General features: G+C 67.0%; 124 protein-coding genes and 6 pseudogenes (1 of these 130 only partly in view). 63 read left to right on the top strand and 67 right to left on the bottom strand.

Going from position 1 to position 166,604, the window contains the following annotated elements; all coding sequences use genetic code 11:
* Positions 1-63: 63 nt before the first annotated feature.
* On the bottom strand, positions 64-540 hold the full coding sequence (locus A5678_RS05040; protein ID WP_068039324.1) for a hypothetical protein: 477 nt from the start codon (positions 538-540) through the stop codon (positions 64-66).
* Between the two features lie 40 nt (positions 541-580).
* On the opposite strand from A5678_RS05040, the gene A5678_RS05035 reads away from it, so the two are divergent.
* Together A5678_RS05035 and A5678_RS26330 are read left to right on the top strand one after the other, a co-directional pair.
* On the top strand, positions 581-793 hold the full coding sequence (locus tag A5678_RS05035; RefSeq protein ID WP_068039320.1) for a hypothetical protein: 213 nt from the start codon (positions 581-583) through the stop codon (positions 791-793).
* Positions 794-976: 183 nt separating this feature from the next.
* A pseudogene (locus A5678_RS26330) lies at positions 977-1,228 on the top strand (helix-turn-helix domain-containing protein); the annotation flags it as partial.
* 269 nt (positions 1,229-1,497) lie between these two features.
* Here the strand turns inward: A5678_RS26330 and A5678_RS05030 are convergent.
* From A5678_RS05030 to A5678_RS05010, 5 genes are read right to left on the bottom strand one after another with little or no spacing between them, the layout of a single operon-like run.
* Complete coding sequence (locus A5678_RS05030) at positions 1,498-3,009, bottom strand: adenylate/guanylate cyclase domain-containing protein (RefSeq protein WP_156746757.1); 1,512 nt, start codon at positions 3,007-3,009, stop codon at positions 1,498-1,500.
* 39 nt (positions 3,010-3,048) lie between these two features.
* The gene (locus tag A5678_RS05025) at positions 3,049-3,666 is read right to left on the bottom strand and encodes a cytochrome P450 (RefSeq protein WP_068039316.1); all 618 of its coding nucleotides are present in this window, start codon (positions 3,664-3,666) and stop codon (positions 3,049-3,051) included.
* Positions 3,667-3,677: 11 nt separating this feature from the next.
* A complete protein-coding gene (locus A5678_RS05020) occupies positions 3,678-4,889 on the bottom strand; it encodes a cytochrome P450 (RefSeq protein WP_068039313.1) in 1,212 nt (403 codons plus the stop codon).
* Positions 4,890-4,914: 25 nt separating this feature from the next.
* Entirely contained in the window at positions 4,915-6,219 is a 1,305-nt protein-coding gene (locus A5678_RS05015; protein ID WP_068039310.1) for a DUF427 domain-containing protein, read from the bottom strand.
* Positions 6,216-7,427 (bottom strand): cytochrome P450, encoded by a 1,212-nt coding sequence (locus tag A5678_RS05010; protein WP_068039307.1) that lies wholly within the window; start codon positions 7,425-7,427, stop codon positions 6,216-6,218. Before A5678_RS05010 ends, A5678_RS05015 begins: the two co-directional genes overlap by 4 nt.
* A 167-nt stretch (positions 7,428-7,594) precedes the next feature.
* Here A5678_RS05010 and A5678_RS05005 point away from each other — a divergent pair, with 167 nt between their 5' ends.
* The gene (locus tag A5678_RS05005; RefSeq protein WP_068039304.1) at positions 7,595-8,188 is read left to right on the top strand and encodes a TetR/AcrR family transcriptional regulator; all 594 of its coding nucleotides are present in this window, start codon (positions 7,595-7,597) and stop codon (positions 8,186-8,188) included.
* 488 nt (positions 8,189-8,676) lie between these two features.
* Here the strand turns inward: A5678_RS05005 and A5678_RS05000 are convergent, their stop codons facing one another.
* The 4 genes from A5678_RS05000 to A5678_RS04985 all read right to left on the bottom strand — a co-directional run bounded on the left by A5678_RS05000 (position 8,677) and on the right by A5678_RS04985 (position 13,036).
* A complete protein-coding gene (locus tag A5678_RS05000; protein WP_068039301.1) occupies positions 8,677-9,486 on the bottom strand; it encodes an SDR family oxidoreductase in 810 nt (269 codons plus the stop codon).
* Positions 9,487-9,585: 99 nt separating this feature from the next.
* Positions 9,586-10,260: a TetR/AcrR family transcriptional regulator gene (locus A5678_RS04995; RefSeq protein ID WP_068039297.1), complete on the bottom strand. Its 675-nt coding sequence runs from the start codon at positions 10,258-10,260 to the stop codon at positions 9,586-9,588.
* Positions 10,253-11,506: a cytochrome P450 gene (locus tag A5678_RS04990; protein WP_068039294.1), complete on the bottom strand. Its 1,254-nt coding sequence runs from the start codon at positions 11,504-11,506 to the stop codon at positions 10,253-10,255. The genes A5678_RS04995 and A5678_RS04990 overlap by 8 nt, the downstream gene beginning before the upstream one ends.
* 687 nt (positions 11,507-12,193) lie before the next feature.
* Complete coding sequence (locus tag A5678_RS04985) at positions 12,194-13,036, bottom strand: hypothetical protein (protein ID WP_068039291.1); 843 nt, start codon at positions 13,034-13,036, stop codon at positions 12,194-12,196.
* 540 nt (positions 13,037-13,576) lie between these two features.
* Here A5678_RS04985 and A5678_RS04980 point away from each other — a divergent pair.
* Positions 13,577-13,807 carry a DUF6400 family protein gene (locus tag A5678_RS04980; protein ID WP_068039289.1) on the top strand — a complete coding sequence of 77 codons (231 nt, stop codon included), beginning with the start codon at positions 13,577-13,579 and terminating at the stop codon, positions 13,805-13,807.
* Between the two features lie 274 nt (positions 13,808-14,081).
* The gene (locus A5678_RS04975; protein WP_068039286.1) at positions 14,082-14,984 is read left to right on the top strand and encodes an alpha/beta fold hydrolase; all 903 of its coding nucleotides are present in this window, start codon (positions 14,082-14,084) and stop codon (positions 14,982-14,984) included.
* A gap of 26 nt (positions 14,985-15,010) precedes the next feature.
* On the opposite strand, the gene A5678_RS27460 is transcribed toward A5678_RS04975, so the two are convergent.
* Complete coding sequence (locus A5678_RS27460) at positions 15,011-15,169, bottom strand: hypothetical protein (protein WP_197502031.1); 159 nt, start codon at positions 15,167-15,169, stop codon at positions 15,011-15,013.
* A gap of 61 nt (positions 15,170-15,230) precedes the next feature.
* A pseudogene (locus A5678_RS04970) lies at positions 15,231-15,602 on the bottom strand (DUF2510 domain-containing protein); the annotation flags it as partial.
* A gap of 283 nt (positions 15,603-15,885) precedes the next feature.
* On the opposite strand from A5678_RS04970, the gene A5678_RS04965 reads away from it, so the two are divergent.
* The 6 genes from A5678_RS04965 to A5678_RS04940 all read left to right on the top strand — a co-directional run bounded on the left by A5678_RS04965 (position 15,886) and on the right by A5678_RS04940 (position 23,598).
* Positions 15,886-16,596 (top strand): helix-turn-helix domain-containing protein, encoded by a 711-nt coding sequence (locus A5678_RS04965; RefSeq protein ID WP_068039283.1) that lies wholly within the window; start codon positions 15,886-15,888, stop codon positions 16,594-16,596.
* A 453-nt stretch (positions 16,597-17,049) separates the two neighbouring features.
* On the top strand, positions 17,050-19,107 hold the full coding sequence (locus tag A5678_RS04960; protein ID WP_068039280.1) for an AGE family epimerase/isomerase: 2,058 nt from the start codon (positions 17,050-17,052) through the stop codon (positions 19,105-19,107).
* A gap of 15 nt (positions 19,108-19,122) precedes the next feature.
* Positions 19,123-19,818 carry a DJ-1/PfpI family protein gene (locus A5678_RS04955; protein ID WP_082945389.1) on the top strand — a complete coding sequence of 232 codons (696 nt, stop codon included), beginning with the start codon at positions 19,123-19,125 and terminating at the stop codon, positions 19,816-19,818.
* On the top strand, positions 19,815-22,322 hold the full coding sequence (locus A5678_RS04950) for an alpha-amylase family glycosyl hydrolase (RefSeq protein WP_082945388.1): 2,508 nt from the start codon (positions 19,815-19,817) through the stop codon (positions 22,320-22,322). The genes A5678_RS04955 and A5678_RS04950 overlap by 4 nt, the downstream gene beginning before the upstream one ends.
* 89 nt (positions 22,323-22,411) lie before the next feature.
* Positions 22,412-23,245 carry a type 1 glutamine amidotransferase domain-containing protein gene (locus A5678_RS04945; RefSeq protein WP_068039277.1) on the top strand — a complete coding sequence of 278 codons (834 nt, stop codon included), beginning with the start codon at positions 22,412-22,414 and terminating at the stop codon, positions 23,243-23,245.
* Positions 23,246-23,286: 41 nt separating this feature from the next.
* Positions 23,287-23,598, top strand: coding sequence for a hypothetical protein (locus tag A5678_RS04940; protein ID WP_068039273.1), 312 nt, complete (start codon positions 23,287-23,289; stop codon positions 23,596-23,598).
* Positions 23,599-23,794: 196 nt separating this feature from the next.
* Here A5678_RS04940 and A5678_RS04935 read toward each other — a convergent pair whose 3' ends face one another.
* Both A5678_RS04935 and A5678_RS28160 read right to left on the bottom strand, forming a co-directional pair.
* Positions 23,795-24,466: a DUF2510 domain-containing protein gene (locus A5678_RS04935; RefSeq protein WP_068039270.1), complete on the bottom strand. Its 672-nt coding sequence runs from the start codon at positions 24,464-24,466 to the stop codon at positions 23,795-23,797.
* Between the two features lie 74 nt (positions 24,467-24,540).
* Positions 24,541-24,675, bottom strand: a complete 135-nt coding sequence (locus tag A5678_RS28160; RefSeq protein WP_255396891.1) for a hypothetical protein — start codon at positions 24,673-24,675, stop codon at positions 24,541-24,543.
* 188 nt (positions 24,676-24,863) lie between these two features.
* Here A5678_RS28160 and A5678_RS04930 point away from each other — a divergent pair, with 188 nt between their 5' ends.
* Positions 24,864-25,148 carry a hypothetical protein gene (locus A5678_RS04930; RefSeq protein WP_068039267.1) on the top strand — a complete coding sequence of 95 codons (285 nt, stop codon included), beginning with the start codon at positions 24,864-24,866 and terminating at the stop codon, positions 25,146-25,148.
* A gap of 72 nt (positions 25,149-25,220) precedes the next feature.
* On the opposite strand, the gene A5678_RS04925 is transcribed toward A5678_RS04930, so the two are convergent.
* The 3 genes from A5678_RS04925 to A5678_RS04915 form a co-directional block, all read right to left on the bottom strand.
* On the bottom strand, positions 25,221-27,371 hold the full coding sequence (locus A5678_RS04925) for a WD40 repeat domain-containing protein (protein WP_068039264.1): 2,151 nt from the start codon (positions 27,369-27,371) through the stop codon (positions 25,221-25,223).
* Positions 27,365-29,671: a WD40 repeat domain-containing protein gene (locus tag A5678_RS04920; RefSeq protein ID WP_068039261.1), complete on the bottom strand. Its 2,307-nt coding sequence runs from the start codon at positions 29,669-29,671 to the stop codon at positions 27,365-27,367. The genes A5678_RS04925 and A5678_RS04920 overlap by 7 nt, the downstream gene beginning before the upstream one ends.
* 1,158 nt (positions 29,672-30,829) lie before the next feature.
* Positions 30,830-31,837, bottom strand: coding sequence for a GerMN domain-containing protein (locus A5678_RS04915; RefSeq protein WP_156746755.1), 1,008 nt, complete (start codon positions 31,835-31,837; stop codon positions 30,830-30,832).
* A gap of 60 nt (positions 31,838-31,897) precedes the next feature.
* Between A5678_RS04915 and A5678_RS04910 the strand changes: the two genes are divergently transcribed.
* Entirely contained in the window at positions 31,898-32,662 is a 765-nt protein-coding gene (locus A5678_RS04910) for a cutinase family protein (protein WP_068039256.1), read from the top strand.
* A 145-nt stretch (positions 32,663-32,807) separates the two neighbouring features.
* Positions 32,808-33,635, top strand: a complete 828-nt coding sequence (locus tag A5678_RS04905; protein WP_068039253.1) for an isocitrate lyase/phosphoenolpyruvate mutase family protein — start codon at positions 32,808-32,810, stop codon at positions 33,633-33,635.
* A 15-nt stretch (positions 33,636-33,650) separates the two neighbouring features.
* Here the strand turns inward: A5678_RS04905 and A5678_RS04900 are convergent, their stop codons facing one another.
* From A5678_RS04900 to A5678_RS04860, 9 genes are all read right to left on the bottom strand, one after another.
* On the bottom strand, positions 33,651-34,085 hold the full coding sequence (locus A5678_RS04900) for a DUF4383 domain-containing protein (protein ID WP_068039250.1): 435 nt from the start codon (positions 34,083-34,085) through the stop codon (positions 33,651-33,653).
* Positions 34,086-34,186: 101 nt separating this feature from the next.
* Positions 34,187-34,765, bottom strand: coding sequence for a cyclic nucleotide-binding domain-containing protein (locus tag A5678_RS04895; RefSeq protein WP_068039247.1), 579 nt, complete (start codon positions 34,763-34,765; stop codon positions 34,187-34,189).
* Positions 34,766-34,913: 148 nt separating this feature from the next.
* A complete protein-coding gene (locus A5678_RS04890; protein ID WP_068039244.1) occupies positions 34,914-36,470 on the bottom strand; it encodes a succinic semialdehyde dehydrogenase in 1,557 nt (518 codons plus the stop codon).
* A 246-nt stretch (positions 36,471-36,716) separates the two neighbouring features.
* Positions 36,717-37,184 carry a GreA/GreB family elongation factor gene (locus A5678_RS04885; protein WP_068039241.1) on the bottom strand — a complete coding sequence of 156 codons (468 nt, stop codon included), beginning with the start codon at positions 37,182-37,184 and terminating at the stop codon, positions 36,717-36,719.
* A complete protein-coding gene (locus A5678_RS04880; RefSeq protein ID WP_156746754.1) occupies positions 37,177-37,743 on the bottom strand; it encodes a GreA/GreB family elongation factor in 567 nt (188 codons plus the stop codon). Before A5678_RS04880 ends, A5678_RS04885 begins: the two co-directional genes overlap by 8 nt.
* A 425-nt stretch (positions 37,744-38,168) precedes the next feature.
* Positions 38,169-38,738: a hypothetical protein gene (locus A5678_RS04875; RefSeq protein ID WP_231983574.1), complete on the bottom strand. Its 570-nt coding sequence runs from the start codon at positions 38,736-38,738 to the stop codon at positions 38,169-38,171.
* Between the two features lie 191 nt (positions 38,739-38,929).
* Positions 38,930-40,447 (bottom strand): CdaR family transcriptional regulator, encoded by a 1,518-nt coding sequence (locus tag A5678_RS04870; protein WP_068039235.1) that lies wholly within the window; start codon positions 40,445-40,447, stop codon positions 38,930-38,932.
* Positions 40,448-40,640: 193 nt separating this feature from the next.
* Positions 40,641-41,387 carry an ANTAR domain-containing protein gene (locus A5678_RS04865; RefSeq protein WP_068039232.1) on the bottom strand — a complete coding sequence of 249 codons (747 nt, stop codon included), beginning with the start codon at positions 41,385-41,387 and terminating at the stop codon, positions 40,641-40,643.
* Positions 41,388-41,430: 43 nt separating this feature from the next.
* Entirely contained in the window at positions 41,431-42,222 is a 792-nt protein-coding gene (locus A5678_RS04860; protein ID WP_068039228.1) for a GAP family protein, read from the bottom strand.
* Between the two features lie 1,101 nt (positions 42,223-43,323).
* Here A5678_RS04860 and A5678_RS26320 point away from each other — a divergent pair.
* Both A5678_RS26320 and A5678_RS04855 read left to right on the top strand, forming a co-directional pair.
* Positions 43,324-43,545: an MbtH family protein gene (locus A5678_RS26320; RefSeq protein WP_082945386.1), complete on the top strand. Its 222-nt coding sequence runs from the start codon at positions 43,324-43,326 to the stop codon at positions 43,543-43,545.
* Positions 43,546-43,563: 18 nt separating this feature from the next.
* The gene (locus A5678_RS04855; protein ID WP_068039224.1) at positions 43,564-74,721 is read left to right on the top strand and encodes a non-ribosomal peptide synthetase; all 31,158 of its coding nucleotides are present in this window, start codon (positions 43,564-43,566) and stop codon (positions 74,719-74,721) included.
* A gap of 3 nt (positions 74,722-74,724) precedes the next feature.
* On the opposite strand, the gene A5678_RS04850 is transcribed toward A5678_RS04855, so the two are convergent.
* The gene (locus A5678_RS04850; RefSeq protein ID WP_231983573.1) at positions 74,725-75,066 is read right to left on the bottom strand and encodes a DUF732 domain-containing protein; all 342 of its coding nucleotides are present in this window, start codon (positions 75,064-75,066) and stop codon (positions 74,725-74,727) included.
* A gap of 485 nt (positions 75,067-75,551) precedes the next feature.
* Between A5678_RS04850 and A5678_RS04845 the strand changes: the two genes are divergently transcribed.
* The 3 genes from A5678_RS04845 to A5678_RS04835 are packed head-to-tail and all read left to right on the top strand — an operon-like array spanning position 75,552 to position 80,679.
* Positions 75,552-77,357 (top strand): N-acetylglutaminylglutamine amidotransferase, encoded by a 1,806-nt coding sequence (locus tag A5678_RS04845; protein WP_068039221.1) that lies wholly within the window; start codon positions 75,552-75,554, stop codon positions 77,355-77,357.
* Positions 77,354-79,147: an N-acetylglutaminylglutamine synthetase gene (gene ngg / locus A5678_RS04840; RefSeq protein ID WP_068039218.1), complete on the top strand. Its 1,794-nt coding sequence runs from the start codon at positions 77,354-77,356 to the stop codon at positions 79,145-79,147. Before A5678_RS04845 ends, ngg begins: the two co-directional genes overlap by 4 nt.
* Before the next feature lie 56 nt (positions 79,148-79,203).
* The gene (locus A5678_RS04835) at positions 79,204-80,679 is read left to right on the top strand and encodes an MFS transporter (RefSeq protein WP_068039215.1); all 1,476 of its coding nucleotides are present in this window, start codon (positions 79,204-79,206) and stop codon (positions 80,677-80,679) included.
* A gap of 28 nt (positions 80,680-80,707) precedes the next feature.
* On the opposite strand, the gene A5678_RS04830 is transcribed toward A5678_RS04835, so the two are convergent.
* The 10 genes and pseudogenes from A5678_RS04830 to A5678_RS04780 all read right to left on the bottom strand — a co-directional run bounded on the left by A5678_RS04830 (position 80,708) and on the right by A5678_RS04780 (position 89,201).
* Positions 80,708-81,532, bottom strand: coding sequence for a DUF1707 domain-containing protein (locus A5678_RS04830; RefSeq protein ID WP_068039212.1), 825 nt, complete (start codon positions 81,530-81,532; stop codon positions 80,708-80,710).
* A gap of 7 nt (positions 81,533-81,539) precedes the next feature.
* Positions 81,540-83,321, bottom strand: coding sequence for a serine/threonine protein kinase PknE (locus tag A5678_RS04825; protein ID WP_068039209.1), 1,782 nt, complete (start codon positions 83,319-83,321; stop codon positions 81,540-81,542).
* A 100-nt stretch (positions 83,322-83,421) separates the two neighbouring features.
* Complete coding sequence (locus A5678_RS04820; RefSeq protein WP_068039206.1) at positions 83,422-83,763, bottom strand: hypothetical protein; 342 nt, start codon at positions 83,761-83,763, stop codon at positions 83,422-83,424.
* Positions 83,764-83,907: 144 nt separating this feature from the next.
* A complete protein-coding gene (locus A5678_RS04815; RefSeq protein WP_068039387.1) occupies positions 83,908-84,594 on the bottom strand; it encodes a pyrimidine reductase family protein in 687 nt (228 codons plus the stop codon).
* Between the two features lie 5 nt (positions 84,595-84,599).
* A complete protein-coding gene (locus tag A5678_RS04810; RefSeq protein WP_068039203.1) occupies positions 84,600-85,097 on the bottom strand; it encodes a flavin reductase family protein in 498 nt (165 codons plus the stop codon).
* Positions 85,098-85,143: 46 nt separating this feature from the next.
* Positions 85,144-85,551 carry an ArsI/CadI family heavy metal resistance metalloenzyme gene (locus tag A5678_RS04805; protein ID WP_068039200.1) on the bottom strand — a complete coding sequence of 136 codons (408 nt, stop codon included), beginning with the start codon at positions 85,549-85,551 and terminating at the stop codon, positions 85,144-85,146.
* Positions 85,552-85,575: 24 nt separating this feature from the next.
* Positions 85,576-87,085: pseudogene (gene arsB, locus A5678_RS04795) on the bottom strand (ACR3 family arsenite efflux transporter).
* On the bottom strand, positions 87,082-87,408 hold the full coding sequence (locus A5678_RS04790) for a helix-turn-helix transcriptional regulator (RefSeq protein ID WP_068039191.1): 327 nt from the start codon (positions 87,406-87,408) through the stop codon (positions 87,082-87,084). Before A5678_RS04790 ends, arsB begins: the two are co-directional and overlap by 4 nt.
* 57 nt (positions 87,409-87,465) lie before the next feature.
* The gene (locus tag A5678_RS04785; RefSeq protein ID WP_068039187.1) at positions 87,466-87,939 is read right to left on the bottom strand and encodes a DoxX family protein; all 474 of its coding nucleotides are present in this window, start codon (positions 87,937-87,939) and stop codon (positions 87,466-87,468) included.
* The gene (locus tag A5678_RS04780) at positions 87,936-89,201 is read right to left on the bottom strand and encodes an APC family permease (protein ID WP_068039184.1); all 1,266 of its coding nucleotides are present in this window, start codon (positions 89,199-89,201) and stop codon (positions 87,936-87,938) included. Before A5678_RS04780 ends, A5678_RS04785 begins: the two co-directional genes overlap by 4 nt.
* A 65-nt stretch (positions 89,202-89,266) precedes the next feature.
* Between A5678_RS04780 and A5678_RS04775 the strand changes: the two genes are divergently transcribed.
* Positions 89,267-90,001: an ArsR family transcriptional regulator gene (locus A5678_RS04775; protein ID WP_068039179.1), complete on the top strand. Its 735-nt coding sequence runs from the start codon at positions 89,267-89,269 to the stop codon at positions 89,999-90,001.
* Positions 89,998-91,470, top strand: a complete 1,473-nt coding sequence (locus A5678_RS04770) for a multicopper oxidase family protein (RefSeq protein ID WP_068039176.1) — start codon at positions 89,998-90,000, stop codon at positions 91,468-91,470. The genes A5678_RS04775 and A5678_RS04770 overlap by 4 nt, the downstream gene beginning before the upstream one ends.
* A gap of 2 nt (positions 91,471-91,472) precedes the next feature.
* On the opposite strand, the pseudogene A5678_RS04765 reads toward A5678_RS04770, so the two are convergent.
* Positions 91,473-92,596 (bottom strand): annotated as a pseudogene (locus A5678_RS04765) (FAD-dependent oxidoreductase).
* 125 nt (positions 92,597-92,721) lie between these two features.
* Here A5678_RS04765 and A5678_RS04760 point away from each other — a divergent pair.
* Positions 92,722-93,558: a hypothetical protein gene (locus A5678_RS04760; protein ID WP_197502034.1), complete on the top strand. Its 837-nt coding sequence runs from the start codon at positions 92,722-92,724 to the stop codon at positions 93,556-93,558.
* A 4-nt stretch (positions 93,559-93,562) separates the two neighbouring features.
* Here the strand turns inward: A5678_RS04760 and A5678_RS04755 are convergent, their stop codons facing one another.
* Positions 93,563-94,483, bottom strand: a complete 921-nt coding sequence (locus A5678_RS04755; RefSeq protein WP_068039172.1) for a TIGR03619 family F420-dependent LLM class oxidoreductase — start codon at positions 94,481-94,483, stop codon at positions 93,563-93,565.
* Between the two features lie 96 nt (positions 94,484-94,579).
* Here A5678_RS04755 and A5678_RS04750 point away from each other — a divergent pair, with 96 nt between their 5' ends.
* Positions 94,580-95,257: a PadR family transcriptional regulator gene (locus A5678_RS04750; protein ID WP_068039381.1), complete on the top strand. Its 678-nt coding sequence runs from the start codon at positions 94,580-94,582 to the stop codon at positions 95,255-95,257.
* 52 nt (positions 95,258-95,309) lie between these two features.
* Here the strand turns inward: A5678_RS04750 and A5678_RS04745 are convergent, their stop codons facing one another.
* Entirely contained in the window at positions 95,310-97,007 is a 1,698-nt protein-coding gene (locus A5678_RS04745) for a 3-ketosteroid-delta-1-dehydrogenase (protein ID WP_156746753.1), read from the bottom strand.
* Between the two features lie 102 nt (positions 97,008-97,109).
* On the opposite strand from A5678_RS04745, the gene A5678_RS04740 reads away from it, so the two are divergent.
* Positions 97,110-98,246: a Rieske 2Fe-2S domain-containing protein gene (locus A5678_RS04740; RefSeq protein ID WP_068039170.1), complete on the top strand. Its 1,137-nt coding sequence runs from the start codon at positions 97,110-97,112 to the stop codon at positions 98,244-98,246.
* Positions 98,246-98,536, top strand: coding sequence for a ferredoxin (locus A5678_RS04735; protein ID WP_068039376.1), 291 nt, complete (start codon positions 98,246-98,248; stop codon positions 98,534-98,536). Before A5678_RS04740 ends, A5678_RS04735 begins: the two co-directional genes overlap by 1 nt.
* Positions 98,537-98,620: 84 nt before the next feature.
* Here A5678_RS04735 and A5678_RS04730 read toward each other — a convergent pair whose 3' ends face one another.
* From A5678_RS04730 to A5678_RS04700, 7 genes are all read right to left on the bottom strand, one after another.
* Complete coding sequence (locus tag A5678_RS04730; protein ID WP_068039168.1) at positions 98,621-99,697, bottom strand: hypothetical protein; 1,077 nt, start codon at positions 99,695-99,697, stop codon at positions 98,621-98,623.
* An 83-nt stretch (positions 99,698-99,780) separates the two neighbouring features.
* The gene (locus tag A5678_RS04725) at positions 99,781-100,725 is read right to left on the bottom strand and encodes an alpha/beta hydrolase (protein WP_068039165.1); all 945 of its coding nucleotides are present in this window, start codon (positions 100,723-100,725) and stop codon (positions 99,781-99,783) included.
* Position 100,726: 1 nt separating this feature from the next.
* A complete protein-coding gene (locus A5678_RS04720) occupies positions 100,727-101,596 on the bottom strand; it encodes an SDR family oxidoreductase (RefSeq protein WP_068039162.1) in 870 nt (289 codons plus the stop codon).
* Positions 101,593-102,072 (bottom strand): nuclear transport factor 2 family protein, encoded by a 480-nt coding sequence (locus A5678_RS04715; RefSeq protein WP_068039159.1) that lies wholly within the window; start codon positions 102,070-102,072, stop codon positions 101,593-101,595. The genes A5678_RS04720 and A5678_RS04715 overlap by 4 nt, the downstream gene beginning before the upstream one ends.
* Before the next feature lie 70 nt (positions 102,073-102,142).
* Positions 102,143-103,168: an acyl-CoA dehydrogenase family protein gene (locus A5678_RS04710; RefSeq protein ID WP_231983572.1), complete on the bottom strand. Its 1,026-nt coding sequence runs from the start codon at positions 103,166-103,168 to the stop codon at positions 102,143-102,145.
* On the bottom strand, positions 103,165-104,304 hold the full coding sequence (locus A5678_RS04705) for an acyl-CoA dehydrogenase family protein (protein WP_068039154.1): 1,140 nt from the start codon (positions 104,302-104,304) through the stop codon (positions 103,165-103,167). Before A5678_RS04705 ends, A5678_RS04710 begins: the two co-directional genes overlap by 4 nt.
* 25 nt (positions 104,305-104,329) lie before the next feature.
* Complete coding sequence (locus tag A5678_RS04700) at positions 104,330-105,916, bottom strand: acyl-CoA synthetase (protein ID WP_068039149.1); 1,587 nt, start codon at positions 105,914-105,916, stop codon at positions 104,330-104,332.
* A 102-nt stretch (positions 105,917-106,018) separates the two neighbouring features.
* On the opposite strand from A5678_RS04700, the gene A5678_RS04695 reads away from it, so the two are divergent.
* Positions 106,019-107,950, top strand: coding sequence for an NAD(P)/FAD-dependent oxidoreductase (locus A5678_RS04695; RefSeq protein WP_068039145.1), 1,932 nt, complete (start codon positions 106,019-106,021; stop codon positions 107,948-107,950).
* Positions 107,947-108,834, top strand: a complete 888-nt coding sequence (locus A5678_RS04690; protein WP_068039142.1) for an SDR family NAD(P)-dependent oxidoreductase — start codon at positions 107,947-107,949, stop codon at positions 108,832-108,834. The genes A5678_RS04695 and A5678_RS04690 overlap by 4 nt, the downstream gene beginning before the upstream one ends.
* Before the next feature lie 30 nt (positions 108,835-108,864).
* On the opposite strand, the gene A5678_RS04685 is transcribed toward A5678_RS04690, so the two are convergent.
* The 3 genes from A5678_RS04685 to A5678_RS04675 are packed head-to-tail and all read right to left on the bottom strand — an operon-like array spanning position 108,865 to position 110,295.
* On the bottom strand, positions 108,865-109,302 hold the full coding sequence (locus tag A5678_RS04685; RefSeq protein WP_197502030.1) for an SRPBCC family protein: 438 nt from the start codon (positions 109,300-109,302) through the stop codon (positions 108,865-108,867).
* 8 nt (positions 109,303-109,310) lie between these two features.
* Positions 109,311-109,946: a Dabb family protein gene (locus tag A5678_RS04680; protein WP_068039136.1), complete on the bottom strand. Its 636-nt coding sequence runs from the start codon at positions 109,944-109,946 to the stop codon at positions 109,311-109,313.
* The gene (locus A5678_RS04675) at positions 109,939-110,295 is read right to left on the bottom strand and encodes a hypothetical protein (RefSeq protein ID WP_068039370.1); all 357 of its coding nucleotides are present in this window, start codon (positions 110,293-110,295) and stop codon (positions 109,939-109,941) included. Before A5678_RS04675 ends, A5678_RS04680 begins: the two co-directional genes overlap by 8 nt.
* Before the next feature lie 101 nt (positions 110,296-110,396).
* On the opposite strand from A5678_RS04675, the gene A5678_RS04670 reads away from it, so the two are divergent.
* Positions 110,397-111,635, top strand: a complete 1,239-nt coding sequence (locus A5678_RS04670; RefSeq protein WP_068039133.1) for an NADH:flavin oxidoreductase — start codon at positions 110,397-110,399, stop codon at positions 111,633-111,635.
* Here A5678_RS04670 and A5678_RS04665 read toward each other — a convergent pair.
* From A5678_RS04665 to A5678_RS04645, 5 genes are all read right to left on the bottom strand, one after another.
* Complete coding sequence (locus A5678_RS04665) at positions 111,612-112,535, bottom strand: alpha/beta hydrolase (protein WP_068039129.1); 924 nt, start codon at positions 112,533-112,535, stop codon at positions 111,612-111,614. The genes A5678_RS04670 and A5678_RS04665 overlap by 24 nt on opposite strands.
* Positions 112,532-113,341: an IclR family transcriptional regulator gene (locus A5678_RS04660; RefSeq protein ID WP_068039125.1), complete on the bottom strand. Its 810-nt coding sequence runs from the start codon at positions 113,339-113,341 to the stop codon at positions 112,532-112,534. The genes A5678_RS04665 and A5678_RS04660 overlap by 4 nt, the downstream gene beginning before the upstream one ends.
* Before the next feature lie 191 nt (positions 113,342-113,532).
* Complete coding sequence (locus tag A5678_RS04655; protein ID WP_068039121.1) at positions 113,533-114,999, bottom strand: FAD-dependent oxidoreductase; 1,467 nt, start codon at positions 114,997-114,999, stop codon at positions 113,533-113,535.
* Positions 114,996-115,904 (bottom strand): biphenyl-2,3-diol 1,2-dioxygenase, encoded by a 909-nt coding sequence (gene bphC / locus A5678_RS04650; RefSeq protein ID WP_068039118.1) that lies wholly within the window; start codon positions 115,902-115,904, stop codon positions 114,996-114,998. Before bphC ends, A5678_RS04655 begins: the two co-directional genes overlap by 4 nt.
* A gap of 9 nt (positions 115,905-115,913) precedes the next feature.
* Positions 115,914-117,098, bottom strand: coding sequence for an acyl-CoA dehydrogenase family protein (locus A5678_RS04645; RefSeq protein WP_068039116.1), 1,185 nt, complete (start codon positions 117,096-117,098; stop codon positions 115,914-115,916).
* 259 nt (positions 117,099-117,357) lie between these two features.
* Here A5678_RS04645 and A5678_RS04640 point away from each other — a divergent pair, with 259 nt between their 5' ends.
* The 3 genes and pseudogenes from A5678_RS04640 to A5678_RS04630 all read left to right on the top strand — a co-directional run bounded on the left by A5678_RS04640 (position 117,358) and on the right by A5678_RS04630 (position 120,089).
* The gene (locus tag A5678_RS04640) at positions 117,358-118,974 is read left to right on the top strand and encodes an NAD(P)/FAD-dependent oxidoreductase (RefSeq protein WP_068039113.1); all 1,617 of its coding nucleotides are present in this window, start codon (positions 117,358-117,360) and stop codon (positions 118,972-118,974) included.
* A 14-nt stretch (positions 118,975-118,988) separates the two neighbouring features.
* Positions 118,989-119,263 (top strand): annotated as a pseudogene (locus A5678_RS26315) (SDR family oxidoreductase); the annotation flags it as partial.
* A 349-nt stretch (positions 119,264-119,612) separates the two neighbouring features.
* Complete coding sequence (locus A5678_RS04630; protein ID WP_068039110.1) at positions 119,613-120,089, top strand: nuclear transport factor 2 family protein; 477 nt, start codon at positions 119,613-119,615, stop codon at positions 120,087-120,089.
* Here A5678_RS04630 and A5678_RS04625 read toward each other — a convergent pair whose 3' ends face one another.
* The 4 genes from A5678_RS04625 to A5678_RS04610 all read right to left on the bottom strand — a co-directional run bounded on the left by A5678_RS04625 (position 120,090) and on the right by A5678_RS04610 (position 123,331).
* On the bottom strand, positions 120,090-120,962 hold the full coding sequence (locus tag A5678_RS04625) for an alpha/beta fold hydrolase (RefSeq protein WP_197502029.1): 873 nt from the start codon (positions 120,960-120,962) through the stop codon (positions 120,090-120,092). It abuts the gene before it with no gap.
* Positions 120,963-120,980: 18 nt separating this feature from the next.
* Complete coding sequence (locus A5678_RS04620; RefSeq protein WP_068039107.1) at positions 120,981-122,372, bottom strand: wax ester/triacylglycerol synthase family O-acyltransferase; 1,392 nt, start codon at positions 122,370-122,372, stop codon at positions 120,981-120,983.
* Positions 122,373-122,571: 199 nt separating this feature from the next.
* Entirely contained in the window at positions 122,572-123,021 is a 450-nt protein-coding gene (locus A5678_RS04615) for a nuclear transport factor 2 family protein (protein WP_068039103.1), read from the bottom strand.
* Positions 123,022-123,148: 127 nt separating this feature from the next.
* A complete protein-coding gene (locus A5678_RS04610) occupies positions 123,149-123,331 on the bottom strand; it encodes a hypothetical protein (protein ID WP_068039100.1) in 183 nt (60 codons plus the stop codon).
* Between the two features lie 256 nt (positions 123,332-123,587).
* Here A5678_RS04610 and A5678_RS04605 point away from each other — a divergent pair, with 256 nt between their 5' ends.
* The 3 genes from A5678_RS04605 to A5678_RS04595 all read left to right on the top strand — a co-directional run bounded on the left by A5678_RS04605 (position 123,588) and on the right by A5678_RS04595 (position 127,573).
* A complete protein-coding gene (locus A5678_RS04605; RefSeq protein WP_156746752.1) occupies positions 123,588-125,825 on the top strand; it encodes a molybdopterin-dependent oxidoreductase in 2,238 nt (745 codons plus the stop codon).
* A gap of 207 nt (positions 125,826-126,032) precedes the next feature.
* Positions 126,033-127,058, top strand: a complete 1,026-nt coding sequence (locus A5678_RS04600; protein WP_231983571.1) for a type III polyketide synthase — start codon at positions 126,033-126,035, stop codon at positions 127,056-127,058.
* A complete protein-coding gene (locus tag A5678_RS04595) occupies positions 127,052-127,573 on the top strand; it encodes an isoprenylcysteine carboxyl methyltransferase family protein (protein ID WP_068039094.1) in 522 nt (173 codons plus the stop codon). Before A5678_RS04600 ends, A5678_RS04595 begins: the two co-directional genes overlap by 7 nt.
* Positions 127,574-127,588: 15 nt before the next feature.
* On the opposite strand, the gene A5678_RS04590 is transcribed toward A5678_RS04595, so the two are convergent.
* Complete coding sequence (locus tag A5678_RS04590; RefSeq protein WP_068039091.1) at positions 127,589-128,434, bottom strand: SDR family NAD(P)-dependent oxidoreductase; 846 nt, start codon at positions 128,432-128,434, stop codon at positions 127,589-127,591.
* A gap of 183 nt (positions 128,435-128,617) precedes the next feature.
* On the opposite strand from A5678_RS04590, the gene A5678_RS04585 reads away from it, so the two are divergent.
* A complete protein-coding gene (locus tag A5678_RS04585; RefSeq protein WP_068039089.1) occupies positions 128,618-129,655 on the top strand; it encodes an alpha/beta hydrolase in 1,038 nt (345 codons plus the stop codon).
* 55 nt (positions 129,656-129,710) lie between these two features.
* On the opposite strand, the gene A5678_RS04580 is transcribed toward A5678_RS04585, so the two are convergent.
* Positions 129,711-129,905 carry a hypothetical protein gene (locus tag A5678_RS04580; protein ID WP_068039087.1) on the bottom strand — a complete coding sequence of 65 codons (195 nt, stop codon included), beginning with the start codon at positions 129,903-129,905 and terminating at the stop codon, positions 129,711-129,713.
* Between the two features lie 112 nt (positions 129,906-130,017).
* On the opposite strand from A5678_RS04580, the gene A5678_RS04575 reads away from it, so the two are divergent.
* Positions 130,018-132,687 carry an FHA domain-containing protein gene (locus tag A5678_RS04575; protein WP_082945397.1) on the top strand — a complete coding sequence of 890 codons (2,670 nt, stop codon included), beginning with the start codon at positions 130,018-130,020 and terminating at the stop codon, positions 132,685-132,687.
* 22 nt (positions 132,688-132,709) lie between these two features.
* Here A5678_RS04575 and A5678_RS27455 read toward each other — a convergent pair whose 3' ends face one another.
* Positions 132,710-132,874 (bottom strand): hypothetical protein, encoded by a 165-nt coding sequence (locus tag A5678_RS27455; protein ID WP_197502028.1) that lies wholly within the window; start codon positions 132,872-132,874, stop codon positions 132,710-132,712.
* Positions 132,875-133,137: 263 nt separating this feature from the next.
* Here A5678_RS27455 and A5678_RS04570 point away from each other — a divergent pair, with 263 nt between their 5' ends.
* From A5678_RS04570 to fadD1, 9 genes are read left to right on the top strand one after another with little or no spacing between them, the layout of a single operon-like run.
* The gene (locus A5678_RS04570) at positions 133,138-134,328 is read left to right on the top strand and encodes an acyl-CoA dehydrogenase family protein (protein WP_068039082.1); all 1,191 of its coding nucleotides are present in this window, start codon (positions 133,138-133,140) and stop codon (positions 134,326-134,328) included.
* Positions 134,329-134,349: 21 nt separating this feature from the next.
* Positions 134,350-135,474 carry an acyl-CoA dehydrogenase family protein gene (locus tag A5678_RS04565; RefSeq protein ID WP_068039080.1) on the top strand — a complete coding sequence of 375 codons (1,125 nt, stop codon included), beginning with the start codon at positions 134,350-134,352 and terminating at the stop codon, positions 135,472-135,474.
* Positions 135,471-135,971 (top strand): MaoC family dehydratase N-terminal domain-containing protein, encoded by a 501-nt coding sequence (locus tag A5678_RS04560; RefSeq protein ID WP_068039077.1) that lies wholly within the window; start codon positions 135,471-135,473, stop codon positions 135,969-135,971. The genes A5678_RS04565 and A5678_RS04560 overlap by 4 nt, the downstream gene beginning before the upstream one ends.
* A gap of 7 nt (positions 135,972-135,978) precedes the next feature.
* Positions 135,979-136,434 (top strand): MaoC family dehydratase, encoded by a 456-nt coding sequence (locus A5678_RS04555; protein ID WP_068039076.1) that lies wholly within the window; start codon positions 135,979-135,981, stop codon positions 136,432-136,434.
* Positions 136,431-137,633: a thiolase family protein gene (locus tag A5678_RS04550; protein WP_068039073.1), complete on the top strand. Its 1,203-nt coding sequence runs from the start codon at positions 136,431-136,433 to the stop codon at positions 137,631-137,633. Before A5678_RS04555 ends, A5678_RS04550 begins: the two co-directional genes overlap by 4 nt.
* 2 nt (positions 137,634-137,635) lie before the next feature.
* Complete coding sequence (locus A5678_RS04545; RefSeq protein ID WP_068039070.1) at positions 137,636-138,037, top strand: Zn-ribbon domain-containing OB-fold protein; 402 nt, start codon at positions 137,636-137,638, stop codon at positions 138,035-138,037.
* A 29-nt stretch (positions 138,038-138,066) separates the two neighbouring features.
* A complete protein-coding gene (locus A5678_RS04540) occupies positions 138,067-139,023 on the top strand; it encodes an alpha/beta hydrolase (RefSeq protein WP_068039067.1) in 957 nt (318 codons plus the stop codon).
* A complete protein-coding gene (locus A5678_RS04535; protein WP_068039064.1) occupies positions 139,020-140,612 on the top strand; it encodes an NAD(P)/FAD-dependent oxidoreductase in 1,593 nt (530 codons plus the stop codon). Before A5678_RS04540 ends, A5678_RS04535 begins: the two co-directional genes overlap by 4 nt.
* Positions 140,609-142,198: a fatty-acid--CoA ligase FadD1 gene (gene fadD1, locus A5678_RS04530; RefSeq protein ID WP_068039061.1), complete on the top strand. Its 1,590-nt coding sequence runs from the start codon at positions 140,609-140,611 to the stop codon at positions 142,196-142,198. The genes A5678_RS04535 and fadD1 overlap by 4 nt, the downstream gene beginning before the upstream one ends.
* Here fadD1 and A5678_RS04525 read toward each other — a convergent pair.
* Positions 142,174-143,061, bottom strand: coding sequence for a DMT family transporter (locus A5678_RS04525; RefSeq protein ID WP_156746751.1), 888 nt, complete (start codon positions 143,059-143,061; stop codon positions 142,174-142,176). The two genes, fadD1 and A5678_RS04525, sit on opposite strands and share 25 nt — an antisense overlap.
* Before the next feature lie 243 nt (positions 143,062-143,304).
* Here A5678_RS04525 and A5678_RS04520 point away from each other — a divergent pair, with 243 nt between their 5' ends.
* From A5678_RS04520 to A5678_RS04505, 4 genes are all read left to right on the top strand, one after another.
* Entirely contained in the window at positions 143,305-144,402 is a 1,098-nt protein-coding gene (locus tag A5678_RS04520) for a ferredoxin reductase (RefSeq protein ID WP_068039055.1), read from the top strand.
* A gap of 16 nt (positions 144,403-144,418) precedes the next feature.
* Positions 144,419-145,825 (top strand): acyl-CoA desaturase, encoded by a 1,407-nt coding sequence (locus tag A5678_RS04515; protein ID WP_068039052.1) that lies wholly within the window; start codon positions 144,419-144,421, stop codon positions 145,823-145,825.
* 75 nt (positions 145,826-145,900) lie between these two features.
* The gene (locus A5678_RS04510; protein WP_082945379.1) at positions 145,901-147,265 is read left to right on the top strand and encodes a molybdopterin-dependent oxidoreductase; all 1,365 of its coding nucleotides are present in this window, start codon (positions 145,901-145,903) and stop codon (positions 147,263-147,265) included.
* Complete coding sequence (locus A5678_RS04505) at positions 147,258-147,779, top strand: hypothetical protein (protein WP_068039049.1); 522 nt, start codon at positions 147,258-147,260, stop codon at positions 147,777-147,779. Before A5678_RS04510 ends, A5678_RS04505 begins: the two co-directional genes overlap by 8 nt.
* Here the strand turns inward: A5678_RS04505 and A5678_RS04500 are convergent.
* The gene (locus tag A5678_RS04500; protein ID WP_068039047.1) at positions 147,756-148,115 is read right to left on the bottom strand and encodes an SHOCT domain-containing protein; all 360 of its coding nucleotides are present in this window, start codon (positions 148,113-148,115) and stop codon (positions 147,756-147,758) included. The genes A5678_RS04505 and A5678_RS04500 overlap by 24 nt on opposite strands.
* A 210-nt stretch (positions 148,116-148,325) precedes the next feature.
* Here A5678_RS04500 and A5678_RS04495 point away from each other — a divergent pair, with 210 nt between their 5' ends.
* The 5 genes from A5678_RS04495 to A5678_RS04475 are packed head-to-tail and all read left to right on the top strand — an operon-like array spanning position 148,326 to position 153,206.
* Positions 148,326-148,637, top strand: coding sequence for a hypothetical protein (locus tag A5678_RS04495; protein WP_156746750.1), 312 nt, complete (start codon positions 148,326-148,328; stop codon positions 148,635-148,637).
* 47 nt (positions 148,638-148,684) lie between these two features.
* On the top strand, positions 148,685-150,280 hold the full coding sequence (locus A5678_RS04490; protein WP_068039041.1) for a class I adenylate-forming enzyme family protein: 1,596 nt from the start codon (positions 148,685-148,687) through the stop codon (positions 150,278-150,280).
* Positions 150,280-151,053, top strand: coding sequence for a class II aldolase/adducin family protein (locus A5678_RS04485; RefSeq protein WP_068039039.1), 774 nt, complete (start codon positions 150,280-150,282; stop codon positions 151,051-151,053). Before A5678_RS04490 ends, A5678_RS04485 begins: the two co-directional genes overlap by 1 nt.
* A gap of 59 nt (positions 151,054-151,112) precedes the next feature.
* Positions 151,113-152,381, top strand: coding sequence for an amidohydrolase family protein (locus A5678_RS04480; RefSeq protein WP_068039035.1), 1,269 nt, complete (start codon positions 151,113-151,115; stop codon positions 152,379-152,381).
* A 3-nt stretch (positions 152,382-152,384) separates the two neighbouring features.
* Complete coding sequence (locus A5678_RS04475; protein WP_068039032.1) at positions 152,385-153,206, top strand: class I SAM-dependent methyltransferase; 822 nt, start codon at positions 152,385-152,387, stop codon at positions 153,204-153,206.
* Here A5678_RS04475 and A5678_RS04470 read toward each other — a convergent pair.
* Positions 153,201-154,220 carry a nitronate monooxygenase family protein gene (locus A5678_RS04470; protein ID WP_068039029.1) on the bottom strand — a complete coding sequence of 340 codons (1,020 nt, stop codon included), beginning with the start codon at positions 154,218-154,220 and terminating at the stop codon, positions 153,201-153,203. The two genes, A5678_RS04475 and A5678_RS04470, sit on opposite strands and share 6 nt — an antisense overlap.
* 118 nt (positions 154,221-154,338) lie before the next feature.
* Here A5678_RS04470 and A5678_RS04465 point away from each other — a divergent pair, with 118 nt between their 5' ends.
* The 3 genes from A5678_RS04465 to A5678_RS26310 all read left to right on the top strand — a co-directional run bounded on the left by A5678_RS04465 (position 154,339) and on the right by A5678_RS26310 (position 157,603).
* Positions 154,339-155,940: an arylsulfatase gene (locus A5678_RS04465; RefSeq protein WP_068039356.1), complete on the top strand. Its 1,602-nt coding sequence runs from the start codon at positions 154,339-154,341 to the stop codon at positions 155,938-155,940.
* Positions 155,941-155,953: 13 nt separating this feature from the next.
* The gene (locus A5678_RS04460) at positions 155,954-157,189 is read left to right on the top strand and encodes an FAD-dependent oxidoreductase (RefSeq protein WP_068039026.1); all 1,236 of its coding nucleotides are present in this window, start codon (positions 155,954-155,956) and stop codon (positions 157,187-157,189) included.
* Positions 157,190-157,354: 165 nt separating this feature from the next.
* The gene (locus tag A5678_RS26310) at positions 157,355-157,603 is read left to right on the top strand and encodes a hypothetical protein (RefSeq protein ID WP_082945378.1); all 249 of its coding nucleotides are present in this window, start codon (positions 157,355-157,357) and stop codon (positions 157,601-157,603) included.
* Between the two features lie 359 nt (positions 157,604-157,962).
* Here the strand turns inward: A5678_RS26310 and A5678_RS04455 are convergent, their stop codons facing one another.
* Positions 157,963-158,793, bottom strand: coding sequence for a sugar phosphate isomerase/epimerase (locus A5678_RS04455; protein ID WP_068039023.1), 831 nt, complete (start codon positions 158,791-158,793; stop codon positions 157,963-157,965).
* Between the two features lies 1 nt (position 158,794).
* A complete protein-coding gene (locus A5678_RS04450) occupies positions 158,795-159,367 on the bottom strand; it encodes a preprotein translocase subunit SecD (RefSeq protein WP_068039020.1) in 573 nt (190 codons plus the stop codon).
* Positions 159,368-159,629: 262 nt separating this feature from the next.
* Between A5678_RS04450 and A5678_RS04445 the strand changes: the two genes are divergently transcribed.
* The 6 genes and pseudogenes from A5678_RS04445 to A5678_RS04420 form a co-directional block, all read left to right on the top strand.
* Positions 159,630-160,316, top strand: a complete 687-nt coding sequence (locus A5678_RS04445) for a TetR/AcrR family transcriptional regulator (protein ID WP_068039017.1) — start codon at positions 159,630-159,632, stop codon at positions 160,314-160,316.
* Positions 160,317-160,574: 258 nt separating this feature from the next.
* A complete protein-coding gene (locus tag A5678_RS04440; RefSeq protein WP_068039015.1) occupies positions 160,575-161,777 on the top strand; it encodes a cytochrome P450 in 1,203 nt (400 codons plus the stop codon).
* Positions 161,777-162,625 carry a mycofactocin-coupled SDR family oxidoreductase gene (locus A5678_RS04435; protein ID WP_068039012.1) on the top strand — a complete coding sequence of 283 codons (849 nt, stop codon included), beginning with the start codon at positions 161,777-161,779 and terminating at the stop codon, positions 162,623-162,625. Before A5678_RS04440 ends, A5678_RS04435 begins: the two co-directional genes overlap by 1 nt.
* A gap of 29 nt (positions 162,626-162,654) precedes the next feature.
* Positions 162,655-163,623: an enoyl-CoA hydratase/isomerase family protein gene (locus tag A5678_RS04430; RefSeq protein WP_068039009.1), complete on the top strand. Its 969-nt coding sequence runs from the start codon at positions 162,655-162,657 to the stop codon at positions 163,621-163,623.
* Positions 163,620-165,988 (top strand): annotated as a pseudogene (locus A5678_RS04425) (CaiB/BaiF CoA transferase family protein). The gene A5678_RS04430 and the pseudogene A5678_RS04425 overlap by 4 nt, the downstream one beginning before the upstream one ends.
* Positions 165,985-166,604, top strand: partial view of an SDR family NAD(P)-dependent oxidoreductase gene (locus tag A5678_RS04420; RefSeq protein ID WP_068039001.1) — the 5' portion only. 145 nt of this gene lie beyond the right edge of the window; the window shows 620 of its 765 coding nt (coding positions 1-620); the start codon lies at positions 165,985-165,987; the stop codon falls past the right edge of the window. Before A5678_RS04425 ends, A5678_RS04420 begins: the two are co-directional and overlap by 4 nt.

Genomic DNA, 166,604 nt, shown 5'->3' with positions numbered 1-166,604 from the left:
CCAGCAGCGGCGCGGCAAGCACCGACAACGCGGTCGCCAGCACCAGCAGCGCGGTCGTCAGGGCTACCAGCCGCCGCGGAATGACGGGCTCAGGCTGGCGTAGGACAGGTTCGCGCCGAACGAGTCGTAGTCCTGAATCTTGGCGAGGTCGTCGAGTTGCTCTTTGGCGCTCGGGTTTTGCTTGACGAATTCGGCGACGATGCTGCTCCAACCGGCTTCAAGTGCTCGCCCAAGTATTGCGGCGGCGAGGGTCTTGTCGTCGGAACGAATTGCTGCCGCGAATGCGTCGCCCGCTTCGTCGGCTTGGGTGAGTCGCGCTGCGCGGTCTTGCGCGTCGCGATAGGCGATGATCTGGCCGGGATCGCTGCTCGTGACGCTGGAAAGCCCGAACAGCGACTTCTCTAGTGACTGCCGCTTGGCGGTGATGAGCTCCTTCTCCTTCTTGCGGAGGTCGCTGAGTTTGGCGCTCACCTGTGCGTGCTCGCTGTCGAGTTTGGCCCGCTTCCCCGTGTCGGTGAGGGTGTTGTCGGCGTCGAGCAAGTCGGTGGTGGCGGCCGCGGCGAGTGGTGATCTTCGTCAGATGCTCGTCGCGCTCCGCAATCGGATCGCGGAGGCGATCGACGACCCAAAGACGCCGGCGGCGGCGCTGGCGGCTTTGATCCGGCAGCAGATGGACATTGCGGCCAAGATTCACGCGATTGACCTCGCCGCTGATGCCGGCTCATCGCGTTCGGGTCCGAAGTCGGTGATCGCCAGGATGCCCGACGAGCCCTGGGACGAGTCGCAGATCTAAAGTATTGAGACTGCCCGTCGGGATGTTCTGCGGCTGAGAAAGTGCCATTTCGATCTGTCTCAAGAATCGACTCAAAGGCCTAGTCTCATATTGACCGGCATCGACGACCGCACCCGGTGCGATTGGAACCCAACTCGGCTACGCCCGCGTCAGCACCGGCCACCAGTCCCTCGACCAGCAGATGGTCGGATGGTGGCTGGCGTGCTGGCGAGCCTGACCGAGCTTGAGTTGGAATTAAGTCGGGAGCGGCGTGCTGCTGCCCGTGAGGCGCGGCGGGCGCGCAGCCAATCCGTTGGGCGACCCAAGGCACTTGATGGCTCGAAAGCCGCGCTGGCTCAGCGGATGCACGCGAGTGGGGAATCGGCGACCATGATTGCCACGACGCTTGGCGTAAGCAGAGCGACGGTCTATCGCGTGCTGGCTGAGCCAGATTAGTGCGATTGGGAGCAGCCCTGCGTTACGGATGGCCCGGCGAACCGTGTCACTTGTGCGCGGTGCCCGCTTGTGATGGAAGCGTGGCCCGTACCCGAAATTATCGAGGGGCCGGGGGCCTGACTCCCGGCGGTGAGTCAGATTTTTTGAGCAGCAGCGAAAGTGCAACCTGATCGACACCAAACACTGCCCTATCGAGTCTCCACGCATCTGGACGACAGCCTGCGCGAACGCCATCGCCCGGTCGTTGTAGCGTTCCAACTCAAGGCACCTCATTCATCATCGCGTGGGACAGCAATCTCCGTCGAGATATTCCGGCCCCGAAGCACTTTCGATTCGATAACATGCCACCGTTGCGCCTCTGACTGGTGCGCCCGGCCCAGTGCGGCTCCCGACACCGCGACGCCGCCCGACCGCTTGGCGACCTCGGTCAAGCGTGCGGCTTCGTTGACCGGATCGCCGATGACCGTGTACTCATAGCGGCTCGGGTCACCCATATTCCCGGCGACGGCCATGCCCGCCGACACTCCGATGCCCACCGTCAGGTCGGCATCGGGCCGATTCAGCCTGCGGTTGAGCTCACGGGCGGCGGCCAGGGCGTGCGAAGCGCAGTCAGGATCGGCGTGCGGGGCACCGAAGATCGCCAGAACGGCATCACCCTCGAACTTGTTCACAGAGCCCCTGTGCTGTTCGACGACGTCGACCACCGCCGCGAAGAAGTCGTTGAGTATCGCGACGAGTTCGTGCGGCGGAAGCGCAGCTGCCAGCGCCGTTGAGCCCACCACATCTACGAAGAGCACTGCCATTTCGCAGTTCACGCCGCCCATCTGGGTCGGCGCGCCATCCATCGATGCGCTCTCCTCGGCGAGTCGGGCGACGTCGCGTCCGACGTGACGACCGAAGAGGTCGCGGAGTCGCTCGCGCTCGCGAAGTCCCATAGCCATGGTGTTGAAGCCTGCCTGTAACAACCCGAGTTCGAACGCGTCGAATACGGGGACAGACACGTCGTAGTCACCGCGTTCTACATGCTGCATGCCCCGCCGGACTTCGTCGATGGGGTCCGCCGTGGTGGCCGCGCTGAACGCCGCGACCGTCAGCCCGCTGGCGATGGCACCGGTTCCGAATGCGAGCACCACCCACGCGAGGCGGTGCCCGGGATAGTCGACGACCAGCGCGCTGGCGGCAACCAGCATCAGAAAGAGAATGGGAACGCCGGTGCCCACCACCCACGCGCTCACGGCACGCAGTCGGAGCCCAGGCCCGCGCGGTGTCGTCGGCGGGTTCTTGGTCAGCACTTCCGCGACGGATGGCCTCAGGGCACGTTCGCACATCCAGTAGGACATCGCGGTGGTCACCGTTGCGGCAACGAGCAACGAGACCCCCACCGTGGTTGCCAGCAGGGGTGTTTCGACGTTGATCACAACCATGACCAGCGTTGCTGTCAGCCAGACCGTTCCGTGAATCACGGCCATCCGCGACGGCGCGGCAAGGATTGTGCGCCCTTCGATGCCTTCGTCGGCACTGGCGGGGATCGTCAGCCAGAGGTAGCCCCAGACGATCGCGCTGGGAATCGAGATCGCGGAGTAGATGAAGGCGGTAATGACATTGAGTAACAGCACATGTCGTTCGTTCAGGGCGGCGCCGGTGGGAAGTGCCCAGAACATCGTTGCGGCGATCAACGCGCACGCTAGGACCGTCGGGACTATTCCGGCGCCGGACACAAGAAGGGCCCGGCCCGCCAACCCCAGCGGATACCGCCTGCGGAGCAGAGGCAACTGTCTCACTTTGTGATTCTCGCGGCGCCAACCGGCCGATCACCAGATCTATTCGCAGGCCAGTTCGAGGCGTTCCAGGCGGCGAACCAGGATGCTGGGCAGCCACTCGCCTACATCGGTCGCCTCAATCCACTCAGTGCGTCCCAATAGCATCCCCAGCACGATCCTCGCCTCCAGGCGTGCCAGCGCAGCGCCCAGACAGAAGTGCACGCCTTTGCCAAATGCGAGGTGACCCTTGCCGCTGGTGCGGTCAAGACGAAACTCATTGGGCGCGTCGAACTGCGCGGGATCACGGTTAGCCGCCCCCCACATCAACAGCAAATGGGAGTTGGCCGGCAACTTCACATCAGCCAGGGTGGTGTCGCGCAAAACGTGTCGGTAGTGACCGCGAAACGGTGGCTCGTAGCGCAGAGCTTCTTCGATGAAAGTGCCCAACAGCTCGGACTTCTCACGGACTTGCCTCTGAATCTCGGGCCGCACGGCAAGTATCCACGCCGCACTACCCAGGAGGACCTCCATCACCGCATCCCAGCCGCACACGGCATAGAACACTGAATCACCGATTCGATGCAGCGGGGCCTCGGCGCGCATACGGTCGTAGAGCGGATAGGGATCTTGTAGGGCGTCGACACCGAAAAAGTGAATCGGATCATTAAGGACGGTCATCGTGTAGCCACCTATTTGATTGCCCGTACCGGTATTGTCTTCCAGCCGAACACGTTCGCCATGTGAACCCGTTCGCACCGGTCGAAGTCGACTTCGTATCGCGGCATGAAGTCGAGGAGCTTCTCCAACGCGATGGCGCTTTCCATGCGAGCCAGGGCGGCGCCGAGGCAACTGTGGATGCCGTAGCCGAGGCCGAGATTCTGAGCCTCGGTGCGGTCTCGGTCGATGTCGAACGTGTCGGCGTTAGTCCACACCAGGTGGTCACGATTGGCAGACCCACCAATCAGGAACACCGGGGCGCCTTCGGGAATCGTTTGTCCGTGCAGGTGAACGTCTTTCGTCGCGACGCGCACGTTGTATTGCGACGGTGCCTCATACCGCAGTAGTTCTTCGACCGCAGCGGGGATGCGGCTTCGATCATCGAGCAACTTCTGCCATTGGTGTGGGTGCCGGGCGAAGAGGTAGATCGCGCTGCCGACGAGCTTGGTCACGGTTTCGGCTCCCGCTCCACCGAGCATCGTTGCGAATGCGGCGATTTCGATGTCGTCGAGTCGAGTCTTCTTGCCGTCGTCACGGACCAACTCGGCTTCGAGCAATTTGGTGAGCAGATCATCTCTGGGTTGGGCGCGGCGCTGTTCGATTAGCCCGTAGTAGTACATCGCAGTATCGATGGAGGCTTGGGTGCCCTTCTCGGTCAGTTCGAGTTGTCCGATCTCGCGCGTTAAGGACAAGTCGACCCAGTGCCGCACCTTTTGTGCGTCGTCCTCAGGTGCGCCGAGCATGCTGGTGATGACTTCCACTGGAAACGGTGCGGCGAAGTCTTGGACGGCGTCGAACCCGTCGGGGTCGACCCGGCTGAGGTACTTGTCGATCTTCTCGGTCGCCATTGCCTTTTGGGCTTGGATTGCTCTGGGCGTGAAGACTTTGTTGAGCAAGCTGCGCATGTCTCGATGGCTGGGAGGGTCCATCATGATGATCATGCGTGGGCCGGTGTCGACGGGTAGTCCATTGCGGATCGAGGCGAGGTCGGTTCCACGGGCCGACGAGTATGTCGCAGCGTCTTTATACGCGGGCGCGACGTCGGCATGGCGGGTCAGTGCGTAGAAGTCGAGGTCGGCGTTGTAGTAGACCGGTTGCTCATCGCGCATGCGTCGGTAGGTCTGGTAGGCCCCGTTGAAGAAGTCCTCCGAGAACGGATCGAAGACGATTTCTGCGGTCGTCATGGCACCCTCCAGTACCTCGGATACATCACATCGCAGTGCGATTGTCGCGGCCCATAGCTGCCGGGGTGCGGTCGAAGGCGCGTGCCATGGCCTGCACTGTGTACGACGCTGCGAGGCGACCGTCGACGGTGAAGACCTTGCCGTTGCCTTGGATCAGTCCACGTCCCGACCAGAAGGCGTCATTGCTGTACAGCAGCCAGTTGCTGACATCGACGTCGTCGTGAAAGGCGATGGTGCTCATCATGACTGCGGTCGAGATGGTGTCGTGTGCTTGGGCTTCACCGAAGCCCCGATGCGGTGCCATGCCCGCCGCAATGGTCCAATGTGTGGTCGATTGGGCAAGAAGCGCAGCGTGCAAATACGACTCGTCAGGCGCATCCCGGAAGCGGACCCACACATCGATGTGGGGCGGTCCGATGCGGTCGGGGTCGGAATCGTAGGCTCCGTTGACGACTCGGATCTCGCGTCCGGTGACTCCGAATCCCGGAAAGCTTTCCGCCGCCTCGGGTCCTGGCACGTCGGGCATGGGTGGCTGGTCGCGAATCAGGTCGGGCGCGCCGGAATCGGCGAGCACTAGCGCCGCGCAGCACAGCCCACCGCGTTGAGTGGCGTGGACTTGCGTCGTAGAGAAGGTCTTGCCGTGCCGCAGCACCTCGACGGTTAGATCGACCGGGCCATCGAAGGCTGCTGATTTTGTGAAAATGGTCGATACAGAGGTAACTCGTTGGCCCGGAAGCGACTTGGATACCGCGACGACGGACTCTGCGACGAGTTGGCCACCCTCCACAACGTTGCGCCAGGTAGGTCCGTGCGCGGGGCCGACGAACCGGCCCTCACCGGCGGGCTCGACATCAACGATCCGCACCAGCTCGGCAGCGTCGCCCCACAGCGGGAAGGAGGCTGGAACGCTCCTGCCGTCAGGCCACCGCTCGACGATTTCGACGCGACAGGGCGTGTCGTAGAACGACACGTAGTCCGCGATCCCTGCGACCTCGGGAAGCGGAGTGCGGTAGGTCCACGCGACGCTGTCCGCGTGGTCGTGGGCACCTGCGAGGTCCCAATATGCAGCGCGACCCTTGAACGGGCATTCCGTTGTCCGATCCGAGGGCGTCAACAGGTCCCAACGGACGTCGGACTTCGGGAAATACAGTCGGTCAACATGATCGGTCTCGGTCACCACCAGACAGCCGTCACTTTCGGCGATGAGCACGTCACCGTGCCAGACCTGACCGGTGTGCTGAGAGGGCGTGACGTCAATCCGATAGTCCGGGTGGTCGGGCCACGCCGAGTCGACCTGATCGCTCGCGGCCTGCCGGTCGGTGGGTGTCACGATTTATCTCTGACGAGTGCGGGCATGGTTTCCCAGCCTCGGACGGTCGAGGTGGTCGACATCCGTGCTGCCGAGAGATCGACGTCCCACTCGGGGAACCGCTTCAAGATCTCTTCGAGTGCGATGCGCCCTTCCAGGCGCGCCAAGGCCGCACCAATGCAGAAATGCGCACCGACGGCGAAGGCGATGTGTGACCGGGTCTGGCGGTGAATGTTGAACACCTCGGCGTCGTGGCCGAATTGGCGGTCGTCTCTATTCGCCGAAGCGAGGAGGAGCGTCATCACACTGCCGGCAGGCACCTGCTGGCCGTAGTATTCGACCTCGCGTGTGACGTAACGCGACACAAACGGAGCGGGACCTTCGAAACGTAATAACTCCTCGACCGCCTGAGGGATCAGACCCGGATCGGCGACGAGTTCCCGTCGTTGGTCGGGATGCTCGGCGAGCACCTTTGCCGCCCATCCGATCAGCCGTGCTGTGGTCTCGTTGCCCGCCAGGGCGACCATGTTGACGTACATGAGCAGCTCGGCGCGCTCCAAGTGGCGGGTGACGCCTTGCTCGTCTTCGAACTGCACATTCAGCAGTTCGGTGACAATGTCGTCGGACGGATTGTCCGCTCGCCAGTCGATGTAGTCCGCCCAGAGTTGACCGTCATCGAATCCGGTCGACGCGGACTCCATGGGCCGACCCGCCTCGGTGGTCAGAATCTCGTTCGCGTGGTCGCGAGACCTCAGTTGATCCTCATCGGGGAAGCCCAACAGCATGCCGATGACCCGCATGGGCAGTTCCGCGCCGAAGTCCGTGACGAAGTCGAATCCGCCTGCACCGACGAGCGGGTCGAGGCTGCGCACGCAGAACTCTCGAATCCGCGGCTCCAACGCGCTGATCTTGCGCGGAGTGAACATCCGCGACAACAGCCTTCGGTGAATGTCGTGTCGGGGTGGGTCCTCCGCGACGATAAGCCCTGACGGAATCTCCATATCCGCCTTGATGAACTCCAAGATGTCGCCGCGCGCGGAACTGAACGTCTTGTTGTCGAAGAGAGCCTTCTCGACATCTGTGTACCGGCTCAGCGCGAAGAAGTCGTGCTGCTCGTTGTAGTAGAGCGGCATCTCATCTCGTAACCGCTGGTACAAGGGGTAAGGATTGGCGACAAGGTCGACGTCGTAAGGGTCGAAACGAAGCTCACCAGTCGTGTTGCGGGACATTTTGTCGCTCCTCTACCTCGCCGACGTGCGGTTAGTTGCCGCTAGCCGTGTCGTGCAGTACTTTTAAGCATGTGCTTAAAAGTTAAGCACATGCTTAACATGCCGAGGTGAAGCTGGTCAACCCGATAGCCTGACCTGTCAGCACTTATGAAGAATGCGAGTCATGAATGGCATCGCCACGACGGATCGCGTCGCCAAACGCGAAGACACGCACCGTGATACTGGATGCAGCCGAGCAACTTATGCTCGATGAGGGCTGGGCAGCCGTCACTGGCCGCCGGGTTGCTGAGAGAGCCGGTCTTGGCTCACAGCTCGTGCACTACCACTTCGGCACCATGGACGATCTCCTTCGGGCGGTTTTCCAACGCCAAGCCGAAACAGGGTCCTCAGCACATGCCGAAGCCCTTGAATCGCCGCAGCCGCTGTGGGCACTCTGGCGGATGATTCGCGATGCCCCTTGGGGTAAGTGGGCCATCGAGGTTCTTGCCCTGGCCAACCATCGTCCGCAACTCGCAGCCGAACTACGCCACTACGCACAGACGTTCCGCGCCCAGCAAGCTGAGATGGTCGCCGCCGTGTTGAAGAAGTACGACGTCGATGAACAAAGCGTTCCGCCCATGGCGGTGGCATTCCTGATGACCGTCATCCCGCCAGTGCTATTCATGGAGGACCAAATCGACATCACCGCAGGGCACACCGAGATAGTCGGACTCGTCGAGCGCTACCTCCGCGAAGTCGAAGGCGAACCCCCTCCGATCTAGTCGGGCGGGATCGATAGGGGTGGGGGGTGCCCGCTCGACCGACTGACGTGCGCCTCGTGGCGAGCACCGTCTCTCTCCGGAGAGATGGCTTCGGACGAAGCGTCCGCAGTCCGTCCGGAGTAGGTCCAAACAGCGGCCCTCATTGGCCAACGTCGCCAACGCCGTGACCTGCTGGCCTACATCAGCGTCAACGCTGTCAGTGACACCAAACGCCCAAGTGGACTCGTTCGCATCGAGTAGGTCGGTGCTAAGCATTCGACTGCTTCGGCCGATCAGACCGCCAACTGCCGCCGACATTGCGCCCGATTAGCATCAGAGGAATCCCGAACGGCGTCGAGGCGAGCCAGCAAATCGTGCAGACACCCCCGCACCAACGGACTCCAACGCCGGCGTTGTCACGACGTTGTCACAACCTGCGGCAAGATTACCCACCGTACCGGCCCACGCGAGTTTTAGAACCCGGTGTGCCTAGCCATTAAGACAGCAGATCAGGCGGCGGTGGACTGCATCCGACGTTTTTGCTTAAGCATGGCTTTTGCGACGAGTATCGACAACGCGGGCGAGAACCGCTCCAGGTACCAGAATGCCTTCCACCACGTCGGCAACACAATGATCGCGTCTCCCCGCAACACGGCACGAAGGGCGCGCTCGGCGAACCGTTCGGGTTTTGACGTTTCTAGAAAGCGTTCTATTGGTCCTGGTGCCATCCCCCGATGTCTCTCCGTTAGCACCATCGGAGTCGAGACCATGCCAGGACAAAGCACCGATACCTGCACGCCGTGGCGCTCGGCCTCGATGCGCAACGACTTGGAGATCCCGACAACGGCGTGCTTAGTGGCGGCGTAGCTGGCCGGCACTGCGCCGGCGGCGAGACCGGCGATCGAGGCTGTGTTCACGATGTGGCCGGAGTGCTGCCCGATCATGATCGGATAGACCGCCTGGATGCCGTGCACCACACCGCGCAGGTTCACATCGAACACGTCGTTCCAGTCATCGAGCGTGTACGAGTCGACCTCACGGTCGACCAAAATGCCTGCGTTGTTAAACAGGTAGTCGATCCGCCCGGACTGCCCTACCGCCTCGGCGACGGCACGCTCAAACGATGGATAGCTGCGCACATCCAGCTCAATCGCGTGCGCCTTTGTGCCACCCCTGTTGAGGCGTTGCGCCAGTTCCTGCGCGGGGCCGATCTGACGATCGGCGATCCAGACCTCGGCGCCCCCATCAACCAACTTGGTCGCCAACGCGGCGCCAATGCCGGACGCCCCGCCGGTAACGAACGCAACCTTCCCCGACACGCTCGATGCCCTTGACGAAGGATAATCGCTCGCCCTTGCAGGGTAATTGCAAGCCTGTCCGTCAGATAGTGGCACCGTCGGCGGCCTCTCGTCCGAAGTTCACGATTCAGCGCACCTGTCCGGCTCGATGTGCTCGTCCGATGATGCGTGCCGTTCGTGGACCGGCAACGACGTCATCCGTGGATAGAGGATCGCTGGACCGAGCCATCGCGCAACAAAGCGGCGTAGTGCGATTCCGTCGCGCTGCCGCTGCCCGGGATCGGTCAAAAGAGAATGCACTGTGCGCAAGGTCATTTCGGCAAGCTCATTGAGCGCGGTGGTGTCGAAGCCGTGAAGCTTCCAATCGACATCGAGGCGGTGGAAGGCCGACAAGCAGAAAATGATCGCTGTGTCGGAGGTGAGCGAGATGGCAGCTTCGCCCTGAGGGGTCTGGGTAAGCAAGCTCTCCAACTGTGGATCGCCGGTAAGGTTTTCAACTGCGAACGAAATTATTTCGACGATCGCACTGACCGGGTCATTGAGGCCGCTGACGTGGTGTACACCTTGGTCGATGAAACCGTTGACCGCGCGCATTGCGCTGGCAATAAGGAGCGCGTCGGCGTTGGGAAAGTACCGGTACACCGTCTGACGAGTGACCCCGAGTCTTCGGGCGACGTCGGCAAGCCGCAGCGCCGACCCGTGTTCAGCAATCACGTCGTCTACCGCATCCAGAATGCGGGCAATTGCCTCCTCGTCCGAGGCGGGTGTGACGCCCGCCCAGCCGCGACTACGCATCCGCTGCCACAACCATTTCGCTGTCGAACTCAATCTCAAGTGTCGTTGGGCCGGTCATACCGAGCAGGGATTTCCACGGCGCAGGAGCGGTCCGATGGGGTGCGGTGAGACGTCGGGTGAGGACTATAAGTGCTTCCGCCAATTCCCGGCGTGCGAGGTTCGCCCCTAGGCAGTAGTGCGCGCCCCCACCGAAAGTCAGAATCGCGGGCAAGTCCTTACGCGCGATGTCGAACCGATCTGCATTCTCATAAATCGCCGGATCACGGTTGGCTGCAAAGGTGTTCACGACTACCAAGGTCCCCGCCGGGAACGTGTACCCACCAAATTCGGCATCCTCGGTAGCGGCTCGCACCGCGACACAGACCGCCGGCGAGTGCCGCATGGTCTCCTCGACCGCCTGCATCGCAAGCTCTGGCTCGTCGCCCAGCTTCGCCCATTGATCCCGATGCTCGCACAGCACCTGCACCGAGGCGGCCAGTTGGTGTCGGGTGGTGTCCGTCCCCGCCATCAGGAAGCCAGCCACCAGCATGCGCAGTTCATCGAGATTGAGCCGGTCGCCCTCGCTTTCGGCCCGTATAAGCTCAGACAGCAAATCATCAGTCAGATGGCTCCGGCGTGCAGCGACCATGTCATCGACATAGGCGTCCAGTTCACTCCACGACCGCATGATCGCGGCTTCATCGAAGTTGGCGTCGGGCTGAATGTTGAAAGCCTTGAAGATTTCATCGGTCCACTGTGCGAAAAGATGCCAGTCTTCCCGAGGCGCACCGATCAGCGCACACATGATCGGGGTGGGATAGGGCCGCGCGATGTCGGTCACGACGTCGCAACGACCGACCTCTACTACTTGATCGATCAGCCCGTTCACCACCTCATGAATCGTGTCCTGTAAAGGCGACGTCGCGCGCGGAGTAAACGCCCTCGACACCAGTTTGCGTAAGCGAGTATGTGGCGGGCCATCGAGACCCAGAAGGCTGCTCATCAGCTTGTCGTACAGCGGGCCTGAGGTGACGCCCTGTGCTGCCAGCGACAAGCCGGGTGGCAGCCTGAATCTACTGTCGCGCAGCATATCCCGCGCCAGGCCGTAGGACAGTATTTCCGGACCGAGAGGACCAATGGCGATGGGCGCACACGATTGCGCAATTCGCACGTCTTCGAGGATGTCCTGCGGAGTGGCTGTGAAGTCGTAGCTGAACGTGGGCAGGCCAGCTTCGAAGACGTTGGGAGCGGCGCTACTTACGTTCATCGCGATATCTCACATTCCATTGATGCCCCGACGGGCCGAGGCACGGACAACTGCGTCCACAGTGTATGACCATAACTCTGAGCACGTCAACGCATGACAGTATCCTCGCAGTTAAGCATACGTGCTGCCTGCCATGGTCATACGGATTGTCGTCTGACGTCCGCGTCGCTGCGAGGGCAGTTGTTCATCGAGACCCTCGGTGCTCTCCGTCTCGCGCCAGACTGCCCGACGCCCACTTTCGCATCAGTTTTAAAGCGGTCGCGGCGACGTCGAGCGCAGCCGCGATCCCGGCCGGGTCGGCGCAACGAGGGCCGCGGCCGGAGCGCGCCGTGGCGGCACGACGGCGCAGCGATTCAGCTGCCTCCGCCTCGGTGCGGGCATCGAAAGACCAGCGACCAATCGAGCGTCGTCCGACGCGAGTCGCGAACGCACCTCGGCGTGCAGGGCGTCCGTACCGCCATTTGTACCGCCATTCGCTCAATTTGACCGTGAATTTCCGTGCTTGTTCGTAGCTGCGCTTGGAAACGTTAATCCGTTGTGGCACAACGCTTAAGTAATACACCTACGGACGCCTACGGATACTGCCGCTAAGCCTGGGGGTCAAGTGGTCGCAGGTTCAAATCCTGTCAGCCCGACACATGTCAGCCCGGCGCAGGTCGAACATGACTTCGCCGGGACGTCGGGTGATCACTCCGCTGCGGAAACTGGGCCTATTGCCGGGTACAGGATTGTCAGGTTGACCAATGGGCTCATCACGTAGAACTCGCCTGTTGCAAAGTCCGCGCTGACTTCGGAGTTGTCGACGTAGGAGCCCAGCCGTAACGCGACGTCGATAATGAGGTATTCGCCGGGTGGCACGATCTCCTGCTGATAGCCCACGAGGGTTCCCCGGTACACCACGTCGTAGTTCGTTTTGTCATCAGTGTCGAAGCCGGTCGAGTCGGCGACGAGGTCGAGGACGTTCCACGTTTCGCCGGCCTGGGGCGGCGCCGACGATAGCGGCTGCGTCCAAGTCTGAATGAGGTCGAGAGTCGGGTCGAGCGTCAGCTCCCCCTTTCCGCCGAAGAACCAGCCGCCGTGCGAGTGCGCCGAGCAGAAGCCGTTGAGAAACGCATTGACATCGACGACGGCGGATTCACTCTCTTGGTTCTGCCAGAGGAAGTAGAAGTGAAGGAAGTCGTAATTCGTGGTGAAAAGGTATGCGCCGTGCCACCAATCGTGGGACTCGCTCGCGTCGAGGCGAATCTGCGCGCGGCTCTTGTACGGCTCGATGGTGGTTGACTCGAGGCTCACGCCGTCCGTCGCCCAAATTTCAACCGGGCTGTCGAGGGTGAGGTACTGCGTCGTCGGCGGCCCGACGCCGATCACCCCGCCCCACGCTTCGCGGTGGGCGTCGACCATCCGGGCCAGGGAGTCGGCCCGCACACCGGACTGGGCGACCGCTTCCGCCTTGAGCCTTTCCAGGCGGCGGTGGCTCTCCGCTCGTTCCGCGGCCAGTTCGCGGTCGATTGCCGCGGCGTCAAACCCCATGCGGACAAGCTGCTCGGCGGCCAGAGCGCGTACCCGCGTGCTCCGCGGAAGCTGCAGCCCTCTCGTCGAATCGCCTGCGCCGCGTGGCGCATCCGCAGCGCCGCTCAGATCACGCGCAGCGCTCAGCGCCTTACGGAGGCGCGAATCAAGTTTGGTCATCGTGGCTCACCTTTCCTGCCCCACAAACGCCCTCGACGCCGATATTCGCACGGAGATGTGAGGCAAGGGTGCGTAATCCAATACCCGTTTGCCGTTGACCTGCCAAACCTCGCCCGATTCGTGGCCGACCGTACCTCCAAAAACCATTTCCAAAGACGATGCCCGAGAACGGAGTACGCACATGCCGTGGCGGAAGCGTCAGCGCGCCCACCCTGGTCATCCCGGGCTTACCGAGGCCGACAAGACCCTGACCGGTCGACGCCGGTCGCTAGGCCGAATGTGACGGACTTCAGCCGGCAAAAGTGACGCGCGTCATAGCTTGACCAGCCTGAATTAGGGCGTCCTAACCATTCGTTTGGATCTCTAACGGCTGGGAGCGCGATGGCCAACTTCGATTTTGCCTATGACCTGACCTTCGATGAGGCGCGCCGACGCAGCGCCGTGCTCGAAGCGATCGGTGAGGACTGGGACCCTGTCGCCGTGCTCGCCGAGGAACAGCAGGCCTACGACATGCTGTACTCGAATCTGGATGTGGAGCAGCAGCGGGTCTACGACGAGTTGGTCCGCGCCGGCGTCCTACCCTCACGGACGGCTGATCGTGTTACCGATTGATCCGACCGCCGACCGTAGCCGCCGCGCATGGCTGCCTTGCCCGCGCTGCGATCACCGCGCCAGCTGTGGTGATTGCCGGGACCGGCGAAATTGCGATACGCACTGGCAGTACCTGCTGAGCAACAAGGGGACGTTGGTACACCTACAGTGCTCGGATTGCGGTCACCTCTGGTCGACCGACACGCATAGCCGCACGCGTCGGCGCACCGCGTAACCCCGCGGGGAACACAGCCCGACGCGGGCGATGCCCTCAGGCCGAGGGGATGATGACCCCATGGACGCCGAACTGCAACGCTGGCTGGCGGCCGGGGAGTCCTTCGACTACCTCGGCTTCGACATCTTCTACCGCGTAGAGGGCAGCGGTCCTCCGCTGCTGTTGATCCACGGTTATCCGTTCAATTCCTTTGACTGGGTGCGGATCTGGCCTGCGCTGTCGCAACGGTTCACGGTCATCGCGCCGGACATGATCGGCATGGGGTTCTCCGAAAAACCGGTGGCCTACGAGTACTCGGTGGGGGACCACGCCGACATGCACGAAGCTTTGCTGGCCCACCTGAACATCCGCAACGTGCACATCCTGGCCCACGACATCGGTGATTCTGTGGGCCAGGAGTTGTTGGCTCGTCATGAGTTCGGTCAGCAAGCGTATGGCGCGCTGCGCATCGACTCCATCACCTGGCTCAACGGAGGAATGTTCATCGAGGCATACACGCCCAGATTGGCGCAGAAGCTGATGTCCGGTACTCCGTTGGGCGACGTATTCAGCCAAGTGCAGGGCAGTCCGGTGTCCCGCCGGCTGCTGGAGCCCACGCTGCGCGAGATGTTCGGCCCGAATACGAAGCCGACCCGGCACATGATGGACGTGTTCAACCAGATCTTGGACTACAACGATGGCCGCCGGGTGCTGCACAAAGTCGGCCGCTTCATCAACGATCGCTACACGCACCGAAACCGGTGGGTGCGTGCAATGCGGCAGACCGCGGTTCCCATGCGCTTAATCGATGGGCCGGTCGACCCCAACTCCGGTGCGCACATGGCGCGCCGCTATGCCGAGGTGATTCCCGAACCCAATGTCGTGATGCTCGCCGACGACATCGGACACTGGCCACAACTCGAGGCGCCCGACGCGGTGTTGACGCACTTCCTCGCCCACATCGACCGCGTCGCCGCCGGCTGAACCGCTAGTTGTCGGGAGAGCGGCGCCTAGCCGTGATGCGGCGGTCTCTCGTCGCGGAGCCGGGCCTCGTCCGACGCCGCGCGCATCTGCTCCTCGTCGCCGAACCTCTCCAGATCCTCGGGCGTGGTATGCGCCGGCGGCGGCTCCGGCGCGGCCCGTGGTCGACGTGGGGGTTCGGTGGGCACGAAGCGATTATGTCAGCTTCGGGCGGAGAGTTCCGGCCCGGCATCGCGCCCCGGCCTATTACGTGTCCGTTCGGGCACCGTCTTTGATCATCTGCTCGGTGTAGTTGTCACGAATGGCAAATCGGGCGTCGACCACGTCGCCGTTCGGCCCCGGAGCAGTCGTGAAGGTGACTCCGTCCGGCTTCTTGGGTCCGGCCGGTGTCGGCGGCGCCGCCTCGGCCGGCGTCGGTGGCCCGGCCGCGGCCGAACTGCTCGGGGCCGACTGGCCATCTTTCTTCGCATCGAAAACCCAGGTTTTGCCGACGATGATGAGGCCCAGGACTCCCAGCGCCGCCAGGGCCAAGGCCGCCTTCCCGGAAGTGTCTTTCTTCGGCGGTTCTGTGGCGAACGCCCACTCGCTGGTCCAGCCGGTGCCGTCAAAGTACCGCTGCAGCCCGTGAACTAAACGTGAACAGCTAGCCGACCGTCCTACCTAAACTGCCGAACTTGCGGATTGCGAAGCGCGGCGGGCCTATGCTATTGCTCGCCGCAGGTTCGACGCGGTTTGAGTTACAAAGTGGCGGCACTAGATGAACGTCTCGATATCTGCCCCTCGGTCCGCTGCGGTCGGTACGACGGCTACCACCGCAGAGAATGGCTTGGTCGCTTCGCACCGCCTGTCTGAGCAACTACTGAACAGCGAGCCAGGTCGTGGCGTCCTAGCCGGTGCGTTCGCAGTGCTCGACGCGGTCGCCCACGCCGAGGACGGGATCGGGTTGACCGCCTTGGTTCACGCCACCGGGCTAGCGAAGACTTCCGCATACCGCCTGGCCGAGCAACTCGTCAAATTGGGTGCCGCACAACGCATCGACCACCGCTACTACGTCGGGTCGCGGCTGGCCAAATATGGGCAGCGGTGGCAGCCGGATCCGATCCTGCGTCGAGCGGCACGCGATCCGATACATGCGCTTGCCGTTGAACTGAATGCCGCTGCGTCGATGTGCGTGCTTGACGGTGGCCGAATTCGCATAGTCACCGCCGCGGCATCGCGCGGTCGCGCCTGGCCACTGGGCGAGCTGGACTCCGACACCGCCGCCCGCACCGCCGCCGGACGCATCCTTTACGCCACCCAACCAGATGGTGTCGTCCTACCATCCTGTTGGACACCGAGTGAGTGGCAGCACCTGCGGGGCACCCTCCGCAACCCGCACGCGACCATCACCGAGCACCGAAGTCCAATCCCCGCCATCAGCTGCATCGCCGCACCTGTGTGGCACCCCAACGGCCTATGCGCGGGCGCGGTCACTTCGGCAATTTGTGCGCCTACATCTTTGCCGCGCTCGTCCGATCGGATACTGCACGCCGCCCACCAGATCGAGCGCAACCTGACTTCAAGCAAAGAACGCAACCTGACTTCAAGCAAAGAAACTGCTGGCCGGGTTCGCTGACCGGGCCCAACCAATGTCTCTTGTCGTGTCCGCTTAACCTCGACGAGAAACATTCGTCTCGCGCGAGCGCGATTGCTGTAAAAGCGGCGACGATTGTGATCTGACTGGGCCGTGGCGCGGTGTGTGGCGAGTTGGTATTAAGTCGCCGGAACGTTGCGGTGCAACGGTTCCGCTCGCGGCCGGTTGACGTCCTCCGACGCGACGGATCTCGATTCGGTCCGCTCAGCGGACCGCGATCTTGTCCGTCATATGTGTACTGCGGTCCAATCGTCGCCATATCGCCGCTTCGGGTCGCGACAAGGGCTCATCCCAGCGTTTCGGCACCTGACAGTGCGCTGATGCGGCCGGTGGTCACAGGCTGACACCGGCCACTATGCACATCAACTGAATACAGACAGCGGTCCGTCGCGCGGGCGCTTTACCGCGTCTCGGCGATCCCATAAGGAGGACATCGTGACTTTCCAAGGGCTCGTTGAAAGCATCACCTTCGCCGGACATGTCACCGCCATCGACGAGAGTGGTCCGTCGTTCACGATTAAATGCCGCAGCAAAGACACCATCGATGTCTTTGTCGGGCCACCGGACTCGACCACTTACCAAGTGCTGCAGAACGTTGACGGCGTCAATCGCGACCGGACAGACGTTTCTGCCAACGGAAATCAAGACACGGTTCCCATCGTCGCCAACCTACGGCGCTACATCGCCGTGGGCGACCTGGTATTCGTGCGAGGCATTCATCAACAAGCCGGCGACCGCGACCGATTCGAGGCCCGCATCGTCTACCTGCTGAAGTCGAGGCCTGACCTGCCATACGTTTTCGAGGACAACTACTGGTGGCTCAACCAGACGGCATTGCTGATAGACCGGTGGCTCGACGACTTGTTCGATGCCCGCCACGACTACACCGTCACCGACTTCGCAGCCCTCTATCAGACCAACCTCAACATCGTCGGGCAAAAGGCCGACGACGATCTGCAGGAATGCGCGACCCTGTCGCGGTTGATTTACGGACTGTCCTCGGCTTATCTGCTCACTGGGGCCGAGCGCTACTTCCTGGCCGCACGTGCCGCGGTCTCATACCAGCGGCAGGCATTTCGAACCCTGACCAGTGACGGCATGCATTGCTTCTGGGCCTTCGGCCGCCGCCGCAAGAAGGACGGCACGGAAGTGGTGGTGTTCGCATCGGAAAACGAGGACGACAAGGGCACCATCCCGCTCTACGAACAGATCTACGCCCTGGCCGGCCTGGCACAGTACTACCGCATCACCGCCGATTGGGAAGTGCTCGAAGACATCCGGCGCACAATGAACTCCTTCGACGACTACTACCTCGACGAGAAGCCCGACCCCAAGTCACCAGTCACCAAGCCCTGGGCGACGGGCAGCGGTGGATACTTCTCACACCTCGACCCGATCACCCGACGGCCCGACACCCCTCAACTCGGGGACAACCAGTCGCGCAAAAACTGGAATTCTATCGGCGACCACATTCCCGCATACCTGATCAATTTGGTCCTAGCGCTGAACCCGGCACCTCGCGGCGGCGCGATGACCGGCGGGCTAGCCGACCTCGGCAAGCGCGCCATCGAAATGCTCGACAAGCTCGTCACACTCATCGTCGACAAGTTTCCCGACGCTACAAGCAACTACGTAAATGAACGCTTCAAAGCCGACTGGACCCCCGACCACCAATACAAATGGCAACAGGACCGGGCTGTCGTCGGACACAACCTCAAGATCGCCTGGAACCTCACGCGCTGCGCGTTCCACTTCGACTCTCGCGCGGACCAAGTTCAACAACAGAATCCCGAGGAGGCTGAACGATTAAGGCAGCTGACCAAGAACTGCCAGAAAATCGCCCAGGACCTCGCTGACAAGATGGCCGATGTCGGTATTGACATGATGCGCGGTGGCGTATTCGACGCGGTACAACGCCATCCCCGCACTGGGATGCTAACCCAATTCGCTTGGGGAGCCACCAAGGACTTCTGGCAGCAGGAGCAGGGGATCCTTGCCTACTTGGTGCTTTATGGCGACACAGGCGAGAAAAGGTTCCTCGAGATGGCCCGCGAATGTATGGCCTTTTGGAACCTGTTCTTCCTCGACCGCGACCACCAGGGCATCTTCTTTCGCACCAACGAGGGTGGGCTACCCATCATTGAGGGCATGTACGGCCAAAAAGGCGGCCACTCGATCTCGGGTTACCACGTTTTCGAGCTCAACTATCTCGCCCACCTGTATCAGCGCACCTGCTTGCAACAAAATGGCGATCACGGCTTCTGCCTGTACTTCCGGGTTCGGCGTAACCCGCAGCAGACCACCATCAATGTGCTCCCCGATTTTCTGCCGCGGCATCGCGTGGAGATCAAGACGGTGCGAGTTTCCGGCAACGACTTCACATCGCAGCTCAAGCCCAACGACCCTGAAGATTTTCAGGTGCGCATCGACGACGCCGCCGCCGCCAATTCAGACGGAACAGTTGACCTGGTTGTCGAATTCCTTGTGCATTGAAGAGAAGGCAGCGCCATGAACCAATCCCAGCCCACAGCTGCCCAGCCGCTCGCGGGCAAGCGGGTGGCGGTGATCGTCGAAAGCCAGTTCATTCCTCAGGAGTTGCAGATCTATCGGCAGCGCTTTGAAAGCTACGGCGCCACAGTCGACTTCATTTCTCGGCTGTGGGGCCAACCCAAGCAACGGTTCTACTCCACCGTGGAACCCGGAGTTGTCGACAGCATCGAATATATGGACGTGAGCATCGATTTTGATGACGTCGAGCCCGGCGATTATGACGCGATCATCGCCGCGGCCAACTACACCACAGTCAGACTGCGCTACGTGGAGAACCTGGACCCCAAAAAAGATCCGCGCCGGCAGATTCGCGACACACCCGCGGTGCGCTTTTTCCGCGAAGCGATGCGGAACCCGCGGATCGTCAAGGGGGCGCCCTGCCACGCCTTGTGGCTGCTGACCCCCTCACCGGAAGTGCTGAAGGGACGAAAGGTGACCTGCAATGCGGTCGTGCTTGCCGACGTGCTGAATGCCGGCGCCAACTACGTCGGATTCCCTCCGGGAACAGAAGAAAGCGAACAGGTCTGCGAGGACGGCGATTTGGTCACCAACACCGGTTGGCACGCCTCGAATAAACTTGTCGACACGATCAAGGACATCATCGTCAGGAAACATGCAGGGCCGTCGCCCGTTCCTGCTGCGGTGACACCATGACAACCTCTGCCCCGCCTCGGCCCGACATTCAGGCCCCGCCCAAGCAGGCCATCGCAGCCGCCAACAGCGTTGCTATTCAATTCGTTTACCACACTGGCCTCAACCAAAACCTGTTCACCAACGTGCGGCTGTGCGGTAGCTGGGACCACGGCGGAATGCCGGCAGCCGCATGGAACACCACTTCCATGCAGCAGCTGGTCGGCGTCGACGGATGCCCCACCTATGTCGCCAGCGTCGAATTCCCCGACAGCCAAGTCGGCGCCGAATACGCCTGGGGCGTAATAGTCGACAGCGGTTTCAGCCGCGACCTGTGGGCGATCCCGATCGAGATCTCCGAACCGGATTCCACCGCGCGACACCGGACGTTCACCCTGGACCCCGACCGGCGCGAACAGCACTACTGGCTATCCACCAGCCGGCTGTTGGGCGCCAATCCGCGCTGGAAGCCCGACGGTACCGAACCCATCCAGTTTTCGGTGTGGGCGCCGCACGCACGGGCGGTGAGCGTGGTCTTAGGCGACCCGATAAGCGGCTACATCACGGATGCTGGGGGTGGCGTCGTCGGGACAGCAATTGCCATGCGCCCAGCTGGCGATGGGCTCTGGCAGACCGAGCTTTCTGACCCGCAACTCTCGAGTTTCATCGGTTTCGACCACCGGCCGTATATGTTTCAGATCACCAAGGACAATGGGCGCGTCACATACCGCACCGACCTGTACTCGCGCTGTCAAATCGGCCGCGGCACAGTGAATCCTGCCAAACAGCCCCAGTTGTTTTCCGGACGGCGCGAGGATCTCGACGGCAGCGTCAGCTGCTCGGTCGTGGTAGACCCGCGATGGGTCACAGCGCACTTCCAAGATCCCTACTGGCCCGAAACCGAGTGGGTCACTGAGCGCGACTTCTGGACTCGAGAATTCGAGCCGTACCGGCCGGTCCCGACCCGGCTCGAGGACCTCGTCATCTACGAAATGCACGTCGGTGGCCTCGGCGCTGGTAAAACGGAACCCGACGGAACGCCAATTCCCGGCGACCTGGATGACGCCATCAAGATGCTGGACCATCTGGTGGATCTCGGCGTCAATGCGGTCGAGCTGATGCCCCTGGCACAGTTCGAAGGCTGGGCGACTTGGGGGTACGGCACCTCGCACTACTTCGCCATCGAATTCAGTGGCGGCGGCCGCGACCAATTCAAATACTTTGTACGGGCATGCCACCGTCGCGGCATCGCAGTCATCCTCGACGTCGTATACAACCACTACAACCCGGACGCCGAGCGTGCCGAATGGGCCTACGACTCCGACGAACCCGAGCGCAACATCTACTACTGGTACGAGGGTTCGTGCGCCCAGTATGCCAATGCTGATGGCGGATACCTCGACAACAACTCCACCGGCTGGGCGCCGCGTTTCAGCGAAGAACGCGTGCGGCAAATGTTCATCTCCAGCGCGGTGGCCCAAGTACTAGAGTTTCATATCGATGGCTTTCGGGTGGACCAGACGACGTCGATCCACTCGTACAACGTCCTTCACGCCGATGGTCGCCGGGTCGACGCTGCCAATGCGTTCGGCGCGAAGTTCTTGCGGGAGTTGACCACGACGCTTCGCCTGATCAAACCTCAGGTGTTTCTCATCGCCGAGGACCACTCGGGCTGGAAGGGGGTCACGCAGCCGACCGACCTTGGCGGACTGGGTTTCGACGCCGCCTGGTACGCCGACTTCTACCACAATCTCTCCGGAGACACGGGCCACGGGCTCGCGAGCGCCAACCTACTTTCCACTGCCGCCATCGGCGACGACCGCGCCCTGGCCATGGGGTTATTCGCTGGCAAATTGGCTCAGACGAATGCATCCACAATCGTCTATCCCGAGTCTCATGACGAGGCCGGCAACTCCACTTGGGACGGCCACCACTCCGGGCGCACTCCCTCGATCTCCGTTAACTATGCACCACTCATCTTCGATACCCGTCGCTATGCCGAAGCTCGCACCCGGTTCTCGGCGGGCATGGCCCTGTTGTCGGCCGGCACCCCAATGTTTTTCATGGGCGAGGAGTGCCGGGATACCGAGCTGTACCGCTACAACGATTTCCTATATCACCGCGTCGATTTCGCTAAAGCGGCCGCCAACGGCGGGGGCGATCTCTTTACCTTCTTTCGTGGACTCATCACTTTGCGGCGCACTGTGCCCGCGCTGCGGTCGGGATCGATCGATGTGGTGCATGTTCACGATGGCAACAGAGTCCTAGCATTCAGCCGAACCTATGGTCCAGACCAAGCGCTCGTAGTGGCCAGTCTCAACAACCAGCCGTTCCAGTCCGGATACACCATCAACGGTGTCGCCGGGGGGACGTGGCGGGAGGTGTTCAATAGCGACGCCGCTCTGTATGGCGGTTGGAATGACGGCAACGCCGGCGGAGACCTGCCCTCGTACGCAGCGCAATTGAATGTGGTGATACCCCGCGCGGGCTTTGTGGTCTTCCGGCGCATCCGTCGCGAGAATGACTGACGCGTGACGACTTGACGCGACGGATCAGTGCACCGCTTTGCCGACGCTCTGCCAGTTTGCAACCGCAATGAACACGAAGGGAAACGACCGTGAGCAAAGCGATTCTGTGCTGCCTGTCTGAGTGGGGATACTGGGGTGAGGAACTGGTCGGTCCCTACGACGTGCTGACCGACCATGGCTACCAGGTCGACTTCATGACTCCGACTGGTCAAAAGCCGCCTGCCTTGCCGCCCAGCATGCAGGCCGGCTTCATCGATACACCGTTGGACAAGGAGGTCACCAACGATCATTTCGCGCAGCGCACCCGGGAAATCCAGGACTCCAGCCTCCTGAACGAGCCGATCAATTTGGCGCAATGGTTTCCACAAATGCCGTACTTCAACGGCGAGGAGTTCGGCCACGGCCTCGAGGATTACTACAACCGGCGCGATACCTGCTGGCAGGACCTGGACAAATATGACGCACTGCTGCTACCCGGCGGCAGCGGCCCCATGGTCGACATGGTCAACAACGAACGCCTCCACGACGTCATCCTGGGATTCTTGGCCAACGGCAAACTCATTGCCGCCGAATGCTATTGCGTGACATGCCTCGCCTTCGCCCGAGACTGGACAGACCGCAAGAGCATTATCGCCGGCAAACACGTCACCGGACATGCCAGGGAATACGACTATAAAGACGGTACCGGTTTCGCCTATCCCTCGGTGGGGGGAGTCAATTTCGGCCCGCCGTTCTACCCGCTCGAGTACATCCTGCGTGATGCCGTCGGCCCAGACGGCCAGTATCACGGCGGCATTGGACATACTATTTCGACCATTCTTGACTTTCCGTTCCTGACCGGGCGCTCCACCCAAGACTCCCAGTTGGTCGGCGAGCTCATGATCCAGGTGCTGGAGAAAGGGCTGCAGCGCTATGGCTGGTGACCAAATTGGGTCGGCGGCAACGGTTGGAGGTAACGCCTACGGTGGCAACCACCATCGCGGTCACACCTCCAACCCTCGACGAAACCATGGTCCGCAACCTGGTCACCGACTGGTATCGCAGCACCAATGACCACCTACCAGTCGAGCAGCTGGTCAACATGCTGGCCGATGACATGAAGATGACCTATCCGAACATCGACGAGCCGTTCACCGGCACTCCAGCGTTCAAGAACTGCTACGCAGAAGTCCTGGCGAAGTACTTCAACGAGACCCACCGCGTCGCCGTGGCGCAACGACTCCTGGTCGGAATTTCTTCGGATCCAAGTCCCGGTCGGCCGATCAAAGAACACTAAGCTGGAAAGCGGCGCCTAGCCGTGATGCGGCGGTCTCTCGTCGCGGAGCCGGGCCTCGTCCGACGCCGCGCGCATCTGCTCCTCGTCGGCGAACCTCTCTAAATCCTCGGGCGTGGTGCGCACCCGCGGGGGCTTGGCACCGCCCGGGGTCGACGTGGGGGTTCGGTGGGCACCAGGCGATTATCCGCCCACCGGTCTACGGCTGAAAGGCCGGAAGGATAGTGCCGGAATCGCGAATCTCCCAGATGCTGGCTTTGGTGATGCCATCGAAGTTGATCTTGTTCAAGGTCTCTCGCGAATACGTGAGGTCGATGGCGACGTGGGTCGCGGTGTTGCCGTACGGGTCGGTCATGGGGAAGGTGCCTTGCACGTTCACCGCGGAAGCGTCGGGATACGTGGCTCTCGCGTATCTGAGGATGTCGATGGTGTCCGTCCGGGCGCCGTCTTTGATCATCTGCTCGGTGTAGTTGTCGCGAATGGCGAATCGGGCGTTGACCACGTCGCCGTTCGGGCCCGGAGTAGTGGTGAAGGTGACGCCATCCGGCTTCTTGGGGCCGGCCGGTGTCGATGGCGCCGCCTCGGTCGGGGGAGCCGCTGTGGCGGAAGTGCTCGGGGTCGATGGGGTGTCCTTCGGGTCGAAAACCCAGGTTTTGCCGACGATGATCAGAAGCACAAGGAAACCCAGGGCCGCCAGGGCCAGGGCCGCCTTCCCGGGAGTCTCCTTCTTCGGCGGTTCTGTGGCGAACGCCCATTCGCTGGTCCAGCTGGTGCCGTCGAAGTACCGCTGCAGCCCGTGGCCTACCCCTGCGGGATCGGGGTACCAGCCCGGCGCCGATTTAGGCGGGGGCGGCGCCTGTTCGAATGGCATCTGTCTATTTTCGTGGTGACGGAGGCTTCTCGGCTACCCGCTCGAAGCAAATCCCGTTTGGTGATGTCGCCCCTTCAGTCCTCATCGTCCGGCTCGGTGAGTTCCGGCGCGTTCTCGCGGGTCGCCATTCCGCCTTCGCGTCCGTGATCCGCGGGGCCGGGGCGGCCACCCTCGGGCTCGTCGTCGTCCTTCGCCGAATGCTTGCCCATCGCAACCTCCTTCGTCGACCGAAGGACTACCCGCCGCGGCACGATCTGAAGACCCCGGGACGGAAATGGTGTGCGTGCGGCCGGCGATCTGAACTCAAGATGGCCCTGGCGTGACGGTTCGGCGTGACGTCGACATTCGACGCGTCGGCGTGCCCTCGCGGGCTATGAATCTATGGTGAGCACCCCATGTGAACCTGACCCAGCAGGAAAGTTCGTTGATCGGCCAGAGTCATCCCGCGGCTCTCATGCGCATGGACGAGAAGTCGCTGAAGGAATTGCAGAGCCGGCTGAGGCAGGCGCGCGATAAGAACTTCAGCTTGTTGCGGCGACGGGGCGCGGCCCGGGTGGAGGCCGAGGTGCGCGCGGCTCCGCCCAGACGGCCAACGAAAAGTGCGGGCGAAAAGGTGGAGATCTTCGACGAGGCACTGGCTCGGGTGAGCGAGCGCCTTGCGGCGACGGGTGACGGCGAGTAGCGGCGAGCTCCCGGGTGCATTGCACCCCGACACGCGGCTGCCCGAGAGACGCCGTTCGACGTCAGATCGCGATCACTGCGAACTATCCGGCGCGATCGGAAGACCCGGGCATACCTCGATGTAGTCGATGCCGGGCGAGACCCACTGGCGCCACTGCTGATGGCTCATGTTCGTGGTGAATTTGGCGCAGAGCTCGTCTCGCCATGCTGCCGGTCCCGGCCACAGCCGCAGCGTCTTGTCGCCGCTGGCGGAGGTGATGCGCCGCCCGTCGGGGCTAAACGTCACGACGTTCACCGGTTCGGTGTGGCCGGTGAGCGGGTTGCCGACGGGTTGGCCGGTCGTGACGTCCCAGATCCGCAGGGTTTTGTCGGTGCTGCCGGAGACGATGCGTTTGCCGTCGGGGCTGAACGCCACGCTGGTCACCGCACCGGTGTGGCCGGTGAGCGGGCCGCCGATGGGTTGGCCGGTGCCGGCGTCCCAGATCCGCAGCGTGGAGTCGCGGTTGCCGGAGACGATGCGCCGCCCGTCGGGGCTGAACGCCACCCTGAGCACGTCGCCGGTGCCAATGAGCGGGCCGCCGCTGGGCTGGCCGCTGGTCGCGTCCCAGATCCGCAGCGTCTTGTCATCGCTGCCGGAGACGATGCGCTCTCCGTCCGGGCTGAACGCCACAGTGTTCACGGTGCCGGTGTGGCCGGTGAGCGGGGCACCGATGGGCTGGACGCTGCCCGCGTCCCAGATCCGCAGCGTCTTGTCCTCGCTGCCAGAGACGATGCGCCTTCCGTCGGGGCTGAACGCCACACCCCACACCCAGCCGGTGTGGCCAGTGAGCGGGCCCCCGATGGGCTGGCCGGTAGTGGCGTCCCAGAGCCGCACCATGTTGTCGGTACCGCCGGAGACGATGCGCCGCCCGTCGGGGCTGAACGCCACATGGAGCACCCCGCTGATGTTGCCGTGGGGCTCGTTGGGGTCGTCGGGCGGCGGGCCGGTGATTTGCTGGCCGCTGCCCGTGTCCCAGATCCGCACCATGTTGTCGCGGCTGCCGGCGGCGATGCGCCGCCTGTCGGGACTGAAGGCATCACCGATGAACCCGACGGTCAGCGGTGCGTCGGCAGCCGGGTCCCACTCGCGTACTGTGCCGTCAACTTGCAGGGAAACGATGCGCTGCCCGTCCGGGCTGAACGCCGCGCTCGACAGCATGGAAAGTCTGGTGAGCGGGGTGCCGATGGTTTCGCCGGTGGCCGCGTCCCAGAGCCGCACCGTCTTGTCGTCGCTGGCGGAGACGATGCGTTTGCCGTCGGGGCTGAACGCCACGCTGTCCACTGCGCCGGTGTGGCCGGTGAGCGGGTTGCCGATGGGCTGTCCGGTGGCGGCGTCCCAGATCCGAAGCGTCTTATCGCTGCTGCCGGAGACGATCCGTTTGCCGTCGGGGCTGAACGCCGCACTGTTCACTCCGGCGGTGTGGCCGGTGAGCGGGTTGCCGATCGCGTGTCCGGTGGCGGCGTCCCAGAGCCGCAGTGTGGTGTCGGCACTGGCGGACACGATGCGCCGCCCGTCGGGGCTGAATGCCATGGTGAGCACCTGGCGGGTGTGGCCGGTGAGCGGGGCGCCGATCGGTTGGCCGGTGGCGGCGTCCCAGAGCCGCAGTGTGTCGCCGCTGCGGGAGACGATGTGCGTGCCATCGGGGCTAAACGCCACACCTCCCACCCAGCCGGTGCCGTTGGTGAGCGGGGCGCCGATCGGGTGGCCGGTGGCCGCTTCCCACACCCGCGGCGTGTGGTCGTCGCCGCTGATGGTGACGATGCGGCGCCTGTCCGGGCTCAGCACCGCGAATAATGGTTTGGTTGCGGCGATTTGCCCGGTCTTGTCGATAAGGGTGATTTTGAGCATCGGTCGGCGCGCCATCACGGCGTTCAGCAGCGCGCCCTCGGCATACTCGGGTGCGAGCGCGTATCCGGCCAGCAGTTCCTGGAGCGCGCGAACATCCCCGCCGGCCCGGGTACCGCCGAGCATGGACTGGGCTTGCGCCACCAGCCGCAGCGCCGTGGCTTCACGCAGACGTGCGGTGGATTGTTTTTGAGCGCTATCGGCCCGCACGTAATAGAAGGCTGCCGCGATCGTGGCGATCACCGTGGTGACCGCCAGCACGGCGATGAGGACCCGCGACCGGTTAACGCCGCGCCGGCGCATGGTTCTGGTCTCCTGGGTGGCCGCCTTACCTACCATTCGTACTCCTTTTTAATCGGAAGTCCCGGGCAGGCTTCGATGTAGTCGATATCGGGCGATACCCAGGTCTGCCAGAGCCGGCGGCTCATATTGGTGGATAGCTTGGCGCACAATGCCGATGCCGCGTCCGGATAGTTGAGCCACAACCGCACGGTCCCGTCCTCACTGCCAGATACGAGGAACTTTCCGTCGGGGCTAAATGCCACGCCCGTTACGTCCGCCGTGGAGCCCGTGAGCGGAGCGCCGACGGGTTGTTCGGTGTCGGCATCCCACAGCCACACGGTGCGATCCCACGTATTAGAGGCGATCCGCTTGCCGTCGGGGCTGAACGCCACGCTCATGTCGGGTCTGAGCAGGCCCGGATAACTGGTCAACGCTTCCGCCGTCATCGGCCGGCCGATGGGTTTGCCGGTGGCCGCGTCCCATAAGCGCACCGTGTTGCCTCCGACGAGAACCTCGCCAGAGGCGATCCGCTTGCCGTCGGGGCTGAACACCACGTTCTCGACGCCCCTCGTATCCGGGCCAGAGATCTGCATCGGACCGGCGATTTGTCGGCGGGTCGCCACGTCCCACGCCCGCACGCCGTCCTGACTGCCGGACGCGATCCGCGTGCCGTCCGGGCTGAACGCAACGCCTTTCACGTCGGAACTGTGGCCGGTCATGGGATCACCGATTTGTTGGCCGGTCGCCACGTCCCACAGCCGCACGGTCTTGTCGTCACTGCCCGTGGCGATCCGTGTGCCGTCCGGACTGATCGCAACGCTGCGCACCTCCCAGTCCCGGATCGGGGCGCCAGCGGGCTGGGCGGTGGCCACGTCCAACACCTGTACTTTTCCTTCACCCCGCGCGGCGATTCGCTTGCCATCGCGGCTCAACGCCACGAATCCCCCGTATCCGGTAATCGGGGCGCCGACGGGTTGGCCGGTGACGGGGTCCCACCGCGAGATGCCGTCACCGCCGGAGGCGATCCACGTGCCGTCGGGACTGACCGCCACACTGACGTTCTCTACGTTGCCTGGCCAAAGTGGAGTCCAGCCGGCCGGGGACAGCGCCTGGCCAACCAGTGGGCCGGGCTCGGCACTCCACAGGCGGACGGTCCTATCCCCGCCGCCGGAGGCGACCCGCTTGCCGTCGGGACTGAACGCCACGGTCCCGATCGTCCATCGGTGGCCGACCAGTGGGCGGCCGACGGGCTGGCCGGTGTCGGCATTCCACAGCCGCACGGTTTTGTCCTCACCGCCGGAGGCGATCCGCGTGCCGTCGGGACTGAACGCCACGGCGTACACGCTCCCTGTGTGGCCGGTCATCGGTGGGCCGACAGCATGGCTCGCGTCAGCGGTCCACAACTGTATGGTGCCCTCGCCGTTGCCGGAGGCGATCCGTTTGCCCTCGGGGCCGAACGCCACGCTGTGCACCGAGCCCCCGGTCATTTGCTGACCGACGGGTTGGCCGGTGGCCGCATCCCAGACCCGCACTGTCTTGTCCCCGCTGCCAGAGACGATCCGGCTACCGTCGGGACTGAAAGCCACGGCGGCGACCGTGTCCTGGTGCCCCGCCAGCCACTTACCGGCGGGTCGGCCGGTGTTCAAATCCCAGATCTGAATGGTGCCGTCCTTCCTGCCGCAGGCGATCCGCGCGTTGTCCGGGCTCAACGCCACGCTGGACACGATGCCGATCAGCTTCAATGGGTCGCCGATCGGATGGCCGGTCTCGGCGTCCAATATCTGCGCGGTGTCCCGACGCAGGGCGACAGCCCGCGTACCGTCCGGGCTGAGGACCACGGTTCGGACACCGTCGAGTCGTGTCTGCTCGCCGATTGGCTGGCCGGTTTCGGCATTCCAGAGAGACATGCCTTGGTCATCGCCTGCGGCAATCCGCCGCCCATCGCGGCTGAATGCGACGCCGGTGATTGAACTGGGTCGCTCGAAGGATGTCTCGATGATCTTCAGGGCCCGGTAGTTGTCTTGCAGCACACTGCGCAAGGGACCGTCGTCAGCGGTTTGCGAAAGTCGCTCCGCCGCGACCAGTCCTTGAAAGGCGGTGACGTCCGACCCAGGCCGGGTACGGGCCAGGATCGACTGAGCTTCGGCGACCAGGCGAAGGCCGGTGGCCTGGCGAAGATTCCGATCGGCCGCTCGCTTGGCCTGGAATGCCATGGCGAACCCGACCGCGGCGGCGACCAGGGCGATAACGGCGGTCAGCGCGAGTGCGGCTACGAGCACCCGTGGGCGCTGAGGCTGAGCCACCGCGGCCGGATGTTCGGCATCCGGTTCTTCACCGTCGGCGTGGGGTCCGGTCATGTCTTCCACCGAGAGCTCCTTTGCAGCAACACCTTTGCAGTTTCAAGGCATCATCTGGGAGTCGGCTCGTGCCCAGCGATCCTCCGGCACAATCGGCCGGGATTAGGCGCCGTCGCCAACGCCCAATCCTGGCTACTCAGTGTCAGTGGTCGAAGAATTATCTAGATAGTGCCTTTGGACCCATAATCAGCCCCCCATTGCCCTAACACGGAAAATAGCGCCGACATTCACGCAAGCCGGCCTAATGCGTGCAGATCAGGAGTGGTCTCGCGCACGCCGAACCGTGCCGAGGCGAACGACCCTGGATGCGAAAAGGCGGTTGCTGCCTTCGATGGATGCGCGATAATCTGCCTGTGGCACAAGACTTTTTATCAAGACTTTTTATCAAGCGCGGACCCGGCCGCTGACCTGTTCGGCATGTTGCCGCCGGGGTATAGCGCAGGCGCGTGCCATCGGGTCGAGGGGCCGTTCAACGAACCCAACGACCTGGCAATGGTGGAATATTCCGGAAATTCGCTGCCCAACGGCCCAACAGATGCGCGCCACACATTGCTCAGCGATGTTGGGGCGCTGAATAACTCATTCGCGGACATCTACCGTGACACACACCATTTCAGGGCTGTGACGTGCCCCGGAATGACCGCCAGCCCGGCTACGTGGACAGGACAAAACGGCAAGGCCGGCTCGATCGCGTGTGGCACCGTCGAGGGTGACATTTATGCCGTGATGTGGACGAACGACTCCGGCCCACTCCTCGCCCTTGCCACTGGGGGGATCCGATCTCAACCACCTGCCCGAACCCGACGTCAACGGCCTGTCGCAATGGTGGTCCAGCTTCGTATTGCACGCTTGAGCGCCCAGCAGCGGAGCTGTGGATTTGTGTATCGCGGGGGGCGCAAAACCTCTGACACAGTTGCAACTTGGGCTCGGCGGATCACTCGTTCGGCAATGGCGACCACCGGCGGCCGGCCGAAGCCGTTCCACTAACTCGCCGTCCGATCAAAGTTTTGGTGATGGGCGCCCGTGCCGGGTGGCGCAGGTGGCGGCTAGAACAACGCTGGATCGGCGAGGACCGCTGCCGCGGGCACATCGCCTGTCCGTGTCACCTAAAGCGGGGTCCGATCGACCTTTCCCTGATTGCCGCACGGGACCCTTCGCTCACATGTTGACCGGTACGTCGTAGAGGTTCATATGGGAGCCGTCATTCATGCTCACTTCCCAGAGGATGACGTGGCCGAAGCCATGCTGTTGCTTCGTGAAGGGGGAGGTGAACTTGAAGTTGTACCACTGCCCCCACGCCTGATCCGTCGCGGTTGTGAAGCCGTGATTGAGCTCTGCGCCGTCCGGTGCGTTGACCGAGTAGGACACCGTTCCCTCAAAAACGTTGGCGAATCCCGAAACCTCCACCGGTGACGCGACGGATTCCCCGGGAACCGGAGATTCGACGAGGATCTTGGGTGTCACAGCCTCCAGGTCGGCACGTTTCAGCTCCGCGGCTCCCTCAAGGGTTTTTCCATCGATCGTGATGCTCACCCCATGGACGTCATCGAACTGCGTCAGTGTGAAGACCACCTCGGCGACGCGTGGTTGCGTCTTAACCGCCGGCAGCGTGGTGGCGCCGCCCGACGGAAAGTCGCTGGACAAGTCGACCGTGGCGGTGCCGTTGGCGACGCTGAGGCTGAGCAGCTTAGTCCCGTTCGGAATCGCCGACGACATGCCGATGCTCCGTTCGAAGTCGTCTGGCCCCGCCAGAAGCCCTTGCATCGCTTGCTCTTTGATGTTGGGGGCGGGCGCCTTGCGGCCGGCGACCGCTACCTTGCCCGCCCGCATGAAGTAGAGCCGCATCGAGGTGTCCGGACCAGCGACGGATGTGGTCGCCGGTGCCGTCGAAGTCGCGGTGGTTTTCGACGTCGTCGCGGCCGGTCGCTCGCGCTTGCCGCACGCGTTTCCAACGAGCAGCAAGCTGAGGGCCGAAAGTACACAGATTCCGCGCTTCATGGGCTGAGGGTGCCAGCGGGTATTTTGATGCAAAAGGGGCGGATGGCCCTTAACGGCCTCTCTTTTCTGCCTCTCGCTCGGCGCGCGGACCTGCGTATCGAGGAAATTCCTCTCCAGCTGACCCGCGATCGCGTCGTGCCAGCCCACCGTTCTGCGATGGCGTTCCACTGCGGTCAGCGCATGAAAAACTCGTGGTTTAAAAATCGCATGTGTTGGGCACACAGCGCCATGACCGCACGTCACCTCTCCCGTTTCCTTGCGTCTGCGGCAGTCGGGGTATCGGGCGTCAGCGCTTCGGTCCTTGCTGCTGCATTACCGGCTGCCTCCGCCGGTCCGTGTCCGGACGTCCAAGTGCTGTTCGCCCGCGGCACCGATGACCCGCCGGGTCTTGGTCCGACGGGGCAGGCGTTTATCGACTCCCTGCGCCCACGCGTCGGCGCGAGTTCCTTCGACGTCTATCCGGTCAACTACCCCGCCACCCATGACTGGACGAACGCGGGCGAGGAAGGCATCAGAGACGCCAGCGCGCATGTCGTTTCAATGGTGCACGACTGCCCGAACACCAAGATGGTGCTCGGCGGCTATTCCCAAGGCGCTGCCGTGATGGGCTTCGTCACCTCGGCTGCCGTACCGCCCGGGATCGATCCGGCGACCGTACCCAAACCGTTGGACCCCGAGGTGGCCAACCACGTTTCCTCGGTTGTGCTCTTCGCACTGCCGAGCGACAAGGCGATGAACTTCTTCGGCGAGCCGCCGGTCGTCATCGGTCCGCTCTATCAGGCCAAGACCATCCAAGTATGCGCGCAGGGCGATCCGATCTGCTCTGACGGAATGAATTTCGCCGCACATGACAACTACTCGACCAACACGGCGATGATCGACCAGGGGGCGGCGTTTGCCGCCAGTCGTCTGGGCGGCGGTTCCGGCGGACCGGCTGGCGCGGTCCCTGGGGGGCCGCCGAGCCCCGCCGGGTTCCCAGGCGCTCCCAGTTGATTTCAGCTGGCCGTTAGCCGGCCTCGTAGGCGGTTTCACTTTGTGGCCGCCCCATGCGTGGTTTGAGGCCAAGGCGCACAGATCATTTCGCATCTTCGGTCGATCGGAGGCGGCGTCACGGCGTCGGCCCGAGCATAATCGGGTTGTGGACTCACGCGGTGGCGTTGGAGCGCATTTTCGCCGGTTACATCAGGACGGGTGTTTTCTCATCCCGAATCCGTGGGACGCCGGGTCGGCAATCGCGCTGGCAAAGCTTGGCTTCCCCGCGCTGGCCACCACGAGCGCCGGGCTGTGCTTCGCACGCGGTCTGCCGGACACGGTGGCCGCGCTCTCCGTCGACGAGGCACTCGACAACATCGCCGAAATAGTGGCTGCGGTCAGCGTGCCCGTCAACGCCGACTTCCAGGCCGGGTACGCCTCCGATGCCGGCGAGCTCGCGCGCAATGTGGAGCGCTGCGTGACCACTGGCGTAGCCGGGCTTTCGATCGAAGACGGCACGGGCGTCGCCGACACGCCGCTTTTCGAACTGGCCGAGGCCACCGATCGCGTCCGCGCTGCGCGTTCGGCGATCGACGACTCGGGCGCCGACGTCATCCTGACCGGCCGTGCGGAATGCCTCCTCTACGGGCACCCCGATCCCCTCGCCGAGGCCGTCCGGCGGCTGCAGGCTTACGCCGAGGCGGGAGCTGAGGTGCTCTTCGCGCCGGGGATCCGTACCAAACAGGACATCGCGATGCTCATTGACGCCGTTGCGCCGTATCCGGTCAACGTTCTGATGTCGTCGGACACGGGGCTGACGGTGACGGACCTTGCGCAGCTAGGCGTGCGACGGATCAGCGTTGGCTCGGCTTTCAGTCGGGTCGCGTGGGGTGCGTTCCTGGCTGCCGCGCGGAAGCTGGTTGAGGACGGGTCCTTTGAGGGACTAACCGGAGCCGCGAGCTTCGACGAGCTGAACTCGCTGTTCACCGATTAGCGCCTCGCCGAGTAGCTACCGCGCTTTCCGGAGATCGCCGAGCGAATTCGTCAGTCCACCATCCAGCCGGATCTGCACAGCCGCCACCGCGACCATCACCCCCGCGGTCACCAGGTGTACCACCGCGTCGGTGACATTGTTGGGAAAGGTGAAGACAAAGGCCACCTGATGCGAGAAGAACGCCCAAATGCCCGGCAGCGCACCGGGTATCGCGGCGAGCAGCAGATAGAGCACGGCCCACCTTTTGCGGATCGCGAACACCAGACCTGGAGCGAATAGCGCGAGACCGGCGACGGCGTGCCAGCCGTTGTAGTCCATTCCGAGGAGTTGGACGGTCGGCGCGGCGGGGCCGGTCGCGAAACTGGGATTGATGATGAGGCCGATCACCGCCTGAATGACATGAAAAGCGCAAATGATCAGCAGCCCGATCTGGGCGAAACTCCACCTCACGTTGCACCCCCTTGTGCGCGGCGGGATACCGGGATACTACGCGTTGTAGTAGGCCGTGGTCAACGAGGACGGCAGCCGAGCGGTCAATGGCTGGATCGCGGCTACGCCGTGCTATTTCGTTCGATCCACTGAGTAAGCGCGTCCTCGACCGCGGTCGCGACGTCCACGCCGGCACGGTTGGCGGTTTCCTCAAACCGCTCGACCAACTCGGTGCGGACCGAGGCGCCCAACTTGGTGCGCGCTGGTTTTGGTTTCGGCGGCAGCTCTACGGGCACGTGTCGCGCCACGGATGCGTCAATGATTTCGCGAAGCGCCGGCATCTCGTCGAGCAATCTGGCGAGATCAGCGCGTTCGATGCGCAAGACCTCGGCCGGCCCGATCGTTGTAACGGTCGCAGACCGCAGTCTCCCACGGTGGAGCGCCGATTCGCCGATCACCTCGCCAGGGCCCAGCACGGCGACGCGGTCCCTCCCGACGTATACGCCCACCTCACCGCTGAGCAGGATGTAGCAGGCGTCCGACGGCGTCTGCTCATGAATCAGCGGCAAAGGAGCCGACGTCGAAGTGCGATGAGCTGCTCGGGCGAGACGCTGCAGGTCGGCATCCGAGAAGTCATTGAAGGTGGCGTACTGGCGTAACCGGCGAGCGTCTTCCTCATATTGCTTCGCATCGGCCTTCATAGCGGACTCCTGACGTGCGATGTGACGCTACATCGAGGAGCGTAACGCGGATTTGCGATACAGATGGCAGAAGATCCCGACGAAATCTCCCAGCCGGCCCGGCGACAGAACCGGATGCGGTGATTGCGACGCCGGCGACCGGCTGTAGTCAGTTCCGACCGGGGAGCCTCATCACCGCGCGCACGACGGGAACCAGCGACTTCTGCCACAGTGTTCCCGGAATGCCAAGGGGTGGATCGAGATTGAACACGCGAGCGGTCGCGATCGTTTGCGACTCGGTGTACTTCAGCAGACCCTCCGGACCGTGTCGGCGGCCGACTCCGGACTGCCCCATCCCGCCCATCGGCGCGCTGAGGCTGCCCCATGCGAATGCGTAACCCTCGTTGACATTCACCGTGCCCGACCGCAGCCGGGCGGCGATTTGCTCGCCCTCCGCCGAGGAACCGGCCCATACGCTGGCGTTGAGCCCGTACTCGGTGGCGTTGGCCTTCTCGACGGCTTCGTCCACGTCGGCGACGGGGTAGATCGACACGACCGGCCCGAACGTCTCGTTGGCCGCACACTCCATCTCCGGCGTGACGTCGGCCAGCACCGTGGGCTCGTAGAACAGCGGCCCGATGTCGGGCCGTGCCTTGCCGCCCGCAATCACCTTGGCGCCCTTGGCTTTAGCGTCGTCCACGTGGTCAGTCACCGTGTCCAGCTGACCCGCGGAGATCAGGCTGCCCATGTCGACCGAGAAGTCATACGCGGTGCCCAGCTTCATGTTTCGGACCGCGGCGCCGAACTTGCCGGTGAACTCCTCGGCAATGTCCTTCTCGACGTAAATCCGCTCAATCGAGATGCACAACTGGCCCGCGTTCGAGAAGCACGCGCGGGTGGCCGCCCTGGCAGCCTTGTCGAGGTTGGCCCCGCGCGTCACGATCATCGCGTTCTTGCCCCCGAGCTCGGCCGAGAAACCGATCAGCCGGCGGCCCGCGTGTTCGGCGAGTTGCCTGCCGGTGGCGGTCGAGCCGGTGAACATCAAGTAGTCGCAGTTGTCGATGATTGCGGTGCCGACCACCGAGCCCGGGCCGGGCACGACCGCGTAGAGCGCTCGCGGCAGGCCGGCCTTGTACAAAAGCTCGGCACACGCGAGCGCGCAATACGGGGTCTGGCTGTCCGGCTTGAGCACCACCGCATTACCCGCCAGCAGCGCCGGGACCGAGTCGGACGCCGTCAGCGTCATGGGGTAGTTCCACGGTGAGATCACCCCGACCACGCCTTTGGGCTGGTAGGCGACCGTTGTCTTGCCGATCCCGGGGAGCAGCGCCTGCACTGTCCGGGGCTTGAGCAGGTCCGCCGATACGCGAACGTAGTAATTCGCATTCGCCATCAGATCGACGATCTCCTCCTGCGCGGCCCATCGGGCCTTGCCCGCCTCCGCTTGCAGGAGATCCATCAGGAACTCGCGGTTCTCGACGACCAGGTCGCGGTAGCGGCTGATGACGTCGATGCGCTCGGAGACCGGGCGGTTCGCCCAGTCGACCTGAGCCGCCCGCGCCTCAGCGAATGCGGCTTCGACGTCTTCAGCCGTGGCGACGGAGATCGTGGTCAAAGGCTTGCCCGTGAACACCTCGTCGATCGTCTTGGTCTCGCGTGCGGCGGCGTCTTTGATCGCGGCGAGCTGACGCAGGCGGTCGAAGACGTCGGCTGACGGTGCAGACATGTCGCTTCCTCTCGCAGAAGTCCAGGACACCAGACTATCCGCCCGAGATTGCCCGATGTTCCCGTGCTCGCGCGCGAAGCAGTGGAAAGGCGCCGTCACATTCGTCCATAAGCGACCGCCATCATGAGAAAGAGCACCGCCAGCAGAAGGAACATCATCGCCAACGGGTCGATTACTTCGAACAGCATGCCGGCACCATCGTTGTCGGGCTCAAGGCGCCAGGAACTGCAGGCTTCGCGGCCGGCATCAGTTCATGCCGGCGAGGTGGACGCCGTATGGCACCGCGTCCAGGAGCGTGACGGTGAGCCCGACGCCGCTGGGCGGCACGTACCTGCGCTGCTCACCGGGACGCGCCCCCGTGATGGCCGCGCCCAGCGGGGAATGAACCGAATACACCTCCACGCCGCCGTACTCGGCGCCGCGCGCGCCCAGCAGGAAGGTCTCGATGTCTCCGGTGTCGTCGTAGCGGACGGTCAAGACCATGCCGGGTTCGGCGACCCCGTCGTCGGGCGGATCCTCGCCGACGACGGCGTTGAGCAGCAGGTCATGGATCCGTTGAATCCGCAGCCGCCATGCGCGCTGGACAGCGGCCGCGCTCTCATCGGCGTCTTCGCCAAACACGTTGCCGCCACACAACTCTCGCAGGTCAGCCAGTTCCTGCTGGAGCCGCACGTAGGCCTGCGGCGTAAGCCACGCGGGCTGCACGCTAGTCATGGTCGTTCCCCTTTCCGTCAATGGTGGTCAATGGCTGCCGGTCCAGGACGCCGTTCCCGCGCGTTCGATGGACGCAATCGCTGCGGGCTTGCGCATCTCGTGATGCGGCCCGGTACGGAACGGCCTTGAGCATGGTCACGAGCCGCCCGGTGTCATGCGGAATCGCATAGATGCGTTGCTCGCCGGGGCGAGCGCCGGCGATGCACCGGCCCAGCGGCGACGCCATCGAGTACACCTTGATGTCGGCGCTTTCGGCGCCCCGCCGGCCGAGCAGCAGCGTTTCTGTTTCACCGCTGGCGTCGTGGCGAATGGTCACCACCATGCCCGGGCCCGCGATCCGTTCGCGTGCGGGATCGTCACGCACTACGGCCGTGGCCAGCAGGTCCTCGATCTCGCGAATGCGTTTTCGTCGTGCCGCGGGTCGCGTGCAGCGGTGCCCGCCGTAATCCATGGCGTCGTCGGGGACTTCGATGCTGCGCCGGGAGCGCAGCGCGGCGAGCTCGTCCTGCAGTCGGCGCCGGTGCTGCGGCGTGATAGAGACAGGTGCGCATCTGGTCATTGCGTTATTTCCTTCATCGAGTAGGGGTGTCGTCAGGGACGGGCCGGCGGGTGGCAGCCGTCCCTGACGACGCGGAGCCCGTGGGGGGCAAGCGTGCGTCGGAGTCATCGTGCGGGCGCGCCACGGGCGGTAAAGCCCGGGGGCGGCTCCGCGGTTGGACGCGGAAAAGATCAGATGCGGTGTCGGCCAATGCGATACGCTGCGTTCCGCCGCTCACCGCACACCTCCGCTTGTGGATTCCGAACTGCTACTTCCATGGTGGCCCGCGCGGGCGCCAAGGCGCTTGCCCGAAATGGACAACGCCGGCTTACGCCGTTGTTCGGAGCCGACAACGCGATTTGCCACGAACCCGCGCGGAACAACCTCAGTACCCGCAGGGGCTGCTGCGGGTACCGGGTGCCCGATCGCTGGTGGTGGTCCTCAGCTCACCGTTGCCCGACGAAGCGGTCGAAGTCGCGCTGCCAGCGGGTGTAACGGGCTCGGTCGAGGGCGTGCCGGGCGCCGGCGAAGGACGCGGCTACCGCGAGGCTTACGGCACTCCAGATCGCGAAGGCGATGGTGACCGCCGCGGTGCGGGGCGATACATTCGGCCGGGTCAAGGGCGAACCCTGGGCATCGACCCAGATCTCGACCTCGTCACCGACTTTGGCCGCGGGGGGTGCGGCGATGTCTCCAGCGCGCTCTGCCCCGGCGAAATCCCATCGGGCGGGCATCTGGACCGTCCGGCTGTCAAATTTCCTAGGGGAGTGGCTGTCCCCCATGACCGTCGCGGTCACCGGGCTGCGAGTTTGCACCTGCTCCGCGTAAACGCGGCTCCGCGAGTCATAGACCGCGGTGCCGACGGCAGCGGCGATCGGTACGGTGAACAGCGACACCGCGAGGGCGAGCACCAGGAGCAGCGCCTCAACCCGGTCGCTTGCCCGTAGCAGTGGGTTGCGGCCGAACAGCCGAGAGAACAGCTTTCGCGGCAGCGGCACGGTGAACGTCTCCAGCACGGCAGGATCCTCGGCTCTGCGCGGGCACGGCGGTCGATCATCGTGACGCGGGGCAGTCATCGGATGTCCTATCGAGGGATTGGGAAGGCCGTAAGTTGTTCACCTCAATGGTGGCGCGCACAGTTGCCGCATGGCTTGCCGAAGTCCGACAATGGCGCCGCCGCCGGTTGTCGGATTCTGACAGCGTCGACTCAATCGATATCGGTGGCCGCGAGTTCGATCATCATGGCCAGCCGCTTCCTGGCGTCATCCAGTGGGAGATTGGTGATTTCGGCCATCTTGCGGAGCCGGTAACGCACCGTGTTTTCGTGTACTCCTAGACGGTCACCGGCTTCGGCCGGGTCGCCCAGCGCCCCTAGCCACGCCCGCAGCGTGGCGAGGTAGTCGGTTCCATGAGCGCGGTCGTGGCGTCCCAGCTCGGCCACGGGTCCACGAGTCGGAGACCGGCCGGCTCGCGCCGCCGTCCGTAACCGCTGGAGCAGGATGTCGTCCCACGATTCGTCGTAGGCGGGGGGCGCGGATGCGGGCGACGCCTCGTGTAACGCCAGGCATTCGTCGGCCTCCTGACGCGCAGCGGCCAGATCGGTCACCGCGGCCGGCCCGCTGACACCGGCCAACAAAGCCACCCCTTCGGGCAGGGCCGCTCCGAGACCGGTGACCCAGTGGCGCGCCACCGAGGCCTGCTCTGCGGGCAGCACGGTGTAGATGGTGTTGCCTGCCAAGGCGCTGCGACCGGGACGCGACCAGCCGAAGCCGGCGGTGGCGCGTTCGAACGCCAACAGCAGGGCGGCGTCGCGTTTGGCGCCGACGGACGCCTGCAGCGCGATCACCCGCAAACCGCTCTGCGGCAGGCCGAGCTTGCTTGCCGCCGTGGCGGAGTCAGCGCTGCCTTCCAGTAACCGGATCACCAGTTCGGATTCGACCTGACGCTCGAGGTCGGCGCTGGCCTGGGACCGCAGCAGGTGTAGGCCCACCGTCTGCGCGCCCTCGGCCAAGGCGTCCCTCCGCGTTTCCTCCAGCGGATCGGAGCAGGCCACCCACACCGACCCCATCAGTTCTCGGCCGGAGCGCACCGCCGCGACCATGCGCCCGGTCACGCCGGACTCCGCATCGCCCTCGACGAACAACGGTTCGTCCGAGTTCGTCAGATGGGCGAATACGCCACGGGCATCGAACAGGGCGCGCAGCCGATCCGGAGTCTGTCGGCCCAGGATGGTCTCGACCTGGGCCGGGTCGGCGTGTTGCTGGAGCCGTGAATAAGCGAGCACGCGCAACAGCGCATCGTGAATGACAACGGCGTTGCCGACCGTGTCCGCCAGGCTGTCGGCCAGTGCGAACAGATCGGTCGGGCCTCGACCGGCCGCGGTTTCGCGGCCCTCCAGCACCAGCCCGTAGATGACGGCGGCGGCCTCGCTCCACGACAGCGTCTCGTCGACCAGCATCACCGCGCCGACCCCAGCGTCCTCATTCGACGTCATCGGTTCGCCGTCGTCGCGCGCCAATACCAGGACCGCGTGCGCCGCGCTCGCCCAGCGGACCGCCTCGCTGACCGAAGCGGCGCCGATCGCCAGCAAGACGTCACCGGTCACGGCACGCTCGCCCTCGCGTAGGGCCACGCTGCGCAGTTCGGTGGACCTGGGCACCGATGACCAGGCCAGCCGGACCCCATAACCACCCAGCACGTTCACCAAGCGGTCCAAAGTGATCACGAGCGCTCCCAACCCGGCCGAGAAACGAGACGCAGATGCCTTTTTATCTTCCCGCGGTCAGGACTTGTATTTGTCGAATTTCCTCGCGCCCGATGCAGCCGGGCTTGGCGCGTGCGCTGGTGTCACCGATGTTCAAGGCGAGCGGCTGCGCCCGATCAACGACGCGCGCATCGGGCGCATCGTCTGCGTCAGCTCACTGGGCGCTCGGGGGATGGTCGATCTCCACCAGCTTGAGGGCGATCTGCTCCACCCGGGCATTGGTGTCTTGCGAAAGCTTCACCAGCAGTTCGAACGCGCCCGCTGCGTCGATGTCGAATCGCTCCATCAGCATGCCCTTGGCTTGGCCGATCGTGTCTCGCGTTTCGATTGCGCGCCGCAGCTGCCGGTTCTCGGCGACCACCGCCTGCAGGCGTTCACCGAGGCGGGCACACTCCGCCGCGTTGATCGCCTCGAGCGTATGGAGGACTTGGGCCGGGGTCCAGGAGCCACCCTGACCGGCCACGCGCGCCATCTCCGCTAGCATTTGCTTGCTTTCCGAAACCTCTTCGACGCGGTGAGCCACGCCGACCAACTCGCCGTGGTCGACCAGGGGAGCGTTGGTGGGGCACCACACCTTCGGCACGAACTGATCGGGCGAAACCGGGTCGCGGACGTCGTAACGCTGTATCCGCATGTCATGCGCGTCGCGGGTGCGCATCACGGTCTCCAAAGACGCGGCGAGGTTCGCCGTGCCGTTCGCCTGGGGATCGTTGGGATTGTCGGGAAACGCGTCGAAGAGGAACTGCCCGGGCAGCTCGCCAGGCTCCCGCAAGGTGACCTGCTCGTATGCGACGCTCGCCGCCCTAATTCGCAGGTCACGATCCAGGAGCAGGAATGAGACCCCCGACGAGCTTCGGTCCATCTCGTGGGCTATCACCTCGAACCGGTGTTGGCTCTCCACAATCCAACCACTACCCGTTCCCGCCGGGCTATAACCCGATAGGTCAGAGGATGTGCATGCCCTGGGCCAGCTGCGTGACCCCGACCACGGTGAAGACGGTGACGAGAATCTGCCGGTGGTGGGCGCGCACCCAGTCGTGCAGCTGCCGCAGGACGGCCTGGGTTCGGGCCGGCGCCGCGACATAACCGACCAGGATCATTTCGACGACGGAATACATCAAGAGGACGAACGCGATCGAAGCGCTTACCTGCGTGGCGACGGCCGCCCTCGACGCCACGATGATCGCGAGGATGAAGAGCACGCCATCGACCGGCACCGAGGCCAGCCCGATCACCCAGGCAATCCACAGCGATCCTTTCTCCCACGCCCGGTGCGCGCGGTGGAGCAGGCGCCGCATTCCGGAACGCTCGTCGGCGGAAACATCCTGTGCCCGGCTCAGAAATCGTGGGATCGCGATCGGCGTATCCGAGGCCGGCGCGGCAGTCGAGGTTCCGTGGCTCGATACTCGGGCCTCCGCCCGCTCGCGCGTTGAGAAGCGCACGGCCATCACCGTGGCGATCGACAGCGCGAGCACGCCAAGCCCGATTTGGATGTGGGGGAGGGTGGAGTTCGCGGCCGGGGCGGCCGAGCCGTGCCCGAGGGTGCCGAACGTGGACGTGAAGTTCAGCAGCATCAGCGGTGCCACCAATTCGGGCACACATACGGTGAGGCCACCTAGCCAGTAGGCAAGCAGATTCGGCCCGGGCCGCGGCCGGGAGATCATCAGGAGCGCGAGGCCGAGACGCACCGGATTGAGCGCCGCCAGAATTCCCAGCCCCAGCACTGACCCCCACATTGGCGCAGCTCTACCCGCGACCGGGCGGGTCTAAACAAGGCTACCGGAGAACCGTGACCCAGTGCATAAACTCACATCTCCGCACCACCGCGTCCGTCTGGATCCCCGAATCCCGCTCCGGCTCAACATGTTCGAGGAGCGCAGTCCCGACCTCGGAAATTTGAACGTTCGACCAACGCGGCGTGAACGCGCGCGTGGAGGTTTGGCAGATCAGTCACAGCCGAGCCTGCCGGCGAGACACCGCCGCGGCAACGGCATACCCAGTGTCTAGATCTCCCGCTGCGTCGACCCTGGGTTGGGTGAATTACCTTCGGACATACACCGCCCGGCGGCAGCAACGTTCGACGTCAGCCTCGGTCAAAGCGAGGGACGGACGACAGCAAGCCTCGATCGCCGTCGACTCCGGGAACGAGCGACGCATTTTTCCTGTGCAAGCGAACCGGACGCATGGCGCTTAGCACGTGAAAGATCGGAATTTCGAAGCGCCAGCCGATCAGTGTGCGCAGGCGTGGATGAACCCGGGCGCAAAGCGCCCGAGCCCGCCACAGCAATTTTGATACGCGGGGGTCTGCAAACGGCGACCGCTGCCGATGTCGGGTTCGGGACGCGGCGGCGCCCGTCCGGTATGAGAACGAAAGAGGTGGCGGGACAAGTTTGTTTTGCTGAGCGGCGTGACACGCGTGCAACATGCGTCAAGGCGAATCTCTTACGTATGAACGAAATTCATATGTTTGGCCCCGGGTACCGCCGGGTACTTGCGGAGCCGTGGAGTGCGACATCCAAAGTCGTAGTGCCAGCCAGTCAGTGGTCCGCTGGTGCGCCGACGGAAGCCCCCGCGGAGCGGCGTATGCCGCTCCCGGGTTACCGTTGACGTTACGGACGATATTCCGGTTCGGGTCGGGGACAGAACCGGGGCCAGAAACCGCAGCCACGACGGTCACATCACGACGGGGATCTCCGCGGAGCTCACTTACACCGCAGTGTGTCTGTGAGCAGGTCGACATACTGGTCGAAGCTAACGGCCAATCCTGAAGCACTGCAGCGTTTTCGGGCTGCGCGCAGCGTTTCTGCATTTTCCATCTCTGTGTAGGAGGTTGTCCGTTGCAGCTCAATCCGTTCGATGATGACAGCGGCAAATTTTTCGTATTGGTCAATGATGAGGAACAACACAGCCTTTGGCCCGTCTTCTCCGACGTCCCAGCGGGATGGCGAGTGGTATACGGAGAGGCCGACCGCGCGGGCTGTCTCGACTACATCGAACAGAACTGGCCCGACATTCGTCCGAGGAGTATGCGGGAGAGGTTGCCCGCTTCTGGTTTGTGATGTGTAGACGGTCTAGGTATGAAGGAGTCGGGAAAGCTTTCGGGGGGATTAGTGGAATTCGGTGACCGGGCACTACCGCTGACGCGGGCGCAGCTGGACATTTGGCTCGCGCAGCAAACGGGTCACTTCGATGTGGCGTGGCAGCTCGGTGTGCTCGTGCGGATCGAGGGCACCGTCGACCGCGCCCTCTTCGAGCAGGCCATGCGGCACGTGGTGGGCGAGGCCGAAAGCATCCGCGTGTGCTTCTTCGAGGTGGACGGGGAGGTCTTTCAGAAGGCGATCGACGACCCGGATGTCGAGCTGGCCTTCTACGACCTGAGCGCCTCGTCCGATCCCGAGCGCGAGGTTCGGGAGAGGGCATCGGCGATCCAACGGACTCCGATGCCGCTCACCGGCCCGATGATCAACTTCTACTTGTTCCAAACGGCGCCCGATGAGTACTACTGGTTCACCTGCTGTCATCACATAGCCATCGACGGGCTGGGCATCGCCCTGCTTGGCCGCCGGATAGCGGCTGTCTATTCCGCGCTTGCCTCAGGGGCGGACATATCCCCTGCCTTCTTCGGCTCGTTGCGGGACCTCGTCAGCAGCGAGCTGGAGTACGCGGCATCCACCGATTACGTTACGGATCAGGCTTATTGGGCTGAGCACCTGCCCTCGGCAAGCGAACCCGATTATCGGTTGACCCAAGCCGCCAGCGAGCGGGACCCGTATACGCCGTCTGCGCCAGTCCAGTTGGACTCGTCGGTGGTCGGCTCGATCAAGCAGTTGTCCAAAGCGTTGGGCATCCGCCGATCATCGGTCCTCACCGCCGCGTGCGCGCTCCTGGTCCGCGGGTTCCGCGCTGACAATTCAGACGAAGTGGTGCTCGACTTCCCGGTCAGCCGCCGACTGGATCCCGGGTCGAAGACGCATCCCGGAATGCTGGCCGGGGTGGTGCCGCTGGTGCTGAATGCGCCACCGACAGCCACAGTCGCCGACTTTCTTCAGCAAGTCGATACGCGCTCACGAGAGGCGTTGCGGCATCAGCGGTTTCCTGTGCACATGCTTGGCGGCGACGGCGGTTTCCGTGGCGCTCCGCAAGCGTCCAATCGCGTAGTCGTCAACTTCGTTCCGGCCAGACTCACCCTCAGCCTCGCGGGCGTTCCCGCGACCGCGACGTACACCACGTTCGGCCCGGTCGGCCACTTCGGGCTGTTCTTCCTCGGATTCGGGGATCAGCAATACCTGAGCACGGTCGGTGTCGGACAACCCTTTTCAAACTTCGACGTCTCGGACCTGGCCGGGCGATTGCAACGGCTGTTGGTGGCGCTGGCGGCCGATCCTGGGCGGGTGTTGTCGTCGGTGGATGTGCTCGGTGGTGGCGAGCGTGCGCGCTTGGATGTGTTTGGTAATCGGGCGGTTTTGGCCGGTCCGGGGTCGTCGTCGGTGTCGGTGTGTGCGTTGTTTGCTGCGCAGGTGGCGCGGGCGCCGGGGGCGGTGGCGGTGACGTGTGGTGGGTTGTCGGTGTCGTATCGGGAGTTGGATGCGGCGTCGACTCGGTTGGCGCGTTATCTGGCGGCTCGGGGGGCGGGGCCGGGGTGCACGGTGGCGTTGTTGTTGTCGCGGTCGGCGGAGGCGGTCGCGGCGATGTTGGCGGTGTTGAAGACCGGGGCGGCGTATTTGCCGATTGATCCGGTGTCGCCGGATTCGCGGGTCGGGTTCTTGTTGGCCGACGCGCGGCCGGTGGCGGTGGTGACCACTGCGGATTTGGCTGGGCGGCTCGAGGGCCGGGGTGTGGTGGTGATCGATGTCGACGATCGGGGTATCGGTGCTGTGCCGGATACGGCGTTGCCTGAGCCCGATGCCGAGGCGCTGGCGTATGTGATTTATACCTCGGGGACCACGGGTGTGCCCAAAGGTGTTGGGGTGACGCATCGTAACGTCACCCAGTTGCTCGGGTCGCTGGATGCGGGGTTGCCGTTGCCGGGGGTGTGGTCGCATGCGCATTCGCTGGCTTTTGACGTCTCGGTGTGGGAGATTTTTGCCCCGCTGCTGCGCGGCGGCCGGGTGGTGGTGATCGACGAGGACACCGCGCGTGCTCCGGAGGACCTGCACCGCGTCCTGGTTGCCGAGGGTGTGAGTGTGGTGACGCAGACGCCGTCGGCGGTGGCGATGCTGGAGCCGGCCGGTTTGGATGGGGTGGCGTTGGTGATGGCCGGGGAGGCGTGTCCGGCTGAGGTGGTGGACCGGTGGGCGCCGGGTCGGGTGATGGTCAATGCCTATGGGCCGACCGAGACCACGATGTGTGTGGCGATCAGTGCCCGGTTGGAGGCGGGCTCGGGGGTGCCGCCGATCGGGTCGCCGGTGCCGGGGGCGGGGTTGTTTGTGCTCGATGGCTGGTTGCGGCCGGTGCCGGTGGGGGTCATCGGGGAGTTGTATGTGGCCGGGGCCGGGGTGGGTGTCGGTTACCTGGGGCGTGCGGGACTGACCGGGTCGCGGTTTGTGGCGTGTCCGTTTGGTGGGTCTGGGCAGCGGATGTATCGGACCGGGGATCTGGCGTGTTGGGGTGCTGATGGGCAGCTGCGGTATCTGGGTCGCGCGGATGAGCAGGTCAAGGTCCGCGGGTATCGCATCGAGCTCGGGGAAATCCAAACAGCGTTAAGCGCTCTCGACGGGGTGGGGCAGGCGGTGGTGATCGCCCGCGAGGACCGCCCCGGGGATAAGCGGCTGGTCGGCTATGTCACCGGGACCGCCGAGGCGGGCCGGCTCAAGACCGCGCTGGCCGAGCGGTTGCCCGCGTTCATGGTGCCCGCGGCCATCGTTGCGCTGGAGGGGTTGCCGTTGACCGCCAACGGCAAGCTGGACACCCGCGCGCTGCCGGCACCGGAATACCACGCCGGGAACTACCGCGCCCCACAAAACCCCGTCGAAGAAATCCTGGCCACCATCTACGCCGACGTCCTGGGCGTCGACCGCGTCGGCATCGACGACTCCTTCTTCGAACTCGGCGGCGACAGCATCCTGGCGCTGCAAGTGGTGTCGCGAGCGCGGGCCGCCGGATTGACATGCCGGCCCCGGGACGTCTTCGTCGAACAAACGGTGGCCCGCCTGGCCGGGGTGGTCGGGGTGATCGACGGCGAGACCGACGTGACCGACGATGGTCTCGGCCCGGTGTTCGCCACCCCGATCATCCGGTGGCTGCAGGGCGTCGACGGCCCCATCGATCAGTTCAACCAGACGATGGTGCTGCAGGCGCCCGCAGCAGCGACCGAGGCCGACGTGGTGACCGCCTTGCAGGCCCTGCTGGACCGGCACGCGATGCTGCGGCTGCGCGTCGAGAGCGACGGGCGGTCGTTATGGGTGCCCGAGCCCGGCTCGCTGGATGCGGCCCGCTGCCTGCGATCCGTCGACGCGTTGTCCGATGAGGCGCTGGTGGACGCGCGGTCGCGGCTCAACCCCGCCACCGGAACGATGCTGAGCGCGCTCTGGGCCGGCCCAACCGGCCAGCTGGCGTTGGTCATCCACCACCTGGCCATCGACGGGGTGTCCTGGCGAATCCTGTTGGAGGACTTGAACATCGCCTGGGCGCAGCGCCGGGGCGGGCAGCCGACGGCGTTGCCGGCGGGTGGCACATCCTTCGCCCGATGGGCAACGCTGCTCGACGAGCATGCGCGCCGCCCGGAGGTCGTCGAACAGGCCGACGCCTGGTCGCGAATCGCGGCTACCCCGTCGGCGTTGCCGTCGGTGCGCCGCGACACCGACACCTACGCCACCGCCGGGCACCTGTCGGCGTCCCTGGATGCCGAGACTACGCGCACGCTCCTCGGCGAGGCGCCCGCGGCGTTTCACGCTGGCGTACAAGACATTCTGCTGATCGCGTTCGGGTTGGCATGGGCGGAATTCTTGGGCGATGCCGCCGCGCCGATCGGCATCGACGTCGAGGGCCACGGCCGGCACGAGGAACTCGCGCCCGACGTGGACCTCTCGCGCACGGTCGGCTGGTTCACCACCAAATACCCGGTATCGCTCACGACCCGAGGGCTGGAGTGGGCCCAGGTGCGGGCCGGCGAGCCGGCACTGGGAGCGGTGATCAAAGAAGCCAAGGAACAGCTTCGCGCCGTGCCGCACCCACTGACCTACGGCGTGCTGCGCTACCTGAACGGTGACGTGGAGCTGGACGGCGCCGACCCGGCGATCGGGTTCAACTATCTCGGTCGCCTGGTCGCCGGGCCCGAGCTGCCCGACGAGTTGTGGCGGCTGCACCAGGACAGCCTGTCTTTGACCGCGGCCGCCGCGGCAATCCCAATGCCGTTGGCGCACACCGTCGAACTCAATGCCGGTTCCGTCGAGACCGACGCCGGCCCGCAGCTGCACGCCAACTGGACCTGGGCTCCGTCGGCCTTCGACGAAACGCAGATTTCCCGGCTGAGCCGGCTGTGGTTCGACGCCCTGTCCGGCATTTGCGCGCACGTGCGAGCCGGCGGCGGCGGGCTGACGCCGTCGGACATCGCACCCGCACGGTTGAGCCAACCGCAGATCGACGAGCTACACCTTCGGTACGAACCGGCAGACATTCTGCCGCTCACCCCGCTGCAGCAGGGTCTGCTCTTCCATTCCAGCACCGCGCAGGATAGCGACGACATGTACGCGGTGCAGCTGGATTTCACGCTCACCGGCCCCCTTGACCCCGAACGCCTGCACGATGCGGTGCGCGCGTTCATCAACCGGCATCCCCACTTAGCGGCCCGGTTCTACGAGCGGTTCGACGAGCCGGTGCAGATCATCCCGGCCAATCCGGTGGTGGCCTGGCGGTACGTCGATCTCGACACCGATGCGCAGATCGAGCGGCTGTGCGCCGACGAACGCGCCGCGGTCTGCGACCTGGCCGACCAGCCGCCCTTCCGGGTTGCGTTGGTGCGCACCGCGACCGACCGGCACCGGCTGGTGCTGACCAACCACCACATCGTGCTCGACGGCTGGTCGCTGCCGATCCTGCTGCGTGAAGTCTTCACGGCTTACTATGGGGAGCCGCTCGCCCCGGCCGCGCCCTACCGCAGCTTCGTCACCTGGCTGGCCGATCGAGACCTCGACGCCGCGCGTGCGGCCTGGGCCGAGGTGCTCGCCGACTTCGAAACGCCCACACTGGTCGGACCGAAGGATCGATTGGGGCAAGGTCGGCGCGGATCAGGATCGTTCCGCGTGGCCGAGGAAACCACCCAAGCCCTCAGCGAACTCGCGCGCTCGTGCCACACCACCGTCAGCACCGTCCTGCAGGGCGCCTGGGCGCTGCTGCTCACCTCGTTGACCGGCCAACACGACGTCGTCTTCGGTACACCGCGGTCGCGCGTGGGCCAACTCGAGGTGGCCGGCGCCGAATCGATGGTCGGGCTGCTGATCAACACGGTGCCCGTGCGCGCCACCATCACCGCGACCACCACCACCGCGGACCTGCTGCGCCAGTTGCAGGACACCAACAACGACACGCTCGAGCATCAACACCTGGCGCTCAGCGACATTCATCGCCTCACCGGCCACGAGCAGCTCTTCGACACCCTGTTCGTGTACGAGAACTACCCGATCGGCGACGGCATGGAGTTGGGCCCCGACGGGCTGGCCATCGCCGAGTTCACCAATCGCGAGTACAACCACTACCCGCTGACGATGGAGGCCCTCCCGGGCCGCGAGCTCGGTCTGCACGTCGAGTTCGACACCGACGTGTTCGACTCGGCGAGCGTGGAGGCGCTTGTCGAGCGGTTCCGGCGGGCGTTGGTGGCGATGACGGCCGATCCCGCCCGTCGCCTGTCATCCGTGGAGCTGCTTGATCACGCCGAGCGCGACCACGTGCTGTCGCAGTTGTCCGGCGCGGGTGTGGCCGCGCCGGTGGGGGTGGCGCCGGAGTTGTTGGCGGCGGCCGTGGCGGCCGACCCAGACGCGGTGGCCGTGGTCGACGGCGAACGTCAGCTGTCGTACGGCGAACTTGACGAGTGGTCAAACCGCTTGGCGCGCAAGCTGACCGACGCGGGTGTGGGCCCGGAGCGCGCCGTGGGCGTGGCGATCGATCGCAGTGTTGAATTGGTGGTCTCGTGGTGGGCGGCGGTCAAGGCCGGCGGCGTGCATGCGCCGGTGGACCTGGACCACCCGGTCGAGCGGGTCGCCTCGGTGCTGGATGCCGCGGGGTCGGTCTGCGTCTTGGCCTGCGGCACAGACGAAGTGGCCGGGGCCGGCACGCGTCCTGTGCTGCGGATCGACGGGCTGGACCTGTCCGGGTACTCCGCCGCGCCGATCACCGACACCGATCGGCTATCGCCACTGGGCGTGAACAACAGCGCGTACGTGATCTTCACGTCCGGCTCCACCGGCACCCCCAAGGGCGTGGCCGTCAGCCACTCCGGGCTGCTGGGCTGGACCGCCGCGCAACGCGCGCTGTTCGGGTTCGGCGCGGACGCGCGGCTACTCATGGTGGCCTCGCCGACCTTCGACGCATCGGTCGGCGAGCTGTTGCTCGCGGCGGGCTGCGGGGCGGCGCTGGTGGTGGCCCCTCCGGGCGCCTACGCCGGTGAGGCGCTGACCGCGTTGATGCAACGCCAGCGGGTGACCGCGGCCATCCTGACCCCGACGGTGGTGTCCACGCTGGACCGGGCCCGGCTCGGCGACCTGGACACGCTGGTCGCGGTCGGCGAAGCCTGCCTGCCGGAACTGGTGGACGCCTGGGCGCCGGAGCGACGGATGTTTAACGGCTACGGCCCCAGCGAGACCACCATCTGGGTTACCTGTGCGCGGCTGTCGGCGGGGCAGCCGATTCGCATCGGCGCCCCGATAGCGGGGGTGCGCGCACTGGTGCTGGACGCCTGGCTGAATCCGACGTCGGTCGGGGTGGTGGGCGAGCTCTACCTCAGCGGGCCGGCGCTGGCGCACGGTTACGTCCGCCGGGCGGAGCTGACCGCCGAACGATTCGTCGCCAATCCCTTTGGGACCGTGGGCGAGCGGATGTACCGCACCGGCGACCTGGTCCGCTGGGCCCCCGACGGAACCTTGGACTACCTGGGGCGCGCCGACACCCAGATCAAGCTGCGCGGACAGCGCATCGAGTTGGGCGAAGTCGAGAACACGCTGCTGGCCTGCCCGGAGGTCACCCAGGCCGCCGTCACCGTGCAGGATGGTGCCACCGGCGCGCACCTCGTCGCCTACGTCACCCTCGACCCCAACGCCACCGCCGACGGGAGCGCCTCGGACGCCGAAAGCGTCGAACAGTGGCAGCACCTGTACGACGAGTTGTACAGCCCCGATGTCGAGTCGGACTTCGGCATGGACTTCCGGGGCTGGAACAGCAGCTACACCGGCGACCCGATCCCGCTCGAGGAGATGGTCGAGTGGCGTTCGGCGACGGTGGATCGAATCATGGCCCTGCAGCCGCGGCGCGTGCTGGAGATCGGCGCGGGCTCGGGATTGCTGCTGACCCAGCTCGCCCCCGAGTGCGAACAGTATGTCGCCACGGACTTCTCGGCCACGGCGATCGAAAACCTGGCCCGCTCGCTGGAGCGGTTGCAGCTCCCGTGGCGGGACCGCGTCCAACTGCTGACCCAGCCCGCCCACGTCACCGAGGGCCTGCCGCAGGGCTCCTTCGACACCATCATTCTCAACTCCGTCGTCCAGTACTTCCCCAACGCGGCATATCTGGCCGACGTCATCGACAAGGCGATGGAGCTGCTGGCTCCAGGCGGGTCGGTGTTCATCGGCGACATCCGTAACCACGCCCTGCAGGGCGCCTTCCAGACCGGCATCGCCCTGGCCCGCGCCACCGGGACCGCCGACACGGCCGAAATCCGCCAGCGAGTCCGCCACGCCGTGCTCGGCGAGGCCGAATTGCTGCTCGCCCCGGCGTTTTTCACCGAGTGGGCAGCCGAATGTCCGTCTGCGGGCGGGCTCGAGATCCAACTCAAGCGGGGCCTGGCCGACAACGAGCTGAACCGGTATCGCTACGACGTCACCATCCGCAAGGCGCCCGCCCGCGTGCGTTCGGTGGCCGCCGCAGCCACCTGGGCGTGGGACCAGTGCGCGGGCCTGCGCGGTCTGCACGAGGAGCTGATCTCCCAACGCCCCGCCGTCGTCCGCGTCACCGACATCCCGCACACCGGAGTCATCGCCGACGTCAACGTCGAAGCCGCACTCGCCGCCGGGCTGCCGGTGGCCGACGCCCTGGCTCAAGCCGGTCCGGCCACCGAGGCCAGCGCGCCAGAGGAACTGCATCGCCTCGGCGAAGCCGCGGGATACCGCGTCGCGGTGACCTGGGGGGTCCAACCAGGCAAGCTCAGCGCGGTTTTCGTCGCCGACGCCGATGCCGGCCCGCCGCTGACCGACCTCTACCTGCCGCCCGCCGGGCCGAACCAACGCAGCACCGCCAACGACCCCCACGCCAACACCAAGATCGCCGCGGTCCGCGAGCGGTTGGGCGCGTGGCTGCCCGAGTACATGGTGCCGACACACATTGTCGCCCTTGAGGAATTCCCGCTCACGTCTTCGGGCAAGCTCGACCGCAAGGCGCTGCCGGCACCCGACTACCAGGACATGGATCGCTACCGCGCGCCGGCCACCGCCGCCGAAGAGATCCTCGTCGGCATCTACGGCCAGGTGCTCGGGCTGGAGCGCGTCGGCGTCGACGACTCGTTCTTCGACCTGGGTGGGGATTCGCTGTCGGCGATGCGGCTGATCGCCGCGGTCAACACCAGCCTGAACGCCGACCTCGGGGTCCGGGCCGTTTTCGAGGCGCCCACGGTCGCCCAGCTGGTGCTTCTCATAGGTGACGAAGCCAACCGGCCGGCGCCGCTGGTGGCGGCGGAGCGCCCGGCGGTGATTCCGCTGTCGTTCGCCCAGAGCCGGCTGTGGTTCATCGACCAGTTCCAAGGCCCCTCACCGATTTACAACGTCACCGTCGCATTGAAGCTGCGGGGTCACCTGGACGTCGACGCGCTCGGTGCCGCCCTGGCCGACGTCGTGGCCCGCCACGAAAGCCTGCGCACGGTGTTTACGGCAACCGACGGTGTCCCGCAGCAGGTGGTGGTTCCCGCGGAGCGGATCGGCTTTGCCTGCGACGTCGTCGACGCGCGCGGGTGGCCGGAAGACCGGCTGCGGGAGCGCATGTCGGCGGCGGCCCGGTACACCTTTGACCTGGCAAATGAAAGCCCTTTGCACACCGAGCTTTTCACGGTCGCCGACGACACACACATGCTGGTGGTCGCGGTGCACCACATCGCCGCCGACGGCTGGTCGATCACTCCGTTCGCGCGTGACCTCGGGCTGGCGTATGTCAGCCGATGCGCTGGGCAAGCCCCCGAGTGGGCGCCGCTCGCCGTGCAGTACGTCGACTACACGCTATGGCAGCGCGCGCATCTCGGTGACGTGGACGATAGCGGCAGCCGCATCTCGGCCCAGCTCGACTTCTGGGCCGACGCACTGGCGGGGTTGCCCGAACGCCTGCAGCTGCCCACCGACAGGCCCTACCCCCAGGTCGCCGACCACCGCGGCGCCCGCCTGGCGACGGACTGGCCGGCGGAACTGCAGCACCAGCTTCGCCGGGTAGCGCGCGAGCACAACGCGACCAGCTTCATGGTGATTCAGGCCGCGTTCGCCGCGTTGCTCGCCAAGATCACCGCCAGCGACGATGTGGCAGTTGGCTTCCCGATCGCCGGACGGTCCGAACCCGAGCTCGACGATCTGATCGGTTTCTTCGTCAATACCCTGGTGTTGCGGGTCGACGTGGCCGGGAATCCGACGTTCGCGGAGCTGTTGGCCCAGGTGCGACGGCGCAGTCTGGCCGCTTTCGAGCATCAGGACGTACCCTTCGAACTGCTGGTGGAGCGGCTCAACCCCACCAGGAGCCTGACCCACCATCCGCTGATTCAGGTGTTGTTGGGCTGGGAGAACTTCCCCGGCGAGGCCACCGCTCCCGCAGGCGGGCTGGCCCTGGGGGATCTGCAGGTCACACCAATGCCGGTGCACACCAACACCGCTCGCATGGATCTGACATTCTCCCTGGCCGAACGCTGGACCGAGTCCGGGCAGCGCGCCGGCATCGCCGTGACGGCGGAGTATCGCACCGACATCTTCGATGGCAAGACCGTCGAGGGATTGATCGAGCGGTTGCAGCGGCTGTTGACCGCGGTCACCGCCGAACCGGAACGCCGGTTGTCGGCCGTGGACCTGCTCGATGCCGGCGAGCACGCCCGGCTGGAGGAGTGGGGCAACACCGGAGTGTTGGCCCAGCCGGTGCCGCCCGTTTCGGTCCCGGGTTTGTTCGCCGCACAGGCGGCCCGCACGCCCGACGCGGTGGCGCTGGTCTGCGACGGCCACTCCATGACGTACCGGGAGCTGGACGAGGCGGCCAACCGGTTGGCGCACTTGCTGAGGCATCACGGCGCGCGACCGGGCGAGCGAGTGGCGCTGCTGTTTTCGCGCTCCGCCGAGGCGATCGTGGCGATCCTGGCCGCACTCAAGTCCGGGGCGGCCTACCTGCCGATCGACCCGGCCCTCCCGGCGGCGCGGATGGAGTTCATGCTCACCGACGCGGCGCCGATCGCCGCGCTCACCACCGCGGCGCTCGCCGACCGGCTGGACGGGTTCGACCTAACTGTTATCGACGTTCATGACCCCGCCGTTGCCGACCAACCGACCGCGGCCCCACCGGTACCCGCCCCCGACGACCTTGCCCACATCATCTACACCTCCGGCACCACCGGTGTGCCCAAAGGCGTTGCGGTAACCCAAAACAACGTTGCCCAGCTCTTCGACGCGCTGCGGATCGGCATCGAGTTGTCGCCGGAACAGGTGTGGACGCAGTTCCACTCCTACGCCTTCGACTTCTCGGTATGGGAGATCTGGGGCGCGCTGCTGCACGGCGGGCGACTGGTCGTGGTGCCCGAGTCGGTGGCGCGCTCACCGGAAGAGTTCCATGCCCTGCTGGTCAGCGAGCAAGTCACCGTGCTCACCCAGACCCCCTCCGCGGTCGGGATGCTTCCCACGGACGGCCTGGATGCGACGGCGCTGGTGATCGGCGCGGAGCCCTGCCCGCCGGAGCTGGTGGATCGCTGGGCGCCGGGGCGGGTGATGGTAAACGTCTACGGCCCAACCGAAACCACGATGTGGGCGTGCAAGAGCACGCCGCTGCAAGCGGGATCGGGCTTCCCGCCCATCGGCTCCCCGACAACACGAGCGGCCTTCTTCGTGCTGGACGAATGGCTGCGGCCGGTGCCGGCCGGGGTGGTCGGCGAGCTGTACCTGGCCGGTGACGGCGTCGGCGTCGGATACTGGCGCCGACCCGCCCTGACGGCGTCGCGCTTCATGGCGTGCCCGTTCGGCGCACCCGGAACCCGCATGTACCGCACCGGCGACCTGGTGTGCTGGGGCCCCGACGGGCAACTGCGCTACCTGGGCCGCGCCGACGAGCAGGTCAAGGTCCGCGGCTACCGCATCGAACTCGGCGAAATCCAGTCGGCGCTAGGCGCTTTGGAAGGCGTCGAGCAGGCGGTGGTCGTCCCCCGCGAGGACCGCCCCGCCGCCTTGCGCCTCGTCGGTTACGTCACCGGGACGGTGGACGCGACGAAGGCCCGCAACGCGCTGGCCGAGCGGCTGCCCGCGTACATGGTTCCGGCGGCCGTCGTCGTGCTGCCGGCGCTGCCCATGACGGTCAACGGCAAGCTCGACACGCGCGCTTTGCCCGCACCGGATTACCGAACCATCGACAGTTGCCGCGCCCCGACCACCGCGACCGAGGAGATCCTGGCCGGCATCTACGCCGACGTGCTCGGCCTCGAGCGCGTCGGGGTCGACGACTCGTTCTTCGATCTCGGCGGCGATTCGCTGTCGACGATGCGCCTGATCTCGGCGGTCAACTCCGCGCTGGACACCGATCTACCGGTGCGCGTCGTCTTCGAGGCGCCGACGGTCGCACAGTTGGCACCCCGCATCGACGAGGGCGCGGGCCGGCTGGAACCGCTGGTGGCCGTCGAGCGCCCGGCGGTGATCCCGCTGTCGTTCGCCCAGAGCCGGTTGTGGTTCATCCAGCAGCTGCAGGGGCCGTCGCCCATCTACAACATGGCCGCCGCATTGCGGCTGGGTGGCCGCCTCGACGCCGACGCGCTACGCGCGGCCCTGGCCGATGTGGTGCGTCGCCACGAAAGTCTGCGCACGCTGTTCCCCGCCCGCGAGGGAACGCCTCAACAGCTGGTCGTCCCCGCCGAGCAGGTCGATTTCGGCTGGGACGTCGTCGATGCCACCGGCTTCTCGGCCGGCGAGCTGAACGAGGCCATCGAAGTGACGACGCGCCACACCTTCGACCTGGCGGCCGAAACCCCTTTGCGCGCCAAGCTTTTCGCCCTCGGCGAGCAGGAACACCTGCTGGTGATCGTGGTCCACCACATCGCCGCAGACGGCTTGTCGCTCACGCCGTTGGCCACGGACCTCAGTGTGGCGTACACCAGCCGCGCCTCGGGACGGGCGCCTGGCTGGGCGGACCTGCCGGTGCAGTACGTCGACTACACGCTTTGGCAACGCGCGCAATTCGGTGAGCTCGACGACAGTAACAGCCCCATCGCGGCCCAGCTGTCCTACTGGCATGACGCCCTGTCGGGCATGCCCGAGCGGTTGGAGCTGCCGACCGACCGGCCTTACCCACCCGTGGCCGATCAGCGGGGCTCGAGCGTGGTCGTGGACTGGCCGGCGGAGCTGCAACACCAGGTTCGCCGGGTGGCCCGCGAACACAACGCGACCACCTTCATGGTGGTGCAGGCCGCACTCGCGGTGTTGCTTTCGAAAATCACTGCCAGCTACGACGTTCCGGTCGGCTTCCCGATCGCCGGGCGCCGCGACCGCGCGCTCGACCAGCTCGTCGGCTTCTTCGTCAACACGTTGGTACTGCGGGTCGATGTGGCCGGCGACCCCAGCTTCACCGAACTGCTGGCACGGGTCCAGGCGCGCAGCCTGGAGGCCTTCGAACACCAGGACGTGCCGTTCGAGCTACTGGTGGAGCGGCTCAACCCGACCCGGAGCCTGACCCATCACCCACTGGTACAAGTGATGTTGGCCTGGCAGAACTTCGCCGGGCACGACGATCCGGCCGCCGGTCTGGCGTTGGGGGACCTCGAGGTCACCTCCGTGCCGGTCGACACCGATTCGGCCCGAATGGATTTGGTATTCTCGCTGGCCGAACGCTGGAACGAAACCGGCGGGGGCGCCGGAATCGGTGGACGCGTCGAATTCCGCTCCGACGTGTTCGACGCGGCCAGCATCGAGACGCTGATCGACCGGCTGCAGCGAGTGCTGGTGGCGCTGACCGCCGATCCCGCCCGCCCGTTGTCGTCGGTGGATGTGCTCGGTGGTGGCGAGCGTGCGCGCTTGGATGTGTTTGGTAATCGGGCGGTTTTGGCCGGTCCGGGGTCGTCGTCGGTGTCGGTGTGTGCGTTGTTTGCTGCGCAGGTGGCGCGGGCGCCGGGGGCGGTGGCGGTGACGTGTGGTGGGTTGTCGGTGTCGTATCGGGAGTTGGATGCGGCGTCGACTCGGTTGGCGCGTTATCTGGCGGCTCGGGGGGCGGGGCCGGGGTGCACGGTGGCGTTGTTGTTGTCGCGGTCGGCGGAGGCGGTCGCGGCGATGTTGGCGGTGTTGAAGACCGGGGCGGCGTATTTGCCGATTGATCCGGTGTCGCCGGATTCGCGGGTCGGGTTCTTGTTGGCCGACGCGCGGCCGGTGGCGGTGGTGACCACTGCGGATTTGGCTGGGCGGCTCGAGGGCCGGGGTGTGGTGGTGATCGATGTCGACGATCGGGGTATCGGTGCTGTGCCGGATACGGCGTTGCCTGAGCCCGATGCTGAGGCGCTGGCGTATGTGATTTATACCTCGGGGACCACGGGTGTGCCCAAAGGTGTTGGGGTGACGCATCGTAACGTCACCCAGTTGCTCGGGTCGCTGGATGCGGGGTTGCCGTTGCCGGGGGTGTGGTCGCATGCGCATTCGCTGGCTTTTGACGTCTCGGTGTGGGAGATTTTTGCCCCGCTGCTGCGCGGCGGCCGGGTGGTGGTGATCGACGAGGACACCGCGCGTGCTCCGGAGGACCTGCACCGCGTCCTGGTTGCCGAGGGTGTGAGTGTGGTGACGCAGACGCCGTCGGCGGTGGCGATGCTGGAGCCGGCCGGTTTGGATGGGGTGGCGTTGGTGATGGCCGGGGAGGCGTGTCCGGCTGAGGTGGTGGACCGGTGGGCGCCGGGTCGGGTGATGGTCAATGCCTATGGGCCGACCGAGACCACGATGTGTGTGGCGATCAGTGCCCGGTTGGAGGCGGGCTCGGGGGTGCCGCCGATCGGGTCGCCGGTGCCGGGGGCGGGGTTGTTTGTGCTCGATGGCTGGTTGCGGCCGGTGCCGGTGGGGGTCATCGGGGAGTTGTATGTGGCCGGGGCCGGGGTGGGTGTCGGTTACCTGGGGCGTGCGGGACTGACCGGGTCGCGGTTTGTGGCGTGTCCGTTTGGTGGGTCTGGGCAGCGGATGTATCGGACCGGGGATCTGGCGTGTTGGGGTGCTGATGGGCAGCTGCGGTATCTGGGTCGCGCGGATGAGCAGGTCAAGGTCCGCGGGTATCGCATCGAGCTCGGGGAAATCCAAACAGCGTTAAGCGCTCTCGACGGGGTGGGGCAGGCGGTGGTGATCGCGCGCGAGGACCGCCCCGGGGATAAGCGGCTGGTCGGCTATGTCACCGGGACCGCCGAGGCGGGCCGGCTCAAGACCGCGCTGGCCGAGCGGTTGCCCGCGTTCATGGTGCCCGCGGCCATCGTTGCGCTGGAGGGGTTGCCGTTGACCGCCAACGGCAAGCTGGACACCCGCGCGCTGCCGGCACCGGAATACCACGCCGGGAACTACCGCGCCCCACAAAACCCCGTCGAAGAAATCCTGGCCACCATCTACGCCGACGTCCTGGGCGTCGACCGCGTCGGCATCGACGACTCCTTCTTCGAACTCGGCGGCGACAGCATCTCGGCCATGGGCCTGATCTCCGCGATCAACAGCAACCTGAACGTCGGCCTTCCGGTGCGCGTCGTGTTCGAGGCGCCCACGGTCGCCCAGCTCGCGCCGCGGGTCGGTGAGGGCACGGGCGGGCTGGAGCCGTTGGTGGCCGCCGAGCGGCCCGCCGTGGTCCCGCTGTCGTTCGCGCAGAACCGGTTGTGGTTCCTCGACCAATTGCAAGGCCCGTCACCGGTTTACAACATGGCAGCCGCGCTGCGGCTGAGCGGTCGGCTCGACGCCGGCGCGCTGGGTGCGGCGTTGGCCGACGTGGTGGCGCGCCACGAAAGCCTGCGCACCTTGATCGCCGCGCCCGAGGGAACGCCCCAGCAGCTCGTAACCCCCGTCCACCAGGCCGACTTCGGGTGGGAGATCGTCGACGCGAGCGGCTGGTCCGCCGGACAGCTCGACGAGGCCATCGGCGACACGGCGCGCTACACCTTCGACCTGGCAGCCGAAATCCCCATGCGGGCAGAGCTTTTCCGCATCGCCGAGGACGAGCACGTGCTGGTGGCCGTGGTCCACCACATCGCCGCCGACGGCATGTCGATAACCCCGCTGGTGCGAGACCTGGGCATGGCCTACGCCAGCCGCTGTGCCGGGCATGCCCCCGGATGGGCGCCGTTGGCGGTGCAATACATCGATTACACGCTTTGGCAACGCGCCCAGTTCGGCGATCTCGACGACGACGAGAGTCCCATCGCCGCTCAGCTGGCGTACTGGGAAGAGGCCCTGGCCGGGATGCCCGACCGAGTGCCGCTGCCCACCGACCGGCCCTACCCGTTGGTGGCCGATCAGCGTGGCGCCACCGTCGAAATCGATTGGCCCACCGCGCTGCAGCATCGGGTCGGCGAGGTGGCCCGCAAGCACAACGCGACGAGCTTCATGGTGGTCCAGACCGCCCTGGCGGTGCTGCTCTCCAAGCTCAGTGGCAGTCCCGATGTGGCAGTGGGCTTCCCGATCGCCGGGCGGCGCGACCCCGCGCTCGACGACCTGGTCGGGTTCTTCGTCAACACCCTGGTGCTGCGCGTCGACCTGAAACAGCTAGCCGGCGACCCCACCTTCGCCGACCTGCTGTCCCAGGTGCGGCAGCGCAGCCTGGCCGCCTACGAACACCAAGACGTGCCCTTCGAGGTGCTGGTCGAGCGGCTCAACCCGGCGCGCAGCCTGACCCACCACCCCCTGGTCCAGGTCATGCTGGCCTGGCAGAACTTCGCCGGGCAAGGCGGCGGCCCGGTCGCCGGCCTGGCCCTGGGCGACGTCGAGATCACGCCGGTGCCGGTCGACACCCAGACCGCCCGCATGGACCTGACCTTCTCGCTGGCCGAGCGCTGGAGCGAGTCGGGTGAGCCCGCCGGGATCGGCGGGACGGTGGAATTCCGCACCGACGTGTACGACGCGGACAGCATCCAAGCGCTCGTCGGACGGTTGCAGCGGGTGCTGACGGCCATGACCGTCGATCCCACCCAGGCGTTGTCGGCGCTGGATCTGCTCGATGAGGCCGAGCACGCCCGCCTCGACGAAATCGGGAACCTGGTGGCGCTGGCCGGACCGGTGGCCGCGCCCCCGTCGATTCCGGCGCTGTTCGCCGCGCAGGTGGCCCGCACACCGGAGGCCGTGGCACTCGTGTGTGCCGGCCGTTCTATGACCTACCGCGAGCTGGACGAGGCCGCGGACCGCTTGGCGCACGTGTTGGCCGGCCGCGGTGCCGGCCCGGGACAATCCCTGGCCCTGCTGTTTTCGCGTTCGGCCGAGGCGATCGTGGCGATCCTGGCGGTTCTGAAGTCGGGAGCTGCCTATCTGCCGATCGACCCGGCGCTGCCCGAGTCACGCATCGCATTCGTGCTCTCCGACGCCGCGCCCATGGCCGTCATCACCACCGCCGACCTGGCCGACCGGCTCATCGGCCAAGACGTGCCGGTCCTCGACATCAACGACTCGGGCCTGGCCGACCGGCCCGGCGCGGCAGTGACGGCGCCGGGGCCGGAGGACCTCGCCTACCTGATCTACACCTCCGGCACCACCGGGGTCCCCAAGGGCGTGGCGGTCACCCATCAGAACGCGACCCAGCTGCTCGCGCGGATGGACGCCGGCCTGCCGCGCTCCGGGGTGTGGTCGCAGTGGCATTCGCTGGCCTTCGACGTCTCCGTCCACGAGATTTTCGGTGCGCTCCTGCACGGCGGCCGGCTGGTGGTGGTGCCCGAGTCGGTGGCGCGCTCACCGGAAGACCTGCAAGCGCTGCTGCTGGCCGAACAGGTCAGCGTGTTGAGCCAGACCCCGTCCGCCGCCGCGATGTTGTCGCCCGGGGGGCTGGAGTCGGTCTCCCTGGTGGTGGCCGGAGAAGCGTGCCCGGCCGAACTGATCGACCGGTGGGGGTCGGCCCGCGCGATGATCAACGCCTACGGCCCGACCGAGGCCACGGTGTACGCGGCGGTGAGCGAACCCCTTACGGCGGCGTCCGCCGAGTTAGGTGTGGTGCCGATCGGGTCACCAGTGCCCGGCGGCGCGTTGTTCGTGCTCGACGGGCGGCTGCGCCCGGTGCCCGCCGGCGTGATCGGCGAGTTGTACGTGGCCGGCGCCGGCGTGGCCTGCGGGTACTGGCGGCGGTCGGGTCTGACCGCGTCGCGGTTCGTCGCGTGCCCGTTCGGCGGCGCCGGCACCCGCATGTACCGCACCGGGGACCTGGTGCGCTGGCGCGCCGATGGGCAGCTGGACTACCTCGGCCGCGCCGACGAGCAGGTCAAGATCCGCGGTTATCGCATCGAGCTCGGCGAAGTGCGGGCCGCCCTAGCGTGGCTGGACGGGGTGGAGCAGGCGGTGGTCATCGCCCGCGAAGACCGCCCCGGTGATAAGCGCCTGGTCGCTTACGTCACCGGAACCGCCGATCCGGCCGGGATCCGCGCCGCACTGGCCGAACGGCTGCCGGCGTACATGATCCCCGCCGCCGTGGTGGTGCTCGACGCGCTGCCGCTCACACCTAACGGCAAGCTCGACACCCGCGCGCTGCCCGCACCGGAGTACTCCGACGGCGAGCAGTACCGCGCCCCGGACAACGCCGTCGAGGAGATCCTGGCCGGCATCTACGCCCAGGTGCTCGGGCTCGACCGCGTCGGCGTCGACGACTCATTCTTCGACCTCGGCGGCGACAGCATCTCGTCGATGCAGGTGGTGACACGGGCGCGCGCCGCCGGGCTGATCTGCCGTACGCGCGACATCTTCGTCGAGCAGTCCGTTGCCCGGCTGGCCCGGGTGGCCGAGGTTGCCGACGCCGGAGTCGACGCGGTCGACGAGGGTGTGGGCCCGGTGACCGCCACGCCGATAATGCATTGGCTGCAGAGCATCGAAAGGGCAGGCGGGCCGGTCGACCAGTTCAACCAGACGATGCTGGTGCAGGCCCCCGCCGGGGTGGACGAGGCCGACGTGCTGGTGGTGCTGCAGGCATTGCTCGACCGGCACGGCACGCTGCGTCTGCGCCTGGAAAAGGATGCCGAGGGTTGGTCGTTGACCGTGCCGGAGCCCGGTTCCGTGGACGCCCGCGACTGCCTGCACACCGTGGCGGAGTTGTCCGACGCCGCGCTGGTCGACGCGCGGTCGCGGTTGAACCCCGCGGCCGGGGCGATGTTGAGCGCGCTGTGGGCCACCTCCACCGGCCAGCTGGTGGTGATCATCCATCACTTGGCCGTCGACGGGGTGTCCTGGCGAATCCTGTTGGAGGACTTCAACATTGCCTGGGCCCAGCACCGGCTGGGCCAGCCGCTGGCGTTGCCGTCGGCGGGGACGTCCTTCGCCCGGTGGGCGTCGCAGCTGGCCGAACGCGCGCACCACCCGGACGTCGCGGATCAATTGGGCACCTGGCAGCACGTGACGGCGACCCCCGCTGCGTTGCCCCCTGTGCGGCCCGAGGCGGACACCTTCGCCACCGCCGGACACCTCTCGACGGAGCTGGATTCCGAGACCACCGGCATGCTGCTCGGCGAGGTGCCGGCGGCGTTCCACGCCGGCGTCCAGGACATCCTGTTGATCTCCTTCGCGCTCGCGGTGGCGGAACTCCTGGGCACCGGCGCGGCGCCGATCGGCATCGACGTCGAGGGCCACGGCCGCCACGAGGACCTGGGTCGCGACCTCGACCTCTCACACACCGTGGGGTGGTTCACCGCCAAGTACCCGGTGTCTCTGGCCACGGGTGAGTTGCCTTGGGCGCAGGTGGTTTCCGGCGACCCGGCGTTGGGCGCGGTGCTCAAGGACGCCAAGGAGCAGCTGCGCGCCCTCCCGGATCCGCTGACCTACGGGCTGCTGCGCTACCTGAACCCCGAGGCCGACTTGGACGGCTGCGACCCGCCGATCGGCTTCAACTACCTGGGGCGCCAGGGCGGGACGGCCGAGCTCTCCGAGGAGATGTGGCGACCCGTGCAAGGGTCGGTCACCGCCGCCGCCGCGGCGATAGCCATGCCGCTGATGCACACGCTGGAGCTCAACGCGGCCACCGTCGACACCGAGGCCGGCCCGCGCCTGCACGCCAACTGGACGTGGGCGCCGTCGACGCTCGACGAGGGCCGAGTCACGCGGCTGAGCCGGCTGTGGTTCGAGGCCCTGGCCGGGATCTGCGCCCACGTGCGTTGCGGTGGCGGCGGTTTGACGCCGTCGGACATCGCTCCCGCGCGCCTCGGCCAGAAGCAGATCGACCACCTGCAGCGGCAATGCCGGATCGCCGACGTCCTACCGCTGACCCCGGTGCAGCAGGGTCTGCTGTTCCACGCCAACACCGTGCAGGGGGGCGGCCAGGACTCCGGCGACCTCTACGCGGGGCAGCTCGACATCACGGTCAGCGGCCCGCTCGACCCCGACCGCCTGCGCGAGGCCGTGCACGCGATGGTCGAGCGCCATCCGAACCTGGTGGCCCGGTTCTTCGACCAGTTCGACGAGGGCGTGCAGGTCATCGTGGCCGATCCCGCGGCGGCCTGGCAGTACCTGGAGCTCGACGGAGACCTCGACGTCGAGGGGCAGGTTGCGCGGCTCTGCGCCGCCGAACGCGCCGCCGTGTGCGACCTCGCCAATCAGCCGCCCTTCCGGGTGGCCTTGATCCGCACCGCGGCCGACCGGCACCGGCTGGTGCTGACCAACCACCACGTCGTCCTCGACGGCTGGTCGATGCCGATCCTGCTCGGCGACATCTTCGCCGGCTACTACGGTCAGCGACTGCCCGCGGCGGCGCCCTACCGCAGCTTCGTCACCTGGCTGGCCACCCGCGACCGCGACGCCGCCCGTGCGGCCTGGGCCGAGGTGTTCGCCGGCTTCGACGCCCCGGCCCTGGTCGGTCGCCAGGACCGCCTGCAGCCGGGGGAGCAAGGCGTTCGGACGTTCGGGCTGCCGGCCGACCTCACGCGGGCCGTCGGCGAGCTGGCCCGTGCGTGCCATACCACCGTCAACACGGTGCTGCAGGCCGCCTACGCGCAACTGTTGTGCTGGCTGACCGGCCAGCACGACGTCGCCTTCGGCACCACGGTCTCGGGCAGGCCGGCCGAGATCGTCGGCGCCGACTCGATGGTCGGCCTGTTGATCAACACGGTGCCGGTGCGGGCGAACATCGCCCCGGCGACCACTGCCGCCGACCTGCTCGAGCAGCTGCAGGGCGCCTACAACGACACGCTGGACCACCAGCACCTGGCGCTCAACGAGATTCACCGCATCACCGGTCAGGACAAGCTGTTCGACACGCTGTTCGCCTTCGAGAACTATCCGATCGACGCCGCCGCCTTGTCGGGCGACCAGGAGCTGTCCATCACCGACATCGCCAGCCGGGAATCCACCCACTACCCACTGACGATTCAGGCCCAGCCTGGGCACGAACTGCGCCTTCGCGTCGAATACGACACCGACGTCTTCGACGCGGACGCCATCGCGACGCTGATCGAGCGGCTGCGGCGGGTGCTGGTGGCCATGACGACCGACCCAGGGCGGCGGCTGTCGGCGACGGACGCGCTGGACGCCGGCGAACACCGCAGGCTGGACAAGATCGGTAATCGGGCGGTGCTGACCCAGCCGTGGGCGCCGGCGTCGATTCCGGGGTTGTTTGCCGCGCAGGTGGCGCGGGCTCCGGATGCGGTGGCGGTGAGTTTTGAGGGCCGGTCGATGTCGTATCGGGAGTTGGATGCGGCGGCGAATCGGTTGGCGCATGGGCTGATTGGTCGGGGTGCGGGGCCCGGGGCGTCGGTGGCGGTGCTGTTTGGGCGTTCGGCTGAGGCGATTGTGGCCATCCTGGGTGTGCTGAAGTCGGGGGCGGCGTATGTGCCGATCGATCCGGGGTTGCCGGCGGCGCGGATCGAGTTCATGCTCGCCGATGCCGCGCCGGTGGCCGCGGTGACGACCGTGGGGTTGGCTGCGAAGTTGGCCGGGTATGTGTTGCCGGTCGTCGATGTGCACAGCCCGGCGCTGGCCGCGCAGCCGTCCACGGCGCCGCCGGGCCCCGGGCCCGAGGATGTGGCGCACATCATTTACACCTCGGGCACCACCGGGGTGCCCAAGGGGGTGGCGGTCACGCATGCCAATGTGACCCGGTTGTTCGACGCGCCGGCGGTCGGGGTGGCGTTGGCGCCGGGACAGGTGTGGACCCAGTTCCACTCCTATGCCTTTGATTTCTCGGTGTGGGAGATTTGGGGGGCGTTGCTGCATGGGGGGCGGCTGGTGGTGGTGGCCGATGCGGTGGCCCGCTCGCCCAAGGATTTGCACGCGTTGTTGGTGGCCGAGCGGGTCAGTGTGTTGAGTCAGACCCCGTCGGCGGTGCGGATGCTTTCTCCGCAGGGCCTGGATGGCACCGCGTTGGTGATCGGTGCCGAGCCGGTGGGCGCGGAGTTGGTGGATCGGTGGGCGCCGGGGCGCACGATGATCAACGTTTACGGGCCGACGGAGAGCACGATCTTCGCCTCGGCCAGTGCGGCGTTGGTGGCCAAGTCCGGTCCGCCGGCGATCGGGTCGGCGGTGCCCGGGGCGGCGTTGTTCGTGCTGGATGCCTGGTTGCGTCCGGTGCCGGTCGGGGTGGTCGGGGAGTTGTATGTGGCCGGGCGGGGGGTGGGTCTGGGCTATGTGCGCCGCGCGGGGTTGAGTGCGGCGCGGTTCGTGGCGTGCCCGTTCGGCGGGGCCGGGGAGCGGATGTATCGCACCGGGGACCTGGTGTGCTGGGGCGCCGAGGGGCAGTTGCGCTATGTCGGGCGCGCCGATGAGCAGGTCAAGATCCGCGGTTATCGCATCGAGGTCGGCGAAATCCGTTCGGCGCTGGCCGCTCTGGACGGTGTCGAGGAGGCGGTGGTGATCGTCCGCGAGGACCGCCCCGCAGACAAACGGCTGGTCGGCTACATCACCGGCACCGCCGACCCGACCGCACTGCGCGCCGCGCTGGCCCAGCGGCTCCCGGGCTACATGATCCCCACAGCCGTCATCGCCCTACCCACACTGCCGATGACCCTCAACGGCAAACTCGACACCCGCGCCCTACCGGCACCCGAATACACCGCCTCGGGGTACCGCGCCCCGACCAATCCCACCGAGGAAATCCTGGCCGGCATCTACGCCCAAGTACTCGGCGTCGAGCGGGTCGGCATCGACCAGTCGTTCTTCGACCTCGGCGGCGACAGCATTTTGGCGATGCGCCTGATCGCCGCGGTCAACACCGACCTGGACGAGTACCTGTCGGTGCGTGCCGTGTTCGAAGCGCCCACCATTGCCCAGCTGGCACCCCGCATCGGCGAGGGCGCCGGGCGGCTCGAGCCGCTGGTGGCCGGTCCGCGGCCGGCGGTGGTCCCACTGTCGTTCGCCCAGAGCCGATTGTGGTTCCTGGACCAATTGCAGGGCCCGTCACCGGTTTACAACATGGCCGCGGCCATGCGCCTGCGCGGGCGCCTCGACGCCGACGCGCTCGGTGCGGCGTTGGCCGACGTGGTGGCCCGCCACGAGAGCCTGCGGACCGTCTTCGCGGCGCCCGAGGGAACGCCCCAGCAGGTGGTCATCCCCGCGGAGCAGGCCGACTTCGGTTGGCAGGTCATCGACGCCACCGGTTGGTCGGCGATCCGGCTGGACGGGGCCGTCAAGGCCGCGGCGCGCGACACCTTCGACCTCGCGACCGATATCCCCTTGCGCGCCTGGCTGTTCCGCGTCGCCGACGACGAGCACGTGCTGGTGGCCGTGGTGCACCACATCGCCGCCGATGGCTGGTCGCTCCGGCCGCTGGCCGCCGATCTCGGCGTCGCCTACGCGAGCCGGTGCGCGGGCGAGGCTCCCGGGTTGCCCGAATTGCCGGTCCAGTACGTGGATTACACGCTGTGGCAGCGCGCCCAGTTCGGCGACCTGAAGGACAGCGGCAGCCGCATCGCCGCACAGCTCGGCTACTGGGAAGAGGCTTTGGCCGGAATGCCGGAGCGGTTGCAGCTGCCCACCGATCGGCCCTACCCGCAGGTGGCCGACCAGCGTGGGGCAACGGTGGCGATCGACTGGCCGGCCGACTTGCAGCAGCAGGTCTCGGCGGTGGCCCGCGAACACAATGCGACCAGCTTCATGGTGGTGCAGGCCGCCCTGGCTGTGCTGTTGGCCAAGCTGAGCGCGACAAGCGATGTGGCGGTGGGCTTCCCGATCGCCGGGCGGCGCGACCCCGCGCTCGACGACCTGGTCGGGTTCTTCGTCAACACGCTAGTGCTGCGCGTCGACGTGTCCGGCGACCCCAGCTTCGCCGAGCTGTTGGACCGCGTGCGCACGCGCAGTCTGGAGGCCTTCGAGCATCAGGATGTGCCCTTCGAGGTGCTGGTGGAGAAGGTCAACCCGACCCGAAGCCTCACCCATCACCCACTGATCCAGGTGATGCTGGCGTGGCAGAACTTCGGCGGGCAGGACAACGACCCCGCGACCGGGCTGGCCCTGGGCGACGTCCAGGTCACCTCGATACCGCTGGACACCCAGGTCGCCCGCATGGACCTGACGTTCTCGCTCGCCGAGCGCTGGACCGAGGCGAACGAGCCGGCCGGGATCGGCGGGCGGGTGGAATTCCGCACCGACGTGTTCGACGCGGACAGCATCGAGACACTGGTCGGGCGGCTGCAGCGAGTGCTGGCGACGATGACCACCGATCCCACCCGCTCCGTTTCGTCCGTCGACCTGCTCGACGCCGCCGAACGTGCTCGGCTGGACGAGATCGGCCACCGGGCTGCGCTGACCGCTCCGGCGACCGCGCCCGCATCGATCCCCGAGTCGTTCGCCGCCCAAGTCGCGCGCACGCCAGATGCACTCGCGCTCAGCAGCGGTACTTGGTCGTGGACCTATCGCGAGCTCGACGAGGCGTCCAACAGGCTGGCCCACCTGCTGGCCGGCAACGGCGCGGCCCCGGGACAATGCGTGGCGCTGCTGTTCAACCGCTCGGCCGAGGCGATCGTGTCGATCGTGGCGGTGCTCAAGACGGGGGCGGCCTATCTGCCCATCGATCCCGCGCACCCGGCGGCCCGGATCGGCTTCATGCTCGAGGACGCCGCGCCGGTCGCGGTGGTCACCACCGCCGACCTCGCCGGGCGGCTGGACGGGCACGACGTGGCGGTTGTCGATGTGGACGATCCCGCCGTCGACGCTCAGCCCGTCACCGCCTTGCCGCCGCCGAGCGGCGAGGACGTCGCCTACCTCATCTACACGTCGGGAACCACCGGTGTGCCCAAGGGCGTGGCGGTCAGCCACCGCAACGTGACCCAGCTGATGGCGTCCGTGGACGCCAGCCTGCCGGACGCCGGCGTGTGGTCGCAGTGGCATTCTTACGGCTTCGACGTCTCGGTGTGGGAGATCTTCGGCGCGCTGCTGCGCGGCGGTCGGCTGGTGGTGGTCCCCGATGCGGTGGTGCGGTCCCCGGAGAACCTCCATGAGTTGCTGGTCGCCGAGCGGGTCACCGTCCTGAGTCAAACCCCTTCTGCCGCAGCGATGCTCGACCCGCGCGGGCTCGAGTCGGCGGCGCTGGTGGTGGCCGGCGAGGCCTGCCCGACCGAGCTGGTGGACCGGTGGGCGTCCGGGCGCGTGATGATCAATGCCTACGGACCCACCGAGACGACGGTGTACGCGGCGATCAGCGCGCCGCTCGCTCCCGGTTCCGCCGTGGTGCCGATCGGCTCCCCGGTGGCCGGGGCGGCGTTGTTCGTGCTCGACGAATCCCTGCGTCCGGTGCCGCCCGGGGTGGTCGGCGAGCTGTACGTGGCCGGCGCCGGGCTGGCCCGCGGGTACTGGCGCCGGGCGGCGCTGACGGCGTCACGCTTCGTGGCCTGCCCGTTCGGCGGGCCCGGGGCGCGCATGTATCGCACCGGCGACCTGGTCTGCTGGGGCGCCGACGGGCAGCTGCAATACCTGGGCCGCGCCGACGAGCAGGTCAAGATCCGCGGGTACCGCATCGAGCTCGGCGAGATCCAGGCGGCGCTGGCCGAGCTCCGCGGGGTGCGGCAGGCGGCCGTCGTCGCCCGCGAGGACCGCCCCGGTGATAAGCGCCTGGTCGGCTACGTCACCGGCTCGGCGGACCCCGCCGAGCTACGCGCCCGGCTGGCCGACCGGCTGCCCGCGTACATGGTCCCGGTGGCCGTCTTGACGCTCGACGCGCTGCCGCTGACACCCAACGGCAAGCTCGACGCCCGTGCCCTGCCGGCGCCCGAATTCCGGGACGCTGATCGCTACCGGGCCCCGAGCAGTCCCGTCGAGGAGACCTTGGCCGGCATCTTCGCGCAGGTGCTCGGCGTCGAGCGGGTCGGTGTCGACGACTCCTTCTTCGACCTGGGCGGCGACAGCATCTCGTCGATGCAGGTGGTGACGCGGGCGCGGGCCGCCGGCCTGACGTGCCGAACGCGCGACATCTTCGTCGAGCAGACCGTCGCCCGGCTGGCGCGCGTCGTCGGCGCGGCCGACCGCGAGGCCGGCGTGACCGACGAGGGCACCGGCGAACTGCCGGCGACGCCGATCATCCGGTGGCTGCAGGGCGTGGAGGGTCCGGTAGGCCAGTTCAACCAGACCATGGTCGTGGAGGCCCCCGCCGGGGTCACCGAGGCCGATGTGGTGGCGGTGCTGCAGGCCCTGCTGGACCGGCATGCCATGCTGCGGCTACGTGTGGACGACCAGTGGTCCCTGACCGTTCCCGAGGCCGGTTCGGTCGACGCCGCCGGCCACCTGCACACGGTGGACGTGTTGTCCGACGCCGCGGTGACGGCGGCGCGGTCCCGGCTGAACCCGGCCGACGGGGTGATGCTGAGCGCGCTCTGGGTCACCTCCACAAACCGGCTGGTGCTCATCATTCACCACCTGGCCGTCGACGGGGTTTCCTGGCGAATCCTGTTGGAGGACTTGAACATTGCGTGGGCTCAGCATCGCGGCGGGCAGCCGGTGGCCCTGCCGCCGGGTGGGACGTCGTTCGCCCGGTGGGCCGCCCTGCTGAGCGAGCAGGCGCACGCGCCGGCGGTGGTCGAGCAGGCCGACGCCTGGCAGCGGATCGCGGCGACCCTGCCCGCGCTGCCGCGGGTGCGCCCCGAGGCGGACACGTACGAGACGGCCGAGCATCTGTCGGTGGCGCTCGACGTCGAGACCACCCGAACGCTGCTCGGCGAGGCGCCGGCGGCCTTCCACGCCGGCGTCAACGACATCCTGTTGATCGGGTACGCCCTGGCGTGGGCGGAATTCCTGGGTGGCGGCACGCCGGTCGGCATAGACGTCGAGGGCCACGGCCGCCACGAGGAGCTCGCCGCCGGAGTGGACCTGTCCCGCACCGTGGGCTGGTTCACCACCAAATACCCCGTCTCCCTGGCGGTGGGTGAATTGCCTTGGGCCCAAGTGCTTTCCGGTGGACCCGCGTTGGGTGCGGTGCTCAAGCAAGCCAAGGAGCAGCTGCGGGCCCTGCCGGACCCCCTGACCTACGGGCTGCTGCGCTACCTGAACGACGACGTCGAACTGGACGGCTCCGACCCGACGATCGGCTTCAACTACCTGGGCCGGCTGGGCGGCGCGGCGGCGGAGTTGTCGGACGAGTTGTGGCGAATCTCGCGCGACGGCTCGTCGGTGACCGGCATCAGCACGGCGGTGCCCATGCCGCTCATGCACACCGTGGACCTCAACGCGGGCACCGCCGAGACCGAGGCCGGCCCGCAGCTGCACGCCAACTGGACATGGGCGCCCTCGGCGCTGAACCGTGACCAGCTCACCCGGTTGAGCGAGCTGTGGTTCGAGGCGCTGACCGGCATCTGCGCCCACGTGCGATCGGGTGGCGGGGGATTGACCCCGTCGGACATCCTTCCGGCCCGGTTGGTCCAGCGGGAGATCGACGAACTCGAACGCCGACAACGGGTCGCCGACGTGTTGCCGTTGACCCCCCTGCAGCAGGGACTGCTCTTCCACGCCACCACCACGCGAGGCGGCGGCCAGGATTCCAGTGACCTGTATGTGGTGCAGCTGGACATGAGCGTGACCGGCCGGCTCGACCGGGACAGCCTGCGCGACGCGGTGCAAACCGTGGTCGACCGGCATCCGCACCTGGTCGCCCGGTTCTGGGACCGGCCCGACGAGCCGGTGCAGATCATCCGCGCCGACCCCGCGATGGCATGGCGGTACGTCGAGCTGGACGGCGACCGCGGCACCAACGAGCGGGTCGAGGAAATCTGCGCCGCCGAGCGCGCCGCGGTCTACGACCTGGCCGACCGGCCGGCCTTCCGGGTGGCAATGATCCGCACCGGACAGAACCGGCACCGGTTGGTGTTGACCATTCACCACATCGTGCTGGACGGCTGGTCGGTCCCCATCCTCGTGAACGAGACGTTCGCCAGCCTCACCGGGCAGCGGTTGGCCCCGCCGGCGCCGTATCGACGGTTTGTCACCTGGCTGGCCGATCGCGACGTCGATGCCGCGCGGGCGGCGTGGGGCCGGGTGCTCGCCGGCTTCGACACCCCGACGCTGGTCGCGCCGCCGCACAAGTCGGGCCCGGGCGCCCGGGGCCTCACGGCATTCGCGGTGCCGGCCGAAATCACCCGGGCGCTCGGCGAGCTGGCCCGGTCCCGCCAGACCACCGTCAGCACCGTGCTGCAGGGCGCGTGGGCGCAGCTGCTCACGTGGCTGACCGGCAACTACGACGTCGCGTTCGGCACCACGGTGTCGGGCCGGTCCGCCGAGGTGGTCGGCGCCGAATCGATGGTGGGCCTGATGATCAACACGATCCCGGTGCGCGCCCGCATCACCCCGGCGACCACCACCGCGGAGCTAATTCAACAGCTGCAAAGCGCTCACAACGACACGCTCGAACACGAGCACCTGTCGCTCACCGAAATCCACCGGATGACCGGTCACGAGCAGCTGTTCGACACGCTGTTCGCCTACGAGAACTATCCGCTGGAAACGTCCGCGATGGCGGTCAACCACGAGCTGTCCATCACCGACTTCAACGTCTTCGAACGCAACCACTATCCGCTGACGATGCAGGCCGCCCTGTCCGGCGAACAGCTCGGCCTTCGGGTGGAATACGACGCGGACGTCTTCGACGCGCGCACCATCGAGGCCCTGACCGAGCGATTGGAGCGGGTGCTGGTCGCGATGACCACCGACCCGGCGCGGCGGCTGTCCTCGGTCGACCTGCTGGACGGGCCGGAGCATGCCCGCCTGGATGAGATCGGCAACCGGGCGGCGCTGACCCGGCCGGTACCCCCGCCGGTGTCGATCGCGGAGTTGTTCGCCGCGCAGGTCGCCCTCCAGCCGGACGCCGTGGCGATCAGCTGGGGCCAGCTCTCGATGACGTATCGGGATCTGGACGAGGCGGCGAACCGGCTGGCGCACCTGCTGGTCGCCGGGGGCGCGGGCCCGGGACAGTGCGTGGCGCTGCTGTTCTCGCGTTCGGCGCAGGCCATCGCGGCGATCCTGGCGGTGCTCAAGACGGGGGCGGCCTACCTGCCGATCGATTCGGCCGCCCCGGGCGCGCGGATCAGGTTCATGCTCGAGGACGCCGCGCCGATCGCCGCGGTCACCACCGGGGGTTTGCGTTCTCGGCTGGACGGCAGCGACGTACGGGTCATCGACATCGAAGACCCGGAGATCGACGGCTATCCGCGCACCACGCTGCCCGCACCCGCGGCGGACGACATCGCCTACCTCATCTACACCTCGGGGACCACCGGCGTGCCCAAGGGCGTGGCCGTGACGCATCACAACGTGACCCGGCTGATCGGCTCGCTGGACGCCGGACTGCCGGCCCCGGGCGTGTGGACGCAGTGCCACTCGTACGCCTTCGACGTGTCGGTGTGGGAGATCTTCGCCCCGCTGCTGCGCGGCGGGCGCGTGGTGGTGGTGCCCGAGTCGGTGGTGCGCTCACCGCAGGATTTCCGCGCCTTGCTGGTCGACGAAGAGGTCAGCGTGCTGACGCAAACGCCGTCAGCGGTGGCGATGCTGGACCCGACGGGCTTGGAGTCGGTGTCGTTGGTGATGGCCGGCGAGGCCTGCCCGCCCGAGGTGGTCGATCGCTGGGCGCCGGGGCGGGTGATGGTGAACGCCTACGGCCCGACCGAGACGACGATGTGCGTGGCGATCAGCGCCCCGCTCACGGCGGGTTCGGGGACGCCGCCCATCGGCACGCCCGTGCCCGGCGCCGGCTTGTTCGTGCTCGACGGCTGGCTACGGCCGGTGCCCCCCGGAGTGGTCGGCGAGTTGTACGTGGCCGGCACCGGGGTGGCCGCCGGGTATGTCGGGCGCGCCGGATTGACCGGGTCGCGGTTCGTGGCCTGCCCGTTCGGCGAGCCCGGGGCGCGCATGTACCGCACCGGAGACCTGGTGCTCTGGGATGCCGACGGGCAGCTGGTGTATGTCGGCCGCGCCGACGAGCAGGTCAAGATCCGCGGCTACCGCATCGAACTGGGCGAGGTCCAGGCCGCGCTCGCCCGATTGGATGGCGTGCAGCAGGCCGTGGTGATCGCCCGGGAGGACCGCCGGGGGGACAAGCGCCTGGTCGGCTACATCACCGGAACGGCCGATCCCGGCGAGGCGCGCACCGCGCTGGCCGGACGACTGCCGGGCTACATGGTTCCCGCGGCCGTCGTGGGACTCGACGCGCTGCCGCTGACACCCAACGGCAAGCTCGACACCCGCGCCCTGCCGGCGCCGGAGTACTCCGGCGGTGGGTATCGGGCGCCGTCGAACGCGACCGAGGAGATCCTCGCCGGCATCTTCGCTCAGGTGCTCGGTGTCGAGCGGGTCGGCGTCGACGACTCGTTCTTCGACCTTGGCGGCGACAGCATTTCCGCGATGCGCTTGATCGCCACGATCAACACCAACCTGGTCGTCGACCTTGCGGTGCCCACCCTGTTCGACGCGCCCACCGTGCGGAGCCTGAGCCGGCGAGTGGGCACGGACACGACTGCCACCCAGGACGTGGTTCCCATTCAGGCCCTGAAGCAGGGCGCGGGCACACCGATGTTCTGCATCCACCCGGCGGGCGGCGTGAGTTGGCCGTACCAGGTTCTCGGCAGCTTCCTGGACTGCCCGATCATCGGGGTTCAGCAGACTCGCCAGGGCGGGGAAGCCGAACCCCGGTCGGTCCGGGAGATGGCGGAGAACTATGCCGACAGGCTGCAGGAGATCTATCCCTCCGGGCCCTATAACCTTCTCGGCTGGTCGTTCGGCGGGGTCATCGCCCACGAACTCGCGGTCGAACTGCAGCGGCGCGGGTGCGCCATCGGGCGCCTGATCCTGCTCGACGCGCAACCCGCCATGAACGGCGGCGTCGCTCCGCCCGAGGACGCGCTGGGCGAACAACAGCTGCCGGAGGCCTCGCGGTCCAAGCGGCTTGTCGATCTGCTCGCCGAAAACCTTCGCAAAAACATCGACCGATACCGCGCTCACCGGCCCGGTGTCTTCGACGGCGACATCACCATCTTCTCCGCCGCCGGGGGCGGGGGCGACCGCAGTGGGTTCCTGTCCCGGTCCTGGCGGCCGCATGTCTCCGGCGAGGTGCTCATGTACTCCATCGACTGCGCGCACGACGAGATGCTGACCGACGATTCGGTGGGTCTGTACGGACAGCGACTCAGGCATCTGCTGGTCCTCGCGGAACGCCGGCTCGAACTGGCCCACGGTGGCCAGCAAGTGGCGGCGGCGCGGGAAGACAAGGTGCCCGGTGAGCGCGCCGGGTGATGCTCAGGACACCGGAGTGCCGATAGCAGCTCGATGTTGGGGGCAGTAGGACGCCACGGAAGCGCCGAGCAGATAGCCGGCTTCGTGTGCGGACAGGTCTGTTGCCCGTACAACGTTGAGCACCAACGACGTTGGCGTCTTGCCCTTGTCGAGTCCGGCGCACATGTTATGTCCGGCGGCGATCGCGGCGGCGCGGTCGGTAAAGACAATTCCGTTGCGCTGAATCTCCGAAATGAACGAATCATCGTTTTGGTCGGCCGACGCCGGCGCCGCGAAAAACACCGCCGCTGCGGAGAGCGCGACTATTGTCGACCAGTTCCCAAGGCGCGCAATTATTCGGGTCACGATGTTCCTCAATGTGACATCTGGGCTCTACGCATTAACGGTGGCTGAACATTAGCCAGAATCGACGCATCTTTCCCGCCGGCGTCAACCGTGCCACCTCACACAAATCGGCCCACTTTGGTCAGGGTTTCCGGCGGCCCATGCCCTAGCGTGCTGGGCGGCCGCCGCCATGCGGGAGCCGAGAATTCCCGTGCTGCATCGCTTTTCATTCGCAACCGTGGACTGGCGCGATCCGCCCACCGGGGGAGCGGCGAGGGCGGGCGCCGCGGCCGGCCCGCGGGGCGACCATCCGTGAGAGCAGAGCGCAACCAGGATTTAACCGTCACGGTGTCGCCCGCGGGCAAACTCCGGCCCCGCCGATAACCCACCCCCGTCTTGAGCAATTGCCGCCGTCTGCCCCCGTGAGCTGGTGCGAGCAGGCGCGCCGACGCATTTCACAGTGGCCGTACGGGTGCGCCGCAACCGCCTTGGGTATGGTTCAAGGAGTGTGCGGAGTCACCGGGGAGGTACGGCTCGACGGGCAGGTCCCCGATGTAGCGGCGGTGTCAGCAATGGCCGCCGTGATGGCGCGACGGGGCCCCGATGCCTCCGGCGCCTGGTCACAGGGCCGTGTCGCGCTCGGTCATCGTCGCCTCAAGATCATCGACCTGAGCGAGGCCGGCGCCCAGCCGATGGTCGACCCGGAACTGGGTCTGTCCATCGCCTTCAACGGCTGCATCTACAACTACAAAGAGCTGCGCCGCGAACTCACCGGACACGGCTACCGGTTCTTCTCGCACAGCGACACCGAAGTCCTGATCAAGGCCTACCACCACTGGGGCGACGACTTCGTCAGCCACCTGCATGGCATGTTCGCCTTCGCCATCGTCGAGCGCGACAGCGGCCGGGTGCTGCTCGGTCGCGACCGGCTCGGGATCAAGCCGCTCTACCTGACCCAGGACAGCCACCGGATCCGGTTCGCCTCGGCGTTGCCGGCGCTGCTGGCCGGCGGCGGCGTGGACACCCGCATCGACGCAAACGCTTTGCACCACTACATGACGTTCCATTCGGTGGTCCCCGCGCCGCTGACCATCCTGCGGGGCGTTCGCAAGGTGCCGCCCGCTTCGCTGATTGCCATCGAGCCGGACGGCCGGCGCACCACCACCACGTACTGGACCCCCGACTTCACCCGGCACGACGACCGCGCCGGCTGGTCGGAAACCGACTGGGAAGACGCGGTGCTCGACGCGCTTCGCGTCGCGGTGAAGCGCCGGCTGGTCGCCGACGTGGCGGTGGGCTGCCTGTTGTCCGGCGGCGTCGACTCCAGCCTGATCGTCGGCCTGCTCGCGGAGGCGGGCCAGCACGGCCTGATGACCTTCTCCATCGGCTTCGAGTCGGCCGGCGGCGTCGAGGGTGACGAGTTCCGGTGGTCGGACATCATCGCCCGGCGCTTCGAAACCGACCACCATCAGATTCGCATCGAAACCGACCGGATGCTTCCCGCGCTCGACGGGGCGATCGGCGCGATGAGCGAGCCGATGGTCAGCCACGACTGCGTGGCCTTCTACCTGCTCAGCCAGGAAGTTGCGCGCCACGTGAAGGTCGTGCAGTCGGGCCAGGGCGCCGACGAGGTGTTCGCCGGCTACCACTGGTACCCGCCGATGGGCTCACCGGCCGCCGCCTCCCTGGAGGGCTCGGTCGCCGAGTACCGCGGCGCCTTCTTCGACCGCGATTCGGCGGAAATGGCGGGCCTGCTCGGGCCGGGCATCATGGCCCCGGGCGACCCCAGTGAGCGCTTCGTCACCGAGCACTTCGCCCGCGCCGGCGCCGAGACGGGCGTCGATCGCGCGCTGCGGCTCGACACCACCGTGATGCTGGTGGACGACCCGGTGAAGCGGGTCGACAACATGACCATGGCCTGGGGCCTGGAGGGCCGGGTGCCGTTCCTCGACCACGAGGTCGTCGAACTGGCGGCGACCTGCCCCCCGGAATTGAAGATCGCCCACGAAGGCAAGGGTGTGCTCAAACAGGCTGCGCGACGGGTCATTCCGTCGGAGGTCATCGACCGGCCCAAGGGCTACTTCCCGGTTCCCGCGCTGACGCATCTCGAAGGGCCCTATCTCGACATGGTGCGGGATGCGCTCTATGCGCCGGTTGCCAAGGAGCGGGGCCTGTTTCGCACGGAGGCGGTCGACGCCCTGCTGGCCGACCCGAACAGCAAGCTGACGCCCTTGCGCGGCAACGAACTCTGGCAACTCGCCCTGCTCGAACTCTGGCTGCAGCGGCACGGCATCACGGGCCCGGTGGCATGACCGTGACCGATCCCCCCGGCGATCACACCGAGGCGATCACGATGGGCCTGCACGACGCCTCGCCGCCGGAGCTGGTGGAGGCGATGGCCAAGGACGTCGAGCTCGAATTGGGCTGGGGCCGGCTCATTTTCGGCCAGACCTTCGCCGACGCGCACCAGCTGGTCGAGGCGCTGCGCCGGGAGGGGCCCGGGCGCCGCGACATCTGCATCTACGCCCGCGAATCCCACGTGGTGGTCGCCGAAGCGCCGACCGAGCTCTTCATCGACCCCAGCCACACGTATCGCCTGCGCTTCACCGATGCCAACCCGGAAGACCTGTCGCCGACGCCGCTCGGCGTGACCGTGCGCACCCTGAACGACCCGGTCGACGCCGACGCCATGAACCGCGTCTACGTGCGCTGCGGGATGGTCCCCGCCGGCGTCGACGTCATCTGGCACAACCACCTGAACGTGCCTGCGGTGACCTACCTGCTGGCGGTGCGCGACGAGGACGGCGCCGTGGTCGGCACCGTCACTGGGGTCGACCACGAGCTGCTCTTCGACGATCCCGAGCAGGGGTCGAGCCTGTGGACCCTGGCCGTCGACCCGGCCGCCGGACTGCCCGGGATCGGCGCCGCCCTCACCCGGGCGCTGGCGGAGCGCTTCCGCAACGCGGGCCGCGCCTACATGGACCTGTCGGTCGCGCACGACAACGCCGCCGCGATCGGCCTGTACGAAAAGCTGGGTTTCCGCCGCGTCCCGGTGCTGGCGATCAAGCGCAAGAACGCCATCAACGAGCCACTGTTCAGCCCGCCGCCCGAGACGGTCGACGACCTCAACCCCTACGCCCGGATCATCGCCGACGAGGCGCTGCGCCGCGGCATCTGGGTGGAGGTGCTCGACGCCGAGAGCGGCGAGATGCGCCTCACCCACGGCGGCCGCAGCGTGGTCACCCGGGAATCGCTGTCCGAATACACCTCGGCGGTCGCCATGTGCCGCTGCGACGACAAACGGCTGACGCGCCGCCTCGTCTCGGAGGCGGGCATCACGGTGCCCCGCGCCCGGTTGGCCACCTTCGACGAAGGCGACTACAACTTCCTGGCCGAGGTCGGGGAGGTGGTCGTCAAACCCACCCGCGGCGAACAGGGCAAGGGCATCACCGTCGGCGTCACCGTCGACAACGGTCCCGAGGAGCTCGCCGCCGCCCTGGCCCGCGCCCGTCAGCAATACCCCGACGTGCTGATCGAGCAGCGCGTGCAGGGCGACGACCTCCGGCTCGTCGTGATCGACGGCCGGGTGGTGGCCGCCGCGCTGCGGATGCCGCCCGAGATCATCGGCACGGGGGAGCACACCATCCGCGACCTGATCGCGGCCGAGAGCCGGCGGCGGTCCGCGGCCACCGGTGGCGAGTCCCGCATCCCGCTCGACGACCTCACCGAGTCGACGGTCGCCGAGGCGGGCTGGTCGCTCGACGACGTGCTGCCCCAGGGCACCCGCCTTCGCGTCCGCCGCACCGCCAACCTGCATCAGGGCGGCACGATCCACGACGTCACCGCGGTGGTGAACCCGGAACTGTGCCGGGTCGCGGTGACGGCGGCCGAGGCGATCGGCATCCCCGTGACGGGCATCGACCTGCTGGTGCCCGACGTCACCGGCGCCGAGTACGCCTTCATCGAGGCCAACGAACGACCGGGGCTGGCCAACCACGAACCACAGCCCACGGCCGCGGCGTTCATCGACTTCCTGTTCCCCGGCCACCCGGGCCAGCCGCAAGCCTGGACTCCAGAGGAGTCGCGCGCCGAACGCGGCTGAGGCTTGCCGTGCGCCTCGCTTGGGTATCTCTGAAGATCACCTCGGATTGGAGCCAGATGAGCGGAAGCGCGCAAACCGGAACCATCACGACCCGCGTGCCGGCGCGGCTGGACAGGTTGCCGTGGTCTCGATTCCACTGGCGCGTCGTCATCGGTCTCGGCGGGGTCTGGATCCTCGACGGGCTCGAGGTCACGATGGTGGGCAACGTTTCCGCTCGCCTCACCGAAAAGGGCAGCGGCATCGACCTGAACGCGGCGCAGATCGGTTTGGCCGCGGCGTTCTACATCGCCGGTGCGTGCCTGGGCGCGCTGTTCTTCGGCCACCTGACGGACCGCTTCGGGCGCCGCAATCTGTTCATGCTGACCCTGGCGGTATACCTGGTGGCCACGGTTGCGACCGCATTCGCTTTCGCCCCTTGGTATTTCTTCGCCGCGCGCTTTTTCACCGGCGCCGGCATCGGCGGGGAATATGCCGCGATCAATTCGGCCATCGACGAGTTGATCCCCGCGCGCCTGCGCGGCCGCGTCGACCTGATCATCAACGGGACTTACTGGCTCGGCTCGGCCGCGGGAGCGGGCGGCGCGCTCGTCCTGCTCGACACCTCGAACTTCGCGCCCAACATCGGCTGGCGGCTCGCCTTCGGCGTCGGCGCCATCTTCGGCATCTTCGTCCTTCTCGTCCGGCGCAACGTCCCGGAGAGTCCGCGGTGGTTGTTCATCCACGGCCGCGACGAGGAGGCCGAGCGGGTGGTCGGCGAGATCGAGGAATCGGTGCGGGAGGAAACCGGCGAGCCGCTGCCCGAGCCGCACGGGCGAGAGCTCAAAATCCGCCAGCGCGAGACGATTTCGTTCCGCGAAATCGCCCGGGTGGCGTTCAAGCTCTATCCGCGGCGCGCCGTCCTGGGCCTGGCGCTCTTCACCGGGCAGGCGTTCCTCTACAACGGGGTGACGTTCAACCTCGGCACGCTGTTGAGCGGGTTCTACGGGGTGCCGTCCGGGCGGGTGCCGCTGTTCTTCATCCTTTGGGCGCTCAGCAATTTCGTCGGGCCGCTGGCGCTCGGCCACCTCTTCGACACCATCGGGCGCAAGCCGATGATCACGACCACTTACATCGGGTCCGCGGTCGTGGCCGCCGCCCTCGCGGTCCTGTTCGTGACCCAGACCGGCGGCGTCTGGGCGTTCATCGCCGTCCTCGCGGTCGCGTTCTTCCTCGCCTCGGCGGGCGCCAGCGCGGCCTACCTGACGGTCAGCGAGATCTTCCCGATGGAGACCAGGGCGCTGGCGATCGCGTTCTTCTACGCGGTGGGAACCGCGATCGGCGGTATCACCGGCCCGCTGCTGTTCGGGCAGCTGATCAATTCCGGGGAACGCGGTCAGGTGATGTGGTCGTTCCTGACCGGCGCCGCGGTCATGGCGATCGCGGGCCTGGTCGAATTGCGGCTCGGGATCGCGGCCGAACGCCGCCCGCTCGAAGAGCTGGCGTTGCCCCTGACGGTCGACGACGCCGACGCCGATCGGCGCGATCAGCCGTAGGCGTCCGACCAGGTGTGCAGGTCCCGTATCAGCGGACGGGCGGAGAGACCTGCGTGACGGTGCCGTCCGCGGCGAGCACGATGGTGCCGCTGAGGGCACCGTCGCTGACGTTGATCTGCAAATGCAGGTCACCGTCCTTGCGGGACTCGATCGACAGGAAGATCCGGTTGGCGTCGTAGATGTGCAGGGTTTGGGGCGCCTGCTGCACGACGCCGACGACCGCCTGCACGTCGAACTTGCCGAGGTCGCCGACCACCAGGCGGGACGACACCGCATTTTCGGGGCCGACGCTGGCCCAATTGCCGTCGCGGTACAGCCAAGTCACCACCTTCCGGGCGTTCGCCGTGTCCGGACGCTCGACCACCACCTGGCTTTGGTAGATGTTCAGTTGGTAGCCCAGCGTGTCGCCGAACTGCGTCCGCATCTGGGCGAGCACCCCGCTCACGCCGCTCAGCGTCAGCAACTGCGGCGGTGGCGGCGTCGTGCTCGTGGTGAGGGCCGCAGAGCTGGTCGGGGCCGCGGCGGGCGTGGTCGTCACCGACGGGGCGGAGGCCGTGTCCCGTTGCAGTCCCCAGGCCAGGCCGGCGCCGAGCAGCACCAGCGCGCAGGCGACGGCGATCCAGGTCCCGCGTCTCCCGATGCGTGACCGGGACGCCGGCGGTGGTCCCGCGGCCGGGCGGATCTGCAAATCCGTCACCAGCGACCGCAGCTCGCGCAGCGTGGTTGCCCGGGTTGCGGCGGCTACCCGCTCGCGGTGCTCTTCCGTCGACAGCTGGCCGTCACCGAGCGCCGCGTCGAGCACCTGGCAAATGGCGTTGCGGTCGTCGTCGCTCGCTCGGAGGTCATCGCTCATCGGCCGGCTATCCGAGGAGCTTCGTCAGCCAGGCCGGGTCCTGATAGTTCACCGACGCGGTGCCGTCCCACACGAAGGGGGTGGAGTTGGCGTTCAGCCCGGACAGCGTCGCGTAACCGCTGGCGGATTTCGCCTTGCCCGTGCCGACGTCGTCTCCGGACTTGATGCAGCTGATGACGTCGGCGTCGGCACCGACGGTCTTGGCCAATTGGGCCAGTTCGCCGTCGGTGCGGTCCTCCGCGGCGTCCTCCGCCGGCTGGAAGTTGCTGGCGAACAAGCCGGAATAGAAGTCGGTGTAGAGCTTCGCGTCATTCTGGGCGGCGACGCAGTACGACGCCGCCACCGCACGGGTCGAGTAGTTCTTGCTGTGCGACTTGTCGTCGAGGAAGTCGAGCAGGTGGTAGCGCACCGCGAGCTTCTTGTTGTTCACCGCGCTGTCGATGTCACCCGCATTCGACCTGATGAAACTGCCGCAGGGCGGACAGATGGGTTCGTTGAAGATGTCGATGGTCAGCGGCGCCGCCGAGCTGCCCACGAATACACCGTCGTCGAGGACCCGGAGCGCGACGGCGTCCGGTGCCGGCGGTTGCTTGGTCGGCGGCGCGGGGGACGACGACTCCCACGGCCGGATGACGGCGAGCGCCACGCCCACGACGGCCACCAGCGCGGTGGCGGCGACGCCCACCCACAGCCAGGGCTTCCTGCTCGGCCGCGGCGGCCGGCCCCACGGCGGTGCCCCGGCGGTGCTGGGACCCCAGGTGGGGGCACCGCCCCACCCCGTCGGCTGGGGCATCGGACCCCCGGGCGGTGGCGGCGCCGCCCACATCGGGCCGGACGAAGGGGCGTGCGCGGGGGCGGCCTGGGCGATTCCCCCGGGCTGCTGGCCGGCGAATGCGGCCGGCAACCGCGCCACCTGGCTGCGCGCCAAGATGTCGGTCGCGCGGTCCTGGTCGGGTTCGGCCAGCGCCGCGTAGGCGGCCGCGGACAGGTCACCGCAGCTGGCGTAGCGGTTCGCGGGATCCTTGGCCATGCCGCGGGTGATCACCGCGTCGAAGGCGACCGGGATGCCGGGCCGAGCGGTACTGGGCTGCGGGATCGCCTGGTGCAGGTGGGCGCCCATCACGCTGATCTGGTCGCCGGTGTACGGCGGGGATCCGGTCAGGCACTCGTACAACACGCAGGCCAGGGCGTAGATGTCGGCCCGATGGGTGACCTCGGAGTCGCTGAACCGCTCCGGGGCCATGTATTTGACGGTGCCCACGGTCGTGCCGATCTGCGTCAGCTTTTCGTCGGCGGTGGCGCTGGCGATCCCGAAGTCCACGAGGTAGGCGAAGTCGTCGCCGCTCACCAAGATGTTTTCCGGCTTGACGTCGCGATGCAGGACCCCGGCGGCGTGCGCGGCGTCGAGCGCTGAGCCGATCTGGCGCACGATCGCGACCGCCCGGGGCGGGGACAGTGGTCCGTAGCGGCTCAGCATGGTGGCCAGGTCTTTGCCGTCGATCAGGCGCATGTCGACATAGAGCTGGCCGTCGATCTCGCCGAAGTCATGAATCGGGACGACGTGCGGTTCCTGCAGCCGGCCCGCGGTGCGGGCCTCGCGCTGCATGCGGGAGCGGAAGACCGGGTCGGTGGACAGCGTCTGCGACATCAGCTTCAGCGCGACGGTGCGTTCCCGGACCGTGTCCTCGGCCTCATAGACGTCGCCCATGCCGCCCCGGCCGATCAGCCGCCGCAGCAGATATGGCCCGAACTGCGAACCCTCCCGCGAATCCGCGGTCGTGTCACCCATCCCGACTCCTCAGTCACCGACCGTGCGCAGGCATAAGGCTAAGGTTTCGCAGGCCGCTGGGCACGGCGAATAGCGAAAGCCAGCTTTTCGGCAGCCCGGATTACCGGAGTTCGTCGTCGCCGTTGGTGCGTTCGGTCAGCCCTTCGCGTGACAGGGCCCGCACGAATCCGAACGCCTGCATCCCGGCGGGGCCGGGGTTTTCGGTGATCCAGTCGTTGATCTTCCCGAACGCGTTGGCCAGGTCGTCGCGCTTGACGCGGATCAGATAGGTCATTCTGTCGTCGTCCGGATCGTCGAGGGATTCGGCGACGGCGACGGGATGCTTGAAGGCATACGCGATCCCGTGTACGGCGTCATGGTTCAGCGCCCATTGCAGTTCGCTGGGCCGCAGCCGGTTGACCGCCAGATTGCGGTAGTCATGGTCGTCTTTTGAGCTGCTCACCTGGCCGATAGTCCTCCTCTGTGTGGCTCGAGAAAGTGGACGGCGAGGAACTGAAAATGATGCCGCGCAGGCGATTCGATACAAGTGTGCAATGGGGCATTTCCATCATAGGAAGCGGTTCGGCCGGCTGCATGTCGAGCGGATTCAGCGGCGATACTTCAAGAACAAGTAGTCGTCGCAAACCAGAGCGTGTTCGAGGCGCATCGACACCGGTGCGGGCAGGGGCGACGGGCTCAGGCGCTGGCCCACCGGCTGGCTGGCCGCTAGCTTGGGCGCCAGGGTCACGCAGATCTCATCGACGGCACCGGCCTCCACGAGCGCGTCGAGTACGGTCGGGCCGCCCTCGCACAGGACGCGCTGCATGCCTCGGGCGGCCAGCAGGGCGACGGCCCGCGCCACGTCCACGGATTCTTCGCCCGCCACCAACACTTGCCGCCCGTCGTCGCTGCGGTCGTCTCGCGCCGCCGCCGCGTGTGCGCACGTCACCACGATCGGTGGCTGGTCGGGGTCGTCGAACAACCGAGACGGCAACCGTCCGCTGCGGCTGATCACCGCGATCGGGGGCGGAGCGGTCCGGCCCGCGTCGGTGAGCCGCACCGGGCCGTAATTCTCGGCGCGCGCGGTGCCGGCGCCCACCAGGACGACGTCGGCGAAGCCGCGCAAGGTTTTCAGCAGCTGCTGATCGAGGGGACACGACAGCGGACCGGCTCGGCCGCCGAACGCGGCCGCACCATCGGCGCTGAAAATCATGTTGGCCCGCACGCCCGGCGGCGGATCGGCGTAGAACGATGCGAGTTCGGTGATGCCGGCGACGGTGCCCACCCGCGGAATCACTGCTACGCCTCGTGGCCGGGTTCCAGATGCTGGACGTCGCTGAAGGACACCCAGCTTTCCAGTTCCCGCGGGGGCCGGCCGTCCACCGGCGCGAGCAGATGCCCGACGTGGTCACCCAGCGAGAACCGCTCGAGAATTTCGCCGACGAACCATGCGGCCGCGTCGTCGAGGATGGGCATCCGTGCCGGACCGGTGTGCCACGAGCAGCGGTCGAACTTGTTGATCGTGTCGCCGGTTTGGCTGCCGAAGAACTCCACGATGTCGAGGTGCTCGTGGTCGAACACGTGCACCGCCAGGTGAGACGCCTCGGTGGCGACCCGGAACGTGTGGTTCTTCCGGGACAGACCGACCAGGAATCGGGGTGGGTGAATGCTGGTCTGGCTGGCGAACCCGACCAGACAGCCCGCCGCGACGCCGTCGGCCCGCGTGGTCACCACGTACATCGGGTAGTTCAGCACCGCGACAAGCTTTTCGAACGCGTCTTCTCCGGGGTCGGCCATCCGCCCAGTCTTCCCGCTCGGCCCGCGCGGGAATTGGGCGGTGCCCCTAGGCCTGGCAGCAGGGTTCGTCGGTGGCTTCTCCGAAGGTGTCGGAGTCCGCGATCACGGTGTAGACCTCCCAGCGTTCCCCGCCGGGGCCGGTGACCCACACCTTGTCCTGGCTGGCGAAGCAGCAGGTGGTGTTGAGCTCCTCCTCGGTGACCAGTCCCCGTTCGGTGAGGCGGGCGATTTCGGTGAGCACGGTGTCACTGGTGGCGACTTCCACGCCGAGGTGGTTGAGGCTGCCGCCGTGACCGGGGTTCTCCAGCAGGACCAGCTTGAGCGGGGGCTCGGCGATCGCGAAGTTCGCGTAGCCGGGTTTGACCTTGGCCGGTTCGGTGTTGAACAGCTTGGAGTAGAACGCGATCGCCTCGCCGAGGTCGTCGACGTTGAGGGCGAGTTGCACACGAGACATGAGGTGTCCTTTCTTCGGTGCGGGCTATGGGGTTGTCGTGGGCAGGAGTTCGGCGATCAACGCCTCGACGCGTCGGGCGATGTCGTCGCGGATGGCACGCACCGTGGTTATCGGCTGGCCGGCGGGGTCGGGCACTTTCCAGTCGCGGTAGGACACTCCCGGAAAGTAGGGACACGTGTCGTCGCAGCCCATGGTGATGACGACGTCGCTGGTTTGGACATCGTCACCGGAGAGGATCTTCGGGCTGGCGGTGGTGATGTCGATGCCCAGCTCGGCCATCGCGGCAATCGCAACGGCGTTGACCTCGTCGGCGGGTTGGGTTCCGGCGGAACGGACTTCGATCCGGCCTTCGGCCATCCGGCCCAGCAGGGCGGCGGCCATCTGTGAGCGGCCGGCGTTATGGACGCAGACGAACAGGACGCTTCGCTTACCCGACATCGGCGTGGGCCCCTCGGGTCGGCTCGCCCCGGAACAGCCGCGCGCGCAGCGCAAGCGAAACGTAGACCAGCCCGACCAGCACCGGCACCTCGATCAGTGGTCCGACAACCCCGGCAAGAGCTTGCCCGGATGTGACGCCGTAGGTCGCAATGGCCACCGCGATGGCCAGTTCGAAGTTGTTCCCGGCGGCGGTGAACGCCAGCGTGGCGGTGCGGGCGTAGCCGAGCCGCAGCAGCAGTCCGAGGGCGTACCCGCCCGCCCACATGACCGCGAAGTAGGCCAGCAACGGGATCGCGATGCGGGCCACGTCCCATGGCCGCGAAGTGATCGCATGGCCCTGCAGGGCAAAGAGAATCACGATGGTGAACAACAACCCGTACAGGGCCCACGGCCCGATGCGGGGCAGGAACCGCGTCTCATACCAGTCGCGGCCCCGGATCCGTTCGCCCAGTCGGCGAGACAGGTATCCGGCGAGCAGTGGGATGCCGAGGAAGATGAGCACCGCCTTGGCGATCTGCCATGGCGAGACGTGGATGCCCGTTTGGGGCAGGCCCAACCACCCCGGCAGCACCGACAGGTAGAACCAGCCCAGCGCGGCGAACATGACCACCTGAAACAAAGAATTCAGCGCGACCAGCACGGCCGCCGCCTCGCGGTCCCCGCAGGCCAGGTCGTTCCAGATGATGACCATCGCGATGCAGCGAGCCAGCCCCACGATGATCAGGCCCGTGCGGTACTCGGGCAGGTCCGGCAGCAGCGACCAGGCCAGCGTGAACATCACCGCGGGACCGATCACCCAATTGAGCAGAACGGAGGACACCATCAGCCTGCGGTCGGCGGTGACCTCGTCGAGCCGGTCGTAGCGGACCTTGGCCAGCACCGGATACATCATGACCAACAGGCCGACCGCGATCGGCAGTGAAACCCCTTGAATGGCAACGGCGCCCAGCGCCGATCCCAGCCCGGGAACGATTCGGCCCAGCAGCAGGCCCGCGGCCATCGCCGCACCGATCCATATCGGCAGGAACCGGTCCATCACGGGGAGCCGCGCCGCCGCCATGGACGGGCCGGACGCCGGAGTCTGGGTGCCGGTCATGGCTTCAGGACCGACGAAAGTTGCTGCAGCGCAGTGGGAATCACCCAGTAGTACACCCAGGTGCCGCGCCGCTCGCAGTCCAGCAGCCCGGCGGAGCGCAAGAGCTTGAGGTGGTGGGAAATCGTCGGCTGGGAGAGGTCGAAGGTGGCCGATATCTCGCAGACACAGGCCTCGCCACCGGGGTGGCTGCCGATCAGGCTCAACAACCTCAGGCGGACGGGGTCGCCCAGCGCCTTGAACATCGTCGCCAGGTCGGCGGCCCGCGCCTCGTCGATGGCCGCCGCTCCGAGGGCCGGGCAACATGTTGCCTGCTGATTCGACATCCTTCTATATATACACTCATCGAATCAGATGGCAAGTTCGGTGTCGCCGCGGGCCGGCTACCGGGCCGACCGGCTGAGCCGGGCATCGAGCGACAAGGCACCGGCCCCCACGAATAGCAGGAACAGGCTGCCGCAGACCTGCGCCAAGTCGACGCGTGATTCGTGGATGAAGTCCCACCAGCCGTGTTCGGCACGGAAGAGCGGGGCCCGTCCCCAGAAGATGGGCAGCTTGGTGATCAACAGCGCGCCGACCATGTCGACGATCATCGGCACGGTGGCCAGCCGGGTCAGCAGCCCGAGGAGAATGAGCGTGCCGCAGCCGATCTCGAAGACTCCGTCCAGGGTGGAAAAGAACGCGGGCGCGGGGATGCCCGCCTTCTCGAACCTGCCGGTGCCGAGCGAGGCGGGCCGAAGAAACTTCAGGGCGCCCTCGCACGCGAACACCAGGCCCACATAGAGACGAATCAACGCCACCGCGGCCGGAGCGCGCGTCGAAAGCACCGGAGCGAGCCGGGGTGCGGGTCGAGTCATGTGCGGTCTCCCTGCTGTCGAACTCCGGTCGCGACGCGCCGGATTGCGTAGGCGGCGACCCCGATGCCCAGCACCGTCACGCCCGACAGCACCGATGACGGCGGCATCGCGAACGCCAAAACGACGCACCCGACCAACCCGAGCACCGGGATCGCGCGGTGCGGACGGCCCTCATGGGGCCGGAGGGTGAACGCGGAGGCGTTGGCGACCGCGTAGTAGATCAGCACGGCGAATGATGAAAAACCTATCGCGCCCCGAAGATCGACGGTGGCGCACAACACCGCCACGACGGCGCCGATCAGCAGTTCCGCTCGGTGGGGGACCCCGAACCGCGGGTGCACGGCGGTGAGCACATGGGGCAGGTGGCGGTCACGGGCCATGGCCAACGTGGTGCGGGAGACGCCCAGGATCAGCGCCAGCAGCGACCCGAGCGCCGCGACCGCCGCCCCCACCTGCACGACGGGACCGAGCCAGCCCGCCCCGGCCACCCGCACCGTGTCCACCAGCGGCGCCGTGGCCTGGCCGAGGCGTCGGGGTCCGAGCACCGCCAGCGCCGCGGCGGCCACCAGGGCGTAGACGGCCAGGGTGATGGCGAGCGCCAGCGGTATCGCGCGGGGGATGGTGCGCGCCGGGTCGCGCACCTCTTCGCCCAGGGTGGCGATGCGCGCGTAGCCGGCGAAGGCGAAGAACAACAGCCCCGCGGCCTGGATCACCCCACCGGCGGTCGCATCGGCCGGGCTCAGTCGTTCCGCCGCTCCCGAGGCGAATGCCGTGACCACCACTGCGGCCAGCACGGCGAGGACGAGCGCGACGATGATGCGCGTCAGCCAGGCCGACTTCCGCACTCCGGCGTAATTCACCGCGGTCAGCGCCACCACGGCGGCGACGGCCACCGCGTGCGCCTGCGACGGCCACGCATAGGAGCCGATGGTAAGTGCCATTGCCGCGCACGACGCCGTTTTGCCAACGACGAATCCCCACCCCGCCAGGTATCCCCAGAAGTCGCCCAACCGTTCGCGGCCGTACACATAGGTGCCGCCGGAGGCGGGGTAGCGGGCGGCCAGGCGCGCGGACGAGGTGGCGTTGCAATAGGCCACAACCGCGGCCACCGCCAGGCCCACCAGCAGGCCCGAGCCCGCCGCGCGCGCCGCCGGCCCGAGCGCGGCGAAAATGCCGGCACCCATCATCGAACCCAGCCCGATCGTCACCGCGTCGAACAAGCCCAGGCTTCGGCGAAGCTCGCCGGTGTCGTTCTCGGCCAATCGGTCTCCTCACCGCGCACGCAGCGGCCAACCTATCAAATGAGTTTGATGTATTGTCTGCTGGGATGGCGGCAAGCAAGACGGCGGTTCCGTCGCTGATGCAGATGGCGTCGCACCCGGTGCGCTGGGCGCTGCTGACCGAACTCGCGGGCAGCGACCACCGGGTGCGGGAATTGGCTGCCGCCGTTGACGAACCGCAGAACCTCGTTTCGTATCACTTGCGCCAGCTTCGCGCGGCCCGGCTCGTCGACGCGCGCCGCAGCGCTTTCGACGGTCGCGACACCTACTACCGCCTGAACCTGACGGGGTGCGCCGGCGCCTTCCGCGAGGCCGCCGCGGCGCTGCATCCCGCACTCGCGCCGACGCCCGCCGCCAAGCCGGCGGCGCGGTCGGTGTTGTTCTTGTGTACCGGGAACAGCGCACGATCACCGATGGCCGAGGCGCTGCTGGAGCACAGGGGCCAGGGCAGCATTCGGGCCGCGAGCGCGGGCAGCCATCCCAAACCGCACCTGCACCCCAACGCGATCCGCGTCATGCGCGACAGGTACGGCATCGACCTCGGTGGGCGCCGGCCCCAACCGTTGACGGCCGTGGTCCGGCGCCGCTTCGATTGCGTGATCACGCTGTGCGACAGGGTCCGCGAGTACGTGCGCAACCATGACCTGGCGACGACGATGCACTGGAGCCTGCCAGACCCTTCGGCCGGTGGCTACCGTGAATTCCAACGACTGGCAAGCGAATTGGACGACCGTATCGACTTCCTCGTGCCCGCCCTGGACACGCTCCCACGGAGGCGATGACCGTGCCGCTCGATCGGCGTGACTTCTTCAAATGGGGCGGGCTGGCCGCGCTGGCCGCAGGCGGAAGCGCCGTGGGCGCGTGCGGGCGGCCCGAACCACCCGGCGTCAAGGCCGACTACACGCTGCGGATCGGCACCGGCGCAGTCGAATTGGCGCCGGGCCACGTCGTGTCGACCCTGACTTACAACGGGCAGTTTCCCGGCCCGCTGCTGCGGTTCAAGGAGGGTCAGCGGACGACGGTGGATGTCTTCAACGACACCGGTTCCCCCGAGCAGCTGCACTGGCACGGCCAGCAGTTGGGCGTGGATGTCGACGGCGCCGCGGAGGAGGGCACGCCTTACATCCCCGCGCACGGCATGCGGCGGATTTCCTTCGTCCCCGGCCCCGCGGGTTTCCGCTTCTATCACACCCATGTGGTGCCGCGATCCGACCTGTCCCGCGGTCAGTACACCGGACTGGTCGGCCCGGTCTACATCGAGCCCAGGCAGGACGCCGGGGCGTACGACCAAGAGATCTTCCTGACGCTCAAGGAGTTCGAGCCCACGTTCAGCCGCGGCGGCGACATGGCCGGCGATTTCCTGGCGGGCGAGCAAGACCCGGGTCTCAAGGCCAGGGGCGAGTCCGCGATGGCGGCCTCGCTGGCTCGCGGCGAACCCCGCGGCTACGAGGTCGGCTACGGCGCGTTCGCGGTCAACGGCCGCATGCTCGGCCACGGCGATCCGATCCGGGTGCGCACCGGTCAGCGGGTGTTGCTGCACGTGCTCAACGGCAGCGCCACCGAAACCCGCAGCCTGGCGCTGTCCGGACACGCCTTCAATGTGATTGCGCTGGACGGCAATCCGGTTCCCAACCCGGCGCCGGTGCCGGTACTGTGGCTGGGCGCCGGCGAACGCATCTCGGCGCTGGTGACCATGACCAACCCGGGTGTCTGGGTGTTGGGCGACGTCTCCGACGAGGACCGGGGCCGCGGCATGGGGGTGGTCGTCGAATATGCCGGGCGCGGCGGGGATCCGGCCTGGGCGGCGCCGCCGCCGTTCGCCTGGGACTATCGGCTGTTCGCCCCGCCCAACCCGGCGAGCGCCCCGTCGCCCGACCACACGCTCGAGATGCTGATCGAGAAGCGCAATGCCGCCGACGGCGGATTCAACGCCTGGACCATCAACGGCACGGCGTTTTCCATGGACGGCAACCGGCCCGTGCTCGACGTGCAGCGCGGCAAGCGCTACCGGCTGCGTTTCCGCAATGCCAGTGACGACCTGCACCCGATGCACCTGCACCGGCACACGTTCGAGATCACCCAATTCGCCGGCACGCCAACGGCGGGCGTGCGCAAGGACGTCGCGATGCTGGGCGGCTACCAGAGCATGGACGTCGACTTCGTCGCCGACCAGCCCGGCTTGTCGCTGCTGCACTGCCACCAGCAGATCCACATGGATTACGGTTTCATGCTGCTGCTCAACAGCGTCTGACCTCAACCAAGCGGATTGTTCTCCCGCACTCCGCGATACATGCCCCAGCGCACGATCCACGGCATCACCACCCGGTCGACCGACCACGACGGAAACCGGAACGAGTGGCCGGTGGGCGTAAAAACCTCCAGCCCGTTCGGTTGAATACCCACCAGCGAACCCCAGCGCCGCGTCGGCGCACGGTAGGTCTCAGCCGCCCGCCGCTGAGTTCGGCCCGGACGTTGCGGGCCACCAACGCATCCCCGCGGTTGCGAGCCGAACTACGCAGCGGATCGGTCGCCGCGACGTCGCCGACCGCGAAGACGCCGCGGCGCCCGGGCACCCGCAGCTCCGGTGTCACGCGCACGAACCCGCCGTCGTCGAGCAGCTCGCGCGGCAACCAGTCGGTGTTAGGTCGCACCCGTCCGATCGCCCACAGCACGGCGTCGGCGCAAGCCGGCGGTTGTCCGGTGCTCCAGCGCACCGGCTCACCGGTGATCTCGTCGCCCCCGAAGGCGTCGGGCAGCACGGCGCGGTGGCCCGGGTGGATGCCCACGCCCAGGGCGGTGAGTCGCCCGTGAATCCGCGTCCAGATCCGCGGATGGTGCCCACCCAGCGCGGATTCTCCCGGGAAGTACAGATCGATCCGCTTGTCCGGCCACGTGCTGGCCAGGTTGAGCGCGCTGCTCACCGCCGCCGCGCCGCCGCCCACGACGATGACCGAGCCGGCGGTCGCCAGCCGCTCGTGCGCGGTACGCAGCTCCGCCCCGACCTCGGCCGCCGATTGCAGTGTCGGCCGGCGCCAGAAGCCGTTGCTGACCCCGGTCGCGATGATCAGCGCGTCGTATTCCTCGGCGAGTTCAGCCCCGTCGGCGCGTTTGCCCAGGACGGTGCGGGCGGCCAGGTCCACGCCGGTCAGCTGGGCCTGCACCGTCCGGACCCGGTCCAGGCGCCGGAACCTGTCGAAGGGGATCCAGTAATCGCGGGCCCAATCGTCCGGGCGCGCGAGCCGAACGCCGAGTTCCTGACCGCTGACCAGCGCGGGCTTGACGGAGATGCCGACGACCTCGGCGTGCCCCGACAGCCGGATCGCGGCCAGGACACCCGCGTCCCCAAGCCCGGCAATGACGACACGCTTGCGGTTCATGTCGCTATCCTGCCTGGCATGAAGTTTCCGGCCGCGCACTGATCGATCGATTGCCAGGAGCACGTCAGGTGATCGCCTCCCCGAGGAGTGATCGCATCGACCGCGTCACCGAGTTGCAGCGGTCGATGCAGCCCCGCGCGCATGCCGCGTTGCGCGCCGCCGTGCGCGCGTCGGCGCCCCGCCCGGCCGCCGCCCGGCGGGCCGCCAAGGACTTCAGGAAGCCGGCTTTGGGGGCGGCGGTGCTCGCCGAGATCCGGTGGGCGTTCACCGCGCCGCGCACTTGGCTGATGGGCGTGGTCGCGAACGTGATCTTCGCCGCGGCATGGCTGCTGGTTCAGCCGCTCACCATCGGTCGCCACCACACCGACTGGGTGATCTTGGTGGGCACCTACTTTTCGTCGTGGGTGTTGGCCGACGTCACCACCACCAACCTGTTCGGCGCCGATCACTATCGCGTCCTGGCGGGCCTGTCCGGCGGCGTGCCGTTCTGGCGAATTCTGCTGATCAAAAACCTTGCCCTGCTTGCGATCGTCGGGCTGCCCACCTTGCTGGCGGCGATGGTGTTGACGCTGTGCCTGGAGACGCCGGGGCGGCTGGGGATCACGATCCCCACCGTCGCCGTGCCCATCGTGTCGTGGCTGGGGGTGGGCAACGTCATCTCGGTGCTGCACCCAATCAGCGTCGAGCCGCTGATTCGGCGGTGGCGCCAGCGCGGCGATCGGCGCCGCACCGGCAGCTGGCTGACGGTGCTGACCCTGCCGTACGCGCTGTACTACGTCGCCGACCCGATGAACGGGGTTGAGCACAAGGTGCTTTGGACGAAGGTGCCCGCGATGATCTGGCCGGTGTTGGGTCGCGACACCAAGAGCTTCGTGCACCTGGCCATCGCCGTGGCCGTCTGGATCACCGGCACCGTCGCCGCGGTGGGGTGGGTCCGCAAGCGCGGGTTGACGATCAGGTGATCGGTTACGGCACTTGGGGTTTGATCTCCTCGATCACCCACTGTGCGTAGTCGAGGTACGCGTCGACCCCGCCGACGGCGGGGATGGGGACGGCGCTGATCGTCACGCCTTGTTCGGCGAGCCACCCCAACCGGTCGACGATCTCGTCGGCGCTCATGCCGGGCCGTCCGGTCGGATCGTCGCGGGCGACGTGTCCTTCGCCGACCCGGTTGGTGCTCAGCCCGTGCATGACCTCGAACGGCCGGCCGTCATAGGACGGTTGGGACTTGATGTAGCCGAGTTTTTCGGCGATCCGCTCGGGCGGGGTGAGGAACGGCCACCAGCCGGTGGCGAACTTGGCCGCCCGGCGCAGCGCCGCATCGGCGTCCCCGCCGATCCAGATCGGAAGGTGCGGCTTCTGCACCGGTTTCGGTTCGAACGCGATGCCGTCGAACGACACGTAGCGGCCCTCGAATCGCGGTGTGTCACTGGTCCACAGCTCCACGATGGCCGCCAAGTACTCGTCGGCGATGCGGCCCCGCTCGCCGAAGGGCACCCCGATTAGCTCGAATTCCCGGGCCAGCCACCCGACCCCGAAGGTGACCATCATCCGGCCGCCGCTCATCCAGTCCGCGGTCGCCAGCGCCTTGGCCAGGGCGACCGGCTGGTGCAACGGCAGGATGGTGACGCACGAGTTGACGGCGACCCGCTCGGTCGCACCGGCGATATAGGCCTGGGCGGCCGTCGAATGCAGGTAGTGGGGCCCGGACAGCTCGACGTGCTCGGTGGGGATGACGAGATGCTCGGGGACGGCGATCATGTCGTAGCCCCATCGGTCCGCGCATTTCACCATGCGGGTCTGATCCGGACCCGTGACCGTGGCTTCCCAGGGCTGTGTCATCGCCGGCAGGCGCAACATGTGGGGCAGGGGGAAGGCGAACTTCACCCTGCAACAATCGCCCACAGCAGCGTGTCCCGGCTAGCGGTCCATGTCACGCGATCTTGCGACCCATGTTGTTACTCTGGCGATGTGGACTCCGAAATGGCCGCTGCCAGCGGAAACCAGGGTAAGGCGGTGCTTGCCGCCACCAGCTGGGCGCTGCTGGGCATGATGTCGTATGAGGAGGAAGTGTCCGGCTACGACCTGAAAAAGTGGATCGACTGGAGCGTCGATCTCTACTACTGGAGTCCGTCGTACAGCCAGATCTACACCGAGTTGAAGAAGCTCGAGGGGCTGGGCCTGGTGACCTCACGTGTCGAGCGCGACGAGGGTACGCGTAGCCGCCGGCTCTATAAGATCACCGCAGCCGGGATGGCCGCCGTCACCGACTGGACCAACAATGCCCCGGTGGACCCCCCGGTGCTCAAGCACAGCGTCCTGCTGCGGGTGACGTTTGGTCACCTCAGTAATCCGGCCCGGCTCAAGGAGTTGCTCCAGGAGCACGTCGCCTACGCCGAAGCCAGGCACCGCAAAGCGGTCGAGGACGCCGACGGCGCCGAGGCCCAACCCGCCTGGGCGTATTCGGTGCTCGCGCTGCGCTGGGCGGCCAAGTACTACGCCGCTGAGCGCGAGTTCGCGCTCGAACTGATGAAGGAAATCGACGAGGCCGACGCCGTTTTGAAGAAGGCGGCCAAGGGGAGCTCCGGGCTGCCACGCCCGATGCCCGGCTACTGGCGTGAGGTCGAGAAGCAGGTCGAGGCCAAACGGAAAGCGGACTGATCCTGCTGGCGGCGACCCGCTTCGCCCGGCCTCGCCGCCCTCGCGATCGCCGCTAGCGCGCTGCGTCGCGGGCCGCGATGTACCCGTAGACCAGGCCCTGTGCGATCGTCGCGCCCGCGCCCGGATACGTCGTTCCGAACGCGTTGGCGGCGGTGTTGCCGACTGCATACAGGCCGGCGATCACGCTTCCGTCCTCGCGGAGCACCCGTGCGCGCTCGTCGGCCTTCAGGCCGCCGCAGGTGCCGAGGTCGCTGAGCACCATCTTCACGGCGTAGAACGGGCCGCTGGTCAGTGGACGCAGATTCGGATTCGGCTTGATCGTCGGGTCTCCGTAGTAGCGGTCGTAGGCGCTGCGCCCTCGCCCGAAGTCGGGATCGTCACCGACAGCGGCGTTTTGGTTGAAGTGAGTCATCGTCTCGCAGAATTCCGGTGCCGGGACGTTCATCCGGGCACCAAGCTCGGCTAGGTTGTCCGCCCGCACCGCGATGCCCGCGTCGTACCAGGCTTGCGGGATGCGCATGCGCGGGAACAGTTCGGCGCCAAAGACATAGCTGTTGCGGTACTGCTGGTCGAACACGATCCACATCGCGTCCACGGGGCTGCCCGACCGCTCCAGCTCGAGCAATCTCTGGCCGAACGACATGTAATCTGCGGACTCGTTCGCGAACCGGTGGCCGTTTTGGTCGACGATGAGACTTCCCGGCAGCGAACGTTCGGCCAGCATCACCGCCGGCGCCTTGCCCGGTAGGGGCGCGATGGCGGGAAACCACCATGCTTGATCCATCAGAGCGATATCGCCGCCGACTTCCTGCGCCGCACGAATGCCGTCGCCCGTGTTGGATTGGGCACCCAGGCTCAGATTGGCGCCCAGCGACTCGGACTGAAACTTCCACCGCATGTCCATGCTGTGGTCGAAACCACCGGTTGCCAGCACCACTCCGCGCCGGGCTGTGATCGTCACCTCGCGTCCGTCATGGTCGACGACCGCGCCAGTCACCCGCTTCCCGTCGCCTTCCAGGCGCACGAGCGGGCTGTCGGTCCACACCGGGACACCCGCGCGCAGCACCCCCGCAAACAGCCCGGCCATCAGACCCTGGCCGCCCGCGGCGTAGCGCCGACCGATCATCCTTCCGCCGAACCCCTGTGCCACCCGCTTGCCGATCGTGGGAATGCCCTTGCGCGGCACCCGGGCCACGAGGTTCATCCACCGGTAGTCGGCACCCGTCGTCGGTATCGAGACGCCGGCCTCGAGCACACCGGGCCGCAACCGGGTGCGGTACCGGCCGAGGATCGATGTGTCGAACGGGTGGCATTCGCACGTCCGGCCCGCCGCGCTGCCACCCGGCTCCTCGGGGTGGTAGTCGGAGTAGTCGCGGGCCCAGAACAGCCGCAGCGGGGTTGTTCGGCGCAGCATGTCGACCGTTGCCGGGACGTGGGCCACGAATTCGGCCGATCGCTGCGGCGGGGCCGAACCCGCCACCACCGAGTCCAAATACGCGGAGGCGCGCTCGGGGGAGTCCTCGGCACCGGCATCGCGCAGCACCGGGCTGACGGGCAGCCACAGCGCGCCGCCCGACCGGGCCGTAGACCCACCCACGTACGACGACTTCTCCACCATCAGCACCGACAGCCCGAGCTCGTCGGCGGCCAGTGCCGCGGCCATGCCGGTCCCGGACCCGACCACCAGCAGGTCGACCGTCATATCCGTCACGGGAAGCCCGGCGGGGATCGTCGCGCTCTGGGGGTTCACGCCGAAAACCGTATGCCGAGGCCGCCCGGCAACGGAAGAGCCGTCCTGATCAGTGGGAACAAGCGGCCCCGCGAACGGGGCGACGGGAGTTTAATCTTCCCTATGACGACGCAGTCCGAGGTCGACGAAGTTCGGCAGATTGAAGCGCAGGCCGTGCCGACGCGGTTCGCCCGCGGCTGGCACTGCCTAGGCCTGATCCGGGATTTCGGCGATGGCAAGCCGCACGCGATCAGCGCCTTCGGACAAAAGCTCGTCGTCTTCCGCAGTGCGAACGGCACCATCAACGTCCTTGACGCTTTCTGCCGGCACATGGGCGGTGATCTCTCGCAGGGCGAAGTCAAGGGGGACGAGATCGCCTGCCCGTTCCACGACTGGCGCTGGGGCGGTGACGGGCGGTGCAAGCAGGTGCCCTACAGCCGGCGCACGCCGAAGCTGGCGCGCACTGCGGCGTGGACCACGCTGCAGCAGGACGGGATGTTGTTCGTGTGGAACGACCCGGAGCGCAAACCGCCGCCCGCGGAGGTCACGATCCCGCGCATCGAGGGCGCCACCAGCGACGAATGGACCGACTGGCACTGGTACACCACGGTCGTGCACAGCAACTGTCGCGAGATCATCGACAACGTGGTGGACATGGCCCACTTCTTCTACATCCACGGCTCGTTGCCCACGTATTTCAAGAACATTTTCGAGGGGCAGGTGGCCACGCAGTACATGAACGGCGGGAGCCGTCCCGACATCGGTGGCCCCGAGGGGACCACGATGCTGGGGACCACGTCGATGGCGTCCTACTACGGGCCGTCCTTCATGATCGATGACCTGACCTACCACTACACGGACGGCGACGCCAAGACGATCCTGATCAACTGCCATTACCCGATCGACTCGAATTCCTTTGTGCTGCAATATGGCATCATCGTCAAGAAGTCGGACAAGTTGCCTGGCGATGAGGCGCTGAAGACCGCGATCAGCCTGGGCGACTTCGTCAAGATCGGCTTCGAGCAGGACGTGCAGATCTGGCGGCACAAGACGCGCATCGACAACCCGCTCCTCGTCGAGGAGGACGGGCCGGTCTACCAGTTGCGTCGCTGGTACCAGCAGTTCTACGTCGACGCGGCCGACGTCCAACCCGACATGGTGGACCGCTTCGAGTTCGAGCTCGACACCACCCGGCCCTACGAGGCGTGGATGAAAGAGGTCGAGGCCAACATGGCCGCGCAGGGTGCTGGCCAGGTGTGATGTCGCTCGATTCGTCTGTGCGGCAGGACAATCGCCTCGACGAGATGCCGATGCGCCCCGTGGGGTGCCGTAGGTGCGGGGCGCAGGTGCTTGCTCGCAAAAGCAGCTGGAATCAGACCAGCGTGCAGTGGAACGCCGACGCGACGGCCCGGTGCGTCGAGCGTGCCCAAGCGGAGCGGATTTCCACGCCCGGCGGTCGCGGCGTGTTCCTGGCGTGTTCGGCGTTGCGGGAGTCGATGCTCGAAGCCGTGCGAGGTGGCGGTTTGGCCATCGTCGACGAAACTGCTTGACCCCTATCCGGCCGGATGCCGAATTATGGTGCCGTTAAGTGTTTTTCGCGCAGAAAAGTCCATGCTCGGCGGTGAGGTGATTCATCATGCGAGCTGGAAGGCGCTGATGGGCGCCTCTTCGGGGTAGACGGCGGGGCCGCCCAGGTCGTAGCCGGCGTTAAGCGCGCTGATGAACGCCGGGTCGTGCAGTGGTTCGCTGGGAATGTCAAGCTTGATGCCCCTGCCGTTGAGGTCGTCGACCATGATGTCGATGGCCTTCTCGATGGTCAGGTCGTGCGAGCCCTCCATGTTCTTCTTCAGCTCGTCGTGGTCGGTGAACACCTCGGCGGACCAGTGCACCAGGAACCGCAATTGGTCGGTGTGGTGGCGGGCGATCACCTCGTCGCCGTTCTTGAGCAACCACTGATCCCGGTCACCGGGGTCACCGGTAAAGACGGTGTCGAAGGACAGTCCGGCCGGAATTTGTTGCTCCAGTGGTCCGTTCGCCTCGCCGCGATGCACCATCATTTCGTTCTGCACCACCACGCCACGGTTATTGATTGGCGGCAGAACGCGCTTGGGGGCCTGGAGCGGCCCGTCGGGCCAGTAGGTGAATCCGCTCCCCGGGTCGAGCGAGAACCAAGTGATCACCTGAGCCATTTTGATCAGGTAGTCGCCGAACAGGCCGGATTTGCCCATCACGCTGGTGAGCCAGGTCGGCGCGTTCTCGTGACGCACGCCGCGAAAGCTCGGCGAGTCCAAATGTCCGGGGTCGCGGTTGGCGCACGGCCCGTTGATATTGAACAGCATCAGCTGTGGTTTGGCGTACTGGGCGTTCCAGTAGCTCTTGGCCATCTCGAGGAACCGCGCGTTGTAAAAGCAGTCGTGCAGCTGTGGGTAGAGCACGGCGCCGTAGTTGGCGAGGTAGCCGCGGAAGGTCGGTGTCAGGAACAGGTCGAGTGATGGGGTGAATCCCTCTGGGAAAAGGCCGCTCATGGTGGCCATCAGCTCATCGGGGGACGCGAAGTGTTGCGCAATGATCAACCTCCATGGCCCCTCGGTGCGCACCACGTCGAGCAGGCGTTCGCGCTGATCGTCGGTGTAGACGTTGTCGACCTCGCGCGGCGGCGCGGCGGGCCGCAACACGTCCGAAAGCTCCATCCGTCGGTCGTCGGTCAGCATCTGCTGTCTCCTTCTGAAGTTCGTGATCCGATTGTGGGCAGGGCGGTTGCGGTGCGCGGGGCGGTAGCCCGGTCACCGGGACGTCAAAACGGGACCGGGTGACCGAACTTGGCCTTCAGCAGCGCGCCGATCTCGGCGATGGCCAGCCGACCCCTTGCCGTGGCATCGGAGCGCATCAGAAATCCGTGGCACATTCCGGGATAACGCGTGAGGGTGGTCTGCACGCCGGCGTCCCGCAGCCGGGTCGCATACCGCTCGCCCCAGTCCCGGATCGGGTCGCATTCAGCGGTGACGACGATGGCCGGAGGGAGGCCGGCAAGCTCGGATGCGTAGGCGGGAACCAGGTATGGGTTGCTGGGCGGACCCGCATCGCCGTCGACCAGGGAGTGCATGTAGTCGATGTCATCGCGGGTGAGCATCGGGGCGTCGGCCAGGGAGGTGACGGACGCAGCCGTCATGTCGCGATCCAGGCCCGGGTACAGCAGCACCTGCGCGCAGATCGGCGGACCGCCACGGTCGCGCGCGGCGAGCGCGACGCCGGCCGCCAATGCGCCACCCGCGCTGTCGCCGATCACCCCGAGTCGCTCGGGGTCGACCCCCAGATCGCGAACGTTCCGTGACACCCATTCGGTCGCGGCGTACGCATCGTCGAACTGCGCGGGCGGCGGCCACTCCGGGGCCAGGCGGTAGTCGACCGCCACGACGGTGGCCGCCGACGCCGCGGCCAGCTCACGTGCCAGGGGCTCGAACGAGTGATTCGACCCCATCACCAGCCCGCCGCCGTGCAGATACACCAGCACGGGCCCGCCGCTGTCGGCGTTGGGGCGGTAGACCCGTGCCGAGATGCCGCCCGCGGGACCGGGTATCACTACTTCCGTGACGGCGGCCATCTCGGCCAACGGCTCGGGCGGTGGCACGGATTCGAGCGCGGCGCGCACGGCCGCGAGCCCGCGCTGGCGCATCGGTGGGATGTCACCGAACGATGCGATGCGGGCGGCGGCATCGGGGTCCAGCTCGCAGGTCCCCATGTCAGAGCTGGTTGGCATTGAACCGGCGTTCCGTGCGCAGTACCGGGTGTCGTTGTGTGGCAAGCGCTTCCGCGCGCTCTGCCATCGCCGACCCGACTTCCGGATGCGTGAGCAGGTAGAAGCGGCCCTCGGCGGCTTGTTGGAACAGTATTTCGGCGGCCGACAAGGGGTCCATCGCCATTGCTTTGATGTCCAGCATGGCCTCGCGATGCGTCTCGGCGGCGCCGACGTCAGCGGCCTCCGTGGCATCGACACCCCCAGCGGATTCGAAGATGTTCGACACCACCGGCCCGGGCAACACCGCCTGCACATGTATGTGGTGGTCGTGTCCCGCCAACTGGACCTCGGTACAGAGGCATTCGGTCATTGCGAGCACAGCGTGCTTGCTCGCGATGTAGGGCGTCTGCAACGGCATTGTCACAACAGCGCCGACTGACGCAACGTTCCACACCCACGCCCGCTCGCCGACGGCCATCATTTTCGGCAGAAATGCCCGCACGCCGTGGAAGACTCCGCTGATGTTGACCTCGACGACGCGCTGCCAGTTGGTCACCGGCGTATCCCACAGATAGCCGAACTGTTCGATGCCCGCGTTGTTCACCAGCAGGCGCACCGCGCCGAAATCCCGATAGACCCGGTCGGCGAGTCCCTGTACCGCCTCGGGATCACGCACGTCGCAGACGACATCGACGGCCGTACCTTCGGTTGCGCACAGTTCGTCGCGCAGCGCCGCGATGCCGTCGGCGTCGATGTCGGCGAGCACCACGGTCATGCCCAACCGGTGGGCGTGCCGCGCCAAACCGGCACCGATCCCGGACCCAGCCCCGGTGATGACGACGACGCCGCCGGAGAAAATGCCGCCGGCGGTCACGATGGGGCGGCGCTGTCGGCGTGCAGGTCCGCCAGCAAGACCGAGTTGGTCGCATCGAGAACGACGTCCATCTCGGTGAATTGCAGCCCATTGTCGCCGCGCCGGACGGCGACGTTGACAACCCCGCTGGACACCGCGAACGGCACGAAATTGGCGATCTGGTTGACCAGGATGTAGAACCGCGCACGGGTGCCATCGCCGTCGGCGCCGGTGCGGTGGACGTTGGTGGCGTGGTGGCGCAACGGGTACGGGCTCTGCTTGCGATGCTGGGATAACCACTCGATCACCGCGTCTCGGCCGTTGAGCTCGGGCGACATGAGGTCCTCGAAAGGGCTTGCACCCGAGTCGCTTCGAGTGACATACCGCACGTCATGGGCGTACCTGGCCGCCAGCTCGTCGTAGTGGGCCTCGTCGTAGTGGTACCAGAACTCGCCGATGAACTCCTGCAGTTCCGACAGCGTGATGTCGTTGTTCATGGCATCGAATGAAACTCCACTGGGGCCGCGGTGGCACGGCAACCGCCCGATGAGTGGAACACCGTCCGCATCACTCGGTGATGAGGCTCCACAAGCCCCCGGCGCTCGCGTGCATCGCAGCGTCGGCGACGACGTCGTCCCAGTAGCGCATCGAACCGAACTCCGATCGCCACGCGAGCGCGGCCCTGGTGAATTCATGCAGGCGGTGCTCACGGGTGGTGCCGATCGCGCCGTGCACTTGGTGGGCGTTTCTCACCACAACAGACGCCGCGTGGCCCGCACATGAACGTGCCGCGGCCACAAGGAATTCCAGGGTGGGGCTCGACCATTCGCCGGTGACGGCGGCCGTCAGCGCCGCGTCGGTTGCGGACCGGGCGAGCGCGGCCTCGGCGGCAACGTCGGAGACCAGGTGCTGGACGCTCTGGAATTTCGACAGTGGGCGCCCGAACTGCGTTCGTGAGGTCACGTGGTCGATGCAGAGTTGCAGTATTGAGTCCAGGGCGGCACACACCTGGATCGCCCGCACCAACGCCGACTTCAGCCGCAGCTGGGTGACCAGGACCCGGCCGATGGGCGTGCCCTGCAAGCCGGACAGCTCGGCGGCTACGGTGTCACGGGGTTCACCGATCAAGTTGGCGCCGGGGGCGATGGTGAGCATTTCGGCTGCGACGTCGGTGACGCGGTATTGCCCGTCGGCGCGCCATACGACCACCACGCGTTCGGCCGCGCTGGCCCATGGCACGTGCGTCGCGGCGCCGTGCTTGTCGACCAGGCAGACCGTGCGCGCCGCGCCGTCGGCGGCCAACCCGCTGGCCTCCAGGAGCCAGCATGCGAGCAAGTCGTGCTCCGCCAGCGGCATTCGAATACCGCTGCGCACCGCCGCCGTGAGGAGTTCGGCCGCCTCGTACCACCCAGCCCCGCTGCCGCCCTGCTCGACCGCACCGGTGAGGCGCAGAAGACCGAGCTCGGCAAGCTGGTGCCACAGGTCAGAGCCTCGCTCGGCGATCCTTCCGCCCGCGAGCTTTTCGCGGTGACCGGCAAAGACGGCGCCCATGATGTCGGCCAGGGCTTCGTCGACGGAAGGCCAAGTGCTCACCGCAGCCCCAACCCGCGCGCGATGACTCCGCGAAGCACCTCATTGGTGCCGCCGCGCAGGGTGAACCCCGGCCGCTGGTCCACGGCGGCACGCACCAACTCCGCGAAGATCCGATCGGGGGAGTCCTGCAGGTCGGCGAACTCTGCGATGTCGCCTTCGGTGACGGTGCCGAGCACCTTGACCAGGGCGGCGGGGACGTCGGCCGCCTCGCGCCGTTCCAACGCGCCGGCGACCGCGGTGGACATGTGGTGCAGACCGGTGACTCGCGCAACGAGTCTGCCCAGATCCGCGTCGCGAGGAATGGCGTTCGCCGCCATCCGGTCGGCGCAGGCGGCCAGCAGGACGAAGGTCGACAGGTACCGCTCGGGCCCGCTGCGCTCGAAGCTCAGCTCGGAAGTCACCTGCCGCCAGCCGTCACCGATGGCGCCGAACACCATGTCGTCGGGGACGAACACCTCATCGAGTATCACCTCGTTGAAGTGGTGGGCGCCGTTCATCGAGACGATCGGGCGCACGTCGACGCCGGGCCCGCGCAGGTCGACGATGAACTGGCTCAGTCCGGCGTGCCGGTGCTCAGGATCCGGTGGCGCCGTGCGGGCGAGCACGATGAACGCGTGCGCGAGGTGTGCGCCCGATGTCCAAACCTTGGTGCCGGTGAGCGACCAGCCTCCGTCGACGCGCAGGGCCCTGGTGCGCACGCTGGCCAGATCGGAGCCGGACTCCGGCTCGCTCATGCCGATGGCGAAGAAGCACTCGCCGCGCACGATCCGCGGCAGGAAAGCCGACTTCTGTGACTCTGTGCCGTATTTCAGCAAGGACGGCACGATCTGCCGGTCGGCGATCCAGTGCGCAGCGACGGGGGCGCCGGCGGCGAGCAGCTCCTCGGTGACGGCGAACCGCTCCAGGAACGAACGCCCGTGGCCGCCATATTCGACGGGCACCGTCATCCCCAACCAGCCGCGCGCCGCGAGCGCGGCGGTGAAGTCCTCGTCCCACCCCGAGAGCCAGGCGTCCACCGACGGGGTGAACGCATCAACGGCCCGCTGCTCGTCCAGGAACTGCCGCACCTCGTCGCGAAGCCCTCGCGTCGACAAAGGATCGACTGAGACAGGGGGCACCAACCGGGAGAACGCCATCACCGTATCTTTCACCCTGCGCGTTTCACCGGTCAGTTGATCCCGAGCCGAATCGCTCGCGCAGCATGCGTTTGAGCAGCTTGCCGCTGGGGTTCTTCGGCAGGGAGTCGACGAAGAAGATCTGCTTGGGTGTCTTGAACCCGGCCAGGTGCGCGCGGCAGTGGGCGAGTAGGTCGTCCTCGGTGAGCCGGACGCCGTAGCGCGGCACCACCGCCGCGACCACGGCCTCGACCCAAACCGGGTGGGCCAGCCCGAACACCGCGACTTCTTCGATGCCGCTGTGCCGGTAGATGACTTCTTCGACCTCCCGGCTCGCGACGTTTTCCCCGCCGGTCTTGATCATGTCCTTCTTGCGGTCCACGACATGGAGCAGGCCGTGTTCGTCGTAGTAGCCGAGGTCGCCGGAGTGGAACCAGCCGCCCCGGAAGGCCTCGGCTGTTTTCTGTGGTTCGTCGAGGTAGCCGAGCATCAAATGCGCGCTGCGGTGGGCGATTTCACCGACGCGGCCGGAACCAAGCGGGGCGCCGTCGTCATCGAGGATCGCCGTCTCCACGTTGGCGACCGGACGCCCTGCCGAACCTGCGTGCGCGTCCTGTTCGTCGGGTCCGAGCGCGGAGGCCAGCGGCGCCATCTCGGTCTGGCCGTAGAAGTTCCACAACCGCAGACGCGGCAGGCGTTCCCGGATCTCCCCGAGGACCTCGATCGGCATCGCTGAGGCGCCGTAATACCCTTTGCGCAGGCTGGACAGGTCGACGGTGTCGAAGACGGGTGATCGCAGCAACGAGATCCACACCGTCGGTGGGGCGAAATAGCTGGTGACGGCGTAGCGCTCGATGGTGCGCAGGATGAGTTCGGGATCCGGCCGCGGCAGGATGATGCTGGTGGCGCCGAGATAGACGTCCGGGGCCAGAAAGTTGTCCAGTTGTGCGCAGTGGTAGAGCGGCAGGGAATGGATCTCGACGTCGTCGGCAGACATGTCGCCGGCGAGGATCGTGCTGATGTAGTTCCACATCAGGCTGCGGCTGGTGTGCATGGCGCCCTTGGGTCGGGATTCGGTGCCGCTGGTGTACATCAGACGCAGCAGTTGGTCGTCGTCGATGTACGGGCGTGGGGCCGTCGATGTGGTGCTCAGCCAGTGGGTGAAGTCGGACCAGCCGGCTGGAGCGGACCGCCCGGCCGGCATCAGCGCCGCCTTCGTCGTTACCGCTCCACCCATTCGCATGGCTTGCTCAGCGGTGGGTGTCAAGTCCGCTTCAACGATGAAACCTCGTGCGCCACTATGGCCGAGGATGTAGGAGACCTCCTCGGCGGTGAGCATGAAGTTGACCGGGACGAGGACCACCCCGACCCGGGCAGTAGCGAACACCAGTACCGCGTATTGCCAGCAGTTGTGCGACAACAGCGCCAACCGGTCACCGGCTCTGAAACCGTTGTCGCCCAATGCCGCGGCGGCGCGGTCCACCAGGTTCTCGAGCTCGGCGAAACTCAGCACGACGTCACCGTCGACAATCGCGGTCTTGTCCGGGTGGCTGCGCGCCGACCGGCGGGGGATATCGCCGAGCGCATGGCTGCGTGCGCGCGCGACGGTGACGTCAAGGTCGCCCAACTGCATGCGCGCCACCGTAGGCGCCGATACTCGACGGCTTGTCGCCGGTGTCCCGCTGAGTAGACAAGGGCTGCCCGATAGCAGTGGGCGGCGGCGATACTCGGCGTCATGAGCACTGGCGCACCCGCGAGAGCCGACCGCACCGGGCGGGTGGAGGTCGATCCGGACGAACTGCGGGCCAACCTCCTCCGGGCCGACCCCGGCGTGCTCGTCGCCGTGCTGGCGCAACTGACCGGTGACGCCGGGGTGGTCGACCGCTTCGCACCGAAGATCACCCACGTGCCCGACCCGCCCGAGCAGGCGGGCGCTACCGACCCGGCTACCAGGACGGCCATCGTCGAGGCGTTGGTCACCGCGCTGCAGGCGCCCCGCTCTCGGCACGCCGCCCGTGCCGACGACCGCGAGCTGTTCGCGCGGATCGCGCCCGTCGCACTCGGCGGAACGATCGCCCCCGAGTACGTCCCGCTGCTGTTGGAGCAGGGCGGATTCCAGCCGCCACAGCCGGTGCTGCCCCGCACCGCGAAGCTCCCCGACGACTTCCGGGTGGCGATCATCGGCGCCGGTATTGCGGGATTGACCGCCGCGTTGGAGCTGGCCGACGCCGCCGTGGACTACGAGATTTTCGACCGTCACGACGAGGTCGGCGGCACCTGGTACACGACCACCTATCCCGGAATCGGTGTGGACACCCCGTCGGCGTACTACTCGCTGTCGCGCGACATCAACGGCGACTGGTCCAGCTATTACCCGATGGGGCCGGAGTATCAGTCCTATCTGGTGTCGGTGGCCGACAAGTACGAACTGCGGCGGCGCACCCGCTTCGGTACCGAAGTCGAAGCCCTTTGGTGGGACGACGAGCGTCATCAGTGGCAGATCCGTGCGGTGGGCCCCGACGGTGCCTGTGAGATCAGCTACGCCAATGTGGTGATCCCCGCCGCCGGCTACCTCAACCGGCCACGCTGGCCGCAACTGGATGGAAGGGGGACTTTCGCGGGAGTCGAAGTTCATTCCGCGCAGTGGGATCCCGATCTGGATCTGACCGGCAAGCGGGTTGCCGTCATCGGTGCGGGCTGCACCGCGGTGCAGATCGTCGACGCGTGTGTCGACCAGGTGTCGCACCTGACGGTGTTCCAGCGCCAGCCGCACTGGGTGGCGCCGCGGCGGCGACTCACCGACGACGTACCCGACTACCAGCGTTGGCTGGGCACCCGGTTGCCCTTCTACGCCAATTGGGTTCGGCTCAAATCCTATTGGGGAACCGCAGACAACAATTACCCCGTGATCTTGTACGACCCCGAATGGGCGGCCGGCCATCTGTCCATCTCACCGGCCAACGACGCGCTGCTGCAGATGTGCCTGAAGTACATCGACGACGTCTTCGGCGCCGACAGCGAGCTGGCGCGGAAGGTCACGCCGGATTTCGCGCCCTACGGCAAGCGGATCATCCGCGATCCCGGCGGATACTATGCGGCGCTCGCCCGAGAGCACGTCGACGTCGAAGCCGGCGAGCCGGCCCGAGTCAACGAGGCCGGCATCGTGACGGCCGACGGTCGGCAGATCGACTTGGACGTCATCGTCTACGCGACCGGTTACCATCTGGACTTCCTGTCCACCGTGGACATTCGGGGGCGAGACGGCAAGAAGCTGGCCGACGAGTGGGGCGACCGACCGCGGGCTTACCGCGGTGGGACCGTCCCCGGGTTCCCCAATTTGTTCGTTTCGTCGGCGCCCAATTACAGCCCGGGACACGGCGCGGGCCACAATTTCGGCGTCGAAGTGATGGTGCACTACGTCATGGAATGTCTCCAGCTCATGGCACTGCGAGCGGCGTCGACAATCGAAGTGAAGCAGCGCGCTTACAACGACTACGTCGCCGACATCGACGCGACGATGGAGGGCACAGTGTGGTGCCACACCCCGTCCGCGCACACGTACTACCGTTCGGGCGGCGGACGGATCGTGACGGCCTTCCCATATCGGCTGCTCGACGTATGGCGTGATCACCGCGCACCGGTTGAGGACGATTTCGAGTTGCGATGAGCGAGTTGCTTTCCGGGAGGACGGCTCTGGTCACCGGCAGCAGCCGCGGGATCGGTCGGGCGATCGCCCAGCGCTTGGCTGCGGAAGGCGCCACCGTCGCAGTTACGGCCCGCTCGCACGCCGCGTCGTCGTCCATCCGCGGTGGAGCGGCCACCACGCTTCCCGGCACCGTCGGCGAGACGGTCGAGTTGATCGAGGCCGCCGGCGGGAAGGCGCTCGCTGTCGCGGCCAATCTCGAGGATGCCGGGCAGCGCGACGCGCTGATCGACGAGGTGCTCGATCGGACCGGCCGCATCGACATCCTGGTCAACAATGCAGGTTTCGCGGACTACTCGCTGGTGGAGGACATGAGTCTGGAGACGTTCGATCGCACCGTGGAGCACTACCTGCGCACGCCGTTCGTCTTGACGAAAGCGACTGTGCCGCAAATGCGCAAGCAGGGCGCAGGCTGGATTGTCAACATCGGCTCGGTGACCGGCGTCGCCCCGGTGCGACCGTACCGGGAATACAACAAGACTTCCGGCGACGTGATCTACGCATCATGCAAGGCCGCGCTGCACCGCTTCACCCAAGGCGTCGCGGCCGAATTGCTCGATGCCAACATCGCGGTGAACTGTGTCGGCCCATCGACGGCCGTTCGCACGCCCGGTGCGGCTCAGCTCATTCCGAATGGCTTCCCGACCGAGCCGGTGGAATACCTGGCCGAGACTGTGCTGGCGATGTGTCACCTGCCCGCCGCCGAGCGCACCGGGCTCGTCGCGTTCAGCCTGCACTTTCCGTGGTCGCAGCAGCTGCCCGTGCACAGTCTGGATGGGACCGCGGTGCTGCCGCCGCTGCCACCACCGGCGACCGCCAACCCGAATATCTCCCCCGCGGGACTCTGACGCGACACTCGCGCTGGCAGGTATCGTCGATCAGATAGCTCGGTGCTCGGCGCCTCTGGCCAAATCTGCCGCCATGCGGGGCATGCTGGCGCGCATCATCAACCACATCAGCGGGCCCGCTAGGGGAATCCGCGAACGGAACGTCGCCCGCCAGACAATGAGCGATCCGCCGGCTTGCTCGTGGATGTGAACATCGGCGCGATGGTCGGTCACCGGGATTCCGGACACGATGCGATACGCGTGGTGGCGCGGCCCGTCGTCAATCAGAATCTCCTCCCGCATGGTCAAGCCACTCACGGCGACTCCGCGTATGGCCCCTTCCCGTTTGCCCGGAGTTTCCGGGTCCTCCCAACCCGCGCTTCGCGTGCCGGACAACCACTCCGGCCACCGCTCGACGTCGATGAGCAGGTCATAAACGACGTCAGGAGGCGCGGTGCAGGCTTGTTCGAGCCAAATGGAGTAGTGCATCGGGTGGTTCACCCGCCCAGCCGCAGAACGGCCGCGTCGCTCTGGCAGAAACTGTGGCAGACGCGGTCGCGCACGATGACGTCGGGACATTCGGGATCGAACCAGCGATCCACCACCGCCCAGTGGATCGGATGCATCAGATAGGGCCCCGTCAACCCGTCTACGTCGGTGAAAAGCTGTTCGAACACGTGCGTCCACGCCGAGACGCCGGTGGCCTCCTCGACCCTGCTCAGCTGCCAGTCGGTGATGGTGCGCACATACCGCGGCATCAGCTGCAGGTCGGTCTCGAAACGGGCGACGGTGGCCTGATCCGTGTCGGGCAGCACCCTCAGCAGCAGCGCCCGGTACACGGTTCCCGGCTTGTCGCGGCGCTGCACGGGCATTCCCGGGTAGGCCGCACCGTTCACCCGGCCGACCGCGGGATCGTCCAAGACCGCGCCGAAACAATCCGCCGCGCAATCCCATTCATCTTTGGACGCGAAGCGTAGGTGGACGAGGATATCGCCGCCGTTGCGCGAACCGGGCAGCGTGGGTTCCACCACCCAACGCTGCGCCCCGGCGTCGGAAGCGGCGGCGCGCAATCCGGCGAGCAGCCGGCCGCGGTCCGGTTCGGCGACGTCGATCAGCCGCGTGACGCTATACATCGCACAGGCCGTCGACGTCGTCGGCGGCCGCGGCGAAGGAACGGGACCGCTCCTGCACCAATTCGCCGATCTGCGCCCACCATTCACCCAACGCCGGGTCCGGGCGACCCTTCCACGTCATCTCCCACCACGCCTGCGTGCTGGGCAGGGTCCAGGTGACCGTGACGGTGTTGACCTGCGCATCGGCGTCGTCGAACCAGATCGGCGGGCTGACCAGCAGGTCGCGCAGCGTCATGCCGCGTTCGCGCGCGCCGGGGGCGTATTCGGCGAGGTAGGTGTCGACGAACCGCCGGGCGCATCCGGGCCTGGTGACCACCCGGTCGATCACGAAGACTTCGCCGTCGGCCATCAGCCGACCGTATGGCATGACCGCCGCGCGCGGCGTCCCCGGCTCCCGACTATCGGGAACCTCCGGTTGACCGGCGGCCGGAGCGGGGCAACGGTAGCCGGATGAGCACCGCACCGCCGGACCCGTTCGCCCCCGCCGCATTGGGCCCGGTGACATTGCGCAACAGGGTGATCAAGGCCGCGACGTCAGAAGGTCGTTCCCCCGACGGGCTGGTCACCGACGATCTGATCGCCTTCCATCGCGCGTTCTCGCGGGGCGGCGTCGGCATGACGACGGTGGCGTACTGCTGCGTGGCCCCCGAGGGGGCCAGTGCGCCCGGCCAGATCGTCATGAACCCGAAGGCGTTGCCCGGCCTGCGGCGTCTGACCGAGGCAGTACACGGGGACGGGGCTGCGATCTCCGCACAGCTGGGCCACGCCGGGGTGGTCGCGCACAAAAAGCTCACGGGGGTTACCCCGATGGCGCCCAGCCGGTTCATCAACCCCGCCTCGATGGGCTACTGCCGCGAGATGACCCGTGCCGAGATCCAGACGGTGGTGGACCAATTCGGCTCCGCCGCCCGGGTGGCCGCCGAAGCGGGGTTCGACGTGGTGGAGCTGCATTTCGGGCACCTGTACCTGCCCAGCTCGTTTCTGAGCCCGTTGCTCAATCGGCGCAAGGACGAGTACGGCGGCAACATCGACAACCGGTCGCGATTCTGCCGCGAGATCGCCCGTCGCGTGCGCGACGAGGTCGGTGACCGCATCGCGGTGACGGCCAAACTGGACATGGACGACGGTGTGCCGGGCAGTATCTGGCTCGACGAAGCGCTGCGCACCGCCGCGCTGCTCGACGCCGACGCAACCCTCGATGCGATCGAATTGACCCAGGGCTCTTCGGTTTTCAAGCCGATGTATTTGTTCCGGGGTGACGTTCCGGTCAGGGAGTTCGCCCGGGTGATTCCGCAGCCCATGCGCACTGGAATCCGGTTCATCGGAAAGTGGGCGATGGGTGACTACCCGTACCACGACCTCTACATGCTGGCGAATGCCCGCCAGTTCGTGCCCGCGGTCCACGACACGAAGCTGATCCTGCTGGGCGGCATTACGAATCGCGAGCATGTCGAGACCGGCATGCGCGAGGGCTTCGACTTCGTGGCCATCGGCCGGGCGTTGCTGCGCGAGCCGGACCTGGTCGCGAAGATGATCGCCGACCCGACGGTGCGCAGCCTGTGCACGCACAACAACAAGTGCATGGTCACGGTGTTCGGGCGCACCCACTGTGTTCTGGACCCCGAGCAGCGCTACGGCGCGACAGAGCCGTTGCACCCCGACGCTTTACCGTCGCAGCAGATCGGCTAGCGCCGCGGACGCCTCTTTGCGGGCCCGTTGCGCGAGGTCGAGCATCGGCATCGTCATGAAACCGTGGATGCCGCCTTCGTAACGCAGCTGCACGGTCGAGACACCGGCGGCATCCAGCGCCGTGCCGAAGGCCATTCCTTCGTCGCGCAGCGGGTCGTGTCCGGCGACGACCATTACGGCGCGCGGCAGCCCATGCAGGTCGGCCCGCAGTGGGGAGGCGTAGGGATGCCTGCGGTCGCCGGGGGAGGGCACGTAGCAGTCCCAGTACCACTGCAAAGCCGGCTTCGGGTTGTAGTAGCCCTGCCCGAACAGCCGGTAGGACTCGGTATCGAAGTCGGCGTCGATCACCGGGTAGAGCAGCAGCTGGCCCTCCAGCTGCGGTCCTCCGCGGTCGCGAGCCATCAGCGCGGTGACCGCGGCCAGGTTGCCACCGGCGCTGTCGCCGCCGACGGCAAGCCGCTCCGGGTCACCCCCGAGCGCAGCGGCATTATCGGCCGCCCAGCACGTCGCCACGTACACATCCTCGGCGGCGGCGGGCCACGGGTTCTCGGGTGCCAGCCGGTAACCGACCGACACCACCACGGCAGGGATGAGATTCGCGATGCTGCGGCACAGGCCGTCGTGGCTGTCGAGGTCGCAGAACACGAAGCCGCCGCCGTGCGCATAGACGACGATGGGGAGCGGTCCGGTGGCACGGGGCCGGTACACGCGCACCGGGATCGGGCCGCCCCCACCCTCGACCGAGTTCTCGGCGACCGCGCCGACGGGCTCGGGCTCGGCCGGTGGCACCAACCGGGATCTGATCAGCGCCCTGGCTTCCGCGCCGGTCATGACATGGACGGGAGGGAACCCGCGGTCCAGTTGCTCGAGGATCCCGGCGATCTGCGGGTCGAGGCTCACGCGTACTGCAGGGCCGCACGCTGGGGCCGATGTGGCATCAACGGACGCAGCGGCTGCAGGGTCGGAGCGACGCGCTGCGGGCCGTCCTCGACGTTGCGCCAGATGCCCATCGCGATCATGCGCACCGGGGCCGTCAGTCGCTGGTCGAACGTCATGCGGTTCATCGGACCGCACACCGACACGGCGGCGACCGCGTCACCCGGCCCGCCGATCGGCGCTGCCACGCAACCGAATCCGAGCAGTGACTCCTCGCGTTCGAACGCGACGCCGTGGGCCCGCACCTTGGCTAACTCGACGGCCAGCTGGGCGCCACTGGAGATCGAGTATTTCGTCTTCCGAACCCGCAGATCGAGCTCGGCATCCTCATCGCGATAGGCGAGGATCGCCTTGCCGACCGCGGTGCAATGGGCGGGTTGACGACCACCCACCCGGGTAGGGATTCTCTGGTCACCGATCTTGTCCAGGTATACAACGTCCGGGCCGTCGAGCACGGCCAAGTGCACGGAGAGGCCGGTGGCGCGGTGCAACTCACCCAGCAGCGGGCCGGCCGCCCGCACCAGCCGGTCCTGATGCACGGCGAGCGATCCGAGTTCGACGAGGCGCATGCCCAACTCATAATCGCGGCCGTCGCGGCGCAGCCAGCGCAGCTGTACCAGGCGTTCGAGCATCCGATGCGCCGACGAGCGGGGCAGGCCGGTGCGCCTGACGATCTGCGCCAGGGTGAGCCGCCCCGGACCCTCGAAGGCGTCGAGAACCAGCGATATCCGGTCGATGACGGCCGTGGGGGTTTCGACAGGCGCCGACATGAATCCTCCTGGCTGGCATATTCCTATTAGGAATATAGTTCTACCACAGCGGTGTGGTTGCTGTCACACGACGCGCGGAAAATCGCCGGACGGGATTCCTTGAGCGCGCGAGCGTAAGCACACTGCGAATTCCTGGGTGCTTTTTCGCAGTGCCCTTACGCTCGCGGCCGCGGCGCAGGATGCGGCCGGGCTCAGCCCTTGGCCGCGGATCGGCCCGCGCGGCGGCCGTAGAAGCTGCCGTCACCGAGCGAAATACCGCTGGCGTAGCCCCACGCGGCCAGCCCAGCGGTGCAGCGCCCGGCGGCGAAGAGACCGGGGATGGGTTCACCGCTGACGTGGAGCACCTCGGCGTCCAGCGTGGTGGCCAGGCCGCCCAATGTGAAACCGCCGGTGTTCTCCCGCAAGTCGATGGCGCCGACCGGGGAACCGATGGGCTTCAACCACTCCGGCTTCTTGTGCAGCAGCGGATCCTCGCCGCGGGCGGCGCCCTCGTTGTAGGCGGCGACGGTCGCCCGCAGGCAACCCGGCGCCAGTCCCATGTCGTGTTCCAGGTCGGCGACGCTGTCGGCCACCCAGGTTGCCGGTCGCAGCATGAATTTCGGGGACCACGACGCCATCGCCTCCTGCTGGGCGTCGTCGTCGATGATCAGGAAGGCGATGTTGTCCTGTTGGTAGAGGGTGAGCTGGCCGATGCGACCCGGATAGGTGTCCTCGGCGACGTAGCGCTGGCCGCGGCCGTTGACCAGGATGCCGCGCACCAGTTGTTGGGGGTCGATGAAGATCGCGACCTCGGTGGCGTCCATGTGCGCCAAATCGGCGCCCAACGCCTGGGCCATCCGGATGGCCTGCCCGTCATGCTGCTCGATGGATGCGGCCGGGCGGCCCGCGATCCGCGGCGCGTAACGGGCCACCATCGCGTCGTTGTAGGCGAAGCTGCCCGTCGCGAGCACCACGCCCTTGCGGGCCCGGACCGCAATCTCGTTGCCGTACTGGCGCGCGCGGATCCCGACCACCCTGCCGTCGGCTTCGACGATGAGGCGTTGCACCCGCACGTCGTAGAGCGCGCGTGCGCCGGCGGCGGTGGCCGTCTCGACGAGCGGCTTCATCAGCATGTAGCCCGCGCTGGCTTCGCCCTGCTTCTTGTTCGACATCTGCGGGACGTGACCGCGCGGGGCGGGGGAGGCGATCGTGTTGAAGGGGTAGGCGTTTTCGCCGCCGCTGTACATCAGGCCCTGGTCACCCATCGGCTCCCAGCCGGGCTCGGAGAAGAACTCCGCCTTGAACGGCACGCCGCAGCCGACCAGCCAGTCGAAGTGGGCGACGCTGCCGGCGCAATAGTCGGCGATCCGGTTCTCATGGGCGCCGGGTCCCATCGCGACGTTCAGGAAAGCGGCCATGTTGTCGACGGAATCGTCGAAGCCGCAAGCCTTTTGCAGGGGCGTACCGCCGCCGAGGTAGATGAACCCGCCCGCCATCGCCGCCGCGCCGCCCCAGGACCCGGTGCGTTCCAACACCAGCACGTCGGCGCCGGAGCGCGCCGCCTCCACCGCCGCGGCGGCGCCGGCCACCCCGTATCCGGCGATGACCACGTCGGCCTCGTCATCCCACGACGTGATCGACGCGGCCGGCACCGGCGTGACCTCGGTATCCGGCGTCATAACCGCATGGCCGCGGGCATTTCGCCGACCCACTGGTGACCCCAGTAGCTGTCGGCGGTGATTTCCTCCGCCGTGTAATAGGTTTCGTCGACCCGCATGCCGTCGGTGCCGAACTCGATGTCCCAGTCGCCCGGCGCGCGGACGTAGAACGACACCATCTTGTCGTTCGTGTGCCGGCCCAGCGTGGAGGACAACTGGAAGCCCTCCGCGTTCACCCGGTCCAGCGCCTGCCCGACGGCGTCCAGGCTGTCGACCTCCACCATGATGTGCACCAGGCGCGGGTCGCGCTGATGCGCCGCCGGCACGATCGCCAGGCTGTGGTGTCGCTCGTTGATGCCCAGGAAGCGAACCCGCACGGGCCCAAACTCTTTCGGCAACGGCACCCGGAACGCGCCGCGGGCGCGGAAACCCAGCACCTCGGTGTAGAAGTCGAATAGCCCGTTGGGGTCCATCGCCGGCACCACGACGTGGCCCATGCCTTGGTCGCCCGTCACGAACTTCGCGCCGAACGGCGTGACGACCGGGCTGTGGTCGAGCACCGCACCATGGAAGACCTCGAGCGTGGTGCCGGCCGGGTCCTCGAAGGTGATCACCTCCTCCACGCGGCGGGCCTCGGCCTCGTCGGTGGACAGTTGCTTGAACGGGGTCCCCGCGGCGTCCAGGGCCGCCTTGACCCGTTGCAGCGCGGGGCGGTCACGCACCTCCCAGCCGACCGTCAGCACCCGGTCGGTCTCACCGGGCACCACGATGAGCCGGGCCGCGCGCTCGTCCATCCGCAGATACAGCGCCTCCGGGTCGGGACCTTTACCCACGGCGAAACCCAGGACACCGAAGGCGAATTGTCGCCAGCGGTCGATGTCGTTTGTCGAAACGGTGATGTAGCCCAGGCTTTTCAGGTCGGTCAACGTGTTCTCCTAGATCAAAGCCCGCAGCGGGCCCTCGGGCGGCTCGATACCCAGCGAACTCAGGGCCGACGCGTGATAGGCGGTGCCCGGCATGTGGATGGCGTGCAGCTGGCCGACGTGCACGTCGCGCCAATACCGTTGCAGTGGCTTGTCCATGCGGGCGGCGTTGCCGCCCGACCGGGCGAAGATCTCGTCGACCGCGGCCACCGCGCGCCACACGGCGCGGATCTGGGTGCGCCGACCGGCCGCGCGGTCGGCGAACGACACCTCCTTGCCGGCGGCGACCATGTCGTAGATGCGGTCGGCGTTGGCCAACAGTTCCTGGCGGGCGGCGTTGATGTCGGCCGCGGCCTCACCGATGGCGAACATGACGTAGGGGTCGTCCTTGATCGCGGTGCCGGTGGCGCCGACGCGCTCTCGTTGGTAGTCCAGGTGCGCGGCCAGCGCTCCCTCGGCGATGCCGATCGTCGCCGCCGATATGCCGAGCGGGAACATCGTCGACCATGGCATCAGGTACAGCGGCTCCGTCATGCCGGCCTCGCGCTGCGCGGTGCCGTCCATGACTTTCGTCGCGTCCATAGTGCGGTAGGCCGGAACGAACGCGTCCTCGACGATCACGTCCTTGGACCCGGTCCCGCGCAGCCCCACCACGTTCCACGAGTCCTCGACGATCTCGTAATCCTTGCGCGGCAGGATCATGTGCAGCATCTGCGGCGGCATGATCGGGATGCCGTTTTCGTCGCCCAGCATCGCGCCCAGAATGATCCAGTCGCAGTGGTCGGTGCCCGAGCTGAACTGCCAGCGGCCATTGAAGATGTAGCCCCCGTCTATGGGCTTGGCCACCCCCTGCGGTGCGTACGGCGAGGCCATCCATGTGTCGACGTCGTCGGCCCAGATTTCGGCCGCGACTTTCGGGTCCGCGTAGGCCAACTGGTAGGGGTGCACGCCGACCACGCCGACGATCCAGCCGGCCGCCGGGTCCAGCGCCGCGGTCGCCATCGTCGTCTCGGCGAACTCGCGGGGGTGGACCTCGAAACCTTGATATTGCTTGGTTTGCAGCAGCCGGATCAGGCCGGCGCCCTTCATCAGCTTGACGGTGTCGTCGGTGAGCCGGCCGATCCGCTCGGCCTCGGGGGCCTGGTCGCGCAACTGATCCGCCATCGCCACGACCCGGTCGAGTACCCGTTCGCTCATGTTGGTGTCCTTACGTCTGGGGGCTTAGTAATGGTCTACCGCAGTTCGTGCCCCAGCCGAAGCCGTTCCCGATGAGCGGAAGCAAAAGCGGTCAGAATTGAATGCACAATGCGGGGCGCACCGGCCGGGCCTGGCACGCCGGGACCAGGCCCGGCAGCCGGTCGTTTGGCTCGCTTGCCCGATGGCCGGGAGAACGTCACCGCAGTGTCCGGTGAACGGGAACCGGCCCCGGCGGTCGAGGTGGTGGAACATACCGTCCGTGCCTGTGAGTAGCGCGGAGCTGGTCGACGTTGTCGTGGTCGGCGCCGGGTTCGCCGGCCTCTACGCCCTGCACAAGCTACGCAGTCAGGGACTGTCCGTGCGGGTCCTGGAGGCGGCGCCGGAGCTGGGCGGCACCTGGTACTACAACCGATACCCGGGGGCGCGCTGTGACGTCGAAAGCGTCGATTATTGCTATTCGTTCTCCGATGAACTGCAGCAACAGTGGAACTGGACCGAGAAGTACGCCACCCAGGCGGAGATCCTCGCGTACCTGAACTGGGTGGCCGACAAACTCGACCTGCGCCGCGACATCACATTTGGCACCCGCGTCGTGTCCTCGGCGCTGGACGAAACGATGCTTCGCTGGGTGGTCACCACCGACCGCGGTGACGTGCTCTCCGCCCGGTTCTGCCTGATGGCGACCGGGCCACTGTCAGCGGCTCTGACGCCGAACTTCCACGGCCTCGATTCGTTCGCGGGCGAGATCTACCACACCGCCGCCTGGCCACAGCATCCCGTCGAATTTGAGGGAAAGCGGGTCGCCGTTATCGGCACCGGTTCGTCTGGCATTCAATCGATTCCGATCATCGCCGCACACGCCAGGCATCTCTTTGTCTTCCAGCGCACGCCCAACTACAGTGTCCCAGCCGGAAACAAGCCGTTGAGCGAACGGGAACTCGACGACGTCAAGGCGAACTACGCAGAACGGCGGCGGCTTTCGTGGCGCAGCAGCGGCGGGTCACCACACATCACGGCGCCGAAGCCGACGATGGAGTTCACGCCGGAGGAACGTCGGGCGGCGTTCGATAAGCGTTGGCAGCTGGGCGGTGTGCTGTTCTCTAAGACGTTCCCTGATCAGATGACCGACATGACCGCCAACGACGAGGCCCGAAAGTTCTACGAGGAGAAGGTGCGCGCGGTCATCGACGACCCTGCGCTGGCGGACCTGCTCATTCCCAACGACCACCCGATCGGCACAAAGCGGATCTGCACCGACAGCAACTACTTCAGCACCTTCAACCGGCCGAACGTGTCGCTCATCAGCGTGCGCGACACACCGATCGAATCCGTGGACACCACCGGCATCAAAACCGCTGCCGCGCACTACGACATCGATATGATCGTGCTGGCAACCGGTTTCGACGCCCTCACGGGTGCGTTGGCCAAAATCGACATCATCGGACGCGGCGGTCTTCGGTTACGGGACCAATGGGCACAGGGGCCGCGCACCTACCTGGGGCTGGGCGTCGACGGATTTCCCAACCTGTTCCTGATCTCCGGCCCAGGGGCCCCCGCCGTGCTGGCGAACATGGTGCTGCACGCCGAGGCGCAGGTGAATTGGATCGCCGCAGCCATTGCTTACCTGGATGACCACGGTCTGGCCGCAATCGAAGCGACCCGCGATGCCGTCGACGGCTGGGGAGCCGACTGTGCCCGACGTGCGGAGGCCACGCTGTTCACCAAGGCGGACTCCTGGTACATGGGCGCCAACGTGCCTGGAAAACCAAGGGGATTCATGCTATTCGTCGGTGGCTTCGCGACCTATAACGACATCTGCGACGAGGTGGCCAGAGCCGGTTACCCGGGCTTCGAGCTGGTTGAGACGCCGCGATGAAGAGACTCCTTGGGGTCAACACCGTTCATCCCGGGGCGGTCGCGACCCCGATGGTGCTCAACGACAAGACGTTTCGACGCTTGCGCCGGATCTCGATCACCCGACCGCCGCGGATGCCGCGGAAGTGCTGCAGGCGCGCAACCTGCTGCCGGTGCCGTGGGTGGAGCCCGTCGACGTTGCCAATGCGGTGATTTTCCTGGCCTCGGAGGAGGCCCGCTACATCACGGGCACACAACTCGTCGTAGACGCGGCCTCACGCAGAAGGCGACATGAGCGGCCGACTGAATGAATGGTCACCATGCTCGTGCGACCGGCGCCCCGCCCGCACCGCCGCGTCAGCGTGGAGCGGGAAACCTCACCCCAGGGGACCTTTGCGCCCACCCGAACCGCCAGGGTGACAACGTCGACGCCGGCGGGCGCCAACCTGCCGACCGCATCGTGGATTTCCGCTGCTTGGGTCGCTTCGATCAAAACGTTCGAGGCGCCTGATTCATCTACTTGGCAAACCCCAACGCGTCGTTATGGTTACGCCCGTTGTGGACCGCGGCCGGTCGGCCGTTGATGCTGATGCCGTTCGTCCTAACCTGTGGGGGCTGGGTAATGGTCCGCTGTGGCGATCCCGACGATGAGGAGCAACCGTGAGTGACGTCGACGACCTGTCCGCGCGGCTGCGCCGGCTTGAGGACGAACGCGATATCGCGCGGCTGATCGCCTCGTACGGTCCGGCGGTGGATGCCGGTGACGCCGATGCGGCCGCGCGGTTGTGGGCAGACGACGGAATCTACGACGTCGACGGCCGGCGCATGGAGGGCCGGGAGCAGGTGCACGCCATGGTGCGCTCGTCGGCGCACCAGAACCTGGTGGCCAAGGGATGCGGTCACTTCCTCGGGCCGTGCGTCGTCACGGTCACCGGCGACTCGGCGGTGGCGGTGTGCGAGTCTTTGGTGCTGGTGCGTGACGGCGACGGTTATCGCGTATGGCGTTGTGCCGCAAACCACTTCACGCTGCTGCGCAGCGACGGTGAGTGGCGTATCGGCGTGCGTACCACCCGCGTCCTGGACGGCAATCCGGACGCGCACGACCTGTTGACCAGAGGCCTGACGGGGTCGGTCTGATTAGCCGCGCGAGAGAAAAGCCAGCACGGTGCTCTCGAACGCCTCTTTCGCCTCGATCATCGCCCAGTGACCGGAGTTGGGAAAGATGTGCAACTCCGCGTTGGGGATGGTGCGCATCGGGATGAGCGCCATGTCCGGCGGGCTCACCCGGTCGTCGCGCCCCCACGTCAGCAGGGTGGGCGCCGTGAGCTTGTGCATGACGGCCCACGGCAGCGGGCGGTCGGAGGCGGCCATCGCGGCGTTCATCGCGGCGAAGGCCGCCTTCCCGTACATGCGCCGCGCGGCGGCGAGCGTGTCCGGGTCGGTGGCCAGCTCCCAGCGCTCCTCGATGAGTTCCTCGGTGATCAGCGCCTGGTCGTAGACCATCGACTTGAGCCAGTCGACCAGCCGCTGCCGGGTGGGGTCCTCGACGAACTCCTGCAGCAGCCGGATGCCCTCGCTGGGGCTGGGGCTGAAGATGTTGGTCCCGATGCCGCCGATGGTCACCAATCGGTCGACGCGGTCGGGGCTGTGGGTGGCGAAGTTGATGCCGACGCCGCCGCCCATCGAATTCCCGACGATGTGCACCCGCTGGACACCGAGCGCGTCCAGGAAGGGTGGCACGGTGCCGAACGCGGCGACCATCGGATGGCCGCCGAAATCGTCGCTGACCCCGAACCCGGGAAACTCCAGGATCAGGCAGCGGAACCGCTCGGCGAACCTGGGCAGTATGCCGCGGAAGTTCCGCCAGCCGGTGACGCCCGGTCCCGAGCCGTGCAGGAACAGCAACACCGGAGCGGATTCCGGGCCGCAGTCGTAGTAGCGCAAAGCGCCCTTGGGAGTGTTGATTTCACGCAGGTCCTGCTGCGTAACGGTGTCGGCCACGGGTGCCACCTTGCCATGCCGTGGCGGTCAGGTCTGCTGGTGGCTCGATTCGCTGCAATTCAGCAGCTCTTTGAGCGCCGCGGGAAACGTGTCGGCCAGGTCCCAGAGGTCGGCGACCAGGTCGGGGCACGAGATGAGGCCGACGCCGAGTCGGCCGTTGAGCGACATGACGGTGATGTTGAGCCCGGCACCGGCGATGATCGGGCCGAGCGGATACATGGCGTCGACCCGGCAGCCCATGAAATAGAGCTGCTCCTGCGGCCCGGGCACGTTGGACAGCACCAGGTTGTGCGGCGGTTTCTCGGGTAATGGGATACGGGGCAGCAGCTTCATCGCGGCGCCGAACATGGTCTGCCCGGCCACCTGCGTCCAGTCCTGCAGCAGGCTGGGACCCATGGCGGCGGCATGGTCTTTGGCCGCGGCGTTGCCCTGCGCGATGCTGCTCAGCCGTTCGGCCGGATCGCCGATGTGGGTTTCGAGCCGGCAGAGCATCCAGGTGGTCTGGTTTCGGCCCGGCCGGTCGGATTTGCCTCGCACCGAGACCGGCACGCTGGCCACCATCGGGCTGTCCGATAGCTCGTTGCGGTCCAAGAAGAACTGTCGCAGCGCGCCCGCGCACAGCGCCGTCACGACGTCGTTGATCGTGACTCCGAACCTGTTTTTGACCTTCTTGACGTCCTCGAGGTCAAGCGTCGTCAAGGCGACGTTGCGCCGCCGGGTGAACGGGCCGTTGAACGCCGTGTGCGGCGCCGCGAACGGCGCGGCCATCGTGTGTCCGCCGCCGCGCGCGCGGAGAAACGTTTGCGCCAGCGTCAGGGCGGTTGCCGGGACGACCTTGGCCAGGCGCAACGGCCGCAAACCGGCCCCGATGAGGCCGGACGCGGCGATCTGAACGGCATTCGCGGCGCCCGCGCGGGCGGCGGGTTCCGGCGCCAGGGCGTCCGGCACGGTGCTGCACAACTGGGCGAGCAGGTTGGCCCCGCCGACCCCGTCGACCACCGCGTGGTGGGCCTTGAGGACGACCGATAGCGCATCGCCGTGGAGGCCCTCGATCACCCACATCTCCCACAGCGGGCGATCACGATCCAGTGCCAGCCCGGCGAGGTGCCCGCAGATCTCCGCTAACTCCCGGGACCCCCCCGGCGACGGCAGCGCAACCCGGTGGAGATGCCGCGCCAGGTCGAAACGGTCGTCGTCGACCCAGACCGGGTGGTCGAAGTTCAGTTGGTTGTCAGCCAGCTTGAGGCGGAATTCCGGGACCGCGTCCACCCGCGCCGACAGCGCCTCCCGGAAGTGGCCGAACGTGTAGCCCCCGGGCATCTCTCGGGGGTCCAGCTCCAGCACGCAGCAAACATTCAGCGGCTGCGTCGGGGACTCTAGGTACAAAAAGAACGCGTCTAATCCACTAAGCCGTTGCATTTCCGCTCGTCTCGATTGTGCGGCCATGACCGCTGGTCACGTGACCTGTGGTCAGCCCCGGGCCCCACCGGCGAACGCAATCACGGTTGACTGCAATCTCTAGGTGTGATTCCTATCTGTAGCCGTTGAGCGGTCTCAGGCAAACATCTGAGCGAGACATTTAACGAAATCGCCACCCGCGTTCATCTCAGCGCAGGACTCAGCCGCCCGCCGGCTGCCTTGCCATGCCCGACTCGGGCGCCGCCCAGTCGGTCGACACCTTGCGATGCTTGATCAGCCAGGTGTCATCCCGGGGCACGAGGGTGTCGCGATAACGGCCGAAATGGTCGAACCCGATGTGGGTGACCACCGTGAAGTACGACGAGACATGCGCCGCTTCGCGGGTCAATGCGGTGAACAGCAGATTGGTGACGTTGTGCCGGACCACGGGCTTGACGCGGGCGCCGGCGGCGACGTTGCCGGTGACGCCGCCGAGGAAGGTGATGATCGCGGATCGCCCGCGCAGCGGCTCAAAGCCGCGTATCTCGAGGACGCCGTCTGCGCAGAACGTTTCCGCAAGTTCCTCGAGGCGGCCGGCGTCGCCGGACCAGTTGTATTGCGCCAATGTGTCGCGGACTCGCTCGCGGGCGATCAGTTCCCACGTCTCCACCGTCGTGACTCCTCGTCAGGAGCGCTTTCGCGCCGTATCGCAGGGTCTTTCTGTGTTGGATGACTAGCGTACGCAGGGGGCGAGCAACGGGACAGTCATCACAGCAAGCGAGCTCAAACGTGGGAATTCACCTCACGACGTGGGGCCGGAAGCCTTGTGGCACAGCCGGTGTCACCCCGTTCAGATCGAAGACGGCGATGAGGGCCCGCAGCAGGGCGGGCGACCAGTCCTCGAAGGGTCGTGCGTCCAGGCGGCTGAGGACTTCATCGCGCAGATAATCGATGCCCGACGGGTGCCGTGGATCGCTCAACGAGCCAGCTCCCTTCCCGAAGTTTCCTGCGTCGACGCTAGGGCCGGCGCGTCGCGCTTGTACAGCTGACTGGTCAAACTCAAATGTGTTTCAAGGGATGCTCTCCGCGTCGGTCAACGCCCCAACCGTCGATGCCCATTCCGCACACGGGAATTGATCTCGGTCCCTGGCCGTCACGCCACGCATGAAACTGAACGACGCCGCCGCGCCGGATTTGCCACTTCCGCGACGGTCGGTAGCGGAATACAGTGGGTGGGTGACGACGACGGGCGAAGACGGCAGGCATCTACGCACCTGCCCACTGTGTGAAGCTATGTGCGGCTTGGAGATTCAGGTCGACGGCGGCAGGGTTACGGGCATCAGGGGAAACCGCGACGACGTCTGGAGCCGCGGACACATCTGCCCCAAGGGCGTCTCACTTGCGGCGATCCACGACGACCCGGACCGCATCCGCCAGCCCATGATCAAGGTCGACGGGCAGTGGCAGGAGGTCAGCTGGGACACGGCGTTCCGCCGGTGCACCGAACTGCTGACGCCGGTGATCGAAAAGTACGGCATCGGCGCGGTCACCGCCTACACCGGCAACCCGCTGGCGCATTCGTTTTCACTGGCCCGGTACGCGGGCGTGCTGATGGGCATGTCCGGCATGCCGATCACGTATTCGCCGGGGACAGTCGACCAGTGGCCGAAAAACCTGTCGTCGCACCTGATGTACGGCCTCTGGTGGAACTTCCCGGTGCCCGACATCGAACGCACCGACCTGATGGTGATCATGGGCGCGAACCCCGCCGCGTCCCAGGGGTCCTTGCTGGCCGCCCCCGACGTGATGGGTCTGATCGACCAAATCCGCAAGCGCGGCAAGGTGATCGTCATCGACCCGGTGCGCACGCAGACCGCTGCCCGCGCCGACGAGTGGCTTCCCATCGTGCCCGGGACCGATGCCGCGCTGCTGCTGGCCGTGGCGCACACGCTGTTTGCCGAGGACCTGATCGATCCCGGACCACACGTCGACGGTGTCGACACGATGCGCCGGGTCGCCGCGGACTGGCCCCCGGAACGGGTCAGCGCCGTCACCGGCATCGACGAGGACCGCATCCGGCTCCTGGCCCGCGAGCTCGCCGGCACCGAAAGGTCGGTGGTGTACGGACGAATTGGTCTGTGCAATCAAGAGTTTGGCAGCCTCGCCAGCTGGCTGGTCGACGTCATCAACATCTTGACCGGCCATTTCGATGTTCCCGGGGGAGCGATGTACCCCAAACCGGCGGCCTGGTCGATCACCACCCAGCCGCTGCCCGGCCTCGAAGGTGGCCTCCCGGAATTCGGCCGCTGGCACACCCGCGTGCGCGGGGCGAAGGAAGTGCTCGGCCAGGCTCCCGTGTCCTGCATGGCCGAAGAGATCGCCACCCCGGGCGAGGGACAGCTCAAGGCCCTGATCACCGTCGCCGGCAACCCGGTCCTGTCGACCCCGGGCGGCGACAAGCTCGACGAAGTCCTGCCGATGCTGGAAGCCATGATCTCCGTTGATCTTTGGCTCAACGAGACGACGCGGCACGCCGATGTGATCCTGCCCGGGCTGTCCCCGCTCGAACAGCCCCACCACGACGACCTGATCCTGCTTTTCGCCATCCACAGCATTGCGAATTACTCGGCCCCGGTGTTCGATCCGGGAGACCGCCCGCACGAATGGGAGATCCTGATCCGGCTGACCGGTTTGTGCACCGGCACACCGGCCGAAGATGTTGACGTCGCCGCAATCGACGACGGCTTCTTCGACTACCTGGCCTTCACCCGCGGCGTCGACGGGGCGGAGATTCGCGAGCTCTACGACCAAGGCGGCCCCGAGCGGATCCTGGATCTCACGCTTCGTACCGGACCCTTCGGGGATCAGTACGGGAAGAACCCGGGCGGGCTCACGTTGGATCTACTGAAGGCCCACCCGAACGGCATCGACTTCGGCCCGATGGTCCCACAGCTGCCGGACATCCTGGGCACGCCCGACAAGAAGATCCGGCTCGCCCCGCAATACCTGCTTGATGACCTGCCCCGGCTGGCCGCCCGGATGGACCGGCCGGCCCAGCCCCTGGTCCTGGTGAGCCGCCGACACCTGCGCTCGAACAACACCTGGTTCCACAACGTGCCCGCGCTGATGAAGGGAAAGGACCGCTGCACGTTACTGATTCACCCCGATGACGCGGCCCGTTGCGGCATCGAAAACGACGACGTCGTCACCGTGAAATCGGCCGCCGGGGAAATCAAGGTGCCGGTCGAGGTCACCGAAGCGATCAAGCCGGGCGTGGTTTCGATGCCTCACGGCTGGGGACACGGCAAGCCGGGCACCCGCATGGCGGTGGCCAACAGCTCCCCGGGCGTCAACACGAATGTGCTTTCCCTGCCGACGTTTATCGACGAACCGTCCGGCAACGGCGCACTCAACGGCATCCCGGTGACGATCATCGAGGATCAAGCCCGATTCCGACCCGCGCACACAAGCTAGTCGCGTAAGCCCGCTACCCCCTGCCCTCTGCCCTCACGTGGTTGACGCTGAGGGCCGTGCTGTGGTTCATCTCACCCGCGTAAGGATCCGGTGAACCGGTGAGCGGAGGCCGTCGTCGGCATAGGCATGACTGCATCATCGCATTGGAAATCCCCATCACAGGCCATTCATCGTGGGCGCCGCGGGCCACACATCGCCGGTGCGGCGGTGGCCTTCACCTCGCACCGCTACAACCAAGACGAAGTCGCCCGCGAGCTAACCGAATTCACCGATCCACGGTTTATGCGCTTCGCAGAGACGACGGGGGTCGACCACCGCAGTCTCGCGCTGCCGCTCTCGCGTTACCCGCAGTTGAGTGGTTTCACCGAAGCGAACGATGCCTACCTCGAGGTCGCCGTGGACCTCGGCGAACGGGCCATACGTGCGGCATTGGCCGAGGCGGACATCGAACCGCATCAGGTGGACACCATCGTGATGGTGTCCAGCACCGGCATCGCGGTGCCGACCATCGACGCCCGGGTGATGACCCGAATCGGCCTGCGGCCCAACATCAAACGCGTCCCTCTGTTCGGCCTTGGGTGTGTGGCCGGAGCCGCCGGGATGGCGCGCGTGCACGACTACTTGCGTGCCTACCCCGGGCAGGTCGCCCTGCTGCTGTCGGTTGAGTTGTGTTCCCTCACGCTGCAGCGTGACGACACCTCGATTCCCGCCCTGATCGGCGTGTCGTTGTTCGGCGACGGCGCTGCCGCCGTGGTTGCCACCGGAGCCGATCGAATTCCTCCGGTCCGCAACGGCGGTCGCACCCCGCGCGTCCTCGGGACCCGCAGCGCCGTGGTTCCCGAGACGGTCGACGTCATGGGGTGGAACGTGGGATCGAGCGGGTTCCAACTGGTGATGTCGCGCGACGTGCCGAAGATGGCCGACACCTATCTGCGGGAAGAGGTCGACGGCTTTCTTGCCGACCACGACTTGTCCCTCGCGGACATCTCGGTCTGGGTGTGTCATCCCGGCGGCCCGAAGGTGCTCGACTCGATCGAGGGCGCACTGGGGTTATCACCGGAGGCGTTGGTGCACAGCCGAAACTCCATGCGTGACAACGGCAACATCTCCTCGGCGTCCGTGCTCGACGTTCTGCGCCGGACCGTCGCGGAGCCGCCGACCGAGGGATCGTTCGGGGTCATGCTGGCGATGGGTCCGGGCTTCAGCTTCGAGCTGCTGCTGCTGCAATGGTGAGGGGCGATGCCGTGTATTACTACCTGTTGATTCTGGCGATCGGCGCCGAACGCCTGGTCGAGCTGGTGGTCGCGCAGCGAAACACCAAATGGTCACTGGCGCACGGGGGTAAGGAGTTCGGCCGGGACCATTACCCGGCGATGGTCAGCATGCATGCGCTGCTGCTGGTTTCGTGCGTCGTGGAAACGTGGGCGTTCGCCCGGCCGTTCATCGCGTGGCTGGGCTGGCCGATGCTCGCGATCGTGGTGCTCAGCACCGCGGTGCGCTGGCGCTGCGTCAGCGTCCTCGGCAGGCGTTGGAACCCAAGGCTTATCGTCATTCCCGGTGTCCCATTGGTTCACGACGGGCTCTACCGATGGGTGCGCCACCCCAATTACGCGGCGGTCGCGGCCGAGGTGGCGGCGCTGCCGCTGGTTCACTCGGCGTGGCTGACGGCGATCGTGTTCAGCATGGCGAATGCGCTCGTGTTGAGGGTGCGGATCCGTGCGGAAAATGCGGCTTTGGGGTTGGTTTGAAGATTGCCCACACGATCAGGGCGCGATGGGACGATTCGTCCAGTCGCGGTCGGACCGGCGCGACGAGCGGAACCAGCCGCCCGCCGCGCCGGTACCGCCGTCGGTCGGGATGGTGTGGCCGGTGACGAACGCCGACAAGTCGGAAGCCAAAAACAGGATGACATCGGCCTGATCCTCGGGCACGCCCATTCGGCCGACTGGGACCCACCGCGGCCACTGCGTCTGCTCCTCGGCCGACAACCACTGCGAGTAGGGCACCTGCAGGGATTCGGTGACGTCGGGCGCAATTGCGTTGACCCGCACCCCGTGCACGCCCACCTGCACTGCGAGGCTGCGGGTGAACTGGATGACGGCGGCCTTGAAAGCGGCATAGACCGGATCCTCCGGGTAGCCGCGCAGGCCCTCGACCGAGGAGACGTTGATGATCGCGCCGGCCCGCCGGGCCACCATCGCCGGCAGGAACGCGTGCGTGACCAGGAAGACATGGTGCAGATTGATCCGGTAGAGCTCATCCCAGAACTGGGGGTCGGTGTCGACGAAATTTCCCGGATGCCGCAGCCAGTGGCCCACATTGTTGACCAGCACGTCCGCCCGGCCGTAGCGATCCAACACCGATCGCGCCAGGTCGTCGACCGCATCCGCGTCACGGACGTCGCTGACAACCGCCACCGCCGATCCGCCCGAGGCCGCGATGTCGTCGACCGTCCCCGCGGCAAGTCCGCTGTCGATGTCCACGATCACCACGTGTGCGCCGTGCTGAGCGAACAGTCGCGCGGTGGCCGCGCCGATGCCGCCGCCACCGCCGGTCACCACCGCCACTCGGCCGCCCAGCAGCGGCTCAGCGCGCATTGCGTCGTTCATTGGTCACATCTTGAGCCACGGGCGGAGATCGGGAACACCCAGGGCCGGCAAACCGCCAGAATGCTTGCGTATACCCATTCGCAACCCGCGATAAACCGTGATGTAGCCAACATTTGCGCGACCTTTACCCACAGTTTTTCCTAGCCACAGACGGGTACTCCCTCCGCACTTAGGAGGGATTGCATGGTTAGCACCACCGATCCACATCGCTTATTGCCAAGTGGCGCAATGAAGCGGCGAGTTCACCATCGCCACAGTCCGCAATCGGTCGCGGTTTCGATGGCCAGCCGGCTGATCGTGAAGAACACGGTGCGCGCGTGGGCATTTTCACCGAACCTGCACTGGCCCTTTGAATTCGTCGACGGGCTCGCGGGACTGGTGCCGCGGTTTGGCATCTCGGCGAATATCGAACCGGTGCGCCTGGAAAACTGTGCCGCCGAGTGGGTTTGTGCGCCCGGAGCCTCGACGGATCGGGCGATCCTGTATCTGCACGGCGGTGCCTTCCTCACCTGTGGCCTCAACACGCACCGATCGGTGGTCACGCGTCTTTCGAAAGCCGCGGACGCCGCCGTGCTCACCGTCGGATATCGAAAGCTGCCCACACACCAGATAACCGACGCGATCGATGATGGCATGAGCGGCCTTCGCTGGCTGCAGGATCGCGGCTTCGACAGTGACCAGGTGGTCGTGGCAGGCGACTCGGCCGGGGGATATCTCGCATTCATGACCACCCTGCTGGCCATCAATGACGAACTCATGCGGCCCGCCGGGATTGCGGCGATCTCACCGTTCACCGATCCCGACCCGGCGCGAAAGCTGAAGCACCGCAACGCGCGCAAGTGCTCCATGTTCACCCGTGGGGCTTTGTCGATGTTCGCCCAATACCTGAGCAAGGCGCACCTCGTGGAGGGGCGCGGCGACTCCAAGGTCGCCTCACCGGTCGACGCCGATCTCTCGCTGTTGCCGCCGGTGACCATCCATGCCAGCTCCGATGAGTTGCTGCTCCCGGATGCCGAATTCATGGCAAAGCGGTTGGAAGCCAGCGGAATTCCGTGCGATCTGCACTTGTGGGACGGGCAGATCCACGACTTCCCGATTGCGGCGGACATCCTGCCCGAGGGCAGACGGGCCATTCGCTACATCGGGGATTTCATCAAGGACGTCACTGCGGTGCGGGAGCCTTGGCGGCGTAACCTGCACCCCACCGCGGCAGCCGGTTAGCAGAGCCCGAAAACTCCTGCATCGCAGACTGATTCGACGACGACCGCAACCGCCACTACCGGTCACCGCCGTCGGGCGCGGGATCGATCAGTACCGTTTTACGCTGCTCCTGCCAGTCGGGAGGCGGCGTCTCGAGCGGCACGCCACTTTCGGGGTCTCCGCCGGGCGGATCCTCGGCAGTGCCGCGCTGCTGCTCCACGGCGTCGGCGACGGGAACGTCGTCGGGAAAACCATCGTCGCTCTTACGCATGGACGGCTCGGCTACCCGCCGCCCATCCGTCGAAACGGGACGCGTCATAGCGGGTGGCAGGCGCGGCCGAAACCGGCGTCCTGATTTGCGGCTGCCGATACAGTTGGTCGTGATGAGCCGACCAGACCCGCCCGCGTTGACCGTGCGGTACGACGGATCCGAGCGCACTTTCGCCCCAGGCAACGACGTGGCGATCGGGCGCGACCTTCGGGCCGACGTCCGCGTGGCACATCCCCTGATCTCCCGCACGCACCTCGTCGTCCGATTCGACCAGGGCCGATGGATCGCCATCGACAACGGCAGCCTGAATGGGCTCTTCGTCAACCAACATCGCGTACCCATGGTCGACATCCAGGACGGCACGCGCGTCAACATCGGCAATCCGGACGGTCCGGCGCTGACCTTCGAGGTCGGCCGCCACCAGGGCTCCGCCGGGCGGCCTCCGTTGACGACGTCGATACCGATCGTCAATCCCGCCAGCATGGCGAACCCCAGGGTGTCCCAGACCGAGCCACCCGGCGCGCACTGGCCCAGCCAGCCCCAGCAGTCGCCGTCGGCAGCGTTTCGGCAGCCCACGCACCAGCCCAGCGGGCCGCAGCCCGTCCATCCGCCGAGCGGATCGACGCCGAGCTACCCGTCAGCCCCGCAGCCCCGATACCCGACGGGAGGCCATCCGGCGGCACCACCCAGCGGACCGCAACAGGCCCCGCACATCTACCGTTCTTCGCCGGTGAGCGTGCCCCAGGCCCCCGCCCAGGGGCAGACGGGGCTGGAGACCGGACGCGCCGGCGCTGACGCGTCGAACCTCGCGACGTCGATGATGAAGATCCTGCGGCCCGGAAAGGCTGCGGTGGAGTCGGCGCCGGGCGCGGTCACGATCGGCCGGGCCAACGACAACGACATCGTCATTCCCGAAGTGCTGGCGTCGCGCCACCACGCCACCCTGGTCCCGACGCCGCACGGCACCGAGATCCACGACAACCGCAGCATCAACGGCACCTTCGTCAACGGCGCGCGGGTCGACTCGGCCGTGCTGCACGACGGCGACGTCGTCACGATCGGCAACATCGACCTCCTCTTCGCCGGCGGCACGCTGGCCCGCCGCGACGAGAGCGCGACCGCGACCCCCACCGGCGGCCTGGATGTGCGGGGCGTGACGTGGACCATCGAGAACAACAAGACGCTGCTGGACGACATCTCGCTGGCCGCGCAGCCCGGCACGCTGACCGCCGTCATCGGTCCCTCGGGTGCGGGCAAGTCGACGTTCGCCAGGCTGGTCGCCGGATACACGCACCCGACCACGGGCACAGTCGCATTCGAGGGCCACAACGTGCACGCCGAGTACGCCTCGCTGCGCAGCAGGATCGGCATGGTGCCCCAGGACGACGTGGTGCACGGGCAGCTCACGGTGCAGCAGGCGTTGATGTACGCCGCCGAGCTGCGGCTGCCCCCGGACACCACGAAGGACGACCGGGCGCAGGTGGTGGCCCGGGTCCTCGAGGAACTCGAGATGACTCAGCACCTGCACACCCGGGTCGACAAGCTCTCCGGCGGCCAGCGCAAGCGCGCCTCCGTCGCCCTGGAGCTGCTGACCGGGCCGTCGCTGCTGATCCTCGATGAGCCGACCTCCGGGCTGGACCCCGCGCTGGACCGCCAGGTAATGACCATGCTGCGGCAGCTGGCGGACGCCGGACGTGTCGTGCTCGTGGTCACCCACTCGCTGACCTACCTGGACGTGTGCGATCAGGTGCTACTGCTGGCGCCCGGAGGCAAGACCGCCTTCTGCGGGCCGCCCGGCCAGATCGGGCCGGCCATGGGCACGACGAACTGGGCCGACATCTTCAGCACGGTGGCGGGCGATCCCGACGGTTCCAAGGCGCGGTACCTGGCGCGCACGGGGCCGCAGCCGCCGGCGCCCCCCGCGCAGCAGCCCGCCGACCTGGGCGACCCGTCGCACACGAGCCTGGTCCGGCAGTTCTCCACGATCGCCCGGCGGCAGGTCCGGCTGATCTTCTCCGACCGCGGCTACTTCGTCTTCCTGGCGGTGCTGCCGTTCATCATGGGTTCGCTGTCCATGTCGGTGCCGGGCAACGTCGGGTTCGGCATTCCGAACCCGTACGGCGCCGCGCCCAACGAGCCAGGGCAGATCCTGGTGTTGCTCAACGTCGGCGCGGTGTTCATGGGGACCGCGTTGACCATCCGTGACCTGATCGGTGAACGCCCGATCTTCCTGCGCGAACAGGCGGTCGGCCTGTCCACCAGCGCCTACCTGCTCGCGAAGGTCTGTGTTTACACGGTTTTCGCGGTCATCCAATCGGCGATCGTGACCGTCATCGTGCTGCTCGGCAAGGGTGGTCCCACCCAGGGGGCCGTTGCGTTGGGCCGGCCCGGTCTCGAACTATTCGTCGACGTCGCGTTGACGTGCGTGGCCTCGGCGATGCTCGGGCTGGCGCTGTCGGCCATCGCCAAGTCGAACGAGCAGATCATGCCGCTGTTGGTGGTGGCGGTGATGTCGCAGCTGGTGTTCTCCGGCGGCATGATCCCCGTGACCGGACGGCTCGGACTGGACCAGATGTCCTGGGCGACCCCGGCGCGCTGGGGGTTCGCGGCGTCGGCCTCCACCGCCGACCTGGCCAAACTGGTGCCGGGCCCGCTCAGTCCTAAGGACTCCCACTGGCATCACACGCCGGGCGCGTGGTGGTTCGACATCGCCATGCTGGTGGTGATCAGCGTGTTCTACCTGAGCTTCGTCCGTTGGAAGATCCGGCTCAAGGGCGGCTGAGTCCCCGCCGGTTGAGGCCGGGTCAGGCTCCTTTGCGGATTGCCTGCTCCGCGGCCGTCCGCATTCGGTCAGACAATTCCAGGAGTGCGTGCTCGCCAACGCCCAGGGGCAGGGTGTACGCCAGTTGCCGCAATTCGACGGCGTAGTTGCGCATGTCTTGGCGGAGGCGAGTCTCAACAGTGGGCATGACTTCTCCCTCAGGCTGCGGCTGGGCAGAGTGCCTGGTCCGCGTCGACCAGCGATGTAAAAATTTTTGCAGCCTGACCGCATATCTGCGAGAGCTCCGATGCGAATTAACGGGAGTTTGACAGCGCCTTTACAGTCGGAACGCCTGGACCGGGCCTCGCGCCGGGCGTGACGTCACGGCGAAATCCCCGGTCCGATCACGCGGTGGCGTTACGCTGGCGCTGCTCGGTGGAAAGGGTTTTTCAGAAAGGCACAGGCGCCCGAATGGATTTCGAACTCGACGCCGGGCAGCGCGCCTGGCTCACCGAGGTCCGCGAGTTCCTCCAGGCCAACGTCACCGCAGAGCTTCGAGCCGAACTCGCCGAGCATGACCTGGAGTTCCCCGACGGCGAGGTCGCGCGGTTCCGCCGCAAGATCGGGGAGAAGGGCTGGTTCGGGTTGAACTGGCCGCGCGAGTACGGCGGCCTGTCCGACAATGGGCGCCTCGGCGCCGTCCACCTGCATCTGCTGATGAGCGAATTCGAGTACTGGGGCGTGCCCGGGCCCGACCTGACGGTCACCTCGGTCGCGCCGATGATCATGCGGCACGGCACCGAACGGAACAAATCCGAATGGTTGCCGCTGATCGCGACGGGCGAAATGATCTGCGCCGTGGGCTATTCCGAACCCGACGCCGGCACCGACCTGGCCAGCCTGCGCACCAGCGCGGTGCGCGACGGCGACGACTGGGTCATCAACGGCACCAAGATCTGGAACAGCGGCGCGCAGCGCGCCACCCACGAGTGGCTCTGCGTACGCACCGACCCCAATGGCGTTCGCCACCGGGGCATTTCGGTCATCATCGTGCCGATCGACAGCCCCGGCGTGACGATCCGCCCGCTCTACGCGTGGTCGGGCTACCGCACCAACGAGGTGCACTTCCGCGACGTCCGGGTGCCGGTCACCAACCTGGTGGGCGAGGTCAACCGCGGCTGGACGTACATCACCGGCGCGCTCGACCTGGAACGCGGGGCGCTCACCAACGCCGGCGATCTGCGTCGCGCCGTCGACGAGTTGCGCGAGCTGGCACGAACACCGCGCCGCGACGGCACGGTGCCCGCCGACAACCCGACGCTGCGGCGCCGGCTCGCACAGGCCGAGGCCGACGTGGCCGTGGCCACGCTGATGGGCTACGAGGCCGCGTCAATCCTCGACAGCGGCGTCATCCCCTCGGTGGAGGTCAGCGTCGAGAAGGTCTTCACCAGTGAACTGCGCCAGCGCATCGCCGCGCTGGCGCTCGACCTGCTCGGCCCGGACGGCCTGCTGGCGCACCGCAGCGGCCAGGCGCCGCTGGGCGGCAAGTTCGAGCGGCTTTACCGGGCCGCGCCCCTGATGCGGTTCGGCGGCGGCACCAACGAGGTGCTCCGCGACATCATCGCCCAGCGCGGGCACAAGATGCCCAGCTATGGGCGCTGACGGAAACCGCACAGTACTCAGATGAAAGCGATACCCACCGCCGAGCAGCGCGAGTTCGCCGCGGCGTTGCGCGCCCTGCTCGCGGCCGAGAGCCCCGTGACGTTGGTGCGCGCGCTCAGCGAACCGGACGCGGACCGTCGCACCCCTGCGCTGTGGAAGGCGCTGACCGACGCGGGCGTCCCCGGCCTGGCCATCGCCGAGGAATACGGCGGCTCGGGGGGTTCGCTCGACGATCTCGCCGTCTTCTACACCGAGGCCGGCCGCGCGCTCTGCCCGACGACGGTCCACAGCAGCATTCAGGCCGCGCTCGCGGCCGACCAGCTCGGCTCCCCGGACGCCAAGGGCACATGGCTGCCGCCCCTCGCGCGCGGGACGGTCCGTGGCACCACGGCGCTCTGGAGCGCCCGTGACGCGGCCGTCGTGTCCGCCCCGCTGCGCGCCGAGCCCGTGGCGTCGCAATGGCGGGTGAACGGCACCGCGGACTACGTCGCCGACGCCGACGTCGCCGACGTCATCGTGATTTCCGCCGCGGCGCAAGAACATACGCTGGCCTTCATCGTCGACGCGGGGTCAACCGGGGTGGCGATGGAACCGCTCGCCATGGCGGGCGGGCACCGGGCGTTCACCGTGCGCTTCGACGACGTCGTGGTCGCCGGCGACGCGCTGCTCGGTGATGTCACCGAGTCCGCACTGCGCCGGGTGGCGAACGCGGCGGTGGCATTGGGATCGCTCGACCTGGTGGGGGTCGGGCAGGCGGTCATCGACCGCACCGTCGAATACACCACCATGCGGCATCAATTCGGCCGGCCCATCGCCTCGTTCCAGGCCGCCCAGCACCTGGTCGCCGACATGCACATCGCCCTGGCGGCGGCGCGACTGGCCGCGCATGCGGCGGTCTTCTGGATAGCGCGCGGCCGCACCGCGACCCGGGAGACCGCCATCGCGCGCATGCACGCCGCCGGCGCGGCCAGGTCGATCACGTTGGACGCCCACCAATTGCACGGCGGCATGGGGTATGTCACCGAAACCGATCTGCATCTGTGGACCGAACGGGCCCGGCTGGGCTCGACGTTGGGCGGCGGAGCGGACGTCGCCGCATCGTGGCTGGAGGAGACCTTGGACTTGAACCCAGAGGAGCCCACTTGACCGAGGACAGTTTGATCGACGCCGAGTCGGCCTCCCGCGTCGGTACCGTCGCCGCCACCGCTACGGGCGAGGTGAACCGGCGCGATTGGCAACGATGGGCGGCGGCGATCGGCGATCACAACCCGTTATGGTTCGACCCGGAATACGCCAGGGTCAAAGGCTTCCGCGACATCGTCTGCCCTCCGCTTTTTCTGCAGTACGCCGTGCTCGGCGTCACGCACCTCGAGGCGCTGCGGCCCGACGGTTCCTCCGGTGCGGTCTCGGGCAGCCTCGCGTTCCCCCGCGCCCCCAGGCGAATGGCCGGCGGTGAGAGCTTCGCCTTCCACCTGCCCGCCTATCACCGCGACGACGTCGAAATGGTGCGCACCATCGAGTCCATCGTCGAAAAGCACGGCCGCTCCGGCAGATTCGTGCTCGTCACCTGGCGTACGGTGTACCGCAACCAGCACCGAGACCTGCTCGCCGAAGCGTCGACGTCGATGATCGCCCGTCCCTAGGAGTTCCATGGCCGACCAAATCTTTTACGAGGACGTCGACGTGGGCGACGAGATGCCCGAACTCACCGTGACCGTCGACGAGACGCAGTTGTTCTTCTTCAGCGCCGCCACTTACAACGGCCACCGCATCCACTACGACAAGGACTGGGCCCGCACGGTCGAAGGCTACGACGACGTCCTGGTTCACGGCCCGTTGCAGGCCGCGCTGCTCGGCCGGGCCATCGGGGACTGGATCGGCGGGCGTGGCCGGCTGGTGTCCTTCGCCGTCCAGAACCGCGCGGTCGCCCACCCCGGCCACCCCCTGAGCTTCGGCGGCACGGTCACCGGCAAACGCCTCTCCGACCAGGGCGCGGGGCTGGTGGACCTCGACATCGCCGGCCGCCGCGAGGCGACGGTGCTGATGCCCGGCACCGCGACCGTCGAGTTGCCCCGCCGCGGAACGCCGCGGGAAGCCGATCAGTGACCGGGTTGCGGGGCGAGGCGGCGATCGTCGGCATCGCCGAGCTGCCGGCGCAGCGGCGCCCCACCCGCCCGCCGCTGTTCACCCTCGACCAGTACGCGATGCTTGCGCGAATGGTCATCCAGGACGCCGGCGTCGACCCCGCCCGCGTCAACGGTCTGCTGACCCACGGCCTCGCCGAGTCGGCGATGTTCGCGCCGGCCACGCTGTGCGAATACCTCGGGCTGGCACTCGATTTCGGCGAGCGCGTCGACCTCGGCGGGGCCACCGCGGCGGGCATGATCTGGCGGGCCGCCGCCGCGGTGGAACTCGGCATCTGCGACGCGGCCCTTGCCGTGGTTCCCGGATCGGCGTCGCAGCCGCAGTCGGAGAAGCGGCCGCCGCCGGCCACGAATTGGTATGGGGCGTCGTCGAACAATTATGGATCGCCGCAAGCGGAATTCGAGATTCCATATGGCAACGTCGGCCAGAACGCGCCGTACGCGCAGATCGCTCAGCGCTATGCGGCCGAGTTCGGCTATGACCCCGCGGCGGTGGCCAAGATCGCCGTCGACCAACGCACCAACGCGTGCGCGCACCCTGGCGCGGTCTTCCACGGCACGCCGCTCACCGTGGAGGACGTGCTCGCCAGCCCGATGATCGCCGACCCCATCCACATGCTGGAGACCGTGATGCGGGTGCACGGGGGAGCGGGCGTCCTGATCGCCAACGCCGACATCGCCCGCCGCGGCCGCCACCGCCCGGTGTGGATCAAGGGCTTCGGCGAACACATCGCCTTCAAGACCCCGACCTACGCCGAGGACTTGCTGCGCACACCGATTGCCCGCGCCGCCGACACGGCCTTCGAAATGGCCGGGATGAACCGGTCCGAGGTGGACATGGCCTCGATCTACGACTGCTACACCATCACCGTGCTGATGAGCCTCGAGGACGCCGGCTTCTGCCATAAGGGCGCAGGGATGTCATGGATCCCCGGCCACGACCTGACGCACCGCGGCGACTTTCCGCTCAACACGGCCGGGGGCCAGCTGTCCTTCGGGCAGGCCGGCATGGCCGGCGGCATGCACCACGTCGTCGACGGTGCCCGGCAGGTCATGGGCCGGGCCGGCGACGCCCAGGTGCGCGACTGCCACACCGCGTTCGTCACCGGCAACGGCGGCATCATGAGCGAGCAGGTCGCGCTGCTGATGCGGGGGGACTAGCGATGAGCATCCCCGTTCCCGAACCGACACCGGTGTCGCGGCCCTTCTGGGACGGCCTGACCCAGCACCGGATACTCGTGCAGTACTCACCCTCGCTGGGGCGCTACGTGTTCTACCCGCGCACCCTCGCGCCGGGAACGTTGGCCGACGACCTGGAATGGCGCGAAATCGATGGCGCCGGAACGCTGTACACGTTCACGATCGCCCGCCGGCCCACCGGTCCGCCCTGGGCCGATTCGCTGCCGCAACTGCCCGCGGTCGTGCAGTGGGATGCGGGACCGAAGTTCAGCACCGAATTGGTCGAGGTGGATCCCGGCGACATCCATATCGGCATGCGGGTCCAGCCGGTGTTCTACGATCTGCCCGAAGACGGGATCACCCTGTTGAAGTACCGGCCGGCGTGAGCGGCCCCTGATGCGTGCGGAGGCGTCACATGGACGACCCCTTTGACGGCGTCCAGGCGATGCTGCGCGAGTTGGACGCGGCATTCCCGCGTGTCGAGACAATGACCGCCGCACAGGCCCGCGAGGCCGTCGCTCAGCGGCGCCGGCCCGTCGACAACATCGACGACGTCCGCCGCAGCGAAGACCGGTCGATCCCGGGCCCCGCCGGCGATATCCCCGCGCGGGTCTACTACCCGCACGGCGAGCCGCAGGACGACCGCGCCGCGGTCGTGTTCTGCCATGGCGGTGGATTCGTGTTGTGCGACATCGAATCCCACGACGGATTCTGCCGCGCCCTGGCCCGCGGAACCCAGGCCGTCGTCGTGTCGGTCGGCTACCGCCTCGCGCCCGAGCACCCGGCCCCCGCGGCCGCACTGGACGCCTTCGCGGTGTTCCGCTGGGTGGTCGGCAACGCGTCCGAACTCGGCATCGACCCGGCGCGGACGGCCATCGCCGGCGACAGCGCCGGCGGCAATCTCGCGGCGGTTACCGCGATCCTGTGCCGGGAGCGGGCGGTCGCCGGGCCGGCCGCGCAGCTCCTGCTGTATCCGGTCATCGATCCGTCTTTCGACACCGACAGCTATCAACGCTGCGCCACCGGCCACTTCCTTACCAGCGCCGCCATGCAGTGGTATTGGCGCCAATACCTAGGCGCACAAATGCTTTTGGAGCAGGCGCACCTGGTGGCGCCGGCCCGCGCGGGGTCGCACGCCGGCCTGCCGCCCGCGGTGGTCGTCACCGCCGGCCTCGATCCGCTGCACAGCGAGGGCTGCGGCTATGCGCGCCGGTTGCGCGAGGCGGGGGTGCGGGTGGTGCACCGCGACTTCCCGGACCTGTTTCACGGCTTCCTGACCATCCCGTCGTTTCCTCCGGCGGCCTCGGCGCGCGACCTGATCTGTGCCGACCTGCGGGAGCTACTCAAGCCCGCCTTCTGCGAGTCGACATGACGCAAGCCGACGTCATCGTTGTCGGCGCGGGGTTCGCCGGGCTTTACGCCGTGCACCGGGCCGCGTGGGCGGGCCTGTCGGTGATCGGCCTCGAGGCGGCGCCCGACGTGGGCGGCACCTGGTACTGGAACCGGTACCCGGGCGCCCGCTGCGACGTCGAAAGTGTGGACTACTCCTACTCGTTCGACGAGGAACTGCAGCAGAGCTGGACCTGGAGCGAACGCTTCGCCGCGCAACCGGAGATCCTTGCCTACCTGAAGCACGTCGCCGACCGGTTCGACCTGCGCCGGCACTATCGGTTCGAAACGGACGTCGTCGGCGCCGCGTTCGCGCAAGGCCATTGGCGGGTCCGCACCCGGGACGACCAGACCTACGCCGCACAGTTCCTCATGTGCGCGACGGGCTGCCTGTCGGCCGTCAACCGCCCCGACATCCCCGGCGTCGACGATTTCGGGGGCGAGGTGTACTTCACCGCCGCGTGGCCGCGTGACGACCCCGACCTGCGCGGCAAGCGGGTGGGCCTGATCGGCACGGGATCGTCTGGCATTCAAGCGGTCCCGATCGTCGCCGCGCAGGCGGATCGGCTGGTGGTGTTCCAGCGGTCGGCGAACTACAGCATCCCGATGCCGAACCGCCCCTGGACACCGGAGGAGCAGCGACAGATCAGGGAGCAGTATCCCGAGCGCCGCCGGATCTCGGCCTACGCGGCGGCGGGCACTCCGCACGGGACGTATCACAAGAAGGCGGTCGACACCGAGCCACAGGAACGCGCCGAGGCGCTGTGGCGGCGCTGGCGCGAGGGTGGGGTGCTGTTCGCGAAGACGTTTCCCGATCAAAACTCCGACCTTGCCGCCAACCACATCGCGCGCGAGTTCGCCGAGGAGCGGATCCGCGAGATCGTCGCGGATCCCGTTGTGGCTGCCGACCTCATACCCGTCGACCACCCGATCGGGACGAAGCGAATCTGCACCGACGGCGGCTATTACGCCGCGTTCAACCGCGACAACGTCGCGCTGGTGAACCTGCGTCGCGAGCCCATCGAGGCGATCACCACCGGCGGCGTGCGAACCAGCGCCGCGACCTATCCCTGCGATGTGCTGATCTTCGCGACCGGCTTCGACGCGCTGACCGGCGCGCTGACCCGCATCGATCCGGAGGGGCCCACGGGAGTGCGGTTGCGCGACATCTGGGCCGACGGACCCCTGACGTTCCTCGGTCTGATGGTGCCCGGCCTGCCGAACCTGTTCACCATCAGCGGTCCCGGCAGCCCGTCGGTGCTCGCCAACATGGTGCTGCACGCCGAGGTTCAGGTCGACTGGGTCCTCGGCCTGATGTTGACGGCCCGCCGCCTCGGGGTGACCGAGGTGGAGCCGCGACGCGACGCCGCCATCGCCTGGACCGACCATGTCGCGAAGGCGGCTGAGCAGACGCTCTTTCCGAAGGCGGCCTCGTCGTGGTACCTGGGCGCCAACATCGCGGGCAAGAAGCGGACGTTCATGCCGTACGCCGGCGGGTTCGGCACGTATCGGCGCCACTGCGAGGACGTTGCACGTCGGCACTACGCCGGGCTGGTGCTGACGACCCGATGATCGAAACGGTTCAGCAGCTCCTGCGGCAACGTCGTGACGACGACGCCCCGGCGCTGGCCTCCGGCGAGCGGACCTGGACCTGGCGAGAGCACCTCGTCGAGGCCGAGGCGGAGGCCGCCGCGCTGATCGCCCTCGCCGACCCGGCGCGTCCGCTGCACGTCGGGGCCCTGCTGCCCAACTCCCCGGCGATGCTGCGCGCCATGGCGGCCGCCGCGCTGGGCGGCTACGTGCTGTGCGGGATCAACACGACGCGGCGCGGGGCCGGGCTGCTCGCCGACATCCGGCGGTCCGATTGCCAGCTGCTGCTCGTCGATCCAGAACACCGCGAACTGTTGGATGGCCTGGACCTCAACGGGATTCAGGTGCTCGACGTGACCGGCCGGCGCTACGCCGAACTGGTGGCCGCCGCGCCACCCCTGGTTCCGCACCGCGAGGTCACCGGCGGCGACACCCTGATGATGATCTTCACTTCCGGAACCAGCGGTGACCCGAAGGTCGTCCGGCTGGCCCACGCGATGGCGGTCATGTGCGGCGCCAGCCTGATCTTCCAGTACGACGTCACCGCCGACGACGTCTGCTATTTGTCGATGCCGCTCTTTCACTCCAACGGTGTGGCCGCCGGATGGGCGGTCGCGATCGGTGCCGGCGCCACCATGGTCCCGGCCCGGTTCTCGCCGTCACGTTTCCTGGACGACGTGCGCCGCTACCGCGTGACGTACCTCAACTATGTCGGCAAGCCCCTCGCGTTGATCCTGTCCACCCCCGAGCGGCCGGACGACGCCGACAACACGCTGCGGGTGGCGTTCGGCAACGAGGCGACCGACCGCGACATTGCCGAATTCGCAAGGCGTTTCGGCTGCCGGGTGGTGGACAGCTTCGGTTCCAGCGAGTTCGCGGTGATCGTCGTCCGCGAGGACGGCACCCCGGCCGGGTCCATCGGCAGGCCGTATCCCGGGGTGAGCATTTACAACTCGACGACGCTGCGGGAGTGCGCGGTCGCGGAATTCGACGAGCACGGGGCACTGACGAACCTCGACGACGCGGTCGGCGAGCTCGTCAACACCACCGGCGCCGGCCCGTTCGTCGGGTACTACAATGACCCGGCGGCGACCGCGCAGCGGATGCGGCACGGGATGTACTGGTCGGGCGATCTGGCCTACCGCGACGCCGACGGCTGGATTTATCTGGCCGGCCGCACCGCGGATTGGATGCGGGTGGACGGTGAGAACCTGGCGGCGGGGCCGATCGAGCGGATCCTCGAACGCCTGCCGGAGGTGACCCAGGTCGCGGTCTACGGGGTGCCCGACGAGCGGGTCGGTGATCAGGTGATGGCCGCGCTGGTGTTGCGCGACGGGGCGCGGTTGCGGCCCGACGACTTCGCGAGCTTCCTCGCCGCGCAACGCGATCTGTCGCCCAAGGCCTGGCCGCGGTATGTGCGCATCAACGCCGAACTGCCGACGACGGCGACGAACAAGGTCCTCAAGCGCGCGCTGACGGCGGCGGGAGTCAGCGCCGAGGGCGGTGTGCTGTGGACGCGCCCGGCGCGCGGCCGCGTCTACAGTCAGCTGACCGCCTCGCCGGCCTGAGCCGATTCGGAACCTTCCAGTGGCGCTTCCCCGAACCGCGCCAGCACGAGTGTCGCCGACACGGCCACTGCGAAGCCCGCGATGACCAGCCAGCCGAGCCCCTCGCGCGCGCTGTCGCCCAGCCAGACCACTCCGACGAACGCGGGGGCGATTGTTTCACCGACGACCATCCCGGCGACGGCCGTGGTCACGGACCCACGGTGCAGGGCGGAGGTCAGCAACAGAAAACCGGCGGCCCCGCCCGCGGCCGCCGCGTAGAGCGCCGGATTGGTGTAAAACGCACGCTTGGTCGGATCGATCACCTCGATCAGCCGCACGCCCACCTCGATGACCCCGAAACCGGTCCCGGCCGCCAACCCCAGCGCCAGCGCACGAGGCCGGTCCGGCAGTCGGCCGGCAACGGCACCGGCGACGAATATCGCGGCCACCACGCCCAGCAATGCCCACCCGAGGCCGGCAGGGGCATGCCGAAAGTGCCCGTGCCCGGCCGCGAGTGCGAGCACGACGAGGCTCGCGCACACCACGCCCACCGCGGTCCATTCGGACCGAGACAGCCGCGCCCCCAGCAGCCAGGCGGACGCAATGCCGGTGACGGCGATCGAGGCCGCCAGCGCCGCAGCGACCACGTAGATCGGTACCAGGCGCAGCGCCGCCACTTGCAGGAGGAAGCCGGCGCCGTCCAGGCCGATGCCGAGGAGGTAGCGCCACTGCCGGGCGGCGCGCATGAGGAGCACGGTATCGACGCCGGAGCCGCTGCCGGCTTCTACGGAACGCGTCGCCGCCGCCTGCAGCACCGACGCGGTGCCGTAACAGACCGAGCAACCCAGGGCCAGGAGGAAGCCGATCAGCACATCTCGAACAATAGGCGTCGGCGCTGAGCGGGGCGGGCGGCCAACTAGCTGAGAATTCTCTGAACAAATGTTTGGGCGAGTCGCGGTCCGGGCACGTCACACATACGCATGGCGTCAGCTCCGTCCAGCCGCAATCATGGGTAGTAAACAGCCGTGCGTTCTTGTGATGATCATCGAGCGCCTGTTGAACAATGCGCTACAAGGCAATTCAAAACAGACGTTTAAACTGAGTGTACATCTGTGTACTCTAGCGGCATGGCTGAACGAGGCGCGCAGCCCCAGGTCCCGCGGGGGCGACGATTGTTCCTGCGTGCGGTGCGGCGGTTGTTCAGCCCGCTGCAGCCGGACGACTACCTCGAAATGATCAACCCGCTGTGGACTACGAAGGAGCTGCGCGGGAAGGTCGAAGCTATCGAGCAACAGGGCTCGGAAGCCGCCAGCGTGCTGATTCGCCCGGGTTACGAGTGGCCAGGCCACAAGCCCGGCCAGTATGTGCGCCTCGGCGTGGTCATCGACGGCGTCTACCACTGGCGCGCGTACTCACTGACGTCGGATCCCACGCCCAAAGACGGACTTATCAGCGTCACGCCCAAGAGGGTCGACGGCGGCGCCGTGTCGCCGTATCTAGTGCACAAGATTCAGCCCGGCGATCTGGTGCGGCTCGGCGAGATCGAGGGGGTCTTCACGCTGCCCGAGCCCGTGCCGGACAAGATGCTGTTCATCAGCGCCGGTAGCGGCATCACGCCGATCATCAGCATGCTACGCAGCCTCGATAGCCGCGACGAGATGGGCGACGTGGTGGTCATTCATTCCGCGCGCACCCGCGACCAAGTGATGTTCGCCGACGCGCTCGAGGAGCTCGCCGGCCGCCACGAAGGGATGCGGCTGGACCTCCGCCTCACGTCCGAACAGGGGCGATTGACGCCCGAGGACCTTGATGACGCGTGCCCCGACTGGCGCGAGCGGGAGGCGTTCTGTTCGGGTCCCGGTGAGATGCTCGACGCACTGATCGAGCACTGGGAAGAAAACGGGGATCGCGAACGCCTGCACTTCGAGCGGTTCCAACCGAAGATAGGCGGCGACGCCAACGCGGGCGAGGGGGGCACGGTCTGCTTCCTCGACAGCGAAAAGGAAGTCGAATGTGACGGTGGCACTTCGATTCTCGAGGCCGGCGAGAAGGCCGGTCTCAACCTCGCGTTCGGCTGCCGGATCGGCATCTGCCACACCTGTGTCGGCACGCTGAAGTCGGGCAAGCTGCGCGACCTGCGCTCGGGCGACGTGATCGAACCGACCGGACAAGACGTCCGAATCTGCATCAACACCGCCGAGGGCGACGTCGAACTCGAACTCTGATCGAAAGGAGCGGCTTGTGACAACTGCCGTGAAGAGGGCCGGGGAGAGCCCGCTGTCCCGACTGGGGGAACAAGAACTCGAAAAACTGGCGAAGGAATTCGACGCGATCCATGACGAGGTGTTCGCCGATCTCGGCGACCGCGACCGGCGCTACATCAAGAACGTCATCTCGGCGCAACGTCAGATCGTGGTGGCCGGCCGGGTGCTGTTGCTGGCTTCGCGCTCGAAGACCGCGTGGCTGCTGGGCACCGCCTGTCTGTCCATGGCCAAGATCTTGGAGAACATGGAAATCGGCCACAACGTGATGCACGGTCAATGGGATTGGATGAACGATCCCGACATCCATTCCTCGGTCTGGGACTGGGACACGGCGTCGACCGCCGAGTCGTGGAAGCACTCCCACAACTACATCCATCACACCTTCACGAACATCCTCGGCAAGGACAAGGATCTCGGCTACGAGATCATGCGGATCGATCCCAACCAGAAATGGGAGCCACGCTTCCTCTTCCAGCCGATCTACAACCTGTTGCTCACGCTGCTGTTCGAGTGGGGCGTAGCCGTCCACGACATGGATATCGACGCCATCCGCAAGCGCGAGAAGCCCTGGTCGGAGGTCCGCAAGGACCTGAAAGGCATCGGCGTCAAAGCGCGTGCGCAGATCTACAAGGACTACCTCGGGTGGCCGGTCATCAGCGCCGGAGCGTTCGCCCTCACCCAACTGGCGTCGCGCGGCCGGCTCGAGCAGCCGACGCAGTCGCGCATCGCCAGAAGGCTCCGCAGGGTGTCCAGCGGCGGCCGCATCGGCGCCGCCGCGAAGTTCCTCGACAAGATGGCGCCCGGCGTCGAAAGCACCTACCTGCGCACGCTGGCCGCCGACGCGCTTGCCAACGTCATCCGCAACGTGTGGGCGCACGCCATCATCTTCTGCGGCCACTTTCCCGACCAGACCTACACGTTCACTCAGGAAGAAGTCGAGAACGAGACGCGCGGCGGTTGGTACGTACGCCAATTGCTCGGCGCCGCGAACATCGACGGCAGCCCGTTGTTCCACATCATCAGCGGCAATCTCGGTTACCAAGTCGAGCACCACCTCTACCCGGACATGCCGAGCAGTCGATACTCGGAGATCGCCCCGCAGGTCAAGGAGATCTGCGAGCGCTACGAGTTGCCGTACAACTCCGGCCGTTTCTCGAAGCAGTGGGCGATGGTGCACCGCAGCATATTTCGCCTGGCTTTCCCGGGTGGGAAGCCCCGCCCGAAGCCGGGCCCCTACCACGGCAACGTGCATCGGCCCGATCCCGAGCGGCCCAGCGAGGGCACCCGATTCCGCGAGCGGGTGCCGGCCGAACATCCGGCCGCCGGACCCGAACACGATTCCACGGGCGTCGAGGTGCAGCCACCGCCGCGCGGCAAGGACTGACTCGTCCCAGGCGTGAACTAACAGACGCCGAATCTGAACCATTTTCGCCCGCCGGTCGTGGATGATCATCGAGTGATGCTCCGCATCCGCAGATCCGATATCGAAGACACCGAGCCGACGAGCGAATCCGGCGGTTACGGATTTCCCGCGCGGCTGTGGGGCTCACTAAACGAGCACCCGCCGCCGGGTGTCAGGCGCGCACAACGGTGGGGCAGCCCGCTGCGGGGTCCATGGCTGACATCTGTTTTCGGTTCGGTGCTGCTGGTCACGCTACCGATCGTCATCCTCACCGGCCTGCTTTCCTACATCGCCTACGGGCCGCGATTCGGCCAGGCCATCCCCGGCAACGTCGGTTGGCTGAAGCTACCCACGTTCGATTGGCCCACCAACCCGTCCTGGCTGTATCGGCTGACCCAAGGGCTGCACGTCGGCCTCGGGCTGGTCCTGATCCCGGTCGTGCTGGCCAAGCTGTGGTCGGTGATACCGAAGCTGTTCGCGTGGCCGCCGGCCCGGTCGACAGCTCAACTGCTGGAACGGTTTTCGCTGCTGATGCTGGTCGGGGGCGTCCTGTTCGAGATCGTGACGGGCGTGCTGAACATTCAGTACGACTACATCTTCGGGTTCAGCTTCTACACCGCCCATTACTTCGGCGCATGGGTGTTCATCACCGGCTTCGTCGTGCACATCGCGATCAAGATCCCGACCATGTGGTCCGGCCTGCGCTCGATATCACCGCGCGACGTCCTGCGCACCGGGCGTGCGGACACCGCAGCCCAGGAGTGGGAGCCGGACGGGCTGGTCGCCGCAGACCCGTACCCCGCGACGATGAGCCGCCGCGGCGCCCTGGCGCTGGTGGGTGGGGGCGCGCTGTTCATGGCCATCATCACCGCGGGCCAGACGCTGGGTGGCTACGCGCGGCCGGCCGCGCTGCTGCTGCCGCGGGGCCGCACCCCTGGCGACGGACCCAACGACTTCGAGATCAACCGGACCGCGGCAGTCGCCGCCATCTCCGCCGAGAACACCGGCGAGCGCTGGCGGCTGACAATGACCGGCGGACCCCGCCCCGTGGTGCTGGACCGCGCCGCGCTGCTGGCCATGCCGCAGCACACCGCCGTCCTGCCGATCGCCTGCGTGGAAGGCTGGTCCACCACCCAAACCTGGACCGGGGTGCGGTTGGCGGACCTGGCCCGGCTCGCCGGCGTTCCCGCACCGGAGTCCGCGCATGTCTCGTCGGTGGAGCGCTCCGGCGCCTTCGGCCGCGCGACATTGCAGGGCAGCCAGGTGCTGCACCCGGATGCGCTGCTGGCGCTGCGCGTCAACGGCGTTGACCTGTCGCCGGACCACGGCTTTCCGGCGCGCATCATCGTGCCGGCGCTGCCCGGCGTGCACAACACCAAATGGGTGGAGTCGATAGCCTTCCGCGGGGGCGCAAATGCCTAGCGCCCGAGCGGGTTTCGCCAGGTTGTACGGGTCCCACCCGGTGCACCTACTGACGCTGACGGCCGGGTTTGCGCTCTTGGGCTACGTGGTGGTCATGATCAAGCCGGTCACACTGTGGAACCCGCAAGTGTGGTGGCAGTCGATCATCGTGTGGTTCGCCGCCGCCATCGTCGCCCACGACCTGGTGTTGTTCCCGATCTATGCGTTTCTCGACTGGCTGCTGCGGCGGACCGTTGTCGGGCCCGCAACACCGCGCGTGCCGGTGATCAACTACATCCGGGTACCCGCCCTGGGTGCGGGCCTGACGCTGCTGGTGTTCCTTCCCGGCATCATCAGGCAGGGCGGCGCCACCTATTTTGCTGCGACCGGTCAGACGCAGGACGCCTTTCTGGGCCGCTGGCTGTTGCTGACGGCGGCGCTGTTCGGGGTCAGCGCCGCGATCTACGCGGTCCGGGCGGGAACGGCGCGCCGGCGGAGTGACCGGGCCGACCTAGCTGCCGGCGATGATGTGTAGGCGCCGGGCGCTGTACTCGGTATCGGAAATCGCGCCTCTGGCGTGCAGGTCCTCCAGTTGCCTGAGGCGCTCGGAAAGCGGCGGCTCGGAGAGCGGGAGCGCGGCCGGGTGAGCGTGGTGGCCGCCGTTGTGCTGGGGGGTGGGGCCCTTGGTGCTCCACCCCGAGCCCAATGCGATGAGCCGCAGGGCGAACAGCACGCCGGCGGCGGTGACGGGCAGGCCGAGGTAGAGCATCCACCCCAACGGCACGCCCGCTCGGCTCAGCGCGAAATAGCGCGTCAGCAGCACTAGCGCAAGCATCCCGCCGGCCAGCAGCACGACGACCTTGCTTCTCATTGGCGATGTACCTCCGTGTCGGTCGCTGCGCGGCACGCAGCGGTGGTGTGGCAAGTGCAGACCACCCGTAGCGCTACCGATCCCAAAGCACGCCGGGCGACTTCACCGTCGGGGGCCGCCCTTGGCGGATTCTTGCTGCCTTCTTGGAGTGTTCTTTGAACATCCGCGCGTGTCCTGCGCGTCGGGCGGCGGCTACCTACAGTGGTGGCCATGCGAAACGGGCGGAGCGGGACCGTGACGGCGTTGTGCGCCTGCGGTGCCGCGTTCGTGCTGGCGTTCGGTTGGTCGGACGGCGACCTGGCCACCCGGGCCGCGAACGCCTCCTCTTCGTCGGGCGTGACGCCGGCGCCCCCGCCGGCTCCGGGCGGGGCCTCACCCGTGCAACCCGCCGGCGGCGGCGGCTGCATCATCGGCCTGAACTGCGGTTGCACGCGCAACTGCCATAAACCCCGACCCCGTCCCCCGGGCCCCGTTGGCGACCCGCAGCACGACGCGCCCGCTCCCGTCCCGCAGAACCCCTAGCGGGAATTGGCGTACGGGGCCGTCCCTGGCTTTCCTATTATCTGCTCATGGAGACAGAGTCCTCGCCGGCTTTCACCGCCGAGGACACGGCCCGGTTTCACGCCGCCGGCTGGTGGTCTGACACAACGCTGTCGGATGCGGTGCGCCGCAACGCCGAACAGTCACCGGGTCGTCTCGCCTATGTCGACCATCCGGGGGAGTCGCTGACTTGGCGCCAATTCGACGCTGCCGCAACCGATGTTGCGGAACAACTGGCCGGCGCGGGGGTGGCGCCCGGTGATCGGGTAGCGGTGTGGCACGGCGACTCCGCCGCCCTCCATGTGCTCTTCGTGGCGATCGAGCGGTGCGGGGCCGTTGTCGTCGGCGTCGGCGCGCGCGCGGGGACCCGTGAGGTCACGGCGATACTGCAGACCTCGCGACCGCAGATCCTGATCAGCGATCAGCGGCGCGGTGGGGAAGCGGCGACTGTCGCCGGCGAGCTTTCGTTGCCGGCCCTGGTCCTGACCGTGGACGCCGGCACGCCACGACTGAACGGTCGGGCGCCGGCCAAGGCGCTTACCGGCGAGTCCCGGCTCGGGCCCGACGATGTCTTCCTGATCAACTCGACTTCCGGGACCACCGGCCTGCCCAAGTGCGTGGTGCACACCCAGAATCGTTGGTACTACTTCCACCAGAAGGCCGTCGCCAACGGGCGGCTGACTCCAGGGGACACGTTCCTACCCGTCATACCAACACCGTTCGGCTTCGGGTTGTGGACCAGCCACACCACGCCGATTTATCTCGGCGCCACCGCGGTCATCCTGGAACGGTTCAGCGCGAGGGCGACCTGCGAGGCGATATCGCGGCATAAGGTCAGCGTGTTGTGTTGTGTCAGCACGCAATTGACCATGCTGATGGCGGATCCCGCCATCCGCGACCACGACCTGAGCTCGCTGCGCGTCGTGTTCACCGGCGGTGAGGCGCTGCCCTACCGGCCGGCCGCCGAGTTCGAGGCGCTCACCGGCGCCACGATCCTGCAGTTCTACGGCTCCAACGAAACCGGGATGCTGAGCGCCACCACGATCGGCGACACGCGCGAACGCCGGCTGCGCACCGGTGGCCGGATCATCCCAGAGATGGCGGTCCGGCTGTTCGACGGCGAACGTGACGTGACCGCGACCGGCAACGGCCAGCCGGCCTGCCGCGGCCCGGCGACCAGCCTCGGCTATCTGGGCGGGACGGACCACGACAAGCTATTCACCCGAGACGGCTGGATGCGGATGGGCGACATCTGCGAAATCGACGCCGACGGCTATCTGACCGTCACCGGGCGAACCTCCGACTTCATCCTGCGCGGCGGCAAGAACATCAGCGCAACCCAGGTGGAGGACGCGGTCAGCACTCACCCCGCCATCGCGGTGGCGGCGGCGGTCGCAATGCCCGATCCGGTGTTCGGCGAAAAGGTCTGCCTCTACGCCGAACTCGTCGACTCGGCCACGATCGACCTGCCCGAGCTGGTCGAACACCTGCTGGCGCTGGGAGTGTCCAAGGAGCTACTGCCCGAACGGCTCATCGTGGTCGACGAGCTGCCACGATCGTCCGGTGGGAAGGTTGCCAAAGGCCGGCTCCGCGAGGATATTCGAGCCAGAACGGAGGGCCGATGATGAATGCTCCTAATGCGCGCCGGGGCGGCCTGGAGGTCTGGGCGCCGTCGGTGGTTCCCCCGATCGGGGTCGAGCTGTCCGACGAGCAGGCGCTCGCCGTGGCTTTCCGCCACCTGGCCGGCATCGGATTCGCCGAAAACATGGCGGGACACATCACCTGGCAGCGGGACGGACAGACGGACATGCTCGTCAACCCGTGGGGGTTGTGGTGGCAGGAGATCACGGCGTCCGACATCTGCGTGGTCAACGCCGAAGCCCGGGTGCTGCGCGGCCGTTGGGATGTCACTCCGGCGATCCACATCCACACTGAGCTGCATCGCGTCCGCGACGACGCCCGGGTGGTGATCCACAACCACCCCTACTACGTCTGCGTGCTCGCCGCGCTGGGCATGCTGCCCGAACTGGTGCACCAGACCGGTTCGCTCTTCCTCGACGACCTGTGCCTGGTGGACACCTACGACGGCGAGATCGACAGCCCCGCCCGCGCGGCCGAGCTCGCGGCCCGCATCGGCGCCGCGAACCTGACCATCCTGGCGAACCACGGCGTCATCGCCACCGGGCGCAACCTGGCCGAAGCGGTCTACCGCGCGGCGTCCATCGAGCGGGTGTGCAAGCTGGCCTACGATGTGCTGCTCACCGGCAAGAAGCCGGTGGCCATGAAGTGGTCGGACATGGCAGGCATGCAGCGGTCGCTCGTTGAACGTGCCGCCGACGTGTACTGGGCGGGGGCGGCCAGGATGACCATCAAGGCCGATCCCGACGTGCTCACGTGACCCCAATTGCGAGCCGTCAGTACACACTCAACCAAGCTGTCCCGCAAGGAGATTGACGAGTGAAATCGATCGACGAGCTGGCCGCCGACCTGAGATTCACCACCGCGAAGACCGGCGAGCAACGGTCGGTCACCTTCCTGCCGGACCCGCCCCGCGCGCCCCGGCGCTACACCGTGATCTCCGTCGACGACCACATCGTCGAGCCTCCGGACACCTTCGCCGGACGGCTGCCGCGCAAGTTCGCCGACCGCGCCCCCAAAGTCGTGGAGACCGACAGCGGAGGACAGACCTGGGTCTATGACGGGCGGGAACTGCCCAACGTCGGATTCAACGCGGTCGTCGGCCGGCCCGTCGCCGAGTACGGCTTCGAACCGGTCCGATTCGACGAAATGCGCAGGGGTGCCTGGGATATTCACGAGCGCGTCAAGGACATGGATCTCAACGGCATCTACGCCTCGCTGAATTTCCCGTCTTTCCTGCCCGGGTTCGCCGGCCAGCGGCTGCAGCAGGTGACCAACGACCGCGACCTCGCGCTGGCATCGGTGCGGGCGTGGAACGACTGGCACCTCGAGGTGTGGGCGGGTTCGTATCCCGAACGCATCATCCCGTGCCAGTTGCCGTGGTTGCTCGACCCCGAGCTCGGCGCGCGGATGATCTACGAGAACGCCGAGCGCGGATTCCACGCCGTCACGTTCAGTGAGAACCCGGCGATGCTGGGGTTGCCGAGCATTCACTCCCGGCATTGGGACCCGATGATGGCGGCCTGCGCCGAGACGGAGACCGTGGTGAACCTGCACATCGGCTCGTCGGGGTCCTCGCCGTCCACCACCGACGACGCTCCGCCGGACGTGCAGGGCGTGTTGTTCTTCGCCTACGCCATCTCTGCGGCGGTCGACTGGCTGTATTCCGGACTGCCCAGCAGGTTCCCCAACCTGAAGATCTGTCTGTCGGAAGGCGGCATCGGATGGGTGGCCGGGCTGCTGGATCGCCTCGACCACATGCTCAGCTATCACGCGATGTACGGCACCTGGCAGGCGCTGGGTGAAAGCCTCACTCCTGCCGAGGTTTTCACACGTAACTTCTGGTTCTGCGCGGTGGAGGACAAATCGTCGTTCGTGCAGCGCGACCGGATCGGTGTGGACAACATCATGCTGGAAGCCGACTACCCGCATTGCGACTCCACCTGGCCACACACCCAGCAGACGATCTACGAGCAGATCGGCGACCTGCCCCCGGACGTGATTCGTAAGTTGAGCTGGGAGAACGCCTCTCGCCTGTACCGCCACCCGGTCCCGGAAGAAGTGCAGCGCGATCCCGAGGCGTTCTGAGCGATGGCTACGACCAAAGTCGACTTCAGTTCGGTCCGTTGGGGCTCGGTGGAGTGGACCAATCTCGTCACGCTGTATCTGCGCGCCCACGAAAGCCGTTCGAGCCGACCGATTCTAGGTGACAAGGCGGCAGCGGAAGCGGCGGACCGGATCGACTACGACTTCAAGCGAATCCATCGGAGCTCGCTTCCGGCGTCGAACCAGTACCTGGTCGCCCTGCGCGCCAGGCAGCTCGACGACTGGTGCGCGGATTTCCTGCGGCGTCACCGCGACACGGTGGTGCTGCACCTGGGTTGCGGCCTCGACGGCCGCGCGTTCCGGCTCGCCGTGCCGCCTTCGGTCTTGTGGTTCGACATCGATCAACCCGACGTCATCGCCCTGCGGCGGCGGCTCTATGACGACACGGAGCGCTACCGGATGATCGGCTCGTCGGTGACCGATCCGGAGTGGCTGGAGCAGACTCCCACCGGGCGTCCCACGCTGATGGTCGCCGAGGGCCTGCTGATGTATCTGGCCGAGCACGAGGTGCGGCAGTTGCTGCAGCGCTTGACCGACCGATTCGACTGCGGCGAAATGCAGTTCGACACGCTGTCGGCGCTGGCGCCGCTGCTGTCGAGGCTTTTCACCAGGGGGATCGTCAAGTGGGGCACCCGCGACGCGCGGGAGCTCCAGACGTGGAACCCGAGGCTGCGGTTGGTCGAGCAGGCGCCCGCACTGGCGGGCTACCAGAAGATCGAATCGCCCGCGGTGCGGTGGATGTACAAGCTGACGTGTGCGACGCCCGGCGGCCGGTACGACGTGCTGAACCGCTTCGAATACTCATAGGCCGGAAGCCAGCCGCCGCAGGATGTCGGACGTCGGTTCGGCGCTGGCGCTCCGGTACCCGGTGCCCGCCCACAGGTGAACGTAGTCGGGCTTGCCCGCCGCGGCCGCCGCCTTGCGCAGCGGGCTGGTGAGGTGGTGGATGGCCGGATAGCCCAGCGGTGCGTGCGCCTCGTGGGCGTCGATGAACGCGTTGTGCAGCCCGCGGGCGGGCCGACCGGTGAAGGCGTGCGTGAGCACCGTTTCGGTATACGCGGGATCGGTCAGGGCCGCCTGGTGCGTGGCCGAGGCGCCGCTCTCGTCGGAGCGCAGCAGCACCGTCCCGACCGCGGCCGCAGCGGCGCCCGCGCGGATCACCTCGGCCACCGCGGCGGGGGTTGCGAGCCCACCGGCGGCGATCACCGGCAGCGGCACCGTCGCGACGATTTGCGCGACCAGTTCCGCGATCGGCACCGGTGTCAGCGGCTTCCGCGGCGAGAGTGTGCCCGAGTGACCGCCGGCGGCCGCCGCCTGCACCGCGATCATGTCGACCCCGGCGTCGCGCGCCCGCGCCGCCTCTTCGGGCGTGGTCACCGTCTGCGCCACGACGCTGCCCGCTTTGCGCAGCGCCGCGATCACGCTGGGCGCCGGGATGCCGAAGGTGAACGAGACCATGGGAACCGGGTCGTCGAGCAACAGCGCTATCTTCTCGCCGAATTTGTCGGTGTCCTCGACGGGGTCGGGAGGTAGCGTCACGCCGAACTGGTCGGCGTCCCGCTGAACGATCGCCGCATAGGCCCGGTAGGCCTCGGGATCAACCGGCAGGGGATTGGGCGCAAACACGTTGATACCAAACGAGATTCCCTCGGCGCGAACCTTTTTCACCTCGGCCTCAACCGCCTCCACGGTCTTGTAGCCGGCGGCGAGCATGCCCAGGCCGCCCGCGCGAGTGGCGGCCGACACCATCGCGGGGGTGGTCGGGCCGCCCGCCATCGGGGCGGCAACCAGCGGAATGGACATCCCGAACCGTGCCAGCATCTCAAAGCCTCTTCCGGTGTCGCAGTCTCGCAGGCGCAAAGAGCGCTGCCTCGACAATAACGACGTGGCGTTGCGGCAGCATTCCGCCCGGGCGCCGGACCTGGCAGGATGCTTCAGCGTGAAGAGGCCCAACTTCCTCGTGATCGTGGCGGACGACCTCGGCTTTTCCGATATCGGCGCGTTCGGCGGCGAAATCGGGACACCCAATCTCGATCGGCTCGCGTACGCGGGGATCCGGCTCACCGATTTCCACTCCGCGCCCGCCTGCTCGCCAACCCGGGCGATGCTGCTGACGGGAACGGACCACCACATCGCCGGAATCGGCACCATGCTGGAGGTCGCCGGGCCGGCGTTCCACGGCGCGCCCGGCTATGAGGGCTATCTGAACGACCGGGTCGTGGCGTTGCCCGAGTTGCTGCGGGACGCCGGATACCTGACGCTCATGTCGGGCAAGTGGCACCTGGGCGCCACCATCGAGACGTCGCCGTGGGCGCGGGGGTTCGAGCGTTCGTTCGCCTTGCTGCCGGCGGGGGCAAGCCATTACGGGGGTCGGGCGGCCGGCGGCTTCTCGCCCATCCCAACGCTTTACACCGAGGATGACCAGTTCGTCACGGTCGGGGACGACTTCTATTCCTCGGACTCCTACACCGACAAGCTGTTGCAGTACCTGCGCGAACGTGCGGCCGACGAGGACCGGCCATTCTTCGCATATCTGCCGTTCCAGGCGCCGCACTGGCCGCTGCAGGCCCCGGACGAATCCATCGCGAAATACCGTGGCCGCTACGACGCCGGGCCGGACGCGCTGCGCGAGGAGCGACTGGCGGCGCTCAAGCGGCTGGGCCTGTGCCCGCCGGACGTCGAGGCGCATCCGGTGGTTGCCGACGGCGCCCCGGAATGGGCGGACATGACCGCCGAACAGCGCGCGGTGTCGGCCCGCAGCATGGAGGTCTACGCCGCCATGGTCGACCGAATGGACTGGAATATCGGCCGGGTGATCGATTACCTGTCGGACAGCGGCGAACTCGACGACACCGTCGTTATCTTCCTGTCCGACAACGGCGCCGAGGGCGCCATCGTCGAGGCGATGCCGCTGCACGGCGCCCGCATCGCCGCGCAGATCGAAAAGAATTGCGACAACAGCGTCGACAACCTCGGCCGGCCCTCCTCGTTCATCTGGTACGGGCCGCGGTGGGCGCAAGCGGCCACCGCGCCGTCGCGGCTGCACAAGGCGTTTACCACCGAGGGCGGAATCCGGGTGGTCGGTTTCGTCACCTGGCCGGGTTTTGACCGGCAGCGACAGATCGGCACCGCCTTCAGCACCGTCATGGACATCGCCCCGACGCTGCTGGAACTTGCGGGTGCCGCGCATCCCGGCGCCGCCTATCGCGGGCGCGAGGTGGCACCCATCCGCGGCCGCACCCTGGTGCCGTATCTGTCGGGCGGCGCGGAGGCCGTGCACGACGCTGACACGGGCACGGGCTGGGAGTTGTTCGGCCGCCGCGCCATTCGCCGGGGAGACTGGAAGGCGCTGCACCTGCCCGCACCGTACGGTCCGGGCAGCTGGCAACTCTACGACCTCGCGCAAGACCCGGGTGAGATTCACGATCTCGCCGGCTCGCACCCCGACAAGCTGGCCGAGCTGCTGACGTTGTGGGATCGCTACGTCGAGGAGAACGGTGTCATCCTCGATCCCGTCTCGGTATTCGACGTCGAAGTTTGATGGCTGAGGTCTGATGACTGAGACAACCTCGTGTGCGATCGTCGGTGGCGGCCCGGCCGGCATGGTCCTCGGACTGCTACTGGCTCGGGCTGGTGTCCAGGTCACCCTGATGGAGAAGCACGGTGACTTCCTGCGGGACTTCCGCGGCGACACGGTCCACCCGACCACCATGCGGCTGCTGGACGAACTGGGCCTGTGGGAACCCTTTGCGGCCTTGCCTTTTACCGAGGTTCGCACCGCGAAGCTCGAATCCAACGGGCGGTCGGTGACCTACGTCGACTTCGAGCGGTTACGCCAGCCCCACCCGTTTGTAGCAATGGTGCCGCAGTGGGACTTGCTCAACCTCCTCGCCGCTGCGGCACAGGAGGAGCCGAGCTTCTCCTTGCGGATGAACAGCGAAGTCACCGGGCTTCTGCGGGAGGGCGGCAGGGTTGCCGGGGTGCGCTACCGCGGGCCCGACGGCCCGGGCGAATTGCGGGCCGAGCTGACCGTTGCCTGCGACGGCCGCTGGTCGATCGTTCGTCAAGAGGCCGGACTGAAGGCGCGCGAATACCCGGTGAAGTTCGACGTGTGGTGGTTTCGGTTGCCGCACAAGGAGGACACCGAATACTCCTTCCTGCCTCGCCTCGGTCCGGGCAAGGGACTTGCCGTGATCCCGCGGGAGGGCTACTTCCAAATCGCCTACCTCGGACCCAAGGGCATCGACACCCAGTTGCGGGCCCGCGGCATCGACGCGTTCCGGCGCGATGTCGAGGAGCTGCTGCCCGATATGCCCGAGTCGGTCGCGGCGCTGCAATCCATGGACGAGATCAAACATTTGGACGTGCACGTGAATCGGCTGCGGCGCTGGCACACCGGGGGACTGCTGTGCATCGGCGATGCGGCGCACGCGATGTCGCCGCTGGGCGGAGTCGGCATCAACCTGGCGATCCAGGATGCCGTCGCGGCCGCGACGATACTGGCCGAACCGTTGCGACTACACCGGGTCGGCGATCGCGAACTCGCCGCGGTGCATCGCCGGCGTGTGTTACCCACGGTAGTGACCCAACTGGTGCAGCAGGTGCTGCACCACATGTTGCTGGGGCCGCTGTTGCGCGGCGCGGACCCAACGCCGCCCGCGGCGCTGCTCGGCGTGATGAAGCGGTTGCCGTGGCTGTCGGCCGTGCCGGCCTACTTTGTCGGCGTTGGAGTGCGGCCCGAACATGCGCCCGCATTCGCCCGTCGCGCGCCCGGGCCCCGCGCTGGTTGAGTCTGCGCCCCAAGGCACCGCGACGAGCGGGCCGGCCGCGGAGGCGGTTTGAGTCTTCGTGAGCGAGGGTAACCGTAGCGTGACATTTTCGAGGTCGCGAAATGGTTCTGTCTCCGCGGTTCGGACGCCGCCATTGGCTAACCATGGACCGAGAGGAGGCCGGCAATGAATCTCAAGGACTTCGCAGGTAAGGCCATCGTCGCCAGCGCATTGTGCGGGGCGGCGCTGAGTTTCGGAACCGGTATGGCACAAGCCCACCCGGGACCGTGGCCGCCGCCGGTTCCGCCGGGCCCACACGTCGTGGACGACGGTCATTGGAATCCGCTGCCGCCTGGGCAGGTCAAGCAGGTTTGTCCCTGGCAGTCGCCGCCCGGGCAATGGGTCGGCGGCCCGAATGGGGTGCCCTGCACTTGACCGCCCCGGAGTCCAATCGGACTGACGTTCGCCTCGCCTGCGGGCGTGCGTCTCCGGCATTCGCCCGTCGCTACGACTCACGTCGTAATACCTGCCACGATTGTTCTGTGCGCGCGTTCGGGGCTTCGGCCCGTTCGAATCGCTGCGCTGCCCGAACTGCTCGGCCGAATTGGGATTGCAATGTGGCGAGCCGGACAATAGTTGCGACCTCGTCGGGCATGGTCGTCATCGATGGTCAAACGTGGCTCAGGTGCACAAGATCCAACCGCGCTGATCATCGGTGAGGACATCGAAGGACGAGCCTTCACGCCCATCAGCCCGATGGCTGCGTGAGCTCGTTGCTCCTGGTGAGCGCCGGGTCAGGGAAGCTCGGAAAACAACTGCCGCGCCGCCTCGACGCAGGGACGGAGCCGGTCGATCGGGCGGACCCCGTCCAACGCCAGCGACCTGCGCGGCACCTCGAGTTCGATCACGATGTCGGATGGGAGCGCCGAGAGGATGTCATGCAGGGGCAACTCGCCCTCACCGGGAACCATGCGCTCAAACATGGCTTCTTCCATATAGTTTCCGCTGCGCGACCGCAGCGTGGTGTCGTTGAGCTGGGCATAGCCGATGCGGGCCGCGTCGATCGCTGCGAGATCGGCGGCGCCCGAACCCGAGCGGACCAGATGCATGGTGTCGATCAGCAAGCGGAAAGCGGGCCGCCCCACGTGTTCCAGCGCGGCGAGTGCCGTCGGCAGGTCGCCGACGGTCAGGCCGGGCACCGCTTCGAGGAGTGTCTGGATGCCGCGCTCGGCGGCCAGCTCCGTCAGCGCGGCGAACTGGTCGAAGCTGCGGGAAAGGTCGGGGTCGAGGCTGACCACATTGATGCGGGGAACGACAAGCTCTGCCAGCACGTCGAGATCCGTGCCGAACACGCTCACGTCGGACCCGGGCAGGATGAGGAAGCCGTCACCGAGTGAGATCGCCACGCCGCGATCATTCATCGCGGCGAGCAAGGTCTGTCGCAGGCCGGCGTCGTCCGTCAGCGAGTAGCGGGGATAACCGAGCGGCACCAACGGCATTCCCTGCAGGGCGGCGGAGATGTAATGGCAGCCGAGATCTGCCGCCAGGTTCACCAATTCGACTGGGGGAAGGCCGAACACGCTCAGCATGCCGATGCCGAGCCGATCCGTGCCCGTGGTGCTCATGTCATGAGGGCCGGCCGGCCAGCTGGGCCAATTGCGCTGCCGCCTCGGCCGTTTGGGTGGTCAGCGCGATTCGTCCGGAGGCGACCTGGTCTTCGATGATCGGCGCCTCCAGGACGAGGTTGTCGCGGATGAAGGCTACGTGGTCTTTGAGATGCGCGGCGGTGTAGGACGCCCACGCGGTCGCCGATGGTGGGTCCAGGGTCAGGGTCACCTCGTAGAAACCCGCGGCCAGTGACGTCGGTGGGTCGACGTGTATCAGCCCGAGTTGCATGCTCTCCGGCCCCAGCATGTACAACGTGGTCCGCCCGATATCACAGGTGGTGAGCGCATCAGTCGGTGCTACCACGCGATCGGTGGCCGGACACTTGTCCGGGGTGGTCGGCTGAGACTTGTTCACCGGCCGGACGGGCAGCGGCGCAATCTTCACGATCGGCGCGGGCGATGCGGTTGTGGTGGGCGCCGGGGCGGTGGTGGCAGTGGTGGTCGACGTGGTGGGTGCGGCCTGATGCCTCGTCGGGTGACAACCGCAGATCAGCGCCCCGACCAGGCCGGCGCTAGCGAGCCAGGCGGCCATGAGGCGCCCGTGGCGGCGCCCGCAGCGATGCCGCACCGCGCTCTCTGTCTGATCACTCCGACGTCCAATCATCCGACCATTGTTCCAGTCGAACAGACGTCGTCTCGTCGTTGCCCGATAGTCGTTGCGTCACAGACATTTTCGTGCGGGGCGGGGGAGACTCCCGCCCGGTGGCCCACCGGCCCGCCATCATCGGCGATCACACCGGCCCTTTACCGACACTACGAATATAGAGTAAGGTCTCGGTCCGAGATGGATCGCCATGGACAAACGCCGAAAACCTAATCCCGGGGAGCGCCGCCGCGACCTGTGCGATGTGGCGATTCAGTTGTTGGCCGACGACGGGGCCAAGGGCTTGAGCCACCTCAAGGTCGACCGCAAAGCCGGCGTGCCCGACGGCACCACGTCGTTCTACTTCCGCACCCGCTCCGCGCTGCTGCGTGCCGTGGCCGAGCGGTTGGCGGAGCTCGACCTCGCCGACCTACGGTCCGTCGCCGATGACTCCGACGGTCGGGGCGACAACCCGTCGCCCTCGCGGCTGTCCCAAGTGGTCATTCGCTCCGGTAACGAGCCACAGTTGTTCCGCACCAAGGCCAGGTATGAGCTGACCATGCAGGCCGCCCGCGATCCGTCGCTGGCCGCGATCCTGCAGCGGGCCACGGACGAATTCACCAAGCTGCACCGGGAAATCCTGGTCCAGCTCATGCCGCACGGCGCGGACCTTGACCCAGCCGTGGTCGAGGACCTGAGCAATGTGACGTTGACCTTCATCAACGGCCTGCTGCAGCGGCTCGCCCATGGCGACCGGCTCATCGATACCGCGGAGCAGTTAGATGGCATCTTGTCGGCGATGGCGGTGGGGATTCTCAAGAGTCCGAACAAGGGCCGCCTCACACGGAGCGACCGCGTGTCGGCAGCGCGCCGCAGCCGGGTAGCCGGATCCGGGTGAGCCTGCGGGGCGGGACACGGCGTGTGTGGCTCTGGCTCTGGCCCTTGCCAGGCCACCCGCTGTATGGTTCTCTACGAGAATAGAGTAGGTCCACGTTCACGGGCCGCGTCAGCCAAACCCGTGAGCACGTGCGAACAATCCAATTAAGCGGAGTGTACAAATTGGCCGAGCCCGATCCGGCGCTGACAGACCGGCGGTGCCGGCTCTGTTGCGCAGGGGGTGTCGGTACCCGGAAATGTCTGCAGTAGGAGAAATTTCGTGACGGCGAGCACCGATAGCCATGTTCGATTCGACCCATATGATGTCGAGCTGATTGCCGACCCATATCCCATGTTCAAGCGCCTGCGTGACGAGGCGCCGCTTTACTACAACTCCGAATACGACTTCTACGCGCTGAGCCGATTCGCCGATGTAAACAAGGCAATCATCGACTACGGCACTTACAGCTCCGCTCGGGGCGTGATCATGGAACTGATCAAGGCCAACCTCGAGATCCCGTCAGGCATGTTGATCTTCGAGGACCCGCCGATCCACGACGTGCACCGCAAGCTGCTGTCGCGCATGTTCACGCCTCGCAAGATCGCGGCGCTGGAACCGATGATCCGGGAGTTCTGCGCGCAATCACTGGACCCACTGGTGGGGTCGGGGCGGTTCGACTTCGTCTCCGATCTGGGCGCGATCATGCCGATGAAGGTCATCAGCGCACTGCTCGGGATTCCCGAAGAAGATCAGGAATACATCCGCGATCGCGGCAATGCCCAACTACGCACCGAGCCCGGCAAGCCGATGAGTGCCGCCGAGCACGGCTTGTCAGTAGGCGAGCAGTTCGAGGCTTATATCGACTGGCGTGCCGACAATCCGTCCGACGACATCATGACCGAGCTGCTGAACGTCGAGTTCGTCGACGAGACCGGCACGACTCGGCGACTGAGGCGCGAGGAGATCTTGGTCTACCTCAACGTGGTGGCCGGGGCGGGAAACGAAACGACAACGCGGCTGATCGGTTGGGCGGGCAAAGTTCTCGCGGAGCACCCCGGCCAGCGTCGCGAGCTCGTCGACAACCCCGGACTCATCCCGCAGGCAATCGAGGAGCTGCTGCGCTTCGAGCCCCCCGCGCCGCACATGGCACGCTATGTAACTCGCGACGTCAGCCTCTATGGCCAGACGGTGCCGGAAGGCAGCGTGATGCTGATGCTGATTGGGGCGGCCTGCCGTGACGAGCGACAGTTTGGGCCCGACGCGGGCGAATTCAACATTCATCGCGCCGCCCGGCCGCACCTCACGTTCAGCGTCGGCGCCCACTTCTGCTTGGGTTCGGCGCTGGCCCGGCTGGAAGGACGTGTCGCCCTCGAGGAGATCCTCAAGCGCTTCCCGGAGTGGGAGCCCGACCTGGCCAACGCAAAGCTGAGCCCGACGTCGTCGGTGCGCGGCTGGGAAACCCTGCCCACCGTGGTGCCCTGATGACCGGCCGCGTCGAGGGCCGGGTAGCGGGAAAGGTCGCGTTCGTCAGCGGCGCCGCCCGCGGTCAGGGTCGCAGCCACGCAGTGCGCTTGGCGCAGGAGGGCGCCGACATCATCGCGATCGACGTCTGCGGGCCGATCGACAACCTGGCGTATCCGCACTCGACGCCGGAAGACCTGGCCGAGACGGCCGACTTGGTGAAAGCCCAAGACCGTCGCATCGTCACCGCGCAGGTCGACGTCCGCGATTACGAGGCGCTGAAATCCGCCGTGGACGGCGGTGTGGAACAACTCGGGCGGCTCGACATCATCGTCGCGAACGCGGGCGTGGGTACCGACGGCAGGAAGCTGCACAAGATTCGGGAAGACGTCTGGCAGGACATGATCGACATCAACCTCAGCGGCGTCTGGCATACGGTCAAAGCGGGCGTGCCGCACATACTTGCGGGTGGTCGCGGCGGCTCGATCATCCTCACCAGCTCGGTCGGCGGCCGCAAAGCCTACCCGAACACCGGCCACTACATCGCCGCCAAGCACGGCGTGATCGGTCTGATGCGTGCCTTCGCCGTCGAGCTGGGCCAGCACATGATCCGCGTCAACTCCGTGCTGCCCACGCAGGTCAGCACTACGATGGTGATGAATGACAACACATTCCGGCTCTTTCGTCCGGACTTGGAAAATCCCGGGCCGGACGACTTCGCGCCGATTTCCCAGATGATGCACACCCTGCCGGTGCCGTGGGTGGACGCCGTAGACATCAGCAATGCGGTCCTATTCCTCGCCTCTGACGAATCTCGTTATGTCACTGGCGTTTCGCTTCCCGTCGACGCGGGCAGCTTGCTCAAATAAGCGCTATTCAAGAGAAGTTGGAGAAGACGATGCCCGAATACGACTACGAAGAAATGAAGAAGGAAGCCGAGCAGTACATCAAGTTCGAGAAGGACAAGAAGAACCGGATCGCCTACATCACCTTCAACCGCCCCGAGGAGCTCAACTCCACCACCTTGGGCATGCGGCAGAACTACGCCGACCTGATCCACAAGTGCAACGTGGACGACGATGTCAAGGTCGTCGTGATCCGTGGCGAGGGAGACGATTTCGGAAGCGGTGGCGACCTGCCCGAGCAGCGGGGCATGCTGGAAAACCCGGGCATGCCGCTGCTGCACGAGTTGGCGATCAACGATGACGACGTCAAGTACCCGCCCGGCGGGTCGTATCGCTACCTTTCGACCGTCACCGACTTCTACGCCAAGGCCCGCGCGGGAAACCGCCCGCTGCAGGAGCTGCGCAAGATCAGCATCATCGAGGCCAAGGGCTACTGCTACGGCTGGCACTTCTACCAGGCGGGCGACGCCGACCTGGTGGTCTCCTCCGACGACGCCCTGTTCGGCCACCCGGCGTTTCGCTACGTGGGTTGGGGACCGCGCCTGTGGTGGTGGGCCGAGACGATGGGCCTGCGCAAATTCTCCGAAATGCTGTTCACCGGACGGCCATTCAGCGCGAAGGAGATGTACGAGTGCGGCTTCGTCAACAGCGTGGTGCCGCGCGAGAAGCTGGAAGAAGAGACGCTGAAGTACGCGATGGCCTGCTCGCGTTCCCGCCCGACCGACACCGTCGCGGTGCAGAAGACCTTCCTCGAGCTTTACAAGCAGCACAAGGGCGAATACTTCGGCAGCCTGCTCACCGGCATGGTCGAGGGCATGCTGCCGATGATCACCAACGACGCGGAGGAAGTGGACCTGACAGCGGGCACCTTCGAGAAGGGCCTCAACAACGTGGTGAAGGACAACGACCTGAACTTCCCGCCGGAGTGGCGTCTGAGCCGCTCGGGACGCTCGAAGCCCTGACCGTCTTGGGACGGCTCGCATGTCGGCGCTGACGGGTTTCCGGGTCGTCGAGCTGGCCGGTTCCGTTGCGGGGGAGTACTGCGGAAAGTTGTTGGCCGACTTCGGTGCCGAGGTCGTCAAGGTCGAGGCGCCGGAGTGCGGCAGTCCGACGCGCGCGATGGCTCCCATCGTCGCCGACGGCCTCGACGGCAGCGGGCTTTTCGCGTACCTCAACACCAACAAGCAGTCCGTCGTGCTGGATGTCCGGCCCGCCGCCGGTGCGGAGACCCTGCACCGGCTCATCGGGACGGCCGACGCGGTCGTCGACGACGGTTCCTTCGACGGGGCCAGCGATTGGTCGCGGCGGCATCCGGACGTGGTGTTCTGTTCGATCACGCCGTTCGGGCGGGATGCGCCCCCCGAGTTCGGCAACGCCAAGAGCCTCAACGTGTTCCACGCCAGCGGTTGGGGGTACCACACGCCGAGCCACCCCGATCCCGCCAAGCCGCCGCTGCAGGGGCCTGGCCGGTTCCTGGCCGACTACGAAGCGGGACTGGACGCCGCGCTTTGCGTGACGGCATCGCTGTTCGGGCGCCTGCACAACGGCCACGGACAGTCCATCGACATTTCCGAACACGCCGTGCTGGTCTCCCGCGCCGACTGCATCATCGGCCGGTTCATCACCGGTGAGGTGCCCGCCGAAGGCCACCGCAGCGACTATGACCAGGTGGGTCCGGCGGCGTTTTTCGCCTGCGCCGACGGTTTCGTCTACCTGTACATGACCAGCCGCGCCCACTGGCTCGGCCTGAAAGAACTGATGGCTCATCCGGATTGGCTGAACGCGTTCGACGACGACTGGCTGGAGTTCTCCGTCACCCCGGAAAAAGTAGCTGCGTTCCAGCGGGGCTTCGTGGCGTGGGTTCGGGACCTTGCCAAGGACGAAGCGTCCGACCGAGCCCAGCGCCTGGGCGTACCGCTGGTACCGGTGAACGGTGCCGCGGACCTGCATCGTTCACCGCAGTACCGGCACCGGGGTTTCTTTCAGCAAGTGCGGCACCCGGTGCTGGGCGGTGCCGCATATCCGACCGTGCCATACGCGTTCAGCGCATCGCCGGCCCGAATCACCTCCGCCGCACCGGCCCTCGGCCAGCACACCGGTCAGGTCCTGGGCCGCATCGATGGCCCGCGACCGCGGCCGCAAGTCAAGTGGCCGCAACTCAAGCCACCCAAGAATCCGCGCGGTGGGCCGCTGCAAGGAGTCCGGGTCGTCGAGCTCACCAAGGTGTGGGCCGGGCCCTACGCGGGCAAGCTGCTGGCCATGCTGGGCGCCGAGGTCATCAAGGTCGAAACCGCGGGTAGCCCCGAGGAGATGCGTGCCTACGGCGGCACCGACATCAACCACGCGCCGTATTTCCTCAGCATCAACCCCGAAATCCTCAGTGTGGACCTCGATATCAAGTCCACCGAGGGCATGGCGCGGCTGCGTGAGCTGATCGCCCGCAGCGACATCGTGATCAACAACCTGCGCCCGGGTGCGATGGAACGCCAGGGCTTAGGCTATGCGCAGCTGACGGAGATCAAGGCGGACATCATCTCCGTGTCGATCAAGATGTGGGGTAACGACGGGCCGCTGGGTCATCAAACCGGTTACGCGCCATGCTTCGCCGCCCTGGCCGGGCTGGCCCCGCTGGTCGGCTATCGCGGGGGGCCGCCCCTCGGGACCAGCATGCGCTACGGAGATTCGACCGTCGGCGCGGCGGCCGCGTACGCCGCGGTGGTCGCATTACTGCATCGCGAACTCAGCGGCGCCGGACAGTTCGTCGACCTCTCGGCCGTCGAAACCCTGTCGTCGATGATCGGCGACTGCCTGCTTGAGCAAGCCCTGACGGGACAAGCGTTTCGGCCCAACGGCAATGCTCACCCCGACCTGTGCCCGCACGGCTGCTATCCCTGCGCGGACGGCGCCTGGATCACGGTCGCCGTAGCCGACGACGCGCAGTGGCGCGGGTTGTGCGACGTGCTCGATGCGGAATTGCTCACCCGAGAACCCCGCTACGCCACCATGGAGGGGCGACGGCGCGATGCCGAGACGCTCGACGCCTGTCTCGCGCAGCTCACTCGGCGCCACGAAGCCGAGCAGCTCGCGGATCGCCTGCGCGCCGCGGGTGTCCCGGCCGGCAAGAGCGCCACCGCGCTCGACGTGATCGGTGATCAACGACTGTGGGACCGCGAGCTGTACCGCTTCGTCAGCGATCATCGTGAGGGCCAGCGCCCGATCGTCGGGCCGTCCTGGCGGATGGCCCGCGGCCAGGCGCGCATCGCTCACGGTGCGCCCGACCTTGGCGAGCACACCGAGTACGTGCTACACGAGATACTGGGCGCATGACCGGGACACTTGCACACACCGCGGCCCTGGTTACCGGCGCCAGCAGCGGTATCGGGGCAGCAACGGCCAAAGCGCTGGCCGCGGAAGGCGCGGCGGTGGCCCTGCTCGCGCGCCGCGCGGACCGGCTCGCCGAGCTGAAAGCCGACATCGAAACCGCCGGTGGCACAGCGCTGGCCGTGGCGGCCGATGTCACCGACGCCGAGGAGGTGTCGGCGGCCGTGCGGCGCGCCGCCGCGGAGTTCGGCCGGCTCGACACCGTGGTGAACAACGCTGGGCTGATGCAATCCGGGCCGGCGGCCGAGGCGTCGCTGCGGGATTGGGATGCCATGGTGACGGTCAATGTGCAAGGGGTTCTGTACGTCACGCGTGCGGCGCTGCCGTACCTGATCGACGCCGCCGCCGACTCGCCGCGCGGTGTCGCCGATCTGGTCAACATCAGTTCGACCGCCGGGTGGGTGGCCCGGCCGAACACCGCGGTCTACTCGCTGACCAAGTTCGGGGTGAACGCTTTCAGCGAGGGCATTCGGCAGGAGGTGCTCGGGCAGCGCGTCCGGGTCGGCGTGGTGGGCCCCGGGACGGTGGATACCGAGATCTTCGGCCACCTCCCCGAGTCGTC

Origin of the sequence: Mycobacterium sp. E2733 (assembly GCF_001667585.1) — a bacterium.
Taxonomy (GTDB): Bacteria; Actinomycetota; Actinomycetes; order Mycobacteriales; family Mycobacteriaceae; genus Mycobacterium.
Note: the sequence above shows the minus strand (reverse complement) of the source record. Positions and strands in the feature narration are given on the sequence as shown.

Coding starts and splice junctions, on each gene's coding strand:
- A5678_RS04835 (WP_068039215.1), top strand. CDS start 79,204: ATGAGCGGAAGCGCGCAAACCGGAACCATCACGACCCGCGTGCCGGCG.
- A5678_RS04885 (WP_068039241.1), bottom strand. CDS start 37,184: ATGACTAGCGTGCAGCCCGCGTGGCTTACGCCGCAGGCCTACGTGCGG.
- A5678_RS04975 (WP_068039286.1), top strand. CDS start 14,082: ATGGACGCCGAACTGCAACGCTGGCTGGCGGCCGGGGAGTCCTTCGAC.
- A5678_RS04545 (WP_068039070.1), top strand. CDS start 137,636: ATGAGCATCCCCGTTCCCGAACCGACACCGGTGTCGCGGCCCTTCTGG.
- A5678_RS04760 (WP_197502034.1), top strand. CDS start 92,722: ATGCAGCCCCGCGCGCATGCCGCGTTGCGCGCCGCCGTGCGCGCGTCG.
- A5678_RS04485 (WP_068039039.1), top strand. CDS start 150,280: ATGAATGCTCCTAATGCGCGCCGGGGCGGCCTGGAGGTCTGGGCGCCG.
- A5678_RS04935 (WP_068039270.1), bottom strand. CDS start 24,466: ATGCCATTCGAACAGGCGCCGCCCCCGCCTAAATCGGCGCCGGGCTGG.
- A5678_RS04750 (WP_068039381.1), top strand. CDS start 94,580: ATGGCCGCTGCCAGCGGAAACCAGGGTAAGGCGGTGCTTGCCGCCACC.
- A5678_RS04880 (WP_156746754.1), bottom strand. CDS start 37,743: ATGACCAGATGCGCACCTGTCTCTATCACGCCGCAGCACCGGCGCCGA.
- A5678_RS04445 (WP_068039017.1), top strand. CDS start 159,630: ATGGACAAACGCCGAAAACCTAATCCCGGGGAGCGCCGCCGCGACCTG.
- A5678_RS04855 (WP_068039224.1), top strand. CDS start 43,564: ATGAAGGAGTCGGGAAAGCTTTCGGGGGGATTAGTGGAATTCGGTGAC.
- A5678_RS04890 (WP_068039244.1), bottom strand. CDS start 36,470: ATGTCTGCACCGTCAGCCGACGTCTTCGACCGCCTGCGTCAGCTCGCC.
- A5678_RS04775 (WP_068039179.1), top strand. CDS start 89,267: ATGGCGGCAAGCAAGACGGCGGTTCCGTCGCTGATGCAGATGGCGTCG.
- A5678_RS04895 (WP_068039247.1), bottom strand. CDS start 34,765: ATGAAGGCCGATGCGAAGCAATATGAGGAAGACGCTCGCCGGTTACGC.
- A5678_RS28160 (WP_255396891.1), bottom strand. CDS start 24,675: ATGGGCAAGCATTCGGCGAAGGACGACGACGAGCCCGAGGGTGGCCGC.
- A5678_RS04955 (WP_082945389.1), top strand. CDS start 19,123: ATGAACCAATCCCAGCCCACAGCTGCCCAGCCGCTCGCGGGCAAGCGG.
- A5678_RS04995 (WP_068039297.1), bottom strand. CDS start 10,260: ATGCGTAGTCGCGGCTGGGCGGGCGTCACACCCGCCTCGGACGAGGAG.
- A5678_RS04700 (WP_068039149.1), bottom strand. CDS start 105,916: ATGCAGTTGGGCGACCTTGACGTCACCGTCGCGCGCGCACGCAGCCAT.
- A5678_RS04785 (WP_068039187.1), bottom strand. CDS start 87,939: ATGACTCGACCCGCACCCCGGCTCGCTCCGGTGCTTTCGACGCGCGCT.
- A5678_RS04810 (WP_068039203.1), bottom strand. CDS start 85,097: ATGGCCGACCCCGGAGAAGACGCGTTCGAAAAGCTTGTCGCGGTGCTG.
- A5678_RS04685 (WP_197502030.1), bottom strand. CDS start 109,302: ATGCACTACTCCATTTGGCTCGAACAAGCCTGCACCGCGCCTCCTGAC.
- A5678_RS04730 (WP_068039168.1), bottom strand. CDS start 99,697: ATGCTGACCGACGACCGACGGATGGAGCTTTCGGACGTGTTGCGGCCC.
- A5678_RS04860 (WP_068039228.1), bottom strand. CDS start 42,222: ATGTGGGGGTCAGTGCTGGGGCTGGGAATTCTGGCGGCGCTCAATCCG.
- A5678_RS04540 (WP_068039067.1), top strand. CDS start 138,067: ATGGACGACCCCTTTGACGGCGTCCAGGCGATGCTGCGCGAGTTGGAC.
- A5678_RS04790 (WP_068039191.1), bottom strand. CDS start 87,408: ATGTCGAATCAGCAGGCAACATGTTGCCCGGCCCTCGGAGCGGCGGCC.
- A5678_RS05005 (WP_068039304.1), top strand. CDS start 7,595: ATGGCATCGCCACGACGGATCGCGTCGCCAAACGCGAAGACACGCACC.
- A5678_RS04505 (WP_068039049.1), top strand. CDS start 147,258: ATGCCTAGCGCCCGAGCGGGTTTCGCCAGGTTGTACGGGTCCCACCCG.
- ngg (WP_068039218.1), top strand. CDS start 77,354: ATGACCGTGACCGATCCCCCCGGCGATCACACCGAGGCGATCACGATG.
- A5678_RS04565 (WP_068039080.1), top strand. CDS start 134,350: ATGAAAGCGATACCCACCGCCGAGCAGCGCGAGTTCGCCGCGGCGTTG.
- A5678_RS04475 (WP_068039032.1), top strand. CDS start 152,385: ATGGCTACGACCAAAGTCGACTTCAGTTCGGTCCGTTGGGGCTCGGTG.
- A5678_RS04805 (WP_068039200.1), bottom strand. CDS start 85,551: ATGTCTCGTGTGCAACTCGCCCTCAACGTCGACGACCTCGGCGAGGCG.
- A5678_RS05010 (WP_068039307.1), bottom strand. CDS start 7,427: ATGTCCCGCAACACGACTGGTGAGCTTCGTTTCGACCCTTACGACGTC.
- A5678_RS04460 (WP_068039026.1), top strand. CDS start 155,954: ATGACTGAGACAACCTCGTGTGCGATCGTCGGTGGCGGCCCGGCCGGC.
- A5678_RS05025 (WP_068039316.1), bottom strand. CDS start 3,666: ATGACCGTCCTTAATGATCCGATTCACTTTTTCGGTGTCGACGCCCTA.
- A5678_RS04520 (WP_068039055.1), top strand. CDS start 143,305: ATGGCTGAACGAGGCGCGCAGCCCCAGGTCCCGCGGGGGCGACGATTG.
- A5678_RS04695 (WP_068039145.1), top strand. CDS start 106,019: ATGAGCACTGGCGCACCCGCGAGAGCCGACCGCACCGGGCGGGTGGAG.
- A5678_RS04645 (WP_068039116.1), bottom strand. CDS start 117,098: ATGAGCGAACGGGTACTCGACCGGGTCGTGGCGATGGCGGATCAGTTG.
- A5678_RS04980 (WP_068039289.1), top strand. CDS start 13,577: ATGGCCAACTTCGATTTTGCCTATGACCTGACCTTCGATGAGGCGCGC.
- A5678_RS04500 (WP_068039047.1), bottom strand. CDS start 148,115: ATGAGAAGCAAGGTCGTCGTGCTGCTGGCCGGCGGGATGCTTGCGCTA.
- A5678_RS05035 (WP_068039320.1), top strand. CDS start 581: ATGCTCGTCGCGCTCCGCAATCGGATCGCGGAGGCGATCGACGACCCA.
- A5678_RS04580 (WP_068039087.1), bottom strand. CDS start 129,905: ATGCGTAAGAGCGACGATGGTTTTCCCGACGACGTTCCCGTCGCCGAC.
- A5678_RS04435 (WP_068039012.1), top strand. CDS start 161,777: ATGACCGGCCGCGTCGAGGGCCGGGTAGCGGGAAAGGTCGCGTTCGTC.
- A5678_RS04450 (WP_068039020.1), bottom strand. CDS start 159,367: ATGGCCGCCTGGCTCGCTAGCGCCGGCCTGGTCGGGGCGCTGATCTGC.
- A5678_RS04825 (WP_068039209.1), bottom strand. CDS start 83,321: ATGGGTGACACGACCGCGGATTCGCGGGAGGGTTCGCAGTTCGGGCCA.
- fadD1 (WP_068039061.1), top strand. CDS start 140,609: ATGATCGAAACGGTTCAGCAGCTCCTGCGGCAACGTCGTGACGACGAC.
- A5678_RS04655 (WP_068039121.1), bottom strand. CDS start 114,999: ATGACGCCGGATACCGAGGTCACGCCGGTGCCGGCCGCGTCGATCACG.
- A5678_RS04670 (WP_068039133.1), top strand. CDS start 110,397: ATGAGCACCGCACCGCCGGACCCGTTCGCCCCCGCCGCATTGGGCCCG.
- A5678_RS04455 (WP_068039023.1), bottom strand. CDS start 158,793: ATGAGCACCACGGGCACGGATCGGCTCGGCATCGGCATGCTGAGCGTG.
- A5678_RS26310 (WP_082945378.1), top strand. CDS start 157,355: ATGAATCTCAAGGACTTCGCAGGTAAGGCCATCGTCGCCAGCGCATTG.
- A5678_RS04660 (WP_068039125.1), bottom strand. CDS start 113,341: ATGTCGGCGCCTGTCGAAACCCCCACGGCCGTCATCGACCGGATATCG.
- A5678_RS04430 (WP_068039009.1), top strand. CDS start 162,655: ATGCCCGAATACGACTACGAAGAAATGAAGAAGGAAGCCGAGCAGTAC.
- A5678_RS04740 (WP_068039170.1), top strand. CDS start 97,110: ATGACGACGCAGTCCGAGGTCGACGAAGTTCGGCAGATTGAAGCGCAG.
- A5678_RS04830 (WP_068039212.1), bottom strand. CDS start 81,532: ATGAGCGATGACCTCCGAGCGAGCGACGACGACCGCAACGCCATTTGC.
- A5678_RS04490 (WP_068039041.1), top strand. CDS start 148,685: ATGGAGACAGAGTCCTCGCCGGCTTTCACCGCCGAGGACACGGCCCGG.
- A5678_RS04590 (WP_068039091.1), bottom strand. CDS start 128,434: ATGAACGACGCAATGCGCGCTGAGCCGCTGCTGGGCGGCCGAGTGGCG.
- A5678_RS04910 (WP_068039256.1), top strand. CDS start 31,898: ATGACCGCACGTCACCTCTCCCGTTTCCTTGCGTCTGCGGCAGTCGGG.
- A5678_RS04770 (WP_068039176.1), top strand. CDS start 89,998: ATGACCGTGCCGCTCGATCGGCGTGACTTCTTCAAATGGGGCGGGCTG.
- A5678_RS04470 (WP_068039029.1), bottom strand. CDS start 154,220: ATGCTGGCACGGTTCGGGATGTCCATTCCGCTGGTTGCCGCCCCGATG.
- A5678_RS04510 (WP_082945379.1), top strand. CDS start 145,901: ATGCTCCGCATCCGCAGATCCGATATCGAAGACACCGAGCCGACGAGC.
- A5678_RS04620 (WP_068039107.1), bottom strand. CDS start 122,372: ATGCAACGGCTTAGTGGATTAGACGCGTTCTTTTTGTACCTAGAGTCC.
- A5678_RS04555 (WP_068039076.1), top strand. CDS start 135,979: ATGGCCGACCAAATCTTTTACGAGGACGTCGACGTGGGCGACGAGATG.
- A5678_RS04715 (WP_068039159.1), bottom strand. CDS start 102,072: ATGAACAACGACATCACGCTGTCGGAACTGCAGGAGTTCATCGGCGAG.
- A5678_RS04725 (WP_068039165.1), bottom strand. CDS start 100,725: ATGGGGACCTGCGAGCTGGACCCCGATGCCGCCGCCCGCATCGCATCG.
- A5678_RS04595 (WP_068039094.1), top strand. CDS start 127,052: ATGGTGAGGGGCGATGCCGTGTATTACTACCTGTTGATTCTGGCGATC.
- A5678_RS04985 (WP_068039291.1), bottom strand. CDS start 13,036: ATGGGGTTTGACGCCGCGGCAATCGACCGCGAACTGGCCGCGGAACGA.
- A5678_RS04920 (WP_068039261.1), bottom strand. CDS start 29,671: ATGACCGGACCCCACGCCGACGGTGAAGAACCGGATGCCGAACATCCG.
- A5678_RS04495 (WP_156746750.1), top strand. CDS start 148,326: ATGCGAAACGGGCGGAGCGGGACCGTGACGGCGTTGTGCGCCTGCGGT.
- A5678_RS04535 (WP_068039064.1), top strand. CDS start 139,020: ATGACGCAAGCCGACGTCATCGTTGTCGGCGCGGGGTTCGCCGGGCTT.
- A5678_RS04575 (WP_082945397.1), top strand. CDS start 130,018: ATGAGCCGACCAGACCCGCCCGCGTTGACCGTGCGGTACGACGGATCC.
- A5678_RS27455 (WP_197502028.1), bottom strand. CDS start 132,874: ATGCCCACTGTTGAGACTCGCCTCCGCCAAGACATGCGCAACTACGCC.
- A5678_RS04990 (WP_068039294.1), bottom strand. CDS start 11,506: ATGAACGTAAGTAGCGCCGCTCCCAACGTCTTCGAAGCTGGCCTGCCC.
- A5678_RS04735 (WP_068039376.1), top strand. CDS start 98,246: ATGTCGCTCGATTCGTCTGTGCGGCAGGACAATCGCCTCGACGAGATG.
- A5678_RS04585 (WP_068039089.1), top strand. CDS start 128,618: ATGGTTAGCACCACCGATCCACATCGCTTATTGCCAAGTGGCGCAATG.
- A5678_RS04690 (WP_068039142.1), top strand. CDS start 107,947: ATGAGCGAGTTGCTTTCCGGGAGGACGGCTCTGGTCACCGGCAGCAGC.
- A5678_RS04675 (WP_068039370.1), bottom strand. CDS start 110,295: ATGGCCGACGGCGAAGTCTTCGTGATCGACCGGGTGGTCACCAGGCCC.
- A5678_RS04705 (WP_068039154.1), bottom strand. CDS start 104,304: ATGGCGTTCTCCCGGTTGGTGCCCCCTGTCTCAGTCGATCCTTTGTCG.
- A5678_RS05020 (WP_068039313.1), bottom strand. CDS start 4,889: ATGACGACCGCAGAAATCGTCTTCGATCCGTTCTCGGAGGACTTCTTC.
- A5678_RS04950 (WP_082945388.1), top strand. CDS start 19,815: ATGACAACCTCTGCCCCGCCTCGGCCCGACATTCAGGCCCCGCCCAAG.
- A5678_RS04925 (WP_068039264.1), bottom strand. CDS start 27,371: ATGGTAGGTAAGGCGGCCACCCAGGAGACCAGAACCATGCGCCGGCGC.
- A5678_RS04680 (WP_068039136.1), bottom strand. CDS start 109,946: ATGTATAGCGTCACGCGGCTGATCGACGTCGCCGAACCGGACCGCGGC.
- A5678_RS04570 (WP_068039082.1), top strand. CDS start 133,138: ATGGATTTCGAACTCGACGCCGGGCAGCGCGCCTGGCTCACCGAGGTC.